General features: G+C 63.6%; 211 protein-coding genes and 2 pseudogenes (2 of these 213 only partly in view). 105 read left to right on the top strand and 108 right to left on the bottom strand.

Features of this window, described 5'->3' with window-relative positions:
• Both AB4Y42_RS13145 and AB4Y42_RS13140 read right to left on the bottom strand, forming a co-directional pair.
• Positions 1–1,070: the 5' portion of an MFS transporter gene (locus AB4Y42_RS13145; protein WP_368694421.1), read on the bottom strand. 343 nt of this gene lie to the left of the window's left edge; the window shows 1,070 of its 1,413 coding nt (coding positions 1–1,070); it begins with the start codon at positions 1,068–1,070; its stop codon lies beyond the left edge, outside the window.
• 33 nt (positions 1,071–1,103) lie between these two features.
• Positions 1,104–2,888 (bottom strand): gamma-glutamyltransferase family protein, encoded by a 1,785-nt coding sequence (locus AB4Y42_RS13140; RefSeq protein ID WP_368689021.1) that lies wholly within the window; start codon positions 2,886–2,888, stop codon positions 1,104–1,106.
• Between the two features lie 223 nt (positions 2,889–3,111).
• Here AB4Y42_RS13140 and AB4Y42_RS13135 point away from each other — a divergent pair, with 223 nt between their 5' ends.
• Positions 3,112–3,762 (top strand): FadR/GntR family transcriptional regulator, encoded by a 651-nt coding sequence (locus AB4Y42_RS13135; RefSeq protein WP_368694420.1) that lies wholly within the window; start codon positions 3,112–3,114, stop codon positions 3,760–3,762.
• 27 nt (positions 3,763–3,789) lie between these two features.
• On the opposite strand, the gene AB4Y42_RS13130 is transcribed toward AB4Y42_RS13135, so the two are convergent.
• Together AB4Y42_RS13130 and AB4Y42_RS13125 are read right to left on the bottom strand one after the other, a co-directional pair.
• Positions 3,790–4,314 (bottom strand): heme-binding protein, encoded by a 525-nt coding sequence (locus tag AB4Y42_RS13130; RefSeq protein WP_368694419.1) that lies wholly within the window; start codon positions 4,312–4,314, stop codon positions 3,790–3,792.
• A gap of 97 nt (positions 4,315–4,411) precedes the next feature.
• The gene (locus tag AB4Y42_RS13125) at positions 4,412–5,608 is read right to left on the bottom strand and encodes an NnrS family protein (RefSeq protein ID WP_368689018.1); all 1,197 of its coding nucleotides are present in this window, start codon (positions 5,606–5,608) and stop codon (positions 4,412–4,414) included.
• 299 nt (positions 5,609–5,907) lie between these two features.
• On the opposite strand from AB4Y42_RS13125, the gene AB4Y42_RS13120 reads away from it, so the two are divergent.
• Entirely contained in the window at positions 5,908–6,894 is a 987-nt protein-coding gene (locus AB4Y42_RS13120; protein ID WP_368689017.1) for an aldo/keto reductase, read from the top strand.
• Here AB4Y42_RS13120 and AB4Y42_RS13115 read toward each other — a convergent pair.
• The 3 genes from AB4Y42_RS13115 to AB4Y42_RS13105 form a co-directional block, all read right to left on the bottom strand.
• Positions 6,891–7,940 carry a methyltransferase gene (locus AB4Y42_RS13115; protein WP_368694418.1) on the bottom strand — a complete coding sequence of 350 codons (1,050 nt, stop codon included), beginning with the start codon at positions 7,938–7,940 and terminating at the stop codon, positions 6,891–6,893. The genes AB4Y42_RS13120 and AB4Y42_RS13115 overlap by 4 nt on opposite strands.
• Positions 7,941–8,052: 112 nt before the next feature.
• A complete protein-coding gene (locus tag AB4Y42_RS13110) occupies positions 8,053–8,763 on the bottom strand; it encodes a DJ-1/PfpI family protein (RefSeq protein WP_368694417.1) in 711 nt (236 codons plus the stop codon).
• A gap of 96 nt (positions 8,764–8,859) precedes the next feature.
• Positions 8,860–9,408 carry a carboxymuconolactone decarboxylase family protein gene (locus tag AB4Y42_RS13105; protein WP_368689014.1) on the bottom strand — a complete coding sequence of 183 codons (549 nt, stop codon included), beginning with the start codon at positions 9,406–9,408 and terminating at the stop codon, positions 8,860–8,862.
• Between the two features lie 167 nt (positions 9,409–9,575).
• On the opposite strand from AB4Y42_RS13105, the gene AB4Y42_RS13100 reads away from it, so the two are divergent.
• The 7 genes from AB4Y42_RS13100 (at position 9,576) to AB4Y42_RS13070 (ending at position 15,903) form a co-directional block, all read left to right on the top strand.
• Positions 9,576–10,337 carry a hypothetical protein gene (locus AB4Y42_RS13100; RefSeq protein ID WP_368689013.1) on the top strand — a complete coding sequence of 254 codons (762 nt, stop codon included), beginning with the start codon at positions 9,576–9,578 and terminating at the stop codon, positions 10,335–10,337.
• 238 nt (positions 10,338–10,575) lie between these two features.
• Entirely contained in the window at positions 10,576–10,887 is a 312-nt protein-coding gene (locus AB4Y42_RS13095) for a DUF2282 domain-containing protein (protein ID WP_089341490.1), read from the top strand.
• A gap of 39 nt (positions 10,888–10,926) precedes the next feature.
• Entirely contained in the window at positions 10,927–11,856 is a 930-nt protein-coding gene (locus AB4Y42_RS13090) for a DUF692 domain-containing protein (protein ID WP_368689081.1), read from the top strand.
• Positions 11,846–12,625: a putative DNA-binding domain-containing protein gene (locus AB4Y42_RS13085; RefSeq protein ID WP_368689011.1), complete on the top strand. Its 780-nt coding sequence runs from the start codon at positions 11,846–11,848 to the stop codon at positions 12,623–12,625. The genes AB4Y42_RS13090 and AB4Y42_RS13085 overlap by 11 nt, the downstream gene beginning before the upstream one ends.
• Before the next feature lie 5 nt (positions 12,626–12,630).
• Positions 12,631–13,134, top strand: coding sequence for a DoxX family protein (locus AB4Y42_RS13080; protein WP_368694416.1), 504 nt, complete (start codon positions 12,631–12,633; stop codon positions 13,132–13,134).
• Positions 13,131–13,772: a DUF1109 domain-containing protein gene (locus AB4Y42_RS13075; protein ID WP_368689009.1), complete on the top strand. Its 642-nt coding sequence runs from the start codon at positions 13,131–13,133 to the stop codon at positions 13,770–13,772. The genes AB4Y42_RS13080 and AB4Y42_RS13075 overlap by 4 nt, the downstream gene beginning before the upstream one ends.
• Before the next feature lie 52 nt (positions 13,773–13,824).
• The gene (locus AB4Y42_RS13070) at positions 13,825–15,903 is read left to right on the top strand and encodes an NAD(P)/FAD-dependent oxidoreductase (RefSeq protein ID WP_368694415.1); all 2,079 of its coding nucleotides are present in this window, start codon (positions 13,825–13,827) and stop codon (positions 15,901–15,903) included.
• Between the two features lie 51 nt (positions 15,904–15,954).
• Here the strand turns inward: AB4Y42_RS13070 and AB4Y42_RS13065 are convergent, their stop codons facing one another.
• Positions 15,955–16,872: a cupin domain-containing protein gene (locus AB4Y42_RS13065; RefSeq protein ID WP_368694414.1), complete on the bottom strand. Its 918-nt coding sequence runs from the start codon at positions 16,870–16,872 to the stop codon at positions 15,955–15,957.
• Between the two features lie 101 nt (positions 16,873–16,973).
• Here AB4Y42_RS13065 and AB4Y42_RS13060 point away from each other — a divergent pair, with 101 nt between their 5' ends.
• Positions 16,974–17,723 carry an SDR family oxidoreductase gene (locus AB4Y42_RS13060; RefSeq protein ID WP_368694413.1) on the top strand — a complete coding sequence of 250 codons (750 nt, stop codon included), beginning with the start codon at positions 16,974–16,976 and terminating at the stop codon, positions 17,721–17,723.
• Between the two features lie 19 nt (positions 17,724–17,742).
• The gene (locus AB4Y42_RS13055; protein ID WP_368694412.1) at positions 17,743–18,501 is read left to right on the top strand and encodes an SDR family oxidoreductase; all 759 of its coding nucleotides are present in this window, start codon (positions 17,743–17,745) and stop codon (positions 18,499–18,501) included.
• A gap of 32 nt (positions 18,502–18,533) precedes the next feature.
• Here the strand turns inward: AB4Y42_RS13055 and AB4Y42_RS13050 are convergent, their stop codons facing one another.
• The 3 genes from AB4Y42_RS13050 to AB4Y42_RS13040 are packed head-to-tail and all read right to left on the bottom strand — an operon-like array spanning position 18,534 to position 22,270.
• A complete protein-coding gene (locus AB4Y42_RS13050; RefSeq protein WP_368694411.1) occupies positions 18,534–19,655 on the bottom strand; it encodes a hypothetical protein in 1,122 nt (373 codons plus the stop codon).
• 41 nt (positions 19,656–19,696) lie between these two features.
• Entirely contained in the window at positions 19,697–21,016 is a 1,320-nt protein-coding gene (locus AB4Y42_RS13045) for a hypothetical protein (RefSeq protein ID WP_368694410.1), read from the bottom strand.
• Positions 21,017–21,049: 33 nt separating this feature from the next.
• On the bottom strand, positions 21,050–22,270 hold the full coding sequence (locus AB4Y42_RS13040) for a hypothetical protein (RefSeq protein WP_368694409.1): 1,221 nt from the start codon (positions 22,268–22,270) through the stop codon (positions 21,050–21,052).
• Here AB4Y42_RS13040 and AB4Y42_RS13035 point away from each other — a divergent pair.
• Positions 22,235–22,459 (top strand): hypothetical protein, encoded by a 225-nt coding sequence (locus tag AB4Y42_RS13035; RefSeq protein WP_368694408.1) that lies wholly within the window; start codon positions 22,235–22,237, stop codon positions 22,457–22,459. The two genes, AB4Y42_RS13040 and AB4Y42_RS13035, sit on opposite strands and share 36 nt — an antisense overlap.
• Before the next feature lie 265 nt (positions 22,460–22,724).
• Positions 22,725–23,636 (top strand): LysR family transcriptional regulator, encoded by a 912-nt coding sequence (locus tag AB4Y42_RS13030; protein WP_368694407.1) that lies wholly within the window; start codon positions 22,725–22,727, stop codon positions 23,634–23,636.
• 76 nt (positions 23,637–23,712) lie between these two features.
• Here AB4Y42_RS13030 and AB4Y42_RS13025 read toward each other — a convergent pair whose 3' ends face one another.
• A complete protein-coding gene (locus AB4Y42_RS13025; RefSeq protein ID WP_368694406.1) occupies positions 23,713–24,624 on the bottom strand; it encodes a LysR family transcriptional regulator in 912 nt (303 codons plus the stop codon).
• Positions 24,625–24,836: 212 nt separating this feature from the next.
• On the opposite strand from AB4Y42_RS13025, the gene AB4Y42_RS13020 reads away from it, so the two are divergent.
• Positions 24,837–25,814 (top strand): zinc-binding alcohol dehydrogenase family protein, encoded by a 978-nt coding sequence (locus tag AB4Y42_RS13020; protein ID WP_368694405.1) that lies wholly within the window; start codon positions 24,837–24,839, stop codon positions 25,812–25,814.
• 445 nt (positions 25,815–26,259) lie between these two features.
• Complete coding sequence (locus AB4Y42_RS13015) at positions 26,260–26,616, top strand: STAS/SEC14 domain-containing protein (protein WP_368688997.1); 357 nt, start codon at positions 26,260–26,262, stop codon at positions 26,614–26,616.
• 148 nt (positions 26,617–26,764) lie between these two features.
• Here AB4Y42_RS13015 and AB4Y42_RS13010 read toward each other — a convergent pair whose 3' ends face one another.
• On the bottom strand, positions 26,765–27,469 hold the full coding sequence (locus tag AB4Y42_RS13010) for a helix-turn-helix transcriptional regulator (protein ID WP_368694404.1): 705 nt from the start codon (positions 27,467–27,469) through the stop codon (positions 26,765–26,767).
• A gap of 150 nt (positions 27,470–27,619) precedes the next feature.
• Between AB4Y42_RS13010 and AB4Y42_RS13005 the strand changes: the two genes are divergently transcribed.
• The 5 genes from AB4Y42_RS13005 (at position 27,620) to AB4Y42_RS12985 (ending at position 37,467) form a co-directional block, all read left to right on the top strand.
• Complete coding sequence (locus tag AB4Y42_RS13005) at positions 27,620–28,018, top strand: VOC family protein (protein ID WP_368688995.1); 399 nt, start codon at positions 27,620–27,622, stop codon at positions 28,016–28,018.
• 441 nt (positions 28,019–28,459) lie between these two features.
• Entirely contained in the window at positions 28,460–33,862 is a 5,403-nt protein-coding gene (locus tag AB4Y42_RS13000) for an AAA family ATPase (RefSeq protein ID WP_368694403.1), read from the top strand.
• An 89-nt stretch (positions 33,863–33,951) separates the two neighbouring features.
• Positions 33,952–36,396 (top strand): PAS domain-containing protein, encoded by a 2,445-nt coding sequence (locus AB4Y42_RS12995; RefSeq protein WP_368694402.1) that lies wholly within the window; start codon positions 33,952–33,954, stop codon positions 36,394–36,396.
• Positions 36,396–36,767: a response regulator gene (locus AB4Y42_RS12990; protein ID WP_368694401.1), complete on the top strand. Its 372-nt coding sequence runs from the start codon at positions 36,396–36,398 to the stop codon at positions 36,765–36,767. The genes AB4Y42_RS12995 and AB4Y42_RS12990 overlap by 1 nt, the downstream gene beginning before the upstream one ends.
• A 31-nt stretch (positions 36,768–36,798) precedes the next feature.
• Positions 36,799–37,467: a response regulator transcription factor gene (locus AB4Y42_RS12985; RefSeq protein WP_368694400.1), complete on the top strand. Its 669-nt coding sequence runs from the start codon at positions 36,799–36,801 to the stop codon at positions 37,465–37,467.
• 30 nt (positions 37,468–37,497) lie between these two features.
• Here AB4Y42_RS12985 and AB4Y42_RS12980 read toward each other — a convergent pair whose 3' ends face one another.
• The 3 genes from AB4Y42_RS12980 to AB4Y42_RS12970 are packed head-to-tail and all read right to left on the bottom strand — an operon-like array spanning position 37,498 to position 38,751.
• Positions 37,498–37,935, bottom strand: a complete 438-nt coding sequence (locus tag AB4Y42_RS12980; protein WP_368694538.1) for a hypothetical protein — start codon at positions 37,933–37,935, stop codon at positions 37,498–37,500.
• Positions 37,935–38,177, bottom strand: coding sequence for a hypothetical protein (locus AB4Y42_RS12975; RefSeq protein ID WP_368694399.1), 243 nt, complete (start codon positions 38,175–38,177; stop codon positions 37,935–37,937). Before AB4Y42_RS12975 ends, AB4Y42_RS12980 begins: the two co-directional genes overlap by 1 nt.
• Before the next feature lie 28 nt (positions 38,178–38,205).
• Positions 38,206–38,751, bottom strand: a complete 546-nt coding sequence (locus AB4Y42_RS12970; protein ID WP_368688988.1) for a lecithin retinol acyltransferase family protein — start codon at positions 38,749–38,751, stop codon at positions 38,206–38,208.
• A 197-nt stretch (positions 38,752–38,948) separates the two neighbouring features.
• Between AB4Y42_RS12970 and AB4Y42_RS12965 the strand changes: the two genes are divergently transcribed.
• From AB4Y42_RS12965 to AB4Y42_RS12950, 4 genes are all read left to right on the top strand, one after another.
• Entirely contained in the window at positions 38,949–39,344 is a 396-nt protein-coding gene (locus tag AB4Y42_RS12965; RefSeq protein ID WP_368694398.1) for a potassium channel family protein, read from the top strand.
• Positions 39,345–39,448: 104 nt separating this feature from the next.
• The gene (locus AB4Y42_RS12960; RefSeq protein WP_368694397.1) at positions 39,449–40,843 is read left to right on the top strand and encodes a cytochrome ubiquinol oxidase subunit I; all 1,395 of its coding nucleotides are present in this window, start codon (positions 39,449–39,451) and stop codon (positions 40,841–40,843) included.
• Positions 40,844–40,876: 33 nt separating this feature from the next.
• Positions 40,877–41,860, top strand: coding sequence for a cytochrome d ubiquinol oxidase subunit II (gene cydB, locus AB4Y42_RS12955; RefSeq protein ID WP_368688985.1), 984 nt, complete (start codon positions 40,877–40,879; stop codon positions 41,858–41,860).
• A 44-nt stretch (positions 41,861–41,904) separates the two neighbouring features.
• The gene (locus AB4Y42_RS12950; protein ID WP_368688984.1) at positions 41,905–42,177 is read left to right on the top strand and encodes a DUF3331 domain-containing protein; all 273 of its coding nucleotides are present in this window, start codon (positions 41,905–41,907) and stop codon (positions 42,175–42,177) included.
• A gap of 145 nt (positions 42,178–42,322) precedes the next feature.
• On the opposite strand, the gene AB4Y42_RS12945 is transcribed toward AB4Y42_RS12950, so the two are convergent.
• Positions 42,323–43,618: an NAD(P)/FAD-dependent oxidoreductase gene (locus AB4Y42_RS12945; RefSeq protein ID WP_368688983.1), complete on the bottom strand. Its 1,296-nt coding sequence runs from the start codon at positions 43,616–43,618 to the stop codon at positions 42,323–42,325.
• A gap of 390 nt (positions 43,619–44,008) precedes the next feature.
• Between AB4Y42_RS12945 and AB4Y42_RS12940 the strand changes: the two genes are divergently transcribed.
• The 7 genes from AB4Y42_RS12940 to AB4Y42_RS12910 all read left to right on the top strand — a co-directional run bounded on the left by AB4Y42_RS12940 (position 44,009) and on the right by AB4Y42_RS12910 (position 51,132).
• A complete protein-coding gene (locus AB4Y42_RS12940; protein WP_368694396.1) occupies positions 44,009–44,827 on the top strand; it encodes a 3-hydroxyacyl-CoA dehydrogenase in 819 nt (272 codons plus the stop codon).
• 21 nt (positions 44,828–44,848) lie between these two features.
• Positions 44,849–45,811: a 3-hydroxyacyl-CoA dehydrogenase NAD-binding domain-containing protein gene (locus AB4Y42_RS12935; protein ID WP_368694395.1), complete on the top strand. Its 963-nt coding sequence runs from the start codon at positions 44,849–44,851 to the stop codon at positions 45,809–45,811.
• 225 nt (positions 45,812–46,036) lie between these two features.
• A complete protein-coding gene (locus tag AB4Y42_RS12930; protein WP_368694394.1) occupies positions 46,037–46,816 on the top strand; it encodes an enoyl-CoA hydratase-related protein in 780 nt (259 codons plus the stop codon).
• 29 nt (positions 46,817–46,845) lie between these two features.
• Positions 46,846–48,072, top strand: coding sequence for a CaiB/BaiF CoA transferase family protein (locus AB4Y42_RS12925; protein ID WP_368694393.1), 1,227 nt, complete (start codon positions 46,846–46,848; stop codon positions 48,070–48,072).
• Between the two features lie 19 nt (positions 48,073–48,091).
• Complete coding sequence (locus AB4Y42_RS12920; protein ID WP_368694392.1) at positions 48,092–48,892, top strand: enoyl-CoA hydratase; 801 nt, start codon at positions 48,092–48,094, stop codon at positions 48,890–48,892.
• A gap of 38 nt (positions 48,893–48,930) precedes the next feature.
• A complete protein-coding gene (gene hmpA / locus AB4Y42_RS12915; RefSeq protein WP_368694391.1) occupies positions 48,931–50,148 on the top strand; it encodes an NO-inducible flavohemoprotein in 1,218 nt (405 codons plus the stop codon).
• Positions 50,149–50,703: 555 nt separating this feature from the next.
• A complete protein-coding gene (locus tag AB4Y42_RS12910; protein ID WP_368694390.1) occupies positions 50,704–51,132 on the top strand; it encodes a VOC family protein in 429 nt (142 codons plus the stop codon).
• A 181-nt stretch (positions 51,133–51,313) separates the two neighbouring features.
• Here the strand turns inward: AB4Y42_RS12910 and AB4Y42_RS12905 are convergent, their stop codons facing one another.
• Positions 51,314–52,198 (bottom strand): alpha/beta fold hydrolase, encoded by an 885-nt coding sequence (locus AB4Y42_RS12905; RefSeq protein WP_368694389.1) that lies wholly within the window; start codon positions 52,196–52,198, stop codon positions 51,314–51,316.
• A gap of 103 nt (positions 52,199–52,301) precedes the next feature.
• Here AB4Y42_RS12905 and AB4Y42_RS12900 point away from each other — a divergent pair, with 103 nt between their 5' ends.
• Positions 52,302–53,198: a LysR substrate-binding domain-containing protein gene (locus AB4Y42_RS12900; protein ID WP_368694537.1), complete on the top strand. Its 897-nt coding sequence runs from the start codon at positions 52,302–52,304 to the stop codon at positions 53,196–53,198.
• Positions 53,198–53,625, top strand: a pseudogene (locus AB4Y42_RS12895) (pseudouridine-5'-phosphate glycosidase); the annotation flags it as partial. The gene AB4Y42_RS12900 and the pseudogene AB4Y42_RS12895, both read left to right, overlap by 1 nt.
• 30 nt (positions 53,626–53,655) lie before the next feature.
• On the opposite strand, the gene AB4Y42_RS12890 reads toward AB4Y42_RS12895, so the two are convergent.
• Positions 53,656–54,354 carry a glutathione S-transferase gene (locus AB4Y42_RS12890; RefSeq protein ID WP_368694388.1) on the bottom strand — a complete coding sequence of 233 codons (699 nt, stop codon included), beginning with the start codon at positions 54,352–54,354 and terminating at the stop codon, positions 53,656–53,658.
• A 146-nt stretch (positions 54,355–54,500) separates the two neighbouring features.
• On the opposite strand from AB4Y42_RS12890, the gene AB4Y42_RS12885 reads away from it, so the two are divergent.
• The gene (locus AB4Y42_RS12885; protein ID WP_342924323.1) at positions 54,501–55,076 is read left to right on the top strand and encodes a TetR/AcrR family transcriptional regulator; all 576 of its coding nucleotides are present in this window, start codon (positions 54,501–54,503) and stop codon (positions 55,074–55,076) included.
• A 186-nt stretch (positions 55,077–55,262) separates the two neighbouring features.
• On the opposite strand, the gene AB4Y42_RS12880 is transcribed toward AB4Y42_RS12885, so the two are convergent.
• From AB4Y42_RS12880 to AB4Y42_RS12865, 4 genes are all read right to left on the bottom strand, one after another.
• Complete coding sequence (locus AB4Y42_RS12880) at positions 55,263–56,735, bottom strand: NAD-dependent succinate-semialdehyde dehydrogenase (protein ID WP_368694387.1); 1,473 nt, start codon at positions 56,733–56,735, stop codon at positions 55,263–55,265.
• A gap of 82 nt (positions 56,736–56,817) precedes the next feature.
• The gene (gene hpaI / locus AB4Y42_RS12875; protein WP_368694386.1) at positions 56,818–57,609 is read right to left on the bottom strand and encodes a 4-hydroxy-2-oxoheptanedioate aldolase; all 792 of its coding nucleotides are present in this window, start codon (positions 57,607–57,609) and stop codon (positions 56,818–56,820) included.
• Positions 57,584–58,918 carry an MFS transporter gene (locus AB4Y42_RS12870; RefSeq protein ID WP_368694385.1) on the bottom strand — a complete coding sequence of 445 codons (1,335 nt, stop codon included), beginning with the start codon at positions 58,916–58,918 and terminating at the stop codon, positions 57,584–57,586. Before AB4Y42_RS12870 ends, hpaI begins: the two co-directional genes overlap by 26 nt.
• 57 nt (positions 58,919–58,975) lie before the next feature.
• A complete protein-coding gene (locus AB4Y42_RS12865; protein ID WP_368694384.1) occupies positions 58,976–60,523 on the bottom strand; it encodes a UxaA family hydrolase in 1,548 nt (515 codons plus the stop codon).
• A gap of 206 nt (positions 60,524–60,729) precedes the next feature.
• Between AB4Y42_RS12865 and AB4Y42_RS12860 the strand changes: the two genes are divergently transcribed.
• The gene (locus tag AB4Y42_RS12860) at positions 60,730–61,782 is read left to right on the top strand and encodes a LacI family DNA-binding transcriptional regulator (protein WP_368688969.1); all 1,053 of its coding nucleotides are present in this window, start codon (positions 60,730–60,732) and stop codon (positions 61,780–61,782) included.
• An 81-nt stretch (positions 61,783–61,863) separates the two neighbouring features.
• On the opposite strand, the gene AB4Y42_RS12855 is transcribed toward AB4Y42_RS12860, so the two are convergent.
• From AB4Y42_RS12855 to AB4Y42_RS12845, 3 genes are all read right to left on the bottom strand, one after another.
• Complete coding sequence (locus AB4Y42_RS12855) at positions 61,864–63,051, bottom strand: porin (protein ID WP_368694383.1); 1,188 nt, start codon at positions 63,049–63,051, stop codon at positions 61,864–61,866.
• Positions 63,052–63,157: 106 nt separating this feature from the next.
• Positions 63,158–64,489, bottom strand: coding sequence for an MFS transporter (locus AB4Y42_RS12850; protein ID WP_368694382.1), 1,332 nt, complete (start codon positions 64,487–64,489; stop codon positions 63,158–63,160).
• 443 nt (positions 64,490–64,932) lie between these two features.
• The gene (locus AB4Y42_RS12845; RefSeq protein ID WP_368694381.1) at positions 64,933–65,886 is read right to left on the bottom strand and encodes a hypothetical protein; all 954 of its coding nucleotides are present in this window, start codon (positions 65,884–65,886) and stop codon (positions 64,933–64,935) included.
• Positions 65,887–66,086: 200 nt separating this feature from the next.
• Between AB4Y42_RS12845 and AB4Y42_RS12840 the strand changes: the two genes are divergently transcribed.
• Positions 66,087–67,211 carry an ATP-binding protein gene (locus tag AB4Y42_RS12840; protein ID WP_368688965.1) on the top strand — a complete coding sequence of 375 codons (1,125 nt, stop codon included), beginning with the start codon at positions 66,087–66,089 and terminating at the stop codon, positions 67,209–67,211.
• 113 nt (positions 67,212–67,324) lie between these two features.
• On the opposite strand, the gene AB4Y42_RS12835 is transcribed toward AB4Y42_RS12840, so the two are convergent.
• Positions 67,325–67,951: a response regulator gene (locus tag AB4Y42_RS12835; protein ID WP_368688964.1), complete on the bottom strand. Its 627-nt coding sequence runs from the start codon at positions 67,949–67,951 to the stop codon at positions 67,325–67,327.
• Positions 67,952–68,350: 399 nt separating this feature from the next.
• Here AB4Y42_RS12835 and AB4Y42_RS12830 point away from each other — a divergent pair, with 399 nt between their 5' ends.
• Positions 68,351–70,345, top strand: coding sequence for an ArnT family glycosyltransferase (locus AB4Y42_RS12830; protein ID WP_368694380.1), 1,995 nt, complete (start codon positions 68,351–68,353; stop codon positions 70,343–70,345).
• Between the two features lie 287 nt (positions 70,346–70,632).
• Here the strand turns inward: AB4Y42_RS12830 and AB4Y42_RS12825 are convergent, their stop codons facing one another.
• The 23 genes from AB4Y42_RS12825 to AB4Y42_RS12715 form a co-directional block, all read right to left on the bottom strand.
• Positions 70,633–71,499: an alpha/beta fold hydrolase gene (locus AB4Y42_RS12825; RefSeq protein WP_368688962.1), complete on the bottom strand. Its 867-nt coding sequence runs from the start codon at positions 71,497–71,499 to the stop codon at positions 70,633–70,635.
• Between the two features lie 8 nt (positions 71,500–71,507).
• Positions 71,508–73,043 (bottom strand): methyl-accepting chemotaxis protein, encoded by a 1,536-nt coding sequence (locus AB4Y42_RS12820; RefSeq protein ID WP_368694379.1) that lies wholly within the window; start codon positions 73,041–73,043, stop codon positions 71,508–71,510.
• 71 nt (positions 73,044–73,114) lie between these two features.
• Positions 73,115–73,858, bottom strand: a complete 744-nt coding sequence (locus tag AB4Y42_RS12815; RefSeq protein WP_368694378.1) for an SDR family NAD(P)-dependent oxidoreductase — start codon at positions 73,856–73,858, stop codon at positions 73,115–73,117.
• Positions 73,859–73,884: 26 nt separating this feature from the next.
• Complete coding sequence (locus AB4Y42_RS12810) at positions 73,885–74,430, bottom strand: hemerythrin domain-containing protein (protein WP_368694377.1); 546 nt, start codon at positions 74,428–74,430, stop codon at positions 73,885–73,887.
• Positions 74,431–74,457: 27 nt separating this feature from the next.
• Positions 74,458–74,991, bottom strand: coding sequence for a cupin domain-containing protein (locus tag AB4Y42_RS12805; protein ID WP_368694376.1), 534 nt, complete (start codon positions 74,989–74,991; stop codon positions 74,458–74,460).
• Positions 74,992–75,003: 12 nt separating this feature from the next.
• Positions 75,004–76,137: a zinc-binding dehydrogenase gene (locus AB4Y42_RS12800; protein ID WP_368694375.1), complete on the bottom strand. Its 1,134-nt coding sequence runs from the start codon at positions 76,135–76,137 to the stop codon at positions 75,004–75,006.
• Between the two features lie 67 nt (positions 76,138–76,204).
• Positions 76,205–77,278 carry a porin gene (locus AB4Y42_RS12795; protein ID WP_368688956.1) on the bottom strand — a complete coding sequence of 358 codons (1,074 nt, stop codon included), beginning with the start codon at positions 77,276–77,278 and terminating at the stop codon, positions 76,205–76,207.
• Positions 77,279–77,419: 141 nt separating this feature from the next.
• Positions 77,420–78,439: a 4-hydroxy-2-oxovalerate aldolase gene (gene dmpG, locus AB4Y42_RS12790; RefSeq protein ID WP_368688955.1), complete on the bottom strand. Its 1,020-nt coding sequence runs from the start codon at positions 78,437–78,439 to the stop codon at positions 77,420–77,422.
• Positions 78,440–78,450: 11 nt separating this feature from the next.
• Complete coding sequence (locus tag AB4Y42_RS12785) at positions 78,451–79,380, bottom strand: acetaldehyde dehydrogenase (acetylating) (RefSeq protein ID WP_368688954.1); 930 nt, start codon at positions 79,378–79,380, stop codon at positions 78,451–78,453.
• A gap of 5 nt (positions 79,381–79,385) precedes the next feature.
• Positions 79,386–80,189 (bottom strand): 2-keto-4-pentenoate hydratase, encoded by an 804-nt coding sequence (gene mhpD / locus AB4Y42_RS12780; protein WP_368688953.1) that lies wholly within the window; start codon positions 80,187–80,189, stop codon positions 79,386–79,388.
• Positions 80,186–81,145 carry a 3-carboxyethylcatechol 2,3-dioxygenase gene (locus AB4Y42_RS12775; protein WP_368694374.1) on the bottom strand — a complete coding sequence of 320 codons (960 nt, stop codon included), beginning with the start codon at positions 81,143–81,145 and terminating at the stop codon, positions 80,186–80,188. The genes mhpD (AB4Y42_RS12780) and AB4Y42_RS12775 overlap by 4 nt, the downstream gene beginning before the upstream one ends.
• Before the next feature lie 9 nt (positions 81,146–81,154).
• Complete coding sequence (locus AB4Y42_RS12770) at positions 81,155–81,583, bottom strand: lipocalin-like domain-containing protein (RefSeq protein WP_368688951.1); 429 nt, start codon at positions 81,581–81,583, stop codon at positions 81,155–81,157.
• Between the two features lie 11 nt (positions 81,584–81,594).
• Complete coding sequence (locus tag AB4Y42_RS12765) at positions 81,595–82,425, bottom strand: alpha/beta fold hydrolase (protein WP_368694373.1); 831 nt, start codon at positions 82,423–82,425, stop codon at positions 81,595–81,597.
• Positions 82,425–83,378, bottom strand: a complete 954-nt coding sequence (locus AB4Y42_RS12760; protein WP_368694372.1) for a VOC family protein — start codon at positions 83,376–83,378, stop codon at positions 82,425–82,427. The genes AB4Y42_RS12765 and AB4Y42_RS12760 overlap by 1 nt, the downstream gene beginning before the upstream one ends.
• A 28-nt stretch (positions 83,379–83,406) precedes the next feature.
• Positions 83,407–84,855, bottom strand: a complete 1,449-nt coding sequence (gene iaaH / locus AB4Y42_RS12755) for an indoleacetamide hydrolase (protein ID WP_368694371.1) — start codon at positions 84,853–84,855, stop codon at positions 83,407–83,409.
• A 33-nt stretch (positions 84,856–84,888) separates the two neighbouring features.
• A complete protein-coding gene (locus AB4Y42_RS12750; protein ID WP_368694370.1) occupies positions 84,889–85,629 on the bottom strand; it encodes an aspartate/glutamate racemase family protein in 741 nt (246 codons plus the stop codon).
• Between the two features lie 49 nt (positions 85,630–85,678).
• On the bottom strand, positions 85,679–87,007 hold the full coding sequence (locus AB4Y42_RS12745) for a M20 family metallopeptidase (RefSeq protein ID WP_368694369.1): 1,329 nt from the start codon (positions 87,005–87,007) through the stop codon (positions 85,679–85,681).
• 9 nt (positions 87,008–87,016) lie between these two features.
• The gene (locus tag AB4Y42_RS12740) at positions 87,017–88,042 is read right to left on the bottom strand and encodes an FAD-binding oxidoreductase (RefSeq protein WP_368694368.1); all 1,026 of its coding nucleotides are present in this window, start codon (positions 88,040–88,042) and stop codon (positions 87,017–87,019) included.
• A gap of 35 nt (positions 88,043–88,077) precedes the next feature.
• Positions 88,078–89,484 (bottom strand): amidase, encoded by a 1,407-nt coding sequence (locus AB4Y42_RS12735; protein ID WP_368694367.1) that lies wholly within the window; start codon positions 89,482–89,484, stop codon positions 88,078–88,080.
• Between the two features lie 172 nt (positions 89,485–89,656).
• Positions 89,657–91,021 carry a Rieske 2Fe-2S domain-containing protein gene (locus tag AB4Y42_RS12730; protein WP_368688943.1) on the bottom strand — a complete coding sequence of 455 codons (1,365 nt, stop codon included), beginning with the start codon at positions 91,019–91,021 and terminating at the stop codon, positions 89,657–89,659.
• A 475-nt stretch (positions 91,022–91,496) separates the two neighbouring features.
• Positions 91,497–92,504 carry an AraC family transcriptional regulator gene (locus tag AB4Y42_RS12725; protein WP_368694366.1) on the bottom strand — a complete coding sequence of 336 codons (1,008 nt, stop codon included), beginning with the start codon at positions 92,502–92,504 and terminating at the stop codon, positions 91,497–91,499.
• Between the two features lie 69 nt (positions 92,505–92,573).
• Positions 92,574–93,008, bottom strand: coding sequence for a hypothetical protein (locus tag AB4Y42_RS12720; RefSeq protein WP_368694365.1), 435 nt, complete (start codon positions 93,006–93,008; stop codon positions 92,574–92,576).
• Between the two features lie 328 nt (positions 93,009–93,336).
• Positions 93,337–93,915: a TetR/AcrR family transcriptional regulator gene (locus AB4Y42_RS12715; protein ID WP_368688940.1), complete on the bottom strand. Its 579-nt coding sequence runs from the start codon at positions 93,913–93,915 to the stop codon at positions 93,337–93,339.
• A gap of 129 nt (positions 93,916–94,044) precedes the next feature.
• On the opposite strand from AB4Y42_RS12715, the gene AB4Y42_RS12710 reads away from it, so the two are divergent.
• Entirely contained in the window at positions 94,045–94,779 is a 735-nt protein-coding gene (locus AB4Y42_RS12710; protein WP_368694536.1) for an SDR family NAD(P)-dependent oxidoreductase, read from the top strand.
• Positions 94,780–95,008: 229 nt separating this feature from the next.
• Positions 95,009–95,143: pseudogene (locus AB4Y42_RS12705) on the top strand (NADP oxidoreductase coenzyme); the annotation flags it as partial.
• A 103-nt stretch (positions 95,144–95,246) separates the two neighbouring features.
• Here AB4Y42_RS12705 and AB4Y42_RS12700 read toward each other — a convergent pair.
• Complete coding sequence (locus AB4Y42_RS12700) at positions 95,247–95,714, bottom strand: CBS domain-containing protein (protein ID WP_368694364.1); 468 nt, start codon at positions 95,712–95,714, stop codon at positions 95,247–95,249.
• A 156-nt stretch (positions 95,715–95,870) separates the two neighbouring features.
• The gene (gene argC, locus AB4Y42_RS12695) at positions 95,871–96,800 is read right to left on the bottom strand and encodes an N-acetyl-gamma-glutamyl-phosphate reductase (protein WP_368694363.1); all 930 of its coding nucleotides are present in this window, start codon (positions 96,798–96,800) and stop codon (positions 95,871–95,873) included.
• Positions 96,801–96,928: 128 nt separating this feature from the next.
• Between argC and AB4Y42_RS12690 the strand changes: the two genes are divergently transcribed.
• A complete protein-coding gene (locus AB4Y42_RS12690) occupies positions 96,929–97,813 on the top strand; it encodes a LysR family transcriptional regulator (RefSeq protein ID WP_368694362.1) in 885 nt (294 codons plus the stop codon).
• A gap of 142 nt (positions 97,814–97,955) precedes the next feature.
• Here the strand turns inward: AB4Y42_RS12690 and AB4Y42_RS12685 are convergent, their stop codons facing one another.
• Positions 97,956–98,243 carry a hypothetical protein gene (locus tag AB4Y42_RS12685; RefSeq protein ID WP_368694361.1) on the bottom strand — a complete coding sequence of 96 codons (288 nt, stop codon included), beginning with the start codon at positions 98,241–98,243 and terminating at the stop codon, positions 97,956–97,958.
• Between the two features lie 584 nt (positions 98,244–98,827).
• Here AB4Y42_RS12685 and AB4Y42_RS12680 point away from each other — a divergent pair.
• The 5 genes from AB4Y42_RS12680 to AB4Y42_RS12660 all read left to right on the top strand — a co-directional run bounded on the left by AB4Y42_RS12680 (position 98,828) and on the right by AB4Y42_RS12660 (position 106,121).
• Complete coding sequence (locus tag AB4Y42_RS12680) at positions 98,828–101,638, top strand: bifunctional YncE family protein/alkaline phosphatase family protein (protein ID WP_368694360.1); 2,811 nt, start codon at positions 98,828–98,830, stop codon at positions 101,636–101,638.
• 171 nt (positions 101,639–101,809) lie between these two features.
• The gene (locus AB4Y42_RS12675; protein WP_368694359.1) at positions 101,810–102,586 is read left to right on the top strand and encodes an energy transducer TonB; all 777 of its coding nucleotides are present in this window, start codon (positions 101,810–101,812) and stop codon (positions 102,584–102,586) included.
• A gap of 25 nt (positions 102,587–102,611) precedes the next feature.
• Positions 102,612–103,343, top strand: coding sequence for a MotA/TolQ/ExbB proton channel family protein (locus AB4Y42_RS12670; RefSeq protein ID WP_368694358.1), 732 nt, complete (start codon positions 102,612–102,614; stop codon positions 103,341–103,343).
• 15 nt (positions 103,344–103,358) lie between these two features.
• Positions 103,359–103,775, top strand: coding sequence for an ExbD/TolR family protein (locus AB4Y42_RS12665; protein WP_368688931.1), 417 nt, complete (start codon positions 103,359–103,361; stop codon positions 103,773–103,775).
• A gap of 27 nt (positions 103,776–103,802) precedes the next feature.
• The gene (locus AB4Y42_RS12660; RefSeq protein ID WP_368694357.1) at positions 103,803–106,121 is read left to right on the top strand and encodes a TonB-dependent receptor; all 2,319 of its coding nucleotides are present in this window, start codon (positions 103,803–103,805) and stop codon (positions 106,119–106,121) included.
• A 131-nt stretch (positions 106,122–106,252) separates the two neighbouring features.
• Here the strand turns inward: AB4Y42_RS12660 and AB4Y42_RS12655 are convergent, their stop codons facing one another.
• The 4 genes from AB4Y42_RS12655 to AB4Y42_RS12640 form a co-directional block, all read right to left on the bottom strand.
• Positions 106,253–106,567, bottom strand: a complete 315-nt coding sequence (locus tag AB4Y42_RS12655) for a DUF4148 domain-containing protein (RefSeq protein ID WP_368688929.1) — start codon at positions 106,565–106,567, stop codon at positions 106,253–106,255.
• A 167-nt stretch (positions 106,568–106,734) separates the two neighbouring features.
• Positions 106,735–106,965, bottom strand: coding sequence for a hypothetical protein (locus AB4Y42_RS12650; RefSeq protein WP_368694356.1), 231 nt, complete (start codon positions 106,963–106,965; stop codon positions 106,735–106,737).
• A gap of 104 nt (positions 106,966–107,069) precedes the next feature.
• On the bottom strand, positions 107,070–107,561 hold the full coding sequence (locus AB4Y42_RS12645; RefSeq protein WP_368688927.1) for an aminoacyl-tRNA deacylase: 492 nt from the start codon (positions 107,559–107,561) through the stop codon (positions 107,070–107,072).
• Positions 107,562–107,688: 127 nt separating this feature from the next.
• Positions 107,689–108,012 (bottom strand): DUF4148 domain-containing protein, encoded by a 324-nt coding sequence (locus AB4Y42_RS12640; RefSeq protein WP_368694355.1) that lies wholly within the window; start codon positions 108,010–108,012, stop codon positions 107,689–107,691.
• A 304-nt stretch (positions 108,013–108,316) separates the two neighbouring features.
• On the opposite strand from AB4Y42_RS12640, the gene AB4Y42_RS12635 reads away from it, so the two are divergent.
• A complete protein-coding gene (locus AB4Y42_RS12635) occupies positions 108,317–109,468 on the top strand; it encodes an MFS transporter (RefSeq protein WP_368694535.1) in 1,152 nt (383 codons plus the stop codon).
• 56 nt (positions 109,469–109,524) lie between these two features.
• Here AB4Y42_RS12635 and ccsB read toward each other — a convergent pair whose 3' ends face one another.
• From ccsB to AB4Y42_RS12615, 4 genes are all read right to left on the bottom strand, one after another.
• Positions 109,525–110,655 carry a c-type cytochrome biogenesis protein CcsB gene (gene ccsB / locus AB4Y42_RS12630; RefSeq protein ID WP_368694534.1) on the bottom strand — a complete coding sequence of 377 codons (1,131 nt, stop codon included), beginning with the start codon at positions 110,653–110,655 and terminating at the stop codon, positions 109,525–109,527.
• A 148-nt stretch (positions 110,656–110,803) separates the two neighbouring features.
• Positions 110,804–111,475: a cytochrome c gene (locus tag AB4Y42_RS12625; protein ID WP_368694354.1), complete on the bottom strand. Its 672-nt coding sequence runs from the start codon at positions 111,473–111,475 to the stop codon at positions 110,804–110,806.
• A 51-nt stretch (positions 111,476–111,526) separates the two neighbouring features.
• The gene (locus AB4Y42_RS12620) at positions 111,527–113,035 is read right to left on the bottom strand and encodes a cytochrome C (RefSeq protein ID WP_368694353.1); all 1,509 of its coding nucleotides are present in this window, start codon (positions 113,033–113,035) and stop codon (positions 111,527–111,529) included.
• Positions 113,036–113,603: 568 nt separating this feature from the next.
• A complete protein-coding gene (locus tag AB4Y42_RS12615; RefSeq protein WP_368694352.1) occupies positions 113,604–114,671 on the bottom strand; it encodes a purine nucleoside permease in 1,068 nt (355 codons plus the stop codon).
• A gap of 284 nt (positions 114,672–114,955) precedes the next feature.
• On the opposite strand from AB4Y42_RS12615, the gene AB4Y42_RS12610 reads away from it, so the two are divergent.
• The 3 genes from AB4Y42_RS12610 to AB4Y42_RS12600 all read left to right on the top strand — a co-directional run bounded on the left by AB4Y42_RS12610 (position 114,956) and on the right by AB4Y42_RS12600 (position 119,290).
• Positions 114,956–116,323 (top strand): metallophosphoesterase, encoded by a 1,368-nt coding sequence (locus AB4Y42_RS12610; protein WP_368694351.1) that lies wholly within the window; start codon positions 114,956–114,958, stop codon positions 116,321–116,323.
• A 631-nt stretch (positions 116,324–116,954) separates the two neighbouring features.
• Positions 116,955–117,656 (top strand): hypothetical protein, encoded by a 702-nt coding sequence (locus tag AB4Y42_RS12605; protein ID WP_368694350.1) that lies wholly within the window; start codon positions 116,955–116,957, stop codon positions 117,654–117,656.
• Between the two features lie 506 nt (positions 117,657–118,162).
• On the top strand, positions 118,163–119,290 hold the full coding sequence (locus tag AB4Y42_RS12600; RefSeq protein ID WP_368694349.1) for an alpha/beta fold hydrolase: 1,128 nt from the start codon (positions 118,163–118,165) through the stop codon (positions 119,288–119,290).
• A 90-nt stretch (positions 119,291–119,380) separates the two neighbouring features.
• On the opposite strand, the gene AB4Y42_RS12595 is transcribed toward AB4Y42_RS12600, so the two are convergent.
• The 3 genes from AB4Y42_RS12595 to AB4Y42_RS12585 are packed head-to-tail and all read right to left on the bottom strand — an operon-like array spanning position 119,381 to position 120,767.
• Positions 119,381–119,635, bottom strand: coding sequence for a hypothetical protein (locus AB4Y42_RS12595; RefSeq protein ID WP_368694348.1), 255 nt, complete (start codon positions 119,633–119,635; stop codon positions 119,381–119,383).
• A 15-nt stretch (positions 119,636–119,650) separates the two neighbouring features.
• Positions 119,651–120,130, bottom strand: a complete 480-nt coding sequence (locus AB4Y42_RS12590) for a PaaI family thioesterase (protein WP_368694347.1) — start codon at positions 120,128–120,130, stop codon at positions 119,651–119,653.
• A gap of 19 nt (positions 120,131–120,149) precedes the next feature.
• Complete coding sequence (locus tag AB4Y42_RS12585; RefSeq protein WP_368688916.1) at positions 120,150–120,767, bottom strand: TetR family transcriptional regulator C-terminal domain-containing protein; 618 nt, start codon at positions 120,765–120,767, stop codon at positions 120,150–120,152.
• Between the two features lie 330 nt (positions 120,768–121,097).
• On the opposite strand from AB4Y42_RS12585, the gene AB4Y42_RS12580 reads away from it, so the two are divergent.
• Both AB4Y42_RS12580 and AB4Y42_RS12575 read left to right on the top strand, forming a co-directional pair.
• Positions 121,098–122,207 carry an alkene reductase gene (locus tag AB4Y42_RS12580; protein ID WP_368694346.1) on the top strand — a complete coding sequence of 370 codons (1,110 nt, stop codon included), beginning with the start codon at positions 121,098–121,100 and terminating at the stop codon, positions 122,205–122,207.
• A gap of 82 nt (positions 122,208–122,289) precedes the next feature.
• On the top strand, positions 122,290–122,940 hold the full coding sequence (locus tag AB4Y42_RS12575; RefSeq protein WP_368694345.1) for an NAD(P)-dependent oxidoreductase: 651 nt from the start codon (positions 122,290–122,292) through the stop codon (positions 122,938–122,940).
• A 136-nt stretch (positions 122,941–123,076) separates the two neighbouring features.
• On the opposite strand, the gene AB4Y42_RS12570 is transcribed toward AB4Y42_RS12575, so the two are convergent.
• Positions 123,077–123,331: a hypothetical protein gene (locus AB4Y42_RS12570; RefSeq protein ID WP_368694344.1), complete on the bottom strand. Its 255-nt coding sequence runs from the start codon at positions 123,329–123,331 to the stop codon at positions 123,077–123,079.
• A gap of 140 nt (positions 123,332–123,471) precedes the next feature.
• Here AB4Y42_RS12570 and AB4Y42_RS12565 point away from each other — a divergent pair, with 140 nt between their 5' ends.
• Both AB4Y42_RS12565 and AB4Y42_RS12560 read left to right on the top strand, forming a co-directional pair.
• Positions 123,472–123,828 (top strand): 4-oxalocrotonate tautomerase family protein, encoded by a 357-nt coding sequence (locus AB4Y42_RS12565; protein ID WP_368694343.1) that lies wholly within the window; start codon positions 123,472–123,474, stop codon positions 123,826–123,828.
• Between the two features lie 154 nt (positions 123,829–123,982).
• On the top strand, positions 123,983–124,291 hold the full coding sequence (locus AB4Y42_RS12560) for a DUF4148 domain-containing protein (protein ID WP_368694342.1): 309 nt from the start codon (positions 123,983–123,985) through the stop codon (positions 124,289–124,291).
• Positions 124,292–124,315: 24 nt separating this feature from the next.
• Here AB4Y42_RS12560 and AB4Y42_RS12555 read toward each other — a convergent pair whose 3' ends face one another.
• The gene (locus tag AB4Y42_RS12555) at positions 124,316–125,149 is read right to left on the bottom strand and encodes an oxidoreductase (RefSeq protein ID WP_368694341.1); all 834 of its coding nucleotides are present in this window, start codon (positions 125,147–125,149) and stop codon (positions 124,316–124,318) included.
• A gap of 94 nt (positions 125,150–125,243) precedes the next feature.
• On the opposite strand from AB4Y42_RS12555, the gene AB4Y42_RS12550 reads away from it, so the two are divergent.
• The 13 genes from AB4Y42_RS12550 (at position 125,244) to AB4Y42_RS12490 (ending at position 138,192) form a co-directional block, all read left to right on the top strand.
• A complete protein-coding gene (locus AB4Y42_RS12550) occupies positions 125,244–126,212 on the top strand; it encodes an AraC family transcriptional regulator N-terminal domain-containing protein (RefSeq protein WP_368688909.1) in 969 nt (322 codons plus the stop codon).
• Between the two features lie 308 nt (positions 126,213–126,520).
• Positions 126,521–127,609 (top strand): ABC transporter ATP-binding protein, encoded by a 1,089-nt coding sequence (locus AB4Y42_RS12545; protein WP_028207405.1) that lies wholly within the window; start codon positions 126,521–126,523, stop codon positions 127,607–127,609.
• Positions 127,599–128,525 (top strand): carbohydrate ABC transporter permease, encoded by a 927-nt coding sequence (locus AB4Y42_RS12540; RefSeq protein ID WP_368694340.1) that lies wholly within the window; start codon positions 127,599–127,601, stop codon positions 128,523–128,525. Before AB4Y42_RS12545 ends, AB4Y42_RS12540 begins: the two co-directional genes overlap by 11 nt.
• Positions 128,522–129,385, top strand: coding sequence for a carbohydrate ABC transporter permease (locus tag AB4Y42_RS12535; protein ID WP_368694339.1), 864 nt, complete (start codon positions 128,522–128,524; stop codon positions 129,383–129,385). Before AB4Y42_RS12540 ends, AB4Y42_RS12535 begins: the two co-directional genes overlap by 4 nt.
• Before the next feature lie 115 nt (positions 129,386–129,500).
• The gene (locus AB4Y42_RS12530) at positions 129,501–130,832 is read left to right on the top strand and encodes an extracellular solute-binding protein (RefSeq protein ID WP_368688907.1); all 1,332 of its coding nucleotides are present in this window, start codon (positions 129,501–129,503) and stop codon (positions 130,830–130,832) included.
• A 74-nt stretch (positions 130,833–130,906) separates the two neighbouring features.
• Positions 130,907–132,418, top strand: coding sequence for an alpha-N-arabinofuranosidase (locus AB4Y42_RS12525; protein WP_368694338.1), 1,512 nt, complete (start codon positions 130,907–130,909; stop codon positions 132,416–132,418).
• 17 nt (positions 132,419–132,435) lie between these two features.
• Positions 132,436–133,200: a FadR/GntR family transcriptional regulator gene (locus AB4Y42_RS12520; protein ID WP_368694337.1), complete on the top strand. Its 765-nt coding sequence runs from the start codon at positions 132,436–132,438 to the stop codon at positions 133,198–133,200.
• Positions 133,201–133,516: 316 nt separating this feature from the next.
• Positions 133,517–134,650, top strand: coding sequence for a branched-chain amino acid ABC transporter substrate-binding protein (locus AB4Y42_RS12515; protein WP_368694336.1), 1,134 nt, complete (start codon positions 133,517–133,519; stop codon positions 134,648–134,650).
• Between the two features lie 173 nt (positions 134,651–134,823).
• Positions 134,824–135,708: a hypothetical protein gene (locus tag AB4Y42_RS12510; protein WP_368694335.1), complete on the top strand. Its 885-nt coding sequence runs from the start codon at positions 134,824–134,826 to the stop codon at positions 135,706–135,708.
• Between the two features lie 395 nt (positions 135,709–136,103).
• Positions 136,104–136,289 carry a hypothetical protein gene (locus AB4Y42_RS12505; RefSeq protein WP_342924887.1) on the top strand — a complete coding sequence of 62 codons (186 nt, stop codon included), beginning with the start codon at positions 136,104–136,106 and terminating at the stop codon, positions 136,287–136,289.
• A 59-nt stretch (positions 136,290–136,348) separates the two neighbouring features.
• Positions 136,349–136,531, top strand: a complete 183-nt coding sequence (locus tag AB4Y42_RS12500) for a DUF6726 family protein (protein ID WP_342924886.1) — start codon at positions 136,349–136,351, stop codon at positions 136,529–136,531.
• A 14-nt stretch (positions 136,532–136,545) separates the two neighbouring features.
• Positions 136,546–137,376, top strand: a complete 831-nt coding sequence (locus AB4Y42_RS12495; RefSeq protein WP_368688903.1) for a hypothetical protein — start codon at positions 136,546–136,548, stop codon at positions 137,374–137,376.
• Between the two features lie 93 nt (positions 137,377–137,469).
• The gene (locus tag AB4Y42_RS12490; protein ID WP_368694334.1) at positions 137,470–138,192 is read left to right on the top strand and encodes a flagellar basal body L-ring protein FlgH; all 723 of its coding nucleotides are present in this window, start codon (positions 137,470–137,472) and stop codon (positions 138,190–138,192) included.
• 140 nt (positions 138,193–138,332) lie between these two features.
• Here the strand turns inward: AB4Y42_RS12490 and AB4Y42_RS12485 are convergent, their stop codons facing one another.
• Both AB4Y42_RS12485 and AB4Y42_RS12480 read right to left on the bottom strand, forming a co-directional pair.
• The gene (locus tag AB4Y42_RS12485; protein WP_368694333.1) at positions 138,333–139,151 is read right to left on the bottom strand and encodes a response regulator; all 819 of its coding nucleotides are present in this window, start codon (positions 139,149–139,151) and stop codon (positions 138,333–138,335) included.
• Between the two features lie 85 nt (positions 139,152–139,236).
• On the bottom strand, positions 139,237–139,788 hold the full coding sequence (locus AB4Y42_RS12480) for a hypothetical protein (RefSeq protein WP_368688899.1): 552 nt from the start codon (positions 139,786–139,788) through the stop codon (positions 139,237–139,239).
• 480 nt (positions 139,789–140,268) lie between these two features.
• Between AB4Y42_RS12480 and AB4Y42_RS12475 the strand changes: the two genes are divergently transcribed.
• The 3 genes from AB4Y42_RS12475 (at position 140,269) to AB4Y42_RS12465 (ending at position 143,365) form a co-directional block, all read left to right on the top strand.
• Positions 140,269–141,201, top strand: coding sequence for a lysozyme inhibitor LprI family protein (locus AB4Y42_RS12475; RefSeq protein WP_368694332.1), 933 nt, complete (start codon positions 140,269–140,271; stop codon positions 141,199–141,201).
• Between the two features lie 78 nt (positions 141,202–141,279).
• Positions 141,280–142,047: a response regulator gene (locus tag AB4Y42_RS12470; RefSeq protein ID WP_368688897.1), complete on the top strand. Its 768-nt coding sequence runs from the start codon at positions 141,280–141,282 to the stop codon at positions 142,045–142,047.
• 4 nt (positions 142,048–142,051) lie between these two features.
• The gene (locus tag AB4Y42_RS12465) at positions 142,052–143,365 is read left to right on the top strand and encodes an ATP-binding protein (protein ID WP_368688896.1); all 1,314 of its coding nucleotides are present in this window, start codon (positions 142,052–142,054) and stop codon (positions 143,363–143,365) included.
• A 48-nt stretch (positions 143,366–143,413) separates the two neighbouring features.
• Here AB4Y42_RS12465 and AB4Y42_RS12460 read toward each other — a convergent pair whose 3' ends face one another.
• A complete protein-coding gene (locus AB4Y42_RS12460; protein ID WP_368694331.1) occupies positions 143,414–144,343 on the bottom strand; it encodes a tyrosine-protein phosphatase in 930 nt (309 codons plus the stop codon).
• A gap of 430 nt (positions 144,344–144,773) precedes the next feature.
• Here AB4Y42_RS12460 and flhC point away from each other — a divergent pair, with 430 nt between their 5' ends.
• Positions 144,774–145,484 carry a flagellar transcriptional regulator FlhC gene (gene flhC / locus AB4Y42_RS12455; RefSeq protein WP_368694330.1) on the top strand — a complete coding sequence of 237 codons (711 nt, stop codon included), beginning with the start codon at positions 144,774–144,776 and terminating at the stop codon, positions 145,482–145,484.
• A gap of 18 nt (positions 145,485–145,502) precedes the next feature.
• Here flhC and AB4Y42_RS12450 read toward each other — a convergent pair whose 3' ends face one another.
• The gene (locus AB4Y42_RS12450) at positions 145,503–146,099 is read right to left on the bottom strand and encodes a hypothetical protein (protein WP_368694329.1); all 597 of its coding nucleotides are present in this window, start codon (positions 146,097–146,099) and stop codon (positions 145,503–145,505) included.
• On the opposite strand from AB4Y42_RS12450, the gene AB4Y42_RS12445 reads away from it, so the two are divergent.
• The 6 genes from AB4Y42_RS12445 to AB4Y42_RS12420 all read left to right on the top strand — a co-directional run bounded on the left by AB4Y42_RS12445 (position 146,078) and on the right by AB4Y42_RS12420 (position 150,531).
• Positions 146,078–146,542 (top strand): hypothetical protein, encoded by a 465-nt coding sequence (locus tag AB4Y42_RS12445; protein WP_368694328.1) that lies wholly within the window; start codon positions 146,078–146,080, stop codon positions 146,540–146,542. The two genes, AB4Y42_RS12450 and AB4Y42_RS12445, sit on opposite strands and share 22 nt — an antisense overlap.
• Before the next feature lie 120 nt (positions 146,543–146,662).
• Positions 146,663–147,145, top strand: coding sequence for an alpha/beta hydrolase (locus AB4Y42_RS12440; RefSeq protein ID WP_368694327.1), 483 nt, complete (start codon positions 146,663–146,665; stop codon positions 147,143–147,145).
• Positions 147,145–147,387: an alpha/beta fold hydrolase gene (locus tag AB4Y42_RS12435; protein ID WP_368694326.1), complete on the top strand. Its 243-nt coding sequence runs from the start codon at positions 147,145–147,147 to the stop codon at positions 147,385–147,387. Before AB4Y42_RS12440 ends, AB4Y42_RS12435 begins: the two co-directional genes overlap by 1 nt.
• A 161-nt stretch (positions 147,388–147,548) precedes the next feature.
• Positions 147,549–148,529, top strand: a complete 981-nt coding sequence (locus AB4Y42_RS12430; protein WP_368694325.1) for a hypothetical protein — start codon at positions 147,549–147,551, stop codon at positions 148,527–148,529.
• A 74-nt stretch (positions 148,530–148,603) separates the two neighbouring features.
• Positions 148,604–149,287, top strand: a complete 684-nt coding sequence (locus AB4Y42_RS12425; protein ID WP_368694324.1) for a TetR/AcrR family transcriptional regulator — start codon at positions 148,604–148,606, stop codon at positions 149,285–149,287.
• Entirely contained in the window at positions 149,284–150,531 is a 1,248-nt protein-coding gene (locus tag AB4Y42_RS12420) for a glycosyltransferase (RefSeq protein WP_368694323.1), read from the top strand. Before AB4Y42_RS12425 ends, AB4Y42_RS12420 begins: the two co-directional genes overlap by 4 nt.
• A gap of 2 nt (positions 150,532–150,533) precedes the next feature.
• On the opposite strand, the gene ubiM is transcribed toward AB4Y42_RS12420, so the two are convergent.
• From ubiM to AB4Y42_RS12405, 3 genes are all read right to left on the bottom strand, one after another.
• Entirely contained in the window at positions 150,534–151,730 is a 1,197-nt protein-coding gene (ubiM, locus tag AB4Y42_RS12415) for a 5-demethoxyubiquinol-8 5-hydroxylase UbiM (protein ID WP_368694322.1), read from the bottom strand.
• Positions 151,731–151,753: 23 nt separating this feature from the next.
• Positions 151,754–152,203, bottom strand: coding sequence for a hemerythrin domain-containing protein (locus AB4Y42_RS12410; RefSeq protein WP_368694321.1), 450 nt, complete (start codon positions 152,201–152,203; stop codon positions 151,754–151,756).
• A gap of 269 nt (positions 152,204–152,472) precedes the next feature.
• The gene (locus AB4Y42_RS12405; protein ID WP_035514678.1) at positions 152,473–152,682 is read right to left on the bottom strand and encodes a hypothetical protein; all 210 of its coding nucleotides are present in this window, start codon (positions 152,680–152,682) and stop codon (positions 152,473–152,475) included.
• Between the two features lie 219 nt (positions 152,683–152,901).
• Here AB4Y42_RS12405 and AB4Y42_RS12400 point away from each other — a divergent pair, with 219 nt between their 5' ends.
• The 3 genes from AB4Y42_RS12400 (at position 152,902) to AB4Y42_RS12390 (ending at position 155,487) form a co-directional block, all read left to right on the top strand.
• Entirely contained in the window at positions 152,902–153,945 is a 1,044-nt protein-coding gene (locus AB4Y42_RS12400; RefSeq protein WP_368694320.1) for a D-cysteine desulfhydrase family protein, read from the top strand.
• Positions 153,946–153,999: 54 nt separating this feature from the next.
• Positions 154,000–154,386 (top strand): SgcJ/EcaC family oxidoreductase, encoded by a 387-nt coding sequence (locus tag AB4Y42_RS12395; RefSeq protein ID WP_368694319.1) that lies wholly within the window; start codon positions 154,000–154,002, stop codon positions 154,384–154,386.
• A gap of 246 nt (positions 154,387–154,632) precedes the next feature.
• Entirely contained in the window at positions 154,633–155,487 is an 855-nt protein-coding gene (locus tag AB4Y42_RS12390; protein WP_368688883.1) for an alpha/beta fold hydrolase, read from the top strand.
• A 4-nt stretch (positions 155,488–155,491) separates the two neighbouring features.
• Here AB4Y42_RS12390 and AB4Y42_RS12385 read toward each other — a convergent pair whose 3' ends face one another.
• The 8 genes from AB4Y42_RS12385 to AB4Y42_RS12350 all read right to left on the bottom strand — a co-directional run bounded on the left by AB4Y42_RS12385 (position 155,492) and on the right by AB4Y42_RS12350 (position 165,992).
• The gene (locus AB4Y42_RS12385) at positions 155,492–156,709 is read right to left on the bottom strand and encodes a cytochrome P450 (protein WP_368694318.1); all 1,218 of its coding nucleotides are present in this window, start codon (positions 156,707–156,709) and stop codon (positions 155,492–155,494) included.
• 15 nt (positions 156,710–156,724) lie between these two features.
• Positions 156,725–156,976: a cytochrome P450 gene (locus AB4Y42_RS12380; protein ID WP_368694317.1), complete on the bottom strand. Its 252-nt coding sequence runs from the start codon at positions 156,974–156,976 to the stop codon at positions 156,725–156,727.
• Positions 156,977–157,000: 24 nt separating this feature from the next.
• Positions 157,001–157,711: a YceH family protein gene (locus AB4Y42_RS12375; protein ID WP_133190258.1), complete on the bottom strand. Its 711-nt coding sequence runs from the start codon at positions 157,709–157,711 to the stop codon at positions 157,001–157,003.
• 84 nt (positions 157,712–157,795) lie between these two features.
• On the bottom strand, positions 157,796–160,591 hold the full coding sequence (locus tag AB4Y42_RS12370) for an Hsp70 family protein (protein ID WP_368694316.1): 2,796 nt from the start codon (positions 160,589–160,591) through the stop codon (positions 157,796–157,798).
• A 5-nt stretch (positions 160,592–160,596) separates the two neighbouring features.
• Positions 160,597–162,441 (bottom strand): Hsp70 family protein, encoded by a 1,845-nt coding sequence (locus AB4Y42_RS12365; RefSeq protein ID WP_368694315.1) that lies wholly within the window; start codon positions 162,439–162,441, stop codon positions 160,597–160,599.
• The gene (locus AB4Y42_RS12360) at positions 162,438–163,022 is read right to left on the bottom strand and encodes a DUF2760 domain-containing protein (protein WP_368694314.1); all 585 of its coding nucleotides are present in this window, start codon (positions 163,020–163,022) and stop codon (positions 162,438–162,440) included. The genes AB4Y42_RS12365 and AB4Y42_RS12360 overlap by 4 nt, the downstream gene beginning before the upstream one ends.
• Before the next feature lie 391 nt (positions 163,023–163,413).
• Positions 163,414–163,923 carry a DUF1269 domain-containing protein gene (locus tag AB4Y42_RS12355; RefSeq protein WP_368694313.1) on the bottom strand — a complete coding sequence of 170 codons (510 nt, stop codon included), beginning with the start codon at positions 163,921–163,923 and terminating at the stop codon, positions 163,414–163,416.
• Positions 163,924–164,072: 149 nt separating this feature from the next.
• A complete protein-coding gene (locus AB4Y42_RS12350; RefSeq protein WP_368688876.1) occupies positions 164,073–165,992 on the bottom strand; it encodes a potassium transporter Kup in 1,920 nt (639 codons plus the stop codon).
• A gap of 261 nt (positions 165,993–166,253) precedes the next feature.
• Between AB4Y42_RS12350 and AB4Y42_RS12345 the strand changes: the two genes are divergently transcribed.
• The 7 genes from AB4Y42_RS12345 to AB4Y42_RS12315 all read left to right on the top strand — a co-directional run bounded on the left by AB4Y42_RS12345 (position 166,254) and on the right by AB4Y42_RS12315 (position 173,628).
• Positions 166,254–167,363, top strand: a complete 1,110-nt coding sequence (locus tag AB4Y42_RS12345) for a purine nucleoside permease (RefSeq protein ID WP_368694312.1) — start codon at positions 166,254–166,256, stop codon at positions 167,361–167,363.
• A gap of 376 nt (positions 167,364–167,739) precedes the next feature.
• Positions 167,740–169,044: an NAD(P)/FAD-dependent oxidoreductase gene (locus AB4Y42_RS12340; RefSeq protein ID WP_368688874.1), complete on the top strand. Its 1,305-nt coding sequence runs from the start codon at positions 167,740–167,742 to the stop codon at positions 169,042–169,044.
• 413 nt (positions 169,045–169,457) lie between these two features.
• A complete protein-coding gene (locus tag AB4Y42_RS12335; RefSeq protein WP_368694311.1) occupies positions 169,458–170,042 on the top strand; it encodes a UbiX family flavin prenyltransferase in 585 nt (194 codons plus the stop codon).
• A gap of 122 nt (positions 170,043–170,164) precedes the next feature.
• Positions 170,165–171,337: a diguanylate cyclase gene (locus AB4Y42_RS12330; RefSeq protein WP_368694310.1), complete on the top strand. Its 1,173-nt coding sequence runs from the start codon at positions 170,165–170,167 to the stop codon at positions 171,335–171,337.
• Between the two features lie 125 nt (positions 171,338–171,462).
• A complete protein-coding gene (locus tag AB4Y42_RS12325; protein WP_368688871.1) occupies positions 171,463–172,494 on the top strand; it encodes an SGNH/GDSL hydrolase family protein in 1,032 nt (343 codons plus the stop codon).
• Between the two features lie 65 nt (positions 172,495–172,559).
• Positions 172,560–172,820, top strand: coding sequence for a hypothetical protein (locus tag AB4Y42_RS12320; protein WP_368688870.1), 261 nt, complete (start codon positions 172,560–172,562; stop codon positions 172,818–172,820).
• 145 nt (positions 172,821–172,965) lie between these two features.
• Entirely contained in the window at positions 172,966–173,628 is a 663-nt protein-coding gene (locus AB4Y42_RS12315; RefSeq protein ID WP_368688869.1) for a gamma-glutamylcyclotransferase, read from the top strand.
• On the opposite strand, the gene AB4Y42_RS12310 is transcribed toward AB4Y42_RS12315, so the two are convergent.
• Entirely contained in the window at positions 173,625–174,275 is a 651-nt protein-coding gene (locus AB4Y42_RS12310) for a LysE family translocator (RefSeq protein WP_368694309.1), read from the bottom strand. The genes AB4Y42_RS12315 and AB4Y42_RS12310 overlap by 4 nt on opposite strands.
• Positions 174,276–174,389: 114 nt before the next feature.
• On the opposite strand from AB4Y42_RS12310, the gene AB4Y42_RS12305 reads away from it, so the two are divergent.
• Complete coding sequence (locus AB4Y42_RS12305) at positions 174,390–174,857, top strand: Lrp/AsnC family transcriptional regulator (RefSeq protein ID WP_368694308.1); 468 nt, start codon at positions 174,390–174,392, stop codon at positions 174,855–174,857.
• Between the two features lie 18 nt (positions 174,858–174,875).
• On the opposite strand, the gene AB4Y42_RS12300 is transcribed toward AB4Y42_RS12305, so the two are convergent.
• Complete coding sequence (locus AB4Y42_RS12300; protein WP_368694307.1) at positions 174,876–176,177, bottom strand: aspartate aminotransferase family protein; 1,302 nt, start codon at positions 176,175–176,177, stop codon at positions 174,876–174,878.
• A gap of 86 nt (positions 176,178–176,263) precedes the next feature.
• On the opposite strand from AB4Y42_RS12300, the gene AB4Y42_RS12295 reads away from it, so the two are divergent.
• The gene (locus tag AB4Y42_RS12295; protein ID WP_368688865.1) at positions 176,264–177,172 is read left to right on the top strand and encodes a LysR family transcriptional regulator; all 909 of its coding nucleotides are present in this window, start codon (positions 176,264–176,266) and stop codon (positions 177,170–177,172) included.
• A 65-nt stretch (positions 177,173–177,237) separates the two neighbouring features.
• On the opposite strand, the gene AB4Y42_RS12290 is transcribed toward AB4Y42_RS12295, so the two are convergent.
• The 8 genes from AB4Y42_RS12290 to AB4Y42_RS12255 form a co-directional block, all read right to left on the bottom strand.
• Positions 177,238–179,133 carry an FAD-binding monooxygenase gene (locus AB4Y42_RS12290; RefSeq protein ID WP_368694306.1) on the bottom strand — a complete coding sequence of 632 codons (1,896 nt, stop codon included), beginning with the start codon at positions 179,131–179,133 and terminating at the stop codon, positions 177,238–177,240.
• A gap of 110 nt (positions 179,134–179,243) precedes the next feature.
• Positions 179,244–180,335 (bottom strand): porin, encoded by a 1,092-nt coding sequence (locus tag AB4Y42_RS12285; RefSeq protein WP_368694305.1) that lies wholly within the window; start codon positions 180,333–180,335, stop codon positions 179,244–179,246.
• An 82-nt stretch (positions 180,336–180,417) separates the two neighbouring features.
• Positions 180,418–181,437, bottom strand: coding sequence for a 4-hydroxy-2-oxovalerate aldolase (gene dmpG / locus AB4Y42_RS12280; RefSeq protein ID WP_368694304.1), 1,020 nt, complete (start codon positions 181,435–181,437; stop codon positions 180,418–180,420).
• A gap of 4 nt (positions 181,438–181,441) precedes the next feature.
• Positions 181,442–182,389: an acetaldehyde dehydrogenase (acetylating) gene (locus tag AB4Y42_RS12275; protein WP_368694303.1), complete on the bottom strand. Its 948-nt coding sequence runs from the start codon at positions 182,387–182,389 to the stop codon at positions 181,442–181,444.
• 13 nt (positions 182,390–182,402) lie between these two features.
• Positions 182,403–183,191: a 2-keto-4-pentenoate hydratase gene (gene mhpD, locus AB4Y42_RS12270; RefSeq protein WP_368688860.1), complete on the bottom strand. Its 789-nt coding sequence runs from the start codon at positions 183,189–183,191 to the stop codon at positions 182,403–182,405.
• A gap of 117 nt (positions 183,192–183,308) precedes the next feature.
• Positions 183,309–184,847 (bottom strand): bifunctional 3-(3-hydroxy-phenyl)propionate/3-hydroxycinnamic acid hydroxylase, encoded by a 1,539-nt coding sequence (locus AB4Y42_RS12265; protein ID WP_368694302.1) that lies wholly within the window; start codon positions 184,845–184,847, stop codon positions 183,309–183,311.
• A 146-nt stretch (positions 184,848–184,993) separates the two neighbouring features.
• Positions 184,994–185,848 carry a 2-hydroxy-6-oxo-6-phenylhexa-2,4-dienoate hydrolase gene (gene bphD / locus AB4Y42_RS12260; protein WP_368688858.1) on the bottom strand — a complete coding sequence of 285 codons (855 nt, stop codon included), beginning with the start codon at positions 185,846–185,848 and terminating at the stop codon, positions 184,994–184,996.
• A 54-nt stretch (positions 185,849–185,902) separates the two neighbouring features.
• Positions 185,903–186,898, bottom strand: a complete 996-nt coding sequence (locus AB4Y42_RS12255) for a VOC family protein (RefSeq protein WP_368688857.1) — start codon at positions 186,896–186,898, stop codon at positions 185,903–185,905.
• 130 nt (positions 186,899–187,028) lie between these two features.
• On the opposite strand from AB4Y42_RS12255, the gene AB4Y42_RS12250 reads away from it, so the two are divergent.
• Together AB4Y42_RS12250 and AB4Y42_RS12245 are read left to right on the top strand one after the other, a co-directional pair.
• Complete coding sequence (locus AB4Y42_RS12250) at positions 187,029–187,790, top strand: TetR/AcrR family transcriptional regulator (protein WP_368688856.1); 762 nt, start codon at positions 187,029–187,031, stop codon at positions 187,788–187,790.
• 233 nt (positions 187,791–188,023) lie between these two features.
• Positions 188,024–188,398, top strand: coding sequence for a hypothetical protein (locus tag AB4Y42_RS12245; RefSeq protein WP_368694301.1), 375 nt, complete (start codon positions 188,024–188,026; stop codon positions 188,396–188,398).
• A gap of 12 nt (positions 188,399–188,410) precedes the next feature.
• Here AB4Y42_RS12245 and AB4Y42_RS12240 read toward each other — a convergent pair whose 3' ends face one another.
• From AB4Y42_RS12240 to AB4Y42_RS12230, 3 genes are all read right to left on the bottom strand, one after another.
• Positions 188,411–188,755, bottom strand: a complete 345-nt coding sequence (locus AB4Y42_RS12240) for a hypothetical protein (protein WP_368694300.1) — start codon at positions 188,753–188,755, stop codon at positions 188,411–188,413.
• 159 nt (positions 188,756–188,914) lie between these two features.
• The gene (locus AB4Y42_RS12235; RefSeq protein ID WP_368688853.1) at positions 188,915–190,225 is read right to left on the bottom strand and encodes an MFS transporter; all 1,311 of its coding nucleotides are present in this window, start codon (positions 190,223–190,225) and stop codon (positions 188,915–188,917) included.
• A gap of 37 nt (positions 190,226–190,262) precedes the next feature.
• On the bottom strand, positions 190,263–191,309 hold the full coding sequence (locus AB4Y42_RS12230; protein WP_368694533.1) for an ABC transporter substrate-binding protein: 1,047 nt from the start codon (positions 191,307–191,309) through the stop codon (positions 190,263–190,265).
• A gap of 159 nt (positions 191,310–191,468) precedes the next feature.
• On the opposite strand from AB4Y42_RS12230, the gene AB4Y42_RS12225 reads away from it, so the two are divergent.
• Positions 191,469–192,134, top strand: coding sequence for a response regulator transcription factor (locus tag AB4Y42_RS12225; protein ID WP_368688852.1), 666 nt, complete (start codon positions 191,469–191,471; stop codon positions 192,132–192,134).
• Positions 192,121–193,548 (top strand): sensor histidine kinase, encoded by a 1,428-nt coding sequence (locus tag AB4Y42_RS12220; protein ID WP_368688851.1) that lies wholly within the window; start codon positions 192,121–192,123, stop codon positions 193,546–193,548. Before AB4Y42_RS12225 ends, AB4Y42_RS12220 begins: the two co-directional genes overlap by 14 nt.
• 49 nt (positions 193,549–193,597) lie before the next feature.
• On the opposite strand, the gene AB4Y42_RS12215 is transcribed toward AB4Y42_RS12220, so the two are convergent.
• From AB4Y42_RS12215 to AB4Y42_RS12195, 5 genes are all read right to left on the bottom strand, one after another.
• On the bottom strand, positions 193,598–194,788 hold the full coding sequence (locus tag AB4Y42_RS12215; RefSeq protein WP_368694299.1) for a sugar transporter: 1,191 nt from the start codon (positions 194,786–194,788) through the stop codon (positions 193,598–193,600).
• A 119-nt stretch (positions 194,789–194,907) separates the two neighbouring features.
• Positions 194,908–196,224, bottom strand: coding sequence for an MFS transporter (locus AB4Y42_RS12210; RefSeq protein ID WP_368694298.1), 1,317 nt, complete (start codon positions 196,222–196,224; stop codon positions 194,908–194,910).
• Positions 196,225–196,333: 109 nt separating this feature from the next.
• On the bottom strand, positions 196,334–196,972 hold the full coding sequence (leuD, locus tag AB4Y42_RS12205; protein WP_368688848.1) for a 3-isopropylmalate dehydratase small subunit: 639 nt from the start codon (positions 196,970–196,972) through the stop codon (positions 196,334–196,336).
• Positions 196,965–198,383 carry a 3-isopropylmalate dehydratase large subunit gene (gene leuC / locus AB4Y42_RS12200; protein WP_368694297.1) on the bottom strand — a complete coding sequence of 473 codons (1,419 nt, stop codon included), beginning with the start codon at positions 198,381–198,383 and terminating at the stop codon, positions 196,965–196,967. Before leuC ends, leuD begins: the two co-directional genes overlap by 8 nt.
• Positions 198,384–198,425: 42 nt before the next feature.
• Entirely contained in the window at positions 198,426–199,304 is an 879-nt protein-coding gene (locus AB4Y42_RS12195; RefSeq protein ID WP_368694296.1) for an alpha/beta fold hydrolase, read from the bottom strand.
• A gap of 117 nt (positions 199,305–199,421) precedes the next feature.
• Here AB4Y42_RS12195 and AB4Y42_RS12190 point away from each other — a divergent pair, with 117 nt between their 5' ends.
• Positions 199,422–200,330, top strand: coding sequence for a LysR family transcriptional regulator (locus tag AB4Y42_RS12190; protein WP_368688845.1), 909 nt, complete (start codon positions 199,422–199,424; stop codon positions 200,328–200,330).
• 279 nt (positions 200,331–200,609) lie between these two features.
• Complete coding sequence (locus tag AB4Y42_RS12185; RefSeq protein ID WP_368694295.1) at positions 200,610–201,434, top strand: alpha/beta fold hydrolase; 825 nt, start codon at positions 200,610–200,612, stop codon at positions 201,432–201,434.
• A gap of 24 nt (positions 201,435–201,458) precedes the next feature.
• On the opposite strand, the gene AB4Y42_RS12180 is transcribed toward AB4Y42_RS12185, so the two are convergent.
• Both AB4Y42_RS12180 and AB4Y42_RS12175 read right to left on the bottom strand, forming a co-directional pair.
• On the bottom strand, positions 201,459–201,707 hold the full coding sequence (locus AB4Y42_RS12180; protein ID WP_368688843.1) for a hypothetical protein: 249 nt from the start codon (positions 201,705–201,707) through the stop codon (positions 201,459–201,461).
• 61 nt (positions 201,708–201,768) lie between these two features.
• Positions 201,769–202,185, bottom strand: a complete 417-nt coding sequence (locus AB4Y42_RS12175) for a MarR family winged helix-turn-helix transcriptional regulator (RefSeq protein WP_368688842.1) — start codon at positions 202,183–202,185, stop codon at positions 201,769–201,771.
• A gap of 433 nt (positions 202,186–202,618) precedes the next feature.
• Here AB4Y42_RS12175 and AB4Y42_RS12170 point away from each other — a divergent pair, with 433 nt between their 5' ends.
• Complete coding sequence (locus AB4Y42_RS12170) at positions 202,619–204,862, top strand: NADP-dependent isocitrate dehydrogenase (protein WP_368694294.1); 2,244 nt, start codon at positions 202,619–202,621, stop codon at positions 204,860–204,862.
• 139 nt (positions 204,863–205,001) lie between these two features.
• Here AB4Y42_RS12170 and ilvD read toward each other — a convergent pair whose 3' ends face one another.
• Complete coding sequence (gene ilvD / locus AB4Y42_RS12165) at positions 205,002–206,861, bottom strand: dihydroxy-acid dehydratase (RefSeq protein WP_368688840.1); 1,860 nt, start codon at positions 206,859–206,861, stop codon at positions 205,002–205,004.
• Between the two features lie 288 nt (positions 206,862–207,149).
• On the opposite strand from ilvD, the gene AB4Y42_RS12160 reads away from it, so the two are divergent.
• Complete coding sequence (locus AB4Y42_RS12160) at positions 207,150–208,538, top strand: alkaline phosphatase family protein (RefSeq protein WP_368694293.1); 1,389 nt, start codon at positions 207,150–207,152, stop codon at positions 208,536–208,538.
• 25 nt (positions 208,539–208,563) lie between these two features.
• Here the strand turns inward: AB4Y42_RS12160 and cynR are convergent, their stop codons facing one another.
• Positions 208,564–209,460 (bottom strand): transcriptional regulator CynR, encoded by an 897-nt coding sequence (gene cynR, locus AB4Y42_RS12155; RefSeq protein WP_368688838.1) that lies wholly within the window; start codon positions 209,458–209,460, stop codon positions 208,564–208,566.
• A gap of 181 nt (positions 209,461–209,641) precedes the next feature.
• Between cynR and AB4Y42_RS12150 the strand changes: the two genes are divergently transcribed.
• On the top strand, positions 209,642–209,941 hold the full coding sequence (locus AB4Y42_RS12150; RefSeq protein WP_368694292.1) for a hypothetical protein: 300 nt from the start codon (positions 209,642–209,644) through the stop codon (positions 209,939–209,941).
• On the opposite strand, the gene AB4Y42_RS12145 is transcribed toward AB4Y42_RS12150, so the two are convergent.
• The 3 genes from AB4Y42_RS12145 to nirB all read right to left on the bottom strand — a co-directional run bounded on the left by AB4Y42_RS12145 (position 209,895) and on the right by nirB (position 217,144).
• Positions 209,895–214,091 (bottom strand): molybdopterin-dependent oxidoreductase, encoded by a 4,197-nt coding sequence (locus AB4Y42_RS12145; protein ID WP_368694291.1) that lies wholly within the window; start codon positions 214,089–214,091, stop codon positions 209,895–209,897. The two genes, AB4Y42_RS12150 and AB4Y42_RS12145, sit on opposite strands and share 47 nt — an antisense overlap.
• An 84-nt stretch (positions 214,092–214,175) precedes the next feature.
• Positions 214,176–214,523 carry a nitrite reductase small subunit NirD gene (gene nirD, locus AB4Y42_RS12140; protein WP_368688835.1) on the bottom strand — a complete coding sequence of 116 codons (348 nt, stop codon included), beginning with the start codon at positions 214,521–214,523 and terminating at the stop codon, positions 214,176–214,178.
• Positions 214,524–214,552: 29 nt separating this feature from the next.
• Positions 214,553–217,144, bottom strand: coding sequence for a nitrite reductase large subunit NirB (gene nirB / locus AB4Y42_RS12135; RefSeq protein ID WP_368694532.1), 2,592 nt, complete (start codon positions 217,142–217,144; stop codon positions 214,553–214,555).
• A gap of 629 nt (positions 217,145–217,773) precedes the next feature.
• Here nirB and cobA point away from each other — a divergent pair.
• The gene (gene cobA, locus AB4Y42_RS12130; RefSeq protein WP_368694531.1) at positions 217,774–218,568 is read left to right on the top strand and encodes a uroporphyrinogen-III C-methyltransferase; all 795 of its coding nucleotides are present in this window, start codon (positions 217,774–217,776) and stop codon (positions 218,566–218,568) included.
• A gap of 59 nt (positions 218,569–218,627) precedes the next feature.
• On the opposite strand, the gene AB4Y42_RS12125 is transcribed toward cobA, so the two are convergent.
• Both AB4Y42_RS12125 and AB4Y42_RS12120 read right to left on the bottom strand, forming a co-directional pair.
• Positions 218,628–220,022, bottom strand: coding sequence for an MFS transporter (locus AB4Y42_RS12125; protein ID WP_368694290.1), 1,395 nt, complete (start codon positions 220,020–220,022; stop codon positions 218,628–218,630).
• 23 nt (positions 220,023–220,045) lie between these two features.
• A complete protein-coding gene (locus AB4Y42_RS12120; RefSeq protein ID WP_368694289.1) occupies positions 220,046–220,780 on the bottom strand; it encodes a type IV pili methyl-accepting chemotaxis transducer N-terminal domain-containing protein in 735 nt (244 codons plus the stop codon).
• Positions 220,781–221,278: 498 nt separating this feature from the next.
• Here AB4Y42_RS12120 and AB4Y42_RS12115 point away from each other — a divergent pair, with 498 nt between their 5' ends.
• From AB4Y42_RS12115 to AB4Y42_RS12085, 7 genes are all read left to right on the top strand, one after another.
• Positions 221,279–221,638 (top strand): hypothetical protein, encoded by a 360-nt coding sequence (locus AB4Y42_RS12115; RefSeq protein ID WP_368688832.1) that lies wholly within the window; start codon positions 221,279–221,281, stop codon positions 221,636–221,638.
• A 344-nt stretch (positions 221,639–221,982) separates the two neighbouring features.
• Positions 221,983–223,089, top strand: a complete 1,107-nt coding sequence (locus tag AB4Y42_RS12110) for an AI-2E family transporter (protein WP_368694530.1) — start codon at positions 221,983–221,985, stop codon at positions 223,087–223,089.
• Positions 223,090–223,153: 64 nt separating this feature from the next.
• Positions 223,154–224,683, top strand: a complete 1,530-nt coding sequence (locus AB4Y42_RS12105; protein WP_368689075.1) for a TolC family protein — start codon at positions 223,154–223,156, stop codon at positions 224,681–224,683.
• Complete coding sequence (locus AB4Y42_RS12100; protein ID WP_368694288.1) at positions 224,680–225,798, top strand: HlyD family secretion protein; 1,119 nt, start codon at positions 224,680–224,682, stop codon at positions 225,796–225,798. The genes AB4Y42_RS12105 and AB4Y42_RS12100 overlap by 4 nt, the downstream gene beginning before the upstream one ends.
• A 9-nt stretch (positions 225,799–225,807) precedes the next feature.
• Positions 225,808–226,848 carry a DUF2955 domain-containing protein gene (locus tag AB4Y42_RS12095; RefSeq protein ID WP_368694287.1) on the top strand — a complete coding sequence of 347 codons (1,041 nt, stop codon included), beginning with the start codon at positions 225,808–225,810 and terminating at the stop codon, positions 226,846–226,848.
• Positions 226,845–227,225, top strand: a complete 381-nt coding sequence (locus tag AB4Y42_RS12090) for a potassium channel family protein (protein ID WP_368694286.1) — start codon at positions 226,845–226,847, stop codon at positions 227,223–227,225. The genes AB4Y42_RS12095 and AB4Y42_RS12090 overlap by 4 nt, the downstream gene beginning before the upstream one ends.
• A gap of 133 nt (positions 227,226–227,358) precedes the next feature.
• Positions 227,359–228,065, top strand: the 5' portion of a protein-coding gene (locus AB4Y42_RS12085) for a hypothetical protein (protein WP_368694529.1). Its footprint extends 226 nt past the window's final position; 707 of the gene's 933 nt are visible here — the first part of the coding sequence; its start codon is at positions 227,359–227,361; the stop codon falls past the right edge of the window.

Below are 228,065 nucleotides of genomic sequence, written 5' to 3'. Positions count from 1 at the left end.
CCCGCCACCGTGATCTGCACGCCCGTATGCGAGAAAGCCAGTGCGATTGCGGCGAGCCCACCGAGCGTCATGTAAGAGGCCACGACGCCCTTGCGGCCGATCCGCTCATTGAGCCACGCCGCCGAGAAATAGCCGGGAATCTGCGCACCATAAATGGCAATCGAATAACCGAAGCTCTTGGTGAGCGTCAGGCCTTCCTTGACGAGCAGGCTCGGAATCCAGGAAAAGAACGAGTAGTACGCGAACGCCACGGAGAACCACATCAGCCAGCTCACCGCCGTCGTGCCCACGAGCCGGCGTGAGAACAACGTCAGCACGTTTTGCAGTGCACTGCCGCTGCCTTGCGCCGCGGCGGGAATCGCGCCCACCGAGCCCAGCGGCGCCAGCGCAATGCCCTCCTGCTCGTAGCGAGACTCGATCGCCCGCACGATGCTGTCGGCTTCGGCGGAGCGTCCGCGGCTTTCGAGCCAGCGCGGCGACTCGGGCAACGTCCGGCGCCACCAGAGCAGCATCACGACCGGCAGCGAGGTTAGCACGGCGAGATAGCGCCAGCCGTCTGCGAAATTGCGCACGACGGTATAGCCAAGAATCGACGAACTTAGATATCCGAACGACATGAAGCCGACGAGCGCGCCGCAGAACATGCCGCGATAGCGCCGCGGCACGAATTCCGCGAGGAACGGTGCGATGACGACCGTCTCAGCACCCGAACCGAAGCCCGCGAGCATGCGCAGCGCGAAAAACGTGTGCCAGTCGTGCGCGGTGGCGCTCGCCATGGACGCCGCGCAATAGATTGCCAGCGCGCTCATCATGATGCGGCGGCGGCCAATCACGTCGGCCAGCACGCCCGAGAGAAACGCGCCAAAAAAGTAGCCGATATACGTGCTGCTGGCGACGAGTCCCGTTTCGGCGCTCGTCAAATGCCATAGCTTGCTCACCACCGGCAGCAAAAAGGCGAGCGACGACGAGTCCAGCCCGTCGAACATATAGCCGAGCCCGCCGATCAGCAGCAGTTTGCGATGGAAGCCCGCGAGCGGCAGTCGTTCGAGTCGGGCGGCGACGTTGGACATGGTGGGTCGGTTCCGGTTGAGCGTGGCGCGTGGTCAGCGGCCGATCGCATAGGCCTGCATCTGGCGCGGCGTGGCCGCGCCGCGCATGAGTCCGTTGCGCATGCCCACCGCGCACACGCGCCCGAGCCCCCATGGCTCGGCCACCGTGAGATCGTGCCCGCGCGAGCGCAATTCGGCGAGCGTGGCTTCGGGAAAGCGCGACTCGGCCGACATCTTGCCGAGCTGCATCGAGCGGGGATAAAACGAGCCGGGGAAATGCGCGGTCTGGAACGAGGGCGCGTCCACGGCGGCCTGCAGGTTCATGCCCGCATGCACGTGCCGCAGGAACAGCTGCATCGACCATTGATCCTGCTGGTCGCCGCCCGGCGTGCCGAACGCCGCATAGGGCTTGCCCTCGCGCGTGACGAGCGTGGGCGAGAGGGTCGTGCGTGGACGCCGGCCCGGCCCGAGCGACGAAGGCAGGCCCTCTTCCATCCAGAACATCTGCGCGCGCGTGGTGACGTTGAAGCCGAGGCCGGGCACCGCGGGCGACGCCTGCAGCCAGCCGCCCGACGGCGTGGCCGAGACCATGTTGCCCCAGCGATCGACCACGTCGAGGTGCACGGTATCGCCGCGCAATTCGGGCAGCGGTGCGAACGTCGGCTCGCCCTGCCCGAAGCCGCCCGGCTGCTGCCGGCCCGCGTTGGCGAGAATGCGCGCTGCCCGCGCCTCGCTGTCGAGAAGCGGCCCGGGGCGGAATTCGAACGAGGCCTTGTGCGGATCGACGAGACGGCGGCGCGCGTCGTTGTACGCGTCGCTCAGCAGCGTTCCCATCGGCACGTCGGCAAAGCGTGGATCGCCATAGAACACGTCGCGATCGGCAAACGCGAGCTTCGACGTTTCGATGACCGTGTGCACGAAATCCGCACCGAGCGGATCCATCGCGCCCAGATCGAAGCCCTTGAGCAGCGCGAGCTGTTGCAGGAACATCGGTCCCTGGCCCCACGGTCCTGTTTTGTGCACGCGCAGGCCCGCGTAGTCGTACGAGAGCGCTTCCTCGTAGGTGGGCTCCCAGCGTGCGAGATCGTCCGCATCGAGCAGGCCGCGATTGCGAAGACCGGAGGTGTCGAGCACGTCGGTCGAGCGGAAATACTGGTCGATCGCGTCGGCCACGAAGCCGCGGTAGAACGCCGAGCGCGCGAGTTCGCACTGCTCCGCGCGGTCGCTTTTCGCGCTCGCCTCCCGCAGGATGCGGCGGTACGTGGCGGCAATGGCGGGATTGGCGAACAGCGCGTTCGGCGCGGGGGCGTCGCCGTCGCGCAGCCATTGCTCGGCGGAGGTCGTCCATTCGCTGAGGAAGAAGTCCTTGATCGCGAGAATCGACGCGCACATGCGCGGCAGCACGGGGTAGCCGTTCTCCGCGTAGCCGATCGCGTAGCTCAGCACGTCTTCGAGCGGCAGTTGCCCGTAGTCGCGCAGCATCGTCATCCATGCGCCGAACGCGCCGGGCACCACGGCGGGCAGCAGGCCGGTGCCCGGCACGACTTCGAGCCCAAGCGCGCGCATGCGTTCGATCGTCATGGCCGCCGGCGTCACCCCCTGGCCGCACAGCACGCGCACGCGGTCTTCCCGCGCGCTGTAGAACACGACGGGCAACTCGCCGCCGGGACCGTTGAGATGCGGCTCGACGATCTGCAGCACGAAACCGGCCGCCGCCGCCGCGTCGAACGCGTTGCCGCCCTTCTCGAGCACCGCCATCGCCGACGCACTGGCGAGCCAATGCGTGGACGCCACCATCCCGAAGGTTCCGAGCAGCTCCGGCCGCGTTGTAAACGACATCTTCCACTCCCTGTGCGAAAGGTTCGACTGGTTGACGAACCATTCATGATTGGTTCCAAAACCTTTCACGCTCAGCTTACGAAGGAAGATTTTTCACCGCACCCGGTGTTAACCCTGGAATTCAGACTGAACCTCCGGTTCATTGCATTCTGGAGACCATCCGGTTGCACGCCACCGCACGGCTGCTAGAATTGAACCAATTTATATTGGTTCACACGACGCCATGGAAAGGTCCGCGCTCGACCACCTGCTTGCCTACATCGCACAACACCGCCTGAAAGACGGCGACGCGTTGCCTCCCGAACGCAAGCTCGCCGAGGACCTCGGCGTGAGCCGCCGTGAACTGCGCGAGGCGCTTGCTTCGCTGGAAGCGTCGGGTCGAATCTGGCGCGGCGTGGGGCGCGGCACGTATCTGGGCGCGCGGCCGCTGAAGTTCGCGCCCACGCTGCGCGGCCTGCGCTCGCGTACGAGCCCGGCCGACATTGCGGAGATGCGCCTCATGTTCGAACCGGCGTTAGCCGGTCTTGCCGCCGCCAAGGCCACGCCCGAGGATCTGGCCGAACTGGAGAAGTGCGCAAAACGGAACGCGACGTCGAAAAGCGATGAGGAGTGGCAACTATGGGACCAGCGCTTTCACCTGCTGATCGCCCAGGCCTCGCGCAACCCCGCGATCATTGCCCTCATGGAAGTGATCAACGGCATGCGGATCAAGCCGACCCAGCGTGAAAAGACCACGGATCAGACCACGCGCCATCATTTCGCGCAGCAGCACCAGTCCATCGTCGATGCGATTCTCGCCCGCGACGGCGAAACCGCCGCGCGTTGCATGCGCGAGCATCTGCTGAAGGTGCAGGGGTATGGCTCGCCGCATTGACGGAAGAAGCTTCTGCGTTTCACGCGTTCACTTCACGGTGGAAGCCGCCGCCTTGCACGTGATGGCATCCTGATCGCCCGTGCCGCCGCTGCAGCCGATCGCACCGATCACCTTGCCGTCCTCGACCAACGGAAAGCCGCCGGGCGAAGCCACGAGGTCCGGCACGAGCGTGGCAACATAGGCATGACCGCTCTCGAACTGGTTATAGAAAACGCGGGTCTCGCGGCGAAAGCGCGCGGACGTGCGCGCCTTGTTCTGCGAAATCTCGACGGAGGCGTATTGCGCGCCATCCATGCGCTCGAAGGCAACGAGATCGCCATGCGGATCGACCACGGCGATGTTCATTTTCCAGTCGTGCCTGCGCGCCTCGGCTTCGGCAAGCGCAAGCAGATGCTTCGCCGCATCGAGCCCGATAGGCGAACCGTAAGGAATGTCGTAAGGCATGCGCTCGGGAACCTCAGCCGCTGGCGGCGCAGAAGCTGACGTTTGAGCCTGCACGGAGGTTACAAAGACGAGACAGGCCGCGCCTGCGATCTGAACAGAGTGATGCATTGCACACCCTCCTTCATCGGCGGACCCAAGGCGTTACGCGCGTGCGGCCCTCGCAGCCAACATACTCGCGCGATACGCCGTGTGCAAGGCCGATGGATCAGCCCTCCTTACCATCGACACGCGGCGCAACGAGCCAGCCCGCGTAGCGATAACAGTAAGCCGCGAACGCAACGACCCAGCATGCGCCCGACGCTTCGATCCAGAATGTGAGCCACTGCGGCGCGAGCCAGGGTCCCACCACGCGAATCAGCGCGGCGAGCACGAGCAACACATAGCAGGCGGTATCGAAGCCGCCCGCCACCAGCTTGCGGCCCGTATGTCCGCGCGCCGTGCGTGTGATCATCGCCATGATCGCGCAGCCGATCGCGCCCACCGTGAACGCGTGAATGGCGAGCGTGTGCGCGACTGAACCCATTGCGGCGAGCCCGAGCAGCACGAAACCGACGGGTATCCAGGCATAGGCGACGTGCAGGATAGTCAGGATCGGGCGGTTGCCGACGCGCCACGAACGCCACCCGCAGATCCGCACGCCTTGTGCGCACGCCGCCGCGAACGCGGCGATCGCCACGAGCACGCCGGAGCCGAGCGCGGCGTCGAGCACGAACGCCAGCGCGCTGAGCGGCATCACCGCGCGCTCGATCGCGTTCCAGCGCTGCGCCGCGTAGTTGGGCACGGCATTGGCCGTGAACGACGGGATGATGCGCCCGCCGATGATCGTGATGAACAGCACCAGCATGCCCACGGCGAGATACGCGCTGTGCAGCGTCCAGTCCGCGCGGCCGGCCAGCATCGAAAGATGAAATGCTACGTTGAGCGCGGCGAGCATGCCGAGCGCGACCGGCAAGAAGATGTTGTGGCTGTTCTTTGCGCCGATGAGCACGCGCAGCAGCACGAGCGCGCAGGCGGGGAGAAAGAGGCTGTCGACCACGGCGGCGACGCCAGACGGTGCGTAGGCAACGGTGATGCGCCCGGCGAGCCACAGCAGCCACAGCGCCGCCAGCGACTTGCCCTGCGCCGGCGTGACCGACGTCCACGCGCGCACGGCGGTCAGCAAAAAGCCCGCCACGATCGCTGCGCCGAAGCCGAAAATCATTTCGTGGGCGTGCCAGAACATGCCGGGCAAGTACGAACTGAAACCCGGCAACGGATGACCGGCATACGCGGCCATCCAGGCCAGCAGCGCCGCGCCGCCAAAGAGCGCGCCACCAAGGTAGAACGGCCGGAAGCCGAGCGCCCACAGCGCGAAACCGCCGCGGGCCGCGGGGGTGGGTTCTTCGATTCGAAAGACGGTCATGATCGCTCTCGCCAATACATTCATTTGAAATGCATCTTATCTGGACTGGACGAGAAATGCCGCTGGGAAGATGCAAACGCGATGTAATGCCGCAGGTTGATTCGGTGCTCCCCCGGGGCAGCAACAGGCGCGCATGCGTGTTGTACGTTAGCAAAGGTTGCAGCGTGCGATGACCGCCGGGCGTATTGCCGCCCACTGAAACAGCCATCGAAGAATCGTGCAAGGAATCAAGAGTATCGTGCTAACACGTCTCCGACGCGCGTGCCATTCTAGGTAGCTAGCCATCACAGGAGGGCAATATGCTGAACACGCGCAAGCTTGGACGTGAAGGACTCGTCGTTTCGGAGATCGGGCTGGGATGCATGGGGATGTCCTACGCGTACGGCACACCCGATGACGCCGAGTCGATCGCCACGATCCATCGGGCGATCGAACTGGGTTGCACATTCCTCGATACCGCGGAGATCTATGGTCCTTTCGCCAACGAGGAACTGCTCGGACGCGCGCTGAAAGGGCGTCGTCACGCGGTGACGATCGCAACGAAATTCGGCTTCAAGATCGACAACGGAGTACGCGGCCTCGACAGCCGCCCCGAGCATATCAAGGCGGTGATCGACGCGTCGCTGGCCCGGTTGCAGACCGGTCACATCGATCTGCTCTACCAGCATCGCGTGGATCCCGCCGTACCGATCGAGGATGTGGCGGGCGCGGTCAAGGATGCGATCGCCGCGGGCAAGGTTCGCTATTTCGGCTTGTCGGAAGCGAGCGTCGATACCATCCGGCGCGCCCATGCCGTGCAACCCGTCTCGGCCGTGCAAAGCGAGTATTCGCTCTTTGAGCGCGGCGTCGAAGACAAGGTGTTGCCGGCCCTGCGCGAACTGGGTATCGGCTTTGTGCCCTACAGTCCGCTTGGCCGGGGCTTCCTGACCGGCAACGCCACGCGGGCGGAGGACCTTCCCGCCGACGACTGGCGGGCCGCCAACGATCCGCGCATCCAGGGCAGCAACTTCGATACGAACGTCAAGCTCGCAGATTTCATCAAGGCCTTTGCCGACGAGAAGTCCGTGACACCGGGCCAGCTCGCGCTCGCGTGGCTGCTCGCGCAAGGTGACGATCTGGTCCCGATCCCCGGCACCAAGCGGCGCAAATACCTCGAGGAAAACGTGAGCGCAGCCTCAGTTCGTCTGACGCCTGCGGAACTGGATCGCATCCGGAGTTTCCTTGCCGGACACCAGACCGCAGGCACACGTTACCTGCCGCCCATGCTGTCACATCTCGACCGCTAGCGGACGCCAATCACCATCGCGTTCTGCCCGCCCAGCGGTTCGACTCTGATCTCCCGAAAGCCCGCCTCGGTCATCCATTCGCGGCACTGCCTGGCGGTATAGTCGAAACCGCCGGGCGTCTCGATCAGCATGTTCAGACTCATCAGCAAGCCGAACGCATTGTGCCTGCGCTCGTCGTCGATCATCGCGTCATAGACGATCAGACATCCGCCGGCGGGCAACGCCCGATAACTCCTCGCGAGCAATTCGCGCTTCTGTTCGAGATTCCAGTCGTGAAGAATGTGTCCCATCACGAGGACGTCGGCGGAAGGCAATGCGTCCTTGAAGAAGTCGCCCGGATGAAAGCGGATTCGATCCTGTAGCGCGTTCGCCGCGATGTAGTCGTTGAACACCGGAGCGACCGCGGGCAGATCGAACCCAATTCCTGCAAGATGCTCGTGCGTACGCGCAATCTCCGCCACGAGGGCGCCCTGCGCGGTGCCGACATCGACGACCGAGCGATAGTTCTGCCAGGGAAATTTTTGCGCAATCTCCTTCGCCAGATCCAGGCTGACACCGCTCATTGCGCCCAGAAACTCACGGAGCCCGCGTTCGTCGCGATAGATTGCCTCGAACGGGTCGCCGCCTTGCTTTGCTTCGTTCTGCGGCAGCCCCGTGCGCAACGCCTCGGTCAGCGAGCCCCAGAACGGATATAAGCGGTTGTTGGCCATGAGCAAAAATCCGGCGATACAACCCGGCCTCGCTCTGTCCAGAAATGCACCGGTCTCAGGGGTATTCCGGTATAGACCCTCGTCTCGATCCAGGACCCCTAGCGCGACCAGTGCGTCGAGAAAATCGTCTGCCGATCTCGGATGCAACTGCATTTGGTCCATCAGTTGTGTTGCTGTGCGCGGCCCTCTGCCCAGAACGGTGAACAGGTCGAGTTCGACTGCGGACAGCAGCGTCTTCGAGGCCCAGAAACCCATGGCCAGCTGCAGCAGCTTTTGCGGGGAAGCGGCGGATGCGTTCCCGGTTTCAGACGTCAAGGTGCCCGATTGCGTTTCCATTGTCTTGCCTCCTTTCTCAGATGACCAAGGGTCTCGATGGCTTTGCTTCGCTGCGCGAATCTTCTTTGCGTCAACAGAACACCTTGCGGGCGGACACTATTCCGCGCCTGCCTCATCTTCCAGACATGCGCATTCGGTCCTGGTAGACGGGTCCGGTAGACATCCGCCTTTCGGTAATGGCTTGCGCCCGTTCGGTCACCGTTGCCAGGATGTGCGCCGGTGCCTTTTCAGGAGAGCCGGACTGGAACGGTGGCTGCGGGTCATAAGCCATATACAGTTGCAGCTCCTGGGCGACCGTCTCTCCCCGCAGCAGCGAGACCACGATCAGGGAGCCATCGATTCCCGACGTCACGCCGCCCGCGCTGATCATCTGCCCGTCGATCACCACACGCTCGCCGCTGGGAATCGCGCCATAGAGCGGGAGGACGTCCATTGCCGTCCAGTGCGTCGTGGCATGCTTGCCATGCAGCAGGCCAGCCGCACCGCAGAGCAGCGCGCCGGTACAGACCGAAAAGACGTAGCGCGCGCCGGCTGCCTGGCTGCGGATGAACGACAGAACGGTTTCGTCGTGCATCAAGGCCTCCTGGCCGTGTCCGCCCGGCACGAGGAGGACATCGAGCTGCGGCGCCTCTTCGAACGTGGTGTCGGCGAGCAACCGCATGCCAGCCAGATCGCGAACCGGGTTCTTGTCCTTCCAGAGCGTCATGAATGACGAATTCGGCACTCGCGCCAGGGCCTCGAAAGGTCCGGTGAAATCGCACTGGTCCATGTTCGGGAAGATGATCCCGCCAAGTTTCAGGTGAACGTCCAGAGGAATCGTCATATCCGTCTCCGTTTGGAATGCAGAACACCGGGCGTGACCAGCGAGGAGGCGGACAGTCGACTTCCGCCCCCTCTCTGGCGCATCAACGCCCGGTCCTTAACCCTGCCACGCGTACTGCTGGAACATCTCCTCGAGCGGCGGGTTGGCAACGCTGCCGGTATAGTTCGTCATCGTCGACGCAGCGACAACCAGGATGACCTCGAGCACCAGAGCCGGAGCAAAGCCGGCGGCCGTGAAGGACGCAACATCCTCGTCGTCGAGACGGCCACGCTTGTCGATCAACGTGCGCGCGAGATGCGAGAGCGCCGCCAGCTTCGCGTCGGCCGGCAGACGACGGGCGCGAATGGCATGCACGTCGGCTTCGCTGAGCCCTTCCTTGAGTGCGAGGAAGGTGTGGAAGGCGACGGGCCAGGTGCTGCCATTGGTGACGGCATTCGTGAGCAACAGGGTCTGAACCTGTGCCTCCGTAAAGCTGCCGCCGTGAACCTGCTGAAACACGGCGGTCAGGCCATTGATCAGCTTTGGCGAACCGGCAATTGCGCCGGCAATGTTGGGGACCATGCCGAATGCTTCGGCAAGACCTCGAAATGCCGGTTTCGAGCCTTCCGGTGCCGATTCGAGTGTATATACGGGGAAGTTAGCCATGATATTTCCTTGGGAGGTGGACACGTGCATCAAGGGGCGATGACACGACAAGCGAAGAGTAGTGATGCGCCGCAGCCTCGCCAATTACATGGCGTGTAATAGAAGATAGTCGTTCAGGCATCCAGCGAAAGCAACCGCGCCTGCACGCGAAAACGGAGAGTCGAACAATGCACCATCTCGGCATTGCGGTCATTGTGTTTGCCTGCGTGTTCACCAGCGCCCTGCTCGGCCTGTATCTGCACACCAGGCTGCCGGAGCGCCATCTCGGCGACGAATCGGTCAGCGTCATTAAGCTGACGATTGGATTGATCGCCACCATGGCCGCATTGGTGCTCGGGCTGCTGATCTCGTCGGCGAAAAGCTCGTTCGATGCCGCGAACGCCGCGGTCGTACGCGACGCCACCGACATCATTCTGCTCGATCGCACACTGGCCCAGTACGGTCCGGAGACGCAGGAGATCCGGGCCTTGCTGAAGCAGGGCCTCGCCACCGGCATCCAGAAGATCAGTTCCGGCGATCCGGCTCAGCTGTCGGGCATGCGCAGCCCCGAGGAGCTCAAACGCGGGGAAAATATTCAACGCAAGCTGGCGGAACTGTCGCCGACCAGCGAAACGCAACGCCGGCTGCAGTCGCGCGCCATTCAGATCGCCGGCGACGTGCTGGCGATGCGCGAACTTGCGCTGCTGCAGGCGGCAGGCTCGACCCCGATGCCGCTACTGCTGACGCTCGTGTTGTGGCTGTGCATCATCTTCGGCTCGTTCGGGCTGTTCACCTCACCCAACGCGACTGTCGTCGTCACGTTCTTTCTGGGCGCGATATCCACCTCCATCGCCATCTTTCTGATCCTGGAAATGAACACGCCGCTCGGCGGAATCGTTGCCGTCTCCCTCGCGCCGGTGCGTGAGGCGCTCTCCATGCTCGGACAGTAGTCGTCGCGCTAGCGCATAGAAGTTTTACCGCCGCGATCGACATCGCGCGTTAGTTCGTTCGTTCAGGCCTTCCGGTTACAGCCGGAAGCGCTTTTTTTTGCGCTCGCAAGCTCCCCCCTCTCCCTTCGAATATCTTCACGCAAAAAAAATCGACCGGTGTAACCGGCCTCCAGCGTCGCGCGAATTAGCTGGTGTATCCGCGACGGATACCTCAAATCTCAATCACTGGAGAACGTCCATGTCCGCAAAGACCACTGTTAGTTCCGCCCTGCTTGCAGGTGCCGTTGCCAGCCTGCTGGCTTCAGTCGCGCATGCCGCACCGCTCACGAAGGAAGAGATGAGCGCCGCCGTCGCCGCTCACAAGGAGAAGTGCTTCGGCGTCGCGCTGAAGGGGCAAAACGACTGCGCCGCCGGTCCCGGCACGACCTGTCAGGGGACCTCGACGGTCGACTTCCAGGGCAACTCGTGGAAGTTCGTTCAGGGCGGCACCTGCGCGAGCATCGTCGTGCCCGGCGGTGGCCACGGCTCGCTCACGCCGATCAAGTCCTGATCGCTACGACCACGAGAGGGGACGGTCATGAACACTTCCATGCAATCAGCGGCGAGGTCCGGCCGCCCCTTTCGCACGGCGCCCGGCGCGGCTGCGCTCGTAGGCACGAGCTTCAGGCATGAGCATCTCGCGGCGATTCTCGAAGACGGACTGCAGGACGGCTTCTTCGAGGTGCACGCCGAGAACTATATGGGCGCTGGCGGGCCGCCGCACCGCGCATTGCACGCGATCCGCGAGCGCTATCCGGTCTCGCTGCACGGTGTGTGCATGTCGATCGGCGGACCGGACCGCCTCGACGCCGGCCATCTCGCGCGCTTTGGCGAGCTGGTCGCGCGCTACGAACCCGCAGTCGTTTCCGAACACCTCGCGTGGTCTTCGCACGGCGGCACGTTCTTCAACGATCTGCTGCCCCTGCCTTATACGAAGGCGACCCTCGATAAGGTCTGCGAACACATCGATGAGATGCAGGCAGCCATTGGACGTCCGATGCTGCTCGAGAATCCGTCGACGTACGTGGCGTTCGCCGCGTCGACGATGAGCGAAACGGAATTCATCCATGCGGTCGCGCAGCGCACGGGCTGCGGGCTGCTGCTCGACGTCAACAACGTTTTCGTTTCGGCGACCAATCACGGTTATGCGGCACGCGCGTATCTCGCGGATTTTCCTCTCGAATACGTCGGCGAGATTCACCTGGCCGGCTACAGCGAGCAGCACGACGACGAGCACGCGCCACTGCTGATCGACAGCCACGACCGCGCCGTCTCCGATCCGGTCTGGGCGCTCTACCGCGACGTGGTCGCGCGCACCGGGCCCATACCGACACTGATCGAATGGGACAGCCAGTTGCCTGCGTGGCCCGAACTGCGCGCGCAAGCGTTGGCGGCCCGGCGCATCGTCTCCGAACTTTTTCTCGACAATGCATCGGAGTCCGATACATCCCTCCTGGAGCGCACCGGCCATGAAGCCTGAACAAGCCACGAGCGACTACGCGACGGCCTTCGCGCCGGGACTGACGAACCCCGACCTCGCCGCACCGAACGGTGTCGTGGCGGCGCACGGCAAGGGTGTCGTCAAGCGCTACAACGTCTATCGCAACAACGTCACGGTCAGCCTCATCGATGCGCTGGCCGCGATCTATCCCGCCGTGCAGCGCATCACGGGCGTCGAGTTCTTCCGTGCGATGGCGCGCTGTCACGTGCGCGCCGCGCCGCCGGCTTCGCCGCTCCTGTTCGAGTACGGACGCGACTTTCCGTCGTTCATCGAAAGCTGGGAGTACGCGCGTGACATGCCGTGGCTTGCGGATACGGCACGCATCGAGCGCGCGTGGCTCGACGCCTGGCACGCCCGGGACGCCGCACCGCTTGCGGCCGACGCATTCGCGGGCATCGATGCGGATTCGCTCGCGCAGCTGCGCTTTGTCCCGCATCCGGCCGCGCGCATCGTGCGCTCGCGCTACCCTGCCGTCGCGATCTTCGCGATGAACCGGGCGCCCGGCCCGGTCACCGCGCTGCATTCGAGCGATGCGGAAGACGCGCTCGTCACGCGGCCCGATTACGACGTGATTGTCTCGCGCCTGCCTGCGGGCGGCGCTGCGTTTCTGCTCGCTCTCATCGAGGGCATGCCGCTCGGCGCCGCCGCGCAGGCAGCCTTCGAGGAGAGCGAGGCCTTCGACCTGCCGGCCAGCCTGGCCGCGATGATTTCGGCCGGCGTGTTCGCCGCCGTTCAACCAGGAGCGTGACCATCATGCAAACTCGACAGGACTCCAGACCGTCTTTCGCGGGCAACGTCGCGCACGCGATCGGCTGCGCCCGGCGCTTCATCGAACGGCTCGCCCAACCGTCGTTCGTGCAGCTCGTGCTGCGCATTGCGCTGGCCGTGCCTTTCTGGAAATCGGGCATTCTCAAGTGGCACGGTTTCCTGCAGCTCAACGACACGGCCATCGATCTCTTCACCGACGAATTCAGGCTCCATCTGCCCGGCGGCCCGTATCCGTTTCCGGCGCCGGCCCTCTTCGCGTTCCTCTCCGCGTGCGGCGAGGTCGGTTTCCCGGTGCTGCTCGTGCTCGGGTTCGGCACGCGCTTCGCAGCCGCCGGATTGCTGCTGATGACCTGCATCATCGAGCTGACGGTGCCGGACGGCTGGCCGATCCACATCACATGGGCCGCCATGGCGCTCGGCATCGCCGCCTGGGGCCCCGGCGTGATATCGATCGACTACCTGCTCGGAGACCGCGCGTACCGGTCATGAAAACGCGAGAGCTGGTCACCCGGCTCGCGAGCGACGTGTCGCCCATCGAGCGCAACGCCGTTCCGAGGCTGCTCACGCGCGCGCTGCTGCACGGTCTCGCCGGCAGCGCGGCCCTGCTGGTTGCGCTGTACGGCGTGCGCAGCGACATGCCCGAACTGATCCTCACGACGATGTTCTGGGTGCGCCTCGCGTTCCCGCTCGCGATCATCGCCGCGGCCGTGGCGCTCGCCGAGCGGCTGGGCCGCCCCGGCGCGCGCCTGAGGCTCGCCGGGCTCGCGGCGGCGCTGCCGGTGGCCTCCATGCTGCTCGCCGCCGGCTGCGTTCTGCTGGCGACGCCGCCGGGCTACCGGCTCGAGTTGATGCTCGGCACGACATGGCGCACGGCGACGGCGAACGTCGTGCTGCTCTCGCTGCCCTCGCTCGCTGCGATATTGCGCGCGATGAAGCAGCTCGCGCCGACGCGCCTCGCCCTGGCCGGCGCAGGCGCGGGTCTGCTGGCCGGCGCGCAGGGATTGCTCGTGTACTCGCTGTATTGCTCGGAGATGGCGGTCCCGTTCTGGGGAGTCTGGTACGTGCTCGCCATCGTCATCACGACCGTAGTCGGCTCGGCCGTGGCGCCGCGTTGTCTGCGCTGGTGAGATTCGCGTCGACGCCGCATGCGCCGTGATGGTTCGCTCGAAAGGGTGCCGTATGTTCTGGAACGCCTTCAAACCCCTGGTCCGCTTCGCGCCCACAGTACGCGCGCTTTGCATGCCGTGGCTGCTGCTTGCCACTCGCGTCTGGTTCGGGCAGGTCGTGCTCGTGCATCAGATCATGGCCATGGCGCAAGGCAATCCGGGCGGCTCAACCGGCGCCGGATTACATGCGCCGTCCAGCGTGGAGGCAGCACTGCACGGTATCGTGCCGCTCCTGCTCACCGCTGGCCTGCTGACCCGGCCCATCGCGCTCGTGTTGCTCGTTGGCGGCTACGGATCGATCGCCCTCGGTCCGGGCGGCACAACGCTTGTTTTGCTCGCGTGGCTGGTCGTGCTGGGTCCGGGAACCTTCTCCCTCGACGCGATGTTGGCGCGAGGCCTGGCGTGGGCGCCACTTGGCCCGGCCCGACAGGTCAGGAAATGCTATGCGCTGATCGAACGGTATGTGTCCCCTGTGCTCCTGCTCGTCTCGCGCGCAGGCATAGCGGCGTCGCTCAGTCTCGCTTCCGCATTGACGCCTTCCCTTTTCGGGCAGGCTGCCCATCAAGATCTCGCGGCACTGTTCGCGTACCCCTCATGGATCGCTGCGCTGCTCGCATTGAGCATCGCCTTCGGCTGCATGACGCGGCCCGCGATGCTCATCTATGCCGCCATGGTTCCGCTCGCCGGCATCGCCATGTCCATGGACGACCGGCTGGCCATGCTGCTTCTGCTGCTGATGTTCGTCGCCACGGGGCCCGGCGTCATCTCGGTGGATCATTGGCTCGCTCGCTGGGTGCTCGACCGCCCGGAGAAAGAAGAAGGCACGCTCAATGAATGTCCACATGTCGTCGTGGTCGGCGGTGGCTTTGGCGGGATCGAGACCGTTCGCGGCCTGCGCAATTCGCGCTGCCGCATCACCCTCATCGACCAGCGCAATCATCATCTGTTTCAGCCTCTGCTCTATCAGATCGCCACAGCGGCATTGTCGCCCGGCGAAATCGCGACGCCGATCCGAAGCCTCTTTCGTGGACAGCGAAACGTCCAGGTCCGTCTGGGAAGCGTCACAGGCATCGACACCGCCACCCGCGAAGTGCTGATCGGCGCAGCCAGCCTGAAATTCGACTATCTCGTACTCGCGACCGGCGCGCGTCACAGTTACTTCGGCAACGATCACTGGGCACCGTACGCGCCCGGGCTCAAGAGCATCGAGGACGCGACCTCGATCAGGAGCCGTCTGCTACGTGCATTTGAAGAAGCGGAAACGGCCGCCGACGAAGCAGCCCGTGCCGCGTGGCTGACGTTCATCATCGTCGGCGGAGGACCGACGGGCATCGAGCTAGCCGGCGCCATCGCGGAACTGGCGCACCATGGGATGGATCAGGAATATCGCACGATCGATCCGTCGACCTCGCGCGTCATTCTGGTTCATGCCGGTCCCCGCGTTCTGCCGACGTTCCCGCCTTCCTTGTCTGCCGCCGCGGAACGTTCCCTTCGCAAGCTGGGGGTCACGATCTACCTCGATACCCGGGTGCTGGGCGTCGATCAGGAGGGCGCCGACCTCGGCAAGGATCGCATTGCCTCCCGCACCATCCTGTGGGCTGCCGGAGTGGCAGCGTCTCCGGTCGCCAGATGGCTAAACCAGCCAGAAGACGCGTCCGGACGTATCAAGGTGAACGACGACCTCTCCGTTGCGGCAGCTGAAGGCATCTATGCGATTGGCGACGCCGCTGCGAGTCTGGGCTGGAACGGAGCAGCGGTGCCGGGGTTGGCGCCTGCCGCCAAACAGCAGGGAAGATATGCCGCGCGCGTGATCGACGCACAGCTTGCGGGTCGCCGTCGTCCGCCGCCGTTTCGATACCGACATTTCGGCAGCCTGGCAACGATCGGGCGTCAGGCCGCGGTAGCGGAAATCGGCCCCATCCGCATGTGGGGTGCGCCGGCTTGGTGGTTCTGGGGCGCCGCACATATCGCGTTTCTCACCGGAGGGCCGAACAGGGCGAAGGTCATGCTGGATTGGCTCTGGGCCTACGTCACCTACCGACGCAGCACGCGACTCATTACCGATCCGGCTTCCGAGAGGCGACCGGGTTGATCTTCGCAGTGCGCGCGCCCCAAGCCCTGCCGGCAACCCGCTTGCGCCTGCTTACGCGCCATCCGGGGCCATCTGCTCCTCACGCGCGTACTGCGTGGGCGGCCGGCCGACGTGCCGCGTAAAGGCAACGCTGAACGTGCTGGCCGAACTGTAGCCCACAAGTTGCGCAATCTCGGCGATGCGGCCGTGATTGCGACGCAACAGATCCTTCGCGAGCGCCATGCGCCAGGTCAGCAGGTATTCCATCGGCGCGACGCCGACCGCGCGGCTGAAGCGCTCGAAAAACGTCGAACGCGAGAGCGCGGCCTCCTTCGCGAGCGCCGCAACCGTCCATGGCTTCGTCGGGTGCTCGTGCATCTCCCGGATAGCGGCCGCGAGGCGGCTGTCGGAGAGCCCGCGCACGAGCCCCGGTGGCGCATACGTTCCCGCCGTGGATCGCAGTGCTTCGATGAGGAGCACTTCCAGCAGGCGGGAGAGCACGACTTCGCGCGCAGGCCGCTGCGCTCTCGACTCCTCGCGCACGAGTTTGACGAGTGTGGCCAGCCGCTCCTCGCCGCGGACATGCACGAGTTGCGGCAGCAGCGAAACCAGCAGGGACGAATCCGGGGATCCGAAGCTGCAGTGGCCCGCCACCATGCGCGAGTCGACCGGGTGGTCCGCAGCGCCGATCCTGAATTCGTTGTTGCCCAGCGCGACGGGCGTCACGGGCTCGACGTCCGGCGGCGGAGGCTCGAGGCTGCTCACCTCGATGCCATAGGACGCGGGAATCAGGACGAAGTCGCCGGCCACGAGTTCGAGCGGCGCGTGATCGTCGATCGTGATGCAGCACCCGCCGTCGAGGATGACGCAATAGAACGGCTCGCCCGCACCCGAACGACTGATGCGCCAGGGGCCGGCGCCGAGGACGAGTTTGGAGAACCGCGCGCTCGACTGCAGCAGCGTCACGACTTCAGCCAACGGATCGATCATGGCCGGACTCCTGCAAACGAAATTCGGATCTTTGATTGTAGCAAGTACGGTCTGCGCGATCTATCGTATGGACACACGCAAACCTTGCCAAAGGAGATTCCATGCAAACCGTGCTGATCACCGGCTGCTCTTCCGGATTCGGGCTCGAGATCGCCCGCTACTTTCTGGCCCGTGACTGGCGGGTCGTCGCCACGATGCGCACGCCACGTGACGACGTGCTGCCGCCTTCGGAACGCCTGCGCGTGCTCGCGCTCGACGTCACGAAGCCGGAGAGCATACGCGAGGCCGTCATGGCCGCGGGCCCGATCGACGTCCTCGTCAACAATGCGGGCTACGGCGCGGCTTCCCCGGCTGAACTGGTTCCGATCGAGGCCGTGCGCGAGGTCTTCGAGACCAACACGTTCGGCACGATCGCGGTGACGCAGGCCGTGCTGCCCCAGTTCCGCGAGCGCAAGGCGGGCGTCGTCGTGAACGTGACGTCGAGTGTGACGTTGAAGGCGCTGCCGCTGATCGGCGCGTACCGCGCGAGCCAGGCGGCGGTGAACGCGTTCACCGAGTCGATGGCGCTGGAACTCGAGCCGTTCGGCGTGCGGGTACGCCTCGTGCTGCCGGGCCGCTCACTGGAGACACGCTTTGGCGATAACGCGCGTGCCCACATCCACGGCTTCGACAACGAGGCCTACGCCGGTCTCGTCAAACAAGTCCTGGCGCATCTGGAGGACACGGCGTCCCCCCTCACCCGGGCCCAGGACGTCGCCGAGGCCGTATGGCGCGCGGCGACCGACCCTTCGACTCCGATGCGCATTCCCGCCGGCGCCGATGCCGAAGCATGGGCAGCCGAGGTGAGCTAATCAACATCAGGAGATTTGCATGCAGGACAATGCCATCGCCCTCATCACCGGGGCCAATCAGGGAATCGGTCTGCAGATCGCGAAGGATCTCGCGTCACACGGCCTCACGGTGCTCGTCGGATCGCGCAATCTCGAACGCGGTGAGGCCGCGGCGAAGGAGATTGGGCCGAACGCGCGTGCGCTCCAGCTCGATGTGACGGACCAGGCTTCGATCGCTGCCGCCGCGCAGCGTATTCGCGACGAGCATGGCCGCCTCGACGTGCTCGTCAACAACGCCGCGATTTCGAGCACGAACCGGCAGCCCGGCCAGTCCGTCGAGGACTTCGCGAAAACTACCCGCCCGAGCAATGTCTCTCTCGATGAAATGCGCGCGGTGTGGGACACCAACGTGTTCGGCGTGCTGGCCGTTTATCAGGCGATGCTGCCGCTCCTGCGCAAATCGACGGCCGCTTGCATCCTCAACGTGTCGAGTGGCGTTGGGTCGCTCACGACGAACTCGGACCCTGCGTTCCAATGGCGCTCGATCTTCGGTCCGGTCTACCCCGCGTCCAAGACGGCGCTCAACGCATTGACCGTTGCGATGGCGATCGAGCTGGAGCCGGAGGCCATCAGGGTCAACGCCGTCTCGCCGGGCTACACCCGCACGAACCTGAACGGCTATACGGGCACGGAGACCGTCGAGGAAGGTGCGCGCGAAGCGGTGCGCGTCATTCTGCTGGGACCGAACGGCCCGTCGGGGACATTCACCCGCTGGGAAAATCAGACGATTCCGTGGTGAGCGAGGAAGGCGAACGGTTGTCTCCACGCTCGTTACGCGGAACTCGCCGCTTGTGCGAGTTCCAAGCGAATCGTGCGGTGGGTGCGTTCGACGCTCGATTCGCGCTGCGCTCGCAGCGGCCCGTCAAACGCCTCGAACAGGTTGTTGCCGCAGACGTCTTCAAGGTCCGGCGCGACACGAATGACGGGCCGCGTCGCCGTCCAGGGCGAAGCCGGCGTAAAGGTCCAGCGTCCTTCGCCCCGTTCGATCGCGACGCGCCCTGATAGCGGCCGTTCGTCGTCCCCCACGACCGTAATCGCACGCCGGAGCAACGCCCAGTCCAGCGGCTTGGGAAACACGATCTCCAGCGGTTGACAACTCTGCACCGCAGGCGGCAGCACTGTCCAATGCGCGACCGCAATGGGCTCGCGAACCGCCTGCCCGACAACGAAAGGCTTGTAGAAATTCTGCCGTAGCGGACGACCGGACGAGTCGAGCATTGCCGAGCCGATGGCCAGTGCGTAGCGTTGCCCCATCGTCAGCGGCGGGCCCAGTTCCCGATTGGGGCCTACCCAGCGTTTCAGCCTGCCCGGATCAAGCAGAACCGTCAGGCATCGCATGCTCCTGTCCCAAAGCTCTACCGCTGACCGATAGAGCACGTCGCGTGCAGGCCGTCCATCGGGGCCGATGAGGCGGATCTGCGCCTCAGCACCGCCACGCCGCATCGGGCTGGAAAAGCAAACGTAGAAGCGAAGCAGGTTTTCCGGCAGCACATCGGCGGAGGGAAAGACACCCGTCACCGAAGCCGGGTCGGCGCCGATCGGGTTCGGTAGCGAGAATTCGAGCGTCAGCACGTCCGCGTACTCAGGCCGGCCGAGCGGCCGCGGATCGAAGCTTGCCCGATAGCGACGGCCCGGTTCGAACGGAAAACGCGGAATGAATCGCACCCCGGCCTCCAGAAGCTGATAGCGGCCGGCCACGTCGGGAAGTTCGTCGCCGCCCGGCATGGCTGCATCGATGACGTTCACACGCAGCACGGATCGCAACTGGCGGGCCGTTCCCTGGTGTTCGACGAGAAACTCGACGAGATCCGCATCGAGGTTGCGCACGCCGACGCAAGCTACCCCGCCCGGCCGTGTCTCGTGCTCGACCCGCAATGTTGGCTGGAGCGTCATCGGTATCCTCACGCAGTCTCGTTGTGCGATCTGCCCACCGGCTACGCGTGGTCGATCTCGTTGCGATGTTCGCGGTAGTGGAACGGATCGGGACCATTCGGCCAATTCATTTCCGCCATTCCCAATCTGCGGTCGAAGAAGTACGGAACCATCAGCGTACCGATGTCCAGTCGCCAGGACGTCTTCGGATGCCGCCAGATGACGGCTGCCCACCGTGGATCGAGAATCGCGATATGTTCCGCCCGGATCGGCAGATCGCGCTGCGTGCGCCCGAGGCCGCCCGGCCCGAAGTCGATGGGGCCACCGGTCGGCTCGGGTTTCGCGGTCGTCAACTCCGCAGCTTCGATACGCGACGCGCTGCGCACATCGATGGTCACCAGCAAGTAGTCCTTATGGTCGGTCGGATCGGTATAAGTCAGCATATCCAGCGGATTCGACCCATAGCCCAGCTCGCCGATCGTGTCCCCACGCACATGCGCGCCATCCTTCAAATCATCCAGGCGGAAGCGAACGAGCGGCGTGCAACCGTACACCGCAAACAGGTACGGTTTTCCATCCATCTCCCGGATCAGTTGCCGCACGATCGGGGCGCGCGTTTCGAACTCTCCGTGCGTCGGGTGCCAGATTTCGACGGTGCTCGTCGACAGCCGGGAACTGAACGGGTATGGGATGCGATACAGCGTCGATGCAAAGCGCTGATTCGAGATTCCCGTCACGAAAACCTCGCCGTTGTAGTACTTGACGTCCGTGATCGCATAGACCTGTTGGGGCTCGAACTCCAGCATCGCCTTCTGGTCCGGCTCGTTTGGAATGGCCATTTTTGAGTGCGCAATCCCGTCGAGTTCGAGCAACTCGAGCTTGCCGTGATCGACCTTCACGATCGCCGCCATGGCGCCTGGTCCACTGCCGCGTTCGACCGACATGAAGATCTGCCGCGACGGCTGATGGACCGCCATATCGTTAATGACAATATTGCCGACCGTCGTGCCGAAGAGCGCAGCAAGCTTCTGATCCACACCCACGACCAGATCGCGGCCTTCGAAGTTATGAAAATTCCCCATCTCCACGTCGGCCTGAGAGGTTACGTCCGACTCCCTCAGCGCAAACGCATGAACGGCCGCGCCCGTGATGTCGCCGACGAAGAGGACATTGCCGGGCCCGAACTCGAGGGCCCCCGCGGACTGGAGCGGACCGCCCGGCCGTGGCGAGCCGGCCCCCTCCACTTCGGCCCTGGTCTTTCCCCCCCCGGCCAGCGCCGGGCCGGACAAGGCAAGCATGAGTGCCGAGGCCGAGCCAGCCCGCAGAAACTCGCGCCGCGAACGGACATCGTCCGCCATACCGGATGTTGTCGTGTGGTCCATTGCGTTCCCTGGTTGTCGCGTCAACGTTCAGTGCTAGATGGTGGCGAATCCGCCGCCGGCCGCCGTCAATCCACCGCTGACCTCGAGCGCATCGATTGCGCCATGCAGCTCCAGCGGATTGACGCCTTCGCCATGCGTGATCAGGCCGCCGGCGATCGCGATCCTGCGCGCCGATCCTCCGGGCTTGATGCTGAGCGCCGTCGCCGCAAGCCGGACAACGACGCCCTTGACCAGTGAGTCGCCCGTCCCGCCCCACGTCTCGATGCCGCGGCGGACGGCGATCTCGCCGACGGGCTGGCTGATCTGGATGCCCACTGCGCCATCGGCATGCGTGACGACGCGCTCGAATTCCGCAGACCGCACGGTGCCCGTGTAGACATTGAAGCCGCGCGATCCCTGGCCGAACGTCTCGATCAACGCGTTGACTTCGAGCCGCTCGAGGGAGCCGAAATTCACGAAGCCGATGCCGCTCGGCCCATAGGACGTGACTTTCCCGTCGACGATCCAGCGATCGACGGCGCCCCAGTTGTCGAGCACCATGTCATTCGGACCGTAGGTCGTCACCGGGCCGTGGTTGTGCACGCTGGCGACGCATGCGCCCGACACGACGAACACGCCGCCGGTGATGCGATCCGGCGTGCCGGGCGCGATGCCGCCATCGCTGTGGACGGCGCCCGTCTCCAGCCGATGCGCGACGACACGTCCGCCCGTCTCTCCGGCGCCGCCAACGAAGATGCCGCTGCCGCGAACCGGCGCACCGGCACGGCCCGCCGAAAGCCCGCTGAGGTCCGCTGTGATGACCACGCCGCGGTCTTCGCGCTGATTCCAGAGCGTGAAGACACCCGGAACGACTTCGACGCCGTATCCCTTCGGGCGCTCTTCATAGCCACGGGCGTCCGCAGCCGAAATGTCGATATCGTGTGCTTCGACATGGCCGCCAGTCACGCTGTCGCGGGCCAGCAGCTGCACGACGCCCGCAATGCGCAGATCATGCAGCTCGAGCCGACCGAATCCGTCGACACGGGTGTCGTTGAAAATGGCGCGCCGATCGGGGTCCGTGGAAAGCCGCAAGCCCTCGACCCGATTGTCTGCCGAAAGCTCCAGCCCGTCGCTGCCGGGCGCGAAGCGCAGGGCGGCTTGCGCGTCGATGCCGGTCAAGGCCAGACCGGGCCGCAGGCGAAAGGCCGCCACCCCATCGATCTGCGCTGAAACGACGATATGCAGAACCTGGTCGTCGTCGACCGCCGTCTGCAATTCGGCGAGCGTGGAGACGTTGCGCGTTTCGGTGTTCACGATGGGTCGTTCCTCCATGAGCTGATGCACGGTGCGCACGGGCGAAAACCCGCTAACGGCAATGCGTTTTGCCACGACATCGCCGGCCTGCGCTTCGTCCGCTGCATAGAACAGCACGGCCGCTCAGGCGACCGTTTCGCGGACTCGTGAACTGCAATGTGTTCTGGATGGTAGCCAAGCGTTCGGCTGACCGCTAACGGACATTCCGGAAATTGGATTTCCATTTCTGGAAAGCTCACGCGAGCGGCCGCTATGCGTATCGCCAGTTCATGGAGGACACCTTCGCGACCGGCTCCTTCACGTCGCCACGGGCGCACTGCTGCCTTGCTGCCGCCCGGTTGCGGCAGTAATCTGCGTCAGACGATGGAGGCCGCAGATCGCCAGCAAGATGCCGGTCGGACGGAGCGTAACGGTAATGAAAGATCTGAATACGCTGCTGATTTTTGCGAAGGTCGTCGAGGCGAGCAGCTTCTCGGAAGGCGCGCGGCGACTCAAGATGCCCATTTCCTCGGTGAGCCGCCGTATCGCCGAACTCGAAAATCAGCTGGGCGTTCGCTTGCTCGATCGATCCACGCATCACCTGAGGCTCACGGACTTCGGCGCCGAAGTATTCGAGCTCGCAAAACAGGCTACGGAGGTCAGCGAAGCCGTCGACAACGTCATCTCGAACCGTCTGCCCGAGGTGTCCGGCGCCGTGCGGCTCTGTGCGCCGCCAAACCTCTCCGACTCGCTCATCGTGCCTGTCGTCGAAGCCTTTCAGCAGTCTTACCCGAACGTGGAAGTCAAGGCATTCATTACCGAACGCATCGTCGACCAGATAGCCGAGGACGTCGATATCGCGTTCAAGGTCGGAACCTTCACCGACCCGACGCTCGAAGCCCGCACGCTCTTGACCTATCGGCATCAAGTCGTTGCCAGTCCGAAGTACCTTGTCCGATGTCCCCCTCCGGAATCGCCGCGGGACCTTCCCGCTCACCGGCTTTTCGCATTCTCTTTCTGGAAGCCGGACTATCGCTGGAGCTTCGTTCACGTCAACGGCCGGGATACCGAAACGGTTTCCTTCCAGCCGGCAATCGCCATGAACGATTACACCGGTCTCATCGTGGCGCTGCTCGAAGGCTGCGGCATCGGGGAGCTGCCGCCCATCGTCCAGCCGGACCTCGTGCGCAGCGGGCAGCTCGTCGAGGTCTTGCCGGACTGGCATCTGCCCGTGTTCGACCTGACCCTCGCCAACCTGCGCGACCGCTATCTGCCCCGGCAGGTTCGCATCTTCAGGGACTTCGCGTCGAAGATGGTGCCCGGGCTCTTTGGAACCTTACCTTCCTGAAAGGCGAACACAGGCGATACCAACGAACCTGTTTCAACCATTCTCAATCTGTAAGGAGTTCAAATGTTTCGACTCCCTACTCCGGAAGATCCGGAAACAACACCGGTGCCATTTCGATCGCGAACTCCTTGAAGAGCCTGCACGGTTTTGAAATGTGCCGGTTGCCCAGGTAGACGAGTGAGAGGTCGTATGTCGGAAGGCGCCACTGCGGCATCACCTCCACCAGCTTGCCCTCGCGGACGAGATCGGGCCGAACCACAGGGGGCAGTTCGCCGATGCCGGCACCCGCCAGCAACATGGAAGCGAGGCCGGAAAAATCGTTCATGGCGAATAACGGCTGGAACGTGAGCGTCTGCTTTTCGCCGCCATTCTCGTGCATGAAGCACCAGCTGCAATCCGGCTTCCAGTGCGAAAACGCAAGGAGGCGATGCTCGAGCAGATCCTGCGGCTTTCGGATCGCCCCGCAGCGCCTGAGGCAGGCGGGCGTTGCCACGATGCGATGCCGATAGGCCAGAAGGCGCCGCGCGACCAGCGACGAATCGCGCAGTGCACCCACCCGGAACACGAGGTCGACGCCGTCCGCGATATGTTCGACGTAGCGCTCGGTGACGAGAATCTGAAAACGCACGTTCGGATAGTGCTTCTGGAATTCCATGACGAGCGGCGTCAGCAAGGTATCCGAAACGCTCGGCGGCGCCGAAAGGCGCAAGAGCCCGGACATGTCCGAGAGATGGTTGGAAGCGACGCTGTCGATGGCCTCGCCCAGCTCGACGCCTCGCACGGCTTGCTCGTACACCTCCTTGCCGAGGTCGGTGAGCGCGAGATTACGCGTGGAGCGTTCGAGGAGCCGAACGCCCAGTGCCTGCTCGAACTCCGCGATGTGCCGGCTGACCGTGGAGACCGGCATGCCAAGCCGGCGTGCCGCTCCGGAAAGGCTGCCCGCTTCGACCACCCTTGCGAATATCACCAGCGAGTTGAGGTTCGCCATCGCTTTTCCATCATTGGAAAACCATTGTGCGCCAATCGTCGGCGGCGTCGCAAGGACGAGCGCGAACCCGGAGCACGAGCGCGCACGCGACATGTCATGGCACGCCGATCTTCCCGGAACTGGAAAACGATTTTCTGCTTTACTGACTACCGGAAAATCGCAGCTGCTCTATGGTTTTGCATGTACACCTGCGAGCCGCAAAGGAGGCGTCGATGACGACCATGAAAGCAGCAGTGATCCACGAGCCGGGCGGCCCTGAGGTGCTCAAGCTCGAACAGCGTCCGATACCGACGCCGCAGCGCGGCGAGGTGCTGATCCGCGTGAAGGCGTTCGGACTCAACCGGTCCGAAATGTTCACGCGGCAGGGATTTTCTCAGAGCGTGAAGTTTCCGCGCGTGCTGGGAATCGAGGCGGTCGGCACCGTGGAAGTCGCACCGGGAATGGAGTTCGCCAAGGGCGATACGGTTGCCACCGCGATGGGAGGCCTGGGGCGTGAGTTCGACGGCAGCTATGCGGAGTACACCTGCGTACCTGCCCGGCAGGTGCAAAAACTGGTCACCGGCTTGCCCTGGGAAACGCTCGGCGCAATGCCGGAAATGCTGCAAACCGCATGGGGCTCGCTGTTCAAGGCCCTCGCGCTGCAACAGCGGGACCGGCTGCTGGTTCGCGGCGGAACGACATCGGTTGGACTTGCCGCTGCGGCAATCGCCAAAGCGCACGGTGCGTTTGTGATAGCGACGACGCGCAATGCGCAGAAAGGCGACGCGCTGCGTGCCAACGGCGCCGACCGTGTCGTCATCGACTCGGGCGCAATCGCGCAGGAGATCGGCGAAGTGTCGCCCGGCGGCGTGGATAAAGTGCTGGAACTCATCGGAACCACGACACTGAAGGACTCGTTGCGCTGTGCGAAACAAGGCGGCGTGGTGTGCATGACGGGCATTGTCGGCAACCAGTGGTCGTTCGATACCTTCAGCCCGATGGAAGTGATACCGAGCACGGTGAAACTCACCATTTACGACGGCGGCGTCAATGAATTCATGGCGACCCCGTACGACGAACTGCTGGCGCAGGTGAAGGCCGGAACACTTCGCATCCCGGTTGGGAAGGTGTTTCGACTCGACGATATCGTGGAAGCGCACCGATGCATGGAAGAGAACAAGGCCGGAGGGAAGATCGTCGTACTGCCATGAAGACGGCTTTCAGGCGATTCCACTGACCGATGGGCGCCACGACCTTACGTTTTGCGGTGCACACCAGCAACGGCTGACCAGAAGGAAGCTTCGCGAAAGGCGACGCGCCCGATCTAGCCCAGACTGCAGCGCACCGCAAGATTCCCCAATTTTGTTGTTGTGCCGTGCAGACACGACGCACCGCTATTTTTGTCGGCTAGATGAATGTCACACGCCTTGAGTAATCTGGCGATGCGCCTAAAGACGGAATAGCCCCCGTCAGGTGCACCCCTCGGCCGCGTCCCTGTATGCGGCCTTTTTTTGCACTGCAAACATTTGAGGCGCTTTGCAAAACGCCGTGGACGGAACACCGTAGCACGTGAAAAGGGGTACCATGAGAAAACAATCGAACGCCAGGCTTATCCGTGCCTGAGCGTGTAACGTCTCCGTACCCAGGGGGCCCGCCATGATCCAGTATCACTCCACGCCCGATTCGCCGGTCGTCGAAATCACCGTCGAAGGCAAAATCACCGACCACGATCTGCGCGAAGCCATCGAGCGCATGCGTGGCGATCTCGAACTCAACGGTAAGACCCGTGTGCTCGAACGCATCGAGCATTTCAGCGGTATCGAGCCAAAGGCGCTGTGGACCGACATGACGCTCGGCGTCCCCCTCGCCCGCAAGGTCACACGCGCCGCGGTGGTGGCCGACGCGGGCTGGATTCGCGCCTCGATGCATTTGGCGCGATTCTTTACCAAGGCCGAAATCAAGGCGTTCCACGTCAGCGAGCTGGAACAGGCGCGCGCCTGGATCAACGCCTGAACGTCGCCTGCGGCCGCACGCTCCGGAGGGTGGGCGGCGAGGAGCCGCCGCTCACTCCCCAACGCCGGATTGACTGCTATCGCAGTCAGGAGGCGCTTTGCCTTCATGGCAGCAGGCAGCGCCGTCGCGAGCACGGCGTGAACCCAATTTATTCCGGCAGATCGATCCCGCGCGATTGCTTCATATGCTGTTTCCATCGTGCCATCAGTGTTCTTCTGCGCACGTCGTGCGGCTCATCAAGAAACGTGGCGTCGACGATTCGATCGGTCCTGAAGTGACGAAAATCCTGACGCAATTCGCACCACGCAACAAGTAACCGGACCGCATCCGCGTAACCAATGAGCAGCGGCCAGATTGTGCGTTTGCTCGCGCGTCCGCGTTCGTCGCGGTAACGGATTCGAAGCTTGCGACCCACGCGAATCCACTCGCGAACCTGCGCGATATTCAGCATATCGTCCGGCAGCGATTGTGGCGGGGGCGTGCTGACTGTCGGCTCCGCGATGAATGGTCTCAACGAGTCCGGCACCGCCGCCGTGATCTTGGCGATCAGATCCCGAGCGGCTCTTGCCAGCACCGGATCGCTTCGGTGGGCGACCCATTGTGCGCCGAGCACGGCGGCTTCCAGCTCATCGGGCGTCAGCATGAGAGGCGGCATGTCGTAGTGACGGTCGAGCACGTAACCAATGCCTGCCTCGCCAGAAATGGGCACGCGTTGTCCCATCAGATCGGCGATGTCGCGATAAACAGTCCGCATGGAGATTTCCAGTTCTTCGGACAGAGCGCGCGCGGTCACTGGACGCTTTGCGCGTCGCAGAATCTGGATGATCTGGAAGAGTCGGTCGGCTCGGCGCATGACGGAGTTTCGCTGCTGCCAGAATGGTGGCAGCAGGCCTTTTGTAGGATGCTGGAAAGTCGTCTACCGCGTTAGCGGCGACTTTATCGACGGACCTCGCGCTTGCCAACGCGGGTCCGGTTACTGGTTTGCCTAATAAAGGACAAGAAAATGGACTTCGTCTCCGCTCGCATTATCACCGATGACATCAAACGGCTGGTCCGATTCTACGAGGACATCGGGCTCAAGGCTATCTGGTACACGGAGGAATTCGCAGAACTGTCGACCGCGACCTGCACGCTGGCGATTGGCAGCAAGCGCACCATGGACCTGTTCGGGTCAGGGGCCGCGATACCGGCGAGCAATCACTCGATGATTCTCGAATTTCATGTGCACGATGTGGATGAGGTTTACAGCCGGCTCGGCGGGTGGCTCGAAGACGTTGTACAGGCACCTACCACCCAGCCATGGGGCAATCGCTCGCTGCTTGTTCAGGATCCGGACGGCAATCTGGTCAACTTGTTTACACCGGTCACCCCTGAGGCCATTCGCAAGTACATGAAGCGGTGAGTCATTGCGGCGGGTGGCGCCGCCTCATCCCACCCGGCGAGATAAATGCTCAACGGCTGAGAATATTTATGTAAGCTTTGACTGCATCCGGTAGCACTCAAGGGCGTTGCGCACAGCTCGCACGATCGACTCCCCTCACTATAAATGCACGCGTTGCCGCAGCATTGAAGGAACAGCTCGGCGCTTCGCCTCGCGAGTTTTCGAGTTTTCCCGTGCTCAAGTGCATTGACGCATCTGCTACCATTCGAATCGACAGTCCTGCGGCATAACTTCAAAAAAATATGGACTATGACATGGCGTTGCGTAGCGCGCAGAAGCGGAATCTGAATCCATAAGCGACTCATTCAGAGCATGTCATCTGAGACTCGGTCCAACTCGATTGCAGATAGCAGCCAGGTGTTATGGGAGGATGGCGACCGGGTCTTTTCCCGTGCGTGGCGCTTGAGCCTGGACGGCGCGCAGACTTCGGTCATGGAGTTGCGGCTTTCCGCCGCCGGCCACACACCCGCGAGCCTCGAACGCCTCGCGCACGAATACCAGTTGAAAGACGAGCTTTCCGCCGATTGGGCCGTGCAGCCGCTCGAACTCGTGCAGGATGGCAGTCAAATCGTACTGGTGCTCGAGGATTCGGGCGCCGCTCCGCTCGACCGGCTGATTGGCTCGCCGCTTCGGCTAGAACGCTTCCTGCAACTCGCCATCCATATCGTTGCTGCGCTGGGCAAGGCTCATCAGCGCGGTCTCATTCACAAGGACATCAAGCCGACGCATATCCTGGTGAACGACGCAACAGGCGAGGTCAGGCTCACCGGCTTCGGTATCGCGTCGCGACTTCCGCGCGAACGCCAGGGCCCGGAACATCCGGAATTGATCGCGGGAACCCTCGCCTACATGGCGCCGGAGCAGACCGGCCGGATGAACCGGTCGATCGATTCGCGCAGCGATCTTTACGCGCTCGGAGTCACGTTGTACGAGTTGTTGACCGGAACCCTTCCTTTCACTGCGCTGGACCCGCTGGAATGGGTGCATTGCCACATCGCGCGGCAGCCCGCTGCGCCGGACGAGCGCGCCAAAGGCATCCCTGCCCCGCTCTCGGCCATCGTTATGAAGCTGTTGTCGAAACCCGCCGAGGATCGCTATCAAACTGCGAGCGGCCTGGAGTGGGACCTCAGGAGGTGCCTGGCGGAATGGGAAGCCGCCCGTCAAATCGCGCCTTTCCCACTCGGAACGCACGATACGACCCGACAGCTCCTGATTCCCGAAAAGCTCTATGGGCGCCGCCTGGAAATCGCGACGCTTCTGGATGCCTTCGAGCGCGTCGCCACGCAAGGCACGCGGGAACTGGTCCTCGTGTCCGGCTATTCGGGCATTGGCAAGTCGTCCGTCGTCAACGAATTGCACAAGGTTATCGTGCTGCCCCGCGGGATCTTCATCTCGGGAAAGTTCGACCTGCGCCTGCGGGACGTTCCCTACTCCACCCTGGCTCAGGCATTTGCCGAGTTGATCCGACAAATCCTGAACGACCAGAATGCCAACGTCGCGCGTTGGCGCGACGCGATCGAAGAAGCCGTTGGCCAGCACGGAAGATTGCTAACCGATCTGATCCCCGAACTCGCCAGCCTGATCGGACCACAGCCCCCTGTTCCCGCCCTCTCGCCGCTCGAAACCCAGTTGCGGTTTCAATCCGTCTTTCAAAAGTTCGTTAGCGTGTTCGCGCGCGTGGAGCATCCGCTCGTCATTTTCGTCGACGACCTCCAGTGGCTCGATCCGGCCACCTTGACCGTGGTCGAATATCTGATCACGCATGCCCAGACGCGCCACCTGCTATTGATCGGCGCGTATCGCGACAACGAAGTCGCGCCCGGGCATCCCTTGTTGAGTACGCTCGGTTCGATTCGCAAGGCCGGAACGGCGGTGAACAAGATCGCACTCGGGCCGCTCTCGCCGCATGATTTCAGCGAGTTGCTTTGCGACGCTTTCAGATGCACGCGCGAGCAAGCCTTGCCTCTGGCTACGCTGGTTCACCGGAAAACCGGCGGCAATCCATTCTTTGCGGGCCAGTTTCTGACGAATCTCGCGGAGGAAGGTCTCCTCGAGTTCGAGTCGAATTCGGCCTCGTGGCGCTGGAATCTCGAACACATCGAGGCAAAAGGCTTCACCGAAAACGTCGTGGATCTGATGATCCGCAGGCTGCAGCGGCTTTCGCCCACCGCACAGGACGCGTTGATGCTGCTTGCCTGTCTCGGCAGCCAGGCCGACGTCGGCACTCTCGCGAGCGTCTGGGGCGGCTCCGAGGCCAAGGTCCATGCGGATTTCGCCGACGCCGTCCGGGCCGGCGCGATCATCTCAATGGAGCGCAGCTTCAGGTTCGTGCATGACCGGGTGCAAGAAGCCGCGTATGCGCTGATCCCGCCCGCTGCGCGCGCCGGGCATCACTTGCGCATCGGCCGCCTGCTGTTGTCGCGTCTCGACGACGCGGACATTTCGGCCAGGATTTTCGATCTCGTGAACCAGCTGAATCCTGGCTGCGAGCTGATGATCGAGCGGCCTGAACGACATCGCGTAGCCGCCCTCAACCTCGAAGCCGCGAAAAAGGCGAAAGCCTCCACCGCTTACCGCTCGGCCTGCAATTACCTGGCGACCGCTGCGACACTGCTTTCGCAGCAAGGATGGAACGATTGTTACGAGCTAACCTTCAGCGTCTGGTTCGAGCGGGCTGACTGCGAGTTTCTTCTCTCCCACCTCGACGAGGCTACTGAATGGATCGATGAAATATTGCTTCGAGCGCGATCAAAGATCCACCGCGCCGAAGCTTACCGGCTCAGGATGGTCCTGCAGCTGGTGACCGGCGATAATGCGTCCGCAGTCAGGACCGCCCGCGAATGCCTGGGCATGTTCGATATCGACTTGCCCGATCATCCTGCGGATAACGAAGTATCGGCGGAGTATGAAGCCGTCTGGGCGCATCTCGGCGCGCGCCCGATCGAAAGCCTTGTTGACCTCGCGATGATGGAAGACCCGGAGATGCGGGAGGTCATGAACATCTTCCACATGCTCGGGCAGACGGCCTACTTCACCGACATCAACCTCGCCCAGACAATTGCGTGCCGAATGGTCGCCATCACGCTGCAATACGGCACAACCGATTCGGCTGTCATCGCCTATGCGTTCATTTCCATCCTGCTGGGCCCGTTCTTCCATCGATACCAGGAGGGCGAAGCGTTCGCCCGACTGGCAGTCGCAGTGGCGGAGAAGCACCGCTTCTCCACTCAAAATGTGGCCGCACATTTCTTCATGCAAATGGCGGTTCTCTGGACGCAACCGATCGAGGCCGCATTAGGGTGCGTCGATACTGCCATTCGGTATGCGCAAGAGACCGGCGAGGTCATCTATGCCAGCTTCAGTCTCGAACATCGGCTAACGGATCTTCTGGCGCACGGTGTGCACCTCGACGAGGCGTGGCTCGAATCGATCAAGGCCGTTGCGTTCGTCGAGCGAATCAATTTCCGGCACGTGCACGATATTCTCACGGGCATCCAGCAATTCATTCAGAGGCTTCGTGGGCGCTCGGGCGACCAGACGGTCATCGAAGACGCGACGATTGAAGCGCAAATCACGGAAAGCGGTATTGCCGTGGTCAACTGCTTCTACTGGATTTTGCGGGTGCAGCGCCACTATCTGTTGGGCGAGCACGAGAAAGCGCTCGCGTGTGCCGCCCGGGTCAAGCCGATTCTTTGGTCCGCACGCTGCCACCTCCAGTTCTCCAACTACTGCCTTTACTATTCGCTTGCACTCGCTGCCGTTCACAACACGTCGTCGAGCGAGCGACAAGCCGCGATCGAAGCCGATATCGCCGCAAACATTCAGGCATTCGAAAGATGGGCGCAAAGCGGTCCGGTCACGTTCGCGCACAAGCATCTGCTGCTGCGCGCGGAACTGGCCCGTCTGAAAGGAGACGCCCTGCAGGCCATGCGGCTTTACGAGGATGCCGCGCGCCTGTCAGGCGAGCGAGGCTTCGTTCAGGATCAGGCGCTGGCCAACGAGCTGGCCGGGCAGTGCTGCCTCGCCGCCGGCCTCGAGCGCGCCGCGCACGCCTATTTGCGCGAGGCGCGGGACTGTTATTCGCAATGGGGCGCACACCGCAAAATCGAACAGCTGGAGCAGCGCTATCCCTTGAACAAGCCCGAAGCGATGTCTGTCTCGCGCGTGACTATCGAGGAGTACGCCGAGCAACTGGATGTCGCGACAATCGTGAAGACGGCTCAGGCAATTACAGGCGAAATGGTGCTCGAGAATCTGATCAAGTCCCTGATGGTGACCGCGGTCGAGCACGCGGGTGCCGAACGCGGCTTGTTGATCCTTCCGCAGGGCGCCCACCTGCGCATCGAGGCCGAAGCCACGATACGAGGCGCCCAGGTCGTCGTGCAGTTGCCGCGACAGTCGCCGGGCTCGGCCACGCTGCCCGAGTCGCTCCTGCACTACGTCGCGAGCACGCGCGAGCCCGTCATCATCGACGACGCCTCTGCCGAAAACCGCTTTTCCGCCGATCCCTATATCCGCCAGATACGCGCGCGTTCCGTCCTTTGCCTGCCGTTGCTCAAGCAGGCCAGGCTGATCGGCGTCCTCTACCTCGAGAACAACCTGGCGTCGGGCGTTTTTGCCCCGAAGCGCATCGCCATGTTGAAGCTGCTCGCCTCGCAGGCGGCGATTGCACTGGAAAACGCCGGCCTGTACCGCGATCTCGCCGAACGTGAAGCGAAGATCCGGCGCCTCGTCGACGCCAACATCGTCGGCATCCTGATTGGGAATGTCGAGGGTCGCATCCTCGAAGCCAACGACGCGTTCCTCCGTATGCTGGGATACGACCGTCACGATCTGCAGCGTGGGAAACCCAGCTGGAGGGACCTCACACCACCCGAGTGGGTCGAGCGCAGCAAATCAGCGTGGGAGGAACTGGAGAAAACCGGGATCTTGCAGCCCTACGAGAAAGAATACTTCCGCAAGGATGGCAGCCGCGTGCCGGTACTGATCGGCATTGCCATGCTGGGCGAGAGCGCGGCTCAAGCTATCGCGTTTGTGCTCGATCTGAGCGAGCTGAAACGGGCGGAAGCGCAGGCGCGCCAAATGCAGCTCGAGCTGGCCCATGCAAACCGCGTCACGGCCATTGGGCAGCTCGCGGCGTCGATTAGCCACGAAATGAAGCAACCGATCGCAGCGACGGCAGTCAATGCGTCAACGGGTTTGCGCTGCCTCGAGATCGATCCGCCCAACGTCGGCGAGGCCCGCCAGGCGTTCGATCGTATCGTTCGTGACACGAGGCGGGCAAGCGAAGTGATCAAGCGGATTCATGGCCTCGTCGTCAAGGCCCCGACGACCAGCGAGATCCTGCAGATCAACGAGGCGATTCGCGAGGTCCTCGCGCTCGCGTCCAGCGAAGCGAACCGGAACGGCGTTTCCGTGCGGCTGCAGCTTACGGAAGCGTTACCGCCCATCAAAGGCGACCGGGTGCAAATCCAGCAGGTGATGCTGAACCTTATTATCAATGCAATCGACGCGATGAGCGCGGTTGAAGACGGGCCGCGGGAATTGACGATCAGCACCGCCATGGATGAGCCGGATACCGTTCTCGTGGCGGTGCGCGATTGCGGCCCGGGTATCGCTCCGGAGAACATCGAGCGCCTCTTTGAGCCGTTTTATACGACGAAGGCTAGCGGGATGGGTATGGGGCTCTCGATATGCCACTCGATCGTCAAGGCGCATGGCGGCCGGTTGTGGGCGAGCGCCAACGTCCCCCGCGGCGCGCTCTTTCGGTTCACGTTGCCGGTCAACCTCGCCGATACTCCGTAAGCCGCCCCAAAACCGACACCAAGGTATATTGACTCCCCGTTCCCAAAAGCCGATTGTTGAAGCGTCAGGCGCGCCGCAAAGGGACGGAGATGGACAACGAACTCAGTCAGACTGTGGATGCGCTCCCAGGGCTGGTATGGACTGCCTTTCCCGATGGCCGCATCGAGTTCGTCAATCGACGCTGGTGCGAATATACCGGGCTTTCCGTGAGCCAGGCGGCGGGCGAAGGCTGGCAGACGGCGTTCCACCCCGACGACCAGCCCGCGCTGCTCGAAGCATGGCGGACCGTCGTCGCCTCCGGCGAGCAAGGCGAGGCGGAAGCGCGAATGCGCCGCTTCGATGGCACGTATCGCTGGTTTGCATGCCGGGCCAGTCCGATTACCGATGCGGCCGGCAATGTCGTAAAGTGGTGCGGGATTAACTCGGACATCGAGGACCGTAAGCAGACCGAAGCGGCACTGCGCGCGCAAGAGCAGCGCTTTGAGTTGATCGTCGATAGCCTCCCCACCCGGGTCGTCCTTTTTGCACCCGACGGTGACGTGTTGCACGCCAACCGCCATACGCTCGAATACGCCGGTGTGACCCTCGACGAGTTGCGAGCGTGGAAGACCAATGGCCTGACCCACCCGGACGATCGGGACGCTGTGATCGCGCGGTTTCATGCGTCGATCAGCACCGGCGATCCCTATGACGCGGAGTCGCGCCATCGCGGCGCCGATGGCGGCTACCGATGGTTTCGCGTGCAGGGCTTTCCGTTGCGTGACAGCGAGAGGCGAATCGCCCTCTGGTATTTCCTTCAGACGGATATCGACGACCGCAAGCGAGCGGAGGCGCTGCTTGCGGGCGAGAATCGCCTGCTCGAAATGATCGCCACGGGGCAGGCATTGCCAACCGTGCTCGATGCGTTGTGCCGGCTCGTCGAAGAGATCGCGAGTGATTGCGTTTGCAGAGTCACCTTTCAGGATGCCCACGGCACGGCGTGCCGGCACCTGGGGTCCCCCGGCCTGCCTAAGCGCTTGCTCCCACGTCCTGGTGCACGTGCCGCCTCGCATGACTCTGGCCCACTCGGCATGGCGGTGTCCCTCAAGGCACAGGTGATCGTGCCCGATGTCGCATCAGACGTACGCTGGACCAGGGCGTGGCGGGAGCGCAGCCTCGCGCACGGACTGCGGTCCTGCTGGGCGACACCGGTCCTGTCGCGTACCAACGAAGTGCTCGGAACATTCACCCTGTTTCGGTCTGATACCGGCAATCCCACACCTCTGCAGCATGAGCTGATCGCACAGCTCACGCACATTGCGAGCATCGCCATTGAACGGGCACACAGCATCGCGGCACGTCAACAAGCCGACGAGCGCTTACGGCAAAGCGCGGCGCTGATGACCAAAGTGGAGCAGCTCAGCTCGAGCGGCAGCTTTTGCTGGTGCCCGCAGACCGGCTCGATCACGTGGTCGGAGCAGCTGTATGGCATCTTCGGCATCGAACCCGGCGTGCCGATTACGTTGGACATGATTGCGGCGCGCTTCCACCCCGGCGACCGTCTCATACTCGATGAAATGATCGAGCGGGCGCAAGCAGGCAAGGATCTGGAGTTCGAACACCGCCTGCTGCTGCCCGACGGCTCGGTCAGGCACATTCACATCCAGGCACACCCCACGCGCGACTCACAAGGCGGCCTTGATTACATCGGCGCCGCCCAGGACATGACAGAACGCCGGGACTCCGAGGGCGCGCTCGTCGCGCTGCGCGCCGAACTGGCGCATCTGAGCCGGGTCAATAGCCAGGGCGCCTTGACGGCTTCGATCGCGCACGAAATCAACCAGCCGCTGGCCGGCATCGTAACCAACGCCAGCACAGGACTGCGCATGCTGAGTGCGCAGCCGCCCAATGTCGAAGGCGCGCTCGAGACCGTACGGCGCACGATCCGTGACGGGCACCGGGCGTCCGAGGTGATGGCCCGCCTGCGTGCGCTGTTCAGCAAGAAAGCCGTGGCGACGGAGGCAGTCGATCTGGTCGAAGCCACACACGAGGTGATCGAACTGCTGCAGTGCGAGATTCGCAACAAGCGGATCGTGCTCCATGTGAAGGCGGCCAACGACCTGCCGCCGGTCACCGGAGACAGGATCCAGCTCCAGCAAGTGGTGCTGAGCCTGCTTCTCAACGCCGTGGAAGCGATGAGCGGTGTCGATGAACGCCCACGGCAGATGCGGGTGAGCATCGAGCGCGACGATGGCGGCTGCGTGCGCCTCGCCGTGACCGATTCCGGCGTGGGCATCGACCCGCAACACGCGGCCAAGCTCTTCGATCCGTTTTTTACGACGACGCGCGAAGACATGGGCATCGGTTTGTCCGTGAGCCGCCGCATCATCGAGAGTCACGGCGGCCGCCTGTGGGCCTCGTCCAACGCCGACCCGGGCGCCACATTTACGTTTTCCATCCCGCTTACGACGGACAGCGCGGCCGCTGCCCGCCGGCCCGTACCGACGGGTCAGCCCGCGCGTTCAGACGCTGAGCAGACCGAAAGGAACCTGTGATGGCCGAACGCCCGCTAATCGCAGTGGTAGACGATGACCAATCAGTGCGCGAATCGCTGCCCGACCTGCTGCGCGTGTTCGGCTTCACAGCACGGGCTTTTGCGTCGGGAGAGGAGTTCCTGGCATCTGGCTGTGCCGGCGAAGCGCACTGCCTGATCCTCGACGTCGCCATGCCCGGCATGTCCGGCCAGGACCTGCAGCACGAGCTCGCACGGCGCCAGCAAGCCGTTCCGATCGTCTTCATCACGGCGCATGGAGACGAGGCACTGCGCCCACACATGCTCGAACAGGGCGCCGTGGACTGTCTGTTCAAACCCTTTAGCGACACCGCCCTGCTCGGGGCGATCCAGGCCGCGCTCAAGGTCGAGTGATTCTTTTCGGGGCCTGTGAATGGAGTTCGTAATGACACCCGTACATGCAGTTGAATTCGCATCGAAATCGTCGTCGTCGCAAGCCGCGCCGGTCGTCTTCGTCGTCGACGACGATGTCTCGGTGCGCGAGTCGCTCGAAGCCATGATCCGCTTTGCGGGTCTCAGGGCGGAGACCTACGCTTGCGCTCAGGACTTCCTCGGACGCCCGCGCGCGATGGTCCCGAACTGCCTCGTGCTGGACGTGAGCCTTCCCGACCTGAGCGGCCTCGACTTGCAGAATCTCATCGCATCCGAGCGCACCGACATGCCGATCATCTTCATCACCGGTTACGGCGACGTGCCGATGACGGTACGAGCCATGAAAGCCGGAGCAGCCGAATTTCTCACCAAGCCGTTTGATGATCAGGTTCTGCTCGATGCCATCCGGCACGCCATCGAGCGCAGCCGCGCGGCATTGAGCAAGGAAGCCGGCATGCAGTCGATCCGCGAGCGCTACACGTCGCTCAGCCGACGCGAGCGGGAAGTCATGGCGCTGGTGGTTTCGGGATTGCTGAACAAGCAGGTGGGCGCGGAGCTGGGCATCAGCGAGATCACGGTGAAGGTGCACCGCCGTCACGTCATGCGCAAGATGGACGCCCGCTCGCTCGCCGAACTGGTCAACATTGCGGGAAAACTGCACGCCCAGGGCGCATCCGCGTGAGTGCCGCGTCAGCGCACCCAAGAGCGTTCGTCAGGCCCGATTCGGGTCGTTAGCCGACGCGATTGCGAACGCGACAACGCATGCGGTCTTGACAATGCACTCGACCGACGAGACGAGCGCTATGGCAACGCTGTGCGCGTACTCGAGAGGCAACGCCGGCGCTACGGCCAACACACTCGCCGCGCAAATGAAAACGAAGACGTGACGGGTAAAGCGCACGCGGACGATGGCGGCAAAACCGGTGAGGCACACGAGTGCCTTCGAAACCAGCACCGCGAGCAGTGAGGTGGAACTGATCGATCCGCTGAGTTCCAGCGGCGTCTCGAACAGTACCCAGCTGCAGACCGCAACGACAGACAGCTTGAATGGGCGCCCGGCTCCGGACACCAGGTCGCCGGCCCGGAATCCCGACAACATCCCATGCCTGCCGCGAGCGCGCTTCGTCAGATTGCCAGAGCCGTAGTTCATCACGCAGTCCTCCACACGGACATGGCCGGCCGAGCTTGCGCGGGCGGATACACATTCCACGATCCATCGTCGTGACGGAAAAAGAAGATCGACAGCAGACCGCCGGGGCGCACCGCCTCGATACACACGCAGCGCCGATCCCTCCGGGTATGGCGAACCCGCACGACATGTGCGGGCATTGCAGGCGTGGGCGCGAGCCACTTCTCGACGGCCCAGTGCAGCGTCATTTCGGTCGGGCTCATGGTGGCCTCCTTCGCGTCGTTGTCTACATCAAGGTTGGGTAACAGGATTCGCGGCGACCACGGCGTGACCGGTTTTGCTCCGGTTGCCGATGAAGGTGCTCACGAGACACAGCAGCGCGTGAACGCCCGCGAACGGATGTCTGAGGCATGCATTGACCTGTTCGCTGCGGCTCTCACCGAGCACGCACCAGGTGCAGAAGTGCTCGCAGTTATTGGTCAACAGGCGATAGCGGTTTTCGCCGAGCCGCGAGCGGGCGCGCAACACGGCGTGCGCGCCTGTATATCTCGTAAGCTCACGCGAGCGCACAGAAACGGTGTGACCATCGGCGAACTGTTCGATTGGGACTTCTTCGACAGGGCCGCGATACACGAACTTCGCGAAACCCGCGTAGTGAATGACCCTGCCGCTTCCGACATAAATGCCGTGATGTTCGTAGCCGTGGCGTTTCGTGACCAGGTGGGCACCGAGCGCGAGTTCGCCATTCGATCCATCAAGTGAGACATCCGCAGGCGTACAAGCGGCCGTGCATCGTGGGTCACGTTCACTGCCTGATTGGCGGCGGTCTCGGTCCATGGCTTTGCTCCAGCTCCGGCGGGTGTCGGCATGCGAATCAATCTAGGGGGTGCCCGGACGAGCCGCAATTACACCTTGGGTTCAGGCCGCGCCATTACAGGCATGCGCGGGTGCGGCTAACACCATCGTGCAATGGCGCCCCGCACCGCCTTCGGCCTACCGTTCACTTTGCGGATGAAGCCTTCTGGAGTTGATCCATGCACGAGCGAGTCAGGCATTCCACGCATGCCCCACTGAAGGCTAGCCACGTATTCGAAGAGTTTGCGAGGACCCTCTGGTATCTGCGTGCCCCGCTTGCAGCGCTATTTGTGCTGTTTCTACTGCTATCGGCTGCCATGTACTACGCCGGCGGCCCAATCGATACGGGGAGCAGGACGCCATCCTCGTTTGGGGACACCCTCTACTTCTGCACGATCACCGCACTCACGATCGGTTACGGCGACGTGGTGCCCACCACGCTCCTCGGCCGGATCGATTCGGTATTGATCGGCGTGCAAGGAGTACTGGTGACGAGTATGGTCACCGCCGCATTCGTTCGCGCTGTTCAGGAGGCAGCGCGCCGCGCCCACTGCGTTACACCATCGTGCAATTGAGCCGCACACCCCCGCTGCCTAAAGTGGCTCTGCACGGGCAACGTCTGCCAACGCTGGCGTTGCTCAAATGCAGCCATTCGCACACCGTGACGGGAAAGGCCATCATGCTCACTGACGTACTCCACCTTTCGCGAGCCCAGTTCGCGATGACGACGATCTTCCACATCGTGTGGCCGATCCTGACCATCAGTCTCTCTGCATTCCTGCTGCTCATCGAAACACTATGGATCCGTACCGGCGACGTGATGTACTACCGCCATGCGCGCTACTGGAGCAAGCTGCTCGCGCTGAACTTCGCCGTCGGCGTGGTCACCGGTATTCCGCTGGAATTTCAGTTCGGCACCAACTGGTCTGGTTTTGCGCAGTACAGTGGCCAGTTCGTCGGCAACATCCTGGGTTTCGAAGGCGCGATGGCGTTCATGCTCGAAGCTGGATTCGTCGGCGTGATGATGCTCGGCTGGGGGCGCGTGCCGCGTGGCGTCCACCTGTTTGCCACAGCGATGGTATCGCTCGGGTCCAGCATTTCCGCATTCTGGATCATGGTCGCCAATTCGTGGATGCAAACGCCCGCCGGTTTCGCCGTCATCAACGGCAGGATCGTCGTAACAGACTATCTTGCGGCCATCTTCAACCCCGACATGGTATGGGCCGTCTCGCACATGTGGACGGCCGCGATCGAAACCGGCATGTTCGTGATCGCCGGCATCTCCGCGTACCACCTGTTCCGCCAACGGCACGCCGAATTCTTTGCGCGTTCGTTCAAGGTCGCACTGGCCGTGCTCGTCTTCATTACACCGCTTCAGGTTTGGCTGGGAGACTCGAGCGGCACCAGCGTGTTCGCCACGCAACCCGCGAAAGGCGCCGCAATCGAAGGTCACTGGCAGACCAACAAGCCCGGCACGGGCGCCGCCTGGTCGCTCGTTGCGTGGCCCGATCAGCAAAAACAGCGTAACGACTGGTCAATCGAAGTACCGGGACTCCTGAGCATCCTCGGCACGCACACGCTGCACGGACGCGTTTCGGGTCTCACGGACTTCCCCCGCGCCGAGCAGCCGCCCATGGTGCCGCTTCTCTACTACGCGTTCCGCTTGATGGCCGGCATCGGCTTCGCGTTCATGCTGCTCGCGTTCTGGACCGCATACGCACTGCATAAGGCGCGCGGCAGTCTCGAGCGCCTTGTCGCGCAACGCAAGCTCCTGCTCGCGTGGGTGCTGTGCATCCCGCTGCCCTACGTCGCTGTCGAGGCCGGATGGATCGTGCGCGAGGTAGGACGCCAGCCATGGGTCGTGTATGGCCTGCTGCGAACGAGTCAAGCTGTATCGGCGGTACCCGCTTCATCCGTCACGGCCAGCATGGCGATGTTCTTCGCTTTCGACGTCGTGTTGCTCATCACATTCTTCCTTCTCGCGCGGCGTTGGCTGAAGAACGGCCCCGATCTCACGGCCACACCGCCCGCGACCACCATCGTCCCGCCTCAACCGGCGGCGACCGAATACTGAAACTTCGTTCTCCAACCGAAAGGAGATGGTTCGATGGACAGCACGACTCATACCCTGCTTACGCTCACGTGGTTCGGCCTGATCGGCCTGATGCTGGTCTTTTACGTCGTGACGGACGGATTCGATCTCGGCGTAGGCATGCTCACGCTGCTGAGCAGAAAGCGCGAGGACCACGACGTGATGATTCAAACCATCGGTCACGTGTGGGACGCCAACGAAACATGGCTGGTCGTGGTCGGCGGCGGCCTGTTCGGCGCGTTTCCCGCCGCCTACGCGATCCTGATGCAAGCGCTTTATCTGCCCGTCATGGCGATGATCGCCGGACTGATCATGCGGGGCGCCGCCATTGAATTCCGCCACAGTTCGCAGCACGGAAGGCTCTGGGACACCGTGTTCGGCGTGGGCAGCCTCGTCGCGGCCATCTCGCAGGGCATCGTACTCGGCAAGGTAATCACGGGCTTCCTGCCTGATGGCCCCAGCGCCGCGTTCATCACGGTGACAGCCGTTGGGGTTGTCAGCGGCTATGCCCTGCTCGGCGCGACCTGGCTCGCGAGGAAGGCGGCGGGCCCGATCCAGCGTTGGGCGCGACGGCTGGCCGTGGTGAGCGCGCAGTTCACCGTGGCTGCCGCAATCGTTCTCACCGCAGCGACCTGGTTTGGCGGCGTGGCGGTCCATGCCCGCTGGTTCCAGCCGGGCGTCCTCGCCCCCCTTGCGGTACTTGGCGCGCTCGCGGTCCTCTCGTTCGTGTGGCTCCTCGCGTCGCTCTATCGCGGACGAGAGCGCCAGCCCTTCCGGGCGGCGGTGACGCTCTTCATGGTGTCGTTCGCCGGCCTTGCCATCAGCCTCTATCCGGACTTCATACCCGGTCGGCTGACGATCTGGCAAGCGGCATCGGACACGCTGACCCTTGCGTTCATGTTGATCGGGATTGGCCTCGTGTTCCCTGTGATGATCGGCTACAACCTGTACCAGTACGCGGTTTTCCGCGGCAAGGTGATCGACACGACCCGCGCGTGAAGGTACGCGAATTCATCGAAACGACTCGATTCCAGGAGCAATCCATGAAGACGAGAGAGTACGCCGCGGCAGACACCGCACAAGTCCAGATCGAAATCCTCGAACGGTCCGAAAACATACTCGTCATTCGCTGGGTAGAGCCCGGACGATGCCATTATGGCGAGCAGCGCTGGCGTCGCCGCCATGCGCGCGCGTCTGGCGTGTGCGTTGTGTCTCGACGCACAATCCGTCGCGGCGATGCGGTCTTTCGTCCCGCCGAACGCCCTGCCCCTTCGAACGCAGCGGCGATGATCGCCGTGGAAGCGTTCGGCTATTGAGCGCGCCGTTGCGTGAAATCCGGATTCATCTCCTCATCAGCGACGCTGCGCTGCAGCGTCGTTTCCCCAGACAACTTGCATCGAAGAATAAAAAGCCGCTCAAAAGAGCGGCAAATATGCAGGGCTGTAGTGCCACGAAATCCCGTCAAGCGAGCCGGATATCCGGTTGAGCCAGCCCGTTGATCTGTTCGGCGGTCCAGAGCAGCGTCGCCCGGCGAAAACCGTGCAGCGCCTGCTGATGGCGTCGGTACAGCATCGCGTGGCTCAGCTGAGCGAGTTTGCCCCGGATGAGCCCCCCGGGAAACAAGCCAAAGCGCCCCAGCGTGCCAAAGGAGTCGTACTCGCTCAGCGACACGAGCGAACCGAAATCCCGGAATGCGAAGCCCGGAAGCGGCTTGTCGTCACGGATCCATTCCGGCAGATGGCGCGCCAGGTGCTCCGCCTGTTGAGCAGCGACCTGCGCAGTAGGAGGCAGCGGACGCTGCGCACCTTCCGGAGTCAGTGAAGCGCAATCGCCGAGCGCGAAAATATTTTCGTCGTGTAGCGACTGCAGCGTGCCCGACACCACGATCTGGTTCGCCCGGTTGGTTTCGAGGCCCGCTAGCCGGTTCATGAAATCAGGCGCCTTCACACCGGCAGCCCACACCATCAAATCCGCTCCCGCAAGCTTCCCGTCTCCGTAACGCAGGCCGCCCGGTTCAACGGCGGAAACGCCCGTCGAGGTCATGACGCGAAAACCAATCTTTTCGAGTCGCTGCTGGCTCGCTGACGAGATCTCCGGCGGGAAGGCGGGAAGCACACGTGGTCCGGCTTCGAGCAGCGTCAAACTCAGCCTCTCCCGGATCGCGGGATCGCCATAGCCGGCCGCAAGCTCGAAAAGGTGACTGAGTTCGGCAGACAACTCCACCCCGGTCGCGCCGGCGCCCACGATTGCCACCCTGAGTCCCTCATCCTTGACCACAGAACGAAGAGAACGCTCGCGCAACGCCACGTTGAATGCCTCTGCCTGCTGCTGGCTGTCGATCAGATGGCAATGCTCCATGACTCCGGGCACGCCAAAGTCGTTCGCACGGCTGCCTATGCACAGCAGCAGCACGTCGTATGGCACAGTTCGCGGCTCGAGCATCAATCCGCCCTCGTGCGCCTCGATCGCCGCAAGCTGGACTTCACGCCTTTGCCGGTCCAGTCCGCACATCTCACCCGGTTGATACGTGAAGCCGTGTTCACGTGCATGAGAGAGATAGATCACGCGCTGCTGATTCACATCGCGCGTGCCTGCCGCAATGGTGTGCAGCATCGGTTTCCAGATATGCGTGGGGCTTCGGTCGATCAGCGTGACGCTCGCCGCACCCGAACGGCCCAGCCCGTCGCCAAGCCTGGTTGCAAGCAGAATCCCGGCGATTCCCCCACCTACGATAACGATACGACCTGGTTTTTTCATGGCAAGCACTCAATGAATGTAGAACGATTTCCAATACGTGCCGATGGCAACGCACAGGTTGGGCAATCGCGCCCGCGCCAATGAGACCTATCGGTACCTGCGCAACTTAGGGTATGCAGCAATCAGCTGCAATTACACCTTGGGCGCAGGATTGAACCAACCTTTCCACTTGCACCAAGGTGTCGTTACACCATCGTGCAATTGAGCCGCGCGCCGATGCCTCATAAAGTTGGTGTCCATGAGCAAGGTCTTTCCAAAATCGACATCGCTCAAACCTGGTAAGGATGCCAAATGACTATGACTCGCACCATCTCAAGCAACGGTTCTCAGGGAACGATTACCTCGGGACGATTGTTTGTCCTTGAATTGAGCAGCAACTCGATTCATTCGATGAATCCGGACGGCAGCGACCGCAAGATGATCGTCACAGAATGCCGCCTACCCGACGGCATCGCAGTGGATGCGGAGGCCGGTCACATCTACTGGACCAACATGGGCAGTTCCCTGAGCGCCGATGACGGCTCGATCGAACGCGCCGACCTCGACGGCAGCAACCGCGTGGTCATCGTCGCGCAAGGCGTCACGCACACGCCGAAGCAGCTCCAGCTCGACAAGGACGGCGCCAGGCTCTATTGGTGCGACCGCGAAGGCATGCGCGTGATGCGCGCCAACTGCGACGGCTCGCAAGTCGAAACGCTGGTCCAGTCCGGCCGAGGCGACAACGACCGGCACGACCAGAACAAATGGTGCGTCGGCGTCGCCGTCGATCGCAAGGCAGGGAAGCTGTACTGGACGCAAAAGGGCCCGGACAACGGCGACCAGGGCCGTATCTTCCGCGCGAACCTGGAGATTCCGAATGGCGAAGATCCGGCCACCCGCTCCGACATCGAAGTGCTGTTCGATCATCTGCCGGAACCGATCGACCTCGAGTTCGACAGCGCGAATCGCGTCCTTTACTGGACGGACCGCGGTGATCCCCCGCGCGGCAACACGGTCAATCGCGCCCCGGTCGACGCAGCGACGACGCCCGAGATCGTGATCAGCCACCTGCTGGAAGGCATCGGCATCACCCTCGACGTGGCCGGTAACCGCATGTTCGTTACGGATCTGGGCGGCTCAGTCTATTCCGCGCAGCTCGACGGCAGCAACCTGCGCAACTTCCTCTATGCCCAAGGCAATCTCACCGGCGTTGCCTTCGCCGAAGTCTGACCCGTACATCGGAGAAATCACATGACTGAAACCAAACCCATTCGCCGCGTCGCCATCATCGGCACGGGCGTGATCGGCGCGAGCTGGGCCGCGCTGTTTCTCGCCAAAGGATTGCATGTCGTGGCTACCGACATCGCGCCGAACGCGGAAGCGTCGTTGAGAAAATTCGTGGAGTCCGCATGGCCGGCGCTCACGAGATTGGGCCTCACGCCCGGGGCGGCGATCGCTAACCTCACGTTCACGCCCGTGCTCGATCAAGCACTCGCCGGCGCGGATCTGGTACAGGAAAACGGACCCGAGCGAATCGACTTCAAGCAGAAGCTCTATGGGCAACTCGACGAGCTGTTGCATCCCGACGTGATCATTGCATCCAGCTCATCGGGGCTCACCATGACCGAAATCCAGAAAGGCGCCGCGACCCATCCCGAGCGCTGCGTCATCGCGCATCCGTTCAACCCGCCCCACTTGATCCCGCTCGTCGAGATCGTCGGCGGTGCGAAGACCTCGGAAGCGACCATCCAGCGCGTAGCGGATTTCTATACGTCGATCGGGCAGCGCACGGTGCGGGTCAACAAGGAAATGCCCGGCCACGTCGCAAACCGGCTTCAGGCCGCATTGGCACGCGAGGTGTACTACCTCGTTGCCGAGGGTGTGGTGAGCGCCGCCGATGTGGACACGGCCCTCTCCTGGGGCCCGGGTCTGCGCTGGGGCGTAATGGGCAACATGATGCTCAACCATCTTGGCGGCGGCCCTGGCGGCATCGAGCACTTCTTCCAGCAGTTCAGCGGCCCCATGACCGCCTGGTGGAAGACCCTCGGCACGCCGGTTCTGAGCCCCGACGTACAAAAGAAGCTTGTCGACAGCGTTCACGCCGAGACCGGGTCGCGCTCCATCGAGACGCTGGAGGCACAGCGCGATGAAGTTCTGCTCGGTCTACTCGAACTGCGTCGTAATGTTCGCAGTCCGGAGAAATATCAATCGTGATATTTAGCTGCGTATCCCCCGTGAAAACGACGGATGGGCCGTCCATCATGCTGTTCGGTCTCACGATGATCACCGGGTTCAGCGCGTTCATTTAATACCGCAGGCGTGACGGTGAGATCCACGTCGTCACGCCAACGATATGGAAAACTAATCATGTCATCGACAACCGTGGCGGACTCGTCTTCACCCCGAGCAGTGCTTGATACCTCACCGGCAGAAGTCGTAATGCTCGCAAATGTCCTGTACGAAAAGCGCGATGCGATCGCTTACGTAAGCGTGAACCGACCCAAAGTGCTCAATGCTCTGAGCACGCAGACATGGAGGGATCTGCGAACGGCTTTCGAGGCGGCACGCGAGGACGCTGCCGTGCGCGGCGTGATTCTCACCGGCGCGGGGGACAAGGCATTCATCGCCGGCGCAGACATCAGCGAGCTGGCGCACGCGAGCGCGATCGAAGCGGCGCAGTCGAGCCGCTTTGGGCAAGCCGTGCTCGACTTGATCGAGAACCTTGGCAAGCCCGTGGTCGCGGCGATCAACGGCTTCGCACTCGGCGGCGGCTGCGAAACAGCGATGGCGTGCACCCTTCGCATTGCCGCCGAGCACGCAAAGCTTGGCCAGCCCGAGGTCAAGCTCGGCTTGCTGCCCGGCGGCGGCGGCACGCAGCGGCTGCCGCGCCTCGTCGGCAAGGGCCGCGCACTTCAACTCATTCTGTCCGCGGAGCCGATCAGCGCACAGGAAGCCTGGCGCATCGGGCTTGTTAACGAGGTCGTTCCGGCGGCCGATCTCATTGGACGCGCTGAAGCCATCCTGAAGACGATCGCCTCGAACGCCCCCGTCGCCGTGAAGCTATCGCTCGAAGCGGTGAACAAGGGACTGGACGCGGGTCAGAGCGAGGGTCTCGCCCTCGAAGCCTCCTGCTTCGGACTGTGCGCCGGGACAGAGGACAAAAGGGAGGGCACGTCTGCCTTCCTCGAAAAACGCGCCCCGCAGTTCCTGGGACGATGAAACAAGCGCCACGATTCAGGAGAGATTCAATGGCAAGCGACAACATTTTTGCTGGACTCAAAGTGGTTGACTTTTCCAGCTTCGTCGCGGCGCCGGGCGCCGCCGTCATCCTGTCGGACTTCGGCGCCGACGTCATCAAAGTCGAACCACCGGGCGGCGACCCGTGGCGACATGGGCACAAGATCGCGCCACAGCCGGCGGCGGACGAACCGTATCAATGGCATCTGGCCAACCGCAACAAGCGCAGCATGACTCTGAACCTGAAGTCGCCCGGCGCGCAGCAGGTCCTCCAGCAGCTTGTCGCGTGGGCGGATGTGTTCATCGTCAATACGCCCCACCCCGCGCGCAAGAAACTCAAGCTCGAATACGACGACGTGATGCGCTGGAACCCGCGCCTGATTTATGCGGATCTCACCGGCTTTGGCGAAAGCGGGCCGGATGCGGAAATGCCCGGCTTCGATATCACGGCGTTCTGGGCCCGAAGCGGCCTGCTCTCCATGACGCGCGATGCCGGCGCACCGCCGACCTGGCCCGTGGCCGGCAGCGGCGACAACGCAACAGCGCTCGGAATCTACGCCGCGATCGTCACCGCGCTATTCCGGCGCGAGCGCACAGGTGCTGGTTCTTACGTCACGACTTCCCTCCTTGCCTCGGGTGTCTGGTCGGCGAGCGTCGCGATCCAGGCCGCGTTGGCCGGCGCGAAGTTCGCTCCGCCACACGATCGCAAGCATCCCGCGAATGCGGCGCTCAACGTGTACCGCGCGGCCGACGGCACCTGGTTCGTTCTCGTCGTGACACCCGACAAGCTGGCCGCAGTCGCGAACGCCATCGGCCGCCCGGATCTGCTGAACGATGAACGGTTTTCCGACCCGGCGCAGCTGGCTTCGAATATGCCGCAACTCACAGCGGTTCTCGACGATGTGTTCGGCGCGCAACCGATGACTCACTGGCACGACGTATTCAGTGGCGCACACGTCACGTATGGCGAGGTGCGCGGACCTCAGGAGGTCATCGACGATCCGCAGTTGCGCGCAAACGATGTCATCGTTCCGCTCGAAGGTGCAGGCGGCAAGCTGACTTCGACGATCAGCAATCCGATTCAGGTGCATGGCGTTGCCAAGGTGCCGGCGCGGCGCGCGCCCGATCTTGGTGAGCATAACGAAGCGATCCTCCGCGAGTTGGGATTCGATGCGAAGGACATTGACAGCTTGCGCGAAACCGGCACGGTGCCGAGCATCAACACGCAAGTCGCTTGACACAAGCGCGGCAGAAAGTTTGGAGCAACCCATGAGTGACATCATTACCGAATCGACTGACGACGGCGTTCTTCGCGTCGCGTTCAATCGTCCCGAGAAGAAAAACGCCATGACGGGCGATATGTACTCGCGCCTCGCGGATATCTTCAACGAAGCCTCCGGAAACGACGCAGTCCGCGTTGTGCTCTGGCACGGCATTGGACAGTCGTTCTGCGCGGGAAACGACATCGGGGACTTTCTCGATCGTCCGCCCAAGCCGGGCGACTTTCCACAGGGCCGCCTGATGGAGGCGCTCATCGCGTTCGACAAGCCGATCGTCGTGGCTGTGCAAGGCGCGGCGGTCGGCAGTGGAACGACCATGCTGACTCACTGCGATTTCGTCTACGCGGGCGAAAGCGCGAAGTTTCTGATGCCGTTCATCAATCTCGGCCTGGTTCCGGAATTTGGATCGAGCTTTTCGATACCCGCTCGCGTGGGTCATCTCAGGGCGGCGGAGTTGTTCCTGCTGGGTGAGCCCTTCAGTGCGCAGCGAGCGGTGGAGTTGGGCCTCGCGACTCGTGTGGTGCCCGACGGCGATCTGCTCGCGACCGCCACAGCAACGGCCCGGAAGCTCGCTGCAAAACCGGGTGGCGCGCTGCTGGCCAGCAAACGACTGATCAAGCAGGCTGTTATCGACCCGCTCAACGAGGCCGTGACCGCTGAAAACCAGGAGTTCATGGTGCGGGTTGGCTCGGCAGAGGCGAAGGAAGCGCTATCGGCTTTCCTCGAGAAACGTCCGCCTGATTTCACAAAGATTCCAAAGCAACCGGTGGCCAAGTAGTCCTTGCCTCCAACGCCCCCCTTTTGAGCGAGATTCATATGTTGACCGACAGCCAACGCGACATCATCAAGGCCACCGTTCCGCTGCTGGAATCGGGCGGCGAAGCCCTGACACGATACTTCTACAAGCTCATGCTCGACGGGTATCCGCATGTGCGCCCGCTGTTCAACCAGACTCACCAGGCCAGCGGTTCCCAGCAACGGGCGCTTGCCAACGCCGTCCTCACATACGCGCGCAACATCGACCACCTCGAGGCGCTTGGCCCGCTTGCGACTCGTATCGTCAGCAAGCACGTTGCGCTACAAATCCAGCCCGAGCACTACCCGATCGTGGGCACCTGCCTGCTGCGCGCCATTCGGGAGGTGCTGGGTCCGGACGTTGCGACCGACGCCGTCATCGAGGCATGGGGTGTGGCGTACCAGCAGCTTGCCGATATGCTGATGAGCGCCGAGCGTCAAGCTTACGACGCGCTGGCCAGCGCGCCGGGCGGATGGCGAGGCGAGCGCGCATTCCGCGTGGTCCGCAAAGTCAAGGAGAGCGAAGAGATCTCCTCGTTCTATCTGGAGCCGCTCGATGGCGGCGCCTTGCTCGATTTCGCGCCTGGCCAGTACATCGGGCTTCGTCTGAACGTGAACGGCGAAGAACTCCGCCGGAATTATTCGCTCTCCGCAGCACCTAACGGACATAGCTACCGGATCAGCGTCAAACGCGAGCCCAACGGCGTCGCATCGAACTACCTGCACGACGAGGTTCCCGAAGCAAGCGTGTTACAGCTCTTTCCGCCTGCTGGCGAATTCACCCTCCGCGATAGTGACCGGCCGCTTGTACTGATCAGTGGGGGCGTGGGTATCACACCAACGCTGGCCATGGCGCAAGCGGCTCTGGACGGCAACAAGCGGGACGTCGTTTTCATCCACTATGCGCGCAACGCGCTGGTGCATGCCTTCGCCGATGTACTCAAGGCGTGGCATGCCCGCTTTCCACGGCTGAAGTCTTACGTCGTCTATGAAGAGACTGAAGCACGGGGGGCGCTAGCCTCCGACGGGCAGGTCACCAACGAGCATGTTCCCGACGGAGTGGGCCGGCCAACCCTGGAGCAATTGCGACAGTGGCTTCCGCCCGCCGACGACCTCGACGCCTACTTCCTGGGTCCGAAACCGTTCATGGCTTTCATCAAGCGCTCACTGCACGAACTGGGCGTACCCGAGGAGAGAAGTCGATACGAGTTCTTTGGCCCCGCCGAAGCGCTGAATTGAGCTTCGATACGGCGGGCTGCTGTCGGGCCGGCCAGACCGATGCTGGTCTCGGCCATTGTTTGCGAGAAGTAGGCCGCTTTCAAACTCCCTGCGGCTCGACAATCGCTCGAGCGTTTCAGCACGTTGCATCCAGACATCGCGCCTGAACGGGGCCGCAGTATGCGTCGCATACCCGCCTCTCCCGTCATGGCGCAGGGATAGTGACGCCCGCAACGCTCAGGCCACAGAGCCCAACGACCGGCAATACGATCGCAAGCTCGAAAAGAAGATGAAGCGCCTCTCCGCGTCTGAACTATCCGACCTTCTTTCCCAAGACGAGCAAAAGCCAGTCGAGCTACCACTTATCGCCGCCTATACTGAGCGCTAGAGGGGTTTGCGGGGCGATCGCCCATCTCCGCCGGTTCTTACGTTTCCTGTTAAATCGGTCGGCCTCTCGAAAATATGCGGCTTGTGGCCGGATAACTATCCTTGCGTAACGGCTCTCCGCGACACAGGACGGCGCAAGCCGTCCTGCTTGATGAACAGTCAGGCTTCGGCAGAGGCACAGGAGTTTCAATGGATATCAAATGCATTGCTGGGTTCGCTGCGATCACAAAGCAACCGGATGCAAGTGCATCCCTGTATCAGGAGAAACTTGGCTTACCGCTTGAGCGGTATGACGAACATCCCGACTATCGTTTCATGGACAAGTTTCCTGGGGCCAATCACTTTGGTGTGTGGCCTCTGAATATGGCCGCTCAGTCATGCTTCGGGCAAGATGAGTGGCCAACCTCTATTCCAGAGCCAACCGCAACCATTGACTTCGAACTGGCGGATGCTAAGGCGGTAGAGTCAGCAGTTCAGGAAATGAAAGCAAAGGGTCAAGATTTTATTCATGAGGCAAGGACAGAACCCTGGGGGCAAACAATAGCGAGATTCATCAGCCCCGAAGGCCTGCTGGTCGGTTTGAGCTTTGCGCCATGGTTGCATGAGCAAGAGGCCTGACAATTCATATCCGGACGCCCTCCCAAATACAAGAAACTGGCCGATCGGGATGACATGAGGGAGAAGCCTGCAGCAGCGACCTGCTGCCGCTGAGCTTGGCGTTGAGCGGCAGCTATCTGACTTGCCGAAAGGCAACTACGGGCCGCCAAGTGCCCGCCGCCAGGCCCCCTCCGCGCAACGCCTATCGACAAAACCGCAAAATCGCATCGGCAACGTCGCGGGGCGCTTCGCGCTGCGGGAAATGGCCAACGCCATCGAGTACCTCCCGCTCATACCGCCCAAGGAAAAAAGACTCCCGCCCGCCGGAACTATCAGGATGGTTGCAAGTGTCCGCTCCGCCGTGCAGGACCAACGTTGCGACCGACAGCCTCGGCGCGGGATTCAGACGCGCCTCATCTTCGGCATAGGCGGGGTCGCCTTCGACAAAGCCCCAACGGTGCCGGTAGCTATGGAGCACGACCTCCGCCCAATCGTCGCCCTCGAATGCCCGCGCCGCTTCGTCGAAATCGGCCGGCGCGTACCAGCCGGCCGGCGCCCAGGTATCCCACATCTGCCGGGCGAAAGCCTCACGTTCGTCCCGCACCACCCGTGCGCCTCGCGGCGTTGCCATGAACCAGTGGTACCAATAGTTTCGCACCTGCTGCAGGGTCAGGATCTGGTTCGGATCATTGGTGCCGTATCCGACCGATAGCATCACCAGATGAGAAGCCACGCCGTCGCGCAGGCCGCACGCATTCGCGATCGCGCGTGCGCCCCAATCGTGGCCCACCAGTACCGGCTGCTCAACGCCCAGCACGTCGAGGAAATCCAGAAGATCGCGGCCGAGCGCCGACAACTGGCCGCTGCGTGGCGTGGCCGTATCGCGGAACCGGGTGGGCGCGAAGCCCCGCAGCGCCGGCGCTAGCACGCGGTAACCCGCATCGGCCAGAATGGGCGCGACGGTCTTCCAGCACTGGGGGCTGTCCGGCCAGCCGTGCACCAGCACCGCGGTGCGCGCCCCCTGCGGGTTCCATTCGAGCCAGGCGATGTCGAGCCGCCCGGTGGCGACGTGTTGGTAGGTGTTCATGGTGTTCCTCGTGCAAACAGGGAAGTCCCACGATAGCTCGACGCCTCGTGCCGATTGGTGAATAATTACTAATCATTGATGATTTTTCGTGTCGAATGAACTGATGGACATGCTGCCCACTACCGACGGTGCTCCGCTCGATACCGTGTTGCTGCGCACCTTTTTCGAAGTCGTGGACAGCGGCAGCTTTGCCACGGCCGCCGAGCGTCTGGCGCTGACCCCTTCGGCCGTGAGCGGACATATCAAGCGCCTCGAACAGATCGCCGGGGTTGGCCTGCTGACACGCACGACTCGCCATCTGGAATTGACGCAGGCCGGCGACACCCTGTACGCCTACGGCCGAAACATCCTGGATCTGGAACGCGAGGTCCGCGCGAAACTACGCGGCACGCCGCTGCGCGGGCTGCTGCGAGTCGGTGCATCGGAAGATTTTGCGGGCGCATGGCTGCCCCAGGTGTTGCAGCGTTTTCGCCGCCAGCATCCCGAAGCGACAATCGACCTGAGAGTCGGCATCACGGCCGATCTGGTGCGTCAGCAGGAGCGCGGTCGTCTCGATCTCGTGTTCGGCAAGCAATGTAGCCGTGTCGGCAAAGGCGGCACGCTGCTGTGGGAAGAGCCGCTAGTCTGGGCCTACGCGGAAGATGCAGATCTGGATCTCGACCAACCGCTGCCGCTGGCCATTTTCCCCGATCCCTGCATCTATCGCGAGTCGGCGATCACCGCATTGAACAAGGCCGGTCGGGCGTGGCGCCTCGTGTTCGAGAGCAGCAGCATGGCGGGCTGCCTGTCGGCGGCGAGATCGGGCTTCGCAGTGACGGTCATCGCCGATAGTCAGCGAGTCGAAGGCTTGCGCTTGCTGGGTCGCAAGGAAGGACTGCCCGCGTTGCCCGTTGCCCGCTTCTACGCGTTTCCCCGGACCGACTCGCCGGCCTGTGCGGCTTTGATCGATGCTGCACTCCGCGCAGGCCAGCAGGTCCGCTTCAGCCCACGCGCACTTTGACCATCATTGCCCACGGCATGCCCTACCTGGAGAACGTTCGCACTGCGCGCGAAGTGGAGGCCTTGATCCGTCACGCGGGCGCTGAGCCCGCGGCTATCGCGCTGATCGACGGGCGCATTCACATCGGCCTGACGGACGACGAACTGGAACCGATCGGCCGCTCGGACCGGGTGCATAAGGTCAGCCGCCGTGACCTGCCGGCCATACTGGCCGATCGACGCGCTGACTCGGCAGGCGCTCGACGAGGCTACTGCAAAAGGAATCACGGGTAAGGCGTGACTCCCTTCCTGCTGGAGCGCGCGTCAATGCGTTGACCGGTGGACGCAGCCTGGCGACGAACATCGCGATCGTAAAACACAATGCCGAGGTCGGAGCACGGCTGGCGTTCGCGTTGGCGCACGTAGCGCGCGGGACCCGCGCGGCGTAGCCATCACTGGTCCGTCCCGGTCAGCAACCGTCACGCCCGGGCCAGGGCAGCAAACACCGGCTGGCTCCTTACGCTCTCGCGCTCCAGCATGCTTGCGTACCAGGCTTGAAGCGCCTCGCACTCCGCAGGCACCGGTAGCTTCACAAGCGCCGCAAAGACCAAACCGCCGATGACGGTGATGTCGGCCATCGAGAAAGCCTCGCCGGCGACATAGGGTTGGCCTTTCAGAACGACATCGAAGTAGCGCATCCCCCTCAGTGCCTTGTCGCGTTGACGGAACCCCCACTCCGGGTTTTGATACGTCTCGACGTCGGGGCCCAGTCCCGGCGTGCCGTGATGGAAATAGACGCTGACGGCGTCGAGCAACTCCAGCTCGGCACGCTTGCTCATCATGTGGATCACGCCCTTTTCGCGCGGCGTGCTGCCGGTGAGCGTGGGCGCGCCATCGAGCGCGTCGAGGTATTCGGTAATGGCGGTGCACTCGGCGATACAGGTTCCGTCATCGAGTTCGAGCACCGGCAGCGTCCCCGAATAGTTCTTGCCGGCGATGAAGCCGGGCTGTTTGTGCTCCCCCTTGTAGAGGTCGACCATTACGAACTGGACGCGCGACTGCAGCCTCTTTTCAGCCAGTGCGATGCGCACGCGGGTCGGATACGGCCCTGTCGGGAAGTCGTGGATCTTCATCACGGGTAGCTGGGTTGCGTCGAAATTGACGGTATGCGAAGTCATTGCCTGGGCGCTCCATAGTCGGCTGCATCGAATCAGGCGGCGTGAAGACACATCGCCCGTAAACCTACCTAACGTTCGTTAGGTTAACCATAGAAGGTACAATACGCGGTGTCAACACCTATTTCCCGTTCACGGAGGCTGATGCAGTGAGCAACGACGCGAGCTCAAACTCGAGGGAGAGAATCCTGGCGGCCGCCACGAGGCTCGCGCAGGCGCACGGCTACGGCGGTTTGAATTATCGCGATCTGGCGGACGAGGTTGGTATCAAGGCCGCGAGCATCTACCACCATTTCGACAGCAAGGCCGATCTCGGCGCAGCGGTAGCGAGGCGTTACTGGGAGGACACGGCGGCGGCTCTGGATGACATGCTGGCCAGATCGCAGGATCCGCTGCGCTGCCTTCGTCACTATCCAGACACCTTCCGCAAGGCGCTCGAGACCGGCAATCGCATATGCCTGTGCAGCTTCATGGCCGCCGAAACCGACGACCTGCCGGAAGTCGTGATGAAAGAAGTGCGGACCTTTGCCGACGTGAATGTGGCGTGGCTGAGCAAGGTTTTGTCCGCAGCGGAAGTTGTCGCTCCCCGGGAGAGCAAACCGCGGGCTCGCGCAATCTTCGCTGCGATCGCCGGCGCGCAGCTCATTGCGAGAAGCCGCTCCGATATCTCGCTCTATGACGCACTCATCGATAGCTATCGAAAAGCCGGCCTTCTGCCCACGTAGCCGTGCAACGGCCCATGAGCGTGCACGAGGCGCGCGACCGGCCGCTTAGGGCCGGTCAGCGTGCACCGCACAAAGGCTTCCGTCGCCCGGCATGCCAGACTGGCAGCTACGACGTGGATTGGTACAACACTCGCCCGCCAGAAGTATTCCGTCGATCGGCGCCTCAAGGACCGCGCGCCGCCAGCTTCAGTCGAGCCCGCCCTGACACAGATACTTGACGCTGAGGTAGTCGTCGAGGCCGTACTTCGATCCTTCGCGCCCGTAGCCAGACTCCTTCACGCCGCCGAAAGGCGCCGCTTCGCTGGCCACGGCGCCTTCGTTGATGCCGACGATGCCGACTTCCAGTTTGCGCGCCACGCGATCGATCCGGCGTACGTCGTTCGTGTAGAAGTAAGCCGCGAGACCGAAAGGCGTATCGTTGGCAACCCTGATCACCTCATTCTCGTCCGTGAAGCGGAACAATGGCGCAACAGGACCGAACGTTTCCTCGCAGCACAGCACCATCGCTTCGGTCGCATCGGCGAGCACGGTGGGCGCGTAATAGTTCGGCCCTAGTTCGGCGAGCCGTTTGCCGCCGGTGAGTACGCGCGCGCCATTCGCCACAGCGTCGTCGACGTGCTTCGCGATCTTGTCGATCGCACGCTCGTTGATCATCGGACCGATCTGCGCCTTCGGGTCCGTTGCGGGTCCCACGTGAAGCGCTGCGACGCGCCGCGCCAGCAGCTCCCCGAATAGTTCGTACACCGATTCATGCACGTAGATGCGGTTGGGACACACGCAGGTCTGCCCGCCGTTGCGGAACTTGGCCGCCATCAGGCCGTTGACGGCCGCGTCGAGATCGGCGTCCTCGAACACGATAAACGGCGCGTTGCCGCCCAGTTCCAGCGAGAGCTTCTTGAGCGTGCCCGCCGATTCGCGCGCCAGATGCTTGCCCACTGCCGTCGAGCCCGTGAAGGTGATCTTGCGCACGCGATCGTCGGCGAGCCAGTCGGCCACGGCGGCAATGCCTTCGTCCCGCGCGGCCGAGATCATGTTGAGCACGCCGTCGGGCAAGCCCGCTTCCTGTGCGAGCGCGGCCAGCGCGAGCGCCGTGAGCGGCGTATCCTCGGCGGGCTTCGCCACGACCGTGCAGCCGGCCGCTAGCGCCGGCGCGATCTTGCGCGCGATCATCGCGAGCGGGAAATTCCACGGCGTAATCGCGGCGACCACGCCGATCGGCTCCTTGATCGCGCTCATGCGCTTGCCGCGCTGCGTCTGCGGGATGATGTCGCCGTAGACCTTGGTCGCCTCTTCGGCGAACCACGCGACGTACGACGCACCATACGCGACCTCGCCGCGCGCCTCCGCGAGCGGCTTGCCCTGCTCCATCGACATGAGGCGTGCCAGGTCCTCGGTGTTCGCGATGATGAGCGCGTGCCAACGGTTGAGCACGTGCGCCCGCTCGCGGGGCAGCCTGTCGCGCCAGGCGGGCAAGGCGCGGCTCGCCGCGTCCGTCGCCGCGCGAGCGTCGGCGGCGCTGCTGCTGGCCACCTGTGCGAGTGTGGCCTGCGTCGCCGGATTCGTCACGGCGTAACGGTTGCCACCGGCGGCGGCGCTCCACTTGCCGTCGATGAAATTATCCTGTCGAAGCAGTTCGCCTCGCGTCAACTCCAAACTCACTGCGTGCTCCTTGGTACAAGGGTTATCGTGCGGCGTTAGACCGTCGCGACGGGCGTGACCGGCGAACCGACCGCGCGCGGCCTTAGTCCGCCGTGCGCACGTCCGCGAAATCGCGTGCGAGCTTGCGCGCCGCGTTCGCGAACATCAGGATGTCCACGCCCGTCGCGACGAACGTGCAGCCGAGTTCGAGGTAATGGCGCGCGAGCGCAGGGTCGGACGTGAGGGTGCCCGCCGCCTTGCCCGACGCGACGATCGTGCGGATCGCGCCGTCGATCGCCTGCTGCACTTCGGGATGCGTGGCCTTGCCGCGATGGCCCATTGAAGCCGCGAGATCGGCCGGTCCGATGAACACGCCGTCCACGCCGTCCACCGCGCAGATCGATTCGAGGTTGCCAAGCGCCGTCGCCGTTTCGGCTTGCACGAGCAGGCACACTTCGTCATCCGAAATATCGAGGTAGTCGGTACGCAGGCTCCAGCGCGACGCACGGCCCACGGCGCTGCCCACGCCGCGAATGCCATGCGGCGGATAGCGCACGGCGGCAACGAGCGCGCGCGCTTCGGCGGCGGTATCGACCATCGGCACGAGCAGGTTGCGCGCGCCGATATCGAGTAGCCGCTTGAGCAGCGCCGGATCGCCGTTAACGGGGCGCACGACCGGCTCGCCCGGGTACGCCGCCACGGCCTGCAATTGCGCGAGGATCGTGCGCAGCTCGTTGGGTGCGTGCTCGCTGTCGATGAGGAGCCAGTCGAAGCCCGCCGTCGCACTCACTTCGGCGAGGTACGGATCGGCCATGGAAAGCCAGAAGCCAACCTGCTTCCTGCGCGCGGCGAGCGCCGCCTTAAACGGATTAAGCCCTGAAGTCTGCGGGTTCATGAATGCGTGTCTCCTGTGAGGGGTCGCCGAATTGGATGGGTTCCACCTTCCCGAGGAGGAACAGATAGTTGACGATCGCAATGCCGATCAGCGCCGCCGAGAACAGCAGCGCGGCAACGAACGAGCCGGTCGCGCCGACGATGGCGCCCGTGACGATCGGGCCGACCACGCCGCCGAGATTCGACACCGTGTTTTGCAGGCCCGCGATCATCGAGACCGCATTGGGCGGCGCGACGTCGCCGGGCAGCGCCCACACCTGCGAGGCCGCGACCGTGGTGCCGGACTTGGCGATGCACAGCAGCAGCACCGCCACGAGCGCCGAATGCGCGAACGCCGCGAAGCCGATGCTCGACGCCATCACGAGCCCGATCACGAGAAACAGCTTGCGCGTTGCCGTTAGCGAAAGCCTGCCGCTCGCGAACACGCGATCCGAGGCCCAGCCCGCGAAAATCTCGACGACGATCGACACGAGCAGCGGTAGCGAGGCCATCCAGCCCATTTGCAGCACGCTCATGCCGCGCTCCTTCATCAGATACGTCGGCAGCCACGTGATGAAGAAGTACGAGTTGTAATTGATCATGAAAAAGCCGATGCACATCGCCCACACATTGCGGTGCGCAAGCAGCTTGCGCCACGGCGGACGCACGGGCGGCTGCGCGCTTTGCGCGCCTTTATCGCTTTCGATGTGCGCGAGTTCCGCCGCATTCACGCGCGGATGATCGGCGGGCGAATCGGTGAAGCTCGCGAGCCATACGACGAACCACACGATGCCGAGCAGGCCCGTGAGCACGAAGGTCATCTTCCAGTCGAACGCGGCCAGCATCCACGCGATCAGCGGCAAGGCGATCGCGCCGCCCAGCTTCGAGCCGCTGTCGAAAATGCCCGCGGCGGTCGCGCGTTCCTTGCGCGGAAACCAGCGCGTGGCGATCCCGGCGTTGCTCGGGTACGCACCCGCCTCGCCCACGCCCAGCGCCACGCGCAATCCGACGAGCGAGCGAAAACCGCTCGCGAGGCCCGTCATCGCCGTAGCCAGCGACCACCAGAGCACCGCGAAACCCAGCACTTTCTTCTGGCCCAGGCGATCGGCGAGCAAGCCCGCAGGCAATTGCAGCAACGCATACGACCAGAAGAACGCGGACATGACGATGCCCATCTGCATCGCGTCGAGATGAAACTCCGACTGAATTTTCGGCGCCGCCGCCGAGAGCACCGTGCGATCGATATAGTTGATCGCGATCGCGGCCCACATGAGGCCCGCGACCCACCAGCGCATCTTCGAGCGGCCATGCCGTTGCGCAGATTCGAGCATCTGCTGTCTCCCTACCTGTTCTATTGATGTCGATTCAAGGCGCGCAGTGACGCGCCCTCAGCTTACGATGCCCATGTGCCAGGGCACGAACTCATTGTCGCCGAGCCCGAGCAGTTCGCTCTTCGTGCGCTCGCCCGAAGCCGCGCGCACGATCAGATCGAAGATGTCCCGACCCATTTCCTCGATCGTGCGTTCGCCGTCGATCACGAGACCGCAGTTGATGTCCATGTCCTCTTCGAGGCGCGTGAACATGGGCGTATTGCTCGCGAGCTTGAGCGTCGGCGCGGGCTTCGAGCCGAACATGGAGCCGCGGCCCGTCGTGAAGCAAATCAGGTTCGCGCCGCTCGCGATCTGTCCCGTCACCGCGACGGGATCGTAGCCGGGCGAATCCATGAACACGAAGCCCGCGCGATCGATCGGCTCTGCGTATTCATACACGGCCTGCAGCGGCGTCGTGCCGCCCTTCATCGCGGAACCGAGCGACTTTTCGAAGATGTTGGCGAGACCGCCCTGCTGGTTGCCCGGCCCGACCACGCCGTTGAACTGGCCGTTCTGGCCGCGCGTATAGCGCTCCCACCACGCGAGCCGGTCGAGCAGCTTCTGCCCGACTTCGGGCGACACGGCGCGGCGCGTGAGCATGTATTCGACGCCATGAATCTCGGGCGTTTCGGAGAGGATCGCGGTGCCGCCGTGCCGCACGAGCAGGTCCATCGCCGCGCCCAGCGCCGGATTCGCGGTGATGCCCGAGAACCCGTCCGAGCCGCCGCATTCGAGACCGATCTTCAGATGGCTGACGGGCACCGGCGTGCGCACGATGTCGTTCGCGGCGGGCAGCATGGCCTGCACGGCCTGGATGCCGGCTTCGATCGTCGCGCGCGTGCCGCCCGTATCCTGCATCACCAGCGCGTGCACGGCCTTGCCGGTCTTCAAGCCTTGCGAGTCGAGCAGATCGCCGACCTGGTTGCGCTCGCAACCCAGCCCGACGATGAGCACGCCGCCCAGGTTAGGATGACGCGCGTAGCCCGCAATGGTGCGACGGAGCACGTCGAAGTGCTCGCTCGGCGAAGACATGCCGCAGCCGCTGGTTTGCGCGAACGCGACCACGCCGTCGACATTGGGATAATCGCGCAGCCGCTCGGGCGTGAAGTAATCGGCGATATGGCGAATGACCGTGGCCGAACAGTTGACCGACGCGATAATGCCGACGAAGTTGCGCGTGGCGACGCGGCCGTCGGCCCGTACGATGCCGTTGAACGTCGCGCGCTGTTCCGGCGCGACGTAGTCGACGGGCCTCACGTCGAGACCGAAGCCCGGATCGCGAGCGAAATCGACGAGCGCGATGTTGTGCGTGTGGACGTGGTCGCCGGGCTCGATGTCGCGCGCGGCCACGCCGATCACGGTGTCGTACTTGCGGATGGGCTCGCCCGACGCAATGCGCCGCGCGGCCACCTTGTGGCCCGCGGCGACCTGCGCGCGCAGGCGAATCGCGGCGCCTTCGATCGAGACTTGATGCCCGATCGTCAGCGGCTCGCGCGCGATCAGAACGTTGTCATTCGGGTTGAGCCGGATCAGCGGCCCGTTATAGGACTTGTTGGACTGGAGCATGCGCCTGTCTCCGCTGACGATCCGGAAGGCGCACAGCGGCGTCTGCTCCGGTCCCATGCGAGATGGTTGCTGGCCGCGCCGGGGAACGCGCCGCCTTTCGTTCTGGAACAAAGTTACCGGTTAATGTAACCGGTAACATAGATGTCATCGTAGTACAGTTTTGGGATAATTGCCAACACCTTTTTGCAGCAGGAGCGCCCGCGTCCGTGACCAAGACCTCGACAGAATTCGCCCCGCCCGCCGCCGGCACCGCGTCGCGGCGTGCCCGCAAGAACACCGGCCGGGTCACGCTCAGCGATCTGGCCCGTCTGACCGGGGTCACGAAGGTCACGGTTTCCCGCGCCCTCAACAATCCCGAACTCGTTTCGGTCGAAACGCTGGAACGCGTGCGCGAAGCCGTGCGGCAAACGGGCTACACGCCCGACCTGATCGCGGGTTCGCTCGCCTCGAATCGCAGCCATCTCGTCGTCGCGCTGATCCCGGCGATGGCGGGCAGCGTGTTCCAGGAAACCGTCGCCGCCCTGACCGCGGAGCTGGAGACGGCCGGCTATCAGTTGCTGCTCGGCCAGAGCGGCTACGACGAATCGCGCGAAGAGGCGCTGCTCGACGCCATCATCGGCCGCCGTCCGGCAGGCATCGTGCTCACCGGCGTGATCCACTCGGAGGCGTCGCGGCAGAAACTGCGCGCGGCCGGCATTCCCGTGGTCGAAACGTGGGACATCACGCGCTCGCCGCTCGACATGCTGATCGGCTTCTCGCACACGCGCGTGGGCGAGGCGGCGGCGCGCTACCTGCGCGAGCGCGGCGCGCGGCACCCGGCCATCGTCACGCCGGGCGACCGCCGGGCGACACTGCGCGCGAATGCCTTCATCGAAGCCTTCGGTAGCGAGCGCGAGATTCCCGTGGCCGCCGTGCCCTCGCCCGCGCATCTCGGCGACGGCCGGCGCGCGCTCGCGCAGCTGCTCGACGACCATCCGCAGATCGACGCGATCTTCTGCGGCGCCGACATCATGGCGCTCGGCGTGCTCATGGAAGCCCATGCGCGCAGGCTCGACGTGCCGGGGCGCCTCAAGGTGATCGGCTACGGCGACCAGAATTTCGCCGCCGACACCGACCCGGCGCTCACGACCATTCGCATCGACGGTACGAAGATCGGCAAGCTGGCAGCGTCCATGCTGATCGAGAAGATCGAGACCGGCACGAGCAAGCGCGCGAAAGTCGACGTCGGTTTCACGCTGATCGAGCGCGGCTCGGCCTGAGATTCGTGGCGTCGCGATGACAACGCAAAAAGGCCTCGCCAACATCGCGAGGCCTTTTGCTTGTAGCGCGTGAAAGCGCGCTCAGAACTTCGTGCGGATGCCCGTGAACACGTCGACCTGGCGATTCGTGGACGACGCGCCGCCCGCATACGCGATCGCCGCGATCCGGCTGTAAGACGAACCCACGCGCGTCGACGCGTCGCCGGCCGCGAGCTGATACGTGCCCGAGAGGTAGACGTCCGTGCGCTTCGAGAGCGCGTAGTCCACGCCCAGCGTGAACTGATGCCACTTCGGCTTGAGCGTCGCGCCGCCCGTGGCCGGCAGGCCGTTCGCGCGGCCGTCCGTGAACGTGTACACGCCGATCAGCGTCGTGGCCGGCGTGAGCGAGTAACGCAGGTTCGCGTCGTAGTTGTTGAACTTGCGCGTGGAACCGTCGTTGTAGTTGAGTTCCGTGTGGCTGAACGCAAAGCCCGCAATCGCGCTGCCGATCTTGTAGTTCGCGCCGGCCACCGCGATCTGCTGACGGGCCACGCCGCCATCGAGGCCGTAGAAGAACCCGCCGCTGTAGTCGTCGCCGGCCGTGCTCGATGCGCCGCCGATCGCGCCGCTCGTGTTGGTCGTCGTGTTCGGATGATCGAGCAGCACGTAGCCGCCGCCGATCGAGAGCGGCCCGTTCACGTAGTTCGCGGCGACGCCCCAGGCGCGGTTGTTGCCGAAGCCTTGCCCGGCCGAGCCGCTCGCCTGGTTGCTGAACGCGTACATGCCGTCGACCGTGAAGCCCGCGATGGTGTCGCTGCGGAACTTCACCGCGTTGTTGATGCGGAACGTCTGATTCAGGTTGTCGTTGTCGCCCACGTGCGTGGACGGCGACCACGTGCCCGGACCCGCGTATTGCGCGACCAGGTCCGCCAGCGGTTCATACTGGCGGCCGAGCGTGAACGTGCCGATGCCGCTCTTCGCAATGCCCACGAACGCGCTGCGGCCGAACAGACGCCCACCCTGCGCGGCCGTGCCGTCGCTGGGCTTGAAACCGCCTTCGAGCGTGAACACGGCGCTCAACCCGCCGCCGAGATCCTCATTGCCTTTCAGGCCCCAACGGCTGCCGCTCAGGCGGCCGCTCGTCAGCTGGAACGCCGAGCCGCCCTTGATGTTGTTGACGTAGCCAATACCGGCATCGACTAGACCATACAACGTGACGGAGCTCTGGGCCTGCGCCACGACGGGTGCGACGGACAGAAGCCCGGCCGCTGCGAAAAGTGCTTTTTTCATACAGGTAACCTGTCTGGTTTTAATATTTACAGGAGTACTACAGATTCCGGATCGAGGGGATCAGCGGGAATTTTTCATCGACACAACGAAGGCCGATCCGGTGGAGTTAGGGGGCGTTGCTGTACTCGCGCGCCTGCGGCTGCGGCGAAGCACCGTCGAGACGAATCGGCTCGACCTTGCCCAGCAGGAACAGATAGTTGACGATCGCCACGCCGATCAGCGCCGACGACACCACGAGCGCAGGCACGAACGAACCCGTCGCGCCGACGATCGCGCCCGTGACGATCGGGCCAACCACGCCGCCGATATTCGATACCGTGTTCTGTACGCCCGCAACCATCGACACGGCGTTGCGCGGTGCGACGTCGGCCGGCAGCGCCCAGACCTGCGAAGCCGCCACGGTCGTGCCCGACTTCGCGATGCACAGGAGCAGCACCGCGACGGCGGCCGAATCGGCGAACGCGGCGAAACCGATGCTCGATGCCATCAGCAAGCCGATCACGAGAAAGAGCTTGCGCGTGGCGGTAAGCGAAAGCTTGCCCGAGGCGAACACGCGATCCGACGCCCAGCCCGCGAAAATCTCGACCACGATCGAGACGAGCAGCGGCAGCGACGCCATCCAGCCCATTTCCATCAACGTCATGCCACGCGCCTTCACGAGATACGTGGGCAGCCAGGTGATGAAGAAGTACGAGTTGTAGTTGATCATGAAGAAGCCGATACACATCGCCCAGATGTTGCGATGCGCGAGCAGCTTGCGCAGCGGGGGCCTCGCCGCCCGGTCGCTTTGCTCCGCCAGCAAATCGCTCTCGATGTGCGCGAGTTCCTCGGGGTTGACCCGCTTGTGGTCACGCGGCGAATCGCTGAACGTAAATTGCCACACCACGTACCAGATCAGGCCGAGCAAACCCGTGAGGGCGAACGTGATCTTCCAGTCGAACGCCGTGAGCATAGCGGCAATGAGCGGCAGCGCGATCGCGCCGCCGAGTTTCGAACCGCTGTCGAAAATGCCCGCGACCGTCGCGCGTTCGCTGCGCGGAAACCACTTCGACGCAATGCCCGCGTTGCTCGGATACGCGCCCGCCTCGCCCACGCCAAGCGCCACGCGCAACGCGACGAGCGACTTGAAACCGTTCGCGACGCCCGTGGCCGCTGTCGCCAGCGACCACCAGAGCACCGCGAAACCCAGTACTTTCTTCTGGCCCAGCCGGTCGGCGAGAAACCCCGCGGGCAATTGCAGCAGCGCGTACGACCAGAAGAACGCCGACATGACGACGCCCATTTCGACCGCGCTCAGATGGAACTGCGACTGGATGCGCGGCGCCGCCGCCGACAACACCGTGCGGTCGATGTAGTTGATCGCAATCGCCGCCCACATGAGGCCGGCAACCCACCAGCGAACCCTGGAGCGGCTTCGCACGTTGGTGGCCAGATTCATCTCGTGTCTCCTGTTCTATTAATAGTGGTCGCTTCCGGCCGCGCCAGGGTGAAGCGCGGCTTTGCTCCTCGCAATGTTACCGTTTACTGTAACCGGTAACATTGGGCGCAATCGTAGTACGCCCAGCAGAGAAATGCCAGCGTCTTTTCCTTGGGGTAATTGCGGATACCCACCTTTCAATTCGCAAGCATGGCCTGCGTGGGCGGGTTTGGAGCAGCGCAGGACTGGCAACCGGAACAGGCTGATTGATATTCGCGCGGGCATTCATGCAGACGAGTTACAGGGCTCGCGCGCCATGCACCCAGAACCCGGCGCCGCTTCGTTCGCAGAAATAGTAGGAGTCTTAACTAAATCGACCCGGCTCTCGCGGCGTGCATCAAATCTGTCGATGCATCCAGATCCAGGCGCGCCGCTAGCCAGGTGACAAATATTCGAGTTCCATACTAGCCGCCGCCCCTGACACGTTCCCAACCGTGTCTCACGGCCGTCTTGAAGCGCTCCCATCCGCTTTCCGGATATCGCGACTCCCAGTTCGCGCGCGCACTTGCTTCCACGCCCTGCCAGTCGGCCCCGCGAAACCGCTCGTCGCGTCCGAGCGTGGCGCCGTGTGAATAGGCACGTCGATACTCGTCGAATGACGCACCCGTGTTCGCGTAATGTGCGTCGTAGTCCTTTCTAAATTCGTTGTCGTACGGCTGCTGGTCGTCATGCTGGCCGCCGAGTCCCGGGTCGCCCATGAAGCCCGTCCCCGACGGACGCTGGGCGTTTGACGCAGCGGCGTTGCCGTCGTGCGCTTGCGCGGTGTGCGGCTGCTTCTCCCCGGCCGGGGTCGAACCGCGCCCTGCTGCGGCAGGGGCGCCCGGGGAAGGCGTCGGCCGCGCCGCCGATGCGGCCCGCGTGTCACCGTGCCAGCCATGTGTGACTTCGTGCGGCTTGGCGCGTTCGCCGGTCATGGCGCTGCCTGGCTGCGCGGTGTGTTCCGGACCTTGCGCCTTCGCAGAACCGGCGTGCCATGCGCTGGCGCGCTCCTCGATGTCGGCAGCGCCCATGCGGATCATCGTGTCAATCGCCTGATCGACCTGCGATTCGGAAACATCGGCGCTGACTACCGTGCCACCGCGACGGATGAACTCCCTGTAATCCTCCGCATCCGGTGGATACGCTCCTTTCGTGAAGATGCGCGTGAACAACTGCTCCAGTCGATCGAAGACCTTCTTGTGGTGGTGCGTATCGACAGCACCCTGTACATAGACACGTGGCCCCTTTTCGCGAGGAGCATCAACCGATATCGAGTAGATGGCAATATCCGCTTGCGCTATCCCAGCCTCGCACAGTGCGCGCTGCCCCGAACACGCATTCGCGTAGCTGTCGTACACGCCTAACACGGTTGGCCTCATGACTTTCCCCTCCGCAAATGGCGGGCGGCGTCCTCGCCGCCTGTCGGCGCGAGCCGCATAACTCGTGCCCGCGTTCGTCGTATAGACCGGTCACGAACAAGCCGGGCACGCCTTCGATTGTAGGCCGTGACCAATATGCGCGTAACATAAGTACGCTGATTGCTCCGTCAGTAGCCCATTTACCGTATGGAGGGGCGGATATGCGGCTTGCAGACTTTATCGTGCGAGACATGGAAGCGATACTTGCGGCATGGGAGGCGTTCGCAGCCACCCTGCAGCCGGCGTCGACCGCTATGGGATCGGTAGAGTTACGCGAAGAGGCGGAGCAAATGCTGCACGTCGTAGCCGCAGACTTGCGCACGCCGCAGACCCGAGAAGCCCAACGCAAGAAATCGATAGACCAGGGCCCCACACGGATAGGGACGTCCGAATCCTCCGCGCGAACGCATGGTTTTCTGAGGGCTCGGGCCGGCTTCACGGTCAACCAGCTCGTCGCCGAATATCGCGCGTTACGCGCAAGCGTGCTTCGTCTGTGGATGGACGCCTGCGCGCCGGAAGCGCCCGACGTCGACGACATCATTCGTTTCAATGAGGCGATCGATCAGGCGCTCGCCGAATCGGTCACCTCGTTCAACATGCAGATCGAGCAGAACCGGAACCTCCTGCTTGGCATGCTGGGGCACGACTTGCGCAGCCCCCTCCAGGCGATTCGGGTGACCTCAACGTATCTGGCAGCACTGAGTGCCGGGGAAGATGTGTCGAAGGCCGCCGGCCGCCTGATACGCAGCGGAGCCCGGATGCAGGCCTTGCTGGATGACTTGACGGAATTCAACCGGACAAAACTGGGCCTGGGCATCAACGTCTCGCCTACGCATATCGATCTGGCGGACGTGCTTGCCGAGGAACTCGACGAGTTGCGTGCCATTCATCCCGAAAGAAAGATTGAATTGCACGTGGCGGGCGACTTGCGGGGCGTCTGGGACAGCCAGCGCCTGCAGCAGTTGCTGGGAAATCTTGTTCTCAATGCCATCAAGTACGGGGCGCAGGACACACCTGTGCGCGTGATGATGACGGGCGATGTCACGCATGTCCGTATTGACGTCAGCAACAGCGGCGCTGCGATCGAACCCGCAACGCTCGCCCGCATCTTTCATCCGCTGGAGCGAGGACGAGGCGATCAGAACCAAGACGACGGATCGGGCAGCCTCGGACTGGGTTTGTTTATCGCAAGTGAGATCGCCAGGGCTCACCACGGCGCCATCGAAACGCGGTCGAGTGAGACGGAGACCATTTTTTCGGTATCGCTCCCGCGTGTGAAACCGTAACGTGACGCCGTCAGGTCGTTACAGCGACAAGAGTTGCTGCGTGAAGTAGTCGGAGAACGCGCTCACCTTCGCGGGCCATGCACGCGCCGACAATCTGCATCGCAAGTGCAGGTTCAGCATGGAGCGGCAAATGTCGGGGCCACCATGATCTGCTCAAAGCGCGTCAGCATCGCGGCGCTACACACCATGGTCTCGTACAAGTCGATTGCCAGTTCGGTCTCGACACCGCGCCCTTCAAGCCCGGATATCCGGCGCTCCTGCTCGGCCACGAGTTCGCAGGCGCGCGCAACGCGCTGATGCTGCCGATTCGCCATTGCCGATGTGATGCCCGTTTCGCCCACCTCGTACGCGACGCCATGCGACATCGGGAGCGCGCTTGCGCTTCCACACTTCTTGCGCGCTGAAAGGCTCGCAAGAGCATCGAGAAGCATGCCTGGGTCGAAAGGTTTATGGAGAAAACCTTCGGCAACAATACTGGCGTCTGTGTCGTCGCCAGACATGAGAATGACTGAAACATGGCAAAACCGTGGGATGGCTCGCAACATGGATACGGCGTCCGGCCCTTCGAGAACGGGCATGTGGACGTCTGAGACGATCACCTCCGGCGTGGCCGCCAGGGCCGCCGAAACCGTTTCCAGGCCATTGCCAGCGGTCGTGACTTCATGGCCGGCATCATCCAGCAATGTCTGAAGCGCATCACGAAAGACTGTATCGTCGTCAGCCAGCAGCACGCGGCTCATCGCTATTTCCCGAACAGTTGGCTATTTTGCAGCATCGGCTGTTCCCACCGACAAATACCAGAAACGCATTTCAGAAACCACCGAGCGGTCGTGCCCCGAATCGCCTCATTGCACCGGTAATGCATCGCCTGAGTGACTAACCGATGACAGGAGTCTTCGCGACGTTCCGCACCCTCGCCGCCGCTCGTTTTGTTAGGTATGCCAATAAATCAGAAAAGCAGGACGGCTTGCGCAGATATCTCGTTGCACAGTGGGAAGCAAACCTTTCAAATACACTACACCGGGCCGTAATGTTTGGTAATAATCCGGGCTTACAATCCTGTTCGTGGCAGCTGTCCCGTCGACGGCCATAACGAAAAGGTGCTGACCAGATAGTCGCGCGCCGGGAGCAGAAGTTACATGCAGGAGAGCAAGGATGACGCCGGCGTCGCAAAGGTCAGCATCGAACAGGTTTCCGTCTCCCATGGCGCGGCGCGGTTCGACGTGCCGCCCGCGCGCGAGTTGACCACGGGCAACCGGCCGGCGGCGCCGGTCACGCCATTGACCCCGGAATTACCGCGTGCCCGCAAAGGCGCGCGGGCATTGGCGGCCTCACGATGGTTCGTCGGGTTGCTTGCATTCGCGCTCGTTTGCGCCTGGCTCCTGCCTGGCACGCTCGGCCACGATCCGTGGAAGCAGGACGAAACCTACACGTTCGGCATCATCGAGCACATGCTCGACACCGGCGATCTGGTCGTCCCGACCAACGCCGGGCAGCCCTTCGTGGAAAAACCACCCATCTACGATTGGGTAGCGGCCTCACTCGCGTGGATGTTCGGCCGCTTTCTGCCGCTGCACGACGCGGCCCGTCTCGCGAGCGTCGCCTTCGCTGCCCTCACGCTTGCCTGTACGGCGCGTCTCGCCCGGCGCGCTACCGGCGCCGTGCGCTGGTCCGACCCGCGCGTGGCCGGAACACTCGCGCTCTTCGCCAGCACGCTGGTGGTCGTCAAGCATGTCCACGACATGATGACGGATGTCGCGCTGATGGCCGGCGCTGCGCTGGCATTCGGCGCACTTTACGAGCTTGTCTGCGCTCACTTGCGGATGGACGGCGGATTGCGTCGTTCTCCTGATGGAGACCGCAACTGTGGACCCGCATGGCCAGAATCCACCCTTTCACAGCATGCGTCCAGCGACTGCGAGGACAGCCGCATTCAAGGGCGCGCTGCCCGGCATGCCGCTGCGATGTTCGGCGTTGGCGTCGGCATCGCCTTTCTGGCGAAAGGCCTGTTCGTGCCGCTCGTGTTCGGCGCGACCACCTGCGCGGCGATGCTGCTTTACCCAGCGTGCCGCAGCAGCCGCTTTGCGCGCTCACTGGCACGTTCCGCGCTGTACTTCGCGCCGTTCGCGCTGATCTGGCCGCTTTGCCTCTATCTGCGCTCCGAAACGCTGTTCAGGATCTGGCTGTGGGACAACAACATCGGCCGCTTTTTTGGCTTTTCAGTGGCGCAGCTCGGCTCGGAAAACGTCGGGCACCTGTTTGTGCTGCGCACGGCGTTGACCGTCGGCTTTCCAGTCGTGCCGCTCGCGCTCGTGGCGCTTGCGGGCGGCGCATGGCGACGTCTACGCGAACCCGAAGTTGCGCTGCCGGTGCTGTTTTCGGGGATCGGCTTCGCGGTACTGCTGGCGTCGGCGACGGTGCGCGAACTCTACATCCTGCCGTTCATCGCCCCGCTCTCCCTGCTGGCCATGCAGGGTGTCCGCTATCTGCCGCAACGGGTGCACCTCGTTTGGGACATGACGAGCCGTATCGTGTTCGGCGCGTTCGTGGTGCTTGCATGGTTCGTATGGTGGACGATGATGGCCTCCCCCGACACCCACGGCGCCCTGCATCTGCTTGGCCGTTGGCTGCCGCTCGACTGGGTGATGCCAATTCGGCCGAAGCTGATCATCGCGGCGCTCGCCCTCACGCTCGGGTGGGGATTGCTGCTGCCAAGGCTCAAGTCAGCGGGCAACTGGCGTGGCGTATTCAGCTGGTGCCTGGGCGCCATCGTCACATGGGGGCTCGTCAGCACGCTGCTGCTCCCCTGGCTCGACGTCGCGAAGAGCTATCGCGCACCGTTCGAGGATCTGCGTGCCACACTGAACGGCACCTGGAAAGCCGGCGATTGCATGGCGAGCAGCGGGCTCGGCGAGTCTGAAGCGCCCATGCTCTATTACTTCGCCGGGGTCATGCACGTGCCCACCGCGGACCCTCAGGCCACATCCTGCAACTGGCTTATCGAACAGGGTCGACCTGCGCCGGGACAGCCGCCCGCCGGAGGCTGGCGACTGTACTGGGAGGGCAGCCGTCCGGGTGACAACGACGAGGTGCTGCGCGTCTATCAGCGCATGGCGGCGACGACGTCTTCGTAATCGGTGCCGCTGAGTCCGTTGAAAATGGCTCAATCGCGGCCGCTTCGAAACGCTCAGTTTCAGATCGCCGGCGCCGGTACGGGGTAGACGGGGACTTGTAACCGCAATCCGGAGGGCGCGCAGGATCATGACCGTTCGTACCTGGCGCCACCGACGCCCGGCCTGGGGCTTCGGTGGCGAAACTGGTGGATGCGCCTCTATCGCATCAAGCGCAACTCCACAGCTTTAACCTGGACGCCGACGGCGAACCCCGCTTGCAATCCAGGAGGCTTCCACACAAGCGACGCTTAGTTGGACAGGAAGTCCAGCACCATGCGATTGAACTTGTCCACGTGTTCCCACTGCACCCAGTGACCACAGCGGTTGAACATATGGAATTCGGCATTGGGGAGACCCGCCATCAGACGAAGACCCATGTCGTAGGGAAGGAAGCGATCTTCCCTCCCCCAGACGATCAGTGCAGGCGCCTTGATCTCATGGAGTTGCGTTTGATAGTCCGAGAATTGCTTCGGGTTCGCGGCCATGCTCTTCACCCAGTTATCCAGGTGGTGCTTGCTGGCCTGCATGTTGTCCACCCTCTGTTGCAGCAGATCGTCGGTCAGGGCCGAGGCATCGTAGACAAACACATTCATCATGCGCTTGACGTTTTCGAGCGTGGGTTCCCTGTACACGAAGTTCAGGAGCTTGATCCCTTCAGCCGGCTGCGGAACGAACATCGAGGGCCCGGCGGTACCGCCGCCCATATAGACCAGACGGTTGACCCGCTCCGGGTTCTTCAAGGCAAACGCCGTCGCCGAATGGGCACCCATCGAATTGCCGACCACGCTGACCTTATCGACCTGAATGTGATCCAGAACCGCGCGAACGACCTGACCGTTGAATTCGGAGCGGGAGCCTCGGTCGATGACGACCGGATCGCTCTTGCCGAAGCCCGGCATATTGATCAGTAGCAGGCGGTATCCCGCATCAGCAAATGCGTCAATGTTGCGATAGTAGTTGGCCCAGCCAGTGGCGCCGGGGCCCGAACCGTGGAGCATGACCACCACGGGATCCTCGCTGTCCCCGATGTCGTTGTAATGCACCCTGTACCTGGTGCCGTCGACCTCGACCGCTACCTCATGGCTGGTCTGCACTTCATTGAAAAGCAAACTCATATTTGTTCTCAAACGTTGAAAATGGCTACTGTCCGTGAAAGTTGAGCCGATTCGTCTCGCAGTTGTTGCGCCGCGGCCGAAGCCTGTTCAACCATTGCCGCGTTACTCTGCACCTGCTGATCCATCTGGGTCACGGCCTGGCTGATCTGCTCGATGCCTTGAGCCTGCTCCTGACTCGCAGAACTGATTTCCCCCATGATGTCCGCTACCCGGGTGATGCTTTGCACCACCTCCTTCATGGTTGTCCCTGCTTCGTCAACCAGACGCGTACCGGCACCGACTTTGCCAACCGAATCATCGATCAGGTCTTTGATCTCCTTTGCAGCACCCGCCGAACGTTGAGCCAGCGAACGAACCTCACCCGCAACCACGGCAAATCCACGACCTTCTTCGCCAGCTCGTGCAGCCTCGACCGCAGCATTCAGTGCCAGGATATTGGTCTGGAAGGCGATGCCTTCGATCGTACCGATGATGTCTGAAATCGAATTAGCGCTGCGATTGATGTCCTGCATGGTCTCGACAACACGCGTCACAGCCTGGCCGCCACGGGCCGCCACTTCAGAGGCGCTGCGGGCCAACGTATCGGCCTGGATCGCGTTTTCAGCATTGAGGCGCACCGTCGAACTCAATTGTTCAACCGATGCGGCCGTTTCTTCCAGCGATGCTGCTTGCGACTCGGTACGGGAACTCAACTCCTGATTGCCCTGCGCAATTTGAACCGATGCGTTCCTGATCGAGTTCGAAGAATTTCGCACGTCGCTCACGATGCGACTCAGGCTCTGGCTCATGTCGGCCAGGGCGCCCAGAACTCGTCCCGTCTCATCCGTAGAATGCGTGTCGATTCGTTGGGTCAGATTCCCGTTCTTCACGTTCTGCGCAACCTGCACCGCCGTATTGAGCGGAGTGGAAATCGCACGAATCAACCAGGCGGAAAATCCGAATGCCATCAGCCCACCGGCAAGCACGCCGACAATACAGAGGACTCGCACGATCTGGTAGTTTTGCTGCGAGCGCTCGTACTCGCGTTTAGCCAGTTCGCCCTCCAGATGCACCAACCGGTCCAGTCCATCCTGCACTGGCTCATAAAGGGCTTCCAACGGCCCTCGTGAGATATCGTCAATCGCTGATATGTCGTGGGCTGCCATAGCTGCCATAGCCGGCTGCACCACTCCGACAACGAACTTGCCGAATACCGGCACGAAAGCGTCAGTCTCCTCTTTTTCTTCAGGAGTCAGGTTCTTCGTGTAACCCGCCCAAGCTTGATCCCCGCTCTTCATATCGCTCTTGAAGCTCTGAAGCTTCGCATCGATATACGCTTGCTTCGTATCCAGCGCCGAGGACGCAATGGTGAATCGCAGACGATTCAGCGCTGTGTTCATTAAATCGATACGTTGAATGGAAACCAGTCTCGCCTCGTAGACTTCGTGTAGCGAATCGTTGACTCTACTTATGCTCCAGAGCCCCATCAGGCCCCCGGCTAGCAGCAGCACACTCAACGCAGTCATGACGGCGATCAGTCGCGCCTTGATCGTGAGGCTCTTCAAAGGTCAATTCCCCGATTAATACAATAGACACAAGCGTATTTTCGCCGCCTACAAAACCCGGTCCTGCAACGTCAGATCGTCATGCCGCCGTCGACGCTCAGGGTCGTTCCCGTCACGTATCGAGATTGATCCGACAGTAGCCATATCACAGCACTCGCAACCTCGTCCGGCTGACCGATTCGATGCATCGGAATCATCGCATCCAGCAGATGGACATCGCCGCCGGTGCTGCGCATGTAGTTCGGCGTCTCGGTGGCTCCCGGACACACTGCATTTACGCGAATGTTCCGAACCGCGTATTCCTTGGCGACTGCACGTGTCAGCCCCACCACCGCGTGTTTGGCCGCCACATAGTGCGCAATGCCATCCATACCGCGCAATCCAAAGATCGAGGCGTTGTTGACGATGGCGCCCCCACCAGAACGCAGCATCGCTTCGACCTGGTACTTGACACCGTAATAGACGCCCTTGAAGTTCAGATCGATCACCCATTCCGCCTCATCGATTGGCGTTTCGTGAATGGGTTTGAAGTCCCCGTGCCCGCCGGCGTTGTTGAATGCGAAATCGAGACGACCGAACGTCTTTTCCACGAATTCAACCAGCGCTCGATTGTCTTCTCGCTTCGAAACGTCCGCCCGGAAGACTGCCGCCTGACCATCCAGGGCTTCGATTTCTTTCTGGACGGAAACAAGCTTCTCTTCGTCACGACCGGCGAGAACAACCGCGGCCCCTTCCCTGGCGAGTTCCAGTGCTGCCGCCCTGCCCATTCCGGAACCGCCGCCGGTCACCAGACCAGTCTTCCCTTTCATCAACATCTTTGTCTCCGTTTTGTCACAGCGAATTACGCGGCCTCTGCCTGTGATTCGTCAGGCACCCGCTCCTCGTGCACCAGATTGCGCCGCAATACGACAGCCTGGCCGCCGTGCGTTTTACCGTTGATCCACGCGGACAAGGACGAGTCCATATAGTCCGCGTGGCCCGGAAACCAATCCATCAGCGATTGTGCGAGCCTATGCACGGCGCCCAGCCCAATCTGACCGATAGCTGCCAGTTGGTGCACCTGAAACACTGAAGCAAGCACTTCGTCGTGTTGATCTCGATGGCACCTGGAATAGACGTCGGGAAAGCCCGTTTTGTCCATCCACGCATGTTCAAGATCGAAGTGGGCAATCAAATGTTTCTCCACTGCATCGAGAGCAGCCAAAGCGGTGTGCGCCGTACTATTGCGCAATGCAGTGACAACCTGAACAAACTCACGATGTTCATCATCCATAGGACCATGCCCGAGTAGCAAAGCATCGCTCCATTCCAGCCTTTCGACGCGTTTGGTCTTTCGCTGTGCATGGTGTGCGTGATGGTCATTGTGACTAGTCTGTTGAGCGTTCATTTTTCATTCCCCCACTTCGGCACCTGGTCAGGCCTTCCGCTCGGCTCCAATCAGAATCGAAGCCATCACGGCAGGTGCATTGCTCTTGTTACGCCATGCATGACGCGTACCGTTCTGAACCACAATATCGCCGGTTTTCAGAACACGCGTTTCCCCGTCATCGAGGTCCAGACAAAGTTCGCCGCTGAGGACGATGTCGTAGTCAACCGAGTCGGTGACGTGAAAGCCCGAGCCATCGGGTTCGAAGCATTCAGCCAGACCCGGCAGAATCGCCGCATACTCGGCGCCGGCGGCAGCGCCATCGAACGCGGGATCAGCCATCACAGCGTCAGGCGGGAACTGCACGATCATCAGACGCGTTCCGTTCAGCGCCGGCATCACTGTGGCGGCGGCGGCAACGGGGTCCCCTGCCGAATGCGGAAGCACGGTTTCGGGACTCGTTGCCCAAATCTGCGTGGTCTTGAAACCGGACACGGCTGCGAACGCATGGCCCGGTTCTTCGGAATCGCTCAAGATAACGGACTTGCCATTGATTTGGCCGGTCACAACGCGACGTACCATTTCGTCTATCTCCTAGTCATGAATCACTACGACGTTGACGAAGCCCGTGACGCGCTTTGCTGCGTCTTCCAGCGCTTCATTTGCTTGATCGAGCGTGTAGGTGTGGTTCTTGAAAGACGACACATCGAGCGTCCCTGCTTCGATCATCGCGACCAGATCCTGGCCTTCGCCGACCGTGAACCAGAGTGAGCCGATCACCGACAACGCCGAACACATCATTTCGTGCATGTTTACCGGCACTTCGTTGATCTGGGCACCGATCTCCACGAGCTTGCCGCCGCGACGCAGAGCACCGAATGCATCTTTGGTGACTTGCATGTTCGGACCCGGAGCGATAGCGTCCACCACCGAATCGACGCCCACGCCGTCCGTCTGCTCTTTGGCCCATGCAGCCAGGCCCGACGAACCGTTGGCGACCGAGTACGTCAGGATACGGGCCGGGTCGATTGCCTTGACCTGGGCCAGCGTTTGCTCGTTGCGAGCCACGACCAGGATCTTCGTCGCGCCCATGGCACGTGCGATCAGCGTGGCGCACAGGCCCAGCGTTCCCGTTCCGCCGATGATCATCACCGACTTGCCGGCGGCGACTTGTGCCTTGCGCAGACCCGAATAGGCCGTGCCGAGATAGCCCATGCGCGCGCCGATTTCGAACGAAACCTTGTCGCCGAGTTTCACCAGTCCGTCTGCGGGCGCCGTAGCGTATTCGCTGAGGCCACCGTACGGGTACTCTTCATACAGGAACTGCGATTTCGGTCCGAAGCCGAAGTAGCCCTGGAATGCGTAGGCTTCGCAGTTGATGGGCTCGCCTACGCGGCAGGCGTGGCACGAACCGCACGAACGGCCCGGATTGATGTACACGCGGTCGCCGACCTTGAGGCCCGTCACCGCCGGACCGACTTCAGCCACGACACCGGCTGCGTCCAGGCCGTATATGGCGGGCAGTGCCGCATGCGCCAGATACGGCTTTTCCGAACGGTAGTTGGTGATCACATTGCCCAGATTCGGAACGATGCCGGAAGCTTTTAGCTTGACGACGACGTCGGTCGGGCGCTTGAGCGTCGGATACGGAATCGTATCGATGCTGAACTTGCCCGACGTGTTGTCGTGGAGGCGCGCAGCGCGCATGTATCGGCCTTCGTTGCCCATTCGTGTCTCCTTAAAATGTTCCTGACGCACAGTGCGTCAGGAACCGTCTCTATGTGTCCGCTCTCGATCAGAAAGAATGAATCAGACCGAGGCTGAATGTAGTTTGACGGCCGCCCGAAGCCGGACCTGCAGCCATCAGGATCCATGCCGGCCCACCGGACGATTGCTGGAACGCCAGCGTCGAATACAGGCTCGTGCGCTTCGACAGCAGATAGACCAGCGAAAGCGTTTCCTGATTCACGTGCTGCTCGTTCAGCACGTCGTTGCCCTTTTGGTACTGGTACGAGAAGTGAGCGTGCAGCGGAGTGGACAGTTCATACGTCAAATCCCCTTCGTAGACGTCGATGCGTGCGCTATTTTGCGTATTCGCCGTATTCGTATACAGCGCAGCGAATTCAGCAGCGCCCAGGATGTACGAAGCGCCAACGCCGAAGTTGCGAATACCGTCATTACCGTCGTTCAGCGAGGGATACTTGATATACGTGTATGCGCCATTCAGCGAGAAGCCACCATTGCGGTAGTTCACACCGAAGCTCTGTGCCGAGTTCGAACCGAAGTTGCCTGCGACGCCGCCGAAGCTGTACAGACCACCGAAAGAGAAGCCGTTATACGTCGGGCTCGTGTACTTGATGGCGTTCGGGATTGCCGAGCCCAGGAGACGGTCGAAGTCGAACGAGCCGTTGCCGGGACCGCCGCGCGGGCTATTGAGGCCCTGGAACGAGCTTTGGCGCAGGTTCATTGCGTTGACAACGGGGAATGCGGGACCCCAGCGCTGTGCAACCAGCGAATCGAACATAAAGTCGATTTGGTTACCGGCGGTCAGCGTCCCCCACTTTTCGTCCTTGAGGCCAACGTATGCCGTATGGCCAAACAGACCGTTGATCATGGCGCCGTTGTTCATGTTGAACTGGCCTTCCAGCTTGAAGATCGCCTTGGTGCCGCCGCCAAGATCTTCACCGCCCACCAAACCGAACAGGTCCGGTGCTTGAGTATCCGGGTCGATGGACACCAATTTCTTGCCACCGACGTTCGACGTGTACATGACACCCGAGTCTATAAGACCGTAGATCTGAACGGATTGAGCGTTGGCGTTGATCGCCACCACCGAACCGATCAGTAGTGCAAATGGTTTGATCTTCACTTCTGGTTTCTCCTCGCCTGTCAGCACCCGCCAGATTTACGGGCGCTGTGTTTAGCGCTGTGTCCTTGGGGACCGCGATATATGACTCCCTCTGCAATGGAGGGAGTCGCCTCCGTGCGTGACGGCTAACCGTCGCCGATGTTATTTTTTCGCTTTAAGCAGATCCAAAGCCACGTCAACGATCATGTCTTCCTGGCCGCCGACCATACGGCGCTTGCCCAGTTCGACCAGAATGTCCACGGTGTTCAGACCGTACTTGCTGGCCGCGACTTCCGAGTGACGCAGAAACGACGAATACACGCCTGCGTAGCCCAAGGCCAGCGTTTCGCGGTCTACACGAACCGGACGATCCTGGAGCGGGCGCACGATGTCATCGGCTGCATCCATCAATGTCATCAGATCCGTGCCGTGATTCCAGCCCATGCGCTCTGCTGCGGCGATGAATACCTCCAACGGTGCATTGCCGGCGCCAGCGCCCATGCCGGCGAGCGATGCATCGATACGGTCACAACCTTCTTCCACGGCAACGATGGAGTTTGCGACACCCAGTGACAGGTTGTGGTGGGCATGCATGCCAGTCTGCGTTGCGGGATCGAGGACCGCCTTCAGCGCACGGAAGCGATCACGGACGTCTTGCATCGACAGCGCACCGCCCGAGTCCACGACGTAGATCGTGGTGGCGCCGTAGCTTTCCATGAGCTTCGCCTGCCCGGCCAGTGCTTCCGGCGTAGTCATGTGGCTCATCATCAAAAAACCCACGGTATCCATGCCGAGTTCGCGTGCGTATTCGATGTGCTGCTTCGAAACGTCGGCTTCCGTGCAGTGGGTAGCAACACGAACTACGCGCGCACCCGCCTGGTAGGCAGCCTTCAGATCGTGAATGGTGCCGATGCCGGGCAGCAGCAGGGTCGCGATCGTCGAATGCGTCACCACGTCGGCAACCGCCTCGATCCACTCCAGGTCCGAGTGTGCGCCAAAGCCGTAGTTGAAGCTCGAGCCTTGCAGACCATCACCGTGTGCGACTTCGATAGAGTCGACTTTCGCCTTATCCAGTGCGCGTGCGATCTCCTGCACGTTCTGGATCGAGTACTGATGGCGAATCGCGTGCGAACCGTCGCGCAGCGTCACGTCCGAGATGTAGAGTTTCTTGCCCTGAGTCATTTGCAGTCCCCTTATGCGCCGATCATGGATTGAGCCATGCGCTCTGCGGTACGCATACCGGCGCTGGTCATGATGTCGAGGTTGCCTGCATAAGCGGGCAGGTAGTGTGCAGCCCCTTCCACTTCGAGGAAGATCGAGGTCTTCAGACCGCTCAACTTGCCGAGTCCGGGGATGTTCAGGTTCTGAACTTCATCGAACTGCACCTTCTGCTTCAGACGATAGCCCGGAACATAAGCGTTCACGGCCTTGGCCATCTCTTCAATGGATGCCTCAACGGCATCACGATCTGCGAGTTCCGACAGGGTGTAAACCGTGTCACGCATGATGACCGGAGGCTCAGCCGGGTTCAGAACAATGATGGCCTTGCCCTTCGATGCCCCACCCACGGCTTCGATTGCCTTCGAGGTGGTTTCCGTGAACTCGTCGATGTTGGCCCGGGTGCCTGGACCTGCCGACTTGCTGGAGATCGAGGCGATGATTTCGCCGTAGTGGACCTTTGCCACGCGCGAGACCGCCGCAACCATCGGAATCGTGGCCTGACCACCGCACGTCACCATGTTGACGTTGAGTGCATCGACGTTCGCTTCACCGTTCACGACAGGAATGCAGTACGGCCCGATTGCAGCGGGAGTCAGATCGATCATGCGGATGCCGGGCTTCAGCGTGCGAAGGAAGGCGTCGTTCTTCACGTGAGCGCCAGCCGACGTGGCATCGAACACGAAATCGATGTCCTTGAACACGGGCAAGCGGGTGAGGCCTTCAACGCCCTCATGGGTGACCGCAACACCCAGACGCTGCGCACGAGCCAGACCATCCGATTTCGGATCAATACCGACCATTGCGCCCATTTCCAGCACCTGGCTATTGCGCATGATCTTGATCATCAGATCGGTGCCGATGTTACCCGACCCGATGATTGCTACTCTGAGTTTCTTCGCCATATTCGTTACTCGATGAAAGTTGCGCGGACCGAGCCCAGCCCTTCGATTACCGCCGTGTAAGTGCCGGGCGCGGTCACGGCAACCATGGGTCCCAGCGCACCGGTAAGAACCACATCGCCCGCACGCAGCGGCGCACCCAGTGCAGCCATACGATTTGCGAGCCATACCGCGGCATTGAGCGGATTACCCAGACACGCAGCGCCGTTGCCTGTGGAGAGCGCTTCCCCCTCGGATTCGAGCCTCATCGCGCACGCGGTGAGATCGAGCTGCGAGAGTGGGACCGGACGCGAGCCCAAAACGAACGCGGCACTCGATGCGTTGTCCGCAACCGTGTCCACGAACTTGATGTCCCAGTTGCGGATTCGACTGTCCACGACTTCGATGGCCGCCACCGCGTAGTCCGTCGCTCCGATCAGATCGGCAAAGGTATGACGCTCGTGCTTCAGATCGCGCTTCAGCACCAATGCGATTTCGGCCTCGACCTTCGGCTGGATCAGTTTCGAAAGCGGGATCGGCTGACTATCGCCGTACGCCATGGACGCGAACAGTGCACCGAAGTCCGGTTGATCGACGCCCAATTGCTTCTGTACCGCCAACGAAGTCAGACCGATCTTGCGACCCACGATGCGCTCGCCGCGAGCGACACGCGCCTCGACATTGATCTGCTGCACCGCATAGGCCGTTGCCATATCGTCAAGCGCGATTTCCGGATGAACCGCAGGGACCGTCACTCCCGCCCGTACCGGAGCGATAGTTTGGCGGGTCGCTTCTGCAATCCGCAGTCGTTCCGCGATAGCTTGCTTGCTCATCTGTTTTCTCCTTGCGCCTTGGGTGCCGCATGCATGTAGGCGAACCCGGCGATCCACTCAGGTATGGCCCGATAGAAGTCGATTTCAGCCGCATACTCGCCAAACGCGGAAAGTGCTGCAAACGCTGCGACCCATGCCCGGATCTCGTGCGCGCTCTTGCCCGCGTCACGCGAAACGTCCTCATTGCTCAGACGATCCACGGCAAGCAGATCGCTTTGCATCATCTTCAGGAATGCCATGTCCCATTCTGGGTTCAGCGCACGCATGCCCGGCGCCTCACCTGCTGTGAACGCCTTGGCCGCATGGATAACGCGTTCCTGACGCGCATTCCGATCTTCCGGGCTGAGATGGCGACCCGTGTGGATCAGACGCTCCGAGATCTCGTGCGTGGCATGCTTCAGTTCGGGAATCGGCGGCTCGTGGGAGATTCCACCTGACCCGAGAATCAACACACGCTTGCCCGTCGATTTCAGGTACTCGCCAATCACCTGGCCCATCATGCGCGAGCGACGCAGCGGCGACATCGGCGGCGCAACCGAGTTGATGAAAACAGGAATGACCGGGTAGTTGTCGAGGCCGCCCGTCACTTCTTCGAGAGCTTGTGCCGCACCATGGTCCACGGACATGCGATACGAAATCGCCATATCGATATCGCGGTTCAGCACGTACTCGACCATCGCCCTCGCCTCTTCAGCCGGAACCGCTAGATCCCCCGCCAGGCTCTTATAGTCGCCAATAGCGCGGGCTTTGGCGCCGACACAGAAGCTGGGCATCAATTCATAGAAGAAGCCGTTGTAATGATCGGGCGCGAACATGACCACGAGTTCAGGATCGAACTGGCGAACGCGTTCCCGTGCGGCGGCGCTCATTCTGGCCACTTCGGCAACGACTTCGGGCCTCGGATCGAAATACCCGTGCAGCGGCGTATGGGAAAGGCATTCCAGAATCACTGACATGCACAGGCCTTAAACGCGTTCGAATGTGAGACGAGCGACCCGGGCTTCCGACGTACCCGCTTCCAGCGTATGCGTGGTCAGCGACAACAGATCGCCCTTCAGCTCCGCATAGCGCTTCTGTTCGCCACCTACCCAGTTCGGGAACAGGCAGTGCTTGACCGCGTGCGTGACCACGTTACCTTCGATGCGCCAAGCGCCGGCGTAGGTCAGGTACGTGTTGTATGCCAGGGCCTTCTCTGCGTCCGATGCATTCCACTGACCGCCGGTCGTGAACGGTGCGCGATCCTTTTTGGTAATGGCGCAGAACATGCCGTTCGGCCCGTATTCCATGAACCCTTCGAGCTCGGTGCCCATCGGGTAGGTGACTCGACCATCCTCAAATATTTGTTCCCAGGCCTGAATTGCCCAGCGGCCTTTGATATCGAGATTTTCCATCATTGTCCCGTTAATTAATTGAGCAGGAAGTCCGAAACAGCGTGCGTGAACTGCGCAGCCTTTTCGATCTGCACCCAGTGTCCGCACTGATCAAACTCTTGCAGTGTCGAGTTCGGGAGCAACGTCTTCATGTGTCGCGACCACTCGACCGGGATCACCTGATCGTTCAGGCCATGGAGGAGCAACGTCTCGTGCGCGATCGCCGCCAGATCCGGTTCTGCAAGGGCCAGCATTTCCACGCCCTGCTGACGCGGCGCCGGGAACAGGCGGGCAAATCGTTCCTGCACGTCCGCGCGGATCGATGCCTCGTAACGCATACGCACCAGATCGTCGGTGATGATCGAGTGATCGTGGGCGAACACTTCCATGAGCCCCTTCATGGCTTCCAGGCTGGGCGTGTAACCCCATACCTTTTCAAGGCCCTCGCTGATCGGCGCATTGATGCCCGCCGCACCCATCAGTACCAGACGATTCACACGCTCGGGATGTGCCGTGGCGAGTGCCAGTGCGATGGCACCACCAAACGAGTTGCCGATCACCGACACTTTCTCGATCTCCAGCGCGTCGAGCAACGCGATCAACGATTCCACCCAGACAGCGGGAGTCAGCTTGAGCTGCTCGGGGCACTGGGTATATCCAAATCCCAGCATGTCCGGTGCGATGACTCGAGCCTTCTGGCTCAGTACCGGGATAATGCCGCGCCAGTTAGCCCAGGCGGTGACGCCGGGGCCTGAGCCGTGAATCAGCAGGATCGGTTCGCCCGCGCCCTCACCAACGTCGTGATAGTTCAGCGTCACGTCACCCAGCGTGAGTGAATTTGCGATCTCGGGACTTGCGTTGCTCATCACTTTGCCTTCTGTGTCTCAGGGATGACAACCGGTGCACGCATGCCTTCGGCCGCCAGTTGCTTGAGAATTTGTCGCGCTTCTTCGCGCTTGTGGTCCGGAAGCCATGTCCGGTCATGTCCCCAGAGGCTCATGCCTTTCAGTTCCTCGACTTCCCAGTCAGGTCCAACGGTGCGCGTCGCCCAACCCAGTTCGAACATCCAGCCATCGGGGTTCTTGAGATAGAACGAGGTCGCGTGGTCGTTGATGTGACGACCCAGCGTCACGCCAATCGAAGCGGGATTCAGGAGCGCGGTATCGTATGCACGACCGACGTCATCGAAATCGTTGTATTCGAGCATCAGGTGATAGATGCCGGCCTTGCCGCCCGTATGCGCGATGCCGATCGTATGGTGACGTGGGTTGCAGTGCAGGAATTCGACCTTGAAAGGCTTATAGGTGTAGTCCGTGAGGTGCATGCCCAGTACGTTGCGATACAGGTTCGAGAGTTTTTCGAAGTGCCCGGTAATGAGCGCCACGTGACCGAGGCCCATGTTGCCGGTACGGAAACCGCCAATTGGCCGGCCGGGCACGAATTCCGTATTTGCCTCGGCCAGACCATAGGCGATCTCCAGACGTACACCATCATCGTCGCGGAAATGCACCATGTTCTTGACGCCCCGGAATTCGATTTCCTGAGCCGTACCGGGCGTCGTTTTATAACCAGCGGCCTCCAATGCCTTCGTGCATGCCATCAGGGTCGGGGCGTCGGGAACTTCGAAGCCCATACCCATCGTGGACTCGCCATCGGTAGCGGTGACGACAAACCGCTGAATCTTTTCGTCCGCGCGAATGCGTATGGTCTTTCCAGCTTCGGTCACTTCGACCTGCATACCGATGTGGTTCGTCACCTGATCGATCCATTCCTGCATACAGGGGGTCTCGACCGCGATGTAGCTCAGCGCATTAATCATCTCTGTTCAATCCTTGCAGAACCAACGGTCAGGGGCGCGCAATGCCGCCCAAAACGCCTTCCAGCAAAATGCCAATGGCGAGCAGTCGACGATCCGAACCGTGCGGACCGTCGAACTCCATGCCAACCGGGAGCCCCGTTCGGGAACCCAGTCCTGCCGGAAGATTGAGGCCCGGAAGCCCGGCGCTCGCCATCGGCTCGGTGTTCTGGATCAGGCGCCGGAAGTTCTCTTCCTCATAAATGCTGTCGTCAGCATTGGGCGCCACGCACGCGGTAGTCGGGAAGATCAGCGCATCCAGCTGATGCCGGGCAAACAGTTCTGCATACCTGGCCCGCAACTGATCACGTCCGCCGCCGGACTTTTGTGCCTGTTCGTACAGGGGTGTCACATCCATGAGTTCGCCTGCGGCATTCGGGAACTTGTTGGGCAGCACCCAGTTTTCATAAATCCACTTCACGTCTGGACTGTCGATCTTCCTGGCCAGTTTCTCGACCGTCATCGGATGACCGTTGTCCTTCAGGTACTGCTCCATACTGGATCTGGACTCGCCAACGACCGCCTGGAAGCCAACTGCATCATTCAGTTCCATCAATCCGGTTTTGCCCAGATCGATGATGGTCACGCCCAACTGCGTGAGACGCGTCACCACAGAGTCCGCGACCTCGCGCGTGTCCGGATCGAGATTCGCCCAAAACTCGGCGGGAAGGCCCAGCCGTAGCTTCCTGAGTTCCACGTGGGGCAACGCGTACTCGTCGGAGATCACGCTGTCGAGGAGCGCCACGTCGTGCATGTTCAATGCCATGGGGCCCACGGTATCCCGCGTCCTCGCAATGGGGATCACGCCCAGCCCCGAGTAGCGACCCCACGTCGGACGCAGCGAAGCCACGCCATTGAGTGCCGGGGGAATGCGCATCGAGCCGCCTGTATCGGTTCCCAATGCCCCGAGTGCCATCCGCGCACCCAGCGCAGCGGCCGAGCCCGAGGACGAACCGCCGGCAATCCTGGTCTGGTCGTATGCGTTACGAACCCCACGGCCTGCGCCCGTATTGAAGGCGCCGTTGTAGCCCGTCGCCCCGTAGGCCAGCTCATGCATGTTGGTCTTGCCCAGCACGATGGCCCCTGCGTCCCGGAGCTTGCGCAAGGTCGGTGCATCCGTGACCGGCACGAAGTCCGCGAAAGCGGGACTGCCTGCGGTGCAGCGGATGCCCGCGCTATGAATGTTGTCCTTGACCACGATAGGGATGCCTGCCAAAGGCCCCAACGGAATCCCTGTCTGCCGTGCCTGATCAATAGCCGCCGCAGCCTTCAAAGCGCCCTCTGCATCCACGGTAACGAATGCATTCAGGGCTTTTCCTGCGTTGATACGTTCCAGACAGGCCAGTACCAACTGGGTACTCGTCACCGATCCGTCGCGAAACGCCTGAGCGGCGTCGGCCATCGTGAAATCGATGAACGGTTGATGTTTATCGTGGGTCATATCTAATCCTTAACGCAGGCATCCTTGACGGCTTTAGAAGCCGAACGCGGCATCCTTGTTCGTCTCCGGGCCCGGGAATGCGGTCTTGCTGTGGCACAGACCGAGATCGAGCAGCATTTCGCAATACTTGTATGCGACCACGCCTGGGTTCAGAACCGGTACGTTCAGGTGCCTCGCCAGGTATTCGTGCGACTGATGCATCGTGGTGGAACCCAGGACCAGCACGTCCGCACCGTCTTCTTCGACTGCCTTCCTGCCCGCCTCGACCAGGGCCGCGAATACGATGTCTTCCTTGCCCTGCAGCAGTTCCTGTGTATCGGGGCGAACGCCGATGTCACGAATCGAGGCGAGACGATGTTCCAGGCCGTATTCCTTCGTCGTCTTTTTGTACAGCGCGTGCCACTGCGGCCACATCGTCAAGACGCTGAACTTGTGACCCAGCGAGCACGCGAGATGGAACGACGTGATAGCGGGGGCCATCACCGGAATCGACAGACGCGAGCGGAGCGCGTAGAGGCCCGAATCGGAAACCGTGTTGATACACACGGCATCGAAGCCCTGCTCCTCAGCCTTGATGCCCGCCTGAATCACAGCCATCTCCATGACTGCCATGTCGAGGTACGAATCCGCGAGCGTCATGACCTGACCGGCGCCTACGAATTCGACTTCGATGTCCGCGCGCTGCATTGAAGGCGGCATTTGCGATTCCACCAGCGGACGAGTCGCCTCGCTCATCGGCACCGGGAAAATCATCTTGATGCGCTTCTTGCTCATGTCAGTCTCCTTCCTTGCTTTCTGGTTATGGAACTACGACCACAGAAACTCAAAGGCCAAGCTCGCTCCGGTCGCGGGTAAGCGTGTCGATCACCGCATACAGGATTTTTTCGGCGCAAGGCATCAGGTCCGGAACATAGGTGGCGCCCATGCCGCCCAGACCCTCGGCAACCGGTACCGGAGCGCCCTGAGCCGGCCACGGCCAACCGATGCGAGCAGTCGGCACACCATAACGACGCAGCGCCGCACCGTCGGTTTGACCGGCCAGCATGTCGGGTACGCCATGTGGACGTCCCTCGATGTGCTCCCAGCCGCGCTTCGCCGACTGGATAATCCAGTTCTCCGGATCCGTGGTGCCGCCCGGGACCGAGCCGTACATCTCCCAGTCCATCGTGATTTCCGGATGGCGAGTCTTTATGTCCTCGATAAAGTTCGCGAACTGTGCCTTGACATCAGCGGGGCTCGTCCGGGGATTCACGCGAACGTCGAAGAAAATCTCCGTGACTGCGGACGGGAACGCAGGCCTTTCGATCTGACCGCCACGAACGCCCGCAATCCAGCCATGGGGCTCGATAACGCCCGACGTATTGCGTTTCGTATATTCGGGAAGCCAGGCTTGCAGCGCCTGGATCACCGTGGCAGCGGGAACCACCGACGAACGGAAACCCGGCACGTCGTGCGGGATACCCGCATAGCCCATCGTGCCCTTGACCGTGATCTTGAACCACGCCATACCCGGTTCTTCGTGATAGACCCAGTTCCACGGCTTCATGACGATTGCGAAATCGGGGTACATGCCACGATTCAGCAGATTGATCACGCCATTCGACATGCCCGAATGACGCTCCTTGATGTCAACGGGCATTCCGCCGTCGGCCATACCGACAAGCAGATTGCCCTTCAGCGGAATACCCGTTTCCAGCACCACCGTTGCCACTTCAACGTGCGTGGCGATCATGCCCTTCGGATTCGAAGCGCCGAGGCCGAACACCCAGTCTTCGATTTGCCTGGCGTGCGGCTGCAAATCCGCTTCTTGACCGGGGCCCGAAAGTATCTCTTCTTCCCTGGTGCGATCCAGGTGAGTGTCGATAGGCGCATAAAGCAGCAACGACGCGCCGCCACCGGTGCCCCGGTGTTCACCCATAACCGAACGACTGATGGCCGAGTTGTCATGCGTTTTCGTACGCAGCCCGATCAACTCCATGTGACGCTGCATATAGTCAGCAGCTTCACGCGTGGAACCCGTAGGACTGTGTATGTCCGTCAGCTCGAACAGCAGTTTTTGAAGACGCTTCGAACTCAGGTTGGCCTTGGCCTTTTCGTACCATTCGGTCTGCTGAGCCGAAAACGGCATTTGCTTCGTAGGATTGAATTGCATGCCCATTCCTCAATTCGATGCAACAAACTGCTCTGCGAAAATCAATTCCGGCTTCATGCCCAACTCGATCAGACGCGTGGTCGCCGCGTCGATCATCGGCTGCGGACCGCACAGATAAGCCACCGTGTTCGGATCCGTCACATCGCCTTCCTTGAGGGCCGAGACCGGCGATCCTTCATGCAGGCCTTCCGTGGCGTGGCGATCCACGCAGATGCGGGTCTTCAACGTCGGCAGCCAGTGCTGGCGTAGTTCCATGTCATCCAGCGCAAACAGCGCTTCAGGGACCGCGCAACCAAACGAGAGCAGCATCGGCGGCTTCTTGCCAGACGCCTGCCTCAGGCCGTCGATCATCGACAGGATCGGAGCCAGACCCGTTCCACCGGCAACGAAGATGTGCGGCGCACGACGATGCTCTTCACGCAGGAAGAACGCGCCATAGGGGCCCTTCATCGTCAGAACCTGGTCCACTTGCGCCTCGTTTTCGAGGAACGTGGACATCGCGCCATTGGGCAGCAGCCGGACCAGAAATTCCATCTTCGGCAGAGTCAGCGACGTAGACGACGGGCTGTAGCTGCGGAGAACACCCAGACCTGGTACCGTGATCTGCATGAACTGCCCGGACCTGAATTCGAGCCAGTTGCCTTCGGCCAGCTCGACAGTCAAACGCATGACGTTGGGCGCGATACGCTCCACGGAGTCGATGAAGACCTTCACCTCCTGGGCGACCGACGAGCCGACTTCCGAACCGTATGCGACGTTGAATGAACAATCCGATTCGGCCTTCGTCACGCAGAGCAGCCGGTTTCCTTCTGCGTATTCCGAAGCCAGGAGCGTCGAACTGGCACCGGGGATCGTCACGGCCTCTCCTTCCGCGAGCTTGCACGTGCACGACGCGCAGGCACCGGCCTTGCACTGATACAGCACGGGCACTTCGGCCTTGATTGCGGCTTCGAGAATGTTTTCACCCGACCCGGCGGCAAATGTACGGCTCACGCCATCTGCGAAGTGAATGGTTACCTGATGAGCTTGGGTCATGACTTAATCCGCAAAATAAACACTTTCAATATCCATCAAGCCAACCCAGGCGGGACCTGACGATGCCAATCACTATGACTCTGCAATACCATGCCGACCATACACAGCAGATCGTCTTGATACTTGCGGCCAATGAGTTGCCCACCGATGGGCAATCCTTGCGCGGTAAATCCGATGGGTACCGACAATGCGGGGTGTCCCGAGGCGTTGAACGGCGACGTGAACTGAATCAGGCGCCGGTTAGCCTCAGGATCCGAAGCCAAACCTGCCAACTGTTCATACGTCGGTGCCGCGTAGGGCTGCACCGGAGCCAATACGGCATCCACTTCTGTGAATACCGCATCCATCTCGCGGGTAAACTGCTGGGCATCACGAATGATGCGCTCGTAGTCCACAGCCTTCAGTTCCCGCCCTTGATCGATCAAACGGGCCAGTGCGGGACCGTATTCAGCGGCCTTGTCGGGATACGTCGCTTCATGAGCAACAGCCGTTTGAACCCCGCAGTGATGCTCCCAGTTGGAACTGGTCGCCCGTGTATCCGGAACCTTGATGCTCTTGATTTCGCCACCGGCCTCAGCAAGGATGACCTTGACCTGCTGAATCGCGCGCTGAATCACGGGATCGACGCCATCCGAAATCCACGCTTCGTCCAGGCCGATTCGCAATCCCTTGAAGCCCTTCAGGAAATTTTCGAATCGTTGCTCGTCGATGGTGGCAAGCAGTCGTTGCGTATCGTGACCACCAATGATTGCGAGAAGGAGCAGCACATCACGGGCCGAGCGAGCCATGGGGCCCACGTGATCCAGCGATGCAGCCAGTTCCATCGTGCCCTTACGGCTGATCGTGCCGTAAGTGGTTTTCAATCCAGTCAGATTGTTCGCTGCACTGGGGAACCGCACCGAGCCACCCGTATCGGAACCGAGCGTGCCGTAGCACAGACGGGCCGCAGTAGCGACACCGCAACCCGAGGAGCTCGCACCACACCAGTGTGCGGCGCCCCACGGATTAACGGGATCAGGAATCGTCGGATGGTGGATGGCAAAGGCACCTTCCGTCATTTGCAGCTTGCCCAGCATCACCGACCCTGCATCTTGCAGGCGCTGCACGACCGTCGCGTTTTCCGTGGGTACGCGCTGTGCATGGATCGGCATGCCACCGGCAGTCACGATGCCCTTGGTATCGAACAAATCTTTGACTGCAAGCGGAATACCGTGTAGGGGACTCCTTATGTCTCCGGCCTGAATCTCCTTCTCTGCTTGCTCAGCCTGCTTCAATGCCAGCTCAGGGGTGACACGGGCATAGCTATGCAATTTCGCGTCCAGTGCTTCCACGCGGGCCAGAATCGCCCTGGTGACTTCTACCGGACTGATCTTGCCGCTGCGAATCTGCAACGACAGGTCGTAGATTTCAAAATCAGGCAGGTCGCGTGGAAGGCTGCTCATGACGGATACGGGTAATAAAATTTAGTTAGGTCCAGGCCTGATGACACACAGAGACGAGAATGGAGACCGATAGGATGACGAATCGATCTCCCTCCTCGTAACCGGACATCAGGATGCTGCAAGGTGCCAAGGGGAACTGACAGGCAGCACCCCGGCGAGTGCCGATCAAGCTTTAGAACCAGACTTGATCCACAAAGTACGCCGGGCGCTTGCCATCCGCGAGATCCTTGAGGCGCGTGCTATGAGTCTTCACTGCACCGTAGACGCCCTTGCCAGGCTTCGCGATACCCCGGTTGTGGCGCGAAGCGAGCTTGCGCCACGTGACCGGAGAGATGTCGGTCGACACCAGTTGCTCGTCGTCCCAGCCCGTGCCGTCCGCGTAGAAGTGCTGCATACCTTCGCGGGCGTAGAGGTCGCAGTCGTTGAAGCCGTGCAGGCACAGTTCCTTGTACACGCGATCAAAGCGGTACTTGAACTTCTTGCGATCTTCTTCGGTCGGGCAGATGCGGACGAGCACTTCCCAGTACTCGTGCAGATCGTCCGTGATCGGAACGTACCATTCGTACTGAACGACGTGCTCTTCCGGCCAGTTTTCGACCATGAGCACACCCGGGAGGACCACCGACGTGCGATAGAAGCGACCGTTCAGGTTGTCGATCTTGAGGCCCAGTTCCTTGTTTTCCAGCACCGGTTGCCACTTGTCCGTGAACAGCCATTGCATCATGCCCTTCGGACCATTTTCGTCTTCAATGACCTGAATGCAGTCGTCCGAGACCGGCAGAATGCCCAGCGGGAGCACCCAGTCGTTCACGTGAACGATGGAGTTGTCCTTGTGAACCAGGATGTGTGCGTTGTCGAAGCCGTTTTCGCACGCGATACGCCAGTTGCCGAAGCCCGTGCGGTGCATGCCGTGCGCGACTGCGTTGTCGTCCAGGATCGATGGCGTGTCCGGCCACAGTGGGTGCGGGAAGCGCTCGTTGTTTTCCGGGAAGCGGAACGGCAGGTCATCCGACAACGGGGGAACGTCTTCGAGCGGGAAGTCGTCTTCACGAACGAACACGAAGATCATGCCCGCGACTTCCTGAACCGGGTACGTCGTGATACCGGTCGTGCCGATCAGCTTGTCCTCCGGATTGGCAACGATGGTCGAGAGCTTGCCGTCGTCCAGATTGAACGTGAAGCCGTGGTACCAGCACGTGATCGTCTCCTTGTTGAAGCACATCGGCTTCTCGGAAAGACGAATGCCACGGTGAACGCACTGGTCCTTGACTGCGTAGACCTTGCCGTCGACGCGTCGCAGCACGATGGGCACGCCGGCGATCATGATGCCCTTGATGCCCGTCTGGAGTTCTTCTTCGTTCTCGGTCGTGGTTTCCACCAGTTCCTTGCTGAACATCGCCGGATACCAGTGGTTGATGAAGCCCCAAGCTGCGTCCTTGTAGGGCTGGTATTGCGATTGCGACTTTGCATCGTTGTAGCGCGAATCGCTGATCGAATGCTGCGCTACGCGACGACGAACAACAGTTTGGTTCGACATCTGTCTGTCTCCTCAGAGGGGGCTAGCCCTTGTAAAGGGGGTAATTTTTTTGCGCACCAGGTAAGGCAGTGACCGCAGGACGAATCGTATTACCCGACCGCGTACTCGACACTCCAATGACTACGAGCCCTATCCCATCTGTGCATTCAATATGCGTTTCGAGGGTTTATCCCTACAAACACAAACGGGGCTCCTGAGAGCCCCATCTGGGTTAGCGTTTGATTTGATCAGCTATTAAATTCGTAGTCCTTTTCGTCTACGGCATGGCGAAATTCCCACGGTGAAGGACCAGCGGGGTCGCTCCATTCTCGGTTCAGCGTTGTCGAAGTAACAGGGGGGCAAGCGTTCGGATCGTCGAAAGCATTGGCGAGCCGGCGCACGATTTCCGGATTCTGGCCGCACTCGGTGAAGATCTTCAGTTGCCGCTCAGTCGGGGGGCCAGGTGCGAGTTCGCGACGCTCCCCTGCTTACCGGCTTAACGAGCTAGAGTTTCGCTAGGGGTCTCGCCAAACCAACGTTTGTAATAGGTGGTGAAGTGACCTAGATGGGCAAAACCCCACTGATACGCTACTGCCGTCACCGTTGTATTTCTTGGATCTGACTTCAACAACTGCTCACGCACGCGACTGAGCCGGATGCTCTTCAGCAGATGCATGGGTGATGTATTCCGGTACTTTCTAAAGCCTGTGTATAACGAACTGGTGCTGACCCCTACGTGCTCCGCAATGGTTCCCACCGTAATAGGCTCGTGCGCCCGCTCCTCGATGAAAATCTCTGCCTTCCTGATAAACGCCGGAGTCACGGAGCGCGACCGATCTTCGTTAAGTGCCAGACTATGATTGCTTGCTTGACTGATGAGCAGCAGCGAGCCGATCATGTGCTCGATTTGCGCCGCCAACAGCGGCGATGACGAAGGCGTACCGTCCAGGTAATCGAAGAGCCACTGCATGGTGGAAGCCCACCGTCTGCCGGCAGCGGAATCGAGCGGCATTGCAGTATCGAATTCCACCCGGGTTTGCGCATCATTGCCGAGATGCTGCCCACACAGGCGCTCCACCAAACCGCGATCAATACGGAGAATCAGCTTTTCGGTGCCCGTCGTGTGAACGATTTCATGTTGTTGCCCGGCATTAAGAATCGAACCTACCGTAGGCGATGAACTGACGGACTGATTGCCATTGGTGATATGCTCACCACCACTGAGTGGCACCTGTACTAAATAAAAATCATCAAATGTAGTCGGTCGAATCCTGAGTTCGCCGCCATAACTCATTCGGCCAATGCCGATTGATCCGTACTTTCGATACATTAGACGCGCATCGAGTTCACCGCGCACGTCAATATTTCGAAGTTCGTTTTCGCAGAATGTACGCGTGCCCCAATCTCTGGCCTGTTCTATATCCCGGGTCCGAAATAACCCGGCATCGGCTGAGGGACTAGAGTCGTCATTAGCCTCAGAATGCAACTCCTCTTTTAGTTTCATTGGCTTTATAACTCAGAAGTATTCAGCTACCGGGGATCAGGACTAGATTACTGGAGAAGTATACATTCCTTAAAACAACCCACCCATACGTGTCTCCCCTACCGGCAACGCGAACTGGCCCTGATCAATTGCGGAGGTCGAATTCGGCTGCTTGCGCAATGCTGATTTCTGAATTTTCTGTCGAGGAATTGGGTACTTTACAAAGGCGAACCGCCCTGGGAATCTTGATCGAAGCCAGCAGTGAGCGGCCGTGAGCGACGATTTCGCCGGGCGTGCGTTCCACGTGGGGTCGGAGTTCAATAAGGGCACAAGGAAACCCACCCCACTTCGGACATCGGCAGCAGTCAGAACACCCGTGCGGAACCATCCGCCAGCGACCGTCTCTTCTGGCGCCTTTTTATTCTTGTGGGCATAGACATTGGACGTGCGAACCTGGAGGTCGACCGGGGTCAGCGGGGTGTAGTTGGCATTGCAACGTTGCAATCCATCTTCATACTTGTGCATTCGCACCGTCTCCGTCTATTTTTGACTGCTCTCTTGAATGCCTTGATCGCAGTCAAGATTGTTGCACGCAGACTATTCCAACCCCACCTGGTGAACTATCCAATTCGTGCACACACTATCCCGATACTGCAAGAACCGTAGCCCCCGACTGAGTCAACGCTGAGCAAGAAGGGTCAAGGGTGAAGACTTGAATTCACAACTCGAGCTATTTCGACTCGCCGGCGCGATAGCGGTCGGCTGCCGACGCCCGAGATGGTGGGCCAGCACTGACGCCATTAACCGCAAATCTGCGACGTCTCGGGCCCGCGCATCCGATCGCCGATCCGACTCAACACCTTGCCTTCCTGACATCGCCGCTTGTCCGCTCGGACAGAATGGCGCTCGCAATGACCTGAAAGAGATGATCGGCCCGTGGCGCGAATGAGGGTTGGTCACCGAGCCAGCCGAGCGCCGACATCAGCGCGAACAGGTCGTCGCCATTCACATCGGCACGCGCGGATCCCTCGGCCTGAGCACGGAGCAGCAGGCGCTCGCCCGCTGAGTGCACCGCTGCACATGAAGCGTAAAGCGCGGAGTCCGGGGTCGCGTGGGCGCTCGCCATCATCGCGACAACGCCGCTATAGCTATGGACGAATGCCACTCCTTCGCGAAACCAGGACACGAGCGCTTCGTCAGGTGGATTCGACGTTTCGAGTTCAACTGCCTTCTGCGTCAGCGCGTCCAGATTCTCTCGCAGCAACGCTTCGAACAAGGCTTCTCGAGTCGGGAAATGACGAAACAGCGTGGCTAACCCGACGTCGGCCCGGCGGGCGATATCTCGCATGGACGCATCGGCGCCATGCTCGGTGACGACGTCCCGCGCGACTGCTAATAGATGGTCGTAATTTTTTCTGGCGTCGGCCCGCATAGTTTTCTTGACAAGTGGATCAGTGATCCGTATCTTCGGAGTCGGGATGTGGATCAGTGATCCACAAGATACAGCGGATTTGTGCAAATGGGAACAGAGACGCTGTCCGACACCACGAAAGGAGCCAATATGGGAAAGCTCGAGGGTAAGGTTGCAATCATCACCGGTGGTTCGAGCGGCATGGCGCTGGCAAGCGCCATGCGGTTCGTTGAAGAAGGCGCCTATGTTTTCATCACGGGCCGGCGGCAGGAAACGCTGGACGAAGCCGTCAAGTTGATTGGCCGGAACGTCACCGGCGTGCGCGGCGACGCCGCCAATCTCGACGATCTCGACCGCTTGTTCGATACCGTCAAGCGGGAAAAGGGCAAGATCGACGTCCTGTATGCGAGCGCCGGCTGGGGCGAAGCCGTCCCACTGGGCGAGATTACCGAGCAGCACTTCGATGCGATCTTCGACCTGAATACGCGCGGCACGCTGTTTACGGTTCAGAAGGCGTTGCCGCTGTTCAACGATGGCGGATCGATCTTCATGACCGGGTCGGTTGCTTCGGTAAAAGGATTTCCTGGTTACGGCGTGTATGCGGCGAGCAAGGCGGCGTTGCACTCATTCGCACGCACCTGGCTCAACGAGCTGAAGGGCAGGAATATCCGCGTGAACGTGCTGAGCCCGGGGCCGATCGCGACACCGATGCAGGACCAGATTCTCGACGAGGCGGCGAAACGGATGTTCGAATCCGTGATTCCGCGGGGAAAGATGGGGCGTCCCGAGGAAATTGCGACGGTCGCGCTGTTTCTTGCTTCAGACGATTCGAGCTTCGTGAATGGGGTGGAGTTGTCCGTCGACGGCGGCTTGTCGGCCATCTGAAATCGCGCCGTAAAGCTACAAGTGAGTGATCCAGATTGTGTAGATAAATATGGATTCCTGATCAATAAGCGGAATTGGATTTGATGATTGTCCAGCGGCTATTGTCACGCCCGCTCGCACTGCCTTCGCTGCAAACGGCGGGAGCGCGCCTCCGCGCATCTGGTATGGCCCGCGTCGCGCATCGCGCGCGGCGGGCCTCCAAACGCGGATAACAGTCCCGGTGACGCCGGTCGCCGCTTTGGCCGAACAGCTCGGTTTCGCGCCGATTTCGCCAGGACCGCTCAAGGACGGCGGCTCGCTTGTCCAGGCCAAGGGGAATAGCTGGGCTCAACTGATCTTCAAGGATCTCGTCAAGTTCAAATAGCTGCGCGTTGCGACAAAGTCAGATCGACCACGCGCATCGCTAAATGCGTGCTGGTGATCTGACCGAGATTCAGCTGACGCCTCCCTGGCCGCCCGCGAGTGGTTTAGTAGGCGCCACCCGTGTCGACGGTCAGGTAGAGCATGTCATGCTCGAGAATGCTGATGAAATGTTCGTCTTCCTGGATCAATTCTTCGAGGACATCGCTATTGGATAGCACGCCGATTACCTTTCCCGAATCGATGACCGGCAGATGCCGGATCCGCCTCGTATGCATCAACGCCAGGCACCGGTCACAGGTATGCTCGGGCGTGACGTAAAGCACCTCGGTGGTCATGATCTCGCCGACCTTCGTCTCTGTCGCGTTGCGCCCGGCCAGTTCGACCTTGCGCGCGTAATCGCGCTGAGACAGGATGCCGACAAGATTGCTGCTCTGCAGCACCAGCACGGTGGTGACATCCTTATCGGCCATCAGACGCAGCGCCGTCAGCACTGAGTCCGCGGGGCCAACGGAGATCACCTCCCGGGGGTTCCCGGACAGAATTTGCCGGGCGGTTTTTCGCTCCTTTTTCATGGTCGTCTCCTGTAGAAGACTGGCAGTGGCGCGCCGACGCCATCAGTCGGCTCACAACGAAAGGGTACGCTCCTTCGCGTCGCTACAGGAAGGTCTGCTGCCGGGAAAACCACGGGAGATCTCAGCGTCGAAAACGGAAACTCAAGCGCTCAGCCACTATTGCCGCGTGAGCATGAGGTTCAGGTTCTGAACCGCCGCTCCGGATGCGCCTTTGCCAAGATTATCGAAAACCGCCGACAGCAGGACGTGCCCGTGTTCCTCGTCATGAAATACGCTTAAGTGCATGTCGTTCGTGCCGTTCAGCACTTGCGGATCCAGCTGTTTTAAGGCGCTCGATTCGTGCAGCGGCAGGACTCGTACGTGAGTTGCCTCGGCATAGTGGCGTGCGAGGCATGCGTGTAGCGTGGCGCCATCCACGCCGGGTGCCAGCAGCCGCAACGCCAGCGGCACCGTCAGCACGATGCCCTGGCGGAACGCTCCGTACGCAGGGACGAAAATGGGACGCTGCGCAAGCGTGGCGTGCTGCTGGATCTCCGGCGTGTGCTTGTGCGCGAGTTCCAGGCCATAGACCTGGTATGAAGGTGCGTTGGCGGCGCCCGTCCCCTCATATTCCTCCACGCCAGCACGCCCGCGCCCGGAGTAGCCGGATACCGCATGAATGCTGATCGGGTAATCGCCCGGTATGAGCCCCGCCTGCACCAATGGTCGCAGCAGGCCAACTGCACCGGTCGGATAGCAACCAGGATTGGTGACCCGACTTGCGTTCGCAATCTGCTCAGCCTGCCCCGGCGTCATTTCCGGAAAACCGTAAGTCCAGTCCGGCTGGGTGCGGTGCGCGGAGCTAGCGTCGATCACGCGGACGTCAGGATTGACAATGGCGCCCACTGCCTCACGCGCGGCGGCATCCGGCAAACAGAGGATGGCGATGCCGCAGGCGTTGATGGCTTCTGCGCGACGCCGTGAATCTTTGCGCTCCGCGGCGGCAAGTGTGAACAGTCTGATGTCGGTCCGGTTGCGCAGCCGCTCGTGGATTTGCAGACCGGTGGTGCCTTGGTCGCCGTCGATGAAAACTACGGGAGAGCTCATACGTGGATGACTCCGCTGACTGTGGGTTGGAACAGGAAAACGAACCCGTATGTTGCGCGGACCGATAGAATAGGGAAAGTTGAATTTCATAACGCAAACATTCAGTTTTTCTGAATCTGGACGCCGTCATGCGAGAGATCAGTCTGGACCGCTTGCGCACTCTGGTCGCCGTTGCCGACCGAGGTTCATTCGCCGATGCGGCGCGTGCCTTGCACCTGGCGCCGCCAACGGTCAGCCTCCACATCGCCGAACTCGAAGACCGCATTGGGGCCCCACTCCTGTTACGCAAGCGCGGACATGTGGGGCCGACGTCTATCGGCGAGGTGCTGGTGGAGCGCGCGCGCCGACTGCTGGCCGACGCGGAGCAGGCGTTGGACGATATTCAACGCCAGGTAGAGGGGCTCGAAGGGCGTGCGCGTCTCGGCGCGTCCACAGGCGTGATCGCGCACATGCTGCCGCAGGCGCTCGATGTCCTGCGCGAGCACCAATCCGCGATCGACATTCAGATTGCAGTGCTGACGTCGCAAGAAACCTTGTCCCGGCTGGTGGATGGAACGCTGGATATCGGGCTGGTCGCGCTGCCCCAGCCCCCGGTGGCCGGACTCGTGATAAAACCCTGGCGCCGCGACCCTGTGATGGCCTTCGTGCCGGCGCATTGGCGGTCGCCGGCCCGCGTTACCCCTGAATGGCTCGCCGCCCAGCCTCTCATTCTCAATGACGCGACCACGCGTCTCTCGCGTCTGACTGCGGAGTGGTTCGCGAACGGCGGGCAGCATCCTGAGCCGCGCATTCAGCTCAACTACAACGACGCGATCAAGAGTCTGGTAGCGGCAGGTTACGGCGCAGCGCTGTTGCCCCATGAGGCCACTACGCCATTACCGGACAGTCGCATTGTCATGCGTCCGCTGCGCCCGGCGTTGTGGCGACGGCTCGGGATTGCACATCGTGCGGGGTACGTCGAGCGTTCCACGCAACACGTACTGAATGTGTTGTGGGATTTGCGATTGGCGTAGGCGTCGCCATTTGTCGCTCAGATTCCTTTTTCGCTGAAAATGCCGCTGAATGTGCGGACTACCTGGTGGCCCATACAACATCGCCGTCCACCGAATAAGTGCGGCATTCCTCGTGGCCGTTTGCACGCCGCACCAAAGCCGCTTAGAGCTGGCAATACTGCAAGACTTTCCAGCACTGCCGCATTGCGCTGCGCGCAGGATCGAAGGCACCGGAAGCCCACATGCCGCTCGTGCTGCCGATAGCGATAGCTTTAGGCGGCGGCGCCGCCAGATAGCTCGCAACGAGTGCGGTCTTCTGCCGTGCGTTGAGATAGGGAACTGCGCTGAAGTCGTTGATGCGGTCCGCCGACCATGCGGCCTGCGGCAGCGCGGCAAGCAAAACGAAAGCACTATGAAGAAAGGAAAGAGAAAGCTTTAGGCGTAGCGGCATCTATTCTTTTTTGTTTAGGGAATTCGCTGCGGGCTGCCCTTACGGCAACGCGTCGGTACGTCGTGATCTACGGCACATCACAGAAAAGACTTTAAGAATTGACCCTACATGTCCTCGATCTGCGCACGCACGGGACCCGCATGCAAGCAGACAGCTATCCCATGCATAAAAAGCTTCCGCGCACCCTGCTTGCGAACGCAACGAGACGGTGGCGGCCTCGACAACCTTCACCTGTCTGTCATCGAGTCTGGTAAATAACTGACGAAGCAATAAAGAACGATTCGCATTCTGAATATCCACGCTCGAATCATGTCATTCGATTGACATTCGAAACTGACTAAATGTTACCGGGCTGAAAGCGCCGGGATGGCGCCACTGCAATACATCCCACCTGGTCCAATCGCTGGCACGTCTCCGCAATCAGGGGCAACAGACCTGACAAATGATTCCGTTTGAATCGAATTTGGCGTTTCTGTTTTGATTATCTGGAGAGAACCAAAATGAATCGTAACGTCGTTCAAACTGCCTTAGCATTAGGATTACTGACTAGCTGTATTGCATTTGCAGCACCGCCGCAGGGCAACATGGAACTTCTGCCAACGGGCCAGTTCATCTCCCCGAGAGCCATTCCGGGCGCTGTGCAGCAGCTGCTCAACCCGCAACTCGCGGCAAAGCCGACCCAGGTCGTCAGCGGCGCCATCCGGTCGCAACTCAGCCCGGACGGTAACACGCTGGCCGTGATTACGGCGGGCTACAACACCGTCTACACGGGCGCCAGCAACAGCACGCTCGACAAGACCGACTCGACCCAGTACATCTTCATCTACGACGTGTCGGGCGCCAACAAGGCCAATCCGAAGTTCGTCCAGGCCATCCACCAGAACAACGCGTTCGATGGCCTCGTCTGGAATGGAAACCAGACCCTGTACGGCACCGGCGGCGCTGATGACGCGGTCTACGTGTACAGCCGCCCGTCGGCACTTCCGTCGGCCCAATGGTCACAGACCGCAGCCATCGCCCTGAATCACAGCAAGGGGATCGGCAACGGTGTGAAGCCGAACGCCGGTGGTCTCGCACTCTCCGGCAATGGCCGGATCCTCGTCGTTGCCAACAACTACAACGACTCGATCACCATCATCGACACGACGACGAATACGGTCACGTCGGAATATGATCTGCGCCCGTTCAACACGTCGGGCACGCAAGGCGCCGCAGGTGGCGAATACCCGTGGGCCGTTTCACTGAAATCCGACGACACCGCGTTCATCTCCTCGGTGCGGGACCGTGAAGTCGTGGTGCTGAACCTGTCGAACCCGGCCGCCCCGCAATTCATCACTCGCATCCCGGTAAAAGGCAATGCCTACGGCATGACCCTCTCGCCGGATCAGTCGAAGCTCTACGTCGCGGTGGCGAACACCGACCAGGTGGCGGTCATCAATACCGCCAGCCACCGGGTCGAGAGGACGATCGACATCGCCAGCCAGTCCGGCGACGGCGATGGCGACGATCAGGGCCACGGCAACAACAAGAAGTACAGCGGTCGCGACACGGTGAACGTGACCGTGTCACGCGACGGCAGAACCCTGTATGCGGTCAACAACGGCGACAACTCGATCGCCGTGATCTCGCTCGATGGCGACGAAGGCTACCACGTCACCGGCCTGATCCCGACCGCCTATGCGCCCAAGGACATCACGCTGAGCGCCGACGGGTCGCAGATGTACATCATCAACGGCAAGTCGAACACCGGCCCGAACCCGCTGTACACCTCGGGCACCTCGGCCCAGTACCAGTTCGGTCTCGAGCAGAGCAGCCTCGTGAGCGCACCGGTCCCGCGGGGCGATGTGCTTGCCCGGCTGACCAGCCAGGTCGCCGAAAACAATCACTACTCGGCGAGAGAGTCGGAAAGCGATCGCCAGACGATGCATTTCCTGCGTAATCACATCAAGCATGTGATCTACGTCGTCAAGGAAAATCGAACCTTCGACCAGATTCTCGGCGACCTCGGCAACGGCTCGAACGGCGATCCCTCGCTGACGATGTACGGCAAGTCCACCACGCCGAACTTCCACAATATCGCCGGCAACTTCGTCACGATCGACAACTTCACCGATCCGGGCGATGGCTCCATGGACGGCTGGTCGTGGGTGCAGCATGCGCACGTCACGCCGACCGAGGAGGTTTCGCAGCAGGAGAACTACGCTGGCGTGAGCCGCGGCATGTCGTATGAGTCCGAAGGCGCCAACCGCGGTCTGCCGGTCGGCCTCGCCACGACTGCCATGCGCGACACCGCCTCGGGCGGCGCCTATTCCACGGTTACGTCGTCGCTGCCGGGCGGCACGGCCAACGCGCTGCCGGGGATCGCCGATATCTCGGTGCCGGATGCCCCGTTCGGCTATCAGAAAGCGAGCATCTACGACGCGGTGCTGCAAGCCGGCGGTACGGTTCGCAACTACGGCGGCATGGTCAACAACACCGGCTCGATCGGCACGATCGCCAGCCCCCTCCTCACCCCGTTTGCCTCCGGCAATATTCAGGTCTACCCGCTCAAGCCGTCGCTCGTCACCCTGACGGACCCGTACTATCGCGGCTTCGATCAGGCCTATCCGGACACGTTCCGCGAACTCGAATGGAACCGCGAGTTCCAGCAGTACGTCGCGAACGGCCATCTCCCGTCGTTTGAATTCGTCCGCATGGGTTCCGATCACACCGGCAGCTACGCGCAGAACGTCGGCCAGATGGGTACCGCTGAGCAGGAGCAGGCGGACAACGACTTCGCGGTGGGCAAGCTGATCGAGACGGTCGCGCACAGCCCGTACGCGAAAAGCACGCTGATCGTGGTGGTCGAGGACGACTCGCAGGCCGGCTCCGATCACGTCGACTCGCATCGTGCTCCGGCCTATGTCGTTGGCGCGTATGTGAAGAAGAACGCCGTGGTCAGCACCGCCTACAGCCAGGTCAACGCGGTCCGTACCATGGAAGACGTGCTCGGCACCCAGCACATCGACCTGAACACGGCGTATGCGCAACCGATGGCCGACGTCTTCGACACCGGCTCGGACGGTTCGTGGACCTACACCGCCGTTGCGTCGACGATCCTGAAGGGCACGAACGTGGGCAACGTGGCGACCGGCCCAACCTCGGGCGGCAACGACGGCAACCAGTATGCACAGGGTCCGGACATTCATCCGCTGCATGACGCGACCTACTGGGCGAACGCGACGAAGGGCTTCGACTTCTCCAGGGAAGATCGCGTTCCGCCGGAAGTGTTCAACCGCGTACTGTGGGCGGGCGTGATGGGCAACAAGCCGTATCCGGAGCCGCACTCGGTCTATACGAAGCCCACGACCGATGGCGCGAAGACGGTCGCTGCCGCTGACGACGATGACGATTGAGCGAATCACGTCGTCCGGACGTTGCGTTGACGGGGGCGTGACGTCCGCTGCGCCAGGCGCACAGTAGCTGGCATCGGTGGGCGGCTGTCCTTTGGGGCAGCCGCCGCCCGCTGACATCGACGCTCTGCGCAGACGTTCGATAAAGCGAACCGCTTGAACCGGATCTACCGCATGCAGATTTCGCTGCCTTTTATTGCCGATCGCGAGCCCGCATCGCCCGACAGACTGAATGTGCGCGCAACGAGCGCCATCGTTGTCGTCGCTGCCATTCACGCGGCGCTATTCGCGGTGGTGCTGAGCGGTCGCAACGACCCTGTGCCGCCGCCCGCCGAGCCGCGCACGATCACGGCCGAACTGCTGAGTCCCGCGCCGGTTACGGCATCCGCCGTCGTCCAGTCGCCTCCTTCCCGGATCGAGCACCGTGCGACATCCTCCGACATTGCGAAGCCAAAGGCGCAGCCGCAAAATATCAGGAAAACGAATCATGTGACGACGCTGCATGAAACCATGGCCCCATCACCGCGCAGGCTTGCTGCAACCGAACCCCTGGCGACACAGTCGAGCACCACCGCCTCCTCGACACCAGCAGCACCCGCGGCCGCCGCACCGGAAGCCGCCGCATCGTCGCCCGATGCCGTCTCCGCCCGCCCGACAATCGCACTGGCCGCTCCGCAGGACATCTCGCATCTGCATTGCAGCATCGCACAGCCGCCCTACCCGGCGCTCTCGCAACGACGCGGTGAAACCGGTTCGGTGATGGTGAAATTCATCGTCGGACTGACGGGGCAGCCCGAATCCGTGGAACTGAAAAGCGGCAGCGGACACAGCCGCCTCGACGAAGCGGCGCTTGCCGCCGTGCGCGACAGCGCGTGCCAGCCGTATCTCGAGAACGGTACGCCGCGCCGCGTGCCGACGTCTGTTCCTTTCGTATTCGCCCTGAACAACTAGCGCGGACGTTTATAGGGAACCCGCCATGCAAAACTATGGTATTTCGCACTTCCTGGCTGCCGGAGACTTCGTGTCGCGCGGCATCGCGCTCGCACTGCTGGTCATGTCGGTGCTCTCATGGAGCGTGATCATCGTCAAGGGCTGGAATGTCATCCGACTCAAAAAACTGGCCGGTGACATCGATCAGACAATCGCACAACTCGATGAATTCACGGACAGGGCATTGCAATCGGAAGGCCGAGCAAGCACGGCGCGGGAAAACCCGTTTCTCGCGCTCGCGCTGGCCGGCAAGGAGGCCGCCGCTCATCATCGCAGCACGCAACCGCTTTTGCGCGAACGCATGGACGTGTCGGACTGGATAACGCGCTGTCTGAAAGACACGATGGACGAGAGTGTCGCCCAAATGCAGGGCGGTCTCTCGATCCTGGCATCGATCGGCAGCACCGCGCCGTTCATCGGGTTGCTGGGTACGGTGTGGGGCATCTATCACGCCATGCTTGCAGTCGGGGCGACAGGCGAGTCGTCGATCGATCAGGTCGCGGGCCCGGTCGGCGAAGCGCTGATCATGACGGCGTTCGGCCTCTTCGTCGCCATTCCCGCTGTGCTGGGCTACAACGCGCTGACGCGCGCCAACAAGTCGCTCGCCGGCAAGCTGAGGCGGTTTGCGCATCGGCTGCACGCGTACTTCGTGACCGGTTCGAGCCTCTCGCCGTCGGTCCACGACAGCGGCCTGCGGCTCGCGACCGGCAGCGACTGACCTCGAGATACGGCAATGGCCATAACCCCGTTTAGTGACGACGAAGACGATGGGCTGATGGGCGAAATCAACATGACGCCGCTCGTCGACGTCATGCTGGTTTTGCTGATCGTCTTCATGGTGACGATCCCTGCGCTGCGCCATGCGGTGAAAGTGGAACTGCCACACGCAAGCAGCCAGAAGGAGGACGCAAAGGCGGCGCAGGTCAATGTGTCGATCGAGGCCAATGGCACCGTGCTATGGGACGGGCAGCCAGTAGCACCCAACGCGTTGCGCACGAAGATCGCCGCGGCGGCACACGAGAAACCTCTGCCGGAACTGCGGCTTGGCGCAGATCGCAAGGTGGCCTACGAAGCGGTGGCACAGGTGATGTCCGCCGCCTATGCAGGCGGCCTGACGAAGATCGGATTCGTCACCGAGCCCAAACCATAGACCATTGCTTCGCCAACCTGCTTCGAGGTGGCGGGCGGGCCGTTCGTAAAACGGCGCTCCCGTTGTCTATTTGCAGCTTACATATGCAAGTCATTTGCATTCAAGAATATAGGGGGCGACGAACTATCAGAAATCCCCAAAAACAGGATGACGTTAATGAAATCGTCCCCGTCTCGCATCGCAATCGCCGTATCGGTTGCGTTTACAACGCTGTCTTTTTCCAGTGCAGCGAAAGCTCAACAGGCCCAGCAAACGCAAACGCCATCGACACTGGATACGGTCGTTGTTCGCGCAACCAGACCGACGACCGCGCCCGACAACGTCAACGATCCTGACCAGACCGCAGACGTCAGCAAGACCGGAACCCCGATCGGCGACCTGCCCATGACGGTGCAGGAAATCCCCAGCGGGCTGCTCAAGGAGCAAGGCGCCACGAAGCTACAGCAGAGCCTCAGCAACGCCACCGGGGTGAACTCCGGTGGACCGGATGCCAAGGGCTTCTTCGATCACTTCATGATCCGCGGCCTCCAGGCCCAGATCTACACCGACGGGTTTTCCGATGGCGATCAGGTCAACGGCGTTTCGCATTCGCTGAACGGCGTCGAACGTATCGAGGTTCTCGAAGGACCGGGTTCGTCACTCTTCGGCAGTGGCCCGCCGGGCGGCACGATCAATATCGTCCATTACACGCCGTCTCCCACGCTTCAGTATGGCGGCAGCGTCCAGGCCGGTTCATTCGGCACGGTCTGGGGCAGTGCGTATGTCACGGGGCCGACCGGCCTCTCCGGTTTGAACTATCGCGTCGACGCGACGGGTGCAAGATCGGACGGCTACCGCAGCTTGTCGTACTGGGACAAGGAGATCCGTCCTGCAGTCGAATGGAAAGTCGGCAACCACAAGATCGACTTTTCGCTCGAGGCGCAGGACTCCCGCTCGACGCCAGATTCGTACGGCATCATCTATTACAACGGCACTCCCATCCGGAACGTCCCGTTCGACGCGAAGTATTCGACGCCGTTCGCCTATGCGCGTGCAAGTTACGTTCGCCCGACCCTCACCGACGAGTGGAAGGTCAACGACGTGCTGACGATCAACAACCGGCTGTCGTTCCTGCACCGTTCCTTGGAATTCTTTGGCAATGGGGATAGTTCGAAGACGAAGGTGGTCGGCAACGAGGTCGTCAACCGGCAGTTGCGCCAGCAAAACGATTCGGACAATACGCTCGACTATCAGCTCGAACCGGTGTGGAAGTTCGCAACGGGCAGCGTCAAGCACACGCTGCTGACCGGCTTCGAGTACCAGCATCAGACCATCAATACCGATCGCTCCACGGCGGACCTACCGAATATCGAAGATGTGTTCGCACCGGTGCCGCCCGAAACGTCGCTTGCGAGCCTGCATTTCCTTTGTGATGCGAAGCATTCGTGCGACAACGATCATCTGGTTGCGAACTTCTACAGCCTGTACGCCACCGATCAGGTGGATGCGACCAGCAAGCTGAAGATACGCGTCGGTGTGCGAAAGGACTGGTGGCAAACGTCGCTGACACCGAATATCACCGTGCCCGGCCGGGTGGACAACGAAGGCGTACCGATACTGGCGGGCAATACTTACTCGCGCAACGATGCGCCCGTGAGCTGGAATATCGGCGCGCTTTACAAGCTCATGCCGTGGATGTCGCCGTATTTCGGCATATCGAAAAGCTATCTGACGAACTTCAACTCGGAGAATACGCAGACGGGCATCGGCGCGCCTGAATCGGCGCTGCAGTACGAGGTAGGCGTCAAGTTTTCATTCCTCGACGGCCAATACGTGCTGAACACGGCACTCTTCGACGTATCGCGCGACAACGTGGCGACGCCGACGACCGTCAACAACATCGAAACCGTCGTGTACGACAGCCAGCGCACACAAGGCGGCGAGGCGTCTCTCGACGCGGGCATCACGGATCACTGGCATGTGATCGCCAATTTCACGGCTCAGCACGCCTATGTCACGAGCAATCCCCAAGGGATAACGGCGGTCGGCCACCGTCCGCAGGACGTGCCCGCGTTCATGGCGAATCTGTGGTCTACCTACACATTCGCGATCGCAGGCCATCCCGGGTTTCACGTCGGAGCGGGCATCAATTACATGAGCAAGGTATACAGCGATATCTCGAACATCAATTCGGTGCCGTCCTATGTCATCGCCAACGCGGCGTTCGGCTATCAGGCGAACCACTGGGGCGTGGATCTCAATGTCCACAATCTGACTAACCGCCGCTACTTCATCGCCGCCAATGAGGCCGGCGCCTATCTCGGCGAGCCCCTTAGCGCGTACGTTACCCTGCATGCCGATTTTTGAGGGAGATCTACGCCAGCGGCGGGGACCCATCTCGATCGACTGCTCGTACGATGGGTTGGCCTTTCAGCCGAAAACCAGCGCGCCGCCGGCGCAGTTCACAGCGCAATTAGCAGGGACACGGCGTTCGGCCGCTATTGACTGGCGCCCTGCCCAATCCCCGCCTTTTTCTGCGCGTTCTGAAGATCCTGCGGATAGTTCTGATCATTTGCGCGACCGGGTTGATAGCCCGCAGCTTCAAGCTTCTTCAATTCGGCGTTCTTTTTCGCCCGGGCTTCCTTTCGGGCCTGCTTGCGCTCCGCCTTGGTTGGCTTCGCGGACGACGCGCCCCCCGGCACTACGGCAGTGGCTGCACCCGAAGCGTCGTTCTGCGCGAAGGTGGGTGTGACTGTGCCAATCCCGAGCGATGCCGCGACGAGCAGGGCCGATATTTGTCTGGCGATAGGCATTTTCTCTCTCCTGTTCCCGGTTAATTGATGCGGTCAGGCCCATGGAAGTGGCTCAATGGGAAGTACCAAGTATAGGACAGTGAATATCGCGCGACGCCGGGACGCGCTCCGGGAATGCTCGGACTTTGGCCCTGCTACTTGCGGCGCCTTGTAGCCACATACGGACATCAGGAAGGCGCCGCCTGGTTGCCGACGAGTGAACCACCATCCGTCAACTCTCTGAGCACCGCATAAAACGTCTGAAATCGCTTTGCGCCGATCTGCTGGACATGATGAAGCCCGTGATGAACCGCCACGGGATCGAACTGGCACCTTGAGTATTGCGAGGATGGCGCCGTGAACCGTTGCTTGCGCAACCAGCCGGCGGAGGCCGTCTCCGCCGCCACCGCCTCTTTCACGAAGCGCTTGCGCCCGATGCGCGCGAAACGGGCATGCGTTTGCCCGGCGCGATGGGGTTAATCGGCACCGCGCCTGCCTGAACGCACGCTGTTCGACTACTCACTCACGCACGTCCACCCATGCCTCGCATGCGCCTTGCGAAATGGGCTCGCTCCGCGTCGTCCATCAGCGCCAGAAACTGGTCCCCATCCATATGAACCAGTTCTTCGTGATCGCCCGCCTCGAAGTAGACGTCCGGCTGGCCGGCCAGGTTCGTCTCGAGGTAGGTTTTCATGCCATACGCCGCACAGATCGGCGGCAACGCCCCCGCATTGCAGTCCTTGAACAGCTCGCGTAGTTCGTCTTCCGTAGCAAGGCCGAGCCTGCGCCCCGTCTTGTTCCATAGCTCGGACAATTGCACGGCATAGGTTGAGGGCAGCACGACGGCCACATAGCCGTGCTCGTCCTCGAGCAGCACCGTTTTTGCAAGACGGTCGCCGGGAATGTGCGCCGCAGCAGCACTTTCCATGCTCGAATGGCTGTATGGGTGGCGCACGATTTCGTAGCGTGAGCCCTTGCTGCGCAGGCGCTCCTGCAAAGTGATCGACATCGACATGGCACACCTCCTGTCGAATGCGTAGAAAAAACCAGCCTCCAGTAATCCTTTCAGAATAGGTCACTCGCGAGAGACCCGGTAGCAGAACTCGCTGTTGTCGCCGGCGAGTGGAGCGAACCCACCTTGCTCACCGGGGTGGAGACGGGTGGCACTCCGTGTTGAACCAATAGTCGACCAGGCGCTGCGCCGCCTGCAGATCGTCCGGGTAGTATGGGTCGTCGTACCAGGGTGACGGGTTGTAGCCCGCTTTCCTCAGGGCCGCCAGTTCGCTTTGGTGTTGCGCCATCGTGGGAGGCGCGTTGCTTCTGAGCGAGGCCAGGTCACGGCACTCCGTTGGGCTCAGATGTGGCCCGCTTTGTTGCGCGCTTTGCGGCAGGCCGCCGACGACACACCCCGCCAGCAGGAGCGCCAACGCAGTCAGTGTCGGACGGATATTCGGGAGGCTCTTCATGGCGCATCTCCACGCGTCTGATGGGCGCAGCGCAACCCGGGTTTCCATCGCGCCGCAGCTCCATGGTACGTCCATGCGGGCCACCGGGCAGGCGAAGCAGAAACACGAATCAATCGCGACCTGCATAGCCGCAACGCATGGAAGAACTGCGGTAGCATCAGCTTGCTGCACGAGCTGCTGGTGACCGCATTGGACATTGTCGTCATCGCCCTCACGTGGCACGAGTACACGTATCTCCGGAGCCAGCGCAGTGCTGCCTGAGACGCCCGCTACCTCACGCATCCCCATTCCCCGCGCGGTACGCATGCTGGGGTACGTGAGCCTTTTCATGGACCTTTCTTCCGAACTCATTCACGCCCTGCTTCCCATCTTCCTCGTTACCACGATGGGCATGAGCGTGCGCGCGCTGGGCTTGCTCGAAGGCGCCGCCGAAGCGACGGCGATGATCGTCAGGATCTTCTCGGGTCCCGTGAGCGACTGGCTTGGCAAGCGCAAGGCGCTGTTGCTGCTCGGCTACGGGCTGGGTGCGCTGTCCAAGCCGCTGTTTCCGCTGGCGCACACGCCCGCGCTTGTCGCGGCGGCGCGTCTCATCGATCGTACCGGCAAGGGAATTCGCGGTGCGCCGCGTGACGCGCTCCTCGCAGATGTCGCGCCACCGGAGATTCGCGGCGCGTGCTATGGGCTCAGACAGTCGATGGATACGATCGGCGCGTTCGCCGGGCCGCTCGTGGCCATCGTGCTGATGCTCCAGTTCTCGGATCACATCCGCGCCGTGCTCTGGTTCGCCGTCGTGCCAGCCGTCATTGCGCTCGCCCTGATCGTGTTCGGCATCGAGGAGCCGGCCCATGAACAGGCGCCCCGCAGCTTCCGGTCACCGCTGCGCTGGGAGGCGTTGCGGGAATTTCCAGGGCGCTACTGGTTCGTAGTCGCGATTGGCGCGACCTTCACCCTCACGCGCTTCAGCGAAGCATTCCTCGTGCTGCGCGCGCAGCAGACGGGAATCGATATCGCGTGGATTCCCGGCGTCATGGTGGTGATGAGTCTCGCCTATGCGCTCAGTGCGTACCCCGCGGGCGCGCTGTCCGATCGAACCGACCGCCGTGTTCTGCTTGCGCTCGGCATCGTCACACTGATCGCGGCGGATCTGGTGCTCGGCGCGCGTGCATCGATCATCACCGTGCTCATCGGCGTCGCACTGTGGGGCCTGCATATGGGGCTCACGCAAGGCATTCTCGCCGCGATGGTCGCCGAAATCGCGCCGCAGTCGCTCAGGGGCACGGCGTTCGGCGTCTTCAATCTCGCCAGCGGCATCTGCATGCTGATTGCGAGCGTCATTGCCGGCTGGTTGTGGGATCGGCACGGCGCGCCCACCACATTCTTTGCCGGCGCCGTCCTGGCACTCTTCCCCCTCGCCATGTGCCGCTTCGCACCGCGCCTCGCGAAGCTCAAACCCTGATGGGGCCTTGTGGCGAGCACGGAGGCTTCATGCGTCGTCGCATTCCTTCGTTATCCTCACAGGCGGCCGTAGCTGTGCAACCCGGACAGGAACATGTTCACCCCCAGGAATGCGAAGGTGGTGACCAGCAGGCCCGTGAGCGCCCACCACGCGGCAGCATGGCCCCGCAACCCCTTCATCAGCCGCATATGCAGCCAGGCCGCGTAGTTCAGCCAGACGATCAGCGCCCACGTTTCCTTCGGATCCCAGCTCCAGTAACCGCCCCACGCCTCGGCGGCCCACAGTGCGCCGAGAATCGTCGCAATGGTGAAGAACCCAAAGCCGACAGCGGTCGACTTGTACATCACGTCGTCGAGCACATCGAGCGTCGGCAGCCGGTCCGCCAGCACGCCCCGCTCCTTCAGCAGGTATGCCACGCCAACCATCGCCGACAGCGCAAAACTGCCGTAGCCGATGAAGTTGGCCGGGACGTGAATCTTCATCCACCAGCTTTGCAGCGCCGGCACCAGCGGCTGGATCTGCTGCGCGTCGCGCGCGATCGAGTACCACATCAGGAACCCGACCGCCGCGCTGATCACGAGCGACACGAAGGCGCCGAGCGTGCGCGTCTCGTAGTGCTCCTCGTAGTACAGGTAGAAAAGTGCCGTGATCAGGCTAAACAGCACGAACACTTCATACAGGTTCGAAATCGGAATATGACCGACATCCGCACCGACCAGGTACGACTCATACCAGCGCACCATCATCCCGACGAAGCCCATCAGTACCGCGGCCCACGTCAGCTTCGAGCCCATTGCGCCGCCCGACGGCGAGCGCGACAGCATGCCCAGCCAGTAGAACAGCGTGGCCAGCACGAAAAACACGCTCATCCAGAGAATGGCCGACTGGCTGGACAGGCAATACTTGAGGAAGAACGTGCTGTCGGCGCGCCCCAGGTCGCCCCGGTAAAGCTGGATCGCGAACAGCGACAGCGCTGCGATTGCGGCGATCAGCAGTCGCACGGGCTTCCAGCGCCAGCCGAGCATGACGAAAGCCGGCACGGAGCACACCAGCACCAGCCGGTCATAGGCGCTCATGTACGCCTGGTAGCGTGACAAGGCAAAGCCTGCGCCTGCAAGCATCGCGAGGGCAAACAGCCAGTCGAATGCGCCGAGGCGCCTCGCAAAGGAGCGCTCGTCGGACAGCAGGCTCGCTTGATCCGCGCGCCACGTGGGTCGAGGCCGATGTCGTGCCGCTGGAGTCGCCACCGCAGCATCGGAAGACGGTGAGGATGATTTCATGACATTCGCTGTTCAAAGACGACGTCGAAGGATCGGGGGCTGCGCGCCTGCTGGCTCATCGATCGTCTGGCGCACCAGCGGACGCCTCCCCTTCCGGCGGAAACACCTCGACGTATGCCGCGACGGCACGCATGTCCCGATCCGACATGTTGGCGCACACGGCCTTCATCACCGCGCCACGAGGCCGGGTATCCGTTTGCTGGAAGACCTTGAGCTGCTTCATGACGTAGTCCGCGTGCTGGCCCGCAAGCCGGGGAAACTGATTGATCCCTTCGCCATGCTGTCCATGGCACGCCATGCACGCCGAGACGCCCTTGTCCGGCAGGCCCGAATGATAGATTGCGCTGCCTTCGTTGATGAGCGCGAGATCGCTCGCTTCACCGAGGACCGCGGGTTGACTCGAGAAGTACGTGGCGAGCTCGTCGATCTGCGCGTCGGTCAAATGGGTGAATCCCCACATAAAGCGCTGCGCGTTCGGGTCGGCGCGCGAATGACTCTTGAAGTCCGTCAGTTGATCGACCAGATATTCCTTGCGCTGCCCGGCGAGCTTCGGAAACGTAGGCGATACCGAAACGCCGTTCACACCATGGCAGTTCGAGCACACCTGCAAGGCGATGGTCTTTCCGCGCACCTGCGGGTTGTCGACCTGTCGCGAATGCTCGAGGTCCTGACACGCCGACCCGCACAGCAGCATCCCAATTGAGACGATATGCGTCACTTTGTTCATGGCAACAACCTCCTTGCTGCAGCCTTTGCGGTGCTCTGTAACCACAGGACATCACCATGAAGCAGCCCACACATAGATGAAAAGCGTGTCGTTGTCTCTCGCATTGCGCCCGGCGCCGTCGTAGTTCGACGTGGCACCGAGAAACTTGGTGTAGTGCGTGTACTGAATACCTATCCGGATGCGTTGATTCGGTATCCAGAATATCTCAGGCGTCCATCCCTGGGTGTTCGGGTGGAAGTTCGCGCTGGCCGCGTAGGCTGTGCTGTCTGGACTGCCCGTCGTATTGAAGAACGACAGACTGAACCCGTACCTGGCCTGATACACATACGATGCCTTGATCCTCAACGAGTCGAGATTCCCCGACGCGCTGTCGCTCAGGACCAGATTGTTCGGATCGTGGACGTTCTCGCGCACATAGCGGGCTTGCGCGGTGATCGTATGCGGCTCGAGCAGGTACTCGTACTGCGCGTCCACGCCGTAGTCGCGGAAGCGCGTCACGCCCTGCGTAAAGATCGGGAACTGGTTGGAGTCGTTCGGATAGATGTTCACGTTCAACAGGAACGCGCCGACCATTGCGCTATGGGGTCCCCAGTCCCGCGTCAAGGCGATGCGCGCATACGGGTTGTAACCGCGCAGATAAATTTGCGGATGAGCCGCGTTGCCTTCCCGGTTACCGTGACTCATGAACGACCAGATGCCATCGGCCGTACTGTATGCAGTCAGTTCGGCGTAGACCATCTTGTTCCAGTACAGGTAGCCGCCGATGCCTGCCACCTGCGACGCCAGACTGCCTTCGATAACCGGAAGATTGGGGATCCTGGCAACCGGACTGATCGTCGATGAAATGTACGGATAACCCCATGCCGGCGCGGAGTTCCAGACATCCTGCACGGTTGGATTGTTGTGCAGCGTGACTCCGAGGATCAGGTCGTTCGCTTCGCCCATGATCCGGTCCACGAACCGGAAGTCTGTATTGTCGGATGCCCAGTGACCTTCCCATTTGTTCGTTGTGCCATTCTGATGGTCGTAGTTCGTGTAGGTGAACTGCGTAAAGGCACCAATCTTGTCGGTGATCTTTCCGGCAAGGAAGATGCTCGCGAAGTCGAAAATCGGGAGGCCATTCTTGGTGTTGATGGTGTTGCCGCTCGCATCGGTATTGACTCGCGTCTGACTCAGATCGCCGATTGCCATTGCGGCAATCGGGATCGTGCGTTCACCCAGCGTATAGCCGGTGAGCTTGAACATTCGCCCATACGGCGTGAGCTCGGGAAATTGTCCCCCGGCGTGGCAAGCCACACAACTCTGGCCGGTTTGGCGCGCGAAGATCGGCAGCGCGTGTGCGATGGTCGCCGGCAACAACGCCAGCAATACGAATGCGAGTGCCCAGCCACAGAACAGCCAGTGATGACATGCTGCATGGCTGACGAGTAACTTTGTCATGGCTGCTACTCCTGCGCCGCGTCGAGAAAATGCGTCGTATCGGCGGTGAGCGCTGAAGTCCGTATTCCGTGTGCCGCGGCGATCAAGGAGCGACAGGCTCCAAGTGGTGAAACCGTTCACGATGAACCCTTTTCACGCACGCGACGTCTTCATTGTGCAAACGCGCAATCAGAATCGCGATGGGTCAACCTCCTCTATTTTCGGTAGGGGGCTCGCTAGCGACGTGTGCGGTTTCACACGCAGTTCGACGCCCAAAGCGGGATGCATGTGGCGCTTTCGCCAGCCCGTCGAAGCCAGTGGATGAACTGAATGCGGAGAACGAACACAAGTTTCCATTTGACACCTCCTGCGCGCACGATCGACCGGATCGATCATGACGGGTCGCGCAGCGTTGCTTCGCGCGACTCGCGTCCTGCGTAAACGAGAAGGCACTTCGAATATTCCCGGCGGCTTGTGACGCGACAATAGAAAGGCATCCGAAAGAACGCCAGGAAAAGTTGAACAAAGTTGGGAACTGAAGGATCGGACAGATCCCCTGACACGGCACGCCGACACCGCAAGACCACCATCCGTCTGTGCTGGCTTACACGCGACCACCGCCCACGAGGCCGCACATGAACTCAATGGTGCACACACTCGACGCGTGTGCGGGCCGGCACCCGGCCCGCCGCACCGCACCGCAAATGCGTTACCGCTGCGGTACGCCGTTGCGCCACTCGCCCCAATGCGTGACGATGTCCTGCACCAGCGGATTGCCCGCGAGGAACAGATTGTCGATCGCGATCGTGAAGCCGCCTTGCGACGCGTAGTTAAGCAGATTGTCCGCGCTCGACTGGCCCGCATACGGCCGGTCGAAGTCCGAGCCGGCGCGCAGCACCGCGACACGGTTCAGGTCGACGCGATGCACGTTCGCCGCGCGTGTCAGCGCCTCGAAGGTGGCGTTGTCTTCCTGCTGCGTCGTGCAATAGGTGCCCTTGCCGTCGGTCAGGATCTTCGTCCATTGGCGCGCTCGCTCGCCGAGGTCGGTGCCCGACCACCAGGTATCGCCCGCCAGCGTGTCGCACTGGATCACGGTCGGCGGACGGTTTGCGGGCGCATAGCTGTATTTCGCGCGAGCAGCCTGCGCCTGGGCGTCGTCGGTCAGCGTCACATTGTGTGACAGTGCGAATGCCGCGTTCGTGAGCGCCGGGTTCAGCTGGAACACTTCGGTGCGATAGTCGAGCGGCGGCTTCTGCGTCGGGCCCGTCGTGTTGATGCCGAGATAGCCGGTGTTCCAGGCCGCCGGAATTTCGCGTCCGTCGATCTCCCACTGAATGCCGAAATCGACGAGCCAGTTCGCCCACGCAGCGGAACCGACGGTCCCCTGAAGCGGATCGATCCCGGCGATGCCCGCCACCATGAAGTACGTATGACGCAGATCGAAACGCGGCGAGAACGTGAGCGCCATGATCGACGCGGCGGCGTTCGCGTGCCCCATGCCTGTCGTCATCACGCAGACATCCTGGCGGTTGCAGTGCACGGCCGGGTAATCGGGGGACAGACCCGCGACGGTGATGTCCTGCCACGGGCCGAGATGATCCAGCCATACCTGGCCTTCCGGACCGAACATCGAAACGATCATCACCTTGACCGCACGGCCATGCGACGCGCCGTCGTCCTGCGCGAAGCTGTCGTCGGCATGCGCGATGACGGGTGCAGCGGCCGCGCCGGCCACGAGCAACGATGAAATCACTGCGCCAAAAGCACGATTTAGCATAAAAGGTCCCACCTGTTATGTAAGAACCGCGGTTACGAAACGTGAATCGCGTGCCGTGTTATCGACTGATGTCGTGTTTTTTTCTCGGCGTGCAGCGTGGGACCTGAGCGTGAGTCATTCAGGCGAGAGTGAGTATAAGCGGAGAAAAAAATCGCCTGTTACGACCTGCAACGACTACGACTGAACCTCTCCCGCAAGCCACCGTCTCACCCGGTGCATTCGGCAGGGGATCGCGTCGGTCAAACGCGGTCCCGCCTTTCAACCGCGATTGGAGGAAATAGAACATGCCAAAGAAGCGCTCAGTTCGAACGTCAGCCAGCAATGGCAGTGACAGCGGCGACGGCCGCGTTCTCGCCGCCCCCGTCTTCTCGCAGCCGCAGCCGACGCCAGATCCGCAAACCTTCATCGTCAGGCACGCCTCCGATGTGGCGGCCTACCGGATGATCGACGAACTCAACCGCGAGCACAAACTCAAGGCCCTGCCGTTTCCTGCGCCGCGCGGCGGCGTCGAGCCCCGCCTGACACTCGCGGACGTGATCGACAACGATCCGACCATCCTCAACCAGATCAACACGAACGGACAGATCGTTTTTCACTCGACGGGCGACTGCGGCAGCACCCGCGGACCGAAAACGCAGAACGAAGTCTCCGACAAGATGGTCAGCGACTTCGACGAAACCGATCCTGCCGAAGTGCCGCAATTCAACTTTCTGCTGGGCGACATCGTCTACAGCTTCGGCGAAGCGCAGTACTACTACGACCAGTTCTACGAGCCCTATCGCGACTATCACGCGCCGATCCTCGCCGTCGCCGGCAATCATGACGGAATGATCTCGCCTTTGCAGCATGAAAAGAGTCTGCAGGCGTTTCTGCGAAACTTCTGCTCCGACTGCTTTCAGGTCTCGCCCGATGCCGGCAACCTTTCACGTACTGCGCAAATTCAACCTGGCGTCTTCTTTACATTCGAAGCGCCGTTCGTGCGCATCATCGCGTTGTATAGCAATACGCTCGAAGATCCTGGCGTGATCTCGAACAGCGACATCGGCAAGAGCCAGCTGAAATTTCTCAAGGCAGCGTTGACGCGGGTGAAAAAGGAAGGCTACACGGGCGCATTGCTGTTCGCGCATCATCATCCGCCCTATGTCGCGCGCGGACGTCACGGCTGGAGTGTCGAGATGCAGCAGCAGATCGATGCGATCTGCGCAGAGGTGGGCGTATGGCCCCATGCCGATCTCGCGGGGCACGCGCACAACTATCAGCGCTTTACGCGCACACGTCCGGACGGCACCCACATTCCGTACATCGTGTGCGGCAACGGCGGACACAACGTGCAGCGACTGACCACCAACGGACAGCCGCCGCTTCGTGCGCCGCAGCTGATCCAGGCCGCAACGAACAGCACCGATGCCGTGGTCATCGAGAACTACGACGACCAGAACTACGGGTATTTGCGCATCGTCGCGGACGACACCCAGTTGCGCATCGAATATCACGCTGCCGTCGACGGACCGTATACCAAGGCGCCCGACGATCAGGTGACCGTCGATCTGGCCACACGCCAGCTTTCCCACTACGTGGCCCGCAATGCTGGCATACCGGCGCTGGCCACGCGTATCCGCGAATTTGCGCAAAGCGGGAAAGCCAGGCGCTGATCGGGACGGCAGTACCGGTACGGTATGCATCAGCTGACACGATGAATCCCGAGGAATTCGGTGGCTCGCATCCACGAGTTCCTCTTCTCTGTTCTCTGGATTGTGCGCACGGATCATGCTTTCCCGGCGGTTGATAAAGACTCTTATTCAAGTCCGGCGCTCGACATGGATTCCACGCATGACGTGTTGGCCGGATGCGTACATGACGCCTGGAGACTTTGCCGGTGCCGATTCTTCAAAATGCCGTCGGCGAAATCGCGCAACCGTACAGGGAACGCCAGGGTGATCCCGGCTGCATCGGGCGATGCAACGCATTGTTCGTAGTTCTCCTTACTAGAATCGATTCCCCTGCTCATCGTGGCACATCGTATGCGCGAGGCGGCTGTTGGCGTACGCGCAGAATTTGAGCGCTGCACCGGCGCACTTTCGAAGCGGTTTGTACGAGGAAAGGGGCGGACGATGGACCGAGCGACGAAACACACGGCGACATGGGTGGTGGTTTTAGCGCTGTCCGGTGCGGCTTATGGAGCGGCGGGCGGCAACGGTGGCGGTGGCGGCCACGGTGGGGGTGGGGGCGGCAACGGCGGTGGCCAGGGTGCGGGTGCGGGTGGCAACGGCAACGGCAACGGCAATGGCAACGGCAACGGCGGCCACGGTGCGGGTGTCGGTGCCGGCGTCGGCGCAGGTGTGGGTGGCAACGGCGCAGGCGTCGGTGCGGGCGTCGGCGCAGGTGTGGGTGGCGGCGCAGGCGTCGGTGCGGGCGTCGGCGCGGGTGTGGGTGGCAACGGTGCAGGTGCAGGTGCGGGCTCCGGGGGCAATGGTGCCGGGTCAGGAGGCAACGGTGCGGGCTCGGGGGGCAGCGGTTCCGGCTCCGGTGGTGCCGGTGCCGGTGCGGGTGCCGGTGCCGGTTCGGGTGGCGGCGCTGGTTCCGGCGGCGGTGGCGGTGCCGGTGCCGGTTCCGGTGGCGGCGCTGGTTCCGGTGGCGGTGGCGGTGGCGGTGCTGGTGCCGGTGCTGGTGCCGGTGCCGGTGCTGGTGCCGGTGCTGGTGCCGGTGGCGGCGCTGGTGCGGGTTCCGGTGGCGGTGCCGGTGGCGGTGGCGGTTCCGGTGGCGGCGCTGGTTCCGGTGGCGGTGCCGGTTCCGGTGGCAGCGGCTCTGGTTCCGGGGGCAGCGGTGCCGGCAGTGGTGCGGGTTCGGGGAGTGGCGGTCACGGCGCAGGAAGCTCCGGCGCAGGTAGCTCAGGTGGAGGCGCCGGCGGCGGTAACGCGAGTGCAGGCGGCCCCGGCGTGGCATCGGCCAGCGTCCTGGGAAGCAGGTTCGCCCAGTTGCGCATGAGGCAGAACGTGGTCGCGGCGGTGCCCCGTACCGCGCCAGGTGCAAATTCCATAGCGCGCGCCGCGCCGGCCACTTACAGCCAACCGAGGGTAACGGGTGCTGGCGGCAGCACCAACGCCTCGGCGACGGCTACCTCGGATACCGGCTACGGCCCGCCAGGCGTCAATGGCACGGGGACCGGCTCTCGCGCTACGGCAGCCGCCATACCGGTCAGCAGCGAGTACAGCCCGCCGGGTGACATCGGCGCGAGTCCCGGTTCGGGTCCCTGGGGCGGGTTCGCCGTGGATACGGGCGGTATCGAACCACCGATCCTGACCCCCAACGGGCCGGTCAAATGACCAAGGGCGGTTGCCACACCGAACCATCATAGCGACGCGTTGGCATCCGTCCAGGCGATGAGTTAGCGAACCATTTGCCCTGGTTCCTCGTCATGATCGACTGCCGCGTGCACGACCGACGTCACACGTGAACGCTTTCATGAACGCCGGGACCGGACAGGTTTGGATATGCGAGAAAAGATCCAGCAAGCGCACCCGTATCCCGAGGTCGGCGTTCCGCTCTTCTGGCCTTTTGGCCTCGCGCTCGAGCTTGAAGAAACGGCACTGCAAACCGTGGATAAAGCGGTTCGATTCCTGCGCGAAGTCGAAAAGACCCAGACAGGCAACGAGCCGCCGCAATGGACCACCAGGAATCGGGTCGCTCTCGACCTGCCGACCCTGGCCTTGCGCGAGTTCTCGCAAGGCACCGGGACACCGGTGCTGGTGCTTCCCCCATACGCAGGACACTCATCGACGATCGCGGATTTTCAGGCGCACCAGAGCCTGATCGCAACGTTGCTCGCCAACGGCTGCTCGAGCGTGTACGCCGCCGACTGGCGCAGTGCGACGCCTGAGATGCGGTTCTACAACATCGGCAACTATCTCGCTGAGATCGATCTGTGCGTGCACGAGCTGGGCAACCGTGTCCAGCTAGTGGGTCTTTGTCAGGGCGGGTGGTGCGCGGCCATGTATGCCGCACGTTTCCCGGGGAAAGTTGTGCGTCTCGTGATCGCCGGCGCGCCGATCGACACCGATGCGGGCGACGGCGCGATCAAACTGGCGGCGCATACGCTGCCCATGCGCTTTTACGAGGATCTCGTCCAGTCCGGTGACGGGCTCCTCCAGGGTCGCTACATGCTCGAAGGCTTCAAGAACCTCCACCCGCTCGCGCAATACTTCGACAAGTTCGTCGAACTCTACGAGCGCATCGACGACCCGGACTACGTGCGGCGGTTCGAGCAGTTCGAACGCTGGTACGAATACACGCTTGACCTTCCGGGCACATGGTACCTGCAGGTGATCGACCAGCTGTTCAAACAGAACCGCCTCGCGAGGGGAGAATTTGTGGCGCTTGGCAAGACACTCGACCTGCACGACATCACATGCCCCACTTACCTGCTGGCGGGCGAGCATGACCAGATTACGCCGAAGGCTCAGGTGTTCGCCGCGAAATCGCTAGTGGGCACGAACCCGCAGGAGATATTCGAAGCCGTTGCGAACGGTGGGCATATCGGGCTCTTCATGGGCCAGCGGGCCCTGCGCGAAAACTGGAAACCGATTGCAAGGTGGCTCGCGGGCCATGTCCAGGCGAAATGACCAAGACTCACTCGCTCGGTCGGACCGCGCCGCGGCTTCGGCCATGACGCAGGCCGCTATCGACGCAAGGAGCCAGGCTCCCGGATGCATTCAAACCTTGCCCCGCACTTGCGAGCGATACCGGCCAGGGCTTAGTGCGAAAGTGCCAATCACTCCGACGATGTACACCAGATCCACGATTTTCATCACCGGTTCTGCGCGGAATCGACTGCAGCCGCCTGTTTCGGCAGGAAGACCCGACGAAGCCCAGAAAGGGAGCCAGGCGCAAAGCTTGTAGACCGCCGGGATGCCGAAGTTGTCGGCCATCCAGCCCAACGTAACCGCACCGGCTTGGAGTGGTTCCAAGCGAGTATTTCCGCATCAGCGAGTGATGCTCGCGCCCGGCTCGATGGGTAGAGCCGGGATGTGCCCTCTCTTCAAAAAGCAGGTTGCAGTAGCAGTCGCTAACAGCTTTCCATCAGAAGACTTCAACGTACCCTCCGAGGTCGCGATATTTCGCGAGATGTGGACCGAGCGAGCCTCAGCCACCAGATCCTGATCAATCGGTACGGGGCGCAACATCTTGACCTGCAGATCGATGGTGCCGTATCCGACGCCCGCTTCCAGCGTCGAATGAACAGCGCAGCCCGTCGCGGAGTCGAGTACAGTTGCCGCGAAGCCGCCGTGAACGCCGCCTGGAGGATTGAGATGTTGCTTCCCTGCGCGGGCTGAAAGTTTTACATAGCCTGGATCGACGTCCAGAAACGTCATCGGTACGGTCTCTGCCATCGCCGAACGTGGGAGGTCGCCGGCCACGACTGCTCGCAGCAAATCGAGTCCGCTCATTTCAAGTGGGTTCATTTTCACCTCTTACGCTGCGTCAAGCGAGAACCGATCGGAATACGACCTCCATGAACTCATACAGCGGGGCGTCGCTTTGCTCCGCGCGCATGCGTAGCAGCGCGCCTTCCCAGCTGTTCAAAACGAACTGGGCGAGTAACGGCGCGGGCAGCCGGGTGCCGATGGCACCCGTCACCTGAGCTTCGGCAATGCAACTCTCAAGGAGACCGGCCCATGTTTTGAAGTGCGTTGCGAGCCGCTCGCGGATTAATGCGCTGTGATCCGCGACCTCGAGACTGAGGTTTCCCATCAGGCAACCCCGCAAATAGCCGCCCGCCCGATAACCGCGAATCCGCTCGTCGAAATAGGTATGCAAGCGCAAGAGCGGCGGCATGCTCTCGTTGGTCAAGAGCGCACGCAGTTCGCCGTGGCCTCGCTCGAAATAGGCGTCGACCACTTCGCCCCCAAAGTCTTCCTTACTGTCGAAGTGGTTATAAAAGGACCCCTTGGGCACCTGGGCTGCATCGACGATTTCCTTGATACCCGTCGCGGCGTAGCCGGAATCGTGCAGCAATCGGACCCCTGCTCGAAGCAGATCGTCACGGGTATGTACGTTGGGCTTGGGGCCTCGGCGGGCCGGAGTCGTCTTCGATTCCATCGACGTAGATTCCATCAAATATAAATGACCGGTCGTCTTTAATTGTAACACCTCCGAGACGACTGTCAAGCACAGTGGCGCGGTCCGCCGATTGTCACCCTCCTGACACGCCTACCTATCAGCAGACTATGCGCTGAGTGGGAGATTCAGCACAGGCCGACAGTATCCGGCCAACTTCGATAATGCAACGAGCGCCGTTGACTAATTTAAGACGACTGGTCATACTTAATTAGGCCACTTCCTCCCGGTGCATCTCGACGGCACCGGCACTGAAATTCCTGTTCGGGTTTGCGTCATTTGTTGCCGAACAACTGTGCAAAGGATCCTCTTATGCCCCTGTTATCACTCTTCACACCGCTTGACGTCGGACTTTACAAGCTGGCCCATCGTGTCGTGATGCCGCCACTCACGCGCATGCGCGCTGGCGCCGGGAATGTTCCCAACGCGCTCGCCCCCGAGTACTACGGCCAACGCGCGACCGAAGGCGGACTCATCATCGCCGAAGCCACGCAAGTGACTCCCTCTGGGCAGGGTTATCCGGCGACCCCTGGCATTCATTCCGAAGAGCAAGTGGCTGGCTGGCAGAAAGTGACCGACGCGGTACATGCCAAGGGAGGAATCATCTTTCTGCAGCTGTGGCATACAGGGCGCTCGTCGCATTCGAGCTTTCAGCCGAATGGCGAACTACCGGTTGGACCGTCGGCGATCGCGATCACCGGTCAAACTGCGCTGACGCCGGAATGGAAGCCAGTGCCTTACGAAACGCCGCGTGCACTCGAGCTGGATGAGATTCCCGGGATCATCGAGGCCTGGCGCGAAGGCGCGCGCGATGCCATGGCGGCCGGGTTCGATGGTGTGGAGATTCACGGCGCAAACGGCTATCTCTTGCAGCAGTTTCTGGACGATAGCTCGAACAAGCGCACCGACATTTACGGCGGATCGGTTGAGAACCGAGCCCGGCTGCTCATCGAGGTAACGCAAGCGCTGATCGAGATCTGGGGCGCCGATCGCGTCGGCGTTCGCCTGTCACCGTTCGGCACCTACAACGATGTGGGCGATTCTGATCCGGTCGGGCTTTACGGATATCTGCTGACACGCCTGAACAAACTCGGTATCGCCTACGTCAGCTTGATCGAGGCACGCACGAGCGTCGGAATGGAGATCGATACCCCGCAGGAGATCAGCCAGCTCCGCCCCTACTGGCCAGGAACGCTGATCCTCGCCGGCGGATTCACAGCGGGGTCAGCGAATGACGCTATCCAGGCAGGGCTAGCCGACGCGGTGGCATTCGGCAGGCAGTTCATCGCGAATCCCGACCTGCCCGCGCGGCTCCGGCTTGGAGCGCCGCTCAACCACTTTGACCGCGCGACTTTCTATGGCGGCGGTGCAGCGGGCTATGTCGATTATCCGGCGCTGGAGACAGCGGGCCATACCGAGTAGCGCGCAGCCCCACCGTGCCCCGCCATCGCGGGCCACGTAGCCATTCAACCAACCAAATGCCAATCTTCAAGGAACATTGAACATGAAAGTCGTCGTTCTCGCCGCCACGGGTCAGGTCGGCCGCACGGTTCTCAGCGAACTGATCAGCCGCGGACATCAAGTCACGGCCGTCGCACGCAATCCGGACAAGCTTCCCAACAGCATCAATAGTGTGCGCGATGATCTCAGTAGTGCAGATCGAATTGCAGAGATCATCGCCGGGACCGATGCCGTAGTCAGCGCCTTCGGACCTCCGAAGGACGACGCACGCTTTTTCAGCGATGTGAGTTACACGGATCAACTGGCCGACGTGACCGAGCGGGCGATTGCCGCGGTTCGCAAGGCCAGTGTTCCGCGCCTCATCATGGCAGGCGGTTGCGGCTCGCTCTGGCTCTCACCGGGCGTAACGGTGCTCGAATCCGGGCATTGGCCGGAGAGACTGGTTCCGATCGCCACCTCCCATATCAAGGCTTTCGCGGCGTTGAGAGCGTCGGATATCAACTGGACGTATTTCAGCCCGCCGATGCGGATCGATCCGGGTGTGCGCACGGGCAAGTTCCGCCTGGGCGGTGATGACCTCCTCGTCGATGAACGGGGCACGAGCTGGGTCTCGTTTGAGGACTACGCAGTTGCTCTGGTCAACGAACTGGAACAGCCAGCACACGAGCGCGCGCGCTTTACGGTCGGCTACTAGAGAATCCGTATTCGGGCGCCGCGCGCGGTGCCCGAACGCATTGCTTTGCCGTCGACGACGCAACTGGCGCGGCGGCTTCGTCTGGCGCTGGCAGGCAAACGGCCTCTGGGGCACGTGTCTTCGTTTCCGCGCCCCCTCACCCTTGCCTGCGCGGCGCCGAAGTCAGCGCAACCGCCGAGCGCTCGACAGCGTCGGCGATCCGCTTCGACAGAGCCGGATCCGGCACCGCCCGCGCCAGCGTGACTCCGCCCGACAACATCGCAAGCAGCGCGATCGCCTTGTCGTCGCGCGCCGCCCCGGCTTCGTCGGGCAGCCCCGCCGAGACCTCCTCGATCAAGCGGCGCAGCTCCGCCTCATAGGCTTCGCGAGTCTCGCCGTCGGCGCGCACCATCTCGGGCGAAAAGCTCGGCAGCGCGCAGCTTTCGCCGATGTCGCAAGTGCGCTTCGGGCCCAGATAGAAGCCGATGAAGGTTTTGAGCCAGCGTTTGCCGTGGCTCGCTTTCAGAGGCCGAAGCCCACACCTTCGCCGCCTTGACACAGGCACTGTTGAGCGTCGCGCAACTCGAAGGCAACGCGTTCATGACGCCCAATGCGATCGGAACGCTGAACGTCATACCGGCCGCACGCGTGTTTTCGGCCGGCAAGCCTGCCGCCGCCGCGTTCGTCGAACTCACGCTGCCGCAGATCGCGCTGGCGACGCCCAAGGCCAAACAGGCTTTCACCGAAAAGGCGACCGCGATCCTCGAACAGGCGGCCGGTGGGCGCCTGAGGCGGGATCACATCTGGACCAACATCGTGTATGCGGCGGACGGCTCCTGGGGCATCGCGGGCCGCGCCCACAGCAACGCGCAGCTCGTCGAGGCGATCCAGGGAGCGGCGATCGCGTGAACCAGGCGCCTCCCGTTCCACTGGCTGCCGGCCTTCTTCGATTTCGACTGCCCCTCTCACGGCGACTGGTCTAAGGCAAAATAAACGCGGAAATCACGCGCGACGGACGGCATCGCACCGCTCGTCGCGCCAATCACACGCGTGGAGATGCGCTATGGAAAGCCGCCCGAAAAGCCGCCTGACGCTGACTGCGCTCGCGCTGCTGCTGGCGGGATGCGCCACCGGCGGCGTGCCACAAAGCGGGCCACATCTGAGCGCAACGGAGTGCCGTGATCTGGCCACGCTCAGGAGCAACGCGCCTCCCACGATAGCGCAACACCAAAGCGAGGTTGCGGCGTTGAGGAAGGCGGGCTACGACCCGTCACCGTGGAACGACCCGTACTACCCCGAGGATCTTCAGGCGGCGGAGCACCGCGTCGACCATTGGTTTGCAACGGAGTGCCAGCAGTCTCATGCCGGATGAGAAGATCGGATACGCCCGCGATCCTCAGCCGTCAGTCGAGACCGTCACGCTCTCCCAGGCACGGATGTCGTCTTGCAACGCCGACAGCTTGTCCCGCACGAGCCCCAGTGCATCGCTACCGAGCAGGAGATGCGCGGGCGGGTGGTCCGCGGCAATAGCGGCGAGCATCGCGCGCGCTGCCTTGTGGGGATCGCCCAATTGTTTGCCGCTCTTCTCCTCACGCGCTTTGCGGATGGGGTCGAAAATCGCGTCGTAATCCGGGATCGAACGCGGCGTTCGTTGCATCGAGCGACCGGCCCAGTCGGTGCGGAAGGAGCCAGGCGCAACGGCTGTCACGGCGATACCCAAGGCCTTGACCTCTTTGCCAAGCGCCTCGGAGATACCCTCCAGGGCGAACTTGCTCCCGCAGTAATAACTGATGCCCGGCATGGTGATATAGCCGCCCATCGACGTAATGTTCAGAATGTGGCCACGTCTGCGCGCACGCATGAACGGCAGAACCGCCTTCATCATGGCGACCGCGCCAAACACATTGACGTCGAACTGTCTGCGCATTTCGGCGAGGGGCGATTCTTCCATGACGCCTTCGTGCCCGTAGCCAGCGTTGTTGACCAACACGTCGACCGGTCCGACGCTCGCCTCGATTTCCTCGACGATGCCGTCGATCGCATCGAAGTCGGTCACATCGAGCACGCGTGCGTATGCGGCATTTGCAGAGAGAGACTCGAACTCGCGCTTCGCCTCGACACTTCTCACGGTACCGACGACTTTGTGGCCTGCCGCTAGCGCCTCTTGCGCAAGCGCGCGACCAAAGCCGCTGCTCACGCCAGTGATGAGCAGAATTTTGCTGGACTCCATTGAAGCTTCTCCCGAACGTTGTCTGGTGAGTGCATACTAGTCTGAAGCGCGGAGCGAACCAAGCGAGATTCCGCTATTTTTCTTGCCTAAAACTATGAGCACGAACCGGGCCTCTACCCCCAATCCTGACCCCTCGCGAAGCCGCAAGCGCATCGTTGCGCTGCTTCGCGCGTTGGCGCCCGAGGAGGGCTACAACCTCACGGCGCTGCCGGGCGTGCGTATCCTGCGCTCGAACCGGCCGCTGTCACGCACGCCGGTGCTCTACGACCCCGGCATCGTGATCGTTTGTCAGGGGCGCAAGCGAGGCTATTTCGGCGACCATCTCTACCTGTACGATGAACAGCACTATCTCGCCGTGTCCGTGCCAGTTCCATTCAGCATGGAAACCGATGCGACCGAGCAGCGGCCATTGCTTGCGCTCTACTTGCACCTCGATTTCACGCTGGCCGCGGAACTGGCGGTACAGATCGATCGCGAAGGCGGAGCGGAGCGCGTGCAAGCGCCTCAAAGCATGATGTCGACGCCGATGGATGACGCAATGCAGGCCTCTGTGCTGCGCTTGCTCGAAGCGATGCATCGACCTCTCGAAGCCGCGGTATTGGGCCCGTGCCTGCTGCGCGAACTCTATTTCCGCGTGCTCACAGGCGCACAAGGCAGCTCGATGCGCGAGGCTTTGGCGATGCGCGGTCAGTTCGGCCGCATAGGCAAATCGCTACGTCTTATCCATGCCGGCTATGCACAGTCGCTGGACGTGATGCAGTTGGCGCAGGAAGCGGGCATGAGCGTTCCGAGCTTCCATAGCCACTTCAAGGCGATCACCCAGGTTTCGCCGATGCAGTACGTCAAGTCGACGCGTTTGCATCAGGCTCGCCTGTTGATGGTCCGCCAGGACCTGACCGCCGAGGCGGCGAGCCTCGCGGTGGGTTACACAAGCGCGTCCCAGTTCAGCAGGGAGTTCAAAAGACTCTTTGGCCTGACGCCTGCGGCGGAAACGAAGCGTATGCGCGCAAGCTTTGCCATTCCGGAGCCGTTTGCAGATGCGATATATGTTTCGTCGCACTGAGTACGGCGCACTTTTGGCTTAATGGGTGAAAATAATGGTCGCGCGATTTGCATTTCTGCGTTGCCTTGCCACGCACGCCAACATTTCGCTAGCCCTCCCCGTTCTGATAGGCACGCGATACACGAATGCCAGGCATTCCTTTTCATTACGCCCCGCGCAATCGCCACCCCCATCGATGCAATACGCATAAACCCATTATTTGGGATATCGAATGATTAAGTGTTTACACGAATGGGTTAGGACGTCACTCTTTTCATAATATCAACGCACTAAAAGCGGCGGTACGAGACTACTCCACAGGAGGCACCGTGACGGGCATCCGACTGAGCGGCGTAACGAAGCGGTATGGCGAAACCGAGGTGATCACCGGCCTCGACCTCGACATTCAATCCGGTGAGTTCCTCGTCTTCCTCGGCCCTTCGGGCTGCGGAAAATCCACCTTGCTGCGCATGATCGCCGGGCTCGAAACCGTGAGCGACGGCCAGATCAGCATTGGCGAGCGGCGCGTGAACGACCAGCCGCCCGGCAAGCGCGGCGTGGCGATGGTGTTTCAGCACTACGCGCTCTACCCGCACATGACCGTGTACGACAACATGGCGTTCGGCCTGCGCAATACGGGCGTGAGCGCGGGCGAAGTCGACCAGCGCATCAACGAGGCCGCGCGCATGCTCGAACTCGGCCCGCTGCTGCAGCGCCGTCCTGCCCAGCTTTCGGGCGGCCAGCGCCAGCGCGTCGCCATCGGCCGCGCCGTCGTCAAGGAACCCGAAGCATTTCTCTTCGACGAGCCGCTCTCCAACCTCGACGCCGCGTTGCGCACCCGCACGCGCCTCGAGCTTGCGCGCATCCATCAGCGCCTGCACTCCACCATGGTGTTCGTCACGCACGATCAGGTGGAAGCCATGACGCTCGCCACGCGCATCGTCGTCATGAACCGCGGGCGCATCGAGCAGATCGGCGCACCGCTCGACATCTACAAGCGGCCCGCCACGCGCTTCGTCGCGGGCTTCATCGGCACGCCCGCGATGAACTTTATCGATGTCGAGCGTGTTGGCGACAACGGCGGCCGGCTGATCGTCGCCCTGCCGTTCGACGGCGTAGAGGCGCCCACCGCGATCGCCGCGGCGAGCTTGCCGGCGGGCAAGCTCACACTGGGCGTGCGCGCCGAACACGTGCTGCTGGATCCGCAAGGGCCGCTGGTCGGCCGTGCCGAAGTCATCGAACGGCTGGGTGACCGCTCGCTCGCGCATGTGAGCATGCCCAACGGACAATTGCTCGTGGCCGAGTTGCCGCGCGCACGCGAGCTCGAAATCGAGACGGGCGACACCATCCGCATGAGTCTCGACGCGGCCCACCTGCATGTATTCGATGAAACCGGCAAGGCCTGGCATGGCCTCTAACCGCTCGCTCGCCATGCCGCTTCCGGAAACGCACGAGGACCGGCGGCGCAACCTGCGCGCGCCGTGGTCCAACGTGCTGTTCGTGCTGCCGTTCGTGATCGTCTACGTGCTGCTGCTGATCGTCCCGTTGTGCCTTGGCTGGTGGCTGAGCCTGCAGCGCGTGGACCTGCTCGCCGGCACGAGCGAGTTCATCGGCATTCGCAACTATCTCGATCTCACCCTCGACCCGATCTTCCGCGGGGCTCTGCGCAACACGTTCTACTTCGTCATCCTCACGGTTCCTGTGTTCGTGCTGCTCGGCCTCGCGCTCGCGCTGGTGCTGAACCGGCCGGGGCGCTTCGGCGCCGCGCTGCGCGCACTCTTTTTCGGCTCTTCCGTGTTATCGGTCACAATCGTCACGCTGGTCTGGAAGCTCGTGATGATGCCCGGCAACGGCCTGCTCGCCGACCTGAGCCACGCGCTCCATTTGCCGGAATTCGTTCCGCTGATGCACGAGGCCACCGCGCTGCCCGCCATCGCCGTCGTCACGGTCTGGTGGATCATGGGCCTGCCGATGATGCTGTTCCTCGCCGCGCTCCAGCAGATTCCGCAGGAGCTCTACGAAGCCGCGGCGCTCGACAGCGCTTCTCGCTGGCGCACGTTCACGAAGATCACGCTGCCTTCTATCTGGCGCACCGTCGCGCTCGTGGCGGTGATCGAGGCGGTGCTGCAGTTTCAGTTGTTCGGCCAGGCCCAGTTGCTCACGGACGGCGGCCCCAACAATTCCACGCGCCCGCTCGTGCAATTCATCTACGAAACCGGCTTCCGCCAATGGTCGTTCGGCTATTCCGCAGCGGCGGCGCAAGTGCTGTTCGCGCTGATGCTGATCGGCGTGGTTGCGCAAGCCTGGCTTCTGCGCAAGAAGGAGAGGGCATGAGCACGCTCGCTTTTGAAACACGTTCGCGCGGCTCGCTGACGGGCCGCATGGGCGATCGCCTGATGCTGGGCGCCGTGGTCGTGCTCGCGCTGCTATGGATCACGCCGCTCGTCTGGGTGCTGAGCCTCTCGTTCAAGCCGAACGCGTTTCTCGAACGGCACACCGACGTGCTCTTTTCGCCGCCCTTCACGCTGCAGAACTACACGAACATCCTCAACACGTCGGCGGTAGGCGGGTGGCTCGTCAACAGCCTCATCGTTTCGATCGGGCAGACGCTGCTTACGCTCGTGATCGCCTCGCTCGCGGGCTATGGCTTCGCGCGCACCGAGTTTCCCGGCAAGCGCTATATCTATGTGCTTTGCCTGTGCGGACTCGCGGTGCCCGAGCAGGCGCTCGTCATTCCTCTTCACCATATCTTCGCCACGCTCGACTGGCACAACACCTACGGCGCGCTGATCCTGCCGCGCCTTGCCTCACCGTTCGGCGTGTATCTCATGACGCAGTACTTCAAGGCCGTGCCCATCGAGATCGAGGAGGCCGCCTTGCTCGACAATGCCTCGCGCTTCAAGGTGTTCTGGCGCGTCGTGCTACCGCTTTCGCTGCCCGCACAGGCAACGCTCGCCATCTTCACGTTTCTCAGTGCGTGGAACGACTACCTCTGGCCGCTCGTCTCCGCATCGAAGCCGGAGATGTACACGCTGACGATCGGGCTCGCCTCCACGCAAGGCAATTTCGCGCAGTCCGAGGGCATCGGCTACCTCATGGCGCAGGCCGTCTTTGCCGGCTTGCCCATCTTCGTGCTGTATCTGTTCTTCCAGAAGTACATCGTGGCGGCCGTAGCCGGCACCGCAGTTCGGTAGGCGGTGACCCCGGATCACACATCGACCGGTCGCCCTTGATTCGCAGTACAAACAAAGTGATCCACTGGGTGCGCTGTGAACAGCGTGCCAGCGGGGTCTCGCACAGGAGAGAGACATGAGAAGATCGTTGATGCGCGGCGTCCTCACGCTGGCTGCGCTCGGCCTCGCGGCGACCTTGACGGCGCCGGCCCAGGCCAAAACGGAAATCACGCTATCGCGCTTTTTCGGCGCCTGTGACGCCGAATACGGCAAGGTCAACGACGTGAGCCAGGCCTCTGGCGAGTGCGGCATCATTACGACGCTCGTGAACCAGTTCAACGCGACGAACAAGGAAGACATCGTCGTCAAGCCGCAGATCATCGAGTGGGCGCCCTACTACACGCAGATCGACGCGCGCATTCTGAGCCGCGACGTGCCGACCATCTCGGTCATGCACGAGGCGGTCCTGGGCGACTACGTGAAGCGCAATCTGGTCGAGCCGCTCGACGACGGCTTCAAGTCGGTCGGCGTGGACACCAACGATTTCACGCCCCAGGCCCACCGCGCCGTGACGTTCGGCGCCAAGACCTATGCGCTGCCGTTCGACACGCATTCGTGGCTCTGGCACATCAACGTCAACCTGTTCAAGAAGGCGGGACTCGTCGACGCGAGCGGCAAGCCCATCCTGCCGAAGACGCCCGACGAACTGCTTGCGCAGGCGAAGCAGTTCAAGGACAAGACGGGTCTGCCCTACTTCGCCGTGCCGATCGCCAATGAATCGGCCGCGCAAACGCGCACGTTCGACACCTGGGTCTATCAGCAAAACGGCACGCTGTTCCCTGCCGGCCCGACGAAGATCGACATGCACACGCCGGCCGCCGCCAACGCGCTCACGCTCTACGACAAGCTCATGAAGGCAGGCGACGTCACGCCGGGGCTCGACTATGGCGCGGCCAACCAGGCGTTCGAGAACGGCAAGGCCGGCGTGCTCATGGTCGGCACGTGGATGATCGAGGACTTCACGAATCTCGCGAAGAAGCCCGATTCCCCGCTCGCCAACGGCTACGACGTGGTGCCGTTCCCGAATCTGTATCAGAAGAAGGCGGTGTGGGCCGACGGCCACTCGTGGGTCATGCTCAAGGGCGGCGCGAAGGACGAAAAGACGCGCCATGCCGCGCTCGTGTTCCTCAAGTTCCTTTACGACCACGACGGCGACTGGGCGCGCACCGGCCATCTGCCCGCGCGCCAGTCGATCATCACGAGCGCCACGTTCAACGCGCTGCCGCATCGCGCGGAAATCAAGGAGATCTCGACCACCGGTTACGCGCTGCCGAACACGGTGCCGCGCCAGTTCGCGATCCAGCAGATCGTGGGCGAAGAGATCAGCAACATGCTCTCGACGGGCAAGTCGGTCGCCGACGTCCAGAAGGAGGCCGAACAACGCACCAACGCCCTGCTCGCGCGATAACGCCACCGGAGGTCCGCGCCCGCCCGGCGCGGCCGCCTCACTTCATATAGCTACAGGATGGATAGAGGAACACCATGATCGCTTCCCGCCTCATCGTCGACCGCGACTTCGTCATTTCCGAACTCGACCGGCGCCTCTTCGGCGTATTCGTCGAGCACATGGGCCGCTGCGTCTACACCGGCATTTTCGAGCCGGGCCATCCGGACGCCGACGAGCGCGGCTACCGCAAGGACGTGATGGCACTCACGCGCGAACTCGGCCCGACGATCGTACGTTACCCAGGCGGCAATTTCCTCTCGGGCTACAACTGGGAAGACGGCGTGGGTCCGCGCGAAAAACGCCCGCGCCGCCTCGATCTTGCGTGGTACTCCACCGAAACCAATCAGTTCGGCACGAACGAATTCATCGAATGGTGCCGTTCGCTCGACATCGAACCCATGTACGGCGTGAACCTCGGCACGCGCGGCCCCGACGAGGCGCGCCGCTTCGTCGAATACTGCAATCATCCGGGCGGCACGGCGCTCTCCGACCTGCGCCGCGAGCACGGCTATGAACAGCCTCACGACATCAAGTTCTGGTGTCTCGGCAATGAAATGGACGGCCCGTGGCAGATCTGCCGCAAGACGGCCGAAGAATACGGACGCGCCGCGCTCGAAACGGCCAAGCTCATGCGCTCGGTCGACCCCACCATTCAACTCGCCGCGTGCGGTTCCTCCACGCACGAAATGCCTACCTACGGCACGTGGGAGGACCGCGTGCTCGATCATTGCTTCGAGCAGGTCGATTTCATTTCGCTACATACTTACTTCGAGAACCGGCGCGACTCGACCGCGGAATTCTTCGGCAACATCGAGGTGATGGATCTGTTCATCAAGGAAATCGTCTCGGTGGCGGACAGCGTGGCCGCGCGCAAGCATTCGTCCAAACGCATCATGCTTTCATTCGACGAATGGAATGTCTGGTACAAGGCGCGCACCATCAACGACCTGCGCAAGCCGGGCTGGCCCGAGGCGCCGCGGCTCATCGAGGAGGTCTACAACCACGAAGACGCGCTCGTGGTGGGCGGCGCGCTCATCACCATGATGAACAATTCGGACCGCGTGAAAACCGCCTGTCTCGCGCAACTCGTCAACGTGATCGGGCCGATCATGACGGAGCCCGGCGGCCGCGCGTGGCGCCAGACCATCTTCCATCCGTTCGCGCAGGCCTCGAAATTCGGCCATGGCCGCGTGCTCAAACCGGTGATCGATTCCCCCACTTACGAAGCCGAAACTTTTCCGGAGATTCCCTATCTCTGCGCAGCGGTGGTGGACGATCGCGCCACGGGCACGACGACCCTCTTCGCGCTCAACCGCCACCTGAGCGACGAAATGGAACTCGATATCGAACTGCGCGGACTCGGCAAGGAACGTACGCTCAATCACGCGCTCGAGTTGTATCATGCCAACATGAAAGCGGTGAACACGGTGGAGGCGCCGACGACGGTGGCGCCTGCAGTCAACAGCGCCGTGTCGGTCGAGGGGGAACGCGTGCGCGCGAAGCTCAAACCGGGCTCGTGGAACGTGATTGTGACGACCGCCCGATAACACAGCACGGACACGCTGTGCACGACGTCCATGAAGGGGAAGTGATGTTCGAGCGCGAACCGATCGTTGGCAATATAACAACGCAGATCGCCAAGATTATCGGCATGCGCGTGGTCTCGGGCGAGTTTGCGCCCGGCGACGCGCTACCGGTCGAAAGCGAACTGTGCAGCGCATACGGCGTGAGCCGCACCACGCTGCGCGAAGCGATCAAACAGTTGGCGGGCAAACGGCTGATTGCCGTTTCGCCCAAGATCGGCACACGTGTCCTGCCCTTCTCCGACTGGAACCTGCTCGACCGCGATGTGCTCGCGTGGCGCCTCAATGCGCAGTTCGACTCGAAGATCGTCGAAGACATCTTCGAAATGCGCATCTGCTTCGAGCCGCGCGCGAGCTTTCTCGCCGCGCGCCAAGGCAAGGAAGAGACCTTCCAGATCATCGAGCGCCGCTACCTGGAACTGGCAAGCGCCTACAGCCAGTCTGCCCAGCATGGCGCCTCGGACATACGCGCGGCCGCCGACGCGAATCTCGAGTTCCATCTCGCCATCATCACGGCCTCGCAGAACGGCATGTTCATCACGATCGGCAACGCCATCAAGGCCGCGCTGCGCGTGTCGTCGGAAATGATGCAGCGCCAGGCCGCGAAGCCCAGCGAAGACCTCGAGCTCCACGATGCCGTGCGCCGGCACATCGTCGCGCGCGAAGCCGACGCTGCGGCGGCTGCGATGACGCGCCTGCTCGAGCAGTCGCGCGACCGGATCCTGCGTTATACGATCGCGCCTTGACGAGCGCGGGCGCGCGCTGCCGCGCTGTGCCGATTGCACCACCCGCTACTACGCACGGCTTGCGCGCGGCCGCTACCCGTGCGCACCCTGGTCTGCATCCCCTGCCGATCACTATGCAGAAATCGTCACGAGTCGCACGCCAATCGAGCAAGACGCGCTGATTTTCGCTACCTAGACTGCAATCGCCGATCCCGCCACGTTACGCGGCAACGCGAAACCCACAGGCGTGCTCCGCAACAACTCCATATCGCACTCGCCGGCACGGCAGCACGGAGCGTCCGGCATTGCCCAAATTGCACCTGAGGGGAAGTGAAAAGTGAAATTGAAGGTAACGCACTCCGCACTTGTAGTCGCCTGGGCATTTTCATGTGCCGCCGCGCACGCCGATGTCGTCAAGATTGGTTTCGCGGCGCCGCTCACGGGCGCTCAGTCGAACTATGGCACTGACATGCAGAAGGGCGTGCAGCTGGCCATCAACGATTTCAACGCCACCCATCCCACCATCGGCGGCAAGCCCGTCTCGTTCGAACTCGACTCGCAGGACGACCAGGCTGACCCGCACACGGGAACCGTGGTGGCGCAACGTCTGATCGACGACGGCGTCAGGGGCATCATCGGCCACTTCAACTCGGGCACCAGCATTCCCGCCTCGGATCTGTACAACCGCGCCGGCCTGCCGCAAATCTCGATGGCGACCTCGCCGGTGTATACGGCACGCGGCTACAAGACGACGTTTCGCCTGCTGACGAGCGACGCGCAGGCCGGCCGCATCGTCGGCTCCTATGTCGTGAAGACGCTGCACTACAAGCGCGTTGCGATCATCGACGACCGCACCGCATACGGCCAGGGCATTGCCGACGAGTTCGCGAAGGCCGTCGAGGCCGCCGGCGGCACGGTGGTCAAGCGCGACTACACGAACGACAAGGCGCTGGACTTCTCTGCAATCCTGACCAACCTGAAGGGCCTCAATCCGGATGCCGTGTTCTACGGCGGCGGCGATGCGCAATCGTCGCCGATGGTCCGCAAGATGCGCCAACTCGGCATCAAGGCGGCGTTCGTGACCGGCGAAATGTCGCGCTCGCCCACCTTCCTCAAGATTGGCGGCAGCGCGGCCGAAGGCGCGATCGTGTACATGGGCGGCCTGCCTAAGGAAAAGATGCCCGGCTTCGCCAGCTACGCCACGCGCTACAAGTCGCGTTTCGGTGAAGACCCAATCACGTACTCGCCGTACTCGTACGACGGTACGATGGCGCTTCTCACCGCGATGAAGGACGCGAACTCGACCGATCCGAAGGTCTACGGGCCGTACCTCGACAAGCTGTCGATCAAGGGCGTGTCGGCTGCAACCATTTCGTATGATTCGACCGGCGACCTCAAGGATGCGCCCGTGACCATCTACAAGGTCCAGCACGGCGATTTCAAGCCGGTCGACACGATCGCGGGTAGTTGATGTCGTTCGCGGGTCCATCATGGACCCGCTGAAGCCGAGCACTTGCTCCCGGGTGCCAGATCGCCCGTCTCGTCTGCTCCCGCAATCGGGCATGACCGTTGCGCCCACGCCTCGTACGCGGCGGCACCGCCGCCCGTCGAGAGCGAAGGGAGACAGTCATGAGGCAAACCGTATTGGGCGTCTACGACAGCTATGGGAGCGCGCGTTCCGCGCAAAAGGCGCTTGGCGACGCAGGCGTCGCGCAAGCCGACATCGCCATTTACTCGATGTCGGTCGAGGCACCAGTGGAAAAAGGGCCGCGAGTTTATGCATCCGGCGGGAGCAATGCGGAACAACCCACGCCAGTATTTGATCAACTCGAACGCCTGTTTGCGCGTCTCTTCACGCACGGCGCGTATCCGCCGGTGACCGAGGATTACCGCGAGTTCATCCGGCGCGGCGGAGCCGTGGTCAGTGCGGACGTGTCTGAAATGCAGGTGAATCTGGCACGCGAAGTGATGCGCAGCGCGGGTGCAGCGGACATCGAGGAGCGCAGCCGTGCCTGGCACAACGCTTCGTCGGGCATCGCACCCTCTGGGAGCACGGCTCGAGCGCGCGACAATTTGCACGAGACATCGCCCGAAGCGGCAGCCGAAAAACGGCATGCGGAATTTTCCTCTGCAGTACCAACCGTTGTCAGCGGCATGCAGCAGGTCACGACGCACGCGGCGACGGGACCCGAACGTGCCTCGAGCGCGGCCAAAGCGCCGCAGACATCGGCTAGAGGCCTGGTGGGCGATCCTGTCATGGGCACCCCGCTCGACGACACATCCTACGAGACGGAAGCCCGCAAAGACTATGACGCAAACTACGCGAACTCCGGCATGTCCTATGAAGAATATTGCGCAGCTTACGAGCACGGCGCAACGCTGAGCCAAAACGAACGGTATCGCGAACACGACTGGCAAGGCATCGAGCCCAGTGCTCGCAAGGATTGGGAGTCGCGCTACCCGGAAAACGGCTGGGAAAAGTTCAAGACCGCCGTGCGCCACGGCTGGGAGCGCATGAAGCGGGTTTGAAGCGACCTCCTTCCCTCTTCTTTTATTTGATCCCAGGCTGCTGACCCAGGCAGCCTGGGAACGCGCGCTCGATTCACCTTCCTCGCCCTCCCCAACCCTTACACGGCGCGCGCCAATCGCGTTTGCGGATTTCCTCCGTTCCAGCCCGGCTCGGCGCCTCGTCAGCGGTTCCCCCGCCGAAATCCCGCCTTTCAAACTTGCACATTCGTATACCCCTGGAAGGACTCGTAAGCGATCGGCCAAAGGCCACGCTGATTCCTGCTTCATGCGAACGCACTGGAAGCGAAGATTTGCCTCGCCGCACGTCGATTGCCCCCCGATCGGCGTAAGGCGGGGCGCGCTTCCCCCTTCTCGGCGCGCCCCTTTTTTGTTCCATTGCGCCAAGGAGGCCCTTCATGACCAGCCCTATCGGTTCGAGCAGTATCGCGCACACGTCCTCGTTGACGACGCTGGGCGAAAACCGCAACACCAAAAACTCCAGCACGGGAGGCACCGCCGGTAACCCCTTTCCGCAGCAGGAAACCGTGAATCCGGCGATGCCCGTCGGTCCGCTCGGCCACAACATCAACACTTCGGCATGACCACTTCGCCGTCACGGGAGCCGTCGACGCGGCGCTCGCCCCTGTGCCTGACATCCCGCATGTCGACGCATCTGGTGCGCGCCGCGTCGGCCGTCGCCCTCGCCTGCCTCGCGCTGCCGCTCGACGGCTGTGCCGTGGTGGCCTTTCCATGCCGGGTCGCATCGGCCACGCTGAAGATCGTGCCGCTGGTCGGCCACCCCGCAGCCGTGCCGTTCGACGCGTGCGCGGCGGCGGTCGACTGATCGAGGACCAGCCGATGAAACGGGCGCCATTGATCGCTTTCGTTTTGAGCGCGGCGAGCCTCGCGGCGCCGCTCTCGCTCGCGCATGCGGACACGCATTACGAAGGGCGCGTGCAAACGTACGTCGCGCCGAAGCCGCCCGCGCCGGCGACCCCGCCTGGCGAAGCGAGCGCTGTGATGGCCGCGAACGCGGCGCATGCGGCAAGCGCAGCAAAACCGTCCACACCGCCAGCGAAAAAACGAAGGACGGCGCCCATTGCGCCGCCCGCCCGTCCGCGCGTTCCGGCGCCGGATGACACGCCCTTTGCGTTTCGCGGCATTGTGCTCGGCACGCCGCTGAGCGCGCTGCGGCAGTCGGAGATGGTGCGTGCGACGCCGCATGAAAGCGAGTTGCTTTGCGAGACCGACATCGCGGGCAGCGACATCGGCATGATGGTCAAGAGTTATACGAGCCAGACGGTCGCGTGCCGGTGGGCGCACCACACGGCGCAAGGCTGGACGCCCTCGCGCGCGGTCGTGGACGGCGTGCCCGCGGTGGACCATATCCTGCGCTTTGCGCACGCATCGGCCGGTGATCCGCTGCGGCTTTATGAAATGTCGTTCGTCGTGGACTCGACAACGGCATTCGACCTGCGCAACCTGCTCGCCTCGCGCTACGGCGCGCCGCGCGTGCTTGGTGCGGCTTCGCTGCCGCTGCTCGTGTGGGAGAACGCGTCGAGCACGATCACCATCTGCCTGCTGCCCGACAGCCAGCGCGCGACGCTCACCTACCTCCTCAAGCCCGCCACGCTGCGTGGCAAAGGCCGCGAGAAGACGCTCAAGCTGAGCCAGTTCGATGAAGGCTGAAACGATGCACGCCAACCCGTCGCCGGGACGAACTCGACGAATCCGCTGAAATCGCTAAATCCGATGAATCACACTTGCACTCGCCCCATCGCCATGCCATTCGATCAATCGGAATCCTCACTTTCAGGCGCATGCCGCACGACTCGTTCGAAAGGCCTGCCGTACGTGTTGCTGTGCGCGTCGCTCGCCACGGCGCTCGCTGGCTGCGCGACGCCTGAGTCGATCGTCAACACGCCCATGACGCCACCGCTCGCGGAACCGCTGTTGAACGTCAATACCAGCGGCGCGATCTATCAGTCGGGCACCGCCATCTCGCTGTACGAAACACCGCGTGCGCAGCGAATCGGCGATGTGCTCACGATCCGGCTCTCCGAAACCTATAGCGGCAACGATGTCGCCAGTGCCGCCGCGAAGCGCGACAGCAACATCACGGCCACCGCTGCTGACCAGTCGACCGGCGCGGCGGCGCGGCTCGCGCGCCTGTTCAATATCGGCTCGGCTTCGACCTCGTTCAACGGCAGCGGCAATCACTCGCTTTCGAGCGACATGACCGGCACGCTGGCGGTCACGGTCATCAGTAAAACGCCTACGGGCAATCTGGTCGTCTCCGGGGAGAAGATCATCGCGATGAGCGGTGAACATCAACGGCTGCGGCTTTCCGGGATCGTTAATCCTAACGATGTGGAAGCCGATAATTACGTTGAGTCGGGGAAGATTGCTAATGCCCGCATCGAGCAGGTGGGGCGCGGGTTGCTTAATGATGCGACTACCGTCGGGTGGTTGCAGCGGATGTTTCTTAGTGTGCTGACGTTTTGAGTTTTTTTGTTTGCTTTCGCGTTTGGTTGTTTTCTTGTTTTCGTGGTGGTATGCGAGTGCCGCCCCGCACAGGGGCAACGCATGCATACCGACGCGAAAACAAGGAAAGGCCAACGTCCTAAAACAGAGCGCAAAAAAACTCAGTCTTCCTCACCATCAGCCATTTCACCGTCAAACTCATCGGCATACTCACTGCCGCCTTCACCGCCCGGCTCCCGAACAGCATGTTCACCAAACCGCTCGGCAAACCCCACCTCGCCGTCCGGCACGAACACATACCCATGGCCCCAAACGGTCTGGAGATACCGCGGCTCAGAAGGATCGGTTTCAATGAGCCGCCGCAAACGCCAGATCGCGACATCGAGACTGCGGTTCCGATACCGCCCCACCTCCCCATACACGATTTCGATAATGCGCTCGCGCGAAAGAATCGTCATCGAGTGATTGACGAACAGCTTGAGAAACGCGAATTCGCTGGAACGCAGCGGCATGCGGACTTCGTCGCGATACAGCTCCCGCGAACGGAAATCGAGTTCGAAAGGGCCAAAGCGAAACGATTCCCGGCTCTCCGGCGCGCCCGTGAGGTTCGCAATACTGCGCCGGCGCATGACTGAACGAATGCGCGCCACCAGCTCGCCCGGATCGAACGGCTTGCCCACGTAGTCGTCGGCGCCGAATTCGAGGCCCAGCACGCGGTCGATCACTTCGTTGCGCGCGGTGAGCATGATGACCGGCAAGTCGTCGCCGCTTTCGCGCAAGGCGCGCAGCGCGCTGATGCCATCCACTTCCGGCATCATGATATCGAGCACGACAACCTGCGGCCGCTCGGAGCGCAGCCGCTCCTGCATCGCACGCACGGAAGGCAGCGTCGTGACAGTAAAGCCACGCATCTGCAGATATTCGGCCGTGACGTCGCGCACGACCGGATCGTCGTCGACGAGAAAGATATTATTTGCCATGCGTAAATCGTAAGGGACGAGAACGAGCCGGTACAGGCCCGCAGCCTTACCAATCCTTTCCCGCGCATAGCGCGGGACACCCGTTTTACTGGTCGCTCGAGGCGGACTGGAATGAATTGCTCAATTGCGTCTGGTCGACCACCATGCTGTCCAACAGCCCCTTGAGCTTCACCGCCGCGCTCGAATAGCGGTCGGTGCCGAGACCGCGCACTTCGTAACGCCCCGTAACGGCAATATGGTTATGCATGAAGATCGTCAGGTTGATCGTCGAAAGATAGGCCCGGCTTTCGTCGCTGAACGTCGGCTTGCCGAATTCGATCGATGCGTTGTACACGAGGCGTCCTTCACAACTCACCGGCTCGGTGCCGGCGCCGTAGACATCCGAAGTCACGCCGCGCTGCGCGAGCACGAGCTGCAGCGATGGCACGAAGTCTCCCGACGTGACCATGGGATTGTTCTCGATGCAGATCGAACTGAGATTGACCGGCCGCCCCGACACGAATTTAGGCGAGGAGTAATTCGACGCGACCGCGTAACCCGCCTGAATCACGGAGCCGGTCGCGTCGGCCGCGGTGATGAGCGTCCATGCGCAGCCGTTGAGCGCGAGCGCCGCGGCGCTCGCGGCGCCGAGTTTCACCGCGCGCGCCCTCGCACGGCTGACGGATGACACGATTTCATGTGGCATGGGAGCGGATACCCGATGCGTTGATGGGCTGCGCGGAACTTGACACGTTCCCGGCAGGACTCGCCACGCATGATCGGTGCAAAGCAATGCGCGCGATGGCCGGGACATCGGTCAATGTTGAATGTCACTTTCCACTTCTTCAAAAACCTCCCGCTCGGTAAGGGGTTGAACGGCGCTCGTGCGCGCCCTTTCAACGCAGAGGCGCGCGCCACAAGCGCTTGTCGACCTTCGCCCGTTACCGCGCGTGGCTGCGTGTGTAATGTTTCGTAAGCGCTCCTGCATTCTCCCCGCTGAGTGAGACATTGCGGATTCTTCCCCGCGCTATCGTTCTCGCTGCGGTTCTCACTGCGGCGCCTCGCGCCTTTGCGACGCCGGACGAGCCACACCCTGTTCCTGTCTTTCTCCCGCTATTTCAACATCATCATGGCTGCCATGAACCGAGAACCGAAAATCCGTCGCGCCCCCTTCTTCAAGCGCGGCCTGAACGCTGCTGCGATCGCGCTGTTCGCGTCGCTCGCTGGCTCGCCGTTCGCGCACGCTGCAAGCTTTCACTGCCCGCATAACGCGTCCGTTTCCGAGCGGCTCGTGTGCAACGATCCGACGCTCTCCGCGCTCGACGACAAACTGGCCGCGCTCTATCGCAGCGCATTCGACGCGAGCACCGACACGACCGCGCTCGAAGCCGACCGCGTGAGCCAGTGGCAATGGCGCCAGCACAACTGCAAGGACAAGGCGTGCGTGACGGACTGGTACGACCGCCGCATCGCCGAGCTCGAAGGCGATCTCAAGCACGGTAAACAGGCCGCCGTGCGCCGCGTGAAGGAAGGCGTCGTCGACCAGCACCTGGCCCCGTCCGCGCAGGACGCCGTGCTCGAAATGCACGGCATCCCGCCCGCGCCGAAGGAAGTTGGCGCAGCGGCCGCCCCCTCTGCGGACAGCGCGAAAAGTGAGAAGAAAGCGGGCGCGAAAGTCGCGGCTGCCGAAGCCGATGCGCCGCTGCATCTGCAAAAGATGCCGAGCGGCGTCGCCGCCGACGCGCGCCAGACGCGGCTCGCACAAGCGCAGGCACACGCGCACAGCCTGCCCCAGAAGGAAGCCGCACCGTCCGGCGACGTCTCGGCATTGACCGCGAAGATGGCTGGCGCGAACTCGGCATTCGCCAAAGCGGCAGGCATGGCGTCGATCGACGCGCCGGCCGCGCAGCCCGCGAGCTCCGCGGCCACCGAAGCCGCTGCGAAGCCGGCGGCGGACCAGGCGAGTGCACAGCAGGGCGTGAGCGCACTCAACTGCGCATCCGTCGCGTCGACGGAATCCGCGCACGCGACGCAGGCATCCATCGAGCAAGGCGCCGTCGCCATGAAGTAAGAGGCCATGTAAGCTACGGCAAGAAATCTGCGGTCGCGCGCTGTTCTGCCGGTTGTCGATATCAAATAAAATATGGCGATGAGTCCACACGTTCTCATCGTCGACGACGATCCGGTCGTGCGCGATCTCCTCTCCAGCTTTCTTCGGGCCAACGGTTTCGAGGCCTCCGTCCTCCACGACGGCACGCATCTCGGTGCCCGGCTGGAACGCGAGCGGCCTTCGGTCGTCGTGCTCGACGTCATGATGCCGCGCACCGACGGCTTGCGCGCCCTCGCCGCCTTGCGCGCGCAGGGTGACGACATTCCGGTGATCTTCGCCTCCGCGCGCGGCGCAGTGGGCGACCGCATTGCGGGTCTCACGCTGGGCGCGGACGACTACGTCGCCAAGCCCTTCGATCCCCAGGAATTGCTGCTGCGTATCCAGACCGTGCTGCGCCGGCGCGGCAACGGCCCCGCGGGCGCACCCGTCGCGCGCGAACGCTATCGCTTCGGCGCCTTCGAGCTCGACTTCATGGCGCGCACGCTCGAACGTGACGGCGAGCGCGTGCCGCTGCGCAGCAGTGAGTTCGTGCTCCTGAAGATTTTCACGGAGCATCCGTACCGCGTGCTTTCACGCGTGCTGATTCACGACCTGCTCCACGCAGACGGCCTCGAATTCAACGAGCGCAGTCTCGACGTACCGGTCTGGCGCCTGCGCCGCGTGATCGAAGACAATCCTGCGCAGCCGCGCTACGTGCAGACCCTGCGCGGCAAGGGCTACGTGTTCGTGCCGCAGAGCGGGGTCGGCATCGAAGGCGACATCGACCATCCCCCAGCAGACGACAGCGGCCCCAGCCTGAACGCGTAATGGCATGAACAATCCGTTGAATACGCTGTTCGGGCGCATGGCGCTGATGTCCGCGCTCCTGCTGTTCGCCATCCAGGCATGCTGGTTCATCGTGTTCGCGCCGCAGCCGCGCCGCCACGAAGTGGAAGGCTTCGAGCGCGGTCTGCTGCTCATGCTGCATGCCGCAACCAGCGCGGCGCCCGGTACGGCAACGAGCGCGGCACCCAGCACGCCTCCCAACGAAATGGACCTCGCGCCGGCGCTGCGCGTGCATCTTGTGCCCACCTGGAACATGCCCGCCGACGTGCGGCTCGAAGTGCCCAGGCGCGAGCCGCTCGCCGACTTGCGCAAGCAACTGCTGCGCGACCTGCCGCCCGGCACCGAGATTCTCGCCGACCTGCGCCATCGCGAAGCCCTGTGGGTGCGTTTCGCGGGCCAGCCCACGTGGATCGTCGCGCCCGTCGATCTGCCGCCAGCGCGCAACCTGCTGCCGCTGTTCGGCTCGATGCTCGCCATCTCGCTGCTTCTCGCGCTGCTCGCCATGTGGCAGATGCAACGTCCGCTCTCGCTCGTGGCCCAGGCCGCGCGCGCGTTCGGTACCGGCCATCGTCCCGCGCCCGTCAAGCAGCACGGGCCGCGCGAATTGCGCGAGCTGATCGGCTCGTTCAACGGCATGATGAAGCAGCTCAACGAAGCCGACGACGATCAGGCCGTCATGCTCGCGGGCGTCGCTCACGATCTCAAGTCGCCGCTCACGCGACTGAAGCTGCGTGCGAGCATGATGGGCTCGGAGCGCGAGCGCGAACAACTGATCCGCGAAGTCGATTCGCTGAACGATATCGTCCAGCAGTTTCTGGAATTCGCCCGCCAGCGGCCCGAAGCGGGTCCCGAAGTGGAAGTCGATGCGCTGCTGCGCGAGCAGTTCTTTTCCGACGCCGGCGACGACGACGATGCGCTCTTCAGGCTCGATCTGCGCGCGGGCTCGGCGTTCCGGCTGCCGCGCACGCTGCTCGACCGGCTCGTGTCGAATCTCGTCGACAATGCGCTCGAACACGGCGTGCCGCCCGTGGAAATCGCCACGCGCCGCGAAGGCGCGCAGTGGATCGTCGAAGTGCGCGATCATGGCCCCGGCATCCCGCCCGAGCGCGTGGCCGCGGCGCTCAAACCCTTCGTACGCCTTGACGAAGCACGCGGTGGTGAAGGCCATTGCGGATTGGGGCTCGCCATCGTGACGCGCCTCACGCGCAATCAGGGTGGCCGCTGCGAGTTGTCCAATCACCCCGAAGGCGGGCTGCGCGTGCGTATCGCGCTGCCGGCAGATGCACGGGCAACGGTGTAAGTCCCTAATTGCCCGCTATACCCCCGTTGATTCGACGCTGCGCGCCGCTCAGACCACAAGCCGGCCGCGCAGACGATTGACCGTGTCGGCCGCAAGGCCGAGCCCTGTGGTGAGATAGCGGTTGAGGTCGCCGTAGCTGCCCTGCACCGCGTCGAACGCGGCCTGCAGATAGCTGGCCTGCACGGGCGGCGTCAGATTGGCGGCATCCGCGCCCGTCGAGCGCCACGCGTCGGTCAGCATGAAATCCTTCACGATGATTTCGAGCGGCACGTTGGCGATCAGCAGCAACAGCGCGCACGCCCAGCCCACCACGTCCACGCCTGTGCCACCCGTGATCAGCAGCGGCCCCGGCGCCTCCGCGATATGTTCGAGCAGCGCGCCGTAGACCGAGCATTGCGTGCGGCCCGTTACGAGCGCGCGCCAATGCATTTGCATCGCCGCATCGAGCTCACCCGCCAGCATGCCCGCGAACGACGGCGGCTCGAGCGTGCCCAACACATTGAGTGCGAGGTAACTGGCGGTGCTGGGCGTCACGTCGGGCGCCGCGTCGATTTCCGCAGGCGTGCGCAGATCGTAGATGTTGGACAGCGCCATGCGCTCGAGCGTCGCGGCGTCGGCTGCGTTCGGCGTGAGCGCGTCGGAGCGGTAAATCAAGGCGCGGCGCACGTGCGCGCCGTCGCTCGTCGAGTAGCCCGGCGCGGCGCCGCCCAGATCGCGGAAGTTCGCGACGGAACCGATGACGGGCGTCGGCGCATCCTGCGCGCCGTCGCCTCCCGTATATTCGCCGCCACACGCACTCAGCAACGTGCCCGCGCAACCGCTCAGCGCCAGCAGGCTCACCGTGCCCTTGAGCAGCGCGCGGCGCGGCGGGTTGGCGAGCGCGCCGCCACTGCGGTTGAAGTTGCCGGTCGCGGCCACAGGCAAACGCTTACGCGCCTGCGCGAACGAAGAAGTGTAGGCGGAGAAAGGCAAATTCATCGGTTGGCAGCTTAGGTAGGGAACCCGCAGTTCGCGCGGGCCGCTGCAACGTCGCGCGTCGCATGCGTTCGGAAAGGCCGCAGTTTACCGGCAGATGCGCCTGAAAAGGTAAAAGCGCAAAACGCCGTAATAATTCTTTTCGATTCACGGGGCATTGCGCACCGATATTTTCCGCCGGTTTGTACTTATATTCTTACCGGATCTTTCCATCTACGCAAAACAGGTAATTCCCGTGGTAATGCGCGGTTATTTCCGGTTTCAAGCCATGCCTGAATAACGGCTGCGCGGGGCATTTTCTTTATGGATATTTCAAGTCCTTTCCAAATATTATTCTTGACGCTCTTTGTCGCGCTTTTATAATCGCCCGTGAATTCAGGCATTCGCCTGGGCCACCGTGGCGGTCGTCGGCTGCCTCTCGGAGTACCACGTCATGTACAAAGGCAGTGTGACCGAAGAAGCGCGTGAAGTGCTGCGCGCAATCGAGCTGATCCAGCTGGGCGCACGCATGCCTGTGCTCGAAAAAGAACTGACGCTTTCGCGCAATCGTTTGATCAGGCTCTATCGGGAACTCAAGAACGCTTCGCCGCCCAAGGGCATGCTGCCGTTTTCGGCGGACTGGTATTTCACATGGCTGCCGAACATTCATGCGTCGCTCTTCTACAACATCTATCTGTTTCTTACGGATAGGGCGAGATGCAGCCGGCTCGACGCCCTCACGCGTGCGTACCGCCTTTATCTCGAGCACTGCGAGAGCGCCGAAACAGAGCGCGTGCTGAGCTTCACGCGGGCGTGGACGCTGCTGCGCTTCTTCGAAGGCGGCCTGCTCACGCTGTCGAGCTGCACCGTTTGCTCCGGCCGTTTCGTGCGCCACGTGCGCGACGAACACAAACCCACCGCCTGCTGCATTTGCATGCCGCCCGCGCGCGCCGGCATGACGCGCGCCGCACGCGCGAGCCGCACGCCGGAAACCGATACCCCTGCAGCCACCTCCGCCACGCGAGGCCGCGCCGCAGCAGCGCTCGGCGAGCTTTCGGGCACCATGCGCGAAACCATGCGCGACACGATCGCCGAAGTCACGCGCGCCCTCGATCCAAAGCGGTCCGCGAACCGCTTGCGCCTCGTCGCTTCGGTCCCCGTCTAGGTCAAAGCGGCACGTTCCTTACGCCACATCTTCATCGCGCTCTGCATCCGCCTGCAGAGCGCGAATATCGCACGCGCAAATCCGGCAGATTGCTTTGTGATCCTGATGAACGTGCCGATTCTGGCGCAGTTCGCATTGCTGCGCCGCAAGTTCGATGGCGTGTGAGTGCGCGGCCTGCCAGATCTCCCAGGCGATCTGTGCGCCGCTTTGCGAATAGTCGTCGTTGTGATCGCGCTCGAGCGCATCGGGCAGGCGCGTGTGGACTTGCAGATAGTGCGTGCGATAAAGCGCCTCGAAAATCTCGCGACGTGACGGGCGCTTCAAGCTCGCCTCTTCGCGAACGTGAACGGATTTGTGAGGCGCAGAGACTTCATCCACATTCGACGTCGAGGCGTACTTCTTCTTGCGGGTGGGGAGGATCAGGCAGACGTCGCGCGGTAATACGCGCACGACGTTGCGGATACCGATATTGTCGCAGGCTGGGCAAGAGAATTGGCCGCGAAATATCGCGAATTTTTCAGCGTTATTCGTGAGTCGTTTCAGCGCTGGACCTGCGATTATTGCAGGCATAAGGAAGTCGAAAGGAGTCGACCATGCAAATCGGGGCGGCGACACAGTTCGCCAACGGCAGCGCCAACACGAACACACTCCGTGCGGGCGCGGCTTCAGACCAGGCAGAACAGGACGGCGCGCAGTCGAGCGACGTGTCGACGACCATCGCGCCGTCCACATCGCAGGACGATGCCGTGCAGATTTCGCCGCAAGGCTATGCGGCCGCATCGAGCGACGATACCGCGGACAGCGACGACGCTGCGGCCGACGCGAGCGATGCTGCCGGCACGAGCGACACGAACGATACCAGCGATGCCACCGACACGAGCGACGCATCCGGCGCGATAGCGACGTCGGCCAACGCGCAGCCCATGAAATCGCTCGTTTATGGCGCGCTGGGGCTCGAGCGTCCCGACGCGCCAGCCGACCCGAACCACACCTATACGCTTGGGCGCTGGATCGCAGCAGGCATTACGCTCGGCGGCATCATTTCGCTATTCATTTGAGCGGCACGGCGCCGCAATCCGGCGCGCATCATGTTTCGGAGACCCGATGATATGGGTGGCAAGTCGGCTATCATCACTGTCGGCAAGACCATCAACCCATAACGTACACGAGGTCCGCCCGTGGCTTTCAGCGCCGTTGCCGCTTCGCAAGCCGTTCCGCTCGCCGCCATCGCTGCCGCAGCCGTCGCGCTCGTCAAGGGCGGCCCGAGGCAGCCCGAGCCGCTCGAATCGATCAACGCGCCGTTCAAGGAGGTCGACTTTTCCGACCTTCCCGCGCTGCGCCGTTATACGGCGCGAGACGGTGCATCGCTCGCCTGGCGCGCCTACCTGCCGCAGGCGGGTGCGCCGCACGCGTGTGTCGTGCTCATCCACGGATCGTCGGCAAGCAGCGCGAGCCTCCACCCGCTCGCGCGCCAGTTCGCCGCCACGGGCTACACGGCCTGCGTGCCCGATATACGCGGTCACGGCGAATCGGGACGCAAGGGCACGATCGCCTGCTCAACGGTCTGCGCATCCGCGTCTTCAATCATCTGCCGACGATCGCCTATGCGCTCGCGCCCGAGGTCCGCGACGAACTCACGCCGCAGTATTCGTTCAACCTGATGCAGAATTTCCGCCCGCACGACGACTACCGCGCGGACATACGCGGCGCGCGGCAGCCGCTGCACGTGCTGGCCGGCGCCGACGACGAGGTTTTTCACGCCCGCGAATACGCGGCGGCGTTCGAGGAAGCCGGCGCGCACGTGCCGGTCACGATCGTGCCCGGCGTGGGGCATATCGGCCTGACGCTGGATGCCACTGCCATCGCTACGATCATCGGCTGCGTGGAGCCATCAGGCACATAAGGCAGGTGCCGCTCGCCGGCGCGTCGCCTGTCCAGATCCGCCAGGCTGGCGGAATCCGCCGATTGATCTTCACGGCGAACTGGCCCATATTCAAATGAGTGCGTAAATCAGGCACCGGTTTTGCGGCAATTCGTCAATCGAAGCGAAAGCGCGCTCCTCCCATGCTCAACGCCCCTGGTCACGACGATTCCGATCCGTCGGAGTGCCCCTACTGCGGGACCAGGTTCAATGCGCCGCTCGCACTCTGCCCCCAATGCGGCGCGAATCAAGTGGCCGCCGCGGCCCGCATCGCAGCCGCAAGCGCAGGCCTGCCGGACGAACGCGCGCACGGGGTTGCCGAGCGCTTGCGCGCGAACCTGGCCCTTGGCGCCAATCGGCCCTACGACGGTGAGTACCCTTCGATCGACGAGGAACACGTCGCCGAGCGCAAGCGGCTGCCGCGCTATGCCTGGGCGGGTCTCGGCGCGCTCGCGATCGCGCTCACCGGCTATGCGTTCGTGCATCGCAGCGAATGGGCGCCGAAGCTCGGCGCACAGGTGATCGTGGGGTCCGTGAGCGGGTTGAAGGGCGCGCAGGGCACGCAGGGCAATCGCACTAGTGGCGCCGTCACCGCGCTGACTAACCGGCCGGCCGCTGTCCTGCCGCGTGCGAACGCGGCGCAGCGCCGCGTCGCCCAGGCGAATGCGCCGGCCGTCTCACGCCCGGCCGCCGCGCCGCACTATGCGAGTGCGCATCCCGAGGTCGCGAGCAATCTCGCCAGCGCGCGTCTGAATCTCGACAAGAACAGCCTCTGGCCCGCACGCAGGGCGCTCACGAGTGCGCTGGCCGTAGAGCCCGGCAACGCAGAAGCGCAGCAGATGCAAGCCGACCTCGTCGCGCGCGAGCAGCAGCGCCACGCGCTGATCGGCGAAGCGCGGCAATGCGCGCGCGAGCGCGAATGGGCTTGCGTGCGGCAAGACGCGGGGCATGCGGTGGAAGTCGACGCATCGAGCCGCGAAGCGAGGCACCTGCTCACGCTCGCCAGCACCGAGCACCAGCCGGCCGCCGGCAAGCGCAATGGCCGGACATGGTCACGGGAAAGTCAGTATGCGCAGGCAGGCGACAGCCGCTCCCGTCAGGATCCCCTCTTCTGGCATCACTGATCGGCCCCTCGGGCAATACTTGCAGACGATTTGTGAATAATATTGGACGTCGTTCAATATTATTCATCGTTCACATGTCCACGCCCACGCCCGCTTCGCCAGGCCGCCGCGACCGCAAACGCCTCCAGACCCTGGAGCATCTCGCGCGTACCGCCGCCACGCTGTTCGTAACTCACGGTTACGAACCGGTGACCATGGAGCAGATCGCCGCCGCAGCGGACGTGGCCAAGGGCACGCTGTACAACCATTTCCCGGTGAAAGAGGCGGTGCTCGCCCATTGGCTGCATCTCGAACTGGCTGCGAATCTCGCGGCGCTGCACGCGAGGCTCGAACACACACCGGGCTTCGCCGCGGGCGCGCGGCTCGTGCTCGATCATTCCGCGAGCTGGTGCGAGGCGCACCCGGACTACCTCGCGCCTTACCTGCGGTTTCGCTTTCTCGGCATCGGCACGGAACCTTCGCCGTCGCGGGACAGCGAGCAGCTCAGCGACATCGCCGATACCTTTGGCTGGCTCGTCCGGCGCGCGCAGGCGCAAGGCGAACTGCGCGACGATCTCGACGCGGCGCGGCTAGCCCTCGCGTTCCACCACCTTTACCTCGGCGCCATGCTGCGCTGGCTCGCCGAACCGCGCCTGAAACTGCGCAAGGAGTTTGCCGCAGCGATCGATTTGTTCCTGCACGGCGCGGCCCTGCCCGCGCAGGCGGCCCGGACTGCTCCCCGGAAGGCCGTGCCGAAATCGAGGAAAAAGGCCCCATGAAGCTGCTGATCGCGACCTACGGCACCGAGGGCGATGCGCGCCCGTTCGCCGCGCTGTGCCGCGGCTTGATGGACGCCGGGCACGAAGCGCGCCTGCTCGCCGACGCCGCCACGCTTGGCAGCGCCCATGCACTCGGCGTGCCGGCCACGGCGCTGGCCGGCGACATTCGCGGCATGCTGCGCCCGGACCACGCGATCGCGGGCGTCGTCGCCAAGGGCGGCGGCTTCAACGAGACCGCACGCGCGCTCGCGAAAATCGCCAACGAAAACGCGCAGTCGTGGATGCGCACCATCGTCGAGGCGGGCGAGGGTTGCAATGCGATTCTGGGTGCCGGACTGGCCGCGTTCGTGGGGCTTTCCGCGGCGGAGTATCTGGGCGCGAAAGGCATCGGCTCGGGCATGATCCCGCTCACGCCGACTGCGGCCTTCCCCTCGCCGTTCTTGCCGCCCAGGTGGGTGCCGCGCGTGCTCAACCGCGCCAGCCACGGTCTTGTGAACAGCCTGCTCTGGAAGGCGTTCCGCGACAGGACCAACGCCGCGCGCGCGATGTTCGGCCTGCCGCCGCGCGAGGCGGTATGGAAGGACCACCCGATGGTGTATGGCGTCTCGCCAAACCTGTTGGGCGCGCCCGCCGACTGGCCCGCCAACGCCCATCTTTGCGGACAGTGGCTTGCGCCGAGCCCGGCATGGACGCCGCCGGTCGCACTGGCGCGCTTTCTCGCTGCGGGAGACGCGCCCGTCTATATCGGCTTTGGCAGCATGACGGGCTTCGACAATGCGCGGCTGCTCGATGCCCTGATCGAAGCGATGCGGGGTCGGCGCGCACTCTTCTACCCGGGCTGGAGCGGCATCGATCCGAAGGCGCTACCCGAAAACTTTTTCGTCGTCGGCGATACGCCGCACGACTGGCTGTTCCCGCGCACCGCCGCCGTCATTCATCACGGCGGCTCCGGTACTTCGCACTCCGCAGCACGCGCCGGGGTGCCTTCCATTGTTACGCCGTTTGCGGGCGACCAGTTCTTCTGGGCGGAGCGTCTGCGCGAGGCGGGCGTCGCCCCGCCGGCAGTCGACGGACGCAAGCCCACTGCCCGAGCGTTCGCGAACGCACTCGACTTTGCCGCCAGCGATACGGTGCGCAGCCGCGCCCGCGCACTAGGCGAAACGATGCGTGCTGAAAACGGCGTAGCGAACGCGGTGGCCGTGCTCGAGCGCATCGTTGCGGTCGATGTGCGCGAGGGCGCGTGAAGTCAGCCGGTCAGCGAAGCTGCGATGGCCTTCCTGAACGGCATCAGTTTCGAAGCCGCGCGCAGCATGAAGTCGCGCGCCAGTTTCGCGGGCGCGCTGTTGTTCGTGTAGACGTCGGTGATGAACCGGGTCGCGAGATAGAGCGGTTTGGTCGCGCGGCGGTGCTGGGTTTCATAGCGCTGCAAAACCGAGGCAGCCCCGATGTCGAAGCCGCTCTTGTGCGTTTCGATGATCCGGTTACCTAAGGTTTCCACACCGAGCAGCCCGAAATTGAACCCATGCGCGGTCACCGGATGCATGCCGACCGCGGCGTCGCCCACGGCCGCGAAGCGTTTGCCGACGAAGCGCTCTGGATAGACGGCCACGAGCGGATACACATGCCGCGTGCTCGCCAGCTTCATTGCGCCCAGCCTGTGCATGAAACGATCCTCGATATGCCGCGCGAACGCGTCGGGCGCAAGCGCGGCGATCTCATTGACCTGGCCCACGGGCAGCGTGAGCACGACCGACGACTGATGCGCGTTCGTCGAGCGCTCCGCGTTCATGGGCAGCAACGCGAGCGTCTGACCGTAGCCGAACCATTCCCACGCGGCGTGCTCGTGAGGCGCTTCGTGCGTCATGCGGCAAACCAGCATCGCTTTGCCGAAATCGTGCATGCTGGCAGCAATGCCCATCATCTTGCGCGTGGACGAGAAGCGGCTGTCCGCCGCGACGATCAACTTCGCCGAGAGCGTTTCACCGCTCTCCAATGTCACGCTCGCCTGATCCTCACCGGCGTTCACCGCGCTGACCTGTTGCGCCGCCAGCAGCGTCACGTCGCCATGCTCCGCCGTGCTTTGCCGCAGCGCCTCGTACGCGGCCTTGCGAATCAGGTGATTGGAGACCAGCCAGCCCAGCTCCGTGTGGCCGCTCAGATCGTGTCCGATCTCGAGCGCCCCCGGCGAGGGACCATTGAACACCCTCGCGCTGCGCAGCGGCGCACGCGCGTGCGGGTCGATGAGATCCCAAAGCCCGAACCTGCGCATCGCGCGCACCGACTTTTGGGTCAGCGCGATCTCGCGCCCGTCGAACTGCGGCTCGTTGATGTCGGCGAGGCGCTGCTGCTCGACGACGACGATCTTGAGGCCAACACCACTGAGCGAGCGTGCGAGACACAGCCCCACCGGCCCGGCGCCCACGATTACGATATCTGCTTGCATGAATCGAACGATTGGAATGTGACTCAGACGGCTTGATCGGCCTGATCGGCCTGATCGACCTTCGCGATGCCGCGTTCGCGCAGGGCTTCGACCATGAGCGCGTCCATCGACTTCACGTGCCAGGCGAACCATTCGTGCAGTTCGCCCACCAGTTGCCGCCGCGTGTCGAAGCGCCCCTCGTCGGCGACTTGCCTGCGCACCTCGCCTGCCACGTTCAGGACGTGCCGATGCTGGCCCGCATGGCAATGGCGCGGACCGAAGTTCATTTCCTCCATCCACGCTTCTTCCTGTGCGAAATGCTGCTTCGTATGCGCCGCCCACGCGTCGAACGCGCCGAGCCAGCTTTCGTCGCTCGCGCGCGCCAGCGCATCGAGCAGCGCGACGAACTCGGCATGCATCGTATCGGTCATGGGTTCGCCCAGTTGCAGATCGGGCGCAAGTGTCGGCGAGGGGCGCTGCGCGGGTGAGGTCATGAGGGAGAGTGACGGCGTACGCGAACGGTCTGAAAAGCCCTCTCGGGCAATTTTTCAAGATACCGGGGCACATGAGATTGCGCGCTGATTTTTAGCAAACGTCGCACGATCGGTCACTGAGGCCGATGGACGCGGCATGAGCACATGCAGGCGAAGCGATCAGACGAAAAGAAACATCGATTCCGGCACAGCGCGGGGAGCGCGGGCCGCAAACGTGGAAGGATGCGAGGAAAGGTGCCGCAGACGCGAAAACACGCGCGGCGCGCGGCTCAAACCAGTTCGGCGAGATTGACGAGGGCGCGGTCGCCGTCGGATTGTGCTTCGTTTTCGGCGCGGAACGTCTTCTCGCTGTACGCGATGACCTTGAACCCGCCGCCTGCCGAACGCTCTATGGTGATACCCCAGTGCCAGCCGCCCTCCTGTTCGAATACGTGCAGCCTCGGACTCGATGGTTGGCTCGGCGATTGAAAAATATTCATTTGAAGCCTCCCGTGGTGGGAATATCGTCTCGGACGATTGCCTGGATAAGAATCAGTCTAAAAACCTCCTTGCTGCGACGCAATACGGAATTACGTGGACGTGAGAACCCTGAGGCGTTGCGCATCATTCGAGCGTTACCCTGGTTATTATTCGACGCTTGGCAAATGCAAATGCCGCCAGCCACACTCCCATTCAAACTGCGAGACAGCGAGAGCCCGATGACTACCGTAACGAATGCCGTGACACATTCCGCGTCCCCGTATCAGCTCGATCTTTCGCAGCATGCTCGCCGCGCACTGCTGGAAGGACCCACGCCGATCCAGCCATTGCCGCGGCTAAGCCACGAACTTGGGGGCGTGAATGTCTATGTCAAGCGCGACGATCTCACTGGCCTCGGCGGCGGCGGCAACAAGCTGCGCAAGCTGGAGTTCCTGGTGGGCGAAGCGCTGGCTGCGGGCGCGGACACCATCGTCACCGTGGGCGCGCGCCAGTCGAACCATGCGCGCTTGACGGCAGCTGCGGCGGCGCAAGCGGGCCTGCAGTGCGAACTCGTGCTCACGCGGGCCGTGCCGCGCGACGACTTCGAGTATCTGGAGAACGGCAACATCCTGCTCGACGACCTGCTCGGCGCACGCGTGCACGACCTCTCCGGCACGGCCAATGCCCTGGAGTTCGCCCAGGCGCGCGCCGACGAGCTGCGCGCCCAGGGCCGCAAGGTCTACGTGTGCCCGCTGGGCGGGTCGAGCCCGGTGGGGTGTCTGGGGTACGCGGCGTGCGCGGCCGAAATCATGACCCAGGCCCATACACAGGGCTTGCGCTTCGCGCGCATCGTCGTGCCCAACGGCAGCGGCGGCATGCACGCAGGGCTCGCCGCCGGCTTCGCGGCGCTGGGCCTCGACCCGAGCCTCGTGCTTGCGTACACCGTGCTCGCGAAGGCTGAGCAGGCCCACGCCGCCACGCTCGAAAAGGCCGGCAAGACGCTCGAGTTGATCGATCCGGCGCGGCGCATCGAGGGCCGCTCGATCGTGATCGACGAAGCCCAGCTCGGCGACGGCTACGGCATTCCAACCGACGCGATGCGCGAGGCCGTGCGGCTCGTCGCTTCGAAAGAAGGCCTGCTGATCGACCCCGTGTACGGCGGCAAGGCATTCGCCGGTCTCGTGCAAGCCGCACGATCGGGACGCTTCGCGCGCGGCGAGAACGTCCTCTTCGTCATGACCGGCGGCTTGCCGGGCCTGTTCGCGTATCGCAGTGCGTTTTGAGGCGCCGCGCGGCGCATTCCAGAACCGTAGAAATGAAACACGAGGGAGTCCACGATGACCGATGACGAACGCGCCATTCGCGAGCTGGTGCAAACCTGGATGGAAGCCAGCCGCGCCGGCGACACCGCCAAAGTGCTGAGCCTGATGACCGACGACGTGGTGTTCACGGTGCCCGGCCAGGAGCCGTTCGGCAAGGCCGAGTTTGCCGCGGCTTCGCAAGCGCAGCAGGACATGCGCATAGAAGGCACGGCCGAGATCGTGGAACTGCAGGTATTAGGCGATTGGGCCTTTCTACGCAATCGCATCGACATTTCCATTACGCCGCCGGGCGCGGCCCTGCCCATGCGGCGTGCGGGCTACACGCTCACGCTGGTGCGCAAGGATGCGAGCGGACGCTGGCTGCTCGCGCGCGACGCCAATCTCGTCGCACCGAAGACGTAAATCCTCCGCCGCGAACGCGGCCGGCGCCGCGACAACCCACGATTCGGCCGCCGCGCCCCAGGCCGCCAGCGGCGTGGGCGCACCCGCTTGCTTTCAGCACTGAAAGAGAACAGCCCCGCGCGACAGGCCTCGCCGCGTTACGCCTCTTTTTCGAATCAGAAAACCTTATCGATTCCTTCAGTTTATTGAGTTTCCCTTAATCGTTCGGTTGCGGCAAAGTGACGCTCATACGCTCGGAGCCACTCCTTGAACCAACGCATCGATCCCTCCCTACTTGCTGCGCCCGACCTGTCGTACGCGACGTTGCACTCGGGCATTGCCCTGCCGTTCCTCGAGCGCGGCGATGGCGAGCCGCTGCTGTTCGTCCACGGATCGCTCTGTGATTACCGCTACTGGACGCCGCAACTCAACGGCCTGTCGGAGCATTTCCGCTGCATCGCGCCGAGCCTGAGCCATTACTGGCCCGCGGCAGACGCCTGCATCCAGGGCGATTTCGGCTGGGAGAGCCACGTCACCGAGCTGGCCGATTTCATCACCGCGCTCGGTCTCGAATCGGTGCACCTCGTGGGCCATTCGCGTGGCGGCTGCGTGGCGTGGCATCTCGCGCGCCGCTATCCGCGCCTCGTGCGCACGCTGGTGCTGGCCGACCCGGGCGGCCCGCTCTCGCGCGTGGACGACGACGAAGCCGCGCTGCCTCCCGCCACCAACGCGCTGCGCACGCGCGCAGCCGACCTCATCCACGCCGGCGACGTCGAAGCGGGACTCGAGTTGTTCGTGGACTCCGTGAGCGTGCCGGGCGCCTGGAAGAAAGGCTCGGCGGCGTTTCGCCAGATGGCCATCGCGAACGCCACGACGCTGCCCAAGCAGTTGCAGGACCCGCTGCCGCCTTACGCGCCGCGCGCCGCCGGCGAGATCAAGTGCCGCACGCTGCTGATCGACGGCCAGCGCAGCCCGCTCATGTTCCGCAACAACGTCGAAGCGCTGGACGAGTGGATCGAGTTCGCGCGCCGCGTCACGATCAAGGGCGCCACGCACGGTATGAACGGCACGCATCCCGACCTCTTCAACACCCACGTCCATACCTTCATCACGCAAGGTTGAGACTTCAGTCACGGCCCGGTTGATATGTCGCCTGTGGTCGAAGCGACTCGACAACCGTTGGCCGCAATTCCAGCCGCACCGGCATGCGGTTCGGCACCATCGCGAACGCCGTGATCTCCTCGATCGTCGCGGGATCGGCGGCCAGCGTCACCTTGAAGCGGTTCATCAGCGTGGAGAGCACGAGGCGCATTTCCATGGCCGCCAGATGCCGCCCCGGACACACGCGCGGCCCGGCGCCAAACTGCACCCACGCGCGCGGATCGTGCACGCGCGCGTCAGTCGCGCAAGCCGCGTTGCCGCGCAGCCAGCGGTCAGGATCGAAGCGCCCGGGCTGCGCGTAGTGGCGCGCGTCGAGCATGGGTGGGCGCGTGAGAAAGAACATCTTCGAACCGGCGGGCAACGCGACGTCGCCCACCTGCACATTCTCCACGGGCTCGAACGCCATGATCGCGGCCACCGGACGCAAGCGCAGCGTTTCGCTGCACACCGCTTCGAACAGGTCGAGGTCCTTCACGAGGCCATAGTCCGGACACACTGCGTGTGCGCCCAGCACCGCGTGCGCTTCGCTCGCGAGGCGCTGCTGCAGCGGTTCGTCGGCGCTTAGATAGTAGAGCGACCACGCGAGCGCATTAGCCGTGGTGTCCTCGCCCGCCAGCAGCAGCGTGAGCACGTTGGCCGCGATGATGTCGTCGGTCACGTCGGAGCCCGGCGCATCGCGCAGCGCGAGCATCGCTTCGAGCAGATGGCGCGGCGCATCGGACGGCTCGTCGCGCATGCGCTCGCGCGAGCGCGCCATCATGCCGCGTATCGTGCGATGCACTTCGGCGAGCGCCCGGTCCGTGCGGCGGTCGCGCGGCAAACGCACATAGCGCCAGTACGGGAACGGCGCGTTCACGCGATGCATGAGCGTCGGGAAAATCTGCGCGAGATGCTCCTGAATGACGCCGCGCTCCTGCTCGAGCGTGCGCGGGTCCTCGCCGAACGCGAGCGCACACGTCACATCCACCGTGTAACGCTTGAGGTCGTCGGTCATCTCGACCACGTCGCCGCGCTCGGCCGCGCGCTGCCAGCGGTCGTGCAGACGCGCCGTGATCGCCTGCAGCGTGGGATAGAACGCGCGGAGGTGCGGCACGGAAAGCGCCTGCATGACGAGCCGGCGCTGCGGCTCCCACGCCGCGCCTTCAGCCGAGAACACGCCGTTGCAGCCAATTTCGGCGAGCACGGGTTCGAGCGACGCTTAACGCCGGTAGCGATGCGGACGCTCGCGCATCACGCTCTGGCTCAGCTCCGCGTCGCTCCAGACCGTGACCGGCATGCCGCAGATCTGGAAGCGATACGGCGTGCCGAGTTCCTCGGCCCACTGTTCGAGCACGCGATGCAGTTTCGGCGCGTTCAGCTGATGCAGATTGCCGATGAGCGGCAAGCCGCGCGGGCACGGCAGGTCGCGCACCTGGCGCAGGCGCTGGGCGGAGGCGGCGGCGGCGTCCATGGCGCGACGGCGGGGTGGCGATGCTCAGTCGAGCGACATGCCCAGTTCGGCGGCCATGCGCGCGACGAGCGTTTGCAGGCGTGCGACTTCGTCGGCGAGACGCTGCTGTTCGGCGCGCACCGCCTCGAAGTCCGCGAGCGAAACGCTCTCACCGGCCTCCTCGCGCGCCCCGGGCGCGATGGTCCCCGCGGCGACGAAACTCGCCGTGTTGACCTCGCCGCACAGCAGATGCATCCAGCGGCTTTCGCGCTCGCCCGGCGCGCGCGGCAGCTTCACGACGAGCGGCGGCTCGCGTTCGGCCAGTTCTTCCAGGAAGCCTTCGACCGACGAGACATCGGCGAATCCGTGCAGGCGCGACGAGTTCAGGCGCAATTCCGCCGCCGTCTGCGCGCCGCGCAGCAGCAGCACGGTCAGGAGCGCCACGGCCTGGCTCGGCACGCCGAGCACGCGATTCAGGTTGTGCTCGAAGCGCGGCACGCGGCTGCTGCTGCCTTCGAACACGAGGCTCAGCAGCTTGAGGTCTTCGATCGCGGCCAGCACTTCGGCTTCGCTCACGTTCATGACCGGCGTGCGCGCGGTCTTCTGGTTGCAGCCGAGCGTGAGCGCGTTGAGCGAGAGCGGATAGGTGTCGGGCACCGTGTGCTGCTTTTCGACCAGCACGCCGACGATACGCGCCTCGATCGGCGAGAGCGCGCGCAAGGCGCGCGGCGAGGAAGCATCGGCAGGAGAATTCATGGGCAGATCAGTCCGCTGTATTTCAGTTGGAATCAGGCGTTCGATCATACGCGCGCCGGGCTTCCTGCAGAAGTCACGCGTCGCTCAGCCCGCGATCAGCTTCAGCCCCGCCGGCAGCGCCTCGCCGAACACCCGGCCCGTGTCCGCCGTGTCGAGCGCGACGACTTCGCGCACCATCGTGACCCACCCAGGCGGCGCGTTCGCCGACTCCATGCGGCGCACCACGGTCTCGCGCAACTCGGCGGGCAGGTCGCGCGAACGGTCGCCCGTCATGCGCGCGATTTGCGCGGCGGCGAACATCGCCGGTTCGATCTTCTTCCAGTCGAGCGCGAGAATCGCGTCGAGCCAGAGCACGGCGGTTTGCGGCGGCACCACGCCGTGCGCGCTGCCGTAGAACGGCTGGCGCGCGCCGATGCGGCCCACGGCCCACCACGTCTGATGATTCTCGGAAGGCTTCTGGAGCCGCTGCAACAGCCGCTCGCCGATCTCGATCTTGCGCTCGGCCGCAATCTGTTCGAGCGACGCATAGAGCCGGATCATGTCCGGCACGCCCAGCTTCGCGGCGTCAAAGGGCAGCTTGTGGCGCTTCGAGCCGGCGGCCTCTTCGAGGTACGTCATCGCCGCCAGCACCTCGTCCTGCTGCGCCTCGTTCAGGCCGCCTGCCGCGCGCCGCCAGAGCGTCCACCACTCCGACCACACCTGGCCTTCGCCCACGAACTGGATGCCGTCGTCGAAGAGCGACCAGAGTTGCTCGACGCGCCATTCGTCCAGCGGATAGCCGAACCCCGGACGCAGGCAGAAGCCGGCGAGGTTCAGCCACAGGCGTTCGTGATCGGCGGAGCGCCGGCGCTTGCCCGCGCGTTCCCAGAGCGCGCCGAACAGCTCGCGCAGGAGCGGGCCGTCCCAGTTCTGGCGCGGCCCGAGCCGCTCTTCGAGATGCGCGCGCAAGCGCTTCACTTCCTTCGTGTCGACCTTGGCGGAGCGCGCGCCGAACACGCGCTCGATCGCCTCGATCGCTTCGTCGAGGCCCGCATGGCGCGACTCGCCGCTTGCCGCGCCCACACCACCCTCGTGCTCCGCGCGGCGCAGCGCGAATTCGAGCAGCCAGCGCTGCGAGGCGTCGTCGGTCGCGATGCAGTGCATCTCCAGCGTGCCGACTTCGGTGAGCGCGGTCGTGAGCTTGACGGGACGCTCGCGCGCCGCCTTTGCGTCGCCGCCCGCGGGCACTACCGTTGCGAGTGGCGGCAGGCGCACGAAGTCGCCCGCCGCGAGATCGGCCAGCTCGCCGGGTTGCCACGCAGTGTCGGCCACCGTTGATGCGAGGTGGAACTGCACCGGCTGGCCCAGTTGCAACGCGAACGTGCGGTCGTCCAGATGCAGTTCGTGGCCTTCCTCCGTGCCGCGTGGCAAGACGCACACGCCACGCGCAGCGGCATCGGCTGCCGCGCCTTCGTCGAGGACGAGAAAGTAGCTGCGCGGCGAGCCGCCGCCGATACGCGGCGCGTTGCCCGAGCGCGCGAGCGCATAGGCGACCGCACCGCGCGCGACGGCCACGTCGGGCTGATCGTTCTGCAGCACGTTGAGCGGCTCGCCGCGCCACGCGCCGAGCGTATCGGCCAGACGCTGCGCGAGCGAGCGGGCGCGGAACACGCCGCCGTTGAGCAGCAGCGCGTCGGGCATGGGCAACGCGGCTTCCGGTTCAACGGCCGCGCCGGAAGAACCCAGCGCCTCGCGCGACTGCGCCGCGAAGCGCTGCAAGAATGCCGCGATATGACGCGTAATGGCCGGATCGGCGGCATAGGGCAAGCCGAACTCGACGATCGCCGCGCGCGAGCGGCGCGGCAGGTCGCCGGCAGTGCCCATCGGGAAGAAGCCGTCCACCACGATCTGCGCGACTTCCTCGCGGCCGAACTGAGTGGTGCGCGCGCCGCCCACGAGCCGCGCGCCCGCGCCGAGCAGCGTGATCGGCACGGACTCGGGCGCGCTCGCGTCGAGCAACTGCTCCTTCGCGACGCGACAGCGCTCCACGAGCTGCGAAAGGCTCGCCGCGCTCAGGCGCGTTTGCGCGTTCGCGAGCCGGCTTTCGGCCAGATGCGCGAGCGCGAGATCCATGTTGTCGCCGCCGAGCATCAGATGATTGCCCACCCCAATGCGTGTGAGCTGCGGCTCGCCGCCCTCGAACTGCACCTTGATGAGCGTGAGGTCGGTCGTGCCGCCGCCCACGTCGCACACGAGCACGAGGCGCGACGCGCCCAGCTCCGCGTCGAGCGTCGCGCGATGGTGATACAGCCAGTCGTAGAACGCGGCCTGCGGTTCTTCGAGCAGGCGCAGCGCCGGCAATTTCGCCATGCGCGCCGCTTCGAGCGTGAGCGCACGCGCGCCGTCGTCGAACGAGGCGGGCACGGTGAGCACCACGTCCTGATCTTCGAGCGGCGCATGCGGGAAACGATGGTTCCACGCGGCGCGCACGTGCGCGAGATAGCTCGCGCTCGCGGTCACCGGCGAGACCTTGGCGATGTCGTCGGGCGCGCCCCACGGCAGGATCGGCGCGAGGCGGTCCACCGCCGCATGCGAGAGCCAGCTTTTCGCGCTCGCTACGAGCCGGCCGGGCACCTGCGCGCCGAGCGTGCGCGCGAGGCGGCCGATGACGGCGTCGTCACCTGGTGAAGGCGCGCGCCACGGCAAGCGCAGATCGCCTGCCGCAAGCTCGCCCGCCGCCGGGTGATAACGCGCGGAAGGCAGCATCTTTTCCGCGCCCACTTCGCCGAGGCCGGTGAGCTGCTCGACGTCGAACACGCGGATGGCGTCGCCGCCTGCCTCCACGTACGCCACGACGGTATTGCTCGTCCCCAGGTCGATGCCGACGACGTATGGCTTCATCGGGCTCAGTCGCCTGCTCCGCCACGCACGTCGAACTCGACCTTCCAGCGCTCGTTCGTGCCGCTCGGCATGGCTTCGAGCTCGAGCGTGCCCGCTTCCGTCACGCGCGCGTGCAGCTTCACGGGCACGACTTCGCCGGGCGTACGGCCTTCGGTCGGCAGCGTGGCCTGGATTTCCTCCAGCTCCTGCAATTCTTCGGGCGACCAGTAGTCGAGCATCGTGCCGACCTGATCCAGACGGCGCACCGACGAGCCGAAGAAACGGAAGTGCACGGGCTCGCCTACGACGAGGCCGAACTCCTGCGGCGGCAGCGCCGCCTCCGTGCCCTCTTCCATGCCGAACGGCGCGACGCAGAGCGCCGACACCGGCGGCTCGAGCCCCGGCACCGCCGGCATGGCCGATTCGACGGCCACGTAATACGCGCGCGCCGTGCCGCCGCGAATGCGCACGCCCTTGCCGCGCTTCACGTAGCCGTAATAGGCCGCGCCGCGCGCCACCGCGAGGTCGAGATCGGCACCGCCGAGCAGGCGCGCGGGCGCCGCGCCCTCGGCCGCGAGCCAGCCGTTGAGGATATCGAGCACGCGTTGCGAGAGCAGCGCCGACTTGAACACGCCGCCGTTGAAAAGGACCGCCGTGGGATGCAGGAAGCTCGCGCCTGCGGGCGGCGCGCCAAAACCTTCGAGTTCCGCGAGCGCCTGCACCTGGCGGCCGAGGAAGGCCGCGAGATGGCGCGTGACGCCCGCGTCCTGCGCGTACGGCAGGCCAAGCTGCGTGAGACCCACGCGCGTACGCACGGCGGGACGCGCGGCCGCGTCCACCTGCGGGAAGAAGCCTTCGAGAATGATCTGCGTGAGTTCGGCGCGCGTGAGTTCCGCGCGAATCGAGCCGCCGATCAGCTTCGAGCCGCGGCTCGGCACGACGATCGGCACCGTATCGACAGTCGCGTCGCTGAGCAGCGTTTCCTTGGCCGAGCGGCACGCATAGGTCAGCGCGCGCAGTTGCCACGGATCGGCCTGCGTGCCCTGGGTCGCGAGCTTGCGCGCGACCACGTGCGCGAGCGCGAGGTCCATGTTGTCGCCGCCGAGCAGGATGTGCTCGCCCACGGCCACGCGGTGCAGTTCGAGATTGCCTTCGCGCTCGACCACGGCGATCAGCGAAAGGTCGGTCGTGCCGCCGCCCACGTCCACGACGAGGATGATGTCGCCGACCTTCACGTCCTTGCGCCACGCGCCGCCGCTTTTCTGGATCCAGCTATAGAGCGCCGCTTGCGGCTCTTCCAGCAGCGTCATGTTGGCGTAGCCCGCCGCCTGCGCCGCCTCGGCCGTCAGCTCGCGCGCGGCCGGGTCGAACGAGGCCGGGATCGTGACGGTGATCTCCTGCTCGCCGAACGGCGCCTCGGGATGCGCGTGGTCCCAGGCCTCGCGCAGGTGCGTGAGATAGCGCACCGAGCTTTCGAGCGGCGACACGCGCGTGACTTCGGGCGGCGCGTCGTTGGGCAGAATGGCCGCGCGGCGATCCACGCCGGGGTGGCACAACCAGCTTTTGGCGCTCGACACGAGGCGGATCGGCGTGCCCGCGCCACGGCTGCGCGCAAGCTCGCCCACGGCGTACTCGCGCGTGGTGGTCCACGGCAGCGTGAGGTCGCCCGGCGTCAGCTCGCCCGCATGCGGCAAGTAGAGAAACGAAGGCAGCAGGTCGGGCGATTCCAGTGTGCCCGGCGCAGTCAGCTGGGTCACATTCAGCACGCCCTGCTGGGTCTTTTCGCCATCGCTGGCGCTGAGGTCGACGTAGGACAGCGCGCAATGCGTCGTGCCCAGGTCGACGCCAATCGAATAACGTGGATCGCTCACAGCTCCACCTCCGCCGGCGCGATGATGCGCGCGTCGTGCGTCTTGACGAGTTGCGGCAGCTTGACCTCCTCGACGCGCCAGCCGCGATGCGTGAGGCTGCCGCTGAACGGCGCCTCGCCCACCACGTTGCCGGTCAGGCGTACGGCGGCGGCGTCGAAGCCGGCCGGCAGCGTCACGCGCGAGCCTTCGGACTCGCTGCGCACCGGGCGGATCGCGAAGTGGTCGCGCAGCGTGGCGCGGCAGCCTTCGTGGACGATGCGGGCGGCGGCGCCGATATCCGCATCGGCATAGCCGGCAATGTCTTCCTCGACGAAATCGACGAAGCGCGCGTTGCGCTGGAGCAGGCCGAGCAGCTGGAGTGCGGCGTCGGGCGTGGCTTCCTTGATGACGGTGGGTGCGGGTGCCGGTGCCGGCTTCGCGACCGGCGCCGCGGCGGGCGTGGGCGCGGCGGCGGCGGGTGCAAGCCCGCCTTCACGCAGACGGCGCACGTTGGCGGCGAGCTCGCCGTCGCCGAGGATCGCGAAGAACGATCCCAGCGCGACCGAAAGGCGGCCGAAGAAAGACAGATTCGATTCGGGCATGTAGACGACTCCAATATCGCTTGAGGGCTCGCAGACGAGGCGAGCCGACCTGCCGGGCTCGCAACGAGGCCCGATCGATGCCTGAAAGGAGGCGGCCGGCAGGGGAAACTCGAGCCCGGCACGGGCTCAAAACCCGTATTTTGCCTTGTCGCGGGCGCAAGCCGGTCAAAATGCGGATTTGGCGAGGGAATGGCGGGCCCGGCGGCGGGCGCGGGACGTTGGCGGCGGGCGGGCGGCGCGGCTGAACCTCGGCGGTCAGTGGCTGAACGCTGCGGCCCTAAAAAGGCGCGACAAGGCGGATGAAATGGGGCGCGAATTCGACGACAGGCGGCGTGGGCAAACGCTCAAGGCCTGCGCCGCCGCCGTGATTCGCTATCAAGCCCCGGCACTTTCACGGAAAGATGGGGGTCGTCGCTTCCGCGCCTTCCACGTCGGCGCGCGGCACATGCTGCGCGATGTTGGCCTCGATCTCCGCTTCGCGCGAGCCGGGCACATCGGCCATGACCAGCAACTGGCCGTCCTCGATCGGCCCGTGAAAGCGCGAGAGCCGCGTGTTCGGTTCGTCCACGCCGATCATGCCGGCCACCCACGCGCCGAATATCATGCCTGCGAGCGTCAGCGCGACGACCACCCCGCCCGTGATATCGAAGTTCGCAGGCGGAAATATCAGCGCGACGAGACCGACGATGGCGCCGGTCGCCGCGCCGAACATCACGCCGCGCTCCAGCGCGTGCACGACGTCGCTGCGCTGCAGCAGCGAAGCCTCGGGCAAGCGATCGAGCCCCACGCTGTGATTGGCGAGCACATGGATATGACGCCACGTGATGCGCGCACGCAGCAGATCGTCGACGATCGCCTGCGCCGTGGTGGTGTCGGGAGCGAGGAAATAGAGGCGTCTCATGATGCCCTCCTTCCGTCATGCGGCGAGCCGCTTGCAACCGGCCCGCTGCCGCATGACTACGATGCGATTCCGATCATCCTACGCCTGAGTTCCCGCCAGCGCGACAGCCTGGCACGCGTTTGCGCGACAACCCAGGCGCGTCGAGCCGCCTAGATCTCGACGCGCGCCCCGACCTCGATCACGCGATTGGCCGGCAGCTTGAAGAACGCCGCGATATTGCCGACGTTGTGCAGCATCACCGCGAACAGACGCTCACGCCAGAGCGCCATGCCATGGCCGCGCTTCGGCACCACCACGGCGCGGCTGAGGAACCACGACGTCTCGTCGAGATCGAACGTCAAATCCGCGGACTTGTACGCGGCGAGCGTGCACGGCAAGTCCACCTCGTCCTTGAATCCGTAATTGACGATGGCGCAGTAGCAGCCCGGACAGAGCAGTTCGACCATCACGCGCTCGCTCTCGGCCACCCATGGCACGCTCTTCGTCTTCACGCTCAGGAATACTACGCGTTCGTGCAACACCCGGTTGTGCCGCAAGTTGTTGACGAGCGCGTGCGGTACGGCGTCGGCGTTCGGCGTGAGGAAGATCGCCGTGCCGCCCACGCGCACCGGCGAGCTCTCCAGCAGCGCCGCGAGATAGGGCTTGAGGGGCTTCTTGCCGGCGCGCTCGCGCGCTTCCGCCGCCATCATTTCCCAGCCCTTGCCCCAGGTCGCCATGACCGTGAACATCAGTGCGCCGATCACGAGCGGGAACCAGCCGCCATCCACGATCTTGAGCAGGTTGGCGGAGAAGAACATGGCGTCGATCACGAAGAAGAATGCCGTGGCGAACACGCACAGCAGCCAGTTGTAGTGCCACGCGTAACGCACGACGAAGAACGTGAGGAACGTCGTGATGAGCATCGTGCCGGTCACGGCGATGCCGTAAGCGGAGCCGAGCGCCGTCGACGAACGGAAACCCACCACCGCGGCGACCACGGCGACGAGCAGGATCCAGTTGATGCCGGGCACGTAGATCTGCCCGATTTCGCGCTCCGAGGTGTGCACGATATTCATGCGCGGCAGGAAGGAGAGTTGCATGGCCTGCATCGCCATGGAATACGTGCCCGAAATCACGGCCTGCGAGGCGATGACGGTGGCGACGGTCGCAAGCACGATCATCGGCACGATCGACCATTGCGGGAAGAGTCGGTAGAACGGGTTTTGCACGGCGCCCGGGTTGGCCAGCAGCAGCGCGCCCTGCCCGAGGTAATTGAGCGCGAGCGCGGGAAACACCATGCCGAACCACGTGAGGCGAATAGGCTGCTTGCCGAAGTGGCCCATGTCGGCATAGAGCGCTTCGGCGCCCGTGAGCGAGAGCACGACCGCGCCCAGCGCCACGAAGGCGAGCCAGCGGTGATGCAGGCAAAACGCGATGCCCTCGCGCGGATCGAGCGCGAACAGCACGGCCGGCGCGGAGGCGATGTTGGCCACGCCTGCCGCGGCGATCACGACGAACCACAGCACCATCACCGGACCGAACACGGCGCCGATGCCGCCCGTGCCGTGCTTCTGCGTGACGAACAGCACGATCAGCGCCGTAAGCGTCACCGGAATCACATAGGTCTTGAGGCCAGGCTCGGCCACTTCGAGGCCTTCGACGGCGCTCAGCACCGAGATGGCCGGCGTAATCACACTGTCACCGAAGAAGAGCGCCGCGCCCATCACGCCGATCACGAGCAGCGCGGCACGCAGATGCGGCCGCGACGCCACCGAAGAAGCTGCGAGCGCAAGCAGCGCCATGATGCCGCCCTCGCCGTGATTGTTCGCGCGCAGGATGAGCGCGACGTATTTGAGCGAGACGACGATCATGAGCGACCAGAAGATCAGCGAAACGATACCTACGATATTGAAAGCATTGACCGCAAGGCCGTTGCCGGGATCGAACACCGTGGCGAGCGTGTAGAGCGGGCTCGTGCCGATGTCACCGTAGACCACGCCGAGCGCGGCCAGCGCGAGCGCGGGAAGCGCCGGGCGATGCGGGCCGGAGTCGCCAAGGTGCCCGTGCGCCGCGGATGCGGATTGTCCCATGTCTCCCTCCTGGTGCTGCCGCATGCGGGCCGGGGGGCCGCGCGGCCTTGTCGCTTCGTGTTGGCGAGGCTGCCTCATTGGGCGCATTAGTCGAAGTATAGGAACTTGGCGCGAAAATGCGCCTGGCGTGGCGCACAACGGCAACAGCGCCATGCGAGGCGCCGTGCATTCGCAAAACTGTCATAGTCGAACGTATTTTGCTGAACATTCGCCCGATCAATCGGGTCGCCCGGTACGCGTACAACCATAAGGACATGCACAATGCGAACCCGCCTCACGCTCCTCTGCGCCGCGCTGGCGCTTGCTGCCTGCGCGGCGCAGCCCCGTTCAGCGCAACAGGACGCCGGAACGCTTTCTGCGCAACCCGCGGCCTTCGCGCAAGCGAGGGCCGCCGCACAAGGACGTCCGGTGAAAGTCATGATCGTGACGATGTTCGCACCCGAAGCGAAGACGTGGCTCGATCGCCTCGGTCCCTGGGAGTCCGTGACAATCGCGGGCCTCTCGCCCGACTACCCCAATGTGCAATGCAATGCCGACGACGTCTGCGTGATGACGACCGGCATGGGCCACGCGAACGCCGCCGCCTCGACCATGGCCCTCGCCTTCGCGCCGCAGTTCGACCTGCGCAAGACCTACTTTCTGATCGCGGGCATCGCGGGTGTGAACCCCGGGCATGGCACGATCGGCTCGGCGGCCTGGTCGGACTGGCTCGTCGATTTCGGCCTGCAGTGGGAGATCGACGGCGACGGCCGCCCGCGCGGCTGGCACACCGGCTATCTCGGCATCAATACGAAAAGTCCCAACGACAAGCCCGCGCTCGACTACCGGACCGAAGTGTTCCGCCTGAACCCGAGGCTCACCTCGGCCGCCTGGGCGATCTCGCGCGACGTGACGCTCGCCGATAGCCCGCAGGCCCAGGCCGCGCGCGCGAAATATGCTTACGCTCCCGCCAACCGGCCGCCCACGGTGATCCGTTGCGATTCGGTCGCTGACGATACCTGGTGGTCGGGCAAGGCGCTCGGCGCGAGGGCGAGCGAGTTCACGCGCCAGCTGACCGGCGGACAAGGCGTGTACTGCATGACGCAGCAGGAGGACAACGCCACGTTCGAAGCACTGAGCCGCGCGGCGCGTGCGCAACGCGTGGACCTCGATCGCGTGGCCGTGCTGCGCGCGGGCTCGGACTTCGATCGTCCGCATGCGGGCGAATCGAACGCGGAAAATCTGCTGAATTATGCGAGCCAGGGCGGCTTCGCACCTGCGTTGGAAAACCTCTTTCGCGCGGGCCATCCGCTCGTGCAGACCATCGTCGCGCATTGGAGCGAATGGCAGAATGGCATTCCCGCGAATTCGTCTGCGGCGTCGCCTCGCTAGCCATATAACGCCCTGTCCCCGCTTTACCTCACCGCAACGAAGCATCCTTGTGAGGAATACAGACGATCGGTGCATGCCGCTACCCGGCATGCATCGCCAATTCGCAAAGCAATTACAGCGCACGGTCGTTCATACGCATTGCGCATCGGAATGCGGGATTTCCGCTACTGAAATCCTCCTTTGACCGGATAGCTTTATCGCGGCATCTATGCCAGATTAGGTCTCACTCACTTCGAGCGCAGCGCAGGGGTCGCGAAGCGATGCGCCATGATTCCACGGGGGACAGCATGCACCGTTACTTTCCTCCCCTTCATGCCGTCACGCACATCATGTTCGCAAGCGTGCTCGCGTATGTGCATTCGCGAGTGCGCAAGTCATGAATACCGCCAGCATTGTCGTCCTCGGCGCGGGACCAGCGGGCGCAGCTGTTGCGCGCGCGCTCGTGGGCTTCGGTTATCACGTGCAGGTGGTGAGCGACTGGCGCCGCTTCGATGCTGCCGAAGCCTTATCGGCGCGGGTGATCGAAGCGTTGCGCCGCGCAGGCCTGCATCACGCAGCCAGTTGCGGCGAAGGGCCATGCGTGCGCACCACGCTCTGGAACGGCGCACTGCAAACACTCGACGCAGAATTTCTCGTGGACCGGCGCGTGTTCGATGCGGCCCTGCGTGAGGACCTGTCCAGCGCGGGCGTGGACGTGATCGAGGCGAACGTGCGCTCGCTGCATTCATCGTCCGCAGGTCACGATCTCATGATCGAAACCGCCGACGGACCGCTCACGTTACGCGCGGACTTTCTGATCGAAGCGCGCGGGCGCCTCGCGCCGCTGTTGCGCGACGCCACGCGCGGCCCGCAAACCGTGAGCCTGCTGAACGTCTGGAAGGGCCGTGCCGGCGCAGCAGCCACGGCGGTGGAAAGCCTGCCTGGCGGATGGGCATGGATGGCGCGTCTGGGCGACGGGCGCTGCTACTGGCAATTGACGCTGGACGTCACGAACCCCGAACTGCCGCAGCGCGATGAACTGCTCACGTTTTGCGAGCGCATGCGGCATTCGCCGCTTGCCAGCGACTTCTTCGCGGGCGACGCCGCGACCGACGCGCGCCTCTACGCGCGCAGCAGCACTGCCACGCTATGCGGCCGTACTGGAGGCCATAACTGGTTGCGCGTGGGCGACGCCGCCATGGCCGTCGATCCGCTCGCGGGCAATGGCGTGTTCCAGTCGCTCACCTCCGCGTTGCAGGCACCGGCGGTGATCCATACGCTGCTCGAGCGGCCCGAGCGTGCGCCGCTCGCGCTGCGCTTTCATCAGCAGCGCATCGAGCAGTTGTTCATGCGCTTTGCGCGCACCGGGCGCGATGTCTATGCGCTCGAACAGCGGTGGACGACGCAGCCGTTCTGGCAAACGCGTGGTGCGTGGCCCGACGACCGGCCGGCTCACGTGAGCGCCGATTTCAACGAGTTGAATGTGGGGCGCGCGCCCGTGATTGATGGCGGCATGATTGCCGAAGCGGATGTGGTCGCTAGTCCGGACCAGCCGCTTGGGATCTGGCATCTTTGCGATGCTGCGCTTGCGCCTGTGGTTGAGGCGTTGCGGCGCGAGCCCGCTGAGCAGGTGCTCAAGTCGCTCGATGCCGATCAGGCAAGGATGATTCGGCATTGGCTTGCCATGCAGGATTGTCCTTAGCCTTTTTGGTTTTTTGGCCTTTTTGGTTTTTTGGCCTTTTTGGTTTTTTGGCCTTTTTGGTTTTTTGGCCTTTTTGGTTTTTTGGCCTTTTTCTGTTTTGGCCTTTCCTTGTTTTCGTGGCGGTATGCCAGTGTTGCCCCTGTGCGGGGTACCGCCACGAAAACAAGAAAAGGCAAAAGCGCCCTGAGCGAGCACAAAAAAATCAATCGGACTCCCGAGCAAAAAAATCACCCGCGCCCCAGCGCCACCATCTCTATCAAAGCCCGCGTCCCCGCCGACCGATAATACGCCCGCGTAGCGATCACCACTTCGCTATACCCGTTCGCCGTACCCTCTGCGCGACGAATTCGTGCGGGCGAAGTTCAAGGAAGTGGACCCGCGCCCGTTCGCCCCCACGCTGTTCGGGGGCGATCATGAGTAAGCGCGCCCTGCATGGCCGCAAGCGGCTGATCGTCGGCGTCACCGGCGCCACGGGTTTCATCTATGCGGAGCGCACATTGCGCCTGTTGCGGGAGATGGAGGTCGAGACGCATCTCGTGATCTCACGCGCGGCCGAACTCACGCGCGAATACGAGTCGAGACTCTCGCGCGAAGCCGTGCACGCGCTCGCCGACCATGTCCACCCGATCGCCGACGTGGGCGCCTCCATCGCGTCGGGGTCGTTCCGCACCGTCGGCATGCTCGTCGTGCCGTGCTCGATGCGCACTGTCGGCGAGATCGCCTCGGGCGTCACCAGCACGCTGCTCACGCGCGCCGCCGATGTGGTGCTCAAGGAGCGCCTGCCGCTCGTGCTGATGGTGCGGGAAACGCCGCTGAACCTCATCCATCTGCGCAACATGACGACGGTGACCGAAGCCGGCACGGTGGTATTCGCGCCGGTGCCCGCGTTCTACGCGAAGCCCGTGAGCCTGCAGGACATGGTCGGTCATTCGGTGAGCCGCGCGCTCGACCAGTTCGGGCTCGATACGGAACGCATCGAGGCGTGGCGCGACGCGTGACGCCGTAGTGGCACGCCGGGACACGCGCCGGACACAATCAGGGAACGACCATCGCGGTATTAAGTTTCGGCGTAAAATGCGCGTTCGCCGCGAAGTACCGGCGTAGAAGCCTCACGCCAGCGATGCACGTCGATCTACTTACCATCTACTTCCTCCTGATCGGGACCCTGCTAGCCAGTTCCCTGATGACGCTCTGGGAGCATCGTACGCATCCCGCGCGCAGCAAGGCATTGCGGATACTGGCCGGGGGCTACGCCACCCTCGCGGCCGGCTGCGCCGCGGTGCTCGTGCGCGCCGATCTGCCCGGCGTATGGGGCGCCGCCCTGAGCAACCTCGTCATGATGGCCGGCTATCTGCTGGTCCTGCATGGCGTCGCAACGCTGAACGGGCGGCACTACCGGGCGGCCTCGATCGCCCTGCTCGCGTTGATCGCGCTGACATGGGCCACATGGGGCGCACGGCATCCGCAGGCCATGTGGTACTACGCGAGCGCGTTTCCCATTGCGCTGGTGAGCGCCATGACCTCGCGCGAGCTGCGGCGCGGCGACGGCATGAAAGGCGGGCAATCGCGCCACGTCGCGACGTTCGTCACGGGAGTCCACGCGCTCTTCTACGTGTTCAGGACCTTTGTCCTGCCGTTGCTGGGGAGCCGCTATGGGGACGGCTTCGTCGCGCTCGTCAGCAAGATCACGATGTATGAAGGCGTGCTGTATTCGATCATTCTGCCCATGGCCCTGATCAAGCTGGTACGCGAGGAAACGCATGGGCAGCTGTTGCGCGAGTCCCAGACGGACTACCTGACCCGCCTTGGCAACCGCCGCTGGTTCTTCGAAGAAGGCGAGCGCGTGATGAGCGAGGTCGGGTCGCGTCAGCCGCCCGCGGCGCGCCAGCCAGTTTCGCTGCTCGCCTTCGATCTCGACCACTTCAAGACCATCAACGATCGCTACGGCCACAAGACCGGCGACGAAGTCCTCAAGACGTTCGCGGACATTGCCCGCAGCGCCATGGGACCCGAGGCGATCCTCGCGCGCATAGGCGGCGAAGAGTTCGCCGCCCTGCTGCCGGGCCATGACCGCGTGCACGCCAAAGCGGTGGGCGAAGCGATCGCGAGGCGTTTCGCTCAAACTGCCATGAACAAGGTCGATGGCGTCGCCATCCGCGCCACGGTGAGCATCGGCCTCGCGCAGCACGGTCACGAAGCGTCCACGCTCTCCGACCTGCTGGCCGCCGCCGACGCCGCGCTCTACAGCGCGAAAGCGCTGGGCGGCAACCGGCTCGAAATGCTGGTTCTTTGACGCTTCACGCCACGCCCAGCCTTCCAGTCAGCTATTTGTAGGCTACGCGCATCCTTTTTGCTAGCCCTCTTGGGCCCGCCCTATCCGGTCGCGGGTGCAATCGCGTCAAGCGGTAAGGGGGCACAATGGCAACGATCGATACCCGGATCCGGGGGGCAATTTCCGCCGGACTGATTTTCCTGCTCGCGGCTTGCGGTGGCGGCGGTGGCGGTGGAGGCGGTGGAGGCTCGAGCACCGGCACGAGCACACCGGCGGGCGGCGTCAAGCTGCAGGTCGTCTCGTTCGGCGACAGCCTTTCCGACGTCGGGACCTACGCGCCGCTTGCGAGCGCCGTGGGCGGCGGGCGCTTCACGACCAACCCCGGTCAGGTCTGGTCCCAGGACGTCGCGCAGTATTATGGGGACACTCTGAACGCCGCATACACCGTCGGCCTCGATCACAAGCTGAGCGCGCAAGGCGGCTTCGGCTACGCAGAGGGCGGCTCGACGGTCGCCACGCCGGCCAACCAGTACGACTTCCTCTCGGACGTGATCGGCAACATCGAAATGCCGGTCAATCAGCAGGTTTCGAGCTATCTCTCCGCTCACGGCACCTTCAACTCCGGCCAGCTCGTGCTGGTCTGGGCAGGCGCGAACGATGTGCTGCGCGCCGGCAACCCGCCGACCGCCAATACGGTCGTGCAGACTGCCGCCACGACGCTCGCTCAAGTCGTCGGGCAGATCGTGCAGGCCGGCGCCACGCATGTCGTGGTGATCAATGTGCCGAACGTCGGCCTCTCGCCCAAGGGCATCACCTCGGCCGATGGCGGCGCGAACCTGACCCAGCTCTCGCAGCTCTTCAACTCGACGTTGAACGGTGCGTTGCAGACGGACGGCCTGCAAGGCAAGGTCATCGAAGTCGATTCCTACACCTGGATCACGCAGCTCGTCGCAAACTTCCAGGCGAGCGGATTTACCGTGTCCAACACGGCCCAGGCGTGCGACGCTTCGAAAACGCCGGACAACACCTCACTGCTCTGCTCGCCCGCCACCTACGTCTCGGCTCATGCCGACCAGACCTATATGTTCGCCGACGACCTCCACCCGACCACGCACACGCATGCGCTGTTCGCGCAGTTCGTCGAGCAGCAGATCGCGGCGAGCGGTCTCGGTCATTGAGTGCTGTGCTGAAGCGGCCGCGCCGGCTATGAGCACGGCCGCTTGCGAAGTCATCAAGATTCCCGGTGATTTCCGGCGACCTCCGCGATCTCGTGACGGCTCATCCAGAACTTGGCCGGCCGGCCGGGTTCCTTGCGTCGCAAACCATCGAGGGGCAGACACGCCTCGACAAGCTCAAGCGTCTGGCAATCGAGGCTGGCGTCCCCGATTTCCGCGAATATGTGCTGCGACCGCACGTGATCCTGTATGCCCACTCCGAAACGCGCGCCGTGGTCCTCTCGATTCGTCACCAGCGCGAACTTGGCTATGCACCGCCGAGTGATTGATGGCGCTCGCATCCCTGCGGGACAAAGACAAAACCCACCCCGATTGTCGCCCCCAGTTGAACGCAGCATCGCGTTCCAGCCACTTTATCCACGCACGCGCCGACCGCATACTTCGTGACGTAGCCTCCACCGACCCGTCAACGCCATGCTAAACAGGGACGCCATTCGCTCCGGTGCGTTTCTCGAGAGTTTCAGCCATCTCCCGCCGGAAATTCTCTGGACGCAAGCCCAGATCGCCCAGTCGCTCGCCGATACGATGGCGAAGCGCCCCGCCGGCGAAGAGGTCTGGGTGTTCGGCTACGGCTCGCTCATGTGGAATCCGCTCTCGCACTTCGACCAGCGCGCGTACGCCACGCTGCACGGCTGGCGCCGGAGCTTTTGCATTCGCCTGTTCGGCGGGCGCGGCACGCCGCAGCGCCCCGGCCGCATGCTCGCGCTGGAGCGCGGCGGCGATACGCAAGGCGTGGTGCTGCGCCTCGATACGGCCACGCTCGAGGAAGAGCTGCACATTCTCTGGACCCGCGAGATGCTGACCGGCGCCTACACGCCGGCCTGGACCACCGTGACGCTCGCCACCGGCAAAACGCGGCACGCCCTCGCCTTCGTGGCGAACACCTGCCCGCATCAATACGAGGCCGATTCGAGCCCTGCGACTGTCGCACGCGCGATTGCCCAGGCGCATGGACCGCTCGGCAGCAACGCGGAATATGTGTTCCAGCTCAGGCAGGCGCTCGCGGACTGCGCAATGACCGACGCCTACGTCGAGGAAGTGGCGCAAGCCCTCGAACGTTTCGAAACGACGTCTTAAGCGAGCCGCGCGAGACCCGTGACCATCTGAACGACGCCAAACGCGGCAATCGCAACGGCGGAAAACATGGAGATGCCCCGCGTGAACGCGAGCGGCAGCTTCGTACGCAGTGCCGACGTCACGCCGCTCAGGAACAGCCACCACACGGCCGAACCCGTGAACACGCCCGTCACCATCGTCACCATCAGCGCCGCCGAAAAACCTGCCGGCGCGCCCTGCTCGCCTGGCACGGCCGGCAGGGGGCCGAGCGCGGCAAACGCGGCGATGAACGAAAAAATGGTCAGGGGGTTCGAGAGTGTCAGCGCAAACGTCGTGAGGAAGTCCCGCGTGACCGGGCTGCGCGGGGTCTCCCGTACGGCGGCAGGCGTGCCAGGCGACTCGCGCGCGATGGTCCACGCCATCCACACCAGAAATGCGCCGCCCGCCGCCTTCAACACGACCGTCAGCATCGGCAGCGCCGTCACGAACCCAGCCACGCCGAGCGCGCCGAGCAGGCCATAAAACGCATCCGCGCAGGCCGCGCCAATGCCCGTTGCGAAGCCGGAGTAAAACCCGCGGCTCAGGCTGCGCTGGATGCACAGCATGCCGATGGCCCCGACCGGTGCGGCGATGCAAAAGCCCATCGCCACGGCTTTGACGAACAACATGTCCCCTCTCCCGCAATGCGTGTTCTATAGGGAGCTATCGTAGACGGCGCAGAGTATCCGCAGAAGTCGGGATTTAAGGGAAAATTGGCCTTTCACCTTAAACATTTCGCCATCATGGACGATCTGGACTGGAAAGTACTGGCGCTGCTGCAGGACAACGGCCGCATGACCTACACCGAGCTTGCGCGCCAGGTGCATCTCTCCGTGCCGGCAGTCACGGAGCGCGTGAGACGTCTCGAAGAGGCCGGCGTGATCGAAGGCTACACGGCGCGCGTGAATCCGGCCGCCGCCGGCTATCCTATCTCGGCCCTGATCGGCATTACCGTGCCCCAATCCGCGAAAGCGAAGTTTCTCAAGCTGCTCGGCACGATTGCCGAGGTGCTCGAATGCCATCACGTGACTGGTGCGGACTCCTATGTCATTCGCCTCGTCGCGACGAGCGTGGCCGACCTGGAGCGCCTGATCCAGCGCATCAACCTCTATGGCGAGACTCGCACGTCCATCGTCATGTCCACGCCGCTCGCCGCGCGTGCGCTCGCGAAGCCTCAGGTCAGCGCGACCGGGTCGCGCGGCAAGGTCTAGCCGCGACGACCCGGGTCGTCAGAGCGAGCGCTCGATCGCCTGGCCCAGCAGTTCCACGCCGAGATCGATCTCTTGTTCGCTCACGGTCAGCGGCGGCGCGATGCGGAACACGCCGCCCATGCCCGGCAACTGCACGATGTTCATGCTGAGCCCGAGCTTCATGCACTCGCGCGTGATCTTCGCGCCAAGGCCGTCGGCGGGCTCCTTCGTGCGGCGGTCCTTGACGATCTCGAGACCGAGCAGCAGTCCGCGCCCGCGAATGTCGCCGATGCATTCGAAGCGCTCCATCAGGTCCAGCAGCCCGCGCCGCAAGCGCTCGCCCATGATGTTTGCGCGCGCAACGAGTCCGTCGCGCGCCACCACGTCCAGCACCCGCAGGCCGACTGCAGCGGGAAGCGGATCGGATACATGCGTCGTGTAGAACAGGAAGCCCCGTTCGTGCGCGGCTTCCTCGATCTGTGCGGACGTGACCACGGCCGCGAGCGGCAGGCCGGCGCCGAGCGTTTTCGAGAGCGTGAGAATGTCGGGCGTCACGCCGTCGTGCTCGCACGCGAACATCATTCCCGTGCGCCCAACGCCCGTTTGCGCCTCGTCCAGAATCAGCAGCATGTCGCGCTCTTCGCATTTGCGCTTGAGCGCCGCCATATAGCCGGGCGGCAGTTCGATGATGCCGCCCGAACTGAGGATCGGCTCCGCGATGAAGGCGGCGAGATTGCCGCTGGACTGGCGGTCGATGAGATCGAACGCGTAGTCGAGTTCCGCGAGGTAATCGTATTGCCCGTTGCGCTCGAAGCGCGGCCGGTACGTGAACGGCGCGGGAATCGCATACGAGCCCACCGCGGCGGGACCCACGCCCTTGCGCCCTGCGCTATAGGTGGCCGATGCCGCGCCGCCCGTCATGCCGTGCCACGACTGCGCAAAGCCCACGATTTCGAATTTGCCCGTGACGAGCTTCGCCATGCGGATGGCGGCCTCGTTCGACTCCGCGCCCGTGCTCAGCAGCAACGCGCGGTCGAGCCCTGCGGGCGTGACGTCGGCGAGACGCGTGGCCAGTTCGACCACGGGCCGCGAGAGCATGCCGCTGAACAAGTGATCCAGTTTGCCCGCGTATTCGTTGATGACCGAGACGATCTCGGGGTGGCTGTGACCGAGCACGGCGCTCATCTGCCCCGAAGTGAAGTCGAGGATCGGGCGGTCGTCGGCGTCGTAGACGAAGCTGCCCTGGGCGCGTTCGATGATCATCGGCTCGAACGTGCCGCCATAGCGGATCAGGTGCTGCCTCGCGTTGCGCCAAAACTGTTCGTCGTCGTTCCTGGACACGGGCTTCTCCTCGTCGGGTAGCGGGTTTTGCGGGTTTTCCTTGCAGTCTAGTCGCCGCTCTGGTTTTATAGAATCGAATAGTTCTTATGCGAGCTAGAAGAGAGGCTAATATCGTGAGCCGTCCGCTGGAAATCGATCTGCTGCGTTCGTTCGCCGTTATCGCCGAGATGCGCTCGCTAAGCCGCGCGGCCGAACGCGTGGGCCGCACCCAGTCGGCGCTGAGCCAGCAGATCAAGCGGCTCGAGGAGATCGTCGATCAGCCGCTGTTTCAGCGCACCGGCCGCGGCGTTGCGCTGACGAGCCCCGGCGAGCGCCTGCTGGTGCACGCCCAGCGCATTCTGCGCCTGCACGACGAGGCCATGGCCGACCTGTGCGGCACGGGCTTGTCGGGCACCCTGCGCTTCGGCTGCCCGGACGACTATGCGGCTGTGTTCCTGCCCTCGTTGCTGCGCCGGTTTTCGGGCCAGCATCCGAATGCGCTCGTGGAAGTCGTGTGCGTTCCGACGCCGCGCCTTCTCGAACAACTCGACAAGCGTGCGGTCGATCTCGCCATGGTGTCGCTGCCTTTGACCGCCGCTGCGTCTGCAAATGCAAGCGGCCCACACGACGAGATCATTCGCCGCGAGCAGCTGGTCTGGATCGGCTCGCCCGGACTCGACTCCGCGCACTTCGCGCCGTTGCCGCTCGCGCTCTCCGATCCGGACACGCTCGACCACATTGCGGCCTGCGAAGCGTTGGAGCGCATGGGTCGCGCCTACCGCGTCGCGTACGCGAGCAGCAGCCTCGCGGGTCTCACCGCGCTGGTGCGTTCGGGCCAGGCCTTCGCCGTCATGACGCAAACGGCCGTACCGGCGGATCTGGCGATACTCAATGGCGATCCCGCGCTGCCGCCCTTGCCGGCCGTGGGCATCACGATCAAGTTCGGGCGCAAGCGGCCGTCGCTCCTCACGGCGGCGTTTGCCGAGCACATCCGGCTCACGCTGCCGCTGTTGTGAGCGCACGGCGGCGCTTCACAGCAACGCCCATGGCGATCTCGACCAGTTTGCGATGTCATGAAGGTTCACTGCATGCGGATTATCGGCCGGAAAAAGGCATGCAGTTCCGCGTAAGCGTCCAGCGGCAAAACCTGCGCGACGTATTGGTCCGGACGGACGATCACGAGCGCGCCACGCCCGCGGTCAATGCCGCGCGCGTCGAAAATATCGGCCGACGTGTCGCTCGTAAATGCTTTCTCGTAATCGACGAGCCCGTAGCGCCCCTTTTTCGGCCGCAGGAGATCGGGCAGCGACTCCATGCGCACTTCGCGATGTGGCTGCTGCAATACGGCACGCAGATCGAGCACGCTGTCGATATCGGCGCCCTCGGGGGTCACGAGCCGGAGCACCGAATCGGGCGCCGAGAACAGATGCTCGCACAGCGCATCGAGCGCTTTCCCCTGTGCGTCCGCGAACGCGTAGAGTCGCCAGCGGCCGTCGGCGCGCGCGGCATGGCCGAGATGGACAGGCTTCGCGTCCGCGAGGCGAACCACGGGTGCCGAGTGAAAGCGCGTGCCGATCACGAAGCCGCTGGCGAGCGCTTGATGCGTGGCCTCGCCCGTGAGCGTTCCGGGCCGGTAGCGCGTCGCGACGCCCGCCGTATAGCGGCCCGCCTGCACAAAATACGCCTGCAATTCGGCGGGATCGACGCCTCCCGCTTCCGGCCGGTTCGGGTCCTTCGGCGGCGCGGCCATCATCGTCGACCACTCCTTGTCGAAATCGATCAGTTCCTGCGCGATGGGCTGGCGCTCAGCGGAATAGGTGCGCAGCAGATCCGCAGCGCTGCGCCCTTCGAGTACCGCGCCGAGCTTCCAGCCAAGATTGAAGCCGTCCTGCATCGACACATTCATGCCCTGACCGGCCTTCGCGCTATGCGTGTGACAGGCGTCGCCGGCGATGAACACTCGCGGCTCGCGTGACGTTGCGTCGGCCGCGACGGCGTCGTCGAAGCGGTCGCTCAGGCGCTGCCCCACCTCGTACACCGAGAACCATGCGACTTCCTTCACCTCCAGCGTGTAGGGCTGCAGAATCCGTTGCGCGGTTTCGATGATGCGATCGACCGAGGTCTGCTTGATGCTATCGCGATTCTCCGGCGTCACCTCGCCGAGATCGACATAAAAGCGCACGAGATAGCCACCCTCGCGCGGAATGATGAGCAGATTGCCTTCGCTCGCCGATTGAATGGCGGCTTTGAGCCGGATGTCCGGAAAGTCGGTAACGGCGAGCGCGTCCATCACGCCCCATGCATGATTGGCGGCGTCGCCGCGCAGCGTTTGCCCGATGGCAGCGCGCACGCGGCTGCGCGCGCCGTCGCAGCCCACCACGTAGCGAGCGCGCATGACAACCGTTTCGCCCTCTCGCGCTTCGTCCGTGCGGCGCAGCGTGGCGCGCACGGGATAGTCGCCCTCGTCTTCGCGCACGAGATCGACAACTTCGAGCCCGTAGTCGGGTTCGAGCCGATGCGAAGAACAACGCATCACATCGAGCAGATAGTCCTGAATGCGCGCCTGATTGACGATGACGTGCGGAAACTCAGACAACCCTGTTTCGGTATCCTGCACACGTCCAGTCCGCTTGATCGCACCCCGTTCAAGCGCGTCGGGTCGCCAGAACACCGTTTCGTTGACCCAGTAGGCCTCGCGCAGCAGGCGATCGCTGAGCCCGAACGCTTCAAACATTTCGACGGTACGACACGCCACGCCGTCTGCCTGCCCCATCTGCAACGGCCCGTTGCGGCGCTCGACCACGCGCGTTTTGATCGTCGGGAATTGCGAAAGCTGCGCCGCGAGCACGAGTCCCGCGGGGCCGCTACCGACAATCAGCACGTCGACAGCGTCGGGTGCAAGGCTGTGAGGGGCGCCTTCGGCGGCCGGTTCGATCGTCGGGTCGCCAGCGCGGAAACCGTTAAGATGGAACTGCATGTTGTCTTCCTCTACTCGGTGCGTATCGCGTTGTGACGGAAAATATGGTCCGTACGCCAACCATTTGAAATTGCTTCGGGGGCGGGCACGTATCAAACGGCCCGGCCGAATTAAAAAGTGGTACGGAGGCCGACTCGGGCAATCGCCTGAGAGGCGCTGCTCGAGGAACCGTTCGGGTCCATGATGCCGTTGATGGCTGCCTGGGCGCCCGAGTTCGCACGCTGGTAGACGCCTTCGGCGTACACCATCGTTCGCTTCGACAACGAGTAGTTCAGCGTTGCGCCAAGCTGGTTGGCATGGTTGTTGTCGAGAACATCGTTGCCCTTCATGTACATGTAGCTCGCCCCGAAAGACCAGGCGGGCGTGATCTGCCAGTTCGCGGCGACCTGCCCCGCGTAGGCCCCGGCACCCGTGAACGAATTGCGCACGGTCACGAAATCCGCAGCGGTGTAGACCGGGCCGAAAGCGTAGTGAGCGCCGACGCCCCAGTTCCAGACCGGGATTTGCGGCGAACCACTGGCCGACCCCGGATACTTCTTCTGTGTGTACGCCGCTCCGACGCCAAACGGTCCATTCGCGTAGTTGAGGCCAAAGCTCATCGCGGAGTTGGATCCGAACGAACCTGCAACACCACCCGGCGAGTAGAGTGCGCCAACCGACACGCCGGCGAATATGGGCGACTCGTATTTGATGGAGTTCGAAGTGGGAATGCCACTGGTTCTGCTCCAATCGAACCAGCCCGTGGGGTTTTGGGGAATACCGAGCTTCTGGAACGGGCCAGCGGCAAAGTTATACAGTCCACCGGAGAATACGGGCGGCGCATTCCCTGCCTCTGTCAGCGACGTGTACATGAAATCGTAGACGTTACCGAGCGTCAGCTTGCCGAGCTGTGTGTTGTCTAGCCCGACCCAGGCGTTCCGGCCAAACAGACCCTGCTGCAGCATTGCACCCGTCCCGAGCTGGAACTGGTTTTCCAGCTTGAAGATCACTTTCGTACCGCCACCCAGATCTTCGGCGCCCGTAATCCCGAAGAGGTTGGGGTTGAAAATCCCGTCATCGAATTTGGTAACGGAGTGCCCGCCCTGGTTCGACACGTACGAGATGCCACCATCGATCAAGCCGTACATGGTGACGTTGCTTTGTGCAAAAGCCCCTTCAACAGGCAGGACTGCCAACATGATGGCAATGGAACATTTCCGCATTCAAGTCTCCAATCGTATTCTAATAAGCTCACAATTCCTGCCGACAACCGCCCGACTCACGCGCGAGGTTTCACCGACCGAATCAAGGCTGAGCCAATCTACCTTTCAGATCGAGCGCCACATCGACGATCATGTCTTCCTGGCCGCCCACCATCCGGCGCTTGCCCAGTTCGACGAGAATGTCCACCGTCTTCAGGTCGTACTTCTTCGCGGCCACTTCCGAGTGGCGCAGGAAGCTCGAATACACCCCCGCATAGCCGAGCGCGAGCGTTTCGCGGTCCACGCGTACCGGGCGATCCTGCAGCGGGCGCACGATGTCGTCGGCGGCGTCCATCAGCGTGTAGAGGTCGGTGCCGTGGTTCCACCCCATGCGTTCCGCCGCGCCGATGAACACTTCGAGCGGTGCGTTGCCGGCACCTGCGCCCATGCCCGCAAGCGACGCGTCGACGCGGTCGCAACCTTCCTCCACGGCGACGATCGAGTTCGCCACACCCAGCGAGAGGTTGTGGTGCGCGTGCATGCCCGTCTGCGTTTCGGGCTTGAGCACGGCTTTCACTGCGCGGAAGCGGTCGCGCACGTCGTTCATCGTGAGCGCGCCGCCCGAATCGACCACGTAAATGCAGTTCGCGCCGTAGCTTTCCATCTTCTTCGCTTCGACGGCGAGGTTGTCCGGCGTGGTCATGTGGCTCATCATCAGGAAGCCAACGGTGTCCATGCCCAGCTCGCGCGCGTATTCGATGTGCTGCTTCGAAATGTCGGCTTCCGTGCAGTGCGTGGCGACGCGCACCACGCGCGCGCCGGCGTGGTATGCGGCCTTCAGGTCGTGAATCGTGCCGATGCCGGGTAGCAGCAGCGTGGCGATCTGCGCGTGCGTGACCACGTCGGCCACCGCCTCGATCCATTCGAGGTCGCTGTGCGCGCCGAAGCCATAGTTGAAGCTCGAACCCTGCAGGCCGTCGCCATGCGCGACTTCGATGCTGTCGACTTTCGCGCGGTCCAGCGCGCGGGCGATGTCCTGCACGTTCTGGATCGAGTACTGATGGCGAATGGCGTGGCTGCCGTCGCGCAGCGTCACGTCGGAGATATAGAGTTTCTTGCTCATGGTCTTATCCCTCCACGCTCAGAAGCGTCTGCGCCATGCGTTCGGCGGTGGCGAGCGCGGCGGAAGTCATGATGTCGAGATTGCCTGCGTAAGCGGGCAGATAATGCGCGGCGCCTTCCACTTCGAGGAACACCGAGGTCTTCAGGCCGCTGAACCTGCCGAGGCCCGGAATATTCAACGGCGCGCTGGCCGGAATCTCGTCGAACTGCACCTTCTGCTTCAGGCGATAGCCCGGCACGTAGGCGTGCACCTTCGCGACCATCTCTTCGATGGACTGCTCGACCTTCTCCCGGTCGGCGATTTCGGAGAGCGTATAGACCGTGTCGCGCATCATGACCGGCGGCTCGGCCGGATTCAGCACGATGATGGCCTTGCCCTTTGCGGCGCCGCCCACCACCTCGATCGCCTTCGAGGTCGTCTCGGTGAATTCGTCGATGTTGGCGCGCGTGCCGGGGCCCGCCGACTTGCTGCTGATCGACGCGACAATTTCCGCGTAGTGGACCTTCGCGACGCGCGATACGGCCGCGACCATCGGGATCGTGGCCTGGCCGCCGCACGTCACCATGTTGACGTTGGGCGCGTCGATATGCGCGTCGAGGTTCACGACCGGCACGCAGTACGGGCCGATTGCAGCAGGCGTGAGGTCGATCACGCGGATCGACGGCTTGAACGTGCGCAGCAGCGCGTCGTTCTTCACGTGAGCGCCGGCCGATGTCGCGTCGAACACGAAGTCGATGTCGTTGAACACCGGCAGGCGCGTGAGACCGACCACGCCTTCGTGCGTGGTCGCCACGCCGAGTCGCGCAGCGCGCGCGAGCCCATCGGAGTTCGGGTCGATGCCGACCATCGCCGCCATCTCCAGATGCTTGCTGTTGCGCAGGATCTTGATCATCAGATCCGTGCCGATGTTGCCGGAGCCGATGATCGCGGCCTTGAGTTTTTCGGAAGCCATATGAATTCCTGTATCAGGCGGAGAAAGTCGCGCGAACGCTGCCGAGGCCTTCGATCTGCGCGGTGTAGGTGCCGGGTTCCTTTACGGCGACCATGGGCCCGAGTGCGCCCGTGAGCACCACGTCGCCCGCACGCAGCGGCGTGCCGAGCTGGACCATGCGGTCGGCGAGCCACACGGCCGCATTGAGCGGATTGCCGAGGCAGGCGGCGCCGTTGCCGCGCGAGAGCACTTCGCCGTCGCGCGAAAGCTCCATGGCGCAGGCGGTCAGGTCGATCTGCGAGAGCGGCACCGGGCGGCTGCCCACCACGAAGCGCGCGCTCGACGCGTTGTCGGCCACCGTATCGACGAAGCGGATGTCCCAGTTCTGGATGCGGCTGTCCACCACCTCGATGGCCGCGAGTGCATACGCGCTCGCACGCAGGATATCGACGAAGGTGTGCTTTTCGAACGTGAGGTCGTGCTCCAGCACGAGCGCGATTTCCGCTTCCACCTTCGGCTGGATCAGTTGCGAGAGTGGAATCGCTTGCGCATCGCCGTAAGCCATCGACGCGAACAGCGCGCCGAAGTCCGGCTGATCGACGCCGAGCTGCTTTTGCACCGCGAGCGACGTGAGACCGATCTTGCGGCCCACGATGCGCTCGCCGGTCGCCACGCGCAGATCGACGTTGGCCTGCTGCACGGCGTAGGCGGTGGCGATATCGTCCAGCGCGATCTCGCCGCGCACCGGTTCGATCACGTTGCGCGAGGCTTCGGCGTTGCGTAGTCGCCTCGCAAGCGCATCGATCACATTGATATCAGGCATCCTAAGCTCCTGCTCATCTCGTGTTTTCCGGGTAGCTCTGCAGCCACCCGCTCTTTTTGGGTGACATCGGTTGCCCGCGCATCCATTGCGGCAACCGATGCTCCGTACCGTGGCGGCTCAGGCGGGCACGGCAAGACCGGTCACGTCGGCGGCAGCGACGAACCGATCAGGCCGCAACGCCACGGCGCGCGCACCATACTTGCGCAACCACGGACGCAATACGCCGTCCAGGTCGATCAACTCGTCGTTACCCTGAGTGTGCTGGTCTTGCTGGCGTACGGCGAAGTACCGTGCGCCGAGACTGTCCCAGGCGTCCTTTTCCGCGGCGGTGAGCAGCGTCGCCGGGTCCACGTCGTCGCCGAGCAACACGAAACCGCCACCGAGCAAATCGTCCAGGCGCCCCATCACCCCGCGAATGTCTCCGACCACCGGCTGCGGCACCATCCGGCCCACGATGCTGTCGTCGGCGAGCGGGCCACGCAGCCATCCGGCGGCGAGCACCGGCGGTGCGATCAGCGGCGGCTCCTGAACGGCGTCGCGATGCGCTGCATCGAGTGCGGCCTGCTCCTCCTCCGAGAGCTCCTGCTTGATGACACGGCCAAGCTGAACGGCAAGCTGGGTGTAGAAAGTGGCGTTCGGCCGACGTTCGGCTTCGTAGGTGGCCAGGAAATGCTCGGGCAAGGTTCCATTGAGGACGCCCGCGAGCTTCCAGCCGAGATCGAATGCATCGCGCATCCCCGTCTGCATGCCTGCGCCAGCCCAGGGCGGCATGAGGTGTGCGGCATCGCCAGCCAGGAAGACACGGCCTTCACGCCACTTGTCAGCCATGCGGGTGTGGTGGCGATAGAACGCATGCTGGTGAATCTCGACGTCGTCCTCCGTCACCCCCAGCGCCTCGAGCAGCGGCCAGATCTGGGCGTTCGTGGCGAAGTCGGCCTCGGTCTCGCCGGGCTTGAGCGGCAGCTCCCAACGGTGATTACCGCCCGAGAGCGCGATGTCCACCACCGGCCGTTCCTTGTCGGACCAGAAGGTCAACAGGTTCCGGTCCGGCCACCAACGTTTCGCACGGCAGTCGATCACGATCCACATCACGTCGAGCGTATCGCCCTCGAGCTTTGCTCCGATCATGCCGCGCGTGGCGCTGCTACCGCCGTCGCAGCCGATCACATAACGCACGCGCGTGCTTGTCAATGCGCCGGTATCGATATCCTTCGCAGTGACCGTGACGCCGGTCTCGTCCTGCTCCAGCGATGCCACTTCGAAACCGTAGCGGACATCGATCAATTCGCCATGCTGCGCTGCGGACTCGCGCAGCGCAGCTTCCATGGTCGGCTGGTATATATTGAAGAAGCGCGGCTTGATGCCCAGCGTCGAAGGCGGATGCTCGACGCGCATGATCTCCGTACCGTCGTAGCGCATCCAGCGCAAGGCGCGTTGGGGATCGATGCATTTCAGAACCGGCTCGTCAACGCCGAGATTCTGGAAAATCCGCATCGTCCAGTCATTCACGGTGACAGCGCGGGCACGCGGATAGATGTCGCGATGCCGTTCGAACGCAACGCAGGGAATGCCATATTTCGCGAGCGTAAGCGCGGCAATGACACCAGAAGGACCGTAGCCGACGATGGCAACGTCCGCGTCGAAGTGTTCTGACATGGGGTGACTCCAATGGGTTTTGTGGAATGCGAAAGCCGGCTGTTCGATTCGTAGTGCGTATTACATTGCTTGTGCGTCTCCGTTGTTGTTTCACGGAGACGGCATTGCGAATTCTCGCTGCGCGCCGTCGCAGCCGTCGTTAGCCGTTAGTGCTTCAGGAAGTCGATGACGAGCCGGTTGAATTCCTCAGCGTGTTCCCACTGTGCCCAGTGGCCGCACTTCGGGAAGATATGGAGCCGTGCATCCTGCAACGTGCTGATCATGCGCAGGCCATGATCGATCGGCACGAACCGGTCGTCTCGTCCCCACGTAATCAGCGTTTTGTGGCCGATTTCCGCAAAACGGGAGGACAGGTCCCACGTCGTAACCGGGCAAAGCTTCGAGCTTTCGACGAAGTTCTTCAGGTGGTTCAGGTTCGACTCGATATTGTTCCAGCGCCCCCGACGCAGCTCTTCGGTGATCGCTGCCGGGTTGTAGACGAACACGTCGAGCATGGCTTCGAAGTTCGCGTAACCCGGCTGCGAGTACAGCTTGAACATGTGCTTGATGCCTTCGCCCGGTTGCGGCTGGAGGATGCTCGGGCCTTGCGCCCCCGGTCCCATGAGCACCATGCGATCGAGGCGATCGGCAAACTCGAGCGCGAAACTCAGCGCCGAGGCGCCGCCCATCGAGTTGCCGACCAGATGCGCCTTCTCGATACCCAGCGCATCCAGCACGCCCTTCGTGGCACGCGCGTTCATCAGGTTGCGCGGCACGTCGCTGACGATTTCGCCGGATTTGTTGAAACCGGGGCTGTCGATCAGCAGAACGCGAAATCCCGCTGCGACCAGCGCTTCGATATTGCGGTAGTAGTTGCTCCAGCCACTGGCGCCGGGGCCGCCGCCATGCAGCATCGCGACAGCGGGGCCTTCCCCGGCATCGTTGAAATGGATCGTGAAATTCTCGAGGCCCGGTTCGTTGATCGTCACGAACTTGCTCGTACTGGATTCGGTCAGGGTCATTCTTTTGCTCCGAAGATGGTAGATCTGTGCGTCGTTTGCTCGATCAAACACGATTCACTGTGTGATTGCGGCTTCCGGGCCCGGCGGCGGATTCAGCTTATGCCCCCAATCGCTAAGCTCTGCGTAGCGTTTGACTTCCCACGTTGCATCGTCCACCACGATGCCACCCGCGCCAAACTCGATGGCGAATCCGGACGGCGAAATCATGTAGAAGGAAAACATCTGGTCGTTGGGGTGATGGCCCAACTCCATCAGGATGGGCACTCCCGCCTGCTTGCAGCGATCGTAGGCCAGGCCAACATCGTTGGGATCGACACACTCGACCATGACGTGATGGATACGTTTGTGGACCGGAAACGGCACATCAGCAATCGCCAGAGAATGATGCCGGCCGGTACGCGCGTGGAAAAAGGCGACATCGAGGTTGACGCCAGGCGCGGCATCGCCATTGATCGAGTCGCTGAGTTTCAGACCCAATACGCGCTCGCAAAACGCCCTCGCCGGTGCGCTCTGCCTGGGCACGGTGACGAAGTGCCCCGCACCGAGGCGTCCGGTGCTAAATGCACCGCGCAGCACGGACGAACGGAACGTGTCCCGGGATGTGGTCCTGTAGGCACCACAGTAGAACTCGTGGCGGATGCCGTCCGGATCGCAACAGACAAACAGACGAGAGACACGACGCTGTTCGGCAACTTCAGCGTCCGCCTCGGCAACGTCGACCCCCTGAGCGCGCGTCTGAACGACGAACGCCTCGAGTTCCGCATCCGATTCGAATTCCCAGCCAGCGGCGAGGAAATCATCGAGGTCGCTCTTCACCAGCAAGATGCGCTGTTCGTAGTCGTCCATACGCAGGCCAAGTGACTCGCCGGGCATTCGCCGTCCTGCCTGCAAGCCAAGTACGTTGACGGCAAACACCTCCCATGCCGCCAGGTCGTTGACTCCAAAAACCATGTATCCCAGCGTCGATACGCTATGCATTACCTCTCCTCGTTTCGCGATTTTTCCTGACTGCCTGCCCGGCGCATCGGTGAAGCGCTTTCTGGGCGCCATGCGATCCTGACGTGGCATCCGATTGCCGTTCCCGAATCTGGCGGTTGCGACCACGACGGAAGTGTACCGATAGGTCCAAAACACCGCACCCCAGGGAAAACAAGTAATGTACCGATCGGTACAAGACAGGATGACGTATACTTCGCGGATGGAAAAGGCACAACAGATTGGCAATCGGCGCGGCCAACGATCGCGTCAGGAAATCCTCGACGCGGCGGCGCGCGTGATGTCGGCTTATGGTTACGCAGGCACGTCAATGTCCGCGCTGGTCGAGGCGACCGGCATCCCCAAGAGCGCGATCTACCATCACTTTGGCTCGAAGGCTGGACTACTCGCAGAAGTGATGGCTAGAGGCGCGCGCGACTTCTTCGCCGCCATGCGCGAAGCACACGAAAATCCACCGCAAGGCGGAACACCGCGCGAACGGCTCGGCTGGTACCTGAAAAAGACGGGCGAGGTGTTCGAGCACCGGGAAAACTTCCTGCGCCTGTTGTTCGTCATGGTCATGAGCAACGAGGCGGCCGAACCCGAGGCCATGCAGATCGTTGTGGAAGTGCGCACCGAAGGCCGCAACTACATGCACGAGATGATTCGCAACGCATTCAGCGAAGTGGGTGAGGCCTTGGCGTCAGCTGTAGCCGACGAACTCGCGCACTTCGGCATGCTTGGATTTGATGGCGCGTTTATATCCTTGCAGTCCGGCGACAACAAGACAATGAAAGCGCACATGGAGCAACTCACCGACGCCATGATCGCGCTCGGCGAAGCGCGTGCTGCGTCACTCCGGGAACGTGCTCCAAAGCGGAAGAAGGTATCGTCCGAAATCCAGAGTGACTTGCGTCCGCAACGAACTAGACGCGCGCCGAGCGGCGGCTTGAAAGTCTCAGGGTAGCGTTTTTCGGGTCCACCGGAATCTGGCAAGAGGCATGGCGAACTGAATCGATATTCCATCCGGACGTTGCGGGAGGGACCTCAGGTTTTGTGCTGTTGTTCGAATGATTGAGGCCGAGGTAGGGGACGGCAATTTTGTTTTAAAGGCTTTGCGTTCTAGCAAGAGCGCTGCCGCTCCAAGCCGCCCCGTCGATATGCGAACATCGCAGCTTCTTTCGCGGACGCCATCCATCCATGCCGAAAATCCGGAAAACCCTCGCCACGTTGCTGGGCCTCGCACTCGCCGCGGGCAGCGCCGCCGCGCAACCGGCGCAGAAGCCGCCGGGGCCGGCCATGATGGTCCATTTCGACTACTACCCGAAAGACCGCCCGCAGATTCATGCGCTCGAACAGCGGCTGGCCGGCGCCATCAAGCGCGCGGATGCCGGCGAACTCGGCGAAACCGAAATTCACATCGACGGCAACGATGGCTATCTCTACATGTACGGGCCCGACCCGGACCGGCTGTATCGCGTGACGAGCCCGATTCTGAAGTCGTCCAGACTGACCGCGCACTCCGAAGTCACGAAGTGGTACGGGGCTCGCAGGGAAACGTTCGTGATTCGCTGAGGCGCGCACGCCTCAAAGCTTGGGATGGCACTCGAAGCGGATAACGGAGGCCTGCTGCTGCAGCGCCTCGAGGCCTTCGGTGTGCTCCATGCCGAGACTCGTTTGCATGCCGCGGCTCTCGCAGTAGTCGGTGGCCTCGCTCACCGCGCGCTTGTGGGCGCGCGCCCACGCGAGTCGCCCGCCCGTCGCGGACGCCGAAACGACGTACGTGCCCGGGTTGCCCGCCGTGGTGACGTCGCCGGCCGATGCGCAACCCGCCAGCACCGCGCACGCGGCGGCAAGCGATACGGCGAGCTTGTGCGAGGACCGGCTTGCCACGCCCGCAAGCCTGACGGCCCCCTTGATGATCTGCTCCATGAATCCCTCTCACGATCGAGCGTCGCAATACGCTCACATGAGTGTGGATTTTAGGGTCGCCCTATCGAAAGTCTATGTCCATAGACTGAATTCACTGTTACCGCCAGAAATACAATCGCGATCCCTTTCTGGCCCCATGAACGCGACGAGCGGCCCGGGTCAAGCCGGCACGCCCTCGATGGCGCGTCCGGAACGTCCCCACGCCACCACGACGCCGAGACCGAGCACTGCGAGGCACACGATCGGCACGATCATCGGCCCGAACGCGGTACCCGTGAGCTTGCCCGCCAGCGGCATGAGGTTCTGGCCAAAGAAGCCGCCGAGATTGCCGATCGAGTTGATCGCCGCGACGCTCGCCGCCGCCCGCGCGCCGGTGAAGTAGCGCGGCGGCATCGACCAGAAGCACGGGTACAGCAGCGGAATGCACGCGCCGCCGAACACGAGCGCGATGAAGCGCAGCGGCGTGGAAGGCAGCAGGAGACTCAGCAGGAAGCCCAGCGTGCCGAGCGCCGCGACGATCGCCATCGCGCGCAGAATGCTTTTCGCGCGGCGCAGCTTCGACGGCAGCCACAGCAGCAGCAGCACCGCCAGCGCCCACGGCAGCATGCTCAACAGCCCGTTCATGCTGCTCGACACGCCGAACGACTTCACCAGCGTGGGCAGCCAGTAAGTCACGCCGTAGAGCGATGTCGACATCAGCATGTAGGTCGCCGCGAACAGCATCACGCGCGGATCGAGCAGCGCCTTCCAGGGCTGCGCGTGTTCGGCGTGCACAGGCTTCTCGCGCTCGTGCGCGGCCGCCACGATCTGCTTTTCGCGCTCGTTCAGAAAGCGCGCTTCCTGGTACGACGCCGGCAGCAGCCTGAACACGGCGATGCCGACCAGCACGGCGGGCAGGCCCGTGGCGATGAACACCCACTGCCAGCCGGCGAGGCCCCATACGCCATTGAGGCTCAGCAGCCAGCCGCCCACGAGCGAGCCCAGCATATTGGCGAGCGCGCTGCCCAGCGTGAAGATGCCGAGCACGCGCGCGCGATAGCTTTGCGGAAACCACAGCGTGAGGTAGTAAATCACGCCGGGATAGAAGCCGGCTTCGGCCACGCCCAGCGCGAGGCGCAGACCGCAGAACACCTGCATCGAGGTGGTGAAGCCCATCAGCACCGTAATCACGCCCCAGGTGAGCATGATGCGCGCGAGCCACACGCGCGCGCCGAAGCGGTGCAGCGCGAGCGTGCTGGGCACTTCGAACAGCAGATAGCCGATGAAGAACAGCGACGACGCAAGGCCGAACGCCGTTTCGGTCATGTTGAGGCTGTGCACCATCTGCAGCTTCGCGAAGCCGACGTTTTGGCGGTCGATGAACGAGATCAGAAACATCACGACGAGGATCGGCATGAGGCGGCGCGCGATCTTCGACATGACATCCCGTTCTTCGACGGATTGTTGATCGACGGTTGAGTCTGTATTCACTCTGTTCTCCTACGTTTATTTGTGGCTATGCGTATGTTCAGGACGGACGGAAATCCCCGAGCATCGCCACGAACATGTCGTTCCATGTGCGCGGCTTCGCCTTGATCGTGCCCACCATGTACAGAAAATCCACGTACTCCATCAACTGCTCGGGCCAGACCGAAAAGCGCGACTCCGGTGCGGAGAGCGTCTGCACCACGTGCTCGCGCGACGCACCGAAGCCCGACGAATCGACATAGATCTGCGCCGCGGCCGCCTTGTCCTGCGCGATCATCCGGTTCGCCTCGTCGAGCGCGTGAAGGAACGCTTTTGCCAGCGCCGGCTCGGTATCGACGAGGCGCTTGGGCGCGAACACCACGTCGAGCGTGAGCGGCCCGAGCACGTCGACCGAATTGACCACGCGATGGATGCCCGGCTGCTGCAATTCGAGCGTCGAAAATGGCGGCGACGCGAAATGCGCGGTGATGCCGCCCTCGCGCCGGATCAGCGACTGCATGGCCTGCGGATGCGGCAGGCCGACGGTGATCGAATCGAGCTGCGCGAAGTGCTGCGGCCCGAGCAGCTTGCTCGCCACCATCTGCAGCACCACGGCCGACAGCGAAGTGCGAATGCCCGGCACCGCAATGCGGTCGGCGCTCGTGAAGTCGCGCAGCGTCGCGATCTGCGGCCGGTTCGTGTTGAGCGAAAGCGCCGTGGCCGACAGGCCGCTGATGCCGATCACCTCGACGTTCGGTATGCCGCGCGCCCGCGCCCACAGTTCGATGAAGCCGGGCGCGCCCACGGCGGCGAAGTCGAGCGTGCCGGCCATCATGGCGTCGTCGACCGAATTGCCGCCGTCGAGCCTCACCCACTCCACGCTCACGTCCGCGAGCCCCTGGCGAGCCGCATGGCGCTCGAAGAGCCGCGCCTTTTCCATCACGAGCAGCGGCAGATACAGCAGACCATAGCCCTTGGAAATGCGCACCGTGCGCGGCGTGGCCCGCACCCAGACAGGCGCGAGCCCCGCGGCAACGGCAGCCGCGCCAAGCCCGGCCGCAACGAGCGCGCGCCGACGCGGTGAAGGCCGCGGCGACTTCACGCGCATCTTGCCGTCTCCGTTGGTTCGTGTCGTAATCACGTCGCGCTATCTTCCATGGTTCGCGAGATTACCGGGCGAGTCTGAGAAAATGCTGAGAAACACACAGAGTAGACCTCGGGGAAAACCCGCAATCGCACCCATGAAGATTTCGGCAGGAACGGCATCATGCGCATTCTGGTGGTAGAGGACGACGCGGAAATCGGCGCGGCGGTCCACAGCCGCCTCACGCGCCTCGGTCACGCGGTGGACCTCGAAGCGAACGGCGCCACGGCGAACAGCCTGCTCGGCGTGGAGCGCTTCGATCTGGTCGTGCTCGACGTGATGCTTCCCGGCATGGACGGCTTCGAGATTCTGCGCCATCTGCGTGCGTCGGGCTCAACCACGCCGGTGCTGCTGCTCACCGCACGCTCGGCCATCGACGACCGCGTGAGCGGCCTCGGCCTCGGCGCCGACGACTACCTCGTCAAGCCGTTCGACTATCGCGAACTCGAAGCGCGCGTGCAGGCGCTCCTGCGCCGCAACAGCGGGCACGCGAACGATGTGGTGAGGCTGGGCGGTCTCGCCATCGACCGCAGCAGCCGGCTTGCCGAACTCGACGGCAGACCGCTTTCGCTCTCGCGCCAGGAATTCGCACTGCTCGAAATCCTCGCCAGCCGTCCGCAACGCATCTTCCCCAAGGAAGAACTGCTGAACCAGTTGTTCAGCTACGGCAACGAGCCGAGCGCGAACGCGGTCGAACAATACGTCACGCGCGTGCGCAAGAAGCTGCAGGGCAGCTCGGTCGAGATCCGCACGGCGCGCGGCATGGGATATCAAATTGCCGCGCTTTGACTGGTTCCCGAAAACGCTGCTCGGGCGCACGCTGCTCTTCATCGCGCTCGTCGTGGCGTCGGGCGCAGCGGCGCTCGCGGGCATCGCGCGCTATTACGCGGGCGTTGCGTCCGAGCGCGCCTACGACCAGCTGCTTGCGGGCGCAACCATCCAGGTCGCCGAAAACCTCTACGTGCAGGGCGGCGTGCTCGCGCTCAATCCGCCGGTGGCCGCGCTCTCCACGCTCTCGCGCTATGACGTCGTCTACTACAAAGTGGTCGACGCGCGCGGCCTCGTCGTCGCCGGTTATGGCGACCTTCCCGGTCCCGCCGATACGAAGAGCGCGATGAGCGCGCATCAGGGTCCGACATTCGCGAACGCCCGCTACCAGGGCGAGCGCGTGCGCACCGCGACCATCGGGCGCTACATGCCGGACGCGCGGCCGCCAGGCTGGGCCCTCGTCACCGTCGCGCAGACGACGCATGCCCGCCAGCAGCTCACGAACGACATGAGCCTCAAGGTCTGGACGCTGATCCTGCTGATGAGCGTGCTCGCCATTGGCGCGAGCGGACTTGCGATCCGGCGCGGCCTGCGACCGCTCGCGCAGATCGAGCAGATCATCGCCGCGCGCGACCCGGCCGACCTGCGGCCCGTGGCGCACGACACACCAAGCGAAATCAACGCGCTGATCGGCGCCATCAACGGGCTGATCGGCCGCCTCGCCGAACGCATGACGGCCATGCAGCGCTTCATTGCCGACGCCGCGCACCAGATGCGCACGCCGATCGCGCGGCTCGACGCGCAGATCGAATTGCTCAGCACCGAGTCCGATCCCGCGCGCCACGCCGCGCGGCTCGAAGCGCTGCGCGCCACCTGCTCGGACGTGGGCCGGCTCACCGGCCAGCTACTCAATCACGCGATGGTGATTCACCGCACCGAAGTGGTCCCGCTGCAGCATGTGGACCTCGCGAAGCTCGCGAGGGAAGGGCTGGGCCGAACGATTCCGCTCGCCGACGAACGCGACGTGCAAGTGGCGTTCGAAAGCAACGCGCCGCAGGTCTGGATCGCGGGCGACCCCGTGAGCCTGCAGGAAGCGCTGTCGAACGTGCTGCACAACGCGCTGCTGCACGGCAAGGCCGACGATATCGTCGTCACCGTGAACGCCGCGCCGGAGGCCGTCACGCTGACCGTGACCGACAACGGACGAGGCATTGCGCACGAACACTGGGACGCCGCGTTGCGTCCGTTCGAGCGCATCGGCCAGGAGGGCGCGGAGCGCACGACGGGCTCCGGCCTTGGACTTGCCATCGTGCAGGCGGTGATGAAGGCGCACGGCGGGCGCGTGAACTTCGCGTTTCCCGCCGGGGGCGGGTTTGCCGTGGTGCTGACGTTTCCTCCCGCAGAAGGCGAGACGCCTCCCGTTACGCCACGGTGAACGCCTCGCGAAAGCGTAGTAGCGCGAGTTCGTCGGCGCGCGCAGTCGATCAGTGCTCCGATGGATGCGCCCGCGCATACATGCGCAATGCGAGCCAGCATACTCCAGCCCCAAGACCGCCCACCACGCCGCCGAAGCTGCCGAGCCACGACACACCGAAACCATTGGCAATATGGTTGCCGAGCAGCGCGCCCGCGCCGATCCCCACGTTATAGAGGCCGGAATAGATCGAGACCGCGAGGTCCGCGGCTTCGGGCGCGAGCTTGAGCACCCATGCCTGCATGGCAAGGCCGAAAGAAACGATCGCGCCGCCCCACACCAGCGTGTGAACCGACAACGTGACGATGCTCAGCACGGCGGGAAACTGCACGAGCAGGCACACGCACACGGCGATCACCGCCGCTTGCAGAAACTGCGCCGGATCGCGCGGATAAAGGCGATTGAAGAATATTGCCGCGGGAATGCCGGCACTGCCGAACAGGATCAGGACATAGGTAATGCGTTGACTGCTTTCGTGGCCCACGGTGTGAATGAAGGGCTCGATATACGTGTACGACGTGAAATGCGCGGTCACCACGAGGACCGTGAGCAGATAGAGCGAGGCGAGCATCGGCTTTCTGAACAGCACGGGCACGCTGCTGAACGAGCCCGTTTGCTGGCTCGGCAACACGGGCAGCATCACGCGCAGCATGAGCAGTGCAATCGCCGCCGCGCCCGCAATGACGAAGAAGGTCTGCCGCCAGCCCAGCGTCTCGCCGATCACGCGGCCAAGCGGAATGCCGGCCACCATGGCGATCGAGGTGCCCATGCCGAGCATGGCGAGCGCCCGGCTCTTGTTGCCGGGCGGCGCGAGCCTCACCACCAGCGAGACGGAAATCGACCAGAAAATGGCGTGCGCAAACGCAATGCCGATCCGGCCCACCATCAGCACCGTGAAGTTCCACGCCACGCCGGTCACGATATGGCTGACGACGAAGAGCGCGAATATCCACGTCAGCAGCTTGCGGCGTTCGACGTTGCGCGTCAGCAGCATCAAGGGCAGCGACGCCACGGCCACCGTCCACGCGTAGATCGTCAGCATGAGGCCGACGTCGGTCGGCTTCATGTGCAGGCTCTCGCCAATGGCGCTCAGCAGCGCAACGGGCACGAATTCGGTCGTGTTGAAAATGAAGGCCGAGAGCGCCAGGACGAGCACGCCCCACCAGGAGTGCCCGGACGAGACCGGTTCAGGCGTCGACATACGAGAGAGACGGGAATCGATAAAGCGCGATTATCGCGTATCGCGCGGGATGCGATGCCTGAACCGTGCAGTGTCTCTTCTGGCCCTCGCCGCGAGCGGCGCGGGCCGGGCCGCCTGTTTCACGGCTGCGGCTGGATTCTTCGGCCGCGCGACCCGAACGCATACGCGAGCGCCGCCGAGACAAGCAGCGTGGCGCTGACGAAATACAGCCCCAGCGAATAGTCGCCGCTCAGGTCGCGCAGGCGGCCGATCACCATCGGGCCGATGGTGCCGCCGATGAGGCTGCCCATCGCGTTGATGATCGCGATGCCCGCAGCCGCGGCAGAACCCGAGAGAAACTGCGTGGGCATGCTCCAGAGCGGCGGCTTCGCCGCGTTGATGCCGAAGTTCGCGATCGAGAGCCCAATGATCAGCACAATGGCGTTGGCGGCGTGGCCGGACATCAGCATGCCGATACCGGCCGCGAGACACGCAATCGCAACATGCAGGCGCCGTTCGTTGGTGCGGTCCGAGTTGCGCGCCCACAGCACCATCGTCACGACCGCGAACAGATTCGGTATCGCGTTCACCAGGCCCAGTTCGAAGTAGCTGAAGCCGAAGTGGTGGATGATCATCGGCGCCCAGATGCCGATGGCGTAGAGCCCCGTCGACGTGCCCGCATAGACGAGCGCGAGCAGCAGCACGCGGGGGTCCTTCACGGCGCCCCACACGCTCGATTTGCTCTGCGCCGCCTTGGCTTCGCGTTCGCGCCGCATTTCGCCGCTCAGCCACTCGCGCTCGGCGGGTGCGAGCCACTGCGCGTCCTCGGGCCGGTCGGTCAGATAGAAGTACGAAACGATGCCGAGCAGCACGGTGGGCGCGCCTTCGACGAGGAAGAGCCACTGCCAGCCGTGCAGATGCGCCGCGCCCTCGAGGCTCATGAGCGCGCCCGAGATGGGCGAGCCGATCATGTTCGAGAGCGGCGCGGCGGTCATGAACATCGCCGTGACGAAGGCGCGATGGCGCGCGGGAAACCAGAAGCTCAGGTAGAGAATGATGCCGGGAAAGAAACCCGCTTCGGCGAGACCGAGCACGAAGCGCAGCGTATAGAAGCTGTACGGGCCCGTGACGAACGCCGTGGCCGCGGAGAGCAGACCCCATGCCACCATCAGCAATGCGATCCATCTGCGCGCGCCGACGCGCTGCAGCGCGAGGTTCGACGGCATGCCGGCCGCGATATAGCCGACGAAGAAAATCCCCGCGCCAACGCCGAACATGGCCTGTGTGAGCCCGATGTCGTGATTCATCGTGAGCCCCGCGAAGCCGACGTTGACGCGGTTCAGAAAGCTGAGGAAATACAGGACGATGATGAACGGCGTTATGCGTCGTGAGACCTTGCGCACGACGCTGGGCTCCAGCGCGGCGGCGTCCTGCGGATGGACTGCGGCAATGTTCATGGGTGTCTCCGTATGGGCGCACTCGCCGCGCGCGGCGGTCAGTGCGCCCCTGTGCCGTTGCGCGCGTCGCGCGAACGGTCTGGTTATCAATGAGGGCTGACTGAGGGTGTTATCCGCGCTGCTGTTGCGCCGGAAGGTCAATGCGGCACCACGGCTGCGCGGCCAAGTGTTTCGCTTCGAACGCGTCGATCGCTTCCTGCTGGCGCAGCGTCATGCCGATCATGTCGAGTCCTTCCACGAGCATCTGCTTCTGGCGCGGCGGCAGCGAGAACGCATAGCGCTTGCCCGAAGGCGCGATCACGACTTCGTGTTCGACATCGATCGACACACGCTTGTCGTCGCCGCTCGCGATCTCCGCGACCAGCGCCTCGACCTGTTGCGGCGGCAGCGTGACGAGCAGCAGCCGGTTGTTCGTCGAATTGAAATAGAAGATCTCGCCATAGCTCGGCGCGATCACGGCTTCGAACCCCGCCTGCTGCAGGCCCCACACGGCGTGTTCGCGGCTCGATCCACAGCCGAAGTTCGAGCCGCCGATCAGCACCTTCGCGCCGCGATACTCGGCGCGGTTGAGCACGAACGTCTCACGCGCGCGGCCATCGGCATCGAAGCGCAGGTCGTACAGCAGCCCGCGCGCGAGTCCCGATTTATCGATGCCGAGCAGAAACTGCTTCGGCATGATCTGGTCGGTGTCGAGGTTGTTGACCGGCAGCGGCGCGGCCACGCCCGAGATCATGAACGGCTTAGCCATGTGCAAGCTCCTTGCGAATGTCGACGATGCGGCCCGCTATCGCGGCGGCGGCGGCCATCGCGGGACTCATCAAATGCGTTTTGCTGTCGCGCCCCTGGCGCCCTTCGAAATTGCGGTTGGTCGTCGACGCGCAGCGCTCGCCCGGCGCGAGCACATCGTCGTTCATCGCGAGACACATCGAGCAGCCCGGCTGGCGCCACTCGAACCCCGCGTCGATCAGCACTTGCGCAATGCCTTCGCGCTCGGCCTGGTCGCGCACCATGCCCGAGCCCGGCACGACCATCGCGCGCACCGATGCGGCCACCTTGCGGCCGCGCACGACCCGGGCGACAGCGCGAAGATCCTCGATGCGCGCGTTCGTGCAGGAGCCGATGAAGACGCGGTCGATGGGCGTGCCCTCGATCGGCGCGCCCGCGGCGAGGCCGATGTAGTCGAGCGCCTTGTGCAGCGTCGCGGCGTCGAGACCCGCGCCTTCGGCTGCCTCGGGAATGCGGCCGTCCACCGGCAGCGCCTGGTCCGGGCTCGTCCCCCATGTGACGTAAGGCGCGACGCGCGCGGCGTCGAAGCGATGCTCGATATCGAAATGCGCGTCGTCATCGGAGCGCAATTGCGACCACGCGTTGCACGCGGCGTCGAGCGTCTTCGCGTCGAGGTCGCGGACCTTGCCGGCCACGTAGTCGAGCGTCGTGCGGTCGGGCGCGATCAGCGCGGCGCGCGCGCCCGCCTCCACGGTCATGTTGCAGAGGGTCATGCGCGCCTCGGCGGAGAGCCCGGCGATCGCTGCGCCCGCATATTCGACGGCGTAGCCGCGCGCGCCCTGCGCGCCGATCTTCGCAATGATGTGCAGCACGAGGTCCTTCGACGTCGTTCCCGGCGGCAGCACGCCGTCCACCACGATGCGCATGTCCTTCGCGACGCGATACACGAGCGTCTGCGTCGCCAGGACGTGCTCGACTTCCGAGGTGCCGATGCCGAAGCCGAGCGCGCCCAGTGCGCCGTAGGTCGTCGTGTGGCTGTCGCCGCACAGCACGACCATGCCGGGGCGGATCAGGCCGATCTCAGGCGCAACCACGTGCTCGATGCCCTGCATGGGGTCGTGGATATCGAACAGATGAATGCCCTGCTCCACGCAGTTGCGCGTGAAGTTCGCGGCCTGCTTCGCGGCGTCGACGATCTCGATCGTGCGCGCGGCCACGGGCACCGGCTTGCTGGGAATCACGTGATCGACCACGCCCATCTGCTGGCGCGGGCGGCGCACGCGCAGGCCCTTCTCGCGCAGGCCCGCGAACGCTTGCGGGCTCGTGTACTCGTTCATGATGTGCAGATCGGCGTAGAGCAGAACGTGCTCGGCGTCGACGATCGATACGGTGTGCGAATCAACCAGTTTCCGGTAAAGCGTGTGTGAAGACATGATGAAGCCCGACTGAAGACTGAATAGTGACGAACGAGCGGATCAGCGCTGGAGAAACGGCAGCACGCGTTCGAGGAGCAACTGGGGCGCTTCTTCGGCGAGGTAGTGGCCGCACGGCAGCGCCTCGCCGCTCACGCCGGCGTTCCATCTACGCCACTCGGCCAGCGGATCGAAGCACTGGCCAACCGTGCCGTGCGCGCCCCACAACGCGAGGAACGGGCACGCGATGCGCTTGCCCGCCGCCAGATCCGCGCGGTCGTGTTCGAGGTCGATCGTGATCGACGCCCGATAGTCCTCGCAGATGCCGTGTGCCGTCGCCGGATCGGAGAGGCAGCGCAAATACTCCGCGTAGGCCTCGGGAGCGAATGGCGCGAGCCCGGCGCTGCGCGCGCCCATGGTCTGCTTCAGATACAGATCGGGGTCGGCGCGGATCAGCGTTTCCGGAAACGGCGCCGGACGCACGAGAAAGAACCAGTGCCAGTAAGCGCGTGCAAATTCGAACGACGTCTGCTCGTACATCGCGACGGTCGGCGCGACGTCGAGCGTAATGAGCCGCGTGACCGCGTCGGGATGGTCGATCGCCATGCGCGCGGCGACGCGTCCGCCCCGGTCGTGACCCATGACCGCGAACGACGGGAAGCCGAGGCCGCGCATGAGCGCGACCTGATCGAGCGCCATGCGGCGCTTCGCGTAGTTGGCGTGGTCGGGCGTGCCCTGCGGTTTGCCGCTGTCGCCGTAGCCGCGCAGGTCGGCGGCAATCACCGTGAAATGTTGCGCGAGCGTCGGCGCCACCTTGTGCCAGATGGCGTGGGTTTGCGGATGGCCGTGCAGGAGCAGCAGCGCGGGGCCGCGTCCGCCCTGGATGGCGTGAATGCGAACGCCTTCGATGTCTGCCGATGCGTCTGTGAAACCGTCGAACATGCTTGTCTCCCGAGGTTGCATGCAGTCTAATTGATGCCTTGGACGATTGGGTTTCCGTTAAAGCAATCCGGTCGTAACTACCAGGAACGAATCAAGCAAGCCAACGGGAGCGGCGCAATGGACGCGTTTTCCGATCTGAATCTGTTTGCGCTCGTGGCGCGCAACCGCAATCTGGCGGCGGCGGCACGCGAGCTGGGGGTCACGCCGCCCGCCGTGAGCAAGCGGCTCGCGCAACTGGAGCAGCGCCTTGGCGTGCGGCTCGTGAACCGCACCACGCGGCGTCTTTCCCTCACGCCGGAAGGCGAGCTGTATCTCGCGAACGGCTCGCGCATCCTCGACGAACTCTCGGAACTGGAACAGCTCGTCACGCGCAGCCGCGGGGAACCGGCCGGGCTGCTGCGCGTGAACGCGTCGTTCGGTTTTGGCCGCGCGCATGTGGCGCCCGCGGTGTCCGCCTATGTCGAGCGCTTTCCCTCGATGAAGATTCAGCTGCAGTTGACGGAGCGCCCGCTCAGCCTTCAGGAAGAAGGCTTCGATCTCGGCATCCGCTTCGGCGAGGTGCCCGACGCGCGCATCAATGCGCGGTTGCTGCTCAAGAACCGGCGCGTCGTGTGCGCGTCGCCGGCTTATTTGAAGCGGCATGGCAAGCCATCGGCGCCGCACGATCTGACGCGCCACGCCTGCATCGTGCTACGCGAAAACGACTCGGCTTACGGCACCTGGCACTTTTCGCGCGGCAAGCGCACGGAGACCGTGAAGGTCGACGGCGCGCTGTCGAGCAACGACGGCAGCACCGTGCTGCGCTGGGCGCTCGACGGCCGCGGCATCGTCGTGCGCTCGCAGTGGGAAATCGGCGAGGCTATCGAGCGCGGCGAACTCGTGCCGCTGCTCACGGATTGGGCGCTGCCGAACGCCGATATCCACGCGATCTATCTCGAGCGCAACAAGCTCTCCGCGAAGCTGCGCAGTTTTGTCGATTTTCTCGGCGACTATCTGCGCGAGGCGGTCGGCGCGGAAGTCGCCTAGCCGCGCGCGGCGGGGTTGAAGTTCACGAGCCGTCTGCAAACATCCGCGGCGCCGCGAAGATTTCAAGCCGCACAGCTTCGCGTCATCGCTCAGGCGTTCTCTCTATACTGACCCGCGTGCCGCCTGCCTCTTTCCATGACGCGCAGGCGCCGGCACGTTCCACCCGCATTGCCTATCCCTGGACGCCGCCACGAACCGCCGCGCGAAGCGCGACCGCGCGCGCCGATGCGCCGGCGTCTGCCTGCCTTGTGATGCTGTAAAAGAAACTGGAGAGTTTCCATGAGCACCTTCACCACCCGCGATGGCACGTCGATCTATTACAAGGATTGGGGCAGCGGCAAGCCCGTCGTCTTCTCCCACGGCTGGCCACTGACCGCCGACGCGTGGGACGCTCAAATGCTCTTTCTCGTGCAAAACGGCTTTCGCACGATCGCGCACGACCGCCGCGGCCACGGCCGCTCCGATCAGCCCGCCAAGGGCAACGACATGGACACCTGGGCCGACGACCTGGCCGACCTGCTCGACAAGCTCGACGTGCAGGACGCCACGCTCGTGGGCCACTCCACGGGCGGCGGCGAAGTCGCGCGCTACATCGGACGCCACGGCTCGAAGCGCGTCTCGGGCGCGGTGCTGATCGGCGCGGTACCGCCCATCATGATCAAGAGCGAGAAGAATCCGGGCGGCCTGCCCAAGGATGTGTTCGACGGCATCCGCAAGGGCGTGATCGACGACCGCTCGCAGTTCTTCAAGGACCTCGCCGTGCCGTTCTACGGCTACAACCGCAGCGGCGCGAAGGTCTCGCAGGGCGTGGTCGATTCGTTCTGGCAGCAGGGCATGTGGGGCGGCATCCTCGCGCTGCATGACTGCGTGCACGAGTTCTCCGAAGTCGATTACACGGAAGACCTCCAGAAGTTCGACGTGCCCACGCTGATCCTGCACGGCGACGACGACCAGATCGTGCCGATCGACGACGCGGGCAAGCTCTCCGCGAAGATCGTCAAGGATGCGACGCTCAAGATCTACCCGGGCGGCCCGCACGGCATGTGCACGACGATGGCCGCACAGGTCAACGCCGACCTGCTCGCGTTCCTGAACCGCAAGTAACGCGGCGGCGCACGGCGTGAGCGTTCAACGCGCGCACGCCGTGAGCGCCTCGACGTATTGCGCCTGCCACGCCGGGTCTTGCGCGAACGCCGCGAGATCCGCGTGCAGGTCGTTGGCGTAGGCCGTTATGCACACGCGGTTGTTTGCCTCCGCCGCGCGCGGCATGACGAGAATCGCCGCAACCACGCCGCCTACCGCCAGCGCGGCGATCGCCATGCCGATCGCCCAACGCCAGGCTTCCTCCCCCGTCCCTTTTAGCGCCGCTTCGTTCATCGCTCTTCTCCCTATTGATTAGCAAGACAATCATTTGAGTTTTAAAAAAGGCGCGAACGCCCTACGCGAGTCCCTTGCGGATCTTGCGCATGCCCGTGACCGTCGACTCGAAGAGGTCGGGGCCCACTTGCGCACGCAGACGCCGCGCGACTTCGGCGCTCGCGCCGTTGATCGGGCCGTCGAGCGCCGTGCCGCCCGCCGTGGGAAAGAGTCCCCATTCGCGGCCATCGGCCTCGCCCTGGCGGCGCTCGAGCAAGTCCTTCTCGCACAGGTTGTCGACGAGACGCGTCGCCGTGGGCCGCGCGATGCCGAGCGTTTGCGCGACGTCGCTCGCGAGGCAGCCGGGTTTCGCCAGCACGACGCGCAGCACGAAACCTTGCGCAGGCGTGAGACCGAACGGCGCATAGACGGCGCTCCACTCGCGCTCGACGAGTCGCGCGAGCGCCGACGAATTGAAGTAAAGGCAGTGATCGAACATGGGGGCAATGAGACCACGAATTGATTAGCAAGGCAACCGTTTTCGTGGCCTTCGGTGAGCCTCGCGGGACAAAATTCTTATATAAGACTCCCCGATTCACTTCTCTTTTCACAAGGGTCTTTACCAGCTTGACAGTCAATCAAGGGTACGATCCACAAAACCATGGAGGCGCAGCCGAAACATCGGTATCGGCTCGCAAAGCCTTATAGAACGGGGCTCCGGCGCGGAAACGTTTTCAGCGCAGGGCCGGCCGATCAAGGCAAACGCGCCAACTTTCTGGTCAATTAACATTGCGCAAGCGCTTTCCACGATATGAAATATAGGCACGCTTGGTCCCCGGCCCGCTGCAAATTGAGGCAAAATCCAGGTGTTTCGCCGACTGCGCGCAGCCGGTGGTGTTATCACCCCGTTTTTGAACCCCGCCAAGAAGCCGATGAGTACCCAGCAACCCACCATCATCTATACCCTGACCGATGAAGCGCCGCTGCTCGCCACCAGCGCGTTTCTGCCGATCATCCGCACTTTCGCTGCGCCGGCCGGCGTGAACGTCGAGACCAGCGATATCTCCGTTGCGGGCCGTATCCTCGGCGAGTTCCCGGAATTCCTCACGGAAGAACAGCGCGTGCCGGACAACCTGGCCGAACTGGGCCGTCTCACGCAGTTGCCGGAAACGAACATCATCAAGCTGCCGAACATCAGCGCATCGGTGCCGCAGCTCGTCGCCGCGATCAAGGAACTCCAGGGCAAGGGCTACAAGGTCCCTGACTTCCCCGAAGATCCGAAGACCGACGAAGAAAAGGCGATCCAGAAGCGCTATTCGAAGTGCCTCGGTTCGGCCGTGAACCCGGTGCTGCGCGAAGGCAACTCGGACCGCCGCGCACCGCTCGCGGTCAAGAACTACGCGAAGAAGCACCCGCACAGCATGGGCGAGTGGAGCATGGCTTCGCGCACCCACGTCGCGCACATGAAGCACGGCGACTTCTACCACGGCGAAAAGTCGATCACGAACGACAAGGACCGCGAAGTCCGCATGGAGCTCGTGACGAAGGCCGGCGAAACCATCGTGCTCAAGCCGAAGGTCAAGCTGCAAGCCGGCGAGATCGTCGACAGCATGTTCATGAGCAAGAAGCACCTGCTGGCCTTCTACGAAGACCAGATGGAAGACGCGCGCAAGACCGGCGTCATGCTCTCGCTGCACGTGAAGGCGACCATGATGAAGGTTTCGCACCCCATCGTGTTCGGCCACGCCGTGCGCGTGTTCTACAAGGACGCGTTCGCCAAGCACGCCAAGCTGTTCGAAGAACTCGGCGTGAACGTGAACAACGGCCTCGTCGATCTCTACACGAAGATCGAGAAGCTGCCGGAATCGCAGCGCGAAGAAGTCATCCGCGACATGCACGCATGCCACGAGCACCGTCCGGCGCTCGCCATGGTCGACTCGGCCAAGGGCATCTCGAACCTGCACGCACCGAACGACGTGATCGTCGACGCTTCGATGCCGGCCATGATCCGCGCAGGCGGCAAGATGTGGGGCGCCGACGGCCGCCCGGCCGACACGAAGTGCCTGATTCCGGAAAGCACGTTCGCGCGCATCTACCAGGAAATCATCAACTTCTGCAAGACCAACGGCGCATTCGACCCGCGCACGATGGGCACGGTGCCGAACGTCGGCCTGATGGCGCAGAAGGCTGAAGAGTACGGTTCGCACGACAAGACGTTCGAGATCACGCAGGACGGCACGGCGCGCATCGTCGACAACGCCACGGGCGAAGTGCTCGAAGCGCTCACGCAGCCGGTCGAGCAAGGCGACATCTGGCGTATGTGCCTCGTGAAGGACGAGCCGATCCGCGACTGGGTCAAGCTCGCCGTCACGCGCGCGAAGAACTCGAACACGCCGGCCGTGTTCTGGCTCGACCCGTACCGTCCGCACGAAAACGAAGTGATCAAGAAGGTCGAAACGTACCTCAAGGATTACGATCTGACCGGCCTCGACATCCAGATCATGTCGCAAGTGCGCGCGATGCGTTACACGCTCGAGCGTGTGATCCGCGGCCTGGACACGATCTCGGTCACGGGCAACATCCTGCGCGACTACCTGACCGACCTGTTCCCGATCATGGAACTGGGCACCTCGGCGAAAATGCTCTCGATCGTTCCGCTGATGGCCGGCGGCGGCATGTACGAAACGGGCGCCGGCGGTTCGGCTCCGAAGCACGTGCAGCAGCTGGTTCAGGAAGACCACCTGCGCTGGGACTCGCTCGGCGAATTCCTCGCGCTGGCCGTTTCGCTGGAAGACCTCGGCATCAAGACGAACAACGCGCGCGCCAAGCTGCTCGCGAAGACGCTCGACGCCGCCACCGGCAAGCTGCTCGACAACAACAAGGGCCCCTCGCCGAAGACCGGCGAGCTGGACAACCGCGGCAGCCAGTTCTACCTCTCGATGTACTGGGCGCAGGAACTGGCCGCGCAGAAGGACGACGCGGAACTCGCGGCACACTTCGCGCCGCTGGCGAAGGCATTGGCCGAGAACGAGCAGAAGATCGTGGGCGAGCTGGCCGCGGTTCAGGGCAAGCCGGTCGACATCGGCGGCTACTACAAGCCGGACTTCGCGAAGCTTGCTGAAGTCATGCGCCCGAGCACGACGTTCAACGCCGCGCTTGCTGCTGCTGCGAAGTAAGTGATGGACCCCGCCCCCGTGCGTTGCGCGGGGGACGTGCGCCATAAACGAATCGAGCCTCCCACGTCACCGTGGGAGGCTCGATTTTTTTGCCCTTCCTGTTCGAGGCGAGCCGCGCGGCCCGCCCCTCATTCGAGGCTTAGTCGTCGAGCAGCGAGAGATCGCGCACGGCGCCCTTGTCTGCCGACATCACGAGCTTGGCATAGGCCTTCAGCGCCGCCGACACCTTGCGCGGACGCGCCTTCGCCGGCTTCCAGCCCTTGGCGTTCTGCTCTTCGCGGCGGCGCGCGAGTTCGTCGTCCGGGACCAGCACGTTGATCGTGCGGTTCGGAATGTCGATGCGGATCTTGTCGCCGTCGCGCACGAGGCCGATCGCGCCGCCTGCCGCCGCTTCCGGCGAGCAATGGCCGATCGAGAGGCCCGAGGTGCCGCCCGAGAAGCGGCCGTCGGTCAGCAGTGCGCACGCCTTGCCGAGGCCCTTCGACTTGATGTAGCTCGTCGGGTAGAGCATTTCCTGCATGCCGGGGCCGCCCTTCGGCCCTTCATAGCGCACGATCACCACGTCGCCGGCCTTGACCTTGTCGGCGAGGATGTTTTCCACCGCTTCGTCCTGCGACTCGGTCACGTGAGCCGTGCCTTCGAACACGAGGATGCTGTCGTCCACGCCCGCGGTCTTCACCACGCAGCCGTCGAGCGCGATGTTGCCGGTCAGCACGGCGAGGCCGCCTTCCTTCGAGAACGCGTGCTCGTACGAGCGGATGCAGCCTTCGGCGCGGTCCGAGTCGAGGCTCGGCCAGCGCGTGTTCTGGCTGAAAGCGACCTGCGACGGAACGCCGGCCGGGCCAGCCATGTAGAACGTCTTGACCGCCTCGTCCTGGGTGCGCGTGATATCCCATTGCGCGAGCGCGTCGCCGAGCGTCGGCGTGTGCACGGTCGGCACATCGGTGTGCAGCTTGCCGGCGCGCTCCAGTTCACCGAGGATCGCCATGATGCCGCCCGCGCGGTGCACGTCTTCGATGTGGTACTTATTCGTGTTCGGCGCGACCTTGCACAGCTGCGGCACGACGCGCGAAAGGCGGTCGATGTCGGCCATGCCGAACTCGATGCCCGCTTCCTGCGCAATGGCCAGCAAGTGGAGGATGGTGTTGGTCGAGCCGCCCATGGCGATGTCGAGCGTCATGGCGTTTTCGAACGCCTTGAAGCCCACCGAGCGCGGCAGCACGCGCTCGTCTTCCTGCTCGTAGTACTGGCGCGCGAGTTCGACGATACGGCGGCCGGCGCGCTTGAAGAGCTGTTCGCGGTCGGCGTGCGTGGCGACCACGGTGCCGTTGCCCGGCAGCGAGAGGCCCAGCGCCTCGGTCAGGCAGTTCATCGAGTTGGCCGTGAACATGCCCGAGCACGAACCGCAGGTCGGGCAGGCGGAGCGCTCGACTTCGGCCACTTCGGCGTCGGAGTACTTGGTGTCGGCCGCGATCACCATGGCGTCGATCAGGTCGAGCTTCTTGACTTCGATGGCCTTGGTGACCGGGTTCGCGAGGCGCGTCTTGCCCGCTTCCATCGGGCCACCCGAGACGAAGATCACGGGGATGTTCAGGCGCATGGCGGCCATCAGCATTCCCGGGGTGATCTTGTCGCAGTTCGAGATGCAGACCATGGCGTCGGCGCAGTGCGCGTTGACCATGTATTCGACCGAATCCGCGATGATGTCGCGGCTCGGCAGCGAATACAGCATGCCGTCGTGGCCCATGGCGATGCCGTCATCGACGGCGATCGTGTTGAATTCCTTGGCCACGCCGCCCGCGGCTTCGATTTCGCGCGCAACGAGCTGGCCGAGGTCTTTCAGGTGCACATGGCCGGGGACGAACTGGGTGAACGAGTTGACGACCGCGATGATCGGCTTGGCAAAGTCTTCGTCTTTCATGCCGGTGGCGCGCCAGAGGGAACGCGCACCTGCCATGTTGCGGCCGGCGGTGGAGGTTTTGGAACGGTATGCGGGCATTGTGGCTGTAGAAGAAAAATCGCAGAAAGGAAGCGGGCCACGGGAATAAAGGCCCCACGCACGCCCTTGCGAACAACCTCTTGAGCTGCGCTCTGGGCAGAACTCGCAATTATCCCACAGGGCTGGGCGGCCCGCTGGATCGACCGGCGGCGGTCGTGGGGTGCTGCAGCTGGTACGCCCGAAGACACCCCCGAGGCGTCGGCAGGTTTTCTCAGGGTTGCCGAACCTTGCCGAATCCACCCGCCTGCACCACTATTCTTCGTCAAACCCGCGTGACGGAGAGAGCCCATGTCCCTGCAGAACATCAAGCACGTCGTTGTCGTGATGTTCGAGAACCGATCGTTCGACACAATGCTTGGCGGCTTGTACACGAACGGCAGCAGCCCCACCCATTTCCTGCCCGCGGCCAGCGCGGAACGGCCATTCGATGGGCTCACGATGGGCCTGAGCAACCCGACGAAGGCCGGCGCCACCATCGCCGCCACCATGCCGGCCTCGACGGCCACGCTGCCCGACCCCGATCCGCAGGAGACGTTCGCGAACGTGCGCGTGCAACTGCTCGGCAACGCGGCAGGCGCAACGCCCATGTCGGGCTTCGTGCAAGACTACGAAACGACCGCGACGACCGACGCCAGCCAGGTCATGCAGTGCCACAGCCCCGATCAGTTGAAGGTGCTCTCGACGCTCGCGCGCGAATACGCCGTCTGCGACGCCTGGTTCGCCCCTGTGCCGAGCCAGACCTGGCCGAACCGCGCCTTCGCCCACGCGGGCACGTCGAACGGCCACGTCGACAACGGCACGCCGCCCGATCCGTTCGAGTGGCAGGTGCGCACCATCTTCAACGTGCTGGGCGACATGGGCGCAAGCTGGGCCGTGTACAGCGCCGCCCTCGTCGCGCCCTCGCTCACGCTCACGATGTTCCCGACGTTATGGGATCCGAAATACAAGACGAACTTCCAGCGCTTCAGCAACTTCGTCTCCGACTGCCAGAACAACACGCTGCCGCGGTATTCGTTCATCGAGCCGCGTTTTCTGCTCGATCCCAACGACCAGCACCCGCCCCACGATGTCTATGCGGGCGAGAGCTTTCTCTACGACATCTGGCATGCGTTGAGCACCTCGCCCGCATGGCCCGAGACGCTGCTCGTGATCACCTACGACGAGCACGGCGGCACCTACGACCACGTGCTGCCGCCCGCCAACGCCGTGGCGCCCGATGCCGCGAGCGCGCCCGGCGACCAGAACTTCGCCTTCGACAGCTTCGGCGTGCGCGTGCCGGCGGTCGTGGTGTCGCCGTATATTGCGCCGGGCACCGTGTTCCGCTCGCCCGGCGCCACGCCCTACGACCACACGTCGATTCTCGCCACCCTGCGCGACTGGCTCGGCATCGCGCCCGCCGACATGCTCGCGAGCCAGCGCGTGGCCGCCGCACCCACGCTCGCTGCGCTGCTCACGCTGGACGCGCCGCGCACCGACGTGCCGGCCATCGCCGCGCCGCCCGCTTCCGGATTCATCGCCACCAATCTCGCCCGCCCGCTCAACGACCTGCAAAAGAGCCTCGTGAGCGGCACGGCGCGGCGCTCGGGGCTCGACCCGGCCGCCACGCTCGGGACCATGCCGACCCGCCAGCACGCCGTGGACTTCTTCCACAACCTGCTGTCGTCCGACCAACCCTGAGCCGACGAGAAAACCAAAGGCCGCCTCAGGCTTCGCCCAACCCTTCCTGCGAAATCAACGCGAGCAGCACATCGGAGAACGCGTTGGCGGCGAGCGTGCTCGATGCGCGCCGCCGCTTGAGCAGCGCGACGGTGCGCTGCGGCAACGCCGGCGTGACGGGCAGCGTGACGAGCCCGCGATGCTCGCGCAGCACCGCCGAAGGCAGCAGCGTGGCGAGCGTGCCGTCCTTCACGAGCTTGAGCACCGTGCCCACTGAATTGGCTTGCAGCATCACGCGCGGAATCAACTGATGCGCACGGAAATAGGCATCGGCGAAGCGCCGCACCACGAAGTCGGGGCTCAATAGCGCAAGCGGCATCGTCCCCAGCTGCTCGGCCGTCACCTCCGCGCGGCGGCGCGCCAGTGGATGGCGCGTGGCCACGAGCAGCGCCATGTGCTCGGCAAACAGCGGACGCACTTCGATTTCGTCGGAGCGCACATCCGTGAAGCCGATGCCGAGATCGAGTTCGTCACGCTCGAGTCCGCCTTCGATATCTTCGAGCGGCCGCTCGCTCACGTCGAGCGCGATGGCCGGGTGCGCCTCGCGAAAGCCGCGCAGGGCCGGGCCGATCAGATATTCCGCGAAGGTCGGGGTATAGGCGAGCCGCAGCAGGCCGCGCGTGAGGTCGCGCACCTCGTTGAGCGCGCGCTTGCCGGCGTCGAGATGCGCGAGCGCCTGGCGCGCGTGTTCGATGTACACGCGCCCGAATTCGGTGAGGCTGATGGCGCGGCCGCTGCGGTCGAACAGCGCGCCGCCGAGATCGTTTTCCAGCTGGCGGATCTGCTGTGAGAGCGCCGGCTGCGAGACGTGCAGCACTTCGGCTGCGCGCGTGAAATTCTTCAACTCCGCCACGGTGAGCACGTAGCGTATCGAGCGAAGCATCAAGATGGCTGCCTCCCGAATATCTCCGGTTTTTTTCATAAGGCGCGCTTATCGTGACGATCCGAATATCGTCTTGGACGTGGACGCGCGCCCTGAGCAAAATGGTTTGCGATGGCGGCGATGCGGTGCGCGATACGCACGGCGTCGGCCGCCGGACACCATTCTACCGGGGGACAAACGGATGTTCGAATCGATCTCGATGAGCGTGGTGGCGGTGTTCGCAGGCTCGTGCCTGACGTTTCTGATCGCCATCCTGCTGCCCGAACCCGTCGTGGCCAAAGGCGCCCGGGGCGGCCTTTATGCCGGGCTCGGCAAAGAAGACGAAAGCTTCGTGCGCACGGACCAGGCGCGCACGCGCCGCTTTCGCGCGCTGCAGACGTGGCGCGCAGGCGGCCGGCCCTCGCCGGACCGCACCGAAGCCGCGCCGCGCCCCTTCAATAGACGTCGCGCAGGTAGCGCTTGTCCCGTCCGAGCGCACTGACGTAGTCGTGCGCGGCCTCGGCGCTCATGCCGCCATGGCCCGCCACCACCTCCCTGAGCGCCGTATCCACGTCCTTCGCCATGCGGCTCGCATCGCCGCACACATAGAGGTGCGCCCCTTCCTGCAGCCAGGCCCATAGCTGCGCGCCCTGCTCGCGCATGCGGTCCTGCACATAGACCTTCTCGCTCTGGTCGCGCGAAAACGCGAGGTCGAGCCGGTCGAGATGGCCATCCTTGCGCATTTGCTCCAGTTCGTCGCGGTAGTAGAAGTCGGTGGCCGCGTGCTGCTCGCCGAAGAACAGCCAGTTGCGGCCCGTGTCGCCGCGCGCCTGGCGCTCGTGCAGGAAGGCGCGGAAGGGCGCGACGCCCGTGCCGGGACCGATCATGATCATCGGCGCGTCGCCGCTGCGCGGCGGCCGGAAATGCGTGCTCTTCTGCACGAACACGGGGACGCTGCCCTCCTGCGCGCGGTCGGCGAGGAAGGTCGAGGCCACGCCCTTGCGCTCGCGGCGGCCGTTGTTGTAACGCACGGCCGAAACGGTCAGATGCACTTCGCCCGCATGCGCCTTCGGGCTCGACGAAATCGAATAGAGCCGCGGCTGCAGGCGCTTGAGCATGCCGAGCAGTTCGGGCGCGCTCATGTCGACGGGATATTCGTGGAGCACGTCGGCGAGCTGCTGGCCCCAGAGCCAGTTGCGCAGATCGCCCTTGCGCGAATCGTCGAGCATCTCGGCGAGGCCCCGCGAGCGCGTGCGCGACGCAATGAACGCGAGCGCATCGGGGTTCGGGCGCGCGACCTCGTAGTGCTTGCCAAGCGCCTCGCCAAGGCGCATCTCGCCGTGGCCGCTCACGGCGACCGGCGTGTCGGCGGCGAGGCGCGTGAGTTCCAGCAACTCGTCGACGAGCGCGGGACAATTGGTGGGCCACACGCCGAGCGCGTCGCCCGCTTCATAGTCGAGGCCCGCCTCGCCCGTTGCGAGCGAGAAGTAGCGCGTGTCCTTCGTCGCGCCCTTCATGTTCAGGCGCGCGTTCTTCAGCAGCTTCGAGGTGGCCGGGCGTGCCTTCGTCGCCGCGCAGCCGGGCAGCACCTCGGGAATCGAACCGTCGGCGGGCACCGCGTGCAGCGCCGCGTCCTCCTGCTTGATGCGCACCACGATGCGCTCGAGCCATGCGTCGGCGGCGCTCTGGTATTCGCTGTCGCAATCCACGCGCTCCATGAGACGCGTGGCGCCCAGCGCTTCGAGGCGCGCGTCGAGCTTGCGACCGTGGCCGCAGAACGCGTCGTAGTTGCGGTCGCCGAAGGCGAGCACGGAAAAGCGCAGCGAGGCGAGGCGTGGCGCGTTGTCCGCCGCGAGCGCGCTCCAGAAGGCCGCGCCGTTGTCGGGCGCGTCGCCGTCGCCGAACGTGCTCGTCATCAGGAGGATGTATTGCGCCCTGGCGAGGTTCGCGAGCGGGTAATCGGCCATGCAGGCCGTGCGAATCTCGAAGCCCGATTCCATCAGTTGCGTTGCGTATTGCTCGACGAGCGATTCGACGTTGCCCGTCTGCGAGGCCCACAGCAGCACGACCTTGGGGCGCGTATGGGCAATGCGCACGCCATGCGGCTTTTCTTCGGGAGCATCCGGCACCGCGAGCGCAGTCGTGCGTGCGACGGGCTCGCCGCGGCTGAACAGGCCCGCCAGCAGGCCGTCCAGCCATACGCGCGTGTCGGCGGAAAACGGCGCGTGCGCGGGCAGCATGGGCACGCCGACGGGCTCGGTCGCCCGCAACGAGCGCAGGCCGCCGACAAAGCCCGCGAGGTACTGGCGCTGCACGTCGCCCAGCTGCGGCGCGGCGACGTCGTCGAGACCGAGTAGCGTCGAAAAGGCATCGATACGGGACATGTCGAGTTCCTGAGACGGGTTGACGGCTTGCGGCGCGCCGGCGTCGAACGTGGCCGACGCAACGGCGGCATCGGCGCCATCCAGTACGCGCGTGGTCTCGCGCGGCGTAGATGGCGGGCCGACGCGCGAGAGCGCGACCGCGCAGAATTTCAGTTCGGGCTGCTGGGAAATCGGGTCGATCGCATCGCTCGTGACGGCGTTCACGCAAAGCTCCTCGCCATACACGTCGTTCCAGTGCATGGGCGCGAAGCAGTTGCCGGGACGCACACGCTCGGTCACCACGGCGGGCAGCACCACGCGGCCGCGGCGCGAGCGCACTTCCACACGATCCTTCGCGGCAATGCCGAGCGCAGCGGCATCCTCGGGATGAATCTCGACGAACGGGCCCGGGTTGAGCTTGTTGAGCATCGGCACCTTGCCGGTCTTCGTCATGGTGTGCCACTGGTGCTGCAGGCGCCCCGTGTTGAACACGACCGGGAACGTGCCATCGGGCAGTTCGGCAGGCGCAACATGGGGACGCGCGAGAAACACGCCCTTGCCGTGCGGCGTGGCGAACGCGATGCGGGGACGCGTGCCGTCGGCGTTTTCCTTGAGCGTCTGGCTCACGCCGTCGTTCACATAGCGCAGCGGGTTGCGGTCGCTCGCGGCATCCGGCGCGATGGGCCATTGCAGCGGCGTTTCGCGCAGCTTCGCATGGCTCGCGCCGCGCAGGTCGTAGCCCGTCTTCGGATTCGCGAAGCGCGTGATTTCGTCGAACACCTCGGCGGCGCTCGCGTAGCTGAACGCGTGCGCAAAACCCATCTCGCAGGCCACGCGCGCGATGATCTGCCAGTCGGGCAGCGCCTCGCCCGGCGGCTCGACAGCCTGCTGCATGAGCGTCATGTTGCGCTCGGAGTTGATCATCACGCCGTCGGCCTCGGCCCAGAGCGCGCCGGGCAGCAGCACGTCGGCGTACTGATTCGTTTCGGTGTCCAGAAAAGCGTCCTGGGCGATCACGAGTTCGGCGGCCCGCAGGCCCGCCACTACCGTTTGCCGGTTCGCGACGCTCGCCACCGGGTTCGTGCAGATGATCCAGCACGCCTTGATCTCGCCCGCGGCCATGCGCGAGAACATGTCGACGGTGCCGCTGCCCACCTTCACGGGCAGCGTGCCGGGCGCCACGCCCCACGCCGCTTCGACGAACGCGCGGTCTTCTTGCGCGAGCACCGTGCGCTGGCCGGGCAAGCCGGGGCCCATGTAGCCCATCTCGCGCCCGCCCATGGCGTTGGGCTGCCCCGTGAGCGAGAACGGTCCGCTGCCGGGACGGCAAATCTTGCCCGTCGCGAGATGCAGGTTGCAGATCGCGTTGGTGCTCCACGTGCCGTGCGTGCTCTGGTTCAGGCCCATGGTCCAGCAGCTCATCCACTCGGGCGCCTCGCCGATCATCTGCGCGGCGCGGCGAATGTCGTCGACGGCCAGACCCGTGATCTCGGCGACCTTTTCCGGCGTGTAGTCGTCGAGGAACGCAGGCATTGCGTCCCATCCTTCGGTGTACTGTGCGATGAAATCTGCATCGGTGTGGCCGTGCTTGTGCAGCAGGTGCAGCAGGCCATTGAGCAGCGCGAGATCGGTGCCCGGCGCGATCTGCAGGAACAGCGACGCCTTTTCCGCGGTCGCCGTGCGGCGCGGGTCCACGACGATCAGCTTCGCGCCCGCCTTCACGCGGTCCATCATGCGCAGGAACAGGATCGGATGGCAGTCCGCCATGTTCGCGCCGATCACGAAGAAGAGATCGGCGCGATCGAAGTCCTGATACGAACCCGGCGGCCCGTCCGCGCCGAGCGAAAGCTTGTAGCCGCTGCCCGCGCTCGCCATGCACAGGCGCGAGTTCGACTCGATGTTGTTGGTGCGCACAAAGCCCTTGGCGAGCTTGTTCACGAGGTACTGCGCCTCGATCGACATCTGCCCGGAAACGTAGAACGAGAGCGCGTCGGGGCCGTGCGCGTCGAGCGTCGAGCGCAGGCGGCGCGCCGTATCGGCGATGGCCTGCGCGAGCGGCAGCGGCACCGGGTCCTCGTCGCGCGCGTGGCGCACGAAGGCGCGCTCGAGACGCCCCGACTTGCGCAGCGCCACGTGCGCCGACGAACCCTTCGTGCAGAGGCGGCCGAAGTTGGTCGGATGCTCGGCGTCGCCGGAGATCTTCGCGACCTGGCCGTCCTCGACGTGCAGGATCATCCCGCAGCCTACGCCGCAGTACGGGCAAACGCTCTTTACGCTCTCGCTGCTCATGCGGTCGATCGATATCAGCTTGAAACAGATTCGGGGCGCACGGCGCATCCTGTGCGCCGCGCGTTGGTCATTTCATTCGGCCAATCATGCGGCGATCCACACCTGTCCGTTTTCCACGCGCGCGGGGAACGCATTGACCGAATGCTGCGGCGCTTCGATGCACTCGCCGGTGGACAGATCGAAGTGATGCTTGTAGATGGGCGAGGCCACCACGATGCGCTCGCCGAAGCTGCCCACGAGCCCGCGCGAGAGCACCGCCGCGTGCGAGTTCGGATCGTAGTTGCCGATGGCGTACACACGCGCGTCGCCGTCGTCGACATGGAACACGGCGACCTGTTCGCCCTTCACGAGCGCACACACGCCGGTGTTCGGCACGATGTCGTTGAGCGTGCAGACGGGAACCCAGTTGCCTTGACTCTGTTCGTTGCTCATTGCGTACTCCTCGGTTCGATGAAGGGGAATCAGACGGTTTCGACGACGACGGGAATGCCGGACAGCGCTTCATGTCGCTTGAATTGCGGCGCCGCTTGCGGAACCTGCGTGCGCTCCTCGGGCGTAGCCGGGCGAATCTGGCCGCGCTCTTCGATGAAGGTGACGTGCTGGTCGCCGGCATCGCTGTTGACGAAGTGACGGAAGCGGCGGCGCGTTTCGGGATCGGTCACGGCCTTCTTCCATTCGCATTCGTAGGTGTCCACCACGAGCTGCATTTCCGCTTCGAGTTCGGCCCCGAGGCCCAGCTTGTCGTGCACGACCACGTCGATCAGATAGTCGAGGCCGCCTTCGAGGTTGTCACGCCACACGCTCGTGCGCTGCAGGCGGTCGGCCGTGCGCACGTAGAACATGAGGAAGCGATCGACGTAGCGCACCAGCGTGGCCTGATCGAGATCGGCAGCGAGCAGTTCCGCATGGCGCGGCTTCATGCCGCCGTTGCCGCATACGTAGAGGTTCCAGCCCTTCTCGGTGGCGATGATGCCGACGTCCTTGCCTTGTGCCTCCGCGCATTCGCGCGTGCAGCCCGAGACACCGAACTTGATCTTGTGCGGTGCGCGCAGACCCTTGTAGCGGTTCTCGAGTTCGATCGCGAAGCCCACCGAGTCGCCCACGCCGTAGCGGCACCACGTCGAGCCCACGCACGACTTCACCGTGCGCAGGGCCTTGCCGTATGCGTGCCCCGATTCGAAGCCCGCGGCAATCAGCTCTTCCCAGACGAAAGGCAGCTGCTCGACGCGCGCACCAAAGAGGTCCACGCGCTGGCCGCCGGTGATCTTCGTGTACAGGCCGTACTTCTTCGCCACCTGCCCCACGGCGATGAGGCCTTCCGGCGTGACTTCGCCGCCCGGCATGCGCGGCACCACCGAATACGTGCCGTCGCGCTGAATGTTGGCGAGGTAGTAGTCATTCGAATCCTGCAGGCTCGCGTGCTCCTTCTTCAGCACGAATTCGTTCCAGCAGGACGCGAGAATCCCGCCCACGGCCGGCTTGCAGATATCGCAGCCCAGCCCCTTGCCATGCTTCGCGAGCAGGTCGCCGAAGGTCTTGATGCCCTCCACGCGCACGATGTGATACAGCTCCTGGCGCGAATAATGGAAGTGCTCGCAAAGGTGATTGTTGACGGCGAGCCCCTGGCGCTTCATCTCCGACTTCATGATCTGCGTGACGAGCGGCACGCAGCCGCCGCACGACGTGCCGGCGTTGCATGCCCCCTTCACCGCGGCGATGGTCGTCGCGCCATCCTGCACGGCCGCGCAGATTTGCGCCTTCGAAACGTTGTTGCACGAACAGATCTGTGCGGCGTCGGGCAGCGCTTCCACGCCGATCGCAGGCCTGGCCTTGCCGTCGGCCTGCGGCAGGATCATGAATTCGGGCGACTCGGGCAGCTCGATGCCGTTGAGCATCATCTGCAGCAGCGTGCCGTATTCGCTCGCGTCGCCCACCATCACCGCGCCGAGCAGCTTCTTGCCGCAATCGGACACGACGATCTTCTTGTAGACCTGGCGGCGCTCGTCGGCATAGCGGTAGGAACGGCTGCCGGGCGTCTTGCCGTGCGCGTCGCCGATGCTCGCGACGTCCACGCCCATCAGCTTGAGCTTGGTGCTCATGTCGGCGCCCGCGAAGCTGGTTGCCTCGCCCGCCAGCGCCCTGGCGGCGATGCGCGCCATGTCGTAGCCGGGCGCGACGAGGCCGAAGATCTGCCCGTGCCAGAGCGCGCATTCGCCGATGGCGTAGATGTTCGCGTCGCTCGTGCGGCACTGGTCGTCGATCACGATGCCGCCGCGCGCGCCGATCTCGAGGCCGCAGGCGCGGGCGACTTCGTCGCGCGGGCGAATGCCGGCCGAGAACACGATCATGTCGGCGTCGAGGTGCGTGCCGTCGGCGAACTGCATGCGGTTGGCGGCCGTTGCGCCGTCCACCGTCTTGCCGTCCACGATCGCCAGCGTGTGCTTCTGCGTGTGCACGCTCACGCCGAGTTCTTCGATCTTGCCGCGCAGCATGCGGCCGCCGTCGTCGTCGACTTGCACCGCCATCAGGCGCGGCGCGAATTCCACCACGTGCGTCTCGAGGCCCAGGTCGCGCAAGGCTTTCGCGCATTCGAGACCGAGCAGGCCGCCGCCCACCACCACGCCCGTCTTCGCGTGCGCGCCGCGCGCCTGCATCGCTTCGAGATCGTCGATGGTTCGGTAGACGAAGCAATCGGCGCGATCATTGCCCGCAATGGGCGGCACGAACGCCGAGGAGCCGGTGGCCAGCACGAGCTTGTCATACGAAAGCGTCTCGCCGTTCGACACCTCGATGGTGCGCGCTTCGCGATCGATCGACACCGCCTTCGCGTTCAGCACGAGACGCACGTTCTCGCGATCGAAGAAGCCGGGCGCCACGAGCGAGAGATCGTCCGCCGACTTGCCCGCGAAGAATTCGGAGAGGTGCACGCGGTCGTAGGCGGGACGCGGCTCCTCGCAGAGCACGGTCACGCGCGCGTTGGGCGCGCCGTCCGCAAGGAGGCACTCGAGAAATTTGTGGCCCACCATGCCATGGCCGACGACGACGATCTCCATCGCGGCCGAGCTGTTCACTTCGTTCGCTGCTTGCACCATGCTGAGCCCCTGCCAATAAAAAAGGCGTCCCGCGATTCCAGCTTGCGCGAAGCCAGATTCGGGGGACGCCGTTGCCCTGAATTCGAAACCCTCGTGCGCCGCGCTACTGCTTGCGGCCGAATCCCCATTGATTCGCGTGGCACTTGCTGCGAAGCAATACGCAAGCACTGTGCCAATCTGCGCGCATCCCGCGCAACGGCCCGTCCGGCGGACTTCGGCGGCTGGCGAGCGGGGCGTCCGGCACAACGCCCGCGCGCGCATCGTGATGCACGCCGGCACAAGATTGGTGCCGTGCAGCACATTGACTGTGCGCCCTGGGCGTGCAGGTTGCGACTTTGTCAATTGGGGGCGGCCGGCCAGGTGCGCCCGGCCTATGGGCGGGCGGCGCGAGCGCGCGCAAGTTGGTCTGGAACTTGCGTGAACCTGAGCGCCCGGCAGCGTTGCCGGACAAGCAACCTGGGGCCGCGCTTCGCGCCTCTTTTCAAGCACACCGGACAATGGCGTCCCCTCGTCGCAAGCGGCGAGCGGACGCCATTTGTTTTATGGCGCTCCCCATGCGGGTGCGCGCAATGCAAAGGAAGACGACGATGATGACGGGCAACGAAGGCAAGGTCACGCTGGTGAGCGCAGGTCCGGGCGATCTCGACCTCCTCACCCTGAAGGCGGCGAAGGTGCTCGCGAGCGCCGACGTCGTGCTGCTCGACGATCTCGTGAATCCGGAACTCGTCACGCTCGCGCCGCAGGCCCGGGTGATCCGCGTGGGCAAGCGAGGCGGCTGCCGCTCCACGCCGCAAGCCTTCATCGAGCGGCTGATGCAGCGCTACGCGCGCCGCGGCTTGCACGTGGTGCGCGTGAAAGGCGGCGACGCGCTGCTGTTCGGCCGCGCCGGGGAAGAACTCGCGGCGTTGCGCCGTGCGGGCGTGACGGTGGAAATCGTGAACGGCGTGTCTTCGGCGTTCGCGGCAGCGGCGGGACTCGGCGTGTCGCTCACGCATCGCGACCATTGCCAGGGCGTGATCTTCGTGACTGCGCACTTGCGCGACCACAGCGAACCGGACTGGCAGGCGCTCGCCGCGACGGGCATGACGCTCGCCATCTATATGGGCATGAGCCGCATCGAGTCGCTGTGCGCAACGCTCGTGGGCGCGCTCCCCACGGCGACGCCCGCCGCCGTGGTGCAGTGGGCGGGCAGCGCGAACGAGCGGCGCGTCACGGGCACGCTCGGCACGATCGCGGCACACGCGCGTGCAGCAGGCCTTGGCAGCCCTGCCATCATCCTCGTGGGCGACGCGATTGGCGAGGCGGCTTCGTTCGCCATTTCGCCTGACTCGTTTGGCGTGCATTCGCGCGAAGCGGGTGTGGATGACCTGCGTCGCCGCGCGTAAACGCGTTAGCGGCCCGTCGCTTGCGCGCGGGGGCCGCATCCTGCTCACTAGCTAGGTCTTTAGTTGCTTGCGCTCGCCTGAGCGCCCTGCACGACGGCCGTTGCGATCGCCGGCTCCTGGGGCAGCGCCCATTCGAGCCAGCGTGCGCGATGCAGCACCACGAGTCCGAATGCAGCCGCCGCGATCACGCCGAACGTCGCGAAACCCATCTGGTAGCTGCCGGTGCTCTCCTTGGCGATGCCCATGATGACCGGCAGATAGAAGCCGCCGATCCCGCCCGCGGCGCCGATGATGCCCGACATCAGCCCGGTGCGGCCCTGCCAGCGGCGCGGCACGAGCTGGAACGTCGCGCCGTTGCCGAGTCCGAAGCACACGTAGGTGAACGCGAGCAGCGCAATGCCGGCAGCGAACGGCGGCATCCACAGCGCGAACGCGAAGTCGCACACTGAGATCGCGGCAAGCAGCACCACGAGTGCGCGCACGCCCGAGATGCGATCCGCGATCAGGCCGCCGAGCGGGCGCACCATCGCGCCGGTCAGCGCGAGCAGCGACATCACCACGCCGGCTTCGAGCTTCGGCACCTGGTAGAGCGAAATCAGCAGCGTCGAGACATAGGACGACATGCCGACGAAGCCGCCGAACGTGATGCTGTACACGAGCATCACGACCCACGTGTCGCCTTCAGTCAGCACCGCACGGTAGTGGCGCGGCAACACGCCTATGGCGAGCAGCGCGCCCAGCACCGGCAGCAGCAGCACGCCGGTCTTGCCCGCGCCGAACAAGCCGGCATGCACGGCCAGCACGAGCGCGATCAAGCCGGCGAGCGTGATGCCGAACGAGCGCAATGCCTGCGGCGCGCTGCCGGACTTCTGGCCGAGATCGCGGGCCCAGAAGGTCACGGCCGTCGCGGCGAGCGCGAGCAGCGGCAGCGCCGCGCCCGTGGCGCGCGCCCATCCATAGTGGCTGGCGAGGCCCGGAAACAGGAAGCCGTCGAGCACGGCGCCAATATTGCCGGCCGCGGCGAGGCCGAGCACGAGGCCCTGCACCTTCGGCGGATAGTTGCTGCCCGCCATCGGCAGCGCCACGGCGAAGCTCGCGCCGCCCACGCCGAGCAGCACGCCGAGCACGAGCAGCAAGGTATAGGACGGCGTACCCGGCAGCATCAGCAGCACGGCGGCGGGGATGGCGGAAAGCGCGATGCCCATCAGCGCGACACGGCGGCCGTCGTAGGCCTGATAGAGATTGCCGAGCGTGACGCGCAGAATCGCCGCGCCGAGCACGGGCACGGCTACGAGCAGGCCCAGTTCGGCCGGCGTCATCGCAATGTCCTTCTGGATGAACGGCGCGAGCGGCCCGAACATCACCCACACCGTGAAGCCGGTGTCGAAATACAGGAAACACGCGATCAGCGCGCGCCAGTTACCGCTCTTGAGCGAACTTACCAGGTCTTTCACGTGGTTCTCTCCAGTAGTGGATCTCAACCCGCCAGGCGGGCATGCATCCGTTGATTTCGGAATCCAGAATGTCTTTCGGGCGCGCTGTTGCGCGGTTCGGGCTTGCCGACCACGCCCTGCACGAGCCGGTCCATTTCACCTATCACGTGCGCCAGCTCCGCCGTGATCACCGCGAATTCGCGGCCGAACTGGCCGGCGCGGGCGGCCGCCACCCGTGCATTGAGCGCGACGATGTTCGCGCGCAGCGAAATGGCGGCGAGTTCATCGACGATGCCGGCCTGGCGCTTCGCCGCCGCGGCTTCCACGCTGCGCAATTCGTCCTGGTACGCCTGGGTCAGCGCCTGCAGCAGGTCGAGCAGCGGCGTGGCGGCAGCGGTGAGTTCCGTCAAGGCGGCCTCGCACCCGCTATCGGCCGCCCCGGCATGGACTGAGCGCTCGAGGCACGCGCATGCGTGCGCGGCGAGCTGCGTGAACGCACGAATGCGTTCGTCGGCCTTGCGTGCGCCGAAATAGAGTTCGCGCAACGCCGTCGAGAACACGCCGGGAAAATGATCGTCGCCCTCCACCAGCCGTGCGTGCGAGGCCGCAAACGTGTCGAGGCATGCGCGCGCGACGACGAGCGCGGCGGCGTCGCCGCGCAAGCCGAGCAGCGCATGCAGGACCACGCGCTGCGAGAGCATGCGCTGACGCCCGGCCAGATTGATGAGCTCGCCGACGATTTCCGCAGAGATGTCAGGTATCGTTTCCCGCATGGTCATCTTTAGTTGTGCAAAGCGCGTCGCCAAGGGTTCGTCAGACCACGGCGATTGCGCGACGCGCATAAAAAAAAGCGTCCCGAAGCGCACCCGCCACGCACGCTGTGCCGTGGAGTGCTGCTTCGGGACGCCGTTGCCCCGCACGATCGACTGTTCCCGCGCATGGCGGGACGATGATGCAATTCGTTGGAGCCGTCATTGGCCCCGGTAGCGATAAAGCAATAGGTGTGCCACCCGATCCGCAGGCGGCTCGCGCGCCCCGCGCAACGCCCGGCTGGCGCGGGTTTCACGGTTCACGCAGCGCGCGTAGCCCGCGCAACGGTGACCGGCTGCGCGCCACCAATCGTGTGCTTCAGGTGACTGCTGCTGGTGCACTGCAGCGAAGCCCCGCACCATCGCCGGGCACCGTCTTGCCCTTCGGCGCGACCGCACTACTCTATAAACATGGATGGGTGGGGCCGCACCAGCGCGCATGCGCAACGCCGGCCTGGGAGGTCCACCATGAAGCCAGCCGCAATCGCCCTCGCACTCGCGTGGAGCGCCGTCGGCCTCGTCATCTCGTCGGCGGCGGGCGCCGCGAATGAAGCGACGATCGCCATCGTCTCCGGCACCTACGGCAGCAACTGCGGCGCGCCACACGGCAACGTCACGCGCGATCTCGCCGCGCACTGCGACGGTTTGCGAACCTGCAGCTATCCGGTGTCGATGGTCGCCGCGCAATCGGGCGGCTGTCGCAATGACTATCTCGCCGAGTGGCGCTGCGGCGGTCATGAATTCCACAACGCTGCACTGGCTCCCGGTGCGGGCAACGGCGATCGGCTCATTCTCAGTTGCGTGCCTTCGAGTGGTCCGGGACATTGAAGCCTGCAAACAAGAATCAGAATCAGAATCGCAGCCCGCGCACGACGCCATTTTCAGCGCACTGCTAACCACATTTCTCGCTGGTGCAAGGCGGCCCGCGCGTTCATTGTCCCTTTTCAGTGCGTGTAATAGACTCAATTCGACGACGCGCGCCGCACCACTCACAGGCGACTGCAAACATCATGGAGTGGTGCTCTCCCTGTCACGGGGTCACGCCAGGAAGAAGCGCAACGTCGGCGCACAGTTTCTCGTACTACCTGGAGTTCCGGCGGTCCTCGCCGGAACGCGATAGGAGCCTGGGCGTGGCTGGGTTGCGCGCCGAGGCCTGCGAGGAGACACAGACGATGCTGCTGCCCACTAGATCAACGCCGAAGGCGCAGTCCCGGGATTTGCTCGATGTCCTGATCCGCGCCGCGCTCATTGCCGTCCTGGCAATGTTTTGCTTTCGCATCTTTGCCCCGTTCCTCGACCTCATGGTCTGGTCCGTGATTCTCGCGGTCACGCTATATCCGCTGCAAATGAAGCTGCAGCGCAGCTTCCCTCATAAGGATGGACTCATCGCCACGCTCATCATTCTCGTGGCGTTCGCCGTGATCCTCGCGCCCACGTGGCTGCTCGGTGTCGCCGTGGCCGATTCGATCGAGCATGCCATGAGCGTCGCGAAGGGCGGCACGTTTCATATCCCGCCTCCCGCCGACTCGATCGCTCACTGGCCGATCGTCGGTCAGCGCGTATACGACTTCTGGATGCAGGCATCGACCGACATCACCGGGCTCGTGCAGCGGTTCGCGCCGCAACTGAAGGCGGCCGGCCTCGCGCTGCTCGGCACGATCACCGGACTCGGCGCTGCGCTGCTGATTTTCTTCGCATCCCTGATCATTGCAGGCATTCTCATGGCCCACGGCGAGACGGGCTATCGCAGCACGGTGCAGATCGCGTCGCGCGTTTCCGGCCCGGAAAACGGCCCGCAGATCGCCGACCTTTGCACCGCCACGATTCGCGCCGTCGCCCAGGGCGTGGTGGGCATCGCGTTCATCCAGATGGTGTTGATCGGCGTCGGCTTCATCGTGATGGGCATTCCCGGCGCTGGCCTGCTCGCGCTGGCCGTGCTACTGATCGGCATCATGCAGCTGCCCGCCACGCTCGTCACCGTGCCCGTCATCATCTTCGTGATCATGACACAGGGCGTGAGTACGGCGACCATCGTGTTCTCCGTGTACGAGTTCGTTGCCGGTCTCGCCGACAACGTGCTCAAGCCGCTGCTGCTTGGCCGCGGCGTGGCGGTGCCGATGCCCGTGGTGCTGATCGGCGCGATTGGCGGCATGGTCACGGGCGGCGTGATCGGCCTGTTCATCGGTCCGGTGATGCTCGCCGTCGGCTACCAACTGTTCTGGCGCTGGGTGAAAGACCAGCCGCAATCCGAACGCGCACGAGAAGAACAGCAGGCTTGAGCCGCGAGGCCGCCCGGTGATCCTCCGCGAGCGCCCTTACTGGCTCCCGCTCCGCGCCTGCTGCCTGAGCACGCTGCTGGGCGCCTGCATGCGCGTGGGCCCCGACTTTCAGCCGCAACGCGAAAGCTGGAGCGAGCACTGGAGCAGCGCGTCGATCGAGCAGGTCACGTCGATCGCGGCACAAGCCAACGCGCAACCCGACGCGCGGCAATGGTGGCGCGTATTCGGAGACGAAAATCTCGAGCAGCTGATTGCCGCGACCGACGCGAACAACGGCGACCTGAAGATCGCCGCCTTGCGCGTAATCGAGGCGCGCGCCCAGCTCGGCATCGCGCTCGCGGGGCGTTACCCGCAGGTCCAGCAGGCCAACGCCGACGTGCTGGCCTCGGCGCGCAAGCGCCACGACGGTTTCGACCCGCGTTCGGGTGCGTACTTCCAATACGGGCTTGGCTTCAGCATCGGCTGGGAACTGGACTTCTGGGGACGCTTCAGCCGCGCGATCGAATCGGCCGACGCCTCGTTCTTCGCCGCCCAGGACAACCGCGAAGACGCGCTCGTGCTCATTCACGCGCAGGTCGCGGACACTTATTTCACGCTGCGCACGACCGAAGCGCGCCTGCGCATTGCGCGTGAAAACGCGCAGCTGCAAAAGCGCAGCTACGAGATCACGCAGAAGCTCTTCAAGAGCGGCGAAACCGACGAGCTCGATCTCCAGCAAGCGAAAACCCAGTATCTCGGCACGCTGAGCAGCATTCCCGTGTTCGAAAGCCAGATCGCAGTGGCGCGCCACGCGCTTAGCGTGCTGCTCGGGCGCCCGCCCGGCCCGCTGCCGGAACTCGACGTGCAGCCGGCCAAGGCGGGTTTCGTCCCGCTCATCGACCGCGCCGTACTGCAGGATGTGCCCGCGAAGCTGTTGCTGCGCCGGCCGGACGTGCGCGCCGCGGAGCAGCAGATGGCCGCGCAGTCGGCGTTGATCGGCGTGGCGAAGGCCGACCTGTATCCGTCCATTTCGCTGGTCGGCTCGCTCGCCTGGAGCGCCAGTTCGCTTGCGGGCGCGCCGAGCACGCTTGGCGTGGCGGGCGGGCCGAGCATCACATGGAACCTGTTCGATCACGGCCTCATCACGAACAACGTGCGCGTGCAGGATGCCCGCCTGCAGCAATTGATCGTCGCATATCAGGACACCGTGCGCGACGCGGCGCGCGAGGCCGACGACGCCGCAACGGCGCTGAACGCGGCGCTGCAGCGCGATACGATCCTGCACGACGCGCAAGGCGCGGCGCAGCGCTCGCTCACGCTCGCCAATACGATCTACCGCGAAGGGTACTCGGACTTCCAGCGCGTGCTCGACGCGCAGCGCGCACTCTCCGCGCAGCAGGACGCGTTCGTCGTCAATCGCGGCAACGCCGTGAGCAGCCTGATTGCGCTGTACAAGGCCGTGGACGGCGGCTGGGAGCTCGATCAGCCGTTCATCGATCCGGCGACCCGAGCCCAGATGCAACGACGCACGGACTGGGGCGACCTGCTCGACGAACCGGCGGCGCCCGCTGCCGCGCAGAACCCTGGCAATCAACCGGAGGGGCCGACACGATGAGCAGCGCGTCCGAACCTTCGAGCCCGCGCGAGGCGCCGCCCGCTTCCGACTCCTCGGGCAAGGCGCTCAAGTGGATCGTCGTCCTGATCGTCATCAGCCTGATCTGGTACCTGCTCGCCGATCGCTTCACGCCTTATACGCAGCAGGCGCGCATCGCGGCCTACGTCGTGCCCGTAGCCGCGGAAGTGTCGGGCCGCGTGACGCGCGTGCTCGTACACAACAACCAGGAGGTCGGCGCGGGCGACGTGCTGTTCGAAATCGACAGTGAGCAATACCGCATTGCCGCCGACCGCGCGCGCGCCGACCTCGAATCCACACGCCGGCAGATCGGTGCGAGCACCGCCGGCATCGATTCGGCGCAAGCGTCATTGCGCGCGGCGCTCGCCAACGAGGTCAAGGCGCGCCAGGACAGCGACCGGCTCGAACGGCTGTACCGCGAAGACGAGGGCACGGTCTCGCTGCGGCGGCTCGAAGTGGCGCGCGCCACGCACGAGCAGGCGCAAAGCCAGGTCGAAGCGGCCCGGGCCGAGGTCGAACGGGCGCGCGAACAGCAAGGCGGCAACGAGGCGGAGAACGCCCAGTTGCGCAGCGCCGCGGGCGCGCTCGAAAAGGCCGAACTCGATTTCGCCAACACGCGCATTCGCGCGCGCTCGGCCGGCGTCATCACCGACCTGCGCACCGAAGTCGGCCAGTTCGCGGCCGCGGGCAATCCGGTCATGACGCTCATCGCCATTCACGATGTCTGGGTCAGCGCTGACATGACGGAGAACAATTTGGGCCGGCTCCATGCGGGCACGCCCGTCGCCATCGCGCTGGACGCGCTGCCGGGCGAAGTGTTCGCGGGACGCATCCGCAGCATCGGCTATGGCGTGAGTGTCGGGCAGAGCACGCCGCCCGGCACCCTTCCCACCGTGCAGAACAGCCGCGACTGGCTGCGTCCCGCGCAACGCTTTCCCGTGATCGTCGAGTTCGACAGCGACGAGCGCGCACGGCTGCGCAACGTCCGCGTGGGAGGGCAAGCCGAAGTGATGGCGTTTCCGAGCGCAGGCAACCCGCTCAATCCGCTCGGTCGCGTGTTTCTGCGCGTGATGAGCTGGCTCTCCTTCCTCTACTGAGCGGCGCCCATGCAAACGAGCCCATCGATTCCCGGCCGCCGCGCGCTACGCGTTGCCACGGGCACGGCGCTCACGCTTGCGATCAGCTTCGCACTCGATTTTCCGATTCCGGTGATCGCGCCGGTGCTCGCCGTCTTTCTGCTGGCAACGCAGAACCGGCCGCTTTCGCTCAAGGCGGCGTTCGCGCTCGCCCTGGTCGTCGCGCTCACGACAGGCAGCGGCCTGCTGCTCGTCCCCGTGTTGCGCTATTACGCGTTCGCGGGCGTGCTGCTCGTCGGCCTGTGCCTCTTCCTGGCGTTTCGCGGCGGCCTGCGCGGCGGCAACAATCTCGTCGCGACGTTCCTCGCGGCCGGCCTCACGATGATCAGCGCAGCAGGCGTGGCCGACCAGCAACTCGCCGCCACAGTGGTCGGCGCGCTCGTCAAGGGACTGCTGCTCGCCGTGCTCGTCTCGGTCTTGAGTCACGCGCTCTTTCCCGAGCCGGGCGCCGCGGGTGCGGGCGCCAAACCCGCCGCGCGCGTCCTGCCGCCGGACGCAGCGTCGCGCATCGCCTTGCAGGCCGCGCTCGTGGTCATGCCCGCCTGGCTGCTGGCGATGAACGACCCCGCGAGCTACATGCCGATCATCATGAAGTCCGTGAGCCTCGGCAGGCAAACCTGCACCACGTCGGCACGCGGCGCGGCGCGTGAGCTGCTCGGCTCCACGGCGCTCGGCGGACTGCTCGCCGTCGCGTTCTGGTTTGCGCTCAGGCTCTTCGTGAACATCTGGATGTTCTATCTCTGGATGCTGCTATTCGGCCTGCTCGTGGCGCGCAAGCTTTATCGCATCCGTCCCACGCGTTACTCGCCCGGCTTCTGGCTGAATAGTCTCGTCACGATGATCATTCTGCTGGGTCAGTCGGTCCAGGACAGCTTGGCAGGCAAGGACGTGTACCGCGCATTCGCCGTGCGCATGGCGCTCTTTCTTGCCGTCACCGCCTACGCATGCCTGATGCTGCAGATAGTCGAGCGTTTCGCACAGCGTGCCGCGCTCAAGAGGAATACGCCATGAACAATGCATCTACGAGCGCGGACCATGCCCCGAAAGCACGCGAAATCCTGCTGGAATCGGGCCGGACCATCTGGTACATGCGCCTGCTTCTGGGCGGCCTGCTACTGATATTCGTCATCCTGACGATTGGCATGTTCTATTTCGGCGGCGCCGTGGAGACGCTGAACCGCACCCCTTCGCCGATGGGCGAGACCGCGTACTTCTGCGCGATCACGGCACTGACGATCGGTTACGGCGATGTCGTGCCGACCACCACGTTCGGCCGTATCGACGCGGTGCTGCTCGGACTGATCGGCCTCGTGTTTACCGGATTGATCGTCGCCGCCGCCGTGCGCGGCGTACAGGAGGCCTCACGCCATGCGCGCAATCGGGCGTGAGACGGCTTCAAGCCTATTCGAGCAGGTGTACTCAGACCCCATCGGGCATCGGGACCCGGCAGGATCGAACATGACGAACACCACCGTCCGTTGGCTGCAACTGCGCATCGCGCTGGTGAAAACTGGCGCGGCGATGCTCGCCGCCGTGCTGCCGTGGCAAGCGCACGCGCAGAACGTACCGGGCCAGCTGTCGAACCAGACCGTGATCGGCGGCAACATCAAGCAGCATGCGGACGCCGTGCTGTCCATCATGACCTACACCACCGTGCCGGACGTCACCACCAGTTCGCTTTCGATCAACAACGGCACCACCGGCAATCCGGGCTTCGGGCAAACACAGCTCGGCGGCGGCTTCACGCTGAGCCGGACGTTTCCGTTGTACATGGAAGGCACGCTCGCTTATAGCCGCTACGACCCGACGTTCATCGCGACCGACGGCGCCGAGACACGGGCGCTGCCCACGAGGTGGAATACCTTCAGCGGCACGGTGGGGCTTGGCTGGGACTTCCGCATCACCAACGAACTCGTGTTTCGCCCGATCATCAACGGCACGATCGGGCGTGTTTCCAGCGATCTGCGCGTCGGACAAACGTTGTTCAACCATGTCACGGACAGCAATCTCCAGTTCCTCAATAACGGCTATCTGGACGCGTATGGCTACGGCGGCTCGCTCATGCTCGACTATGAGCACTACCGCGAAAACTACGAGATCGATGCGGAACTGCGCGCTACCGATATCTACCTGCGCAGCTTCGGCGGGAGTTCGGAAGCCGTTCAAGGTTCCGCCATGGCGCAGCAAGTGAGCCTCTGGACGCGCTGGCGCGCGCCAACGGGCTGGCA

The organism is Paraburkholderia sp. EG286B (assembly GCF_040965655.1).
Lineage (GTDB): Bacteria > Pseudomonadota > Gammaproteobacteria > Burkholderiales > Burkholderiaceae > Paraburkholderia.
This window is presented reverse-complemented; position numbering and strand designations above follow the sequence as displayed.

Coding starts and splice junctions, on each gene's coding strand:
- AB4Y42_RS13140 (WP_368689021.1), bottom strand. CDS start 2,888: ATGTCGTTTACAACGCGGCCGGAGCTGCTCGGAACCTTCGGGATGGTG.
- AB4Y42_RS13135 (WP_368694420.1), top strand. CDS start 3,112: ATGGAAAGGTCCGCGCTCGACCACCTGCTTGCCTACATCGCACAACAC.
- AB4Y42_RS13130 (WP_368694419.1), bottom strand. CDS start 4,314: ATGCATCACTCTGTTCAGATCGCAGGCGCGGCCTGTCTCGTCTTTGTA.
- AB4Y42_RS13125 (WP_368689018.1), bottom strand. CDS start 5,608: ATGACCGTCTTTCGAATCGAAGAACCCACCCCCGCGGCCCGCGGCGGT.
- AB4Y42_RS13120 (WP_368689017.1), top strand. CDS start 5,908: ATGCTGAACACGCGCAAGCTTGGACGTGAAGGACTCGTCGTTTCGGAG.
- AB4Y42_RS13115 (WP_368694418.1), bottom strand. CDS start 7,940: ATGGAAACGCAATCGGGCACCTTGACGTCTGAAACCGGGAACGCATCC.
- AB4Y42_RS13110 (WP_368694417.1), bottom strand. CDS start 8,763: ATGACGATTCCTCTGGACGTTCACCTGAAACTTGGCGGGATCATCTTC.
- AB4Y42_RS13105 (WP_368689014.1), bottom strand. CDS start 9,408: ATGGCTAACTTCCCCGTATATACACTCGAATCGGCACCGGAAGGCTCG.
- AB4Y42_RS13100 (WP_368689013.1), top strand. CDS start 9,576: ATGCACCATCTCGGCATTGCGGTCATTGTGTTTGCCTGCGTGTTCACC.
- AB4Y42_RS13095 (WP_089341490.1), top strand. CDS start 10,576: ATGTCCGCAAAGACCACTGTTAGTTCCGCCCTGCTTGCAGGTGCCGTT.
- AB4Y42_RS13090 (WP_368689081.1), top strand. CDS start 10,927: ATGCAATCAGCGGCGAGGTCCGGCCGCCCCTTTCGCACGGCGCCCGGC.
- AB4Y42_RS13085 (WP_368689011.1), top strand. CDS start 11,846: ATGAAGCCTGAACAAGCCACGAGCGACTACGCGACGGCCTTCGCGCCG.
- AB4Y42_RS13080 (WP_368694416.1), top strand. CDS start 12,631: ATGCAAACTCGACAGGACTCCAGACCGTCTTTCGCGGGCAACGTCGCG.
- AB4Y42_RS13075 (WP_368689009.1), top strand. CDS start 13,131: ATGAAAACGCGAGAGCTGGTCACCCGGCTCGCGAGCGACGTGTCGCCC.
- AB4Y42_RS13070 (WP_368694415.1), top strand. CDS start 13,825: ATGTTCTGGAACGCCTTCAAACCCCTGGTCCGCTTCGCGCCCACAGTA.
- AB4Y42_RS13065 (WP_368694414.1), bottom strand. CDS start 16,872: ATGATCGATCCGTTGGCTGAAGTCGTGACGCTGCTGCAGTCGAGCGCG.
- AB4Y42_RS13060 (WP_368694413.1), top strand. CDS start 16,974: ATGCAAACCGTGCTGATCACCGGCTGCTCTTCCGGATTCGGGCTCGAG.
- AB4Y42_RS13055 (WP_368694412.1), top strand. CDS start 17,743: ATGCAGGACAATGCCATCGCCCTCATCACCGGGGCCAATCAGGGAATC.
- AB4Y42_RS13050 (WP_368694411.1), bottom strand. CDS start 19,655: ATGACGCTCCAGCCAACATTGCGGGTCGAGCACGAGACACGGCCGGGC.
- AB4Y42_RS13045 (WP_368694410.1), bottom strand. CDS start 21,016: ATGGACCACACGACAACATCCGGTATGGCGGACGATGTCCGTTCGCGG.
- AB4Y42_RS13035 (WP_368694408.1), top strand. CDS start 22,235: ATGCAGAACCTGGTCGTCGTCGACCGCCGTCTGCAATTCGGCGAGCGT.
- AB4Y42_RS13030 (WP_368694407.1), top strand. CDS start 22,725: ATGAAAGATCTGAATACGCTGCTGATTTTTGCGAAGGTCGTCGAGGCG.
- AB4Y42_RS13025 (WP_368694406.1), bottom strand. CDS start 24,624: ATGGCGAACCTCAACTCGCTGGTGATATTCGCAAGGGTGGTCGAAGCG.
- AB4Y42_RS13020 (WP_368694405.1), top strand. CDS start 24,837: ATGACGACCATGAAAGCAGCAGTGATCCACGAGCCGGGCGGCCCTGAG.
- AB4Y42_RS13015 (WP_368688997.1), top strand. CDS start 26,260: ATGATCCAGTATCACTCCACGCCCGATTCGCCGGTCGTCGAAATCACC.
- AB4Y42_RS13010 (WP_368694404.1), bottom strand. CDS start 27,469: ATGCGCCGAGCCGACCGACTCTTCCAGATCATCCAGATTCTGCGACGC.
- AB4Y42_RS13005 (WP_368688995.1), top strand. CDS start 27,620: ATGGACTTCGTCTCCGCTCGCATTATCACCGATGACATCAAACGGCTG.
- AB4Y42_RS12995 (WP_368694402.1), top strand. CDS start 33,952: ATGGACAACGAACTCAGTCAGACTGTGGATGCGCTCCCAGGGCTGGTA.
- AB4Y42_RS12990 (WP_368694401.1), top strand. CDS start 36,396: ATGGCCGAACGCCCGCTAATCGCAGTGGTAGACGATGACCAATCAGTG.
- AB4Y42_RS12985 (WP_368694400.1), top strand. CDS start 36,799: ATGACACCCGTACATGCAGTTGAATTCGCATCGAAATCGTCGTCGTCG.
- AB4Y42_RS12980 (WP_368694538.1), bottom strand. CDS start 37,935: ATGAACTACGGCTCTGGCAATCTGACGAAGCGCGCTCGCGGCAGGCAT.
- AB4Y42_RS12975 (WP_368694399.1), bottom strand. CDS start 38,177: ATGAGCCCGACCGAAATGACGCTGCACTGGGCCGTCGAGAAGTGGCTC.
- AB4Y42_RS12970 (WP_368688988.1), bottom strand. CDS start 38,751: ATGGACCGAGACCGCCGCCAATCAGGCAGTGAACGTGACCCACGATGC.
- AB4Y42_RS12965 (WP_368694398.1), top strand. CDS start 38,949: ATGCACGAGCGAGTCAGGCATTCCACGCATGCCCCACTGAAGGCTAGC.
- AB4Y42_RS12960 (WP_368694397.1), top strand. CDS start 39,449: ATGCTCACTGACGTACTCCACCTTTCGCGAGCCCAGTTCGCGATGACG.
- cydB (WP_368688985.1), top strand. CDS start 40,877: ATGGACAGCACGACTCATACCCTGCTTACGCTCACGTGGTTCGGCCTG.
- AB4Y42_RS12950 (WP_368688984.1), top strand. CDS start 41,905: ATGAAGACGAGAGAGTACGCCGCGGCAGACACCGCACAAGTCCAGATC.
- AB4Y42_RS12945 (WP_368688983.1), bottom strand. CDS start 43,618: ATGAAAAAACCAGGTCGTATCGTTATCGTAGGTGGGGGAATCGCCGGG.
- AB4Y42_RS12940 (WP_368694396.1), top strand. CDS start 44,009: ATGAATCCGGACGGCAGCGACCGCAAGATGATCGTCACAGAATGCCGC.
- AB4Y42_RS12935 (WP_368694395.1), top strand. CDS start 44,849: ATGACTGAAACCAAACCCATTCGCCGCGTCGCCATCATCGGCACGGGC.
- AB4Y42_RS12930 (WP_368694394.1), top strand. CDS start 46,037: ATGCTCGCAAATGTCCTGTACGAAAAGCGCGATGCGATCGCTTACGTA.
- AB4Y42_RS12925 (WP_368694393.1), top strand. CDS start 46,846: ATGGCAAGCGACAACATTTTTGCTGGACTCAAAGTGGTTGACTTTTCC.
- hmpA (WP_368694391.1), top strand. CDS start 48,931: ATGTTGACCGACAGCCAACGCGACATCATCAAGGCCACCGTTCCGCTG.
- AB4Y42_RS12910 (WP_368694390.1), top strand. CDS start 50,704: ATGGATATCAAATGCATTGCTGGGTTCGCTGCGATCACAAAGCAACCG.
- AB4Y42_RS12905 (WP_368694389.1), bottom strand. CDS start 52,198: ATGAACACCTACCAACACGTCGCCACCGGGCGGCTCGACATCGCCTGG.
- AB4Y42_RS12900 (WP_368694537.1), top strand. CDS start 52,302: ATGGACATGCTGCCCACTACCGACGGTGCTCCGCTCGATACCGTGTTG.
- AB4Y42_RS12890 (WP_368694388.1), bottom strand. CDS start 54,354: ATGACTTCGCATACCGTCAATTTCGACGCAACCCAGCTACCCGTGATG.
- hpaI (WP_368694386.1), bottom strand. CDS start 57,609: ATGAACCCGCAGACTTCAGGGCTTAATCCGTTTAAGGCGGCGCTCGCC.
- AB4Y42_RS12870 (WP_368694385.1), bottom strand. CDS start 58,918: ATGCTCGAATCTGCGCAACGGCATGGCCGCTCGAAGATGCGCTGGTGG.
- AB4Y42_RS12865 (WP_368694384.1), bottom strand. CDS start 60,523: ATGCTCCAGTCCAACAAGTCCTATAACGGGCCGCTGATCCGGCTCAAC.
- AB4Y42_RS12855 (WP_368694383.1), bottom strand. CDS start 63,051: ATGAAAAAAGCACTTTTCGCAGCGGCCGGGCTTCTGTCCGTCGCACCC.
- AB4Y42_RS12850 (WP_368694382.1), bottom strand. CDS start 64,489: ATGAATCTGGCCACCAACGTGCGAAGCCGCTCCAGGGTTCGCTGGTGG.
- AB4Y42_RS12845 (WP_368694381.1), bottom strand. CDS start 65,886: ATGAGGCCAACCGTGTTAGGCGTGTACGACAGCTACGCGAATGCGTGT.
- AB4Y42_RS12840 (WP_368688965.1), top strand. CDS start 66,087: ATGCGGCTTGCAGACTTTATCGTGCGAGACATGGAAGCGATACTTGCG.
- AB4Y42_RS12835 (WP_368688964.1), bottom strand. CDS start 67,951: ATGAGCCGCGTGCTGCTGGCTGACGACGATACAGTCTTTCGTGATGCG.
- AB4Y42_RS12830 (WP_368694380.1), top strand. CDS start 68,351: ATGCAGGAGAGCAAGGATGACGCCGGCGTCGCAAAGGTCAGCATCGAA.
- AB4Y42_RS12825 (WP_368688962.1), bottom strand. CDS start 71,499: ATGAGTTTGCTTTTCAATGAAGTGCAGACCAGCCATGAGGTAGCGGTC.
- AB4Y42_RS12815 (WP_368694378.1), bottom strand. CDS start 73,858: ATGTTGATGAAAGGGAAGACTGGTCTGGTGACCGGCGGCGGTTCCGGA.
- AB4Y42_RS12810 (WP_368694377.1), bottom strand. CDS start 74,430: ATGAACGCTCAACAGACTAGTCACAATGACCATCACGCACACCATGCA.
- AB4Y42_RS12805 (WP_368694376.1), bottom strand. CDS start 74,991: ATGGTACGTCGCGTTGTGACCGGCCAAATCAATGGCAAGTCCGTTATC.
- AB4Y42_RS12800 (WP_368694375.1), bottom strand. CDS start 76,137: ATGGGCAACGAAGGCCGATACATGCGCGCTGCGCGCCTCCACGACAAC.
- dmpG (WP_368688955.1), bottom strand. CDS start 78,439: ATGACTCAGGGCAAGAAACTCTACATCTCGGACGTGACGCTGCGCGAC.
- AB4Y42_RS12785 (WP_368688954.1), bottom strand. CDS start 79,380: ATGGCGAAGAAACTCAGAGTAGCAATCATCGGGTCGGGTAACATCGGC.
- mhpD (WP_368688953.1), bottom strand. CDS start 80,189: ATGAGCAAGCAAGCTATCGCGGAACGACTGCGGATTGCAGAAGCGACC.
- AB4Y42_RS12775 (WP_368694374.1), bottom strand. CDS start 81,145: ATGTCAGTGATTCTGGAATGCCTTTCCCATACGCCGCTGCACGGGTAT.
- AB4Y42_RS12770 (WP_368688951.1), bottom strand. CDS start 81,583: ATGATGGAAAATCTCGATATCAAAGGCCGCTGGGCAATTCAGGCCTGG.
- AB4Y42_RS12765 (WP_368694373.1), bottom strand. CDS start 82,425: ATGAGCAACGCAAGTCCCGAGATCGCAAATTCACTCACGCTGGGTGAC.
- AB4Y42_RS12760 (WP_368694372.1), bottom strand. CDS start 83,378: ATGATTAATGCGCTGAGCTACATCGCGGTCGAGACCCCCTGTATGCAG.
- iaaH (WP_368694371.1), bottom strand. CDS start 84,855: ATGACCCACGATAAACATCAACCGTTCATCGATTTCACGATGGCCGAC.
- AB4Y42_RS12750 (WP_368694370.1), bottom strand. CDS start 85,629: ATGAGCAAGAAGCGCATCAAGATGATTTTCCCGGTGCCGATGAGCGAG.
- AB4Y42_RS12745 (WP_368694369.1), bottom strand. CDS start 87,007: ATGCAATTCAATCCTACGAAGCAAATGCCGTTTTCGGCTCAGCAGACC.
- AB4Y42_RS12740 (WP_368694368.1), bottom strand. CDS start 88,042: ATGACCCAAGCTCATCAGGTAACCATTCACTTCGCAGATGGCGTGAGC.
- AB4Y42_RS12735 (WP_368694367.1), bottom strand. CDS start 89,484: ATGAGCAGCCTTCCACGCGACCTGCCTGATTTTGAAATCTACGACCTG.
- AB4Y42_RS12730 (WP_368688943.1), bottom strand. CDS start 91,021: ATGTCGAACCAAACTGTTGTTCGTCGTCGCGTAGCGCAGCATTCGATC.
- AB4Y42_RS12725 (WP_368694366.1), bottom strand. CDS start 92,504: ATGAAACTAAAAGAGGAGTTGCATTCTGAGGCTAATGACGACTCTAGT.
- AB4Y42_RS12720 (WP_368694365.1), bottom strand. CDS start 93,008: ATGCACAAGTATGAAGATGGATTGCAACGTTGCAATGCCAACTACACC.
- AB4Y42_RS12715 (WP_368688940.1), bottom strand. CDS start 93,915: ATGCGGGCCGACGCCAGAAAAAATTACGACCATCTATTAGCAGTCGCG.
- AB4Y42_RS12710 (WP_368694536.1), top strand. CDS start 94,045: ATGGGAAAGCTCGAGGGTAAGGTTGCAATCATCACCGGTGGTTCGAGC.
- AB4Y42_RS12700 (WP_368694364.1), bottom strand. CDS start 95,714: ATGAAAAAGGAGCGAAAAACCGCCCGGCAAATTCTGTCCGGGAACCCC.
- argC (WP_368694363.1), bottom strand. CDS start 96,800: ATGAGCTCTCCCGTAGTTTTCATCGACGGCGACCAAGGCACCACCGGT.
- AB4Y42_RS12690 (WP_368694362.1), top strand. CDS start 96,929: ATGCGAGAGATCAGTCTGGACCGCTTGCGCACTCTGGTCGCCGTTGCC.
- AB4Y42_RS12685 (WP_368694361.1), bottom strand. CDS start 98,243: ATGCCGCTACGCCTAAAGCTTTCTCTTTCCTTTCTTCATAGTGCTTTC.
- AB4Y42_RS12680 (WP_368694360.1), top strand. CDS start 98,828: ATGGAACTTCTGCCAACGGGCCAGTTCATCTCCCCGAGAGCCATTCCG.
- AB4Y42_RS12675 (WP_368694359.1), top strand. CDS start 101,810: ATGCAGATTTCGCTGCCTTTTATTGCCGATCGCGAGCCCGCATCGCCC.
- AB4Y42_RS12670 (WP_368694358.1), top strand. CDS start 102,612: ATGCAAAACTATGGTATTTCGCACTTCCTGGCTGCCGGAGACTTCGTG.
- AB4Y42_RS12665 (WP_368688931.1), top strand. CDS start 103,359: ATGGCCATAACCCCGTTTAGTGACGACGAAGACGATGGGCTGATGGGC.
- AB4Y42_RS12655 (WP_368688929.1), bottom strand. CDS start 106,567: ATGCCTATCGCCAGACAAATATCGGCCCTGCTCGTCGCGGCATCGCTC.
- AB4Y42_RS12645 (WP_368688927.1), bottom strand. CDS start 107,561: ATGTCGATGTCGATCACTTTGCAGGAGCGCCTGCGCAGCAAGGGCTCA.
- AB4Y42_RS12640 (WP_368694355.1), bottom strand. CDS start 108,012: ATGAAGAGCCTCCCGAATATCCGTCCGACACTGACTGCGTTGGCGCTC.
- AB4Y42_RS12635 (WP_368694535.1), top strand. CDS start 108,317: ATGCTGGGGTACGTGAGCCTTTTCATGGACCTTTCTTCCGAACTCATT.
- AB4Y42_RS12625 (WP_368694354.1), bottom strand. CDS start 111,475: ATGAACAAAGTGACGCATATCGTCTCAATTGGGATGCTGCTGTGCGGG.
- AB4Y42_RS12615 (WP_368694352.1), bottom strand. CDS start 114,671: ATGCTAAATCGTGCTTTTGGCGCAGTGATTTCATCGTTGCTCGTGGCC.
- AB4Y42_RS12610 (WP_368694351.1), top strand. CDS start 114,956: ATGCCAAAGAAGCGCTCAGTTCGAACGTCAGCCAGCAATGGCAGTGAC.
- AB4Y42_RS12605 (WP_368694350.1), top strand. CDS start 116,955: ATGGCAACGGCAACGGCGGCCACGGTGCGGGTGTCGGTGCCGGCGTCG.
- AB4Y42_RS12600 (WP_368694349.1), top strand. CDS start 118,163: ATGCGAGAAAAGATCCAGCAAGCGCACCCGTATCCCGAGGTCGGCGTT.
- AB4Y42_RS12590 (WP_368694347.1), bottom strand. CDS start 120,130: ATGAACCCACTTGAAATGAGCGGACTCGATTTGCTGCGAGCAGTCGTG.
- AB4Y42_RS12585 (WP_368688916.1), bottom strand. CDS start 120,767: ATGGAATCGAAGACGACTCCGGCCCGCCGAGGCCCCAAGCCCAACGTA.
- AB4Y42_RS12580 (WP_368694346.1), top strand. CDS start 121,098: ATGCCCCTGTTATCACTCTTCACACCGCTTGACGTCGGACTTTACAAG.
- AB4Y42_RS12575 (WP_368694345.1), top strand. CDS start 122,290: ATGAAAGTCGTCGTTCTCGCCGCCACGGGTCAGGTCGGCCGCACGGTT.
- AB4Y42_RS12570 (WP_368694344.1), bottom strand. CDS start 123,331: ATGGTGCGCGCCGACGGCGAGACTCGCGAAGCCTATGAGGCGGAGCTG.
- AB4Y42_RS12560 (WP_368694342.1), top strand. CDS start 123,983: ATGGAAAGCCGCCCGAAAAGCCGCCTGACGCTGACTGCGCTCGCGCTG.
- AB4Y42_RS12555 (WP_368694341.1), bottom strand. CDS start 125,149: ATGGAGTCCAGCAAAATTCTGCTCATCACTGGCGTGAGCAGCGGCTTT.
- AB4Y42_RS12550 (WP_368688909.1), top strand. CDS start 125,244: ATGAGCACGAACCGGGCCTCTACCCCCAATCCTGACCCCTCGCGAAGC.
- AB4Y42_RS12540 (WP_368694340.1), top strand. CDS start 127,599: ATGGCCTCTAACCGCTCGCTCGCCATGCCGCTTCCGGAAACGCACGAG.
- AB4Y42_RS12535 (WP_368694339.1), top strand. CDS start 128,522: ATGAGCACGCTCGCTTTTGAAACACGTTCGCGCGGCTCGCTGACGGGC.
- AB4Y42_RS12530 (WP_368688907.1), top strand. CDS start 129,501: ATGAGAAGATCGTTGATGCGCGGCGTCCTCACGCTGGCTGCGCTCGGC.
- AB4Y42_RS12525 (WP_368694338.1), top strand. CDS start 130,907: ATGATCGCTTCCCGCCTCATCGTCGACCGCGACTTCGTCATTTCCGAA.
- AB4Y42_RS12505 (WP_342924887.1), top strand. CDS start 136,104: ATGACCAGCCCTATCGGTTCGAGCAGTATCGCGCACACGTCCTCGTTG.
- AB4Y42_RS12500 (WP_342924886.1), top strand. CDS start 136,349: ATGTCGACGCATCTGGTGCGCGCCGCGTCGGCCGTCGCCCTCGCCTGC.
- AB4Y42_RS12495 (WP_368688903.1), top strand. CDS start 136,546: ATGAAACGGGCGCCATTGATCGCTTTCGTTTTGAGCGCGGCGAGCCTC.
- AB4Y42_RS12490 (WP_368694334.1), top strand. CDS start 137,470: ATGCCATTCGATCAATCGGAATCCTCACTTTCAGGCGCATGCCGCACG.
- AB4Y42_RS12485 (WP_368694333.1), bottom strand. CDS start 139,151: ATGGCAAATAATATCTTTCTCGTCGACGACGATCCGGTCGTGCGCGAC.
- AB4Y42_RS12475 (WP_368694332.1), top strand. CDS start 140,269: ATGAACCGAGAACCGAAAATCCGTCGCGCCCCCTTCTTCAAGCGCGGC.
- AB4Y42_RS12470 (WP_368688897.1), top strand. CDS start 141,280: ATGAGTCCACACGTTCTCATCGTCGACGACGATCCGGTCGTGCGCGAT.
- AB4Y42_RS12465 (WP_368688896.1), top strand. CDS start 142,052: ATGAACAATCCGTTGAATACGCTGTTCGGGCGCATGGCGCTGATGTCC.
- AB4Y42_RS12460 (WP_368694331.1), bottom strand. CDS start 144,343: ATGAATTTGCCTTTCTCCGCCTACACTTCTTCGTTCGCGCAGGCGCGT.
- flhC (WP_368694330.1), top strand. CDS start 144,774: ATGTACAAAGGCAGTGTGACCGAAGAAGCGCGTGAAGTGCTGCGCGCA.
- AB4Y42_RS12445 (WP_368694328.1), top strand. CDS start 146,078: ATGCAAATCGGGGCGGCGACACAGTTCGCCAACGGCAGCGCCAACACG.
- AB4Y42_RS12435 (WP_368694326.1), top strand. CDS start 147,145: ATGCAGAATTTCCGCCCGCACGACGACTACCGCGCGGACATACGCGGC.
- AB4Y42_RS12430 (WP_368694325.1), top strand. CDS start 147,549: ATGCTCAACGCCCCTGGTCACGACGATTCCGATCCGTCGGAGTGCCCC.
- AB4Y42_RS12425 (WP_368694324.1), top strand. CDS start 148,604: ATGTCCACGCCCACGCCCGCTTCGCCAGGCCGCCGCGACCGCAAACGC.
- AB4Y42_RS12420 (WP_368694323.1), top strand. CDS start 149,284: ATGAAGCTGCTGATCGCGACCTACGGCACCGAGGGCGATGCGCGCCCG.
- ubiM (WP_368694322.1), bottom strand. CDS start 151,730: ATGCAAGCAGATATCGTAATCGTGGGCGCCGGGCCGGTGGGGCTGTGT.
- AB4Y42_RS12410 (WP_368694321.1), bottom strand. CDS start 152,203: ATGACCTCACCCGCGCAGCGCCCCTCGCCGACACTTGCGCCCGATCTG.
- AB4Y42_RS12405 (WP_035514678.1), bottom strand. CDS start 152,682: ATGAATATTTTTCAATCGCCGAGCCAACCATCGAGTCCGAGGCTGCAC.
- AB4Y42_RS12400 (WP_368694320.1), top strand. CDS start 152,902: ATGACTACCGTAACGAATGCCGTGACACATTCCGCGTCCCCGTATCAG.
- AB4Y42_RS12395 (WP_368694319.1), top strand. CDS start 154,000: ATGACCGATGACGAACGCGCCATTCGCGAGCTGGTGCAAACCTGGATG.
- AB4Y42_RS12380 (WP_368694317.1), bottom strand. CDS start 156,976: ATGGACGCCGCCGCCGCCTCCGCCCAGCGCCTGCGCCAGGTGCGCGAC.
- AB4Y42_RS12375 (WP_133190258.1), bottom strand. CDS start 157,711: ATGAATTCTCCTGCCGATGCTTCCTCGCCGCGCGCCTTGCGCGCGCTC.
- AB4Y42_RS12370 (WP_368694316.1), bottom strand. CDS start 160,591: ATGAAGCCATACGTCGTCGGCATCGACCTGGGGACGAGCAATACCGTC.
- AB4Y42_RS12360 (WP_368694314.1), bottom strand. CDS start 163,022: ATGCCCGAATCGAATCTGTCTTTCTTCGGCCGCCTTTCGGTCGCGCTG.
- AB4Y42_RS12355 (WP_368694313.1), bottom strand. CDS start 163,923: ATGAGACGCCTCTATTTCCTCGCTCCCGACACCACCACGGCGCAGGCG.
- AB4Y42_RS12350 (WP_368688876.1), bottom strand. CDS start 165,992: ATGGGACAATCCGCATCCGCGGCGCACGGGCACCTTGGCGACTCCGGC.
- AB4Y42_RS12345 (WP_368694312.1), top strand. CDS start 166,254: ATGCGAACCCGCCTCACGCTCCTCTGCGCCGCGCTGGCGCTTGCTGCC.
- AB4Y42_RS12340 (WP_368688874.1), top strand. CDS start 167,740: ATGAATACCGCCAGCATTGTCGTCCTCGGCGCGGGACCAGCGGGCGCA.
- AB4Y42_RS12335 (WP_368694311.1), top strand. CDS start 169,458: ATGAGTAAGCGCGCCCTGCATGGCCGCAAGCGGCTGATCGTCGGCGTC.
- AB4Y42_RS12330 (WP_368694310.1), top strand. CDS start 170,165: ATGCACGTCGATCTACTTACCATCTACTTCCTCCTGATCGGGACCCTG.
- AB4Y42_RS12325 (WP_368688871.1), top strand. CDS start 171,463: ATGGCAACGATCGATACCCGGATCCGGGGGGCAATTTCCGCCGGACTG.
- AB4Y42_RS12315 (WP_368688869.1), top strand. CDS start 172,966: ATGCTAAACAGGGACGCCATTCGCTCCGGTGCGTTTCTCGAGAGTTTC.
- AB4Y42_RS12310 (WP_368694309.1), bottom strand. CDS start 174,275: ATGTTGTTCGTCAAAGCCGTGGCGATGGGCTTTTGCATCGCCGCACCG.
- AB4Y42_RS12305 (WP_368694308.1), top strand. CDS start 174,390: ATGGACGATCTGGACTGGAAAGTACTGGCGCTGCTGCAGGACAACGGC.
- AB4Y42_RS12295 (WP_368688865.1), top strand. CDS start 176,264: ATGCGAGCTAGAAGAGAGGCTAATATCGTGAGCCGTCCGCTGGAAATC.
- AB4Y42_RS12290 (WP_368694306.1), bottom strand. CDS start 179,133: ATGCAGTTCCATCTTAACGGTTTCCGCGCTGGCGACCCGACGATCGAA.
- AB4Y42_RS12285 (WP_368694305.1), bottom strand. CDS start 180,335: ATGCGGAAATGTTCCATTGCCATCATGTTGGCAGTCCTGCCTGTTGAA.
- dmpG (WP_368694304.1), bottom strand. CDS start 181,437: ATGAGCAAGAAACTCTATATCTCCGACGTGACGCTGCGCGACGGCAGC.
- AB4Y42_RS12275 (WP_368694303.1), bottom strand. CDS start 182,389: ATGGCTTCCGAAAAACTCAAGGCCGCGATCATCGGCTCCGGCAACATC.
- mhpD (WP_368688860.1), bottom strand. CDS start 183,191: ATGCCTGATATCAATGTGATCGATGCGCTTGCGAGGCGACTACGCAAC.
- AB4Y42_RS12265 (WP_368694302.1), bottom strand. CDS start 184,847: ATGTCAGAACACTTCGACGCGGACGTTGCCATCGTCGGCTACGGTCCT.
- bphD (WP_368688858.1), bottom strand. CDS start 185,848: ATGACCCTGACCGAATCCAGTACGAGCAAGTTCGTGACGATCAACGAA.
- AB4Y42_RS12255 (WP_368688857.1), bottom strand. CDS start 186,898: ATGGCGCCCAGAAAGCGCTTCACCGATGCGCCGGGCAGGCAGTCAGGA.
- AB4Y42_RS12250 (WP_368688856.1), top strand. CDS start 187,029: ATGACGTATACTTCGCGGATGGAAAAGGCACAACAGATTGGCAATCGG.
- AB4Y42_RS12245 (WP_368694301.1), top strand. CDS start 188,024: ATGCCGAAAATCCGGAAAACCCTCGCCACGTTGCTGGGCCTCGCACTC.
- AB4Y42_RS12240 (WP_368694300.1), bottom strand. CDS start 188,755: ATGGAGCAGATCATCAAGGGGGCCGTCAGGCTTGCGGGCGTGGCAAGC.
- AB4Y42_RS12230 (WP_368694533.1), bottom strand. CDS start 191,309: ATGCGCGTGAAGTCGCCGCGGCCTTCACCGCGTCGGCGCGCGCTCGTT.
- AB4Y42_RS12225 (WP_368688852.1), top strand. CDS start 191,469: ATGCGCATTCTGGTGGTAGAGGACGACGCGGAAATCGGCGCGGCGGTC.
- AB4Y42_RS12215 (WP_368694299.1), bottom strand. CDS start 194,788: ATGTCGACGCCTGAACCGGTCTCGTCCGGGCACTCCTGGTGGGGCGTG.
- AB4Y42_RS12210 (WP_368694298.1), bottom strand. CDS start 196,224: ATGAACATTGCCGCAGTCCATCCGCAGGACGCCGCCGCGCTGGAGCCC.
- leuD (WP_368688848.1), bottom strand. CDS start 196,972: ATGGCTAAGCCGTTCATGATCTCGGGCGTGGCCGCGCCGCTGCCGGTC.
- leuC (WP_368694297.1), bottom strand. CDS start 198,383: ATGTCTTCACACACGCTTTACCGGAAACTGGTTGATTCGCACACCGTA.
- AB4Y42_RS12195 (WP_368694296.1), bottom strand. CDS start 199,304: ATGTTCGACGGTTTCACAGACGCATCGGCAGACATCGAAGGCGTTCGC.
- AB4Y42_RS12190 (WP_368688845.1), top strand. CDS start 199,422: ATGGACGCGTTTTCCGATCTGAATCTGTTTGCGCTCGTGGCGCGCAAC.
- AB4Y42_RS12185 (WP_368694295.1), top strand. CDS start 200,610: ATGAGCACCTTCACCACCCGCGATGGCACGTCGATCTATTACAAGGAT.
- AB4Y42_RS12180 (WP_368688843.1), bottom strand. CDS start 201,707: ATGAACGAAGCGGCGCTAAAAGGGACGGGGGAGGAAGCCTGGCGTTGG.
- AB4Y42_RS12175 (WP_368688842.1), bottom strand. CDS start 202,185: ATGTTCGATCACTGCCTTTACTTCAATTCGTCGGCGCTCGCGCGACTC.
- AB4Y42_RS12170 (WP_368694294.1), top strand. CDS start 202,619: ATGAGTACCCAGCAACCCACCATCATCTATACCCTGACCGATGAAGCG.
- ilvD (WP_368688840.1), bottom strand. CDS start 206,861: ATGCCCGCATACCGTTCCAAAACCTCCACCGCCGGCCGCAACATGGCA.
- AB4Y42_RS12160 (WP_368694293.1), top strand. CDS start 207,150: ATGTCCCTGCAGAACATCAAGCACGTCGTTGTCGTGATGTTCGAGAAC.
- cynR (WP_368688838.1), bottom strand. CDS start 209,460: ATGCTTCGCTCGATACGCTACGTGCTCACCGTGGCGGAGTTGAAGAAT.
- AB4Y42_RS12150 (WP_368694292.1), top strand. CDS start 209,642: ATGTTCGAATCGATCTCGATGAGCGTGGTGGCGGTGTTCGCAGGCTCG.
- AB4Y42_RS12145 (WP_368694291.1), bottom strand. CDS start 214,091: ATGAGCAGCGAGAGCGTAAAGAGCGTTTGCCCGTACTGCGGCGTAGGC.
- nirD (WP_368688835.1), bottom strand. CDS start 214,523: ATGAGCAACGAACAGAGTCAAGGCAACTGGGTTCCCGTCTGCACGCTC.
- nirB (WP_368694532.1), bottom strand. CDS start 217,144: ATGGAGATCGTCGTCGTCGGCCATGGCATGGTGGGCCACAAATTTCTC.
- cobA (WP_368694531.1), top strand. CDS start 217,774: ATGACGGGCAACGAAGGCAAGGTCACGCTGGTGAGCGCAGGTCCGGGC.
- AB4Y42_RS12120 (WP_368694289.1), bottom strand. CDS start 220,780: ATGACCATGCGGGAAACGATACCTGACATCTCTGCGGAAATCGTCGGC.
- AB4Y42_RS12115 (WP_368688832.1), top strand. CDS start 221,279: ATGAAGCCAGCCGCAATCGCCCTCGCACTCGCGTGGAGCGCCGTCGGC.
- AB4Y42_RS12110 (WP_368694530.1), top strand. CDS start 221,983: ATGCTGCTGCCCACTAGATCAACGCCGAAGGCGCAGTCCCGGGATTTG.
- AB4Y42_RS12100 (WP_368694288.1), top strand. CDS start 224,680: ATGAGCAGCGCGTCCGAACCTTCGAGCCCGCGCGAGGCGCCGCCCGCT.
- AB4Y42_RS12095 (WP_368694287.1), top strand. CDS start 225,808: ATGCAAACGAGCCCATCGATTCCCGGCCGCCGCGCGCTACGCGTTGCC.
- AB4Y42_RS12090 (WP_368694286.1), top strand. CDS start 226,845: ATGAACAATGCATCTACGAGCGCGGACCATGCCCCGAAAGCACGCGAA.